A 228921-nucleotide genomic window follows, 5' to 3' on the forward strand; every position below is an offset into this window, starting at 1 on the left:
ACCTCGTCTGAGCGCGCGTGACGTGCAGCAGGTCGGCGAGCGCGAGCCAGAAGCGGCCGGCGTCGAAGCCGAGCCCGCCAAGCACGGGCTGGCCGTGATCGAGCCGCGGCAGGCAGATTTGCGGGATGCCGGCCATCACCTGATGTTCGAGATAGAACTGCCCGTCGTGCGCGCAGCCGGGACGATGGCCGTTCAGCCGTCCATGGTGCGAATCGAAGCGCGTGGACGCTTCGACGGACCAGCTCACGCCATGCACGAGATGCAGGTCGCGCGGCAGCGTCGCCAGCATCGCGCCGACACGCGGATCGCGCCGGCTGCTGATGTCGCGCGTGCCGGCGTTCGCCCAGCGCGTGCGCAGCAGGCGCTGGGCGATGCGGTCGGGCCACGGCGCGGCCGCGTGCGGCGGCACGCCGTGACGGAAGATCGTGTCGACGATCGCGGACGGGCCGCACGGCGGCTGCACGAGCGCGATGCCCGCGCAACGCGCCGACAGCGCCGGGTCGCCGACCTGCGCGGCGAGCGTATCGATGCCGCCCTTGCTGTGCGCGAGCGCGACGAATTCGCCGCCGGCCGGCAGGTGCGTGCGCAGGTACGTTCCGATATGCGCACCTTGATCGAACACGCCGCGCGCGGAACGCACGGGCACCGTCAGCACGTGATAGCCGGCCGCGCCGAGCGTCTGCCGCGCGCCGCGATTGCAGCCCGGCAGCCATTCCGAATACAGGCCGGCGACGAGCACGATCGTCGTCGTCAGCGGCAGGCGGGCGGTGCGCCGCGTCCAGCCGTCGATGAACGCGTCGGTCCGGTCGAGGGGCGCTTCAGCTCGTGCGAACGGCGTCGCCGGATAGTGGTGGCGCCAGTCGTCGAATCCGTCGGGCGTCCACGGCGCGCGTGTCATGCGTGCGACTCCGGTTCGCGTTCGGATGCGGCCAGATACGGTTCGAGCGCGATGCGCGCTGCGCGCAGCGCAGCGTCGCTGTCGATGCGATCGGGATGGAAACGCGGCGAGAACCACGCCAGCCACAGCGGCATCACGCGCGTGAAGATGCCCGGCGCGACGAACAGCCAGCGCAGCAATTGCAGCCAGCCGCGCACATTCCACGTCTGACCGTCGACCGCGACGAGGCGGTGCACGAAAAAGATCAGGTCGACCACGAAGTAGACGGAGATCCCGAGCATCGCCGCGCAGCGCACGACATAGCGCCGCGCCGCGTTCGGCATCGCCGCCGTGAACACGTCGAACGCGACGGTCTTGTGTTCGGTTTCCTCGATCGCATGCCAGCGCCACGCGGCCGCCATCGTCGGATCGGCGCCGTCGAGGATCGCCGGGTCGCTCAGCAGGCGGTGCGCGAGGATCGTCGTGTAGTGTTCGAGGCACGCCGTCAGCGCGAGCCGCGTGACGGGCGATACCTGGCGCGCGGCGTTGCGCTGGCGCTTTTCGAGCAGCGCTTCGAGCGTGTCGACCGGCACGCGCTGCGACGCGAGGCGCGCGTTGTAGAGCCGGTGCACGCGGATATGCGACGCCTCCTGCCGCACGAACGCATCGACGTCGGCCGCGAGCGACGCATCGCCGCCGACGCGGTCGCGAAACGGCCGCACGCTTTCGATGAAGAAGCGCTCGCCGAGCGGGAACATCACGGAAAACGCGTCGAAGAAGCGCGTGACGTGGCAGGTGCCGCGATACCAGAAGCGCGGAATGCGTGCGTCGATCGCGAAGTGCACGTCGCGCGGCGGCATGCGCGACGCGGCGTTGGCGGCGGGGGCGCGGCGAAACGGACGCATGCTAGTTCGGCCCCGTCGGGGACGGGGCGCGGGCCGTTATCGGCGGCTGACGCATCTGTTGTATCCTCCCGTGCAAACAATCGCCATTCCGAGCCATGAACCGACCGAGCGCGCAGGCCGCTGCGGCGCAGACCCGACGTTACGATCACGCGAACCTGCTGGTGCTCGCGCTGCAGAGCATGGTGTGGGCCGGCACGCTCACCTGGCTCTCGCATACGAGCGCCGGCGCGATCAAGTGGCTCGTGCTCATCCCGTTCTGCCTCGTGATGCAGGGCGTGTTCTCGATGATGCACGAAACCTTTCACGGGTTCGGGCATCGCCGGCCGATCGCGAATTATATGATGATGTGGTGGGCTTCCACGATGTTCGGTGCAGCCGCGACGCTCATTCACGTGAACCATCTCGGCCATCACGTACGCAACCGCACGCGCGCCGAGCGCGCCGATTTCGCGACGGCGGACGAATCGCTGCTGCGCAAGCGCATCGAATACTACGCGGCGATCCTCGGCGGTATCTGGCTCGGCAGTTTCGTCGGCAGCTTCGTGCTTGCGCTGGTCCCCGGCCGCACGATGCAGCGGCTTGCCGCGCGCGGCGACGACAACACCTACGCGGCCGCCTTCAAGGAATTCACGACCGCCGACTTCCGCCGCATCCGCTACGAAACGCTGGCCGCCGTCGGCGCGTGGCTGCTGGCCGGCTGGCTGCTCGACTGGTCGGCGTCGGCGGTGCTGATCGCGTATGTCGCGTTCGCGTTCTCGTGGTCGTCGCTGCAGTGGGTGTACCACATGCGCACGCCGCTCGACGTCGTCGAAGGCACGTACAACATGCGCGCACCGACACCCGTGCGCTGGCTGCTGCTGAACTTCAACTACAACCTGACGCACCATCGCCGGCCCGCGCTGCGCTGGCAGGACATGCACGCGGCGTCGGACCAGCGCGAGACGCGGCCGCTGTGGTACGGCTGGCTGACGATCTTCGCGCCGCCGCGCCGTCTGCCCGACGATCTCGCGCAACTCGACAAGACCTATTTCTGATGGACGCCTCCGCCCGCAGCCCGGCCGACGCATGGCGCACGTTCGCGCGCGCCGCGCAGCCGGACGTCGACCGCTGGCTGGCCAGCCTCGAAGCGCCGGGCGACGCGCAGGCGCAACGGCTGATGGCGCTGCTCGCGGCAAACCGCGATACGGCGTTCGGACGCTGCTTTGGCTTCGACCGGATCGGCAGCCCCGCGCAGTTCCGCGAGCGCGTGCCCGTACATGCGGCCGCCGATTTCCTGCCGTGGCTCGAACGTGTGTCGCATGAGACGGAACCGGTGCTGACCGCCGAGCGCCCGGTGTTCCTCGAACGGACGAGCGGCAGCACCGCGCGCCAGAAGCTGATTCCGTACACGCCCGCGTTCCTGCGCGAGCTGCAGGCCGCGATGATCGTATGGCTGGCCGACATGCATCGTGCGTGCCCGGCGCTCGGGGAAGGGCGTGCGTACTGGTCGATGTCGCCGCCGCTGCAGGCGCCCGGCGTTGCGCCGAACGGTATTCTGGTCGGCTCGGCGAGCGATCTCGACTACCTCGGTGATAGCAGCGCGGCCGCGCTCGCGTCGACGCTGCTGGTGCCGCCGCTGACCGGCGACGTGTCGACGTGGCGGCGCGAGACGCTGCGCGCGCTGGTCGCCGACGAAACGCTCGCGTTCATCAGCGTGTGGAGCCCGACGTTCCTGACGAGCGTGCTGCGTCCGCTGTTCGATCGCGACGATGCCGACGGCGCGCGTGACCTTGCGTGGGTCGAGGCGTCGTTGCCGGCCGAGCGCCGCGCGGCGCTGCGCCGCGCGATCGCGGATGGCGATTGTCGCGCGCTGTGGCCGCGTCTGGCCGCCGTGAGCTGTTGGCTGGACGGCCCGAGCAAGCACTACGCCGATGCGTTGCGCGCGCGGTTTCCGCGCGTGCAATGGCTGCCGAAGGGGCTGTTCGCGACCGAAGGCGTCGCCAGCATTTCGTTCGGCGCGGGCGACGGCTGCCCGCTCGCGATCGGCAGCCACTACCTTGAGTTCGTGCGCGACGACGGCAGCGTGTGCGACGCGGAAGGGCTGCAGCTCGGCGACGAAGCACAGGTTTTGCTGACCACGGGCGGCGGGCTCATGCGCTATGCGCTCGACGATCGTGTCCGCGTGGTCGGCATGACCGCGCGCACGCCGCGCATTGCGTTCGTCGGACGCGCGGCGGCGAGCGTCGATCTCGTCGGCGAGAAGCTCGACGAGCAGATTGCGGCCGATGCGCTGAATGAGGCACGCGCGCAGCACGGCGAAGTCGGTGCATGCATCGTGCCGTGCGCCGCGCGGGAAGCGCTGCCGCACTATGTGCTGTGCGTCGCAGGCGAGATTGGCGATGACGCAGCCGACGCGTTACGCGCGGCCGTCGAAGCGGCACTGGCGCAGGCGTTCCATTACGCACATGCACGCCGCATCGGCCAGCTCGGCCCGCTGCGCGTGCGACGGCTGGGCGGATCGCCGGCGCGGCTCGGCGACTTGCTCCAGCATGCGGCCGAACGCGCCGGCATCCGTGCGGGCGACGTGAAGCCGTGCGTGCTCGTGACGCGGCTGCCGGTGGCCGACGCGCTGCTCGCGATGACGGATGAATGATCCAATGAACGACATGACCGAACCCCGTGGATGCGGGCAGGATTGCCCGTCGCGCGACGCGACGCATGCGCACGAACCCGTGCCGCCGGCCGACGGCCTGCACGAGCAATGGTTCGTCGCGTGCACCGAACGCGAACTTCCGCGCGACAAGCCGCTCGGCGTCCGGATTCTTGACACCGGCATCGTGCTGTTCCGGCAGCGCGACGGCCGGATTGCCGCGCTGATCGACCAGTGCGTGCATCGCGGCACGCGCCTGTCGGCCGGCAAGGTCGACGGCGATGCGCTGGTCTGTCCGTATCACGGCTGGCGCTACGACGGCGAAGGGCAGGTCGTGCATGTGCCGAGCATCGACGGCACGCGGCCGACCGGCACGCCCGGCCGCTATCCGTTCCGGCAGCGCACGCTGCCCGTGCAACTGCTCGACGGGCTCGTCTGGGTGTATCTCGGCGCCGGCGACCCGTCGGCGCGCGAGATCTTCCGGATGCCGTTCCGCGACGCCGCGCCGTGGCAGTCGTACTTCATGGTCAACACGTTCGACGGCGACATCGCGATGCTCGCGCAGAACTTCATGGACGTACCGCATACGGTATTCGTGCACGACGGGATTTTCCGCAGCAGCCGCGGCCAGGCGATGGAAGCGACGGTCGCGGCAACGCCGGACAGCGTCGCCGTCACCTACCACGACGGCGACGACAAGATCGGCTTCTGCCTCGACTGGCTCACGAACCCCGATCGCGTGCCGCTCGCGCACGTCGACCGTTTCATCGCGCCGAACGTGACGCGCTGCGATTACCTGTGGGGCGAGCGTTCCGGGTTCCTGATCGTCAGCCAGATCACGCCGATCGATGCACGCCGCTCGCGCGTCTACACCTACATCGCGTATCGCTTCCGGCTGCCGCGCTGGATGCTGCGCGCGCTGCGGCCGCTGCTGAACCTGTATACGCACCTCGTGATCCAGCAGGACGTGCGGATCATGCGCGCGCATCGGCAGGGCCTCGACAACGCGCCGGGGTTCCGCCCGCACAACGTGCGCGCCGACATCGTGCATGTCGCGATCGACAGGCTGCTCGACGCGGTGAAGCGCGGCGAGCCGCTGCCGGCCGAGCAGTGCGGCGAGAAGGTGATGCGGTTCGAACTGTAGGTGCGGCATGCGTCGCCGCGGGATGAGGGACGTCTAGTGCGCGGGGTTGGCCGGGTCCGGCCGCGGTGGTGCGAACGCGATGCCTTCCGTCAGATGGCGGTGCACGGCCGGCAGGTGCTCGAGCGCGAGCGCCGGATACGCGTGATGCACCTGGTGATAGCCGATGTTGCGCGGATACAGCACGAGCTTGCCGATCCAGCCGAACGTCATCGTGCGCGTCATCCGCCAGATCGATTCCGGCGAGCGTTCGTCGATCTCGACGTGGTCGTGTTCGAGCAGCACGCGGTTCGCATTCATGATGCCGCCGACGATCCACGGCAGTCCGTAGTACGTGAAGAACGGCAGATCCCAGTGCACGACGGCGGCGATCGCGAGCAGATAACCCGCGCAATGCGGCAGGTCGGCGCGGGCGCACGCGATGACTTCGGGGTGACGGCGCAGATCCTGGCGTGAGCGGTCCTGCATGAAGCCGCGTGCGTACCACGGCCGGAACGCGGGCCATGCGAGCGCGAGCGGCGCCATCAGCGCACGCAGCGGCCACCAGACCGGCAGCAGCGCGCCGCGCAGCATCATCGCGCGTTGCACCCAGCCGCCGCGTGCGGCCAGCCGGTGCAGGTACGGATCTTCGGCGGTGCCGACCGCGCGGTGATGGCGCAGGTGGTGATAGCGCATCGCGGCGATCGACGAGCCGATCGTCCAGCCGGCAAGCGCCTCGACGAGCGCGAGCGGCAGCGTCATGCGCCGCGCGGGAATATGGCACGCGTCGTGCAGGATCACGCCGAATGCCTGCAGCCGGCCCGCGATCAGCAGCACGGCGGCGACATAGACGAACGGATTCGGCACGAAGCGGATCGCAGCCCAGCACAGCAGGATGCCGAGCCAGTCGACGCACGCATAACGCACGAGCCGCCACGGCCGCGCGCCGGCCGCGAACGGTAGCGTGCGGTTCAATTCGGCAGGCGTCGGCAGGGCGGATGGGCTGGGCATTCGGTGAGGTCGGGCGCGCCGTCGACGGCGCGCATGCAGGCATATCGGTCGGCAATATACACCGGTTTCGGGCGACGAGCGTGTGCAGTTCCTGGCCGGCTCGGTCTCATTCCGGCGGGCATCGGAACCGCCCGGTAAGCCGTTTTTGCATGGGCGATTCCGGGCGATGCTGCGGGTTCGTTACCCGAGCAGCCGCAACGCGTCCGCGAGCGACAGCACCGTCGTGCGCGATTCGAACGCGGTGGAGAACAGGTGCTCGTGGACCACCGGGTCCGGGTCGTAGCAGCAGTCCTTGACCGTATACAGGCGGAAGTCCGCGTCGCTCGCGTAGCCGATCGACGACAGCATCACGCCGGTCGACGCGATGCCGACCATGATCAGCGAATCGACGCCTTGCGCGACCAGCCGTGCCTGCAGATCGGTACCGAAGAACACGCTGGCGCGGTGCGCGACGATCAGCGGCTCGTCGGCCTGTCGGCCCAGCTCGGGCGACGGGCCGTCGTCGATGAAGAGGCCGAGCTGCTTGATGCCTTGCCCGTTCTTGTTGCGCGGGCTGACTTCCGGATAGCCGGGGCTGAACCGGAGATTGGCGAACCAGACGCCGACGCCGCCGGCCCGCGCCGCGTCGCATAGCCGGCGCGTATTGGCGAGCAACTCGGGCGCGACCGACGGAAAGAGTCCGAGGATGTCGGTCTGGTAATGCATGACGAGCAACGCGGTGCTTGACGGCACGATGGCGCGAATCGGCGCGGATGGGTTGTCGCCGGGGTTCGTGAGGGTTGCCGTTGCGATATCCGGTGCGTTTTGCCGAGTCATGAGCGAGGTTCTCCGATAGCCCGCGGGGAATTTCAGCGTCCCCGATTTGTACCTGAAAATCGGGTTGGCCGCCGATGCGATTTTCGTAGGGGCATTTTGCCGCGTCGCGCGGCGGCCTCCGTCATACCGGTGCCCGGTTTCCGCACGGCCGCAATATACTGGCATGCGCTTTATCGACCAACGGTCGGTTGCGGTAGTGCGACGCCGATGTCGATGGTCGGATGCGACTGCTCGCCGCTGCCGGCTTGCCGTTTTCGCGCGGATCGTGCCCGAAGCGACAATGCCCGGCGCGATGCCATTTCATGTCACGTTGCGCCAACACGAGCCACACGTCATGCCAGTTACCGGGTTCAATCACTACAATCTTCGGGCGGATCGGTCGACACTCGATGTGCTCCGCGATTTCTATGTCGACATCGTCGGCTTGCAGGAAGGGTTTCGCCCGCCGTTCAAGAGCTTCGGGTATTGGTTGTATGCGGGCACGCAGGCCGTGCTGCATCTGACGGAAGCGTGGCCGGGCGAGTCGCGCCCGTCAAACGTTGCCAATACGTTTGATCACGTAGCGTTTTCCTGCGACGGTCCCAGCGAAATGGCGCTTCATCTGACCGAGGCCAACGTGGAATTCACGCGTGAGTACGTTCCGCTCACGGGCCAGATTCAGATTTTTTGCCGCGATCCGGCAGGCAATGGCGTCGAGTTGAATTTCGCGCAAGCCGAATGAGCGCGCCGGGCGTTTGCCTTCGCGTGACGCATGCCGCGTTGGGTTTGCGCCGGGGCTGACGTGGGTGGCTCGACCGCGGCATCGAAATCAATGACATCCGGCGATCGGGTCGCGCTGCCGCGACAACGCCGGGCCAATTGACCAGCGCTGCTTCGGCGCTCGACCTGGAGGCAGGGAATTTCATGGCAGTGGTACATATCGTTTTTGGGCCGCAAGGTGCCGGCAAGTCTACTTACGCGCGTACGCTCGCAGTCTCGTCCGGCGCGACGCGTTTCTCGATCGATGAGTGGATGGCACAGCTGTACGGCCCGGATCTTCCGGAGCCGGTTGAATTGAACTGGCTCATGGAGCGAGTGCAGCGCTGCGAGAGTCAAATCTGGCGCACTGCCGAGCAGATCGCGAAAAATGGCGGGAACGTCATTCTGGATCTAGGTTTCATGAAGGCGCGAAATCGTTCGGCGTTTGCTGATCGAGCCAGGGACGCGGGTATTTCGAGTGAGCTGCACTATGTCACCGCGCCGCATGACATCCGCCGCGGTCGTGTTTTGACAAGGAATTCAGAAAAGGGCGAAACGTTTTCGTTTGAGGTTTCGCCTGCCATGTTCGACTTCATGGAAAAGGAATTCGAAGATCCGACGACGCTCGAACTCGCATCGGCAACCGTGTTCAATTCTCATATCCCGGCTGCATGATCGAGCGATCGGGCCGGCGCTTGCTTGTTGGCACGGGTAGCGTGCGGCAGGATCTGGGCCGCTCGGCTCCTGCACGCGAAGGCGGTGCGAGAATGTTTCGAGCGCCCGATTCACGGAAGGTCGACAGTTCGATCGTTTTACGGAGCGTTTGCGGTGGTACCTGTGATCATCTGCGCTAGTGCACCAGATCACAATGAATCTGCAGGCTTTCCGTTGCGTTGCGGTGAATCTGAAACCCTTGCCGTATCAGCGCGGCATGGAGCTCTGCAAGGGCCGAAGCGCATCGCCGTACGCGGCGCCGCTGCCAGAAAGGCGGCGTGAATACGCCCAGCGGCAACATCCGTACGCGACGACCGTTCAAACCAAATGAAACGTCGATATGCGTTCCATCGACATCGTGTCCATTGCTGCCGAAAATATCGGCCAACTCGTCGCATCGGGCGGGATAGAGCACGCGGAACACGCCGATTCCCAGTGCGCGAAACCGGCGACGGGCAAAACCAAGGCTGGACACTTGCGGCTCGTAGCCTCGCGTCAGGATCAGGTTGATCTGCGCGGGCAACTCGGCCTGGATCGCCTGCAGCTTACCGAGGACGCGCGCATCCACGCGGACGTGCCGCGCGGGCCAGCGCGGCCGGATCTGCACACCCGCTTGAACACCGCGAGTCAGCGTCAGCAAATTCAAATGCATCGTCAGGATGTCCGTGAGCGCGATGGGTAATTGGCGCGAGTAATGGAAGGGCGAATGCTCCATTGAGCGTACCGGCGCGTGCCGATTTCGACCTGCAGTCGTGCCCGAGCCCGCTGCTTCAGGAAATCGACCGGCCCGAATAAGTCGTCAACCATTCCTAGGCCAAGGTCCCTGCGCTCCGTGTATTTAAACCAATGCTGGTCGGGTCAGAATATCGAGCGACTAGTGTACGTTGTCAGTTGCTCAGGCGCCTGAACGCTTGCGCTCTGGAAATATAAACTCTCATGCGATTCCTTCGGTACAGCCCGGACGGGCGAGCGCCACGCCACCTTTGACGTCCGAGATCGGCCACAACCGGCCGTTCGGAGATACCCGCAGATCACGTCTGCCGGGTTGAAGGCGATTCGGCCAGCGTGGCATGACCTGTACCGGGATAAATGGTCATCTTTTTCCACGGGGGCACGTCGATTACTCTGGGATTCTTCAATCGACAGAAACTCAACTCAAATGAATCCCAGAATTGCGATTTTACCCGGTGACGGCATCGGTCCTGAAATCACGGCGCAGGCTGTCAAGGTACTCAACGCGCTCGGTTGTCCCTTCGAGCTGGAAGAAGCGCCGGTAGGGGGTTCTGGCTATGCCATCTACGGCCATCCCTTGCCCGAGCGTACGCTCAGGTTGGCAAAATCAGCCGATGCGATTCTCCTCGGCGCCGTCGGCGACGGGCAATACGACAGGCTCGAACGACCGCTGCGGCCGGAGCAGGCCATCCTCGGTCTGCGCAAGCATCTGGCGTTGTTCGCCAACCTGCGCCCGGCGATGCTGTATCCGGAACTGTCAGCCGCGTCGGCGCTCAAGCCGGAAGTCGTTGCCGGCCTCGACATCCTGATCATCCGCGATCTGACCGGCGACGTGTATTTCGGCGAACCGCGCGGCACGCGTTTCGCGCCCGACGGACCGTTCCAGGGTCACGACGAAGGGTTTGACACCATGCGCTACAGCGCGCCGGAAATCGTCCGCGTGGCCCATGTCGCCTTTCGCGCCGCGCAAAAGCGCAGCAAGCGCCTGTGCAGCGTCGACAAGGCCAATGTGCTGGAGACCTCGCAATTCTGGCGCGACACGATGATCAAGGTGGGCAGCGAATATCCCGACGTCGAGCTCTCGCACATGTACATCGACAACGCTGCCATGCAACTGGTGCGCGCGCCGAAGACGTTCGACGTGATCGTCACTGGCAACCTGTTCGGCGATATCCTGTCGGACGAAGCGGCGATGCTGACGGGGTCGATTGGCATGTTGCCCTCAGCATCCCTCGACGTGAACGGAAAGGGCTTGTATGAGCCGTCGCACGGTTCGGCGCCAGACATCGCTGGCAAGGACATCGCGAATCCTCTCGCGACCATCCTGTCTGCGGCAATGATGCTTCGCCATTCGCTGAACCTGCCTGATGAGGCTGAGCGCATCGAGACGGCGGTCAGGCGGGTGCTCGCGCAAGGGCTGCGCACGGCCGACATATGGGAAGCCGGCACGCGCAAGGTCGGAACCAACGACATGGGCAACGCGGTCGCGGCGGCCCTCACGATGCAAGAGGCAGTTTCGTAAAGGCTGTTGTGTGGGCCATGAGGTGTTCGCTCGATCATGCTGCAGCCGGTTTGACGTGTGCTGAATGAATGTCCGTAATTGAGAAACCCGGACGTCCCTTGTGGGGCGGCTACAGCCGGTCGCGACCGGCGGCGGTCGGCCGGGAAGAGACGTTCGCCGCAGTCGTTCGAATCGTTGGCAATACCGGATGAGACGTCGCTCAAAAGTCCAATCTGCAGGGAGGCCACGCGTGCGCCAAGAAAGTGACGTACCTTTGAGTGAGTGTGTGCTCGCGGTTGAGGGGCGCGCCTCACCGACAGTCCTGTTTCAGGTGCAGAGCGCATTTCCAACGGAACGGCCCGCAAACTGCGAGGTTCTGTTTATTTCGTTTGCTTACGCCGACATTCCAATAGGTAGGGTGTTCAACGTTGCCTTTCCGACGGGCATCCCGAAATCTGCGACAAAGACACGCTGCGCCATCGTTGCAGTAACGCAGCAATATGCCAAGCCGTTTGGGGAGGTTCCGCACGGCTGGAAAACGATTTGCCTCGTGGAATTTCCAGAGGGAGTTCCAGAGGTCATTGCATCCCTGCCGATGGTGACCGGGTGGTATGAAAATCGAAAGACCGTGAGCCTTTGCGATGAAAACACCTGGCGGGTGATAGTGGATTGAACGGTTGCTTTACCGCTGCTCAAATGCATCCATCGGGTCGGGTGCCCTTGCCTGCGTCTGGCGGCGGTCGGCGGCATTTCCTGACAATGGACGGGACGTCAGGGAATGGCGACAATTGGGCAGTGTTGGGATCTTGATGCCAAGCGCTCGCAATTGAAAAATGGAAGAACTTCTCGGTGTGTTAGCGCGGTCAGAACTATTTAAGGCTGCCGCGGCGAAGATTGTGGCGGATTACGGCCAAGACGTACCGCCAGCAGTGTTGTATAGCGGACTCGGTCGCACTCTCGCGCGAGAGTTCAATTCATTGTCGCCAACGGAAAGAGCTCAACTCTGCGATGCTGTCGAGGATGCTATGGACTGCGACGAAAGGAGACGTGTGGAACTGGTCGCCACGGGTCTCCTTGAGGCACTGTTCACGGCCTCGGTAGCGCTATCCCGCTGGGACCAGGTCGAGCCGCTTCTAGGGATACGATCAAGAGACTACCTTTCAGCTTGGGTCCGGTGGGGAGAACGCATAGCCCCGGACGGCCGCTTTGCAGGAAGCTGACAGACCGTTTCGGGTCGATGTCGGACGTCGACTTCGCGGAAGCGCATCGTTCGATACCCGTCATGGGCGGGACCGCACCGATAGGCGCAAGAGTTGATTCCGGTCTTGGTCGAAACAGCGGCTGTCTGATCGTGGAGTAGTATTCCCCCATGTCCAAGTTATTGCTCGGCCTCTATGGCGCACAGCCAACTCGTCCGTGACGAGGTCGGCCAGCTCGTCAAAGGGTTTGGAAACGGCTTCAACGATACGTGTGGCGGCGTCGGCCGTGACGACGGCATTGACGGGAAGGCATCATGTCAACCGAGTGGAAGCACCGCGTCAGACTGTTTATCCAGCGTTTCTGGCAGCCGACCAGTGCGTGCATGACCTGCATGCCGGGGAGCTGGGGCAATATCATGAGCCTCGCCCACTGGACCATTGCATTTCATACAGGTCTGCTTACTGGACTCCTGGCTGTACTTTTGACTTTCACGCCTGCGGCGAAACTCTACGCGCATCGATACGGCAATGCGCTGATCGTTGGCGCCCTGACAACGTTGGGTGACGCCTACTCGCACACGAGTCACTACCGTATCCCCTATGTCGAGCACATCGTGACGGGTGCAATTTCAGGTCTCTTGACGCTGGCGGCCTCATATCTCTTCGAAGACCGCGCGCGACGCCTACGGGCGGCATGGGCTCGGGTTTTCGGATAGCTTCTCCTCTGACTTTTTGAACCCACCGGGCTAAACGGAAAGAGGTTCCCCGGTGTGGCTATGTTTCATGAAGCGCATGGACAACGGGAGCTCGCGACCGTTACATGACCCTGCGTCAGGGCGCGGCCAGTTTCGGCCGTTCACCACGGACTCTCGAATCGTTGACAATCTGATTCTCGGATTCATGTGGAAGATGTCATCGCACTGCACTTCATTGCTCGATAGTTACGGAATTGATACGGGTGGTCCATTTCCCAAAGCTGCTCGATTCGCTTTCCGTGACGAGGAAGAAACGAAGCGCCTCCACGTAGTAACCCGAGCGCCGGGATCGATCGTCAGCCATACATTCGACCGGCCACGCGCGACCCGCGAGCGCCGCGTTCAACGTTGCAGCTTCCATGGGCTTTCCAATTCGACAGGTCTCGCCATCTTTGACCAACGTGCCCTGGCGGGAATCTCTCGAGCTGCGTCGATAGTTGAGTGTCGCTCCGTCCGCGAACGCAGATACTGCTGCGCTGAGCTGCTCGGTAACGCTCCCGCTGCTCTCGGGTGTGTTCTCGATCATTCTTGAGCCGAGTTGTACAAACCCGCCGACCGAAGCGCGATCGACATAGAACATTGAGTACGATTCCCGCAGCAACGTTGTACCGTCCGCCTGCGGCCGCAGTTCGATTGCGTCTTCGGACGGAGGGAACTGCGGTGAGGAACTCGTCTTTACCACGGTAGCTTTTGAAAAGCGTGCGACACCGGGTAGTGCCCGGCTGAATGCGGCCGCCGAAGCGCGTACGTCATCGGATATCGGATCGATTTCAATGGCTGGCATCTCCGGCGTTTTCGTCTTCGTGCGAACAACGTCGCCACCGGTTGGCCCGGTGAAATGCTCAGGATCGATGGGTGCACCGCACACGGCATGCGCGACCTGTGCGACCAGTGGATCGGACTCGATCGGAAATGTTGGCGGCGGTGGATCAAGCAGCTTCGTCGCGTCAGTAATTTCGCCAGAGGGTGAAAAGTAGTAGCGAATCGGCACTTGCGCATTTCCGGTCGAGCAATCGAGCGTGATCAATTCACGAATCGAATCGTACGGCGCGCCATAGGGGGGATTGAGTGTGGTCTTCGGATAGTCGACGCGTGCCCAAACTGTTTTCTTCGTTCCGGAATCGCGCACACTTCGCGTATCGATCTGCAACAGCGTATTTCCATCTCCGTTGCCGAGGTTGACGAGACGCTCCCGATGCAATGGAAATGCGCATATTGCGTTCAGCCTCGCACGGTTGAATGAGGGCTCGCTCGCCGACCTGAACACCGCTTGCTTGTAGGACCTGGAGCCGCTCTCAAACAGGCGGAGGAATTTGCCATTTCGATAGGTATCGGTCAACAACTCGCGTTCGCGCCGTGCCGCGCAATCGAATTCCATGAGCGATGTTGCTTGAACCGTATAGTCGCGGACTGAAACGCCACCGCGCTCCATGCGATAGACCGGACCTTGCTCGGCGAGGTAGACGTGGTCACCGAGGCGAATGGCGGACTCCGGCAGATACGTCAGGGTGGCATCCGTCGGTAACGGCGTCCAGTTCGCCGCTGTCGCACTACCGGATAAGCCGGCAATGACCATCGATAACGGAATCACGGCAATGTGCAAGCGGCGGGAAACATCGAGCTTTAAAAGCATATATTGGAGTAAAGGTGGCGCGTCTGGTCTTGTTTACGGCGACACGTATATTACCCCCACGTCATCGTCTAGGAACGATGTCTAATCGATTTTCGGATCATGTACGAATTTTTGCGAAATTCGAGTGCCCGCTTCGGAGGAATTTGAGAGACGGTTCTGGCGCGTCGACGGAAGTTGTACACCGGATGACGGTCGGCCAAAACCTATCATTCGACATCGATGGCTAGATCGTTGACAATTGACGCGAAAGCAAAACTATCGAGGAAACGATGCGTTTGTGGGCGAAGGCCGACCTTCAGGCGTTGGCAAGCATAGAATCGGTCTTGATCCTTGGGTTGACGGACGGTGTTTTGCTCATCCGCTACTTCTCGTTTTCGAATCGTCAAGTCGAAGGTGATCACTGGTATCCAACCGTGGACGAGGCCAAGAGGGATGCTGAGCAAGTCTATGGCGTTCGGTCGACTGCTTGGCTGGCTATGCCTGACGAGAGAGATGAACTTTACCAACTGAGCGTAATGCCGATCGCTGGTTACGCCTTCGATGCGGAAAATGCGGAATGGGTTCCATCGGAATCCATCGATTGCTCCCCGAAATCAAGGGATTAAATTAAGCAGGGGGCGGCCAATTTCGGTCGCCTGTGCCTGCTGTAGAATTCACCTGGACGCCCACACACGAATAAATGACTAGTGGTCGGTGTCTGCCCATACATGGACCTGCTTGCCGCCGTTATGGAGCAGCGCCGATCTGAGCAAGCCGAGTCCTTTCAGCCGAAAGAACAGCGCAAAGTAAGCTTGTTCAAGCGCTTCCCAAGTGTCGTATTGTTCAACGACGCCATCCCCGCCTTTGCAGTAAAGGCTTCCTTTCGATTCACCCGCCAGTGGTGCAGGAGTCCACCTGCCAATCAACGGTGCCTTCCATCGCGCCCCTTTGATCGATCTCAGCGCCGGTTGGGGCACTGTTGTTTCGGGCAGAAATGTCAGCAACCGCCGATCGTGATCGTCAACGTACAGTCGGCCGCACGACGTGCATTGATAGCAGTGCCGCACGAATGACTGATCGATCTCGCCACGTGATCGAATCGATTCGGCAAAGTCTTCCCAGTCCTCGTCAGCCACTATATGACCCTTGTTGGCGAGGTAATCGGTTTGGTCGACGATGATCGCGCCGCAAACACAGCTGATTTTCATCGGTATGCACCTGAGTTAGTCAAATTGCACCTCACCGGACAAACTGGACTCTACTTTGACAACGGCTTAGACGTAGCGCAAACAGCACGGCGACGAGGATGGTGAACCAGATTCAGGAGTGAAGATATTTCGGAATGACCCCTTGAGGCACGAGTAGCTGACTACTATGGGGGCGATCGCTGCTAAAAGACGAATTCTCCGTTCAGTGAGCCAATGCGGGCCGAATTGATCGGTCACCATTGCAACGAACGAGTCGCGCCTGACTTCACCCCCTCAAAAAATCGACCGCCCCGTATAAGTCGTCAACCACTCCAACGCCAGCGTCCCCGCCAACGAGTTCCCGTTCGCATCGAGCCCCGGCGCCCACACGCATACAGCCATCTCACCAGGCAGCACCGCAACGATCCCGCCACCCACGCCACTTTTCGCCGGCAACCCGACCCGGTACACGAAATCCCCCGCCGCATCGTACGTACCGCAAGTCAACATCAGCGCCGACAAGCGTTTCGCGGAACTCGAATCGACCACCCGCTCGCCGGTCGCCGGCGCGACGCCACCATTCGCAAGAAACAGCGCGGCGCGCGCGAGCTCGACGCAGTTCATCGTGATCGCGCACTGGCGGCAATACGCATCGATCACCGTATCGGGTGGCATCTGCATGTTGCCGAAGCTCGCCATGAAGTGCGCCATCGCGCGGTTGCGCTCCGCGTGCTGCAGCTCCGACAGCGCGACGCGCGAGTCGTAGTCGATATCGGTGGTGCCGATCAGCCGCCGCACGAATTCGACGAGCGCCGTCTCGGCCTTCACGAAGCGGCGGCACAGCACGTCGGTGACGACCAGCGCGCCGGCGTTGATGAACGGATTGCGTGGCTTGCCGCGCTCGCTTTCGAGCTGGACCAGCGAATTGAATGCGTTGCCGGACGGTTCGCGGCCGACCCGTTCCCACAGTGCGTCGCCCAGCATCTGGAACGCGAGCGTGCACGCGAACAGCTTCGAGATGCTCTGGATCGAAAAGCGCTCGTGCGCGTCGCCGACCGTGTAAACATGTCCGTCGAGTGTCACGACGGCCATCCCGAACTTGTCGGCGGGCACTTTCGCGAGTTCGGGAATGTAGTCGGCGACCCGCCCCTGGCCAATCCAGGGGGCGAGTTCGGTGTGGATGCGTTCGAGGATCGATTGGTAATTCATGACATCAGGCGGGTAGGTGCGCGGCCCGGATTCCGGCGAGCCCGTATGGAACCGTTTCGGCGCCGATTCGTCAAGCGCGCCCAGCATCGCGCCCTTATTTTTGAGACCGGCAAACGGACGAGCGGCAGGCGCAGTATCATGCGGTACGTTTCGGCCGATGGCCGGTGCCCGGCACCGGCCGGCGCCGCCGTGGCTTCCCCGATGAACCGACCGCTGCCCATGCCTTTTCGCATCCTGCTCGTCGAAGACGACACCCGCCTGTCCACGCTGATCGCCGGCTACCTGCGCAAGAACGACTATGAAGTCGACACTGTGCTGCACGGTGACGCCGCGGTGCCGGCGATCCTGTCCATTCGCCCCGATCTCGTCATTCTCGACGTGAACCTGCCGGGCAAGGACGGCTTCGAGATCTGCCGCGAGGCGCGCAAGCAGTACGACGGCGTGATCATCATGGTGACGGCGCGCGACGAGCCGTTCGACGAACTGCTCGGCCTCGAGTTCGGCGCGGACGACTACGTGCACAAGCCGGTCGAGCCGCGCATCCTGCTCGCGCGAATCAAGGCGCAACTGCGCCGCGCACCCGTTCGCACGACCGAGAGCACCGCGTCGCAGCCCGAGCGCTACGCGTTCGGCAAGTTCTCGATCGACCGCACCGACCGCACCGTCGTGCTGCCGGACGGCAGCACGCCCGATCTGACGTCGGCCGAATTCGACCTGCTGTGGGCGCTCGTGTGCCATGCGGGCGAGGTCGTCAGCCGCGACGACCTGATGCTGCAGTTGCGCGGCGTCGAATTCGACGGCCTCGACCGCACGATCGACGGGCGCATTTCGAAGCTGCGCCGCAAGCTGCGCGACGACGCGAGCAACCCGCAGCGGATCAAGACGATCCGCAGCAAGGGTTATCAATTCAGCAAACACGCGTGGGAATGACGCCGCCTTCGTGCGACGCCGTCACGTCCCGCGCGGGCATTCCGCCCGCTAGACGGGAACCACGATGATCCGACGAACCCGTTCGCACCCCGATGCACCGCCGCTGCCGACGCTGCGCTACGTCAAATGGCGCTGGCTGCATTTCCGCCGTGCGTGGACCGATACGCGCGCCGACCGCATCCCGAGCTGGTCGCGCCTTTATGTGCGCACCTACCTGCATCTGCTCGGCCTCGTGCTGCTGACCGCGCTGGTGCCGGCGCTCGCGCTGTGCGTCGAATTGTCGCCGCAGGTCGTGTGGCATTCGTTCGACTCGCTGCCGGGCGACATCTGGATCGTGATCGCGTTCGTGTTCGCCGCGCCCGCGCTCGCGGCCTACCGGTGGATGCGGCCCGTCTGGTCGGATCTCGTGATGGTGCGCGAACGCGCGATCGACTTCACCGGCGGCCGCTTCAACACGCGCGCGCGTGAATCGCACAGCGTGATCATCGGCCCGCTGGCGCGCACGCTGAACGCGCTCGCGATGCGCATGGAGCGGCTGATCGCCGCGCAGCGCGATCTCACCAACGGCATCTCGCACGAGCTGCGCACGCCGCTCGCTCGCGTGCGCTTCGCGCTGGAGATGCTGCGCGAGCCGGCTTCCGCGGCCGAATACCAGGGTGCGCTCGAGAGCATCGCGCAGGACGTGACCGAGCTCGAGGAATTGATCGACATGAGCCTCACGTTCGCGCGGCTCGAATACAGCTCGCTGCAGTCGAACCTCGAGATGACCGCGCCCGTCGCATGGTTCGAACACCAGATCAAGGACGCGCAGCTGCTGTATCCGGAGCGCACGATCGAGTCGCGCATCGCGCTCGAGTCGGACCTGCGCGTGAAGATGGACCGGCGGCTGATGTCGTATGCGATGCGCAACCTGCTGCGCAACGCGAGCAAGTATGCGCAATCGCGAATCGTCGTCGGGATCTCGCTCGTGCACGGCAACATCGGGATCTTCGTCGAGGACGACGGCCCCGGCGTGCCGGAGCAGGAGCGCGAACGGATCTTCGACGCGTTCGTGCGCCTCGACCGCCGCACCGGCGGCTACGGGCTCGGCCTGTCGATCACGCGGCAGGTGCTCCATGCGCACAACGGCCGGATCGCGGTCGTCGATCCGGTCGAGCTCGGCGGCGCGCGCTTCGAGATCAGCTGGCCGGTCTAGCGAGTCGCTGCACGAGGCCGAAGCCTCGGCAGCAACGACGGCTGCGCGCGCTCAATACGTGCGGCCGAGCTGCAGGTAGAAGTTGCGGCGGCCGGCGGGTGCGAGCGCCACGCCGATGTAGACAGGCCCGAACGCGGTCGACAGGCTCGTGAAGAACGTATAGCTCTGCTTGAGCGCGCCGCCGCCGACTCTCACCCCGCTCGACCAGACATTGCCGACTTCCGCGCTGGCGCCCACCGACAGCGCCTTGATCGGCGACGCGTTGAACGTCATCAACTGATTCATGTAGGTCACCTGCGCGTACGCGAGTTCGTTGCCGTTCAACTGGTCGGCCGCATAGGCGGACAAATGCTGGAAGCCGCCGAGCGTGAAGTTGAACGCGTTGATCAGGTTGGTGCCGCCGATACTCTTGCCGCCTTCGACCGTCGCGCTGAAGCTGTGCCGGCCGAACTGCTGCGCGATCATCGCCTTGCCGTAGATCTCGGTGTACGGCGCGTCGGTGACCCCGTCGGCGAAGTCCTGCGCCGATTCGCCGTTGCGCGATACCAGCGAGCGCTCGACGCGCAGTTCGGTGTAGTAGCCCTTGCGCGGGAACATCGGATCGTCGAGCTGGTCGATGACGAGCCGCGCGCGCGCAACCAGTGCCTGCGACGTGAAGCTTGGCCAGAGCAACTGCGGGCCGTCGCCGAAGTCGAGCGGCAGGTTGTAGGTCGGCGTGCCGTGGCCGGTCACGTAACCGAGACCGATCCGGAAATCGCCGAGCCGCGCGATCGGCAGGCCGAAATCGATCCCGGCGCGCGCCGTCTGCATCAGGTACTGCGTCATCTTCACGTCGCCGGTGGAGTCGTACAGGTTCGCGTAGCGGCGCTGGTATTCGGCGTAGGGCGACACATAGACGCCGTACGCCATCGACAGCGGCTGGCGCAATTCGACGCGCGCCGACTGCAGGTCGCTGCCGATCGTCGTATCCGCGCGGAACTCGAGTCCCGATTCGGTGAGCCACGGCCGCCGGTAGCCGACATGCAGGCGGAAACCGCCTTCGTCGGTCGAACTGCTCGACATGCCCAGGCCGAACAGCAGGAAGTTCGGCCCCCAATATTTTTCCCGCGCGTTGATCTCGAGCACGTTGTCGTCGCCGTGGCTTACGACCTGTTGGGTGACGCTCTCGAAGTTGCCGCCCGTCGTCAGCCCGAGCAGATCCTGGCTGACGGTCTGCGGATCGTAGAGGTCGCCGGGCTTCACGTGCAGCGCGTCGCTGACGACGCGCTTCGGCACGCCGCCGCTCGTCTTGATCTCGATGCGCGTGATCCGGACCGGCGGCGGCAGCGGCTGCGCGTGCGCGGAGCGGTAGGCGGCGTATTCCTCGGGGCTGAGCGCGTAGCGCTTCAGGCGCGGCAGCGCGGCGGTTGCCGCCGCTTCGCCGGCGGAGATGGCCTGGCGTGCGTTCTGGAAATCGGTGAAGCCGAGCGAGCCGAGCGCGGGCGTGAGCAGCACATCGTTCGCGGTGATCTGCTGGCGCTGGGCCGACACGTTCTGACGAATCAGGATCCCGACCATCTGCTGCATCACGTCGGCGGGCGACGCGAGCGCGTCGAGCGGGCGCAGCTGCGAGCCGATGTCGACGGCGATCACGACGTTTGCGCCCATCTGCCGCGCGGTGTCGACCGGCAGGTTGCTGACGAGGCCGCCGTCCACCAGCGCGCGGCCATTGATCTCGGCCGGCGCGAACAGGCCGGGCATCGCCATGCTCGCGCGGATCGCGAGCGGCAGCGAGCCGTGGTCGAGCACGACCATCTGGCCGGTCTGGAGGTCGGTCGCGACCGCGCGGTACGGAATCGGCAGCCGGTCGAACGGCTGGTTGGTCGGCACCGAGGCGGTCCAGTTGGCGAGCAGCGCCTGCAGCCGGTTGCCCTGCACGAGGCCGACCGGCGCCTTCACGCCGTCCTTGCCGAAGCCGAGCGTCAGCCCGTTGATGTACAGCCGTTCGTCTTCCCGGCTCGTTTGCGGCAGGTCCGCACGGTCCGTCACGTCGAACGCGATATCCGCGAGGTTGACCTCCGACAGCCGCTTCTGCATGTCGGCGGCGGCCATCCCGCTCGCGTACAGGCCGCCGACCACGGCGCCCATGCTGGTGGCCGCGATGCAGTCGACCGGGATGCGGTTTTCCTCGAGCACCTTCAGCACGCCGAGGTGCGCATAGCCGCGTGCGCCGCCGCCGGACAGCACGAGGCCGATCGACGGGCGGCCGGCCGGGCCGCCGTCGGCCGTGCAATCGTGCGTGGCGGCCGGCGTCGGGGCGGTGGCAGCGGGGGCTGCAGCCACCTGCGTGCCGGGTGCAGCGGAGGCGGGCGCGGTGGCGGTGGCCGGCAGCGGTTGCGCGGCGACCGTGCAGCACCAGAAGGCGACGAGCGTCGTGCAGAGCGGGCGCACCCGCGCCCAGCGGAAGGAAACGGTCGCTGTCATGGTGGAAATAACTGGCGTGATCGGGCGTCTGAGGCCTGCCGGGAGCAGGCAAGACCGAGAGATTACCGTGTTTTACAGGCGAAACGCGAGAGGCCGTTGCGTAGCCGGAAACGTCAAGAATGGTATTTTTGACAATTGCGTCGCGAAAAAATCATCGGAATTGCCTAAAGTATCGGAACGATTTGCCGCTAAGCTCGTGATAGGGCGGCGTGGACACGCCGCGGGAATGCGGTGCGGCCGTCCCGGCCCGTTCGCTCACAAAGGTTTGATATGTCGACACCGCTGTTCGGAAAGTTGTTTGCGCAACCCGTTGCGATCGACCCTGGAACGGCGAGTACGCAGATCTACACGCATGAGCGCGGTGTGGTGCTGAACCAGCCGTCGGTCGTCTGCTTCCGCAAGGCCGGTGCGACCGACGCGCGGCCGACGCTGGAGGCGGTCGGCGAGCTCGCGAAGGCGCTGCTCGGCCGCGAACCGGGGCATCTCGAAGCCGTGCGGCCCATGCGGCACGGCGTGATCGCCGACGCGCACGCGGCCGAGCAGATGATCCGCAGCTTCATCGACATGTCGCGCACGCGCTCGCGCTTCAGCCGCCGCGTCGAGGTCACGCTGTGCGTGCCGTCCGATGCGACGGCCGTCGAGCGCCGCGCGATCCGCGAGGCCGCGTTCGCGGCCGGTGTATCGGATGTCGAACTGATCGAGGAATCGCTGGCCGCCGGGCTCGGCGCGGGCCTGCCGGTGACCGAGCCGGTCGGCTCGATGGTCATCGACATCGGCGGCGGCACGACCGAAGTCGCGGTCATCTCGCTCGGCGGCATCGTCTACCGCGAGGCGATCCGCGTCGGCGGCAGCCAGTTCGACGCGGCGATCGTGAACCACGTCCGCAACCTGTACGGCGTGCTGCTCGGCGAGCAAACGGCCGAGCATGTGAAGAAGACGATCGGCTCGGCCACCAGCGCGGTGCCGCGCACGTCGACGCGCGCGGTCGGGCGCGGCATCGGCGACGGCCTGCCGCGCTCGGTCGAGCTGTCCAACCACGACGTCGCGGACGCGCTGGCCGCGCCGCTCAAGCAGGTGATCGGCGCGGTGAAGTCGGTGCTGGAAAACGCGCCGGCCGAGCTCGTGACCGACATCGCGAATCGCGGCGTGGTGCTGACGGGCGGCGGCGCGCTGCTCGCCGACCTCGAACGCCTGCTGTACGACGAGACGGGGCTGGTGGCCCGGATCGCCGACGAGCCGGCCACCTGCGCGGTGCGCGGCGCCGGCGAGGCGATGGGGCGGCTCACGATGTGCCCGGTCGACTGATTCGGCGCGGGCCAGGGCGCGCATCGCGGCGCGGCCATTCACATTCTTCCGATCTCAGGATGACCGGCTCCTTGTCGAGCGCGCTGCGGCGGCCGTGTTGCCGATAGCGCGACCACGGGCCGTCGTCGATCCGCCGCGTGGACACGCGCGAGCGCGCCGTGCTAGCGTTACGCGCCCATCCGGGGCCGGGCTGGCCGATCCGCCCGACGACCTGAGAGACCGAAAACCTTGAAATACCACGCCAAACGGGGCTTCGCGGCCCGAACGGGCCGCCTGCTGGCCGTCATCGCATGCATCTGGGTTGCCGCGGCCGTCGCGCTCGTCGCGTACGGGATGCGGATGCCGAGCCAACCGGCGGACGTCGCCGTGATCTTCGGCAACGCGCTCGACGATACCGGCGCGCCGAAACCCGTGCTCGCGGCCCGGCTCGACGTCGGCGTGCGCTGCTACCGCACCGGGCAGTGCCCGGCGTTTCTGGTCAGCGGCGCGATCGACGGCCCCGGGCTGAACGAGGCGACGGCCATGCGCGACTATCTCGTGGCGCGCGGCGTGCCGGCCGACCGGATCGCCGTCGACGACCAGGGCGACAACACGCTCGCAACCGCACAGCACACGCTCGCGTACCTGCAGGCGCACCGGCTGTCGCGCGTACTGATCGTCAGCCAGTACTACCACCTCGCACGGGCGCGCCTTGCGTTCGAGCGCGTCGGCATCGCGCGGGCCGACATCTTCGCCGCGTATCCACGCCGCTTCCAGTTGCGCGATGTCTATTCGAGCTGGCGCGAAGTGCCGGCCTACGCGGTGTATGCGCTGCGTCTGTGGGTGAATCCCGATGCGCGGCCGATTTCGTTCCGGCCGATGCTGTACCTGATGAGCCTGTTTTCCTGATGTGGCGCACGGGGGTGAACGCCTCCGGTGCCTGATTTTCTCCGCCTTCCGATTTCCTGCCGCTTCACGCCGGCGGCAGTGTTCCTTTTGTCTCGCCGACCATACCAGTAATAGTTGCGCAACCAAGCGATAACGATTCGCGTTTAAGGTTCGATGTAACGCGAAAATCGAAGCGATTTCGCCGCGCACGCAGAAACCCGGCTCGTATTTGATTATTAAACGGACGCTGGTTGTCGGTGTCGGCAATTTTTCGATGTGAAGATATTGCAGTGCAATAATCGGTTGCATTGTGTCGAGGTCGTAAATCCGCATTTTCTTGGGTGTGTTGATTTCGACGTCTTTGCGAAAGATCAAAACAAGCAGGCGAAAAACCTGCGAATACCACGATCCGACCTGCATTGGCGGGTAAAAAATACATGCTCGGTGACCCCTGATCCAGTGGGTAAACATCGACTGGAAAATGGCAGGACTTTGATATAGCCTTGTCTGACAAAAGCAGGGCAGTAATCAAATCAACCAGAAAGTCGCTGCAGAAAAACAGGGGCCACCGTCATGTCATTCGACTAGTTTCGCGTCCGCAATCCAGGGCCGATCAACCCGCCATCGATGAATAAACCGACGTCGCATCGCGACCGCCGGCGGGCACGCTTTTGTCCGTGATTCTCTGCTGTATGCCGTCCGGCACAACGGCAATACCAATATCAAATGCAAAACCAAAATCGAGGGAAAGCATGAATCTTGCGCGTTCGAAAAAAAACGGTGAGCCGTTTCCGAGACTGCTGTTGCCTACGGGTGTTTTCCTGGCGCTGTCCGGCGCAGGCATCGTTCCCGCTTATGCGACCTGCAGCACGGCGGGCACGACGGTGACCTGTTCCGGTATCGCGAACCCGCTGCAGCCGAGCTACTCGAACAGCGCCAACAACGTGCACGCGACGGTCAACCCCGGCGCGAGCGTCGGCGTATTGCTCGGCGTCGGCGGCACCGCGATGTCGCTGACCGGCAACGGCGTCACGCTGACCAACAACGGCACGATCGATCCGTCCGCACTCGGCTCGGGCCTCGGCGTGCTGTCGAGCGGGGCCGTGGTCGGCAATGCGTCCGCGAGCGCGAACACCACCGTCGTCAACAACGGCACGATGAACGGCTCGACCGGCGTGGCGATCAGCGGCGTGACAGGCATGGCGCTGTCGGTCCAGAACGGCACGGGCGGCACGTCGAACATTACGAACACCGGTACGATCGGGTCCAACCCGCTGGTCGGTGCGACCCTCGTCGGCGCGGACGCGCCCGTGGTCACCGCATACGGCGGCGGCCAGGTCAACATGAACAACAGCGGCACGATCAACGGCCGCGTATCGTTCGGCTCGAACGGTACGCCCGGGCAGGGCAATACGTTTACCAACTCGGGCACGATCAACGGCAGCGTGTCGATGGGCGCGAACAGCAACAACACGTTCAATGCCGTGACGGGCTCGTCGGTCAACACGGCGGGCGGCACCGGCGGCGCGTTCAACATCACGGTCGGCCCGAACACGCTCAACGTCGCGGCGACGGGCATCGTCGACGGCGGCGCGGGCGGCAACAACACGCTCAACCTGCAGCAGCAGGGCGGCGGGCCGGCAACCGGCTCGATCAACAGCACTAACTACATCAATTTCCAGCACCTGGACGTCGGCAGCGGTACGTGGACGCTGACCGGTGCGTCCACCGCGCAGGACGCGACGCTGAGCGGCGGCGTCGCGATCGTCGACAACAACGCAGGGCTCGGCACCGGCACGATCACGGGCAACGGTGGGGCGCTCCAGAGCGCCAACTCGGCCGTCAACCTCAGCAACAACGTGACGCTCGGCGCGGGCGGGCTCACAGTGCAGGGCGGCAACAATCTCGGGCTGTCCGGCTCGATCAACGGTGGCGGCAGCCTGACGCAGAACGGCACGGGCACGCTGACGCTCAGCGGCGCGAATACCTACTCGGGCGGCACCAACCTCAACAGCGGCGGCATCGTGCTCGGCAACGGTACCGCGCTCGGCACGGGCACGCTGACCGTCGGCGGGTCAGGCACGCTGGATACCAACGCCGGGATGACGGTCGCCAACAACATCGCGATCAACACCGGCGCGACCCTCACGCTGGGCGGCAGCAACAACCTCGGGCTGTCGGGCGTGGTGTCCGGGGCCGGTGGTCTGACCAAGAACGGGGCGGCCACCACGACGCTGACGGGCGCGAACACTTATACGGGCGGTACGACGGTCAATGCGGGCACGCTGGCGTTGGGCGCGGGCGGCTCGCTTGCGGCGACGGGCGCCGTGAACCTCGCCGGCGCGGGCGCCGGCTTCGATATCAGTGCATCGGGTGCGAACCAGACGATCGGCGCGCTGAGCGGCGTGGCCGGTTCGAACGTCGCGCTCGGCGGCAACACGCTGACGATGGGCGATGCGACGAACCAGACGTTCGGCGGTTCGATCGGCGGCACGGGCGGGATCGTGAAGCAGGGCACCGGCACCGAAACGCTGACCGGCGCGAATACGTACACGGGCGGCACGACGATCGCGGGCGGCACGCTGGCGCTCGGTGCGGGTGGCAGTCTTGCGACGGGCGGTGCTGTGAACCTGAGCGGCACGGGCGCGACGTTCGACATCAGTGGCTCGGGCGCGGCTCAGACAGTCGGCGCGCTGAGCGGCGTAGCCGGCACGACGGTTGCATTGGGCGGCAACGGATTGACGTTCGGCGATGGCACGAACCAGACGTTCGGCGGTTCGATCACAGGCACGGCCGGCGTGACGAAGCAAGGCAGCGGCACCGAAACGCTGACCGGCGCGAATACGTATACGGGTGGCACGACGGTCAACGCGGGCACGCTCGCGATCGGAGCAGGCGGTTCGCTGTCGGCGACGGGCACGGTGAATCTCGCGAACGCGGGCACGACGCTCGACGTCAGCGCGTCGACCACGCCGCAGGCGATCGGCGGCCTCGCGGGCGCGGCCGGCTCGACGGTCAGTCTCGGCTCGCAAAACCTGACGCTGGGCGACGCCGGTAATCACACCTTCGGCGGCACGATCGGCGGCACGGGTGCGATCACGAAGTCGGGCACCGGCACGGAAACGCTGACGGGCACGAACACGTACACGGGCGGTACGACGATCGCGGGCGGCACGCTGGCGTTGGGCGCAGGCGGCAGCCTTGCGACGGGCGGCGCCGTCAACCTGAGCGGTGCGGGCGCAACGTTCGACGTCAGCGGTTCGGGCGCGGCTCAGACGATCGGCGCGCTGAGCGGTGTGGCCGGCACGACGGTTGCATTGGGCGGCAACGGATTGACGTTCGGAGACGGCACGAACCAGACGTTCGGTGGTGCGATCACGGGTACGGCCGGCGTGACGAAGCAAGGTAGCGGCACCGAAACGCTGACGGGCACGAACACGTACACGGGCGGCACGACGATCGCGAACGGCACGCTGGCGCTTGGTGCGGGTGGCAGTCTTGCGGCCGGCGGCGCCGTGAGCCTCACCGGGGCGGGTGCTGGCTTCGATATCAGCGCGGCAGGTGCGAACCAGACGGTCGGCGCGCTGAGCGGTGTGGCCGGTTCGAACATCGCACTCGGCGGCAACACGCTGACCTTTGGCACCGCGACGAACCAGACGTTCGGCGGTTCGATCGGCGGCACGGGTGGGATCGTTAAGCAGGGCACCGGCACTGAAACGTTGACCGGCGCGAATACGTACACGGGCGGTACGACGGTCAACGCGGGCACACTGGCGATCGGCGCAGGCGGTTCGCTGTCGGCGACCGGTACGGTGAATCTGGCGAATGCGGGCACGGCGCTCGACGTCAGCGCGTCGACCACGCCGCAGGCGATCGGCGGCCTCTCGGGTGCGGCCGGCTCGGCGGTCAATCTCGGCTCGAAAAACCTGACGCTGGGCGACGCCGGTAATCACACGTTCGGCGGCACGATTGGTGGCACGGGCGCGATCACGAAGTCGGGCACGGGCACCGAGACGTTGACGGGCACGAACACGTACACGGGCGGCACGACGATCTCGGGCGGTACGCTGGCGCTCGGCGCGGGCGGCAGTCTTGCGACGGGCGGTGCCGTGAGCCTCACCGGGGCGGGTGCCGGCTTCGACATCAGCGCGGCGGGCGCGGCTCAGACGATCGGCGCGCTGAGCGGCGTAGCCGGCACGACGGTTGCGCTGGGCGGCAATGGGCTGACCTTCGGCGACGCGACGAACCAGACGTTTGGCGGTTCGATCACGGGCACGGCGGGTGTTACGAAGCAAGGTAGCGGCACCGAAACGCTGACCGGCGCGAATACGTATACGGGGGGCACGACGGTCAACGCGGGCACGCTCGCGATCGGCGCTGGCGGTTCGCTGTCGGCGACCGGTACGGTGAATCTCGCGAATACGGGCACGACGCTCGACGTCAGCGGGTCGACCACGCCGCAGGCGATCGGCGGCCTCGCGGGTGCGGCCGGCTCGACGGTCAGTCTCGGCTCGCAAAACCTGACGCTGGGCGACGCCGGTAATCACACGTTCGGCGGCACGATCGGCGGCACGGGCGCGATCACGAAGTCGGGCACGGGCACCGAAACGTTGACGGGCACGAACACGTACACGGGCGGCACGACGATCGCGGGCGGCACGCTGGCGCTGGGCGCAGGCGGCAGCCTTGCGACGGGCGGCGCCGTCAACCTGAGCGGTGCGGGCGCAACGTTCGACGTCAGCGGTTCGGGCGCGGCTCAGACGATCGGCGCGCTGAGCGGTGTGGCCGGCACGACGGTTGCATTGGGCGGCAACGGATTGACGTTCGGCGACGGCACGAACCAGACGTTCGGTGGCGCGATCACGGGCACGGCCGGCGTTACAAAGCAGGGCACGGGCACCGAAACGCTGACGGGAGCGAACACCTACACGGGCGGCACGACGATCGCGAACGGCACGCTGGCGCTGGGCGCGGGTGGCTCGCTCGCGACGGGCGGCGCAGTGAGCCTGACCGGTGCGGGTGCCGGCTTCGACATCAGCGCGGCGGGCGCGAACCAGACGGTTGGCGCGCTGAGCGGTGTGGCCGGTTCGAATATCGCACTCGGCGGCAACACGCTGACCTTCGGTACCGCGACGAACCAGACGTTCGGTGGTTCGATTGCCGGCACGGGCGGGATCGTGAAGCAGGGCACCGGCACCGAAACGCTGACCGGCGCGAATACGTATACGGGCGGCACGACGGTCAATGCAGGCACGATCGCGATCGGCGCGGGCGGCAGCCTCGCGTCGACGGGCACCGTGAATCTCGCGAATGCGGGCACGGCGCTCGACATCAGTGCGGGCGGCAACCAGTCGATCGGCACGCTGAACGGCACAGGCGGCTCGAGCATCGTGCTCGGCGGCAACACGCTGACGCTGGGCGGCACGACGAACGGCGCGTTCAGCGGCACGATCGGCGGCACGGGCGGCATCGTGAAGTCCGGCACGGGCTCCGAAACGCTGCTGGGCGCGAACACGTACACGGGCGGCACGACGATCGCGAGCGGTGCGCTCGTGCTGGGCGGGGGCGGGAGTCTTGCGACGGGCGGTGCCGTGACCCTGAGCGGTGCAGGCGCGACGTTCGACATCAGCGGTTCGGGCGCGATTCAGACGATCGGCGCGCTGAGCGGCGTGGCCGGCTCGACGGTTGCGTTGGGCAGTAACGGGCTCACGTTCGGCGACGCGACGAACCAGACCTTCGGCGGCGCAATCACGGGTACGGCTGGCGTCACGAAGCAAGGCAGCGGCACCGAAACGCTGACCGGCGCGAATACATATACAGGCGGCACGACGATCAATGCGGGCACGATCGCGATCGGCGCGGGCGGCAGCCTCGCGTCGACGGGCACGGTGAATCTCGCGAACACGGGCACGGCGCTCGATATCAGCGCGGGCGGCAATCAGGCGATCGGCGCGCTGAATGGCGTGGCGGGGTCGAACGTGACGCTCGGTGCGAACAACCTGACGCTCGGTAGCAGTACGAACGGTACGTTCGGCGGCACGATCGGCGGCTCAGGCGGCATCACGAAGCAGGGCACCAGCACCGAAACGCTGACGGGCACGAACACGTATACGGGCGGCACGACGATCGCGGGCGGCACGCTGGCGATCGGTGCGGGCGGCAGTCTCGCGGCCACCGGTGCGATCGGCCTGACCGGTGCGGGCGCAACGTTCGACATTTCCGGTTCGGGCGCGAACCAGACGGTCGGTGCGTTGAGCGGCGTGGCCGGTTCGAACATCGCACTCGGCGGCAACGGGCTGACGTTCGGCGACGGCACGAACCAGACCTTCGGCGGCTCGATCACGGGCACGGGCGGGATCACGAAGCAAGGCAGCGGCACCGAAACGCTGACGGGCGCGAACGCCTTTACGGGCGACACGACGATCGCGGGCGGCACGCTGGCGATCGGTGCGGGCGGCAGCCTGTCGTCGAGCAACGCGGTGAACCTGACCGGCAACGGCACGACGCTCGACATCAGCGCGGCCGGCAACGAATCGATCGGTGCGCTGAACGGCGTGGCCGGCTCGAACGTGACGCTCGGCGCCAACACGCTGGCGTTGGGCAACGCCACGAACGGCACGTTCGGCGGCTCGATCGCCGGCACGGGCGGGGTCGTCAAGCAAGGGAGCGGCACGGAAACGTTGACCGGCGTGAACACGTACACGGGCACGACGACGATCGGCGGCGGCACGCTGGCGATCGGCGCGGGCGGCAGCATCGCGTCGTCGGGCACCGTGAACCTCGGCAGCGCGGGCACGACGCTCGACCTGAGCGGCGCGGGGGGGAACCAGACGATCGGCGCGCTGATGGGCGCGGCCGGCTCGACGGTCGCGCTGGGCGGCAACGGCCTGACCTTCGGCAGCACGGCGAGCCAGACGTTTGCCGGCGTGATCACGGGTACCGCGGGCGTGACGAAGCAGGGTAACGGCACCGAGTTGCTGACGGGGGCGAACACGTACACGGGCGGCACGACGATCGCCGGCGGCACGCTCGCGCTCGGCGCGGGCGGCAGTCTCGCCGCGGGCAGCGCCGTGAACCTGAGCGGCACGGGCACGACGTTCGACATCAGCACGTCCGGTGCGAACCAGACGATCGGCACCTTGGGTGGCGTGGCGGGTTCGAGGGTCACGCTCGGCGCGAACGGGCTGACGCTCGGCAGCGGCGGCGGCAGCGCGACGTTTGGCGGGTCGGTCGTGGGCACCGGTGCGCTGACGAAGACCGGCGCGGGCACCGAAACGCTGACGGGTGCGAACACGTACACGGGCGGCACGACGATCGATGCAGGCACGCTGGCGCTCGGCGCAGGCGGCAGCCTTGCGGTGACGGGCGCGGTCAACGTGAACGGCGCGGGCGCATCGCTCGACGTCAGTGCCGCGGGCGCGAACCAGACGATCGGCGCGCTGAGCGGCGTGGCAGGTTCGACCGTCGCGCTCGGCGGCACCACGCTGACGTTCGGCGACGGCACGAACCAGACGTTCGGCGGCGCGATCGGCGGCACGGGCGGCATCGTGAAGCAGGGCGGCGGCACGACGACGCTGACGGGGGCAAACACGTACGGCGGCACGACGACGATCAACGCGGGCAACCTCGTGATGGGCACGGGCGGCAGCCTCGCGGGCTCGACGACGGTTAACCTCGCGGCGTCCGGCGCGGGCTTCACGCTCGGTGCCGGCGCGCAGACCATCGGCGGCCTCGCCGGTGTCGCAGGCACCACGGTTGCGCTCGGCGGCAATACGCTGACGCTCGGCGGCGCGGCGAACACGTCGTTCGGCGGCACGATCGGCGGCACGGGGGCGCTCGTGAAGGGCGGCACCGGTACGCAGACGCTGTCGGGCAACAACACGTACAGCGGCGGCACGACGGTCGCGGGCGGCACGCTCGTACTCGGCAGCAACGGCGCGCTCGGCACGGGCGCCGTGACGGTCGGTGCCGCGAGCACGCTCGACACGACGAGCGCGGTCAATCTCGCGAATGCGGTCACGCTGAATGCGAATGCAACGATCGGCGGGACGCAGGACCTGACGCTGTCGGGCGTCGTGTCGGGCGCGGGCGGTCTCGTCAAGGATGGCCAGGCCACGCTGACGTTGAACAACAGCAATACGTTCCAGGGCGGCACGGTGGTCAACGGCGGCTCGCTCGTGCTCGGCAACAGTCAGGCGCTCGGCACCGGCGGCCTCACGCTGAACAGCGGCAGCCTCGCGCTCGGCAGCACGAACGTGACGCTCGACGGGCTGAGCGGTGCGGCGAACGGCACGCTCGACACCGGCACGGGCACGCTCACGGTCGCGGGCGGCGGCACCTTCGGCGGCACGCTGACGGGCGCCGGCGCGCTGGCCAAGAGCGGCAGCGACACGCTCGTGCTGACCGGCACGAGCAACTACGCGGGCGGTACGACGATCGCCGGCGGCACGCTGCAGATCGGCAACGGCGGCACGTCGGGCAGCATCGCCGGCAACGTCGCCGATGCGGGCGCACTGGTCTTCAACCGCTCGGACAACCTGTCGTTCGGCGGCGCGATTTCCGGCACGGGTTCGCTGACGCAGGCCGGCAGCGGGCAGCTGACACTGACGGGCACCAACACGCTGAGCGGGCCGACCACGGTCAGCGCGGGCACGCTCGCCGTCAACGGTTCGCTCGGCCCGTCGATCGTGACCGTGCAGAACGGCGCGACGCTGACGGGCACCGGCACGATCGGCGGTCTCGTGGTGCAGGGCGGCGCGACGGCGGCCGCATCGCAGCCGGGCGCGGCGCTGAACGTGTCCGGCAACGTCACGTTCCAGCCGGGTTCGACGTTCCGGGTCGCGGCCACGCCGCAGCAAAGCGGTAGCCTCGCGGCCAGCGGTACGGCGACGCTGAACGGCGGCACCGTGCAGGTGCTCGCGAACCAGAACGGCTACCAGCCGAGCACGACCTACACGATCCTCACCGCAACGTCGGGCGTGCAGGGTGCATTCAGCCAGGTGAGTGCGAACTACGCGTTCCTGATGCCGACGCTCAGCTACGATCCGGACCACGTGTACCTGCGACTCGTCGCGAACGGCACCTCGTTGCCCGATGTTGCAACGACGCCGAACCAGCGCTCGGTCGCGACCGCGCTCGGCGGGCTCGGCGCCGGCAACCCGCTCTACGACGCGGTGCTGACGACCGACGCGGGCACCGCGCGCCGTGCGTACGGGCTGCTCGACGGCGAACTGCAGGCGAGCATGAAGAGCATGCTGTTGCTCGACAGTCGTTATGTGCGCGATGCGGTGACCGATCGCGTTCGCCAGGGTCTCGCGCCCGGATCGGGTCCGCTCGCCGCGCTGTCGTCGGGCGGCGCCGCGCTGTGCGGCGACAACACGGCCGGCGCGGTCGACCCGACGCTGCCGCCGGAACGCCGGATCGGTTCGCGCGACGGTTGCTACGGTGGCACGCCGTATCAGCCGGTCGTATGGGGGCAGGCGTTCGGCGGCCGCAGCCGGCTCACCGGCGACGGCAACGCATCGACGATCAACCGCAGCATGACGGGCTTCATCGCCGGTGCCGACATGGCGCTCAACGACAAGTGGCGTGCGGGTCTGGCGGCGGGCGTCACGCACAGCTCGCTCGACAACGACCAGAGCTCGTCGGCGTCGGTGAACAGCTACTACCTGTCGCTGTACGGCGGCGCGCAGTACGGTGCGCTCGGCGTGCGCGGCGGCGCGTCGTACACGTGGTACCGGATCAACAGCGACCGTAATCCGGGCTTCGCGGGCTTCTCGGATCACGACTCGGCCGGCTACGACGCGAATTCGGCACAGGTGTTCGGCGAAGTCGGCTACGCGCTGCCGGTCGGGCCCGTCGCGATCGAACCGTTCGCGGGCATCGCGTATGTGAACCTGCATACCGACGGTTATACGGAAAGCGGTGGCGCGGCCGCGCTGCGCGCCGGCGGCGAGACGACCCACGTCGGCTTCTCGACGCTCGGCCTGCGCGCGGCGTCGCAGATCGGCTCGATCGCGAGCGGCACGTTCACCGCGCGCGGGACGGTCGGCTGGCGGCACGCGTTCGGCAACGTGCAGCCGTCGTCGGCGTTCACGTTCGCGAACGGCGGCACGTCGTTCCAGGTGTCGGGCGTGCCGATTGCCCGCGACAGCGCAGTGCTCGAAGCCGGCATCGACGCGAACATCACGAAGCGCCTGACGCTCGGCCTCACGTACAGCGGCCAGTACGGCAGCGGCGTGCGCGACAATGCGGTGCTCGGCAACATCCTGTGGAAGTTCTGACCGGCGCGGGGCGGCGGGGCAGGCCCGCCGCCCCGGCCATCAGAACGCGATCGACCAGTTGGCGTATAACGCAGCGCGCTGCTCGAGCTGATAGCCGTTGAGGTTCTGCGCGACGGGCGTCAGGTACTCGACGCCGATCCGGTGCCCCTTGAGCGGCCCGGAGCGGAATACGGCGTTCAGGCCCGCACCGACCTTCAGCACGCGACCGCCATAGTTGCCGGGCAGATCGTCCGGGCTGGCGACGTGTACGGGGCCGTCGTAGGCGCCGCGGATCGCACCCTGCGCGGTGTAGTTCAGGCGCGCGGACGCGCTCAGCCACGGCGTCAGCCGGAAGGCGCCCCAGGCGTTCGCCTCGAACCGGTTGCCGACACGGTAGCCCGAACGGTTTGCGTGCTGCATCGGTAACTGCGCGAGCGCCTGCGCGCCCCAGCTCCAGCGCTGCATCTGGCCGGTATACGTGATGCTCGGGATCGCATCCCAGGTACCGGTCCCCATCTGCATCCCGTAGTGGGCGAACGTGCCGTCCCCGTTGCGGCGCGAGACGGAGCCGGTCGGCATGCTGATGCCGAGGCCGGCATGCAGGTGATGACGGCCGTCGTCGTACAGCCGGAACAGGCCCGCGGCGACCGTGTCGCCGAGCCCGGACGCCCCGTGCGACATCTCGCCACCGCCCGTCCCGTGTCCGCCGCCGTGCCTGCCGTGTCCACCGTGTCCGCCGGACAGTCCCTGCATCGTCATCGGCATGTCCATGTACATCGGCATCACCATCAGGTTGAACGCGTCGCTGGGCGCGTACATCAGGTGCAGCATGTGCATGTTCATCTGCATGCCGGTCGGCTTCATCGTGTAGCCGGCCATCGCGAGCGCATGATCGTCGACGCTTCGACCGTTGTGTTTCACGGCGCCGCCGGTGTTCTGATGCGAGTACGTGTAGCCGATCATCCAGCCGCCTTTCTTGTGCATGTGGTCGTACATGACGCCGGCGGGCGCGTGGCTGTCCGGTGTGAGGCCGGCGACGGGCGACTCGTGCGCGATGGCGGGCGTCGCGGAGAAGCCGACGGAGAGGGCGACGGCCGTTGCCGCCGAAAGAGCATGGCGCGTGAACGCCGGAAAGCGATGGGTAAACAATTTGGATTCCTATGAATGATTCGTGCATGCAAAAACTGCGCGCGGCGTGCCCCGTGCGCGGCGGCGAGAAGCCGCCGTGCAGCTGGATAGCGCGAGACTGGAACGAACGCCCGCGCGGCCGTGAATTCAACCGGCCCGCGGCGGGCCGCGCGAGAACGCGTGCGGCCACGGCGGCACATGACGAAGCATCCGCGCGCGTGCGGCCGGGGGCCGTTCGGCGAACGCGAGGAGGGGCGCCGCTTGCGGTGGCAAGGGCGGAAGGCCGAAGCTTCCGGCGTGAACATGGCAAAACGGGCATGTATCGTCGCCGTGCTCGTGATGCGCGCCGGTATCGTGCGCGGGCGTGCCGGCATGATCCGCGTGCGCGCCATGACCCTCGTCGGCGAGACGCGCGAGTTGCAGCACGGCCCGTGTCGTTTCCGCGTCGTCGCGCCAGGCTGCCTGCACCGACGTGATCGCCGGCGCGAGCGCATTCAGCAGTACGGCGAAGATGGCGACCCACGCGGCACGACGCATCGGGCGGGCGACGGACGACAGCGACGAGGGCACGGTCACGGCAGGGCGACGGTCAGTCGCCGGCGCGGGGATCGCGGCCGAGGCCGTGGTCGATATCGGCACGCGCATTGCGCTCGGCGTCGTGCATCGCGCTCAGCTTCGAATCGAAGCCGAACATCGACGCGACGATGAAGCGGCGCACACGTGGCGGAGCGGGATGGCGCGTACGGAGTTCGTAGACGCCGTCCCAGCGCTGATTGGCGCGTTGAACGGCGAATACGCCGTACTCGCGGTCTTTGTAGTGAACGAATTGCATGGGGTGGGTAGAAGTCTTGTGATGACGAACGGCCGCGTCGGCTCGGCGTCGCTGAACAGGGCGCCATTCTTCGCGACGCACGGCGGGCCGGCCATCAATGTCAACAGAATCTCAATGACGCGCTGGAGCGGCGCTGCACGCGTCATCGGTTCTGGCCTATCCTGTGCGAAACACGCGACGCGCGCCGCGCGTTGCGCCTCGACACAGGAGCATCGATGCCGAATCACGCCGAAGCCACGACGACGCAGGCGCCGCAGGTCGCGCCCGCTGCCCCGACCTCAGCGTCGGGCCCCGCATTCATCGCGCCCGAAACCGATCCGCAGGCACTCGCGCGCAACAACCAGTACGTACTGAAATCCGGCGATGCGTTCGTGGTCAGCGACGCGCTCGGCGACATCGGCGGTCACGACGACGGCCTGTTCGTCGACGACATGCGCGTGCTGTCGAAATGGCGCCTGACGTTCGGCGGCCGCGCGCCGTCGCTGCTGTCGGGCGCGACGAGCGCCGACAACGCGTCGTTTACCGCCCACCTGACGAACCGCCCGCTGCCGCCGCTCGGCGGCCACGAAACGCCCGAGGGCGTGATCCATATCGAACGGATGCGCGTGCTCGCGGGCGACGTGCTTTACGAAGCGCTGACGTTGACGAACTACGGCGCGAGCGAAGCCGAGGTGCCGCTGTCGCTGTCGTTCGCGGCCGATTTCAAGGACATGTTCGAGGTGCGCGGCACGCAGCGCCCGAAGCGCGGCACCGTGGTGGCGCCGCGCGTCGACGCAGGCGCGGTGCGGCTGCGTTACGACGGCCTCGACAGCGTCGAGCGCAACGTGACCGTGTATTTCTCGCCGGCGCCCGATGCGCTGTCGGTCGATCGTGCCGATTACACGCTGACGATCGCCGCGCAGGCGTGCGTGTCGATCTACCTGACCGTCGATGCGACGCTCGGCCCGGCGCATGCCGAAAGTCCGGGGTGCGGCCGCGTCGCGCTGCGCACCGCGCTCGTCGGCGTGCACCGCGAGATGCGCGCGCGGCGCGAGTCGATGGCGCGCGTGAACACCGGCAATCCGCTGTTCGACGCGTGGCTCGACCGTTCGCTCGCGGATCTCGGGCTGCTCACCACGCAACTCGACACGGGGCCGTACCCGTATGCGGGCATTCCGTGGTTCTCGACGCCGTTCGGCCGCGACGCGGTGATCACGTCGCTGCAGATGCTGTGGCTGCAACCGTCGCTGGCGCGCGGCGTGCTGCGGTTCCTGGCCGAGCACCAGGCGCGCGAGACCTCCGCGTTCCGCGATGCGGAGCCCGGCAAGATCATGCACGAGTTCCGCCGCAGCGAGATGGCCGCGACGGGCGAGGTGCCGTTCGCGCTGTACTACGGCGGCGTCGACACGACACCGCTCTTCATCGTGCTCGCGGGCGCGTATGTCGAACGCACTGGCGACGACGCGCTGATCGACGAGCTGTGGCCCGCGCTCGAGCGTGCCGCGCAATGGGTGATCGACAAGTGCGACCGCAATCCTTACGGACTGCTCGATTACCAGCGTACGTCGGAGCGCGGCCTCGCGAACCAGGGCTGGAAGGACAGCCACGATTCGGTGTTCCATGCGGACGGCCGCTTCCCGGACGGGCCGATCGCGCTCGTCGAAGTGCAGGCCTATGCGTGCGCGGCGCTCGATGCGATGTCGATGTGCTCGCACCGGCGCGGTCACGCGGCCGACGCGACGCGCTACGCGTTGCGCGCCAAGACGTTGCGTGACCAGGTCGACGCGCTGTTCTGGATGCCGGAAGGCGATTTCTACGGGATCGCGCTCGACGGCCATGGCGACCTGTGCCGCGTGTTCGCGTCGAACGCGGGCCACCTGCTCGCGTTCGGGCTGCCCGACGCCGAGCGCGGCGCGGCGGTCGCCGGCGTGCTCGGCTCGGCGCTGTTCCAGACCGGCTGGGGCATCCGCACACTCGCGGCCGGCCAGCCGCGCTTCAACCCGATGGCGTATCACAACGGCTCGGTGTGGCCGCACGACAATGCGCTCATCGCGCGCGGGCTCGCGCGCTACGGCGACAAGACGGCCGCGGTGAACCTGCTGCGTGCACTGTTCGAGGCGGCGGTGAGCTTCGAGATGCGGCTGCCGGAACTGTTCTGCGGGTTCCCGCGCCGGCGCGGCGAACCGCCGACCGCGTATCCGGTCGCCTGCCTGCCGCAGGCGTGGGCGGCCGGCGCGCCGTTCATGATGCTGCAGGCGTGCCTCGGCGTGAGCATCGACGCGACGCGCCACGAGGTGCGTGTCGAACGCCCGGCGCTGCCGGAAGGCGTCGACTGGCTGCGGATCGACGCACTGCGCGTCGGCGACGAAACCGTGTCGCTGACGTTCCGCCGCGTCGATGGCCAGGTCGTCGCGTCGGCGGAGCAGCCGGGCCGCGTGAAGGTGGTCGCGGTGCTTTAGGGCCTGTTCCCGCTAATAACGGGCTTGCGCTGGCCCCCAGAAGGGCCGAGCGCAAGGACTGCGACGAAGCGAATACTCGACGTATTCGCGAGGAGCATGACGCGGCGATCGGCCCTTCTGGGGGCCAGCCCCACGAATGATTTTTTCCAAACGGGGGAACGTGCCTTGCCGGCCGCATTGCGGCGTCGCGCGTCGCGTCGCTTGTTTGGCGCGGCCAAACGGCGCTCCTTGCTTCTTGCACTGCGACCGGCAAGGCACGTTCGCAAGCCCGTTATTAGCGGGAACAGGCCCTGGTGCGGCACTGCGCGGACATTGCGCGATGTCGCGCCATGTTCGCGCGCAGCGGCATAGAATCGTGACATGACCCTTGAACGATGCGGAGGTAGACGATGACGACCGACAACCGGCCCGACGACGGCGAGCAGAAGCTCGAGAATCTGGAAGCGGCGGTCGACCACCTGCACAAGTCGATCGAATCGCAGAGCATCGCGGTCGGCGCGGCGAAGGGCATCCTGTTCAGCCTGATCGAAACGCTCGGCGCACTGATCGGCGATCCCGACCTGCCCGAGCATGCGCGCTCGGGTTACGAGGCGCTGCGCGACAAGGCGAGCGAATTGCGCGGCGGGCTTGAACGGCATTGATGCACGGATGGCACCGGCGCTTGCCGCATGGGCCGCGCCGGCGCTGCCCGATTCCGCAGACAAAGCACAAAACCCCGTGCGCTCAATGAGTTAGGTGGCCGATGCGCAGGATATCCACAAGCTTGCCAACACAATCTGTGGAGAACCTGCGCGCGCCGGGCCGGGCGTGCCGCACGCACCGTGCAAAAGCCCTTGCGCTGCCACGTCGGTGACCGGTCAAGGTCCCCGTATCGAATCCCCTTTTGTATCAATGTGTTACGCGCCGGATCTGAGGGATATCCACAGGCTTGCCAACAAAATCTGTGGACAACTTGCAATCGATTGCGTCGCGACAGTTGAGGATCCGGCATGCGGCGACCGCCGCGCGAAGCCCGTGCAGACGGGCTGCCCGATACGTGCGTCGGCACGTTAATTCGTGCGCGATCAACGAGTTAGGCCCCGGGTACCCAGGATATCCACATCCTTGCCAACACTTTCTGTGGACAACAACGCGGCGCGCGTCACTCGACCGGCGCCGTGTCGGCCGCCTCGGTCACGATCCAGTCACGAAAGAGTGTCATCGCAGGCGTGAGCGGTTTCGACTTCAGCGACGTGAGCCAGTAGCCGCCGGCGCGCACGTCGATGTCGAGCGGCCGCGCGAGCAGGCCGAGTTGCAGTTCGCGCGAGAACATGCAGGCCGGCGCGAGCGCGACGCCCGCGCCCTGCATCGCGGCCTCGACCATCAGCCGCGACGAATCGAACACGGGCCCGTTGACCGTCCACGGTTCGAGCTGCGCGGCGTCGAACCAGCCGAGCCATTCGTCGGTGCGGTACGAGCGCAGCAGCGTTTCATTCGCGAGATCGGCCGGTTGCGCGAGGCGCCGCGCGATCTCGGGCGCGCACAGCGCGGTGAGCGGCGCGTCGAGCAGGCGCTCGTTGCGCGTCGCCGGCCAGTTGCCTTCGCCGAACCGGATCGCGAAGTCGAGACCCTCGGCGGCAAGATCGACGACGTTGTTGTTGGTCCGCAGCCGCAGCTCGACGAACGGATGCGTATCGCCGAACTGCTTCAACCGCGGCATTAGCCAGCCTAGGGCGAAGGTGCCGACAACACCGAGCGTCAGCACCTCGCGGAAACGCCCGCCGTCGAACTGCTTGAGCACCGTCTCGATGCGGCTGAACGCGTCGCTCAGCACCGGCAGCAGCGCGCGCCCCTCGTCGGTGAGCCCGAGGCCGCGCGGCAGCCGCGTGAACAGCGTGCAGCCGAGCCGTTCCTCGAGCGAGCGCACCTGCTGGCTGACCGCGGCCTGGGTCACGCTCAGCTCGAGGCCCGCGCGCGTGAAGTTCAGGTGGCGCGCCGACGATTCGAACGCGCGCAACGCATTGAGTGGAAGATGAGGGCGGAGCTTCATCATAAGATTTTCTTTGGTCAGCGCTCAATTATCGTTGCTTGTCAGGCAACCGTAAAGTCCCGATAGTGCTGTCTCGGCGGCCGCCGTCCTGCTTCAGCGTTTTGCCTTCGTTCCGCATCCATTCCACCACGAGACACATGACATGACCTACTCATCGCAACGCCGAACCCTGTTGCTGGCCGCCGCGACGGCGCCGCTCGTCCTTACCGTCACCGCGTGTGCGTCGCCGCGGGCCGGCGCGTCGGACGTTTCGTCCGCGACGTCGTTCGATGCGCTCGAGCGCGCCGCCGGCGGCCGCCTCGGCGTATGCGCGATCGACACCGCGAGCGGCCGGCGCGCGGTGTATCGCGCGGACGAGCGCTTCCCGTTCTGCAGTACGTTCAAGGCGATGCTGAGTGCGGCGGTGCTCGCGCAGAGCGTCGAGCGTCCGGGATTGCTGCAACAACGCGTGACGTACGGGAAGGCCGACCTCGTCAAGTATTCGCCGGTGTCGGAGAAGCATGTGGACACCGGCATGACGGTGGCCGATCTGTGCGCGGCCGCGATCCAGTACAGCGACAACTCGGCCGCGAACCTGCTGATGAAGCTGCTCGGCGGCCCGTCGGCCGTGACCGCGTACGCGCGCTCGATCGGCGACGACACGTTCCGGCTCGATCGATGGGAGACCGAACTGAATACCGCACTGCCGGGCGACCTGCGCGACACGACGACGCCCGCCGCGATGGCCGCGAGCCTGCGCGTGCTGACGCTCGGCGACGCGCTGCCGGCCGCGCAGCGTGCGCAGCTCGTAACCTGGCTGCGCGGCAACAAGGTCGGCGACAAGCGGATCCGCGCGGGCGTGCCGGCCGGGTGGACGGTCGGCGACAAGACGGGCACCGGCGACTACGGGACGACGAACGACGCGGGCGTCGTGTGGCCGCCGTCGCGTGCGCCGATCGTGCTGACCGTGTACTACACGCAGACGCGTGCCGATGCGCGGGCGAAGGAGGATGTGATCGCGGCGGCCGCACGCATCGCGGTCGCGACGTTCGGTTGAGCCGAGCGGTGCGGCGTGCGCGACGGGATCCGCCAGCACGCCGTGCCGCAGTCGTGACCTGCGCGGCCAAACGTTGTGCGATCAACGACTTAGGTCGCGCATGCTCAGGATATCCACATGCTTGCCAACAAAAATTGTGGACAAGCCGGCGAGCGGCCGCGTTCGGCGCGCCGCGGGCCGCCGTGCCGCGTTTGAAGCGGCGCGGACAAAGTCTTTCGGATCAAGCGCTTGGCTGCGGTATGCGCAAGCTATCCACATGCTTGCCAACACAATCTGTGGACAAGCCGGTCGGCCGGCCCGTCACGCGCCGAGACGGGCCGCGACCGGCGATTTGCCGGCCGCGTGCCGCATTCGAAGCGGCGCGGACAAAGTCTTTCGGATCAAGCGCTTGGTTGCGGTATGCGCAGGCTATCCACATGCTTGCCAACAAAATCTGTGGACAAGCTTGCCGGTTCGCCGGCGCGGCATTCAGCCTTGCCGATCGTCGACGGTGGGCCAGCGCGCGAACGCGAACACCCACAACATCACGAAGTTCAGGATGGGGACGAACATCGTCAGGATCCACCAGCCCGAATGCCCGGTGCGACGGACGATGCGGACATACGGATAGACGACGACGGCGACGAGCACGAGCGAGACGAGCAACTGCCACGCGGTGAAGTGTTCCATGGCTTTCCTCGGGGTGATGTGTCGTGGTGCGGCGCCGGCGGAACGGCCGGCATGGTGTGCCGACGCGCGAAGCCGGCGATGCGCGGCCGCGTGCGGCTCGCGTGATCTTGACGCTTGGCATGTTCGGGCGTCAAGGCGCGGGCGGTGCGTTGCTGTGGCGCCGGATCGTCCGGTTTCGCGCATGTTCGAGTCGCACGTTGCCGCATGGGTGACGCGAAGTCTGAACCATTGGCCGATCAACGAGTTAGCGCACGCTTGCGCAGGATATCCACAAGCTTGCCAACAAAATCTGTGGGTAAGTGGCGCGGCGCATGACCGACACGCTTTTGCTGACCACGACGCGCATCGCCGTGGCGTCGTGATGCGAACTGAGGCGAAGCGGCGCAAACGATGGCCATCGCACGTGCCGCGTCTGCATCACGCGTGCCAAAGTCCATCGGATCAAGGGTTTAGCGCTGCGGTGCGCAGGATATCCACAAGCTTGCCAACATTTTCTGTGGAGAAGTCCGGGTTTGCATTTGAGCTTACGCGGTGCAAATTCCGGCCACGCCGACTTTCTGGAACAGGTGAGGGCTGACGACGGCCGACGACGGATAGGCCGACAGTTTTGCGACGAACTCGGGATGCGTGAACGCCGCGCGAAACGCGTCGGTCGATTCCCAGATCGCATAGTTCAGGTAAGTCGGGCTGTCGCCGAGCGCACGATGCAGCTGCGTCGAGATGAATCCCGGCTGCCGCTTCATGAAATCGGCGTCGTTCTTCCACGTAGCCAGAAAGTCCGCTTCGTCCGCGGGCGCCAGCGTGAACACGTTGACGAGGACGACCGGCTCCGCGGCGATGCCGAGCTGCTGCTGGATCGGAAAGCTCGGATCCATCGGTTTGAACTGGGACATGAGAACTCCTGAGGGGCGTGGGTCAATCGAGCGATCACGCGTGGCCTTCGTGGCCATGCGCGCTGGACATCGCCGACAGGACGCGAAGCGCCGCATCCAGGTCGGCGGAACTGAACTCGCCGGCGATGTCGCGAACGTGCTGTTGCCATTGCTCGACCACCGCCTGATAGGCCGCATCGCCGCGCGGCGTCAGCGCATACAGCGGCGACCGCTTGTGCGCCGGGTTGGGCAGCGACCGGACCAGCCCTTCATCGACCAGCACGTTGATCTGTTTCAGCACGGCTTGCCGTGTGATCCCCATTGCGTCGGCAATCTGCGGGATGTTCGGGGCTTCCGGCGCCATCGAGATGGCGCCCAGCACCTGCCAGCGCGCACTGGTCAAGCCGTGCGGCCCGGCAAAGGTGTTGCCCCATTCGATTAGCAGGCCGTTCAACCGGAATACGGACAACGCGACGGCGGTCAACTTCGCGGATTTCGTCATACTCGATATCGGTGAGGAATTGACAACTACTTTACGTAATGGACAACTGGTTGTCAAATTAAAGATGCGCGCCGTGGATCGAGGCCGGATAGGTAAACTTGTGCCGCGATCCGGCATCGACAGCACCGATGGCATCGGTTGCAGCGGATTGCCGACCGACAACAAGGAACCTGGAGAGCATCAGTGAGAACGATCCGGAAGACGATCGCCGTTCTGTCGCTTGTGTCCGCATGCAGTCCGTTCGCGCGCGCCTGTCAGCCGCCCGACTATCGGACCACGTATTTCGGCGACGCGGAACAACACATGAGCGACGCACTCCGCGACAAGGTAGTCGACGACATCCGTGGCAATCACTACACGATCATCGAACTTCGCATCGGCTTGCTGTTCTATCCGATCGTCAGGAAAGGCGACACGATCTACCTTGGCCATCAGCCGATCGCCACCCGGAACGATTCGTTCTGGTACCTCGGGCACGGCTATTACCAGTTGAACGGCCAGCTCTATTACCTGGGCGAACACGTCGGTGTCTATCCGCTCGGTGGCACCGTCGTCGTTCACGTGGAGGATCGGAGCCGCCCCCGGCCGGATGATTATCCGCAGGGCCTCATGTACTGCAGGGTGGAGCAGCACGCGAGCATTCTCGAAACCTCGACCGGCCTGCGGGTCGAGCGGATCGTCGAAGACAATTGAGTCGAGGTCATCGCGGCGGCGCGCATGCGTGCATTTGCAGCGGCATGGCGCATTTGCCGCGCACGGACGACAAACCCTTTCCGATCAATGGCTTGATGTCGTTAATGGAAGGTTGTCCACAAGCTTGCCAACATAATCTGTGGAAAAGCGGCGTGGCACGCGTGCATCAGACTGGTGCAGGAAAGCGCACCGTGACAGTCAGCCCGCGTCCGCCGCGCGTGGTGCCGAGCGCGACCGTCGCGCGATGCTGTTCGGCGATCCGCTTGACGATCGACAGCCCGAGCCCGCTGCCCGACGACGTGACGGCCTGCGCACCCTCGCCGCGATAGAAGCGCTCCCACACGTCCGTGCGTTCGGCCTCCGGGATCCCGGGGCCGTCGTCGGCGACCTCGAGCACGGGCGTCGTGCCGTCGATGCGGGCGGACACGTCGACGCGCGCGCCATCGCCCGCATAACGGATCGCGTTGTCGACGAGATTGTTCAGGAGCACGCGCAGCGTGTCGGGATTGCCCGCGGTCATCACGGGCGACGCGACGATCGCGCCGAGATCGATCCGGTGCGCATCGGCGACGCGCGCGCGATCCGCGACCACCGACCGGCACAGCGCGGCGAGATCGATGGGTGCAGACGCCGACGCGGCCGCTTGCGCATCGGGTTCGAGGCGCGCGAGCGTCAGCAACTGCTCGGCGAGGTGGCCGAGGCGCGTCGTGCCCGCGTGGATCTGCGCGAGGATGCGCTCGCGCTCGTCGGCGCTTGTCGCGCGCCGCAGCAATTGCGACTGGATCGACAGCCCCATGATCGGCGTGCGCAACTCGTGCGCGGCATCGGCGATGAAGTGCCGCTGCAGCGTGAATGAACGATCGAGCCGCGCGAGCAGGTCGTTGATCGCTTCGGCAAGCGGCCGGACCTCGTTCGGCATCGACGCGACATCGACCGGTTCGAGATTGTTCGCATTCCTGCGCTTGAGGCCGGACGCGATCGTACGCAGCGGCCGCAGCCCCGCGCCAATGCCGAACCACAGGCCGATCGCCAGCACCGGCAGCATCGAGAACACCGGCCACAGCAGATGCACGGCGATGCCCGCGATCGCTTCCCAGCGCGCATGGCGTGCCTGCGCGAGGCGGATCGTCGTGCCGCCGCGCTCGGTCACATAGGTGCGCCACGGCTGGCCGCCGACGTCGATGCTCGCGATGCCTTTTTGCTCGGGCGGCGGCAGCTTCGATTCGCGATCGGTCGAATAGACGAGCGTGCCGTTGCGCCAGACCTGCAGCAGCACCGCATCGGGATCGCTTGCCTCGAAGCCGTGCTTGCCTTTGGCCTCGTTGCTGAACGACAGCTCGCCGTTCGGGCCGACGAAGATCTGCTTCGACATGCTGCGCATCTGGTCGTCGAGCAGGTCGTCGAGTTCGCGCAGCGCGCCCCAGTAGGTGCCCGCGCTCGCGACCAGGCCAATCACGCACGCGGCCGGCAACAGCCACATCAGCAGGCGCCGCCGCAGCGACGCGCTGCGCCAGCGCGCGATCGCGCGTTGCACGCCGGTCATGCGCCGTCACCGATCCGGTAGCCGACGCCGCGCACCGTGCGGATCATGTCGTGGCCGAGTTTCTTGCGCAGGTTGTGGATGTGGACCTGCACCGCGTTGCTCTCGATTTCCTCGCCCCAGCTGTACAGCCGCTCCTCGAACTGCTCGCGCGAAATCACCGCGCCCGGTTCGCGCATCAGTTCGTGCAGCAGCACGAACTCCTTCGGCGACAGCGGCACTTCGTCGTCGCCGAGCCACACGAGGTGCTTGACGGGATCGAGCCGCAGCGGGCCGATCGAAAGTGTGGTCTGCGCGCGCCCCGCATGGCGGCGGTTGACCGCGCGGATCCGCGCGAGCAGTTCGTCGAGTTCGAACGGCTTGACGAGATAGTCGTCCGCGCCGCTGTCGAGGCCCGCGATGCGATCCGGCACGCCGTCGCGCGCGGTGATGATGATCGCGGGCAGGGTTTCGTCGCGGCGGCGCAGCGCGGCGAGCACCGACAGGCCGTCGCGGTTCGGCAGCCCGAGATCGAGCAGCAGCAGGCCGTAGCCGGTCGAGCGCAGCGCGAGCGACGCGGCGTCGCCATCCTTCACCCAATCGACCGCGAAGCCTTCCTGTTTGAGGCCCTGTTCGAGCCCGCTGCCGATCAGCGGATCGTCCTCGACGAGCAGTACGCGCATGGATTCCTGTCTCTTCAGCAGGGCGCCGTGGCACCCGGGGTTTTAGGGTCTGTTTACATAGGGAACGTGCATGCGAATGCCCGAAATCGCTCGTAGGGCAAGGAGCGAGAAGCGCCGTTTGGCCGAGCCAAACAAGCGACGAGCGACGCCGCCATACGGGCGATTTCGGGCATTCCCGTGGCATGAATTTTTAATTTGGGGTTGCCACGAGAACGGCCGCTCGCCGCGTTGCGCTCCTTGCGAATAGTCCAGTATTCGCAGCGTCGCGCGCCTCGCGAGCGGCCGTTCTCGTGGCAACGCATGCACGTTCCCTATGTAAACAGACCCTAATGATAAGCGGGCGTGCCTTAGCGGGAGCTTAAACAAGGACGCCTCGGTGCGTTGGCGCACCGTATCGACACGGCCGCATGCCGCGTCGGACGTTCTTCAGGTTTGCTTAATCTTACGCTCCGTAATCTCGGGCCGTCGCGTTCAACGGGAGCGCGGCACACGATCAAAACCGGAGGAACAACACCATGAAACACCTGACGAGAATCCTGGCCGTGGCGCTCGCCGTGCTGCCTGCCGCCGTCTACGCGGAATATACCGGGCCGTCCACGCTGACCACGACGACCGTGAAGGAACTGCTCGCGAACGGCAAGGACGACCAGCACGTGCAATTGCAGGGGCGCATCGTCAAGCATGCCGGCGGCGAGGACTACGAGTTCGCCGACGCGACCGGCACGATCCGCGTCGAGATCGACGACAAGCTGTGGGCGGCCGGGCAGCCCGTCAACGACAAGAACGAGGTGAAGCTGACCGGCGAATTCGAGCGCAAGTGGTCGGGCAAGGTGAAGGTGGACGCCGATCACGTCGAAGTGCTGCACTGACCGATGCGCGCGGGGCCGGTGATAACATGGACGACCGGTTCCCGCTCCCACCAAGATGGCCGACAATTTCGACGAACTCGCGTCCCGGATCCGGGCGCAATTTTCCGAGCTGAGCCCGCAATTCCAGGCGGGCGCCGCTTTCCTGCTCGATCATCCCGACGAAGTCGCCACGTCGTCGATGCGCAAGGTCGCGCAGCGCGCGCAGGTGCAGCCCGCGTCGCTCGTGCGGCTCGCGCAGCAATTCGGCTTCCCCGGCTGGAACGAGCTGCGCGACCTGTGCGTCGCGCGCGTGCGCACGCGCCCCGAGCCGCTCACGCAGCGCGCTCGCTCGCTCGTGCGGCCCGATGCGAAGGCATCGCTCGCGCACGACCTGCTCGCCGCGCAGCAGCACAACCTGTCGGCCACCGCCGCGCAGAACGAGCACGCACTCGCGGACGCGGCCAAGCTGATCCGCAAGGCGTCGCACGTGCATGTCGCGGGGTTTCGCTCGTGTTATCCGGTCGCGTTCGGTTTCGTGTACGGCTACCGGCTGTTTCGTCCGACCGTGTCGCTGCTCAACGGCGTCGCCGGCTCGCTCGAAATGGAGCTGCGGACGATCGCGAAACAGAGCGTGACCGTGGTCATCAGCTTCGCGCCGTATTCGGCGGAAGCGACGCGCGTCGCGCAGGCCGCTAAGGCGCAAGGCAGCCGGATCGTCGCGATCACCGACAGCGCGGTGTCGCCGATCGCGCTGCATGCGGACGCGCAACTGATCTTCACGCACGACAGCCCGTCGTTCTTTCCTTCGCTGGTGGCCGCGCATGCGATGACCGAGGCGCTGGTCGCGCAGTTGCTGGCGCTCGAAGGCAGCGATGCGGTCGCGGCGCTCGAGCGCACGGAAGCGGAGCTGCACGCGAAGGGCGCTTACGTCGTTTGACGCGGTACCCACGGCTTCGGCCGTTTCCCGTTCACGATTCAATCCGAACCATCCGATGACGTTCACATACGAGGTGACCGACGCGGGCGACGCGAACATGCGCAAGCAGATCGTCGCGCCGCTCGTGCGTTTCAACGAAAGCCAGGCCGGCCCGAACGACTTCCGTCCGCTGGCCGTGCTGGTGACCGACGCGGACGGCTCGGTGGTCGGCGGCCTGTGGGGCGGCACGGCGTTCGGCTGGCTGCATGTCGACCTGCTCGTGGTGCCGGAGGCAGCGCGCGGCCAGGGCGCCGGCACGCGCATCATGGATCTGGCCGAAACGGAGGCCGTCGCGCGCGGATGCCACAGCGCGTGGCTCGACACGTTCGACTTCCAGGCGCGGCCTTTCTACGAGAAACGCGGCTACGCCCGCTTCGGCGAACTGCCGGATTATCCGGTCGGGCACACGCGCATTTTCCTGACGAAGAAGCTCGCGGGTTGAGCGGCGGCGCCGCTGCGCGGCACGGTTGACGATGTCACCGGCCGTCGCCTAGGATACCGGTCAGCGATGCAGGTCGCTTCCGGGTCCGCGGAAAGGGTTGAACCCACCTGTCGCAGCAAATCCAGTCTTTCCCCATCCTTTGTGCTGGCGGTATTGCGGACCTTCGGCCATTTCCGCACGAGGATCCGCATGAACACGCTGCCCCCCAGGGCCAATCCCGAACATCTGAAAAAGCAGGCCAAGGCATTGTTGCGCCTGTACCGGCAGGGCGACGCGCAAGCCGTCGAACGCTTTGTCCGGTTTCTCCCCGCCGCCGCGAACCGCACGCACGCCGAAGTGCGCGCGCTCGGGCTTCGCCTGCACGATGCGCAGTCGTGTATTGCGCGCGAATATGGCTTCGCGTCGTGGGCCGATCTCGGTGCGTTCGTCGAAACGCATGTGCTGGCGCGGCAGCAGCGTTCGCTGCTGATCCGGCGCTGGCTCGACCTCGCATACGGCGGCGATGTGACCGGCGGTTTCGGCGCGGCCCGGCCGCGGGTCGCCGCGCAATTGCTGCGCGACCAGCCCGACCTCGTGTCGGGCGATCCGACCATCGCGTGCGCGGCGGGCGATCTCGACGCGGTGCAGGCGGCCTTGGCCGCCGATCCCGGCTGGGTCGCGCGCGCCGGCGGCGCGCTGAATCTGCCGCCGCTGGTCGCCGTCACGCACTCGCGGCTCGGGCAGATCCCCGAGTTTGCCGTCAGGCTGCGCGCCTGCGCGCGTCTTCTGCTCGATGCCGGCGCCGACCCGAACCAGCGGATCGGCAACCGGTTCCCGCCGGCTTCGCTCGCCGCGCCCGACGAGTCGGGCCCGCTGTCGGCGCTGTATGGCGCCGCCGGCGTCAATCGCGATCCGGCGCTCACGACCCTGCTGCTGGAAGCCGGCGCCGACCCGAACGACGGCGAATCGCTGTATCACTCGCTGGAGAACCCGGCGTGCACGCGGCTGCTGCTCGAGCACGGCGCGCGGGTGGGCGGGACGAATGCGTTGCGAAGGGCGCTCGACATGCGCGACGCGGCCGCGCTCGAACTGGTGCTCGCGCATGGCGGTGACCCGAACGAACCGGCCGGCGAGGGGCCGACGAAGATGTGGGGCGCGCCGTTGTTGCGGGCGATCGCCGTGCGCTGCTCGGCGCGCCATATCGCCGCGCTGCTGGCGGCCGGCGCCGATCCCGGCGCGCGGACGGTGGCAGGCGTCAGCGCGTACCGGCTGGCCATGCAGACCGGGCTACCCGACGTCGCGGCGTTGCTGCGCGCGGCCGGCGCGGAGGAGACGCTCAGCGCGGCAGACGCGTTCGTGGCGGCCTGCGCGCGTGCCGACGCCGACGACGCGCGGCGCATCCAGGCGCGGCATCCCGAATTGCCCGGCGCGCTGCCCGACGACCGGCTGCGGTTGCTGCCGGACGCCGCCGCGTGGGGCTCGGGCGACGCGGTGAAGGTCATGGTCGAACTGGGCTGGCCGATCGCCGCGCGGGGCGGCGACTGGGACGCGAGCGCGCTGAATCAGGCGGTGTTCCGCGGCGATGCGGCGCTGCTGGGGTTCCTGCTCGAACACGGCGCAAGCTGGCGCGAAACGCACGGGTTCGGGAGCGATGCGCTCGGCACGTTGTCGTGGGCGTCCGTCAACGAACCGGAGGGCGTCGGCCATCCCGACTGGGAAGCCTGCGCGCGCGTGCTGATCGCGCACGGCGTGCCGCAAGCCGCGCGCGATCCGTCGAATCCGGACGGCGTGCTGATCGACGGTCGCGCGATGCAGTTCTCCGAAGCCGTCACCGACGTGTTGCTCGGCATCGACGACGGGCAGCCCGTATCGAAGTGAACGACAGTGGCTGGACAGCGGGCAGGCGGTGAACCCTGCCCGCGCGTGGCCGGCCGCGAGATTTTTCCTGTCGTGCGACGACATTTCGGCCATCGCTGAAACGTCGCGTGCACGACCGGCGTAAGCTCACCCGTCAACACCTTCCGGGAGTCCACGATGACCCGTTCCGACCTTCAAGCCCGCCAAGCCGAAGCTTTCCGCGCACTGCACACGCGCCCCGGCGCGTTCATCATCCCGAACCCGTGGGATGCCGGCACCGCCCGCCTGCTCGCGATGGCCGGCTTCGAGGCGCTCGCCACCACGAGTGCCGGCTACGCCTTTTCGAAAGGGCAGCCCGACAACGCGATCGACCGCGACGCGATGCTCGATCACATCGCCGATCTCGTCGCCGCGGGCGGCCTGCCCGTGAGCGCCGATCTCGAGAACGGCTTCGGCGACGCGCCCGCAACGGTGGCCGAAACGATCCGGCTGGCGGCCGAGGCCGGCGCGGTCGGCGGCTCGATCGAGGATGCGACGGGCCGTGCCGATGCACCGATCTACGCGCGCGAAGCGGCGATCGAGCGCATCGCGGCGGCCGTCGACGCGGCGCGCGCGCTGCCGTTTCCGTTCACGTTGACCGCGCGCTGCGAAAACTACCTGCATGGCCGCCGCGACCTCGCCGATACGATCGCGCGGCTGGTCGCCTATCGCGACGCGGGCGCCGACGTGCTGTACGCGCCGGGCATCACCGATGCCGACGAGATCGCGGCGGTGACGCAGGCGGTCGGCGCGCCCGTGAACGTCGTCATGGGATTGCAGGGTGGCTTGCTGAGCCTCGATGCGCTGGCGGCGCTCGGCGTGAAGCGCGTCAGCGTCGGCGGCGCGCTGGCGCGGGCCGCGCTCGGCGCATTCCTGCGCGCCGCGATGGAGATGGCGCGCGACGGCACGTTTACATTTTCGCAAGCGGCCGTGCCGGGTCGCGAACTCAATCGCTGGTTCGCGGCGCCCGATAATTCACCGGTTTTGTTCGATGAATGACGACAAATAAAAGGTGGGATCGTTTCCAGTCGAAACGTTGATTGACAATAATCAACCGATTTCGCGTCCGAATTAAATGGCAATGACGGCGCGAAAACCATCGTTTATTCTCCGCATTTCTCCGGTTCACCCGGAACCGGCGCGCAAGCCGCGCCGGACCTGGCGATTGCCTTTCGCCGCGCGTGCCGATGCGGCGCATTGTTACATTTTCCCGGGCGACGCGTTTTTTGTGCGCGGGAGTTGCCGGTTATTTTTTTGATTGATAATCTGCCGCACGTCGAACGACCGGTCGGTGAGTTGCCGGGAATATCAATATATAAAAACCTGAGAGAACGATGACGATCCGAGAAAATCAGCGTGTCGGGTTTCGCGTCGGTGATGTCGTGACGCTGAAAACCGGCGGGCCGCGCATGACCGTCACCTATGCCGGGCCGGTCGTGTTCGACGACAGCGACTGGCTGATCTGCCAGTGGTTCGACGAAAGCGGCGAGTTCCGGCAGGAAATGTTCCATCACGACACGGTCGTGCCCGAGCCGCGTGCGATTTCGGCCGGGCGCGTGCGGATGCGCATGCAGTCGCATCGCTACCGGTCGGCAGCCTGACGCCGGCCGGTCACTGCGTGCGGCAGTGCGCGGCGCCCGCGCCACGACATTTCACGCCAGCCCGAAACATGAGGCGGCGCGCTGCGCCGATACTGCACGCATGAACCCGACCGATCCCATTGCCGCGGTGACGCACCGCGATCCCTATCCCTACTACGCAGCGCTCGTCGACGGGCCGCCGCTCGTGTTCGACGCGACGCTCGGCCTGTGGGTCGCGAGCCGCGCGGCGGCCGTGACGGCCGTGCTAAGCCATCCCGCGTGCCGCGTGCGTCCGCTGGACGCGCCCGTGCCGCCCGCGTTGCGCGGCACGACGGCCGGTGCGCTGTTCGGCGAGCTGGTGCGCATGAACGACGGCGCGTCGCGGCACGACGTGCCGAAACAGGCGCTGCGCACCGCGTTCGCGCCGATCGACACGGATGCGCTGCACACCCGCGCCGCGCAGCTGGCCGCACGGCGGTTGCCGGCGCCGGGCGACGTCGACGCGCTGAACGCGTGGTGCATGACGGTGCCCGTTTGCTCGGTCGCCGATCTGCTCGGCTTCGACGAGACGCAACTCGACGACATCGCGGCGCAGGTCGTCGACTTCGTCGCCGCGCTGTCGCCGCTGTCGGACGCCGCGGCGCTGGCCCGCGCGAGCGACGCTGCGCGGCAACTGCTCGACCGGATGACGGAGCGCGTCGCGCAGACGCACGCGCACGACGGCACGCTGGTCGCCGCGGTGCAGCAGGCGGCCCGCGCGGCGGGCTGGCAGGCGAGCGGCGGGCTGGTCGCGAATCTCGTCGGGTTGCTGTCGCAGACCTGCGAGGCGACGGCCGCGTGGCTCGGCAATGCGCTGGTGGCATGGGACGGGGACGCGCAAGCCGCGCGCGTCGCGCCGGACGACGCGACGCTCGACGCGTTCGTGGCCGAAGTGGGACGCTTCGATTCGCCGGTGCAGAACACGCGCCGCTTCGTTGCGGCGCGCACGACGATCGAAGGCGTGACCGTCGGAGCCGGCGACGCGATTCTCGTCGTGCTCGCCGCGGCGAACCGCGACCCGGCCGTGTATCGCGATCCGCATCGGCTGATGCCGGGCCGCGCGGCCGGGCCGAATTTCGGTTTCGGCACGGGGCCGCACGGCTGTCCGGGCGAGCGGATCGCACGGGCGGTGACGACGGGGGCGTTCGGGGCGTGGCTGCGCGCGGGCGGTTGGGCGCCGCGCGACCGGCTGGCGTGGGATTACCGCGCGTCGACCAACGTCAGGATGCCGATGTTCGACGCGGCGCGGTGAAGGGGAAAGAGGGACTTAACGGCAGCCTTGTTTCTCCGCCCATTGCTCCTGGGCGGCGACGCGGCGTTGCACGCGTTCGACGAGGCCGGTCGAGAAGGTGCGCATGCTGATGCCGCGACGCTTCGCGATGATCGTCTGCGCGACGTCGGCTTGCGGGTTCGGCTGGCATGCCCAGTACAGCGTCATCAACCAGCCGATGCCCGTCCACGCGAACAGCGCGTTGAACAGCGCGATCGTCAGCTTGTCGCGCCGGCCGCGCCGGTCGGCAATGATGGCAGGCAGAAAATAGAGCGCGATCGCGACAACCGAACCCACTGCTTGAATCAGGACTGCGTTCTGCATGGTGCTGCTCCGTCCGAACTGCAATGGAGCCGATTGTCGCGCTTTTTCCGTTCGTGTGCCGGCAATTGATTGTTGCGTTTTTAATCACGATCAGCCGGCTTCGGCGTTCTCCAGCTGCTCATCGTTGCTCAGGATGAACCCTTCGTCGAGCCAGCCCGTCACGCCGCCGATCATCAGCTTGACCGGCCGGCCGAGGCGGGCGAGCTGGATCGCCGCGCGCGCGGCGCCGTTGCAGTGCGGGCCCGCGCAGTAGACGACGAACAGCGTGCCGGCCGGATAGCCGGCGAGCTTGCTCTCGATGATCTTGCGGCGCGGCAGGTTGCGCGCGCCGGGCACATGGCCGGCCGCGAACTGGTCGGGGCCGCGCACGTCGAGCAGCACGAAATCGGGCGCGCCGGACGCGAGCGCGTCGTGCACGTCCCAGCAATCGGTCTCGAATCGCAGCGACGCCTCGAAATGCGCGAGGGCGGCGGGGCTGTCGGCGGCGGGCACGTCGGTGACGTAAGACATGGGCAGGTTCTCCGGGTCGAAAGGGCGCGGAAGGCGCCGTCATGAAGGGCAGTATCGCGGTTCGGCGCGTTTCGCGGCAGTGGCGCGATCGACAAGTTCCGGTAACATCGCGCCATGCACAATCATCTTGTCGTCGCGCTCGCCTACGATCGCCTCTGCACCTTCGAATTCGGCTGCGTGGTCGAACTGTTCGCACTCGAGCGCCCCGAGCTCGGCGTCGACTGGTATCGCTTCGCGGTATGCGCGAGCGAGCCGGGGCCCGTGCGCGCGGCGGGCGGCATCACGGTCGCCGCGCCGTACCGGCTCGCGACGCTCGATCGCGCGGATACCATCGTGATTCCCGGCTGGCGCGATCCGGACGAACTGCCGCCGGAGCCGTTGCTGAAGAAACTGCGGGCCGCGCATCGGCGCGGCGCGCGGCTCTGCTCGATCTGTTCGGGCGTGTTCGTGCTGGCGGCGGCCGGCGTGCTCGACGGTCTCACCGTGACGACGCACTGGCGTTACGCGGAGCGCCTGCAGGCACGTTATCCGGCGCTGCGCGTGAATCCCGATGCGCTTTACGTCGACGAAGGGCAGATCGTCACGTCGGCCGGCTCGGCGGCCGGGCTCGACATGCTGCTGCATCTGGTGCGCCGCGATTACGGCGGCGCCATCGCGAACCGTGTCGCGCAGCGCCTCGTGCTGCCGCCGCATCGCGACGGCGGCCAGGCGCAGTTCGTGCCGCGGCCGGTCGCGCCGGGCGGCAGCGACCGGCTCGCGAAGCTGATCGACTGGATGCGCGTGCACGCGGCCGAGCCGCACACGCTCGCGTCGCTCGCCGCGCAGGCCGCGATGAGCACGCGCACGCTGCAGCGCCAGTTCGCGGACGCGACGGGGATGTCGCCGCTCGCGTGGCTGATCCGCGAGCGCGTGAATGTCGCGAAGGACATGCTGGAAGCTCAACCCGCGCTGTCGCTCGCACAGATCGCGGCGCGCGCGGGGTTCGGTTCGGAGGAATCGCTGCGCCGGCATTTCCGGCGCGTCGCGGCGACCAGTCCGGCCGCCTACCGGCGCGGGATGGGTCGCGGCGAAAGATAATGACGGGCGCCGAACGGGGCCGTTCGGACACGACAACAAAAGGAAAAAAACATCATGGGCTTGTTCGGAAAGCTGTTCGGAAAGAAATCGCGCGACGAAGCGTCGTCGGCACCTCAGGCGCCTTCGACTGGCGATCAGGATTCGCAGAACGAGCAAAACGAGCAGAACGAGCAGAACGAGCAGAACGAGCAGAACGAGCAGAACGAGCAGAACGAGCAGAACGAGCAGAACGGCCCCGACATCGCACCCGAACTCGCGCCCGCGCTGGCGGCCTACCAGGCCGGCCGGCACGAGGCCGCGATTGCGATCGCCGCGCCGTACGCAGAGCGTCTCGCCGATGCGGCGCGGCTCTGCGCGCTCGCGTATTCGGCGATGGACCGGTATGCCGACGCCTTCCCGCACTGGCTCGCGTTGTTCGAACAGGAACCGAGCGCGCACAACGCGGTGCAGCTCGCGACGACATCGGTGATGTGCGGTGAAGTAAAGCGCGGCGAAGCGTGGCTGCAGAAGGCCGCCGAGATCAATCATGAAACGCACGAGCAGTCGGATGTCGCCGCGCGCGTGAACTTCATCTCCGCACTGATGCAAAGCGGCCATCTTTACGACGCACTGCCGCATATCGCGTGGATGCGCGACGTGTACGGCCAGGTGCGCATCACCGATTCGACGTTCCTCTACATGCGCGGCATTCCGTTTTTCCCGTCGTTCCTCGAGAAGAGCCTGGAGATCCTGAAGGCCACGCAGCCGGCCGACGCGATTGCGCCGTGGTACGGCGCGCTCCACGGCAAGCTCGACGAGGAAGGCGAAGCGCAGCTTGCCGCGTGGGTCGGCCAACTGCCGGAACAACCGGCCGCCTGAACGGCCGCCGACGCTCGCGATAACCATTCATTCCGAACAAGGATTCCGATGACGATGCTGCCTTCCCGTTTGCCGCTGATCCAGGCCCCGATGGTCGGTTCGCTGAGCCCGCTCGCGATCTCGGTGTGTGAAGCCGGCGGGCTCGGCTCGCTCGCGTGCGCGGCGCTCGGCCCGCAGCAACTGCGCGACGAGATCGCGGCGATCCGGGCACGCACGTCCGCGCCGTTCAACGTGAACTTCTTCTGCCACACGCCGCCGGCCCCCGATGCCGAGGTCGACGCGCGCTGGCGCGCGGCGCTCGCCGGCTACTACGCGGAAGCCGGGCTCGATCCGGCCGACGTGAAGGGCGGTCCCGGCCGCGCGCCGTTCGACGATGCGATGTGCGCGGTCGTCGAGGAATTGCGGCCAGCCGTCGTGAGCTTCCATTTCGGGCTCCCGGACGACACGCTGCTCGACCGCGTGCGACGCACCGGCGCGCTAGTCGTTTCATCCGCGACGACCGTCGAGGAGGCGCGCTGGCTCGATGCGCGCGGCGTCGATGCGATCGTCGCGCAGGGCGCGGAAGCCGGCGGCCATCGCGGGATGTTCCTGACCGACGACATTCATGCGCAACCGGGCCTGTTCGCGTTGCTGCCGCAGATCGTCGACGCGGTGCGCGTGCCGGTGATCGCGGCCGGCGCGATCGCCGACGGGCGCGGCATCGCGGCCGCGTTCGCGCTCGGCGCGCGTGCGGTGCAGATCGGCACGGGCTACCTGCTGACGCCGCAGGCCGGCCGCTCGGCGCAGCATCGCGCGGCGGTGCGCGCCGCGCGCGACGACGGCACGCGCGTGACCAACCTGTACACGGGCCGGCCCGCGCGCGGGCTGCTGACGCGCTTCATGCGCGAGCAAGGGCCGATGAGCGCGCTCGCGCCCGCGTTCCCGCTCGCGACGGCCGCGGTCGATCCGCTGCGCGGCGCGTTCGAGCGGCAGGGCCGCGACGATTTCTCGCTGCTGTGGTCGGGCGAGGCCGCGGCGCTCGCGCGCGAAGAGGATGCCGGCGCGCTGACGCGGCGCTTGTGGGACGACGCGCTGGCGTGCGCGGCGGGGTTGCGCGACGCGTTCCCGCAGGCGGTCTGAAGGGCCAGGGCAGGGGGCGCCGGAGCGGAAGCATCGGCGTATGATCTGGGTTTTCGTCAGCCCGATCCAGGCACCCCCATCATGACCTCCGTTGACACTACCCCCGTCCTCGACCATGACAAGCTCGTTACCTTCATCGAGCGCAAGTGGAACGATGAAATCCTCCACGCACTGACCGACTACATCGCGATTCCCGCGAAGAGTCCCGCGTTCGACCCCGATTGGGCGAAGCGCGGTTATCTCGAGCGCGTCGTCACCGACGCCGCGCAGTGGGCCGAACGACAGCCCGTGAAGGGCCTGAAGCTCGAGATCGTGCGCCTGCCGGGCCGCACGCCGGTGATCTTCTTCGAATCGCCGGCCACGCGCTCGGGCAGCACCGACACGATCCTGCTGTACGGCCACCTCGACAAGCAGCCCGAATTCGACGGCTGGCGCGCGGACCTCGGCCCGTGGACGCCGAAGTTCGAGAACGGCAAGCTGTACGGCCGCGGCGGCGCGGACGACGGTTATGCGATCTACGCGAGCCTCGCGGCGCTCGGCGCACTCGACGAGCAGGGCATCGAGCGGCCGCGCTGCGTCGGCCTGATCGAAACCTGCGAGGAATCGGGCAGCTACGACCTGCTGCCGTACGTCGACGCGCTGCGCGACCGGCTCGGCCAGGTGTCGCTCGTCGTGTGCCTCGATTCGGGCGCCGGCAACTACGACCAGATGTGGCTCACCACGTCGCTGCGCGGCCTCGTGTCCGGCGACCTGCAGGTCGAGGTGCTCGAGGAAGGCATCCACTCGGGTGTCTATGGCGGCATCGCGCCGTCGAGCTTCCGCGTGATGCGCCAGCTGTTCGAGCGTCTGGAAGACGCGAAGAACGGCAACCTGCTGCCGGGCGTGTTCCATTGCGAGATTCCGTCGAGCCGCGTGCGTGAGGCCGACGCGGCCGCCGCGATCCTCGGTGACGCGGTGTGGAAGGGGCTGCCGTGGGCGTGCGGCGCAGACGGCAAGCCTGTGCTGCCGACCACGACCGATCCGCGCGAGGCGCTGCTGAATTCGACGTGGCGTCCGTCGCTGTCGGTGACGGGCGCGGCCGGCATGCCGGCGCTCGCTGATGCGGGCAACGTGCTGCGTCCGCGCACCGCGTTCAAGCTGTCGCTGCGCCTGCCGCCGCTCGTCGACGCCGCGCAGGCCGTGCAGCAGCTGAAGGCACTGCTCGAACTCGATCCGCCGTACAACGCGAAGGTCACGTTCAAGCCGGACGCGGGCGCCGCGACCGGCTGGGCGGCACCCGATCTCGCGCCGTGGCTCGCGTCGTCGCTCGACGCCGCGTCGCGCCGCCACTTCGGCGCGGACTGCGCGTACATGGGCCTCGGCGGCACGATCCCGCTGATGAACGTGCTGCAGGCGGGCTTCCCGTCCGCGCAATTCATGGTGTGCGGCGTGCTCGGGCCGAAGTCGAACGCGCACGGCCCGAACGAGTTCCTGCACGTGCCGTATGCGAAGAAGCTGACGGCCGCGGTTGCGGACGTGATCGCGTCCGCGCGCTGATCGTCGCGATTGCCCGACTCACTCCGACCTGAAGGAACCCTGCCGATGACCGCACTGCCGACGCCCGACACCGAACCGCTGCGCCTGCGCGCCGAACCGCTGCATGCATTCGTCGCGGCACTCTGGGAACGGGCCGGCAGCAGCGAGCGCGAGGCGCGGCTCGTCGCCGATCACCTGGTCGGCGCGAATCTCGCGGGCCACGATTCGCACGGGATCGGGATGATCCCGAACTACGTCGCATCGTGGCGGGAAGGGCAGTTGCAACTGAACGGGCACGCGTCGATCGTCCGCGACGGCGGCGCGGTGCTGACGATCGACGGCGGGCGCGGCTTCGGCCAGGTGATCGCGTTCGAGGCGATGGTCGAAGGGATCGAGCGTGCGCGGCGCATGGGCATCTGCGCGATCGGGCTGCGCGACGTGCATCATCTCGGCCGCATCGGGCACTGGGCCGAGCAGTGTGCGCGCTCGGGGCTCGTGTCGTTCCATTTCGTCAACGTGCCGGGCGACCTGCTGGTCGCGCCGCTGCACGGCACCGATCCGCGCTTCGGCACGAATCCGTTCTGCGCCGCGTATCCGCGTGCGGGCAAGCCGCCGCTGCTGCTCGATTTCGCGACGAGCGCGATCGCGTACGGCAAGACGCGCGTCGCGTACAACCAGGGCAAGCGCGTGCCGGCCGGGTCGCTGATCGACCATCTCGGCCAGCCGACCGACGATCCGGCGGTGATGCACGAGCAACCGTTCGGCGCGCTGCTGCCGTTCGGGCTGCACAAGGGGTATGCGCTGGCGGCGATGTGCGAGATCTTCGGCGGCGCACTCGTCGGCGGGCATACGACCTATGGCGACACGTTGCAGAAGACGAGCGCGATCGTCAACGGGATGCTGTCGGTGCTGATCGATCCGAACGCGTTCGACGCGGTAGATGCCGAGCGCGAGGCCGATGCGTTCGTTGCATGGGCGAAGGCGTCGCCGCAGGCCGGCGATGCGCCGGTGCAGGTGCCCGGCGAACCGGAGGAAGCAAGCCGGGCCGCGCGCGGCGCAGGCGGCATTCCGGTCGACCGTGCGACGTGGCGGCAGATTCGCGAGAGCGCGGCGGCCGTCGGCTTCGACGACGCCGAACTCGATGCGTGGACGCAGCGCTGCGAGGCTTCCGCGTGAGCTGGCAGTCGGAGAAGGCGCACGGCGAGGAGATCGCGTACCAGCTTGCTCCGCTCGGCATGGTCGAGGTCGCACGGTTCTTCAGCGGGGCGGCGATGCGGCTCGATGGCGTGATGTTCGGCTTCATGTCGCGCGGGTCGCTGTTCCTGCGTGTAGACGACGTGAATCGTCCGGCGTTCGTCGCGGCGGGCATGGGGCCGTTCTCGTACGCAAGGCCGACGCGTACCGTAGCGCTCGAGGGCTACTACGAAACGCCGGCCGACGTGCTCGAGGATGCGGGCGCGCTGTTCGACTGGTGCCGCAGCGCGTATCGCGCGGCGCTGCTGGCGGGGCCGCCGAAGCGCAAGGCGAGGGCCGCCCGTAAGCCGGTGCCTGCGACGGGATCCGCGGCGGCGCCGAAATCCACATCGAAGCGTTCGGTGAAACCGGAGCCGAAGACGGCATCCACGGCGGCAGCGAAATCCGCGCCGAAGCCTGCGCCAAAACCGGCGCCGAAGCCGAAAGCGGTAGCGGTAGCGGCATCGAAACCTGCGCGGAAACCGGCATCGAAACCCCCGGCCAAGCGCAAACCGGCATAGCGCCGGTCTTGCGAGGCGATCGCCTCGCGACGTTCCCTTTCCTTTCTTTCAGGCGTGCCCATTGCCGCGCGACGGGTGCGCGAAAGCGCCAGGCTTGACGCACCGCACATCCTGCATGCTTCACAACGGCAGCCTTGGCGTTTATGATCGGCGCGGGTTGCGCCGGTGCCTGGCACGACCCGCGCCGGCCTCGCCGCCGGCCCCGCGAACGGCGCATCGTACGCCGCGCGGAACGCTTCCCCACTCATCATTCCAGCGGAGACAGCCGATGCCCGTCCTGATTCTCGGTTTAGCGATCTTCCTCGGTGTGCACTCGATCCGGATCGTCGCCGATGGCTGGCGCTCCGCGATGATCGCGCGAATCGGCGAGAAAGGCTGGAAGGCCGGTTATTCGATCGCGTCGATCGTCGGCTTCGTGCTGATCGTCCGCGGCTACGGGATCGCGCGCGAGAGCGCGACGCAGCTGTGGGTGTCGCCGGTCGGCGTGCGCCACCTGACGGGCATGCTGACCGCGGTCGCGTTCGTGCTGATCGCCGCGTCGTACGTGCCGCGCAACCGGATCAAGACGCTCGTCGGACACCCGATGCTGGCCGGCGTGATGGTCTGGGCGGTCGCGCACCTGCTCATGAATGGCACGCTGCACGCGGTCGTGCTGTTCGGCGCGTTCTTCGTGTGGTCGATCGTCGATTTCGTCGTGTCGCGTGCGCGCGACCGCCGCGACGGTGTCCGCTATCCGGCTGGCGGGCTGTCGGGCGACGTCGTCGCCGTGCTGGGCGGACTCGTCGTCTGGGCCGTGTTCGCGCTGTTCCTGCACGGCTGGCTGATCGGCGTGCGGCCGTTCGGCTGAACGCGCACGCCGGGCCGCCGGCCGCCGGTCAGCGCAGCTTCGCGCCGGACGCCTGCCCGAACGACGGCTGCCTGCGCCGCAGGAAGTACGACGCGACGATCGCGAGCGCCGTCGATACCGTGAACCAGAACTGGAATCGCGAATCCGGGTTGAACGCCTGCGACCCGAGCACGGCGACCAGCGCCAGCAGCGCGACCCAGTTCGACACCGGATAGAACCACGCGCGGAACGCCGACGGGTCGCGTTGCTCGTGCTTCGTCTGCCGGCGCATCGCGAAGTGCGCGGCGATGATGAAGATCCACACGATCATCACGAACGCGCCGCTGCTCTTCGCGAGCATCAGGAACAGGTCGCCGCCGCTCACGAAATGCACGCCGAGGATCGACACGCAGATCGCGAGGCACAGCACGAGCGCGTTCATCGGCACGCCCTTCGCGTTGGTGCGCCCGAACATCGCGGGCGCATGGCCACGCTGGCTCAGCGAGAACAGCATGCGCGAGTTCGAAAACAGGAACGAGTTCATCACCGACATGAACGACACGAACAGCACGATCTTCATCGCGACGGCCGCGCCGGTGAACGAGATATGTGAAAGACGTCTTGCGGTTTGCTCATCAATTGCCGCTGCATTGCCGTGATGGCGGCAGCGGCGAGCGTGCGTCAGATCGGTTTGACGAACAACCCGATGGTCAGTATCGCGCCGATGCAGACGATCCCGATGCGCAGGATGCGTTCGTTCACGCGCTGCAGCGCCCACGTGCCGAGCAGCCCGCCGACGATCGCACCACCGCCGAGCGCGAGTGCGGAGCGCCAGTGCAGCTGCGGCGACGTCAGGAACAGCACGACGGCCGATGCGTTCATCACGCCCGCGAGCGCGTTCTTGGTCGACATCGCGTGACGCGGCGACAGGCCGGCCATCGTCAGCGTGGCCATCATCAGGAAGCCGAGCCCGCCGCCGAAGTAGCCGCCGTAGATCGCGATCATGAACTGCGAGATCGCGGCGGGGACGGCACCGAGGTGAGCCGTGCCTTCGCGCGGCTTGCGGAAGAAACTGCCCCACGCGAATACGATCGTCGCGAACAGCACGAGCCACGGCACGAGGTGCGAGAAGATCGACGAAGGCGTCTTCAGCAGCAGCAACCCGCCGAGCGCGCCGCCGACGACGCTGATCGCGAACATCGCGCGAAACGACAGCTTGCCCACGCCGCGCACCATGTTTCGGCTCGCCCAGCCTGTCGTGACTTGTGCGGGAAACAGCGCGACCGTCGACGTGATGTTCGCCGCGAGCGGCGACATGCCCGACACGATCAGCGCGGGCAGCGTGACGAACGAGCCGCCGCCGGCGAGGGTGTTCTGCAGGCCGGCCCAGAGGCCGGCGAGGATGACGAGAGCGAGCATGGGTGCGGGGGCGGGGAGGTGGCTGGGCTCGCTTGCCGGAGGCGGGCAGGCGCGGTGGACGCACGATGGTAATGCAGGATCGCGGGCACGGGAAGCCGATGCGGCACGCGCGTGCGGTGCGCGTCCATGCCGGCGTCGACATGGACTACATGGCGGTCCGGCGATGGGAGCCGGGCAGCGCGCTCTATATCGTGGGTTCCGCGCGGTTATGCCCGGACCTTCGACGGTCGCCGCGTTGACAGCCACTCATGCCAGGAGACACGAATGACGCATACCCAGGTCGTGCCGTTGACTCGGTCACGCTCGCCCGTCCCGCCCCGCAACTGCACATTCGACGTGCGCGATTGGGAAATACTGAGCCGCTACTGGCATCCGGTCGCGTTCGCGAGCGACGTGCGCGAACGCCCGCTCGGCGTGACGCTGCTCGACGAGCGGCTCGTGCTGTTCCGCTCAGGTGACACCATCGTCGCCGCGCGCGACGTGTGCCCGCACCGGGGCGCGCCGCTGAGCCGCGGCTGGGTGGTCGGTGATCGGCTCGTGTGCCCGTATCACGGCCTCGAATACGCGGCCGACGGCAAGTGCGAGCATATTCCGTCGCAGCCCGACGGCCCGATTCCGGAGCGCCTGTGCCTGACGACCTTCGCGGCGCAGCAGGCGTACGGGCTCGTATGGGTATCGCTGGGCGGCGGGGAACTGCCTTTGCCCGATTTCCCCGCGTGGAACGAGGAGGGTTTCCAGCAGATCCTGCCGCCGTCGATCGATATTCGCGCGTCAGCCGGCCGGCAGACGGAAGGGTTCATCGACGTCGCGCACTTCGCGTGGATTCATCACGACAGCTTTGCCGACCGGCGCAATCCGGTCGTGCCGCAATACTCGGTGGAGCGGCGCGAGAACGGGTTGCGGGCCGAATACGTCAGCACGGTCAGCAACTTTCCGAAGTCGATGCAGCATCGCGCGCCCGACGGGTTTCTGTGGCGGCGCGTGTTCGAGGTCGACGTGCCGTTCTTCGCACGCCTTACCGTGCATTTTCCGGAAGGCGGCCGGCTCGCGATCCTGAACGCGGCCAGCCCCGTTTCCGCGCGACTGACGCGCCTGTTCGTACCGATCGTGCGCAACTTCGATCACGACCTGCCGCTCGACGACGTGTACGAATTCAATCGCCAGGTGTTCGAAGAGGATCGCGAAATCGTCGAGCAGCAGTGTCCCGAGGATCTGCCGATCGATCGTTCGCAGGAAGCGCCGATCCTGGCCGATCGCTCGTCGGGTGCCTACCGGCGTGCGCTCGGCGAGTTGGGGCTCGGCCAGTCTTACGCACGCTGATCGCTGCACGGGAGAACACGATGAAGATCTGGGAATGCGTGATCTGCGGGTTTCGATATGACGAGGCCGAGGGCTTGCCGCAGTACGGGATCGCGGCCGGCACGCGCTGGGAAGACGTGCCCGACGACTGGATGTGTCCGGACTGCGCGACCGGCAAGCACGATTTCGACATGCAGGTGGTGGCCGCATGAGCACACTTGAAACGTCGGAGAACCGGCGCGATCCCGTCGTCATCGTCGGCACGGGCCTCGCGGGTTATACCGTGGCGCGCGAGTGGCGCAAGCTCGACGGCGAGACGCCGCTCGTGATGATCAGCCGGGACGACGGCAGCTTCTATTCGAAGCCGGCGCTGTCGAACGCGCTCGCGCAGCGCAAGACACCCGAGCAGCTTGCGATGTCCGACGCGGCGACGATGGCGGATCAACTGCGCGCGTCCATCTGGACGCAGTGCGCGGTGCGGCGGATTCGCGTGGACGCGCATGAGATCGTGCTCGACGACGCGCGGGTGCTGCGCTATCGCGCGCTGGTCCTCGCCACCGGCGCGGATGCGCGGCGCGTGCCCTGCGAAGGCGATGGCGCGGCCGACGTGCTGTCGGTCAACGACCTGGCCGACTACGCGCGGCTTCGCAGCGCACTGCGCGACTGTCGATCGGTCGCGATCCTCGGCGCGGGCCTCATCGGTTGCGAGTTCGCGAACGATCTGGTCGCGGCGGGGCTGACGGTCACCGTGATCGATCCAGCCGACGCACCGCTGTCGCGGCTGCTGCCGCCGGAGGCCGGACAAGTGTTCGCGCATGGGCTGCGCGACGCGGGCGTACAGCTTCGGCTCGGCGCGGGCGTGCGCTCGATCGCCCGTCTCGTGCGCGGATACCGGCTTGCGCTGACGGATGGCGCGAGCCTCGACGCGGACCTCGTGATCTCGGCGATCGGGCTCGTGCCGCGAACCGCGCTCGCGCGAGAGGCGGCGCTCGATGTCGCGGACGGGATCGTGACCGACGCGTGGTGCCGCACCAGCGCGCCGGACATTTTCGCGCTGGGCGACTGCGCGGCGATCGACGGGCGTGTGCGCCCCTACGTGCTGCCCATCATGCACGCGGCGCGCGCACTGGCTCAGTGCTTGCGGGGCACGCCGGCACGGGTGGATTTTCCGGTGATGCCGGTCGTGGTGAAGACGCCGGCCATTCCAGCCGTCGTCGTGACGGCGGACGACGGTGGTCGCTGGACCACCGAGATCGGAGTCGGCGATGCGCCGCGCGCGACGCGCGCGCTGTGCTCGGATCCCGAGTCGGGGCGCATCACGGGTTTTGCGCTGCTCGATGCGGCGACGGCGGAAAAGGCCGCGCTGCTGAAGGCGATGACTGCTGGCGCATCGACCTAGCCTTATAGCCGCGCGCATGCGCGCGGTCCCTGAAATGGCGCTTTTCCAGGTGCGCCTTCGACAGGCAGCCCCTTCGCTGACCGACCCCTGTCGCGGACGCGGCCCGCACGATATGCGTGGGCCCGTCCGTTCGTCGCCGCGAGCATTTGCTCGCGGCTTTTTTGCTTTTTACCGCCTGCGTTTCACCGCCTGTCGCCTGCGTTTTCCGGCACCAGCTTCTTCGCGACGCCCGACACGAGCCGCCGCAGCCAGATGGCGGCGGCGCTGCGATGCGTGCGGTCGTGCCAGAGCTGGTAATAGCTCAGTGCCTGCGGTTCGCACGGAAGCGGTTCGATGCGCAGCGGCAGCAGGCTGCAGAAATGCATCGCGAGCGTGCGTGTCGTCGTGAACAGCAGGTTCGAGCGCATCAGCACATAAGGCGCCATGCCGAAGTAGGGCATCGTCGTCGTGACGTTTCTCGACAGGCCGCCGCGCGCGAGTTCCCGGTCGATCGTGCCGAGCCCCGTCGCGTGATGCGTGGTCACGCCGAGATGTTCCGCTTCCCGGTAGACGTCGGCGGTGAGCCGGCCGCGCTTGATCCGGTGATCGTCGCGCATCAGGCACACGAGATCGTCCCGGCACAGCGGCTGCAGATGCAATTGCTGGGCAGGTGTGCTCCAGTTGCCGACCGCCAGATCGAGCGCGCCGCTTTCGAGCGCGTGTTCGTATCCGCCGTCCACCGTCATCAGGTGCTGGAACTCGATGCGCGCGCCCGGCGCCTCGTGCTTGAACGCGTCGACGATCGCGGGAAGGAAGAACACGTCGAGATAGTCGGGCGAGCCGATGCGGAACGTGCGACGCGTCGTGGCGGGGTCGAACTTGCTTGCTGGATTCAGCACGGCCGCGATGCCGGCGAGCGCCTGGTCGAGCGGCTCGACGAGCGTCATCGCGTGACTGGTCGGCACCATCCGGCTGCCGCTCCGCACCAGCAGCGGATCGCCGGTGATTGCGCGCAGCCGGCGTAGCGCGACGCTGATGGTCGGCTGCGATTGTCCGAGCAGCAGGGCGGTGCGCGAGACGCTCGATTCGGTGATGAGCGTGTGAAGGGTCTTCAGGAGATGGGCGTCGATGACGTGTCGGGACATGCAGGCTGCCGGTGAGGATGATCGTGTTTCGATGTATACGCAGCGATATTTCGGTCGTCAATCGAGTGGATAACCGAGGCCGTGCGAGCGGGCCTTGCGCGGCGGACTTCATAACGGATCGGATATCGCGTCCATGTTCGCGTCGCGATGATGGCGGATTGGGGGCTGATGCGTCGGAGCCGGCCGCGATCGAACTGGATACGTGGTCGGGGACGGTGTCGTATGTCGTCGTTCCGGATCGGCCTGCGAGCCATGCAGATTTTGCAATCGAATTCGCACCAGTTGATGGTGCAGAATACGCAATTCCCGGACGCATTATCCGCACGCGTGGTGTATCGGGAAATTTCCCGGCGATTTCCGGAAATTTCCGAGCCGCGATGCCATGGCGCGCAACGTAATATTTCTCATCGATTCGACCAGAAAGGGGATATGGCGTGACGCAAAGCGGAATTGGCAGTTTGCCGGCAGACCTGACGGAAAGGCTCGGCCGATTCGACCGCAGGGTCCTCGTGCTTCAGGGCGGCGGCGCGCTGGGTGCCTATCAGGCGGGCGTATTCGACGGCATCGCTTCATTGGGTTTCAAGCCGGACTGGGTGGCGGGTATTTCGATCGGGGCCATCAATGCCGCGTTGATTGCCGGCAACCCGCCGGAGCGGCGCGTCGAGCGCTTGCGGGAGTTCTGGACGCGCGCGTCGGAACGCACGGCCTTCATGCATCCCGCTTCGTTCGATGCGATGCGGCCCTATCTGAACGCGATGAGTGCCGCACAGTCGATCGCGCTGGGCGTACCGGGCTTTTTCGTGCCGCGCGTCGCACCTCCCGTCATCGGGCGATTCAACGATCCCGGCGCGTTGAGCCTGTACGACACGCGGCCATTGAAGGCCACGCTCGAGGAGCTGGTCGATTTCGATCTCATCAACAGCCGGCAGGTCCGGTTGTCGCTGGGCGCGGTCAACGTGCGCACGGGCGCGACGGTTTTTTTCGACAACGAGCGGACCCCCATCGGCCCCGCGCACGTGATGGCCAGCGGTGCGCTGCCGCCGGGTTTCCCGCCGGTGCAGATCGACGGCGAGTGGTATTGGGACGGTGGTATCTCGTCGAATACCCCGCTGTGGCATGTCGTCGACGAGGGTTACCGGAACAGCGCGCTGATCGTGCAGGTCGACCTGTTCAGCGGTGCGGGGGCGTTGCCGCAAAGCCTCAGTGAAGTTCAGGAGCGGATGAAGGACATCCAGTACGCGAGCAAGGCCCGGTTCGGTTCGGCTCGAATCAGGGAACTCGAGGAACTGCGCGGGTCGCTGCGCCGGGTGCTCGACAAACTGCCGGAGGAACTCCGCTCCGATCCCGACGTGCAGCGGCTCGCCGGGATCAGCAAGCGCGGCGCCGTCGCGCTCGTGCACTTTACGAATCGCCACAACACGCGTTCATCCGACTTCAAGGATTACGAGTTCTCGCGCGCGACCATGAGCGAATTGTGGGAAGGCGGGCTGTCGGACGTTCGCGGTGCGATCGAACGGCAGGCATGGCGAAACGTCATCGAGCTTGCCGAAGGCATCCGGATTTTCGACCTCACGCCGTCCGAGTAGCGCGCGAACGCGGAATCCGCGTTTCCGTCGCTTCTCGCCGATATTTAAGGAGTACAAAATGAAAAGCAGGATTTCATGCGTGGTCATGCTGGCCGCGGCACTTGCCGCGCCGCCTGTGTTTGCGCAGGCATCGGCGCCGGCTGCCGCGAACAACGTCGACAACGCGGTCGACCCCGCCGCGGTCGACGCACTCAAGGCCATGGGCGCGTATCTGCATTCGCTGGGTCGCTTCAGCGTATCGACCGAACTCACCGGCGAGAGCGTGCTGCAGGACGGCCAGAAGCTTCAGCACAGCGCCTCCGCGGTGCTCGACGTGGATCGTCCGCACCGGTTGCGTGCCGTCATGACCGGCGCCGGCAACAAGCGCGAGATCATCGTCGACGGCAAGACCGTGACGCTTTATTCGCCGGCACAAAAGTACTATTCGACTGTCCCGTTCGACGGCACGCTCGCCGATCTGATCGGCATACTGCGCGACAAGTACGGCGTGGAATTGCCGTTGTCCGACCTGTTCGTCTGGGCGGCCGGCGAAGCGCGCACCGACCAGTTCGAATCGGCGCTGTATGCGGGCCGGGAATACATCGGTACCGATCCGTGCGATCACTACGCGTTCCGCCAGAAGGGTCTCGACTGGCAGATCTGGATCAGCGCCGGCGCGAACCCCGTGCCTCGCAAGATCGTGATCACGCGGCGCGACGACGACGCGCGCCCGCAGTCCGTGTCGATCCTGAACTGGACGTCGCCTCCGACGTTCGGCGACTCGGCGTTCAGGTTCCAGCCTCCTGCCGGTGCGAAGCGGATCGATCTCGCCCCGGTCGCCGCGAACAAGGGGTAAGCAGATGAAGACTACGCACATGCCAAAGGCCACCCGTATCCTTTCCGCGTTGCTGGCCGTCTGCCTGATCGGCACGGCGCCGGGTATCGCGTTCGCCGCGCGGCACGACGACACGCGCGTATCGCGCGACCGCACGCACGTGAGCAACACGCACGTCGATTCACGTACGCGCAACGTTCGCAGCACGAGCGTCAACAACGTCAACGTGAACGTGAACCACAGCGTCAATGTCCATGCGGACGTCGACACGCACAACGGCTGGGACAACGATCACCCCGTTGCCACCGCGGCTGCCGTGACCGCGACCGTGGCGGTCACGTCGGCGGTGGTGGGCTCCATCGTCCGGTCGGTGCCGCCGAACTGCGTGCCCGTGAACTATGGCGGCATGGTGTACCAGCAATGCGGCGGCACCTGGTATCGGGCACAGGGGACGCAGTACGTCGTCGTCAATCCGCCGTATTGACGCTCCGGCACGGGCCGATCCGGGCTTGCGCGCGGTAACGGCGACGGATTGGCCGGCGTTTCAGCGACGGGGGCGCGAGCGTATTTCGATATCGTGTTATCCGGATTCGTATCCCCGGCCCGCTTCGTGCGGGCTTTTTTTATGCGCGCCGGCGTCGTTTCGTGCCGGCGGTTCATGAGATGCCATTGGCGCGTAGCGGCTGATTCCGGCCAGGAAATCGCCCGATTTAACCGTTCATTACGATGGGCTTTCCGGAAAAATGCTAAATTCGCCGCTCGATATCTCGGAATTTGAAGAGGGCAGGCAGATGCTGAAGAAATGGGTCGGGATGGCAGTGGTGGTTGGCGCGACGGCAGTGGCGTCGCTGCCTGCGATGGCCAGTGACACGAACAACGCACTGGGCGGCGCGCTCGGCGGTGTCGCCGGCGCGGCGGTCGGCCATGCGGTCGGCGGCAGCACGGGCGCCATCATCGGCGGCGCGGTGGGCGGCGGCGCAGGCGGCGCGGTGACGTCGAACAAGCGCGAACGCACGGGCGCGGTCGTCGGCGGCGCGTTGGGCGGCGGCGCGGGCGCCGCTGCGGGCAACGCGATGGGCGGCACGACCGGCAGCCTCGTCGGCGCCGCGGTGGGCGGCGGTGCGGGTGCGGCGCTGGGCGGCCACGTGTCGCGCAACAACTCGCGTTCCAACGACCATTACCACGGCAACAAGCACAAGAAGCGCCACAAGCACAACGACTGACCGGCGATTCCCCGGCGAGCCTCGATGAAGCGAGCGGCGAGCGAACGGCGACGAAGCGCGCATCATCGCGACTTCATCCCGCACGGCTCGACGAACGCCGAGGGCGCCGGGCCGCTGTTGCATGACCGACCTCGCGATGGAGGCGGTCAATTCGTCATTTCGTCATGCCGTCGTTGGTGATCAGGGCCTTGAGCACCAGGTCCGAGATGGTGCGGTAAGCCGCGTCGAAATCGTCGCTACCCAGCGTGCGCTTGCCGAGCACCAGCAGCATCTGGGGCGCGAAATCCGCATACGCCTGCGTGGCTGCCCAGATCAGGAAGAACAGATGCTCCGCATCGACCGGCCTGACCTTGCCGGCATCGATCCAGCGTTCGAGCACCCGGATGTCGTCGCGCAACACCGGAATCAGTTGCTTGCGAATTTCCTTTCCGTAAGTCTTCGCGCCGCCGATGATCTCCAGCGCAAACACCCGCGATCCGTGCGGGCGATTTCTGGAGAATTCGAGCTTGGCCCGGATGTAGGCCGACATGGCTTCCGCGGGCTCTCGATCGGGCGCCGCAAACTCCCGCATCCTGCCGAGCCAGTCCCGCAATACGTCATCCAGCACGCGCTTGTAGAGCGCCAGCTTCGTCGGGAAGTAGTACATCAGGTTCTGCTTCGACAAGCCGGCGGCCGCGGCGATCGTCGTAACGGAGCTCCCTTCGAATCCGTAAGTGGAAAACGATTCCTCGGCCGCGGCGAGAATGGCCGCCTCGAGCGTGTCGCGCAGCGCTTCGCGCCGGCCATGGGGCCGGGCGGGCGTTCCGGCAGTCGGCTCGGATGGGTTCGTCGCCATGTCTTCCACCTGCAGGTCGGACCGGGATCGTCGCCCGCTCAATGCTTGTTCGCGTCCGGATAGGTGATGCGTTCAGGCGCGCGCTGCATGATGACCTTCCCGGCGCGAAGCGACATGTGCACCTTGGCTTGCTTGCGAACCACTTCGTAGTCGCAATCCGCGTCGAGGATCAGCAGATTGGCCGGCCGCCCGACGGCGATGCCATAACGATCGCCCAGCGACATCGCGTTGGCGCTGTGCTCCGTGACGAAGTCGAGGCATCGCTGCAGGTCTTCGTAACCGAGCATGTGGCATACGTGCAGGCCGACGTCGAGGATGCGCAGGATGTTGCCGTTGCCGATCGGATACCACGGATCCTTGATCGAATCCTGTCCGAAGCACACGTTGATGCCGGCGCGATCGAGTTCTGCCACCCGCGTAATGCCGCGTCGTTTCGGAAAGGTGTCGAAACGCCCCTGCAGGTGGATGCTTTCGGTCGGACACGAAACAAAATGGATTTCCGAGCGCTTCAGCAAGCGGAACAGCTTCGAGCAGTACGCGTTGTCGTAGGAACCCATGGCGGTCGTGTGGCTGGCGGTGACGCGCGTGCCCATCCCGCGAACCCGCGCTTCTTCCGCGAGCACCTCCAGGAAGCGTGAGTGCGGATCGTCGGTTTCGTCGCAATGGACATCGACCAGGCAGCCCTTGCGTTCCGCGAGATCCATCAGGAACTTGATGGAGCTCACGCCCTGGTCGCGGGTGTTCTCGAAATGCGGAATGCCGCCGACGACGTCGGCGCCCATCTCGATCGCGCGCTCCATCAGCGCGCGTCCGTTCTCGAACGATTCGATGCCCTCCTGAGGGAACGCGACGATCTGCAGATCGATCAGGTCGCGCGCCTCGTCCCTGACCTCGAGCATCGCCTTCAATGCGGCAAGCGTGTGATCGGTGACGTCCACATGCGTGCGCACGTGCTGGATGCCGTTGTCGCGCAACATCCCGATCGTGGTGTGGGCGCGGGCTTTCGTATCGTCGTGCGTGATGGTGGCCTTGCGTTGCCCCCACCGCTCGATGCCTTCGAACAGCGTGCCGCTCATGTTCCACTCGGGTTCGCCGGCGGTCAGCGTCGCATCCAGATGAATGTGCGGCTCGACCAGCGGCGGGATGACGAGATTGCTGCCTGCATCGATGACGTCGTCACCTTGTGGCGTCAGCGGCGACGGCTGGAGGTCGATGCCGCGAATCGTGTCCGCATCGATGTCGATCGTGAAGAGGCCGCTACGGCCGCGCAATTTCGCATTGACGATTTTCATGAAAGCTCCTGTTGTTCGGGGGACCGGGACGGCGCTCGGCGGAATCATTCGCCCTGGACGGACGGTTCGCGCGACAGCGCACGGGCAATCTGCAGCAGCACGACGTACGCGCCGGCGGACGCCGCGATGCCGACGATCGGCGCGATCCACGGCGACGTGTAGGCGAGGATCGCGCCGATCGCGTAGGCGGCCAGACCCACCAGATTGAAGCGCGGAAGGCGCGCGGTGGCAAGCGGCGGGTATTTCCCGCGATGGCGGTACCAGTAGTCCGCCATGATCACGCCGCCGACCGGAGGAATGATCGAGCCGAGCAGCACCAGGAACGGAATCAGCAACTCGTACATTCCGCCGACCGCGAGCACGATGCCGATCGCCGCGCCCACGAGGACGAGCGTGCGACGCCGTTCGGTGCGCAGCAGGTGGCATCCGGCGGCCGCGACGTTGTACATCGTCGGCCCCTGGATGGTCCACAGGTTGAGGCACAGCATCACGACCGCCGCGATCGACAGGCCCTGCAGCATCATCACTTCGACGATATCCGCTTGCTGATAGACGATCGCACAGTACGCGCCCGCGATGATCATCAGGCCGTTGCCCGCGAAGAATCCGATCAGGCTGGCCGACACGGCGCTGCGCGCGCTGCGTGCGAGGCGCGTCCAGTTGGTTGCCTGGGTGGCGCCGCTGGCAAAGGTGCCGATGACCATGGTCACGGCGGCCGAGAACTGCATCGGATGAGACGGCGCGATGTGCTTGAGGCCGGCCCATCCGCCGATATCGCGGGTGGCGATCCACATCGACGTCATCAGAAGCACGAACATCAGCGGCACCGAGACGCGCGACAGCACGTCCATGCCCCGATAGCCGATGATCGCCGTGATCGAAAACCCGAAGCCGAACAGGATCATCAACGGCGTGGTAACGGAGGCCGGCCACCCGAGCAGCTTGACCAAGACGATGGCCACCGTCGCGGTGCCCCATGCGTACCAGCCGAGTTCGGCGAAGCCCAGCAGAAAATCGGACAGCTTGCTGCCGACTTCGCCAAAGCAGAATCGTCCCATCAACACCGCATTCAGGCCGCTGCGGGCCGCAATCAACGCCAGCGAAGCCGCATAGGCGGCGAGCAACAGGTTTCCGATCACGGCGATCTGGATCATGCTGACGACGTCGAACGCGACGCCGATCTTGCCGCCGGCAAACATCGTTCCCGTGAAGAACGTGAAACTCAACAACACCATCGTGATGGACAGGAATCCGGTGCGTTTCTCGAGCGGGACTTCGCTTAGCGAGAATTCTCCGTGATCCGATGCGGCCTTCGGTCGTGAATCCTGGTTCGTGGGCATCTTTTCTCCCGTCAGCGATCTGGGTGGGTCCGAAAGGGTTGGCAGGGGCCGTGCATGGACAGATGACGCGCTGTTTCCAGGTGTCATTCTCTCTGTCCAAAATTTTTACAAGCGTAAAAATTCAGGCCGGGCGGATGGCGGGGGGAAGGGCGGGATTGGTGCGGTGCACCCTTGATTGGGTCAATGTCGATCAACGTTTGCAGGACGAGATGGCCGATCTTTCGGGGAAGAGTGCGTGCACCTTGCTGGTGGATGCGATCGGAGTTCGTGCGTGGCAGATACGCTCCGGGATTCGCTTGCAGGCAGAGTCCGACCACTATTCCTGATTGACCGTAGTGGGAATCGTGGTGATCGAGCGGGGTCATTGGGCAGCAGATGCGGTGCAGAAGTTGGACACCACGACATATTCTGTGTACCTGAAGAGCGAAGTCAGGTAGACCGGCAGTCGTGAAAAATACTGGGCCGGGCTGGAACTTCGTGATGCGGTAGCTGAAGGTTGAACTCAAAGGCGTGAGCGAGAAAAGCGACATCCTGAAATGCCGCGTACTTTGCAAAGTCATAACAGCAACGCACGAATTCATTCATGCCTTCCCATTTCGGCTGATTTCGCTTGTGCACGATGCGTTGATACCTTGGCGTACATCGCAGCAGCTATTTAGTATGTAGTGCAAATAGATCAGTGCGCCAAAGTGCGAGGCCGAGAGGTTGTTGTGGCTGATCAAGCATCACTGGCTGTCCGGAGGTGGGTTGTATGGTTTCCGTAAGATAAAGGTAGACCTGCACGAATCCGGCGATATCCGCAGATGTTGACGTGGCTCACTGCTCAAAAGAAACCTTTGGAATGACAGAAATCTTGCAGTCACATCAATAAGGAATCCATAGACTCAAGTGGCGTAAACAATAGACATGCGGTGCTGTGGATGCCTGCGTTTCAGGTCAATCCTTCCGTTCCGGTCAGGTTCGAAACGAGTGCGCGCGATATGAAGATAAGGTTATATCAGCATCTCATAAACTCACTGGTCGGCAGGGGGCGGGGGCGTGATACTCGCGTGCATTGCTATTCGCAACATTTCAACCATGACAGCCACAGAAGTCCCGTGTGTCCGTCACCAGATTCCAGATCTGGTGGCGACCGAGCGGTTCTGGGTCGATTTTCGATCGAGTGCTGTCTAGGGCTGGAACGAGGTCCGCGTATGCAGGGAGCAGCGGCGTGGAGTTGCCTCTGCCCTTGTAACCGATGACGTCACGGCATCAATCAATAAGTTAACGATGCTGCAGCCGGTCGGAATTCTCGATCGGGATTTCAATGCTTTATGCGGGTGGGGAACGTAGTAGTGCCTGGATCTGAGAGTCATTGGCGCATCGGTTTTTCCATAGGGGCGATGTAATCGTGGTTCATGGTGTGCACGAACGATTCGGTCAATCCATGACTCTGCGGAGCGCGTGTGGATGTAGTCGACGATTCGCGTCAGTTCCCGAGCGAAGCTGTAAGTGCGATGCTCGATATAGGTCGGCAGAGTGGTCGCCATCCTGTGGATTTCACGAGCCGCTCTACGTCATCGTACGGCTAGCCCGGCGACAGTTTGCCAATCGTGCGAACGGGCCGGTGAGCTTGTCGCCCGGAGTATGTAGCGCCCAGAGAGCATCGCAGACCACTTCTATCAATCATCTTCGGGTAGTGAGGGCGGGGCGTTATCCAGTTTTTTGCGACTGTACGTCCAGGTACGAGTCAACTTGAGGCGAATTGAGAATCCGCTACGGATTGTGTAGTGATAGTTGCTTGCTGAGAGTGTTTTATCAAGTTGCGTGCCGTCAAATACTGCCATATAGGCGAATTTGATTATTCGTTTGGTGAAAATTAATATTGTCTATTGATGGTGATGCGGGGGTATTTGGGGCTGGACTTCACGCCTATTGGAAATAACTTCCGGTTCGTGTTGTTGGTAAATTTAATCGCCTAATTATTTGTTTGAAAGGCGATATTTTTGTGTTCGCGCGAGAATTTTTGATATTTCATTATAAAAAATTAGGTATGTTAATTAAATGAACAAAACATATAAAACAATCTGGTGTGAAGCGACGTGGAGTTGGGTTGCGGTCTCCGAGCACGTGAATGGGGGGCGCGTTGGTGCAACGGCCACGGGTACGAATGATGAGCGTCCGATTCGTGCGAAATTGAGAGAGGTATCACTCGCGGCGCTTGCGGCATTTGGCCTGAGTTTTTTCGCATCGCCAGCGATGTCTGCTCCGACGGTCGCAAGTGCGGATTTGTGTTCAAACTATCAGGGCGGGCACGATTCCTTCAGTCAGGGAAATCCTGTTCTTTTTCCTAGCAATGGATGCACTAATGGCATAACTTCCTGGACAGGAGGGGCCGGAGTTGGTTCGCCGATTAACTGGATTGGTCTGTCAGCCGATGACACCCAGATCGTTTTGAACGGCAGTACGGGTCAGATTTCCTTCCGAGTCGACGGTGCCCTTGGCAATGTACTGACGATGAGCAACGTTGCAGGTGTGGGGCCGGTGGGTGGGGTGCTGTTGTCTGGTGTTGCCCCAGGCGCCGTGACAGCGACAAGCTCGGAAGCGGTCAACGGAAGCCAGCTCTATTCGTTGTCGACATCGGTGTCGAGCGGAATCACGAACATCTCTACGGCTTCAAGTGCCGTGACCGCTGCCGCCAGCTCACTTACGTCACTGTCGACGGGTCTGAGCACGACGAATAGCTCCGTGACGTCGCTGTCGACGTCGGCTTCGACGGGCTTGAGCACGACAGATAGCTCCGTGACGTCACTGTCGACGTCGGCGTCAACGGGTCTGAGCACGACGAATAGCACGGTGACGTCGCTGTCGACGTCGGCGTCGACGGGTCTGAGCACGACAAATAGCTCCGTAACGTCGCTGTCGACGTCGGCTTCAACGGGCCTGAGCACGGCGAATAGCTCCGTGACGTCACTGTCGACGTCGGCTTCGACGGGCCTGAGCACGGCGAATAGCTCCGTGACGTCACTGTCGACGTCGGCCTCGACGGGGCTGAGCACGACGAACAGCGCGGTAACGTCGCTGTCGACGTCAGCCTCGACAGGCCTGAGCACGACGAATAGCTCCGTGACGTCACTGTCGACGTCGGCTTCGACGGGTCTGAGCACGACGAATAGCTCCGTGACGTCACTGTCGACGTCGGCCTCGACGGGCCTGAGCACGACAAATAGCGCGGTAACGTCGCTGTCGACGTCGGCTTCGACGGGGCTGAGCACGACGAACAGCGCGGTAACGTCGCTGTCGACGTCAGCCTCGACAGGCCTGAGCACGACGAATAGCTCCGTGACGTCACTGTCGACGTCGGCCTCGACAGGTCTGAGCACGACGAATAGCTCCGTGACGTCGTTGTCGACGTCAGCCTCGACGGGTCTGAGCACGACAAATAGCTCCGTGACGTCACTGTCGACGTCGGCTTCGACGGGTCTGAGCACGACGAACAGCGCGGTAACGTCACTGTCGACGTCGGCGTCGACGGGTCTGAGCACGACGAATAGCTCCGTGACGTCACTGTCGACGTCGGCCTCGACGGGGCTGAGCACGACGAACAGCGCGGTAACTTCACTGTCGACGTCAGCCTCGACAGGCCTGAGCACGACGAATAGCTCCGTGACGTCGCTGTCGACGTCGGCTTCGACGGGTCTGAGCACGACGAACAGCGCGGTAACGTCACTGTCGACGTCGGCTTCGACGGGCCTGAGCACAACGAACAGCACGGTAACGTCGCTGTCGACGTCGGCTTCGACGGGTCTGAGCACGACGAACAGCACGGTGACGTCGCTGTCGACGTCGGCTTCGACGGGTCTGAGCACGACGAATAGCTCCGTGACGTCACTGTCGACGTCGGCCTCGACAGGTCTGAGCACGACGAATAGCTCCGTGACGTCGCTGTCGACGTCAGCCTCGACAGGTCTGAGCACGACGAACAGCTCCGTGACGTCGCTGTCGACGTCGGCTTCGACGGGGCTGAGCACGACGAATAGCTCTGTGACGTCGCTGTCGACGTCGGCTTCGACGGGCCTGAGCACGACGAACAGCACGGTGACGTCGCTGTCGACGTCGGCCTCGACGGGTCTGAGCACGACGAATAGCTCCGTGACGTCACTGTCGACGTCGGCCTCGACGGGTCTGAGCACGACGAATAGCTCCGTGACGTCGCTGTCGACGTCGGCCTCGACGGGCCTGAGCACAACGAACAGCGCGGTAACGTCGCTGTCGACGTCGGCTTCGACGGGTCTGAGCACGACGAACAGCTCCGTGACGTCGCTGTCGACGTCGGCTTCGACGGGCTTGAGCACGACGAATAGCTCCGTGACGTCACTGTCGACGTCGGCCTCGACGGGTCTGAGCACGACGAATAGCTCCGTGACGTCGCTGTCGACGTCGGCCTCGACGGGGCTGAGCACGACGAATAGCTCCGTGACGTCACTGTCGACGTCGGCCTCGACGGGCCTGAGCACGACGAATAGCTCTGTGACGTCACTGTCGACATCGGCGTCGACGGGCCTGAGCACAACGAACAGCACGGTAACGTCACTGTCGACGTCAGCCTCGACGGGCCTGAGCACGACGAACAGCAAGGTGACGTCGCTGTCGACATCGGCTTCGACGGGCCTGAGCACGACGAACAGCAAGGTGACGTCGCTGTCGACGTCGGCCTCGACGGGTTTGAGCACAACGAACAGCGCGGTGACGTCGCTGTCGACGTCGACCACATCGAGTCTGACCTCATTGTCCACTGGCCTGGGTGCAACGAACAGCAATGTGGCTTCGTTGTCGACGTCGACCGCAGCGAGCCTGACGTCGCTGTCAACCGGCCTGGGTGCAACGAACAGTAACGTCGCATCGCTGTCGACGTCGACGACATCGGGTCTGACGTCGCTGTCGACCGGACTGTCCGCCACGAGCAGCAATGTCAATTCGTTGTCGACCGGATTGAGTACGTTATCGACAGCAGTCAATGGTGGCGGAACGAAGTATTTCCACTCCAATTCGACTGAAGCAGACAGTCAGGCGCTCGGTGTGAATTCGATCGCCGTGGGCCCGAGTGCGATCGCGTCAGGTTCAAGCAGCGTGGCGATCGGCAATAGCGCGAGCGCGGGCGCAGATGATGCAGTCGCAATTGGCAAGACTGCTTTTGCGACCGGCGGTCAAGCCGTTTCGATTGGTGCCGCGAATACGGCTAGCGGTAACGGGGCGGTCGCGATCGGCGATCCGAACATTGCGACGGGCACCGGTGCAGTTGCCATGGGGGCCAACAACTCGGCGAACGGCCAGGGTGCTGTCGCGTTGGGTGATGCCAATTCGGCGACAGGCAACGGTGCGGTTGCGTTGGGAAGCGCGTCGACAGCAGCCGGTATCGGTGCGGTTGCGTTGGGATTGAACGCGATTGCGCACAATCCGAGCGATGTCGCGTTGGGCTCCGGCAGTGTAACGGCAGCAGCGAACCCCGTCGCCAGTGCGGTGATTGCCGGTCAGACGTACACGTTCGCAGGCGGAACGCCGGTCAGTGTAGTAAGTGTTGGTGCACCAGGATCGGAACGGCAGATTACCAATGTCGCGGCAGGCCGGATTTCCGCCACGTCGACTGACGCCGTCAATGGATCGCAGTTGAGTGCGATCACTCAGGCGTTGACATCTCTGTCGACTACGACGGCAAGCTCCTTGTCAACGACGCAAAACGGTCTGAGCTCTCTGTCGACGGGGTTGAGTGCGACACAAAGCGGTGTGGGCTCATTGTCGACAGGCCTGACTGCGACGACCAGCAATGTGACGTCGCTGTCTACCGGATTAACGACAGTAAGCAGTAGCCTCGCGTCCTTGTCGACAGGGGTTTCCAGCGGCGGAATTCGCGCAACGACGGTGGGTGGTACGTCACTGGGCAGTGGATCGAATGCGTCAGGAGATAACAGCACGGCAGTCGGCGGAGCAGCGTCGGCGACAGGCAGCAGTTCAACTGCGCTTGGCCAGGGATCGAATGCATCCGGAACCAACTCGGCGGCATTGGGTCAGGGATCGATTGCGTCGGGAAGTGGTTCAACCGCAACGGGCCAGGGAGCCAATGCATCCGGAACCGACTCAACCGCGCTTGGCCACAGTTCGACCGCGTCGGCGCCGAATTCCGTAGCGATCGGCGCGAACTCCGTTGCGTCAGAGCCCAATACAGTGTCGTTTGGCACGCCAGGCAATGAACGTCGTCTGACCAACGTCGCGCCCGGGATCAACGGTACGGATGCGGCGAATATGAATCAGCTCTGGGGCGTGCAGTCGAGCGTGAACCAGGCAGCCCGTCGTGCATATTCCGGTGTAGCGGCTGCGACGGCTCTGACGATGATTCCGGAGGTCGATCCCGGCAAGACAATTGCTGTCGGGATTGGTGCGGGCAGCTATCAGGGGTATTCGGCGACCGCGATCGGTGTATCGGTACGGTTCTCAGACAATGTGAAAGCCAAGCTCGGTGTAGGGATCGGCGCCGACGGCAGTACATACGGCGGAGGCGTCTCCTACCAGTGGTGACGAGCTGACGGGAGTATCCGGATCATCCTGTCCGAATACTCCCGACACAGCCGGGTTGAGTTAGTAAAACTGACTATTCTTGATATTCTTGAGATTACATCGATGTTACGATCAATTAACACCAGTTGGCTGGCGTCCGGCGTCATGACGCTGTCAGGCTCGGGTTTGCTGGCGTGCGCTGTAGTTGCGCTGGCAGGGTGTACGTCGGCATCGGGTCCGACGTACACGGCCCGGACGTTGAATTCGCCGAATGGAGAGAAGGCCTATCGCGTGGAGTGCTACGGTTTGCTTGAAGGCGCGGAAGTTTGCCAGCGAAAGGCGCAGGAAATTTGCAATCAGCAACCGGTGCGCGTTCTGCAGGGGATGGAGCCCTACGCGACGGGCGATGCCAAAGGCCAGGACACGCGCGAACTGACGTTCCGATGCGGTGACCCATCGGTAGCGGCCTCCGTTGCGCCGCCGATTACGCAGACGGCGACCCCGGCGACCCCGGCGATTGTGGCACGGAAACTTGCATTGAGCGGCGATGCCACTTTCGATTTCAACCAGTCCGCCCTGACATCGGCCGGCCGTGATCGGCTAGATAAATTGGTAAACGAGGAAGCAGGATCGAACTTCGGTACCGTCACGGTTAATGGTTATACCGATGGTGTGGGATCTGCCGCGTACAACCTCGGTTTGTCGGAACGTCGCGCCAGGACGGTGGTTGCCTATTTGAAAGACCGCGGACTCCATGCCACGCGGTTCGTTGCGCGCGGGTATGGCAGGTCGAATCCAGTCGCATCGAATGCGACGACGGAAGGCCGGTCACGGAATCGCAGGGTGGAAATCACGTTCGATTCGTGATCCTGACGTCAGACGTCCGGGGGCTGTCACCGGAGCAACGTGCGTGACACCCACGGAGATTCCGATGGGTGGCATGCCGTGGGCGGTGACCTCTGGTATTGCCGTCCGTGACAAATGCGGACCCAAATCAATCGAATCCAATCCGGTAGGTAGGCGCGCATTCGGTGCGCGTCAATTTTTGACAGTGCTTTTTAATTGTACGACGCCGTCGTCCGGGATGCGTGACGTATTTATCGGGATCCGTATTCTGTGTCTGAAAGCAGGAGGATGACGTCTTGGAAAGATATCTAGATCTCATCAAGCAGCAACGCGAGCTGCAACAGAAGGTCTTGGCAGCACGCGAGCGCGAGGTTGGCGAGGCAATTTCGATGATCATTAAAACCATGGTCACTTACGAAATTGGGATGTCTGAAATCCGCAAAGCGCTTGCGAAAGCGAATAACTTTCAGTCACGGCTCAAGCACTCACCGAAGTATATTGATCCGGCAACGGGCAGGACATGGTCTGGAAGTGGGCGAACACCAAAGTGGCTTATAGGCAAGAATTTTGACGACTATCTACTCTCGCAAGATCCGTGAGTATCTCCGTTATGGAGTTGACCCCAAGATAGTCAGGTGGCCCATTTCGGATGTGAGTCACTATGGTGCTACTTGTCATTCAAATACCGATGTTCTGGTCGTTGGTTGAGCTGTTCAATTTAATAAAACCGCTGTCACTTCTATGTATCCATTGATGTTGCCTCCGCCATCGCATGAGCTGACGTCGATTTCGGCTAGTTGAGATTGCTGGAGGTCGTATGCTGACAGACAAAGAGTGCGCTGAAATCATGCAGCGGATGTCCGAGGATTCTTGGTTCGGATCAATCGATTATCCGCTTCGAAGGGCAATGCTGGCGTGCTGCAATTTGAATCGAATTGGCAGGAGGCAGGTCGTTTTTCGTCAGGGCGACGCTTCTAACGGATTTTTCGGCTTGGTGCGAGGTGCCTTGAAAGCATCGACCGTGAGCGAGAGCGGCAAGGAAGCAGTACTTACAGTGCTGGGACCTGGTATCTGGTTTGGAGAAGCATCGTCCATTGACGGCATGCCACGCAGTCATGATGTCGCTACTATAACTCCAGCTGAATTCCTGGTTATTAAACAGAGTGATTTCGAAAAGTTGATGCTGGAGCCAGGCTTCGCAGCAGCCATCTCACGTCTGCAGGCTCGTCGAATGCGCGCGCTTTATGCGTTATTGGAAGACGCTACTTTACGCTCTACAAGAGCGCGGATTGTTCGACGTCTTCAACTATTGGCATATGGCGATGCAAATATGTCAACCATCGATCGGAGTGTCATTAATATCACGCATGACACATTGGCCATGATGCTGGGGATCTCGCGGCAGACTCTTGAGTTGGAGCTGAAAGAGCTGGAGAGTGGTGGTGCCATTTCATTAAGTTATGGGCGGATCGATATTATCTCCATGGTCATTCTGAAATCCATGGAGCAGGAAAAGGGTGGGGGCTGCTAGGTTAGTTAATCGGATTGGTGCATCGAGTACACCAAGGCCTCAATCTGGCCAACCGGGCGATGACGGAGCAAGGACACGAGAGGGTATTCTCGCTGTTCATTCCGTCTGCGAACGAGGTGGCCGGGATGTTGTTGTCCGATTCGCGTATCGCACTCGTGTCGTTTACGGGCTCAAGCGGGGTCGGTCGCAAAGTTGCGGATCTGGTTGGCCGGCAACTCGGCCGCCGCTACATGCTCGAATGCTCGGGTAACAATGGTTGCATCGTTGACGAGACCGCCGACCTGAAGCTGGCTGCGCGCTCGATCACCTTTGGCATAGTCGGCACGACGGGTCGGCGTTGCACGAGCACGCGCCGCATCATCGTCCAGCGCGGAGTAGCCGCCCGATTCACCGAGTTGCTGGCTGATGCATTCGGGCAGATCAAGGTGGGCGACCCTCGCGATCCGGATACCGTGGTCGGTCCGCTGATCGACCACGCTGCCGTCGATCGATTCGAGGCCGCAGTCGGACAGGCGGTGTCGCTCGGTGGTCGGGTCGTTTTCGGCGGCAATCGCATTAAATTAAAACGAGTTAATTAAAATGTGCCTCCCTGAAGAAGCGCGGGTCGCCCTGATAGCCGTCTCGATCGATGGCGTGAAGAATATTGATTTGCTTGTTAAGTCTCTGAAGGAATCGCATCCAAACGCGTTTCATTCCGAGGATTCGCTTGGCTCGCGGACTTTCTTTCATGAGCCGAAACATGGGGAGCCGCATCGTCGGTATCTATTTTCAATAATTGAGCGGAAGGTAGAGCGGGGGTGATAGTGGGGTTGCATTTCCGATGTTGTGCGTTTTGCGCACCGAACTGCTCGGTACCCACTGTTGACAACGTACGACGGTGGTGCGCTCGATCAATTCTTCATCGGAAATTGGGAACTCTAGACTTCACGAGTCGGATTTTTGGCGTTTATTTGAATATTTTTGTGATGATGCGTGATTCAAAGGATGAAACCTATTATCGAATCGATGATTGTAGGGCGATCGCAATTATTTACGTTGATGCTCGTCAGGTGGAAGGGGAATTTGTCGAGTTGACATTTACTCGGGGCGATATATCGCGTCTTATGAGTTTGAGTTTCCATCGTAAGAGACGTGTAAAACTCAAGGGCTTTAATGGGTTTGCTGTGCTAACGAATGGAGTGAGCCCTTATCGTTACATCTGTTTCTCACGCATGAGAGGAGTCAGGGATGCTGTCTCTGTGGCATACCCTTACGAAAAATTCGTCATATTATTGGATGCCGTTTCGAGAGAAATCAGATCAGCATAGAGCGCAACCCTAGTGGCTGATGGTCGAACAGGGGCGGTTCTGAGGTACCTTGCTTCGATTGCGAGCCGATAGCCGTATGCGGGATCCCCGTCGCTGCGCCGTTTTTCCGCGCGCTTGCCTCAGTGAAATTGACGTGCTAATTTTTCATGAAATTTAGCGAGGTGAATTTCACCGGAGTCCGCATGTTCGTGCAGTCCGACCGTCACGTCGCAAGCTACTACGCCGGCACCTATCCGGCGCCGATCCCGCGTCGTCCGGAGCTGGACGAACGCATCGACGCCGACGTGCTCGTCGTCGGCGCCGGCTTCAGCGGGCTGCATACGGCGTTGCGTCTCGCGCTCGCCGGCAAGCGCGTGGTCGTGCTCGAGGCGAGCCGCGTCGCGTGGGCGGCGTCGGGCCGCAATGGCGGGCAGGCGCTGCTCGGCTGGTCGTGCGACATGCAGCCGCTCGAGGATGCGCTCGGCCGCGACGGCGCACGCCTGCTGTGGGACAGCATGCGCTGGGCCGCGGCCGAGGTGCGCGAATTGCCCGGGCGGCACGGTTTCGACATCGATTACCGGCCCGGCAGCCTGTGGGCGGCGGTGCGGCCGCGGCGCGTCGCGATGCTCGCGCAGGCCCGCGACGAGGCCGCCGAGCGCTGGGGCTACGACCGGCTGCGCGTGATCGAGCGGGCCGAAATGCCGGCGTGGATCGGCGGCGGGCGTTATCTCGCGGCGCTCCACGATCCCGAGGCCGGCCACCTGAATCCGCTGAAGCTCGCGCTCGGCCTCGCACAGACGATCGAGCGCGCGGGCGGCCGTATCTTCGAGCAGAGCCGCGTGCTCGACTGCCGCGAGACGCCTGGCGGTCACGTCGCCCGCACGGCGCGCGGCGAAGTGCGCGCGGACGTGCTCGTGCTGGCCTGCAACGCGTACGTCGACCGGCTCGATCGCGATCTGGCGCGCCGGCTGCTGCCGGTCGGCACGTATCAGGTGGCGACCGCGCCGCTCGCGCCGGACGTCGCGCGTTCGCTGCTGCCGCAGAACAGCTGCGTGATCGACAACCAGTTCGTGCCCGACTACTTCCGCCTGAGCCCCGACAACCGGCTGCTGTTCGGCGGCGGCTGCACGTATCTCGGCGGCATCCCGGCCGATATCGCGGCGGCGACGCGTCCGCACCTCGAACGTGCATTCCCGCAACTGGCCGGCGTGCCGCTCGATTACGCGTGGGGCGGCCATATCGACATCAGCATGCGCCGCACGCCGGACATCGGCTGCCATGGGCAGCGTTTCTGGCTGCAAGGCTTCTCGGGGCACGGCGTGCTGCCGACGCTCGCCGGTGCGCGCGCGGTCGCCGACGCCGTGCTCGGCGACGAGCGCCTGCTCGCGCAATACCAGCGCATCCGCAATCCGCGCTTTCCCGGCGGCGACCGGCTCGCCGCGCCGCTGGAAGCGCTGGGCAAGGTTTGGTACCGTTTGCGCGATACCGTCTGACCGCACCGGAACCCATCATGAACGAACAGGAAGAGATAGAAAGTCTGGCGATCCTGATCCGCGACCTGCGCAAGCATCGCAAGGTCACGCTGAACGACCTTGCCGAGCGGATCGGCCGCTCGGTTGGCTTTCTGTCGCAGGTCGAGCGCGGGCTGTCGCGCCCGACGGTCGCGGATCTCACTGCGATCGGCGAGGCGCTCGGCGTGCCGACCACGTATTTCTACAGCCTGAGCAAGCCGCGCAGCGTGCCGTGGGTCACGCGGCCCGACGAGCGGCGCACCGTGTATTACGCGGCCGGCATTACCGACATCCTCGTGTCGCCGAACATGCGCTCGCGCTTCTCGATTCTCGAAAGCCATCTCGCGCCCGGCGCGAGCAGCGGCGAGCGGCCCGTCGACGACAGCGACGAGCAGGGCGGTTTCGTGCTCGAAGGAGAACTGACGATCTGGATCGACGGCGACGACACGCCCGTCACGCTGGGCCCGAACGATGCGTTCCAGCTTCCCGCGCACCGGCGCTTCCGTTACGCCAACCTGACCGACGCGCCGACGCGCGTGATCTGGGTATTCACCTGAGTTGTAGCGGGGCGGGCGGCGTTGCAGGCCGCCGCACCTCGCAGCCTGTTTGCAGTACTGATTTAAATGCGGCTGCGTTGTTCCGCGTACCGCATGAATCCGGTTCGCCGCGTTGCGGCACCGCCATACAAGACATGGAAAGGATGAGACATGGCTGACGTCGTTCCCGCGCTGGTCGGTGAAGTCCGCGCATTCCGGCAGGCGCACCCCGAGATCCGTTATGTCGACCTGATCTGCCTCGACCTGCCCGGGCATTTCTACGGAAAGCGCTACCCGATCGACGCGCTCGAGAAGGTCGCGTCGGGCTCGTTGCTGAAGCTGCCGCAGAATTGCGTGCTGCTCGGCACGCAGGGCGGCCTGTACAAGATCGGCGACTACTGCTTCAACGACGGCGACCCCGATGCGCCGCGCCGGCTGATCCCCGGCACGCTGAAGCCCGTGCGCTGGGAGCGGCAGCCGCTCGCACAGATGCTGATCAGCTCCGACGGCACCGATGCGCCGATCGAGTTCGAACCACGCGAGGTGCTGGCGCGCGTGCTGCGGCGCTTCGCGGCGCGCGGCATCCGGCCGGTCGTCGCGTTCGAGCTCGAGTTCTACCTGTTCGCCGCGCAACTCGCGGAAGGGATGCCGCAGTATCCGCGCGACCGCCTGAGCGACGACCGCGACGATCAGCCGAACATGCATATCGAGCGCCTGTCGCGCTTCTCCGACGTGCTGCACGAGATGGTCGAGGCCGCGTGCGAGCAGGGCGTCGACGCGACGGTGATCACGGCCGAGCTCGGGCCTGGCCAGTTCGAAATCAATTTCGGCCACACCGACGACGCGCTGCGCGCGGCCGACTGGTCGGCACTGTTCTGTCGCAGCACGCGCGGCGTCGCTCTGCAGCACGGCTATCGCGCGAGTTTCATGGGCAAGCCGTACCTGCATGCGCCGGGCAGCGGGATGCACGTGCACGTGAGCCTGTACGACGACGCGGGGCGCAACCTGCTCGCGGCGGACGGGCAGCGCCCGCTGCGGCACGCGGTGGCCGGATGTCTCGCGCTGCTGCCGCATTGCATGCCGGTGTTCGCGCCGAATCACAATGCGTTCCGGCGCTACGGATCGATGGTGAATGCGGCGAGCCGCGCGAGCTGGGGCTTCGAGGATCGCGATGCGTGCATCCGGATTCCCGAGTCGGATGCGCGCAACCTGCGGATCGAGCACCGGCTCGCCAGCGCGGATGCGAATCCGTATCTGGTGCTCGCGGCGATCCTTTCCGGGATGGAGCACGGACTCGATGCACGGATCGAACCGATCGCGCCGCTCAACGAGGATCGCGGCAGCGGGATCGATTTTCCGAAGGAGATGCTGTCATCGGTCGCGGCGATGCAGGATCATCCGGCCGTGCGCGAAGGGCTCGGCAGCGAGTTCGTGATGGTCTATTGCGAGAACAAGCGGCAGGAGGAGCTGGATTTTCGCAACGAGATCGGCGCGCGGGAGTATCGGTGGTTTCTGTGATTGCATGCCGCCGCCTGCGAGTCCTATCGATCGCGCATCTGCTCCAACGGCAGGTTCGCGCCCCACGCGTGCGCCAGGGAGTCGATTTCGGCAAGCGGATCGACCTGCCGTGCGCTTTCGTGCGTGTCGTTGCCGAATAGCCGGTGGGCGAAATCGCGGGCACGCAGGGTGATCGCCGTGGTTTTCAGGCTGCGTCGCATCGTGAACGACGCGAGTGCTGCGTCGAGGTCGCTGCCGTTGCCTTCCCCGTGCTCGTCGAGACAACGGGCGAGGTGCCACGCATCTTCGAGTGCCTGGCATGCACCTTGTCCTGAGGTGGGCAAGGGCGCATGCGCGGCATCGCCGATCAGCAGCACATTGCCACGGTGCCACACGTCGACCGGATCGAGATCGTGCACGCGAATCTTTGCGATCGTGTTCGGCGGCGTCGCGCGCATCACGTCCGCGATGGGTGCAGGCCACGCATCGAATAGCCGTTTCAGCATCGGCCCCGGATCGCCTTGCACCGTGTCGTTGCCGTCGCCGTCGCCGTCGCCGTCGGCTTCGGACCGTGCCGCGGCCCAGTACACGCGCTGCCGATCGATCGCGACGATACCGAACCGTTCGCGTGTGCCCCAGTAGTCGAATATCGACACTTCATCGACGAGCGGCGCGTCGCTCTGCGCGACGCCGATCCAGTTGACGAATCCTTGATAGACCGGCGTGTTGCTGCCGACGACATGGCGTCGCGCGACGGAGTTCATGCGGCCGTCCGCGCCGATCACGAGATCGGGCGCGATCGCCGTGCCGTTGTCGAAACGAACGACGGCGCGGCCGTCCGGCCCGGTGTCGATGGCCGTTGCGCAGTGGCCGAAGCAGACTTCGATGCCGCGCGCGGCCACGTGTCGCGCGAGCACGGCCTGCAGGTCGCGCCGCAGGATCGAGCGCGTCGGAAAACCCATGCGGCGGTCGAGTTGGCGGATATCGGTGAGCTTGAACGGGTTGCCGTGCCGGTCGATGCACCGCATCGCGCGCAGGTGGCCGCTGACCTCGACGATGTCCGGCAGGATGCCGAGCTGCGCCAGCACGAAACCGGCATTCGGCCACAGCACCACGCCCGCACCCATCGTCGAGTCGGATAGCCGGCGTTCGTACAGACGGATCCGGTGCCCGCGCCCGGCAAGCGCGAGTGCGGTGCTCATGCCGGCGACGCCGGCACCCAGAATTGCAATATCCATGACACTCCTTCCGTATTGTCGTGCGAGCGCTCGCTGGGTCGCGGGTTCGCGCTTCGGCGTCGCATTGACGGGACGAGCATCGTAAATTACGGTGTCTGGCGGGATAAGCCATGAAAAATGGCGGGCTTTGATACCTCAAACGGGATAATGATGCGTAGCAAGCTGGATCTGAATGCGGTGCGCGTGTTCGTGTCGGTCGTCGACGAGGGCAGCTTTGCGGGTGCCGCGCGTGCGCTTGCGTTGCCGGGTTCCAACGTGAGCCGCCATGTGGCACAACTGGAGTCGAGGCTCGGTGTGAGGTTGCTGGAGCGCAGCACGCGGCACCTTCGGATGACCGAGGCCGGGCGCCTGCTGCACGAGCGCGCGAGGCCGATGCTCGATGCGCTGACGCTGGCCGAATCCGAGCTGACCTCGCAGCAAACGGAGTTGCGTGGCGTGCTGAAGCTCTGCGTGCCCGGCGAAATCGGGCCGCGCATGCTCGGGCCGATCATCGCGGAATTCGCAAGCCGCCATCCGCGCGTCGAAATCGACTGCGATACCAGCCTCGCGGGCATATCGACGTTGCGCGACGACATCGACCTGTCGATCATCGTCAATCGCGGGAAGCTGGACGACAGCGCGTTCGTCGTCAGGCCGCTCGCGTGTTTGCCGAGCGTCGTCGTGGCTGCGCCGTCGCTCGTCGCCCGGACCGGGACGCCGACCCGGACGGAACAGCTCAGGCAATTGCCGTGCATCACGACGTTGAGCACGCTGAAAGGGCAGCCATGGCAGTTCGCCGATCGCGACGGGCGGATTCACAAGATTCCGGTCGCGAGCCGGTATCGCGTCAATAGCGGCGAGATGGCGGGATTGGCGGCGCTGAACGGAATCGGCTTCGCGATTCTCGTCGAGCGTGCGTGCGCGGCCGAGCTTGCTGACGGGCGGTTGCTGCGCGTGCCGCTGGAGATGGCACCGGCGCCGCTGGAACTGCTTGCCGCTTATGCGAGCCGCAATTCCGTCAACGCGAAGATCCGCGAGTTGGTGCGGATGATGCAGTTGCGTTTGGAGGCGGGGCTAACTATTCAGTCGTGAGGATTGCTTCGGCAGTGCGCGCCAATAGCGCACCTCCTCGATTGGCGTACCGTCGATCTCGAACGTCTTGATGTCGTCTTCCGCGACGAAACCCTCGCGTTCATAGAACGCCCGTGCACGACGGTTTTCGATCAGCACCCAGAGCGACACCCATGCGTGGCCCGCGTCGTGCAGCGATCGGCACGCATGGTCGACCAGCGCCGCGCCGATGCGTTGCCCGCAATGCGACGGATGCAGATAGATCGCTTCGATTTCACCCCAGGTGCGATCCTTGTCGGGGTCGCGTGTCGGACCGTATGCGATCCAGCCCGTCGGCTCGTTGTCCGTGAACGCGAGCGCGACGCGCGGCCGACCGGCATCGAGCGCATGGCGCCAGGCGGCCGTGCGCTTTTCGACCGACAGACCGGCGAGGAACGGGGCCGGCATGATGCCCGTGTAGGTTGCCTGCCATGACGCGACGTGGATGCTGGCGATGGTCGCGGCGTCGGCGGGCGCGGCAGCGCGGATGTCGATCGTCATCGTGTTCGGTGCCATGCGTGATCCGCCTGATCGGTTGCTGTTGCGTTGCCGTGTCCGGATCAATTCACCCGATCCGAACTGCTGTCGATCGCGAAGCTGTAGCCGATATCCACGTGCGACGCATCTTGCGGTTCGTCGGTTCTTTTCAGCACGAATTCGAACGCAGGCTCGAACCAGCCATTGCGCGGAATTTCTCCGCCGAGAATTTCGACGTCGTACCAGCCGTTCTCGATTTCGATGACGGGCCTGCCCGGTTCGCGGTAACGCGCGAGCAACGCGTTCACCGTCTCGTCGTTGAAGCGTTCGAGAATGCGCCACGTATAAAGCATGATCGAACGATGCTCGACGCGCAGCACGTAGCCACCACGCCGATGCTGCAGGCGGCTTCCCGTCTTCAGCAATTCGGGCGTGTCGTCGTCCAGCGTGAAGATGACCGTGTACGGATGATTCTCGATGCCGGCCAGCGGAATCACGACACCTTCCAGCACGGCGTTGTCGCCGCTGTCGTTCGACGTGAACTCGGATGCGACGTTGTCCGACAGCCCGTGCTGTTCCTTGTAGCGTTTCAGCAGCAGAACATCGCCGACGAGGAAGTAGTCGACCAGGTCGTTGAGGACTTCGGAGAATTCATGTCGCATCGCCGTTCCCTTCGTGGGGCTGACGCGCCGCGCCGCGAAACGTTTCACGGCACGGCACGTGCGAAGACCTTACTCCCCGAGCTTCGACGCCACGCACCCCGTGCTCGTGCATTCACGCTCACGCTCGCGCAGGAACGACAGCCGCGACTGCGTCATGTCGTTCGCGCACTGGATATCCACGAGGTAGCTGTTGTTGCGCGTCTCGCTGCACTGCGCATCGCGCTGCTTCAGCCACGCGAGCTGGCCGGCCTTCAGCGTTGCCTGCTGGTCGCCGCTCAGTTGCTTGCGCAGGCGGCCGTACTCGTCGTTGAGTTCGCGGTCGCTCTGCGAGAACTGCGTGCTGGTGCAGTACACCTGGTCGAACGCGCTGTGCGGCTTCGCGCAGCCGGCCGCGTGCGCGGTGAACGGAACGGCAAGCGCGAGCAGCGCGCAGGATGCGAACAGATTCTTCTTTTTCATTGCGATGCTCCTGACTGGGTGAAAACCGTTGAGCCCGAGGGGCGATGCCGTCACTTCGGCACCGTACACGCGTCGATCCCGCCGGCGATCGCGGTAGACAGGCGCTGGATCGTCTCGCGCCGCGCGAGCCGCGCTTCTTCGTCGGGATTGACGATCACGCCGGCCTCGACGAGCACGGCCGGAATCGGCGCGGTGCGCAGCACGACGAGATCGTCGAAGCGGTGGATGCCGAGTTGCGGGTCGATCAGCGGGCGATTCTCGCCGCGGATCGGCTGCGCGTGATACAGCGACGGACGCTCGCCGGCCGCGACCAGCCGCTCGGCAATCGCCTTTGCGCAACGCAGGCTTTCCGCATAGTGCGGATTGCGCTCCGACACGAACACGGAGAAGCCGCGGAATTCGCGTTGGCGGCCCGCGTCGATGAACTGCTGTTGCATCGAGTCGTGATGGATCGACACGAACAGGTTTGCGTCGGGCGCCTGTGTCGAACGCTGGTCGAGCGCGATCTCGCGGCCGTCGGCCGACGTGCGCAGCACGCGGTCGCCGTGCGCGGCGAGCTTTTCAGCAACTGCTGCGGACAGATCGAGGTTGTACAGGTATTCGACGCGGCCGCTCGCGCCGGTGGAACCCGGGTGAGCGGGCGTATGGCCGGTGTCGACGACGATATAGCGCCCGGATGCGGGTTCGGCGCCGGGGGCTGCGGCGTCGGCTGCGTGCAGCGCCAGCGGCGCGCCGAGCAGCGGGGCGCAGGCAAGCACACGCGCGGCGGTGCGCACGAACGGGCGAATGCGTCGGAGGGTTCGGTTCGTCATTGTTGTTGTCGAGGAGGGCATGCGGCGCGTCGAACGGGACGGCACCGTCGGCCTGCTCAATGCAGTCGGAATGTCGCGCGATTATAGCGGGTGGCGGCGTCGTCGCAATGACGAATCGGCGGCCGCTGCGCCGGCCGGAAGGCGGTGCTCAGGCGAGCACGCGCCGGGCCGCGAGCATGCCCCAGTATGACGCTTCCTCGAACAGCGACAGCCCGGACAGGTCGGCATGCGCGAACACGACGGGGCCGTCGGCGTCGCGCAGCGCAAGCAGCCCCGGCCGGCTCAGGAAACCGACGTCGGGCGTCGCCATCGCGTGGCCGCGCACGGTGATCTCGAGCGCCGTCGCGTGCTTCCACAGCTCGCGCCCGTAGACGGCCTGCAGGTCGATCGCCGCCTGTTCGCGCAACGCGCCGGGCTCGGCCTGCGCGAGCCAGCGGCGCGTGTCGTCCGGCGCGCGTGTGCTCAACGCCTGATACGCGGAGAACACCGAGCGCGTCGGCGGCGACATCCGGATCAGCTGGTGCGTCGACACGACATAACCGAGCCCCGCGCCGTCGTAGACGACGTTGTCCCACGCAAGCGGCACGCCCGCCGCTTCGGCCGGCATGCCGTCGAGCAGGAAGTTGGACACGAGCCACGGTGCGCGCGGCGGCAGGTCGCGCGCGGGTTCGAAGCCGTAGGCGGAAAGCTGCGGAAACACGTGCGCCGCGACGAACAGCGGCATCGCGCACACGACGCGCCGCGCCTTCAGCGTGAACGTCGACAGCGCGCCGTCGTCGCCGAGACGCGCGCACAGCACGTCGACGCCACCCGCGCGTTCGGTCGCGCGCACCGCGAAGCCGTCCCGCGACCACGCATTCGAGCCGGTGCGCGCGGTGATCGAATCGCTCAGCTTCGTCACCATCGTGTGCAGCCCGTCGGGCCAGGTCAGCACCGCGCCGTCGCTCGCGTCGCCCGCATGGCCGCCGCGCGACGAGAAATAGTGCAGGCCGGCCCACGCGGACACATGCTCGTATCCCGCGCCGTAGTCGTCGCGGCAGCAGTAGTTCAGGTACCAGTGCAGCGCCTTCGCGGTGTAGCCCTCGTCGAGCAGCCACTGGCGGAACGAGCGCCGGTCGAGCGCGCGCCAGCGCGGGTCGCGCGACGATTCCGCGATCGGGATGCAGAACACCTTGCGGCCGTCGGCGCCGCGGGCGGTGCGCAGCCCGTCCGTGTACGCGAAGAAGCGCGCCTGCTGCGCGAGCGCGTGGGCGTCGAGGCCGGCCGTCGGCACGATGCCGTCCTGCCATTGCCCGGCGATGAAGAGCCGTTCATCCGGCGCATGGACGAGCACACGCTCGTCGTACACGGGGCGCGCGGAGAACGGCGCGGATTCGATCACGCCGAGATCGGCGAGCATGTCGCGCAGATGCGCGGATTCGAGCGACGGCAGCGGCAGGTAGTGCGCGCCTTTCGGATAGCCGAGATCGCCGAAGCGGCCGCCGGCCGCATTGCCGCCGAACTCGGGGCCGGCGAGCACCGCGAAGCGCGTGTGGCCCGCGCGCGCGAGCTGCCATGCGCACGACAGCCCGGCCGCGCCGGCGCCGAGGATCGCGACGTCCGTCTCGATCGTGCCGGAGGGCGGCGGCAGCGTGGCATGGTCGCGCAGCGCATGGCCTTCGCGCATGCCGGGGTAGCCGACGCGCGGCGTCGTCTCGATCCAGCCGGTGCGGCCGCATGCGGCGAGCGACGCGGCCGCCGACGCGACGAGGAACGTGCGGCGGTCCATCAGCGCAGCACGTGTTTCCAGTCGTCGTCGAAGCGGCGCACGAGCGGCTGGTCGTTGAGTTCGTTCGGCGTCATCGGCAGCGCCGGCATGTCGGCCGGGAAGTGGAACATCTCGGCGGCCGTCTGCGCGTCGAGCCAGCGCGTGGGCACCGAGTAGTGCGTCGGCACCGTGAAGTCGCGGCGCTTGCCGGCGATCACGAAGCCCCAGTCGCCGAACGACGGCACGTAGCAGTGGTACGGCCACGTGTTGAGCCCGGCTTCGTGCAGCGTTGCGATGATGGTCCAGTACGCGTGCGGCGCGAAATACGGCGACGTCGACTGGATCACCGCATAGCCGTTCTCCGACAGGTGGCGCGCGAGCAGCCGGAACACCGGCACCGAATACAGGCGGCCGAGCCCGAAGTTGGTCGGATCGGGGAAGTCGACGACGATCGCGTCGTACACGTCGGCGTTCGATTCGAGCCAGCACACTGCGTCGTCGTTGATCACGTGCACGCGCGGATCCTTCAGCGAGCCCTGGTTCAGCTTGACGAGCGGCGCGGACGTCGAGAACAGCTTCGTCATCGCGGGATCGAGATCGACGAGCGTGATCTGTTCGAGGTTGCGGTGCTTGAGCAGCTCGCGCACCGCGAGGCCGTCGCCGCCGCCGAGCACGAGCACGTGCTTCGCCCACGGCAGCGCGTCGATCGTCGGGTGGATCAGCGCTTCGTGATAACGATGCTCGTCGCGCGACGAGAACTGCAGGTTGCCATTCAGGTACAGCCGCATGTCGTCGTGCCACTGCGTGAGCACGATGCGCTGGTACGGCGTCGTTTCCGAATAGATCGTCTCGTCGCCGTACACGCCATGCTCGGCCCAGTGCGTGATGCGGTCCGACAGCGCGAACCCGGCGACCAGCAGCCCGATCACGAGCGACGCGCGCATCAGCTTGCCGCGCACGTTGCGGATCTCGTCACGGAACAGGTGCGTGGTCCACAGCGCGACGAAGGCGTTCAGGATGCCGAACAGGAAGCTCGTGCGCAGCAGGCCGAGACGCGGCGCGAGCACGAGCGGGAAGATCAGCGACACGGCGAGCGAGCCGAGATAGTCGAAGGTCAGCACCTCGCTGACGGTATGGCGGAACGCCTGGCGCCGCTGCTGGAACGCGCGCATCACGAGCGGAATCTCCATCCCGATCAGCATGCCGAGCGCGAGCACGAGCGCATAGAGCGCCGCGCGGAACGGCGCGGCCAGCCACGCGAACACCGCGAACAGCAGTGCGGCCGACACGCCGCCGAGCAGGCCGACGAGCAGCTCGATGTCGACGAAGCGGTCGAGCACGTCGTCGTCCTCGACGAACTTCGCGAGCCACGAGCCGATCCCCATCGCGAACAGGTAGCAGCCGATCACCGACGAGAACTGCAGGATCGAATCGCCGAGCAGGTAGCTCGACAGCGCGCTGCTGATCAGTTCGTAGCCGAGCCCGCACGACGCGAGCACGAGGATCGACAGGACGAGCGCACGCCTATGCAGCATGGTGCGTCCGTTGTGCAGTGTTCGGCAATGTGGATATACTGGCGCGGATTTTTGTCTGCTGGCCCCGTGCGGGCCGGCCGGCGACGGGGCGGCGAACCGAGCACAAAATCCGAGGGAAAGAATGAATAGTGCCTATCTTTATGCGGTTCATTTACTGTCGGCGTTCGTGCTGCTTCTTGTGTTCGCGGCAGTGTACCTGAAGGTCACTCCGTTCGACGAACTGGCGCTGATCCGCGACGGCAACTCGGCGGCTACGCTGTCGTTCGCCGGCGCGCTGATCGGTTTCTGCCTGACGCTCGCGTCCAGCATCGCGCACAACTCGACGCTCGGCGAAGTCGTGATCTGGGCCGTCGGCGCGATGGCCGTGCAGCTGATCACCTATGCGGCGCTGACGCGCCTGATGCCCGGCATGAATCATGCAATCGAGGATCGCAACGTCGCGATGGGCGGCCTGATGGGCACCGCGTCGCTCGTCGTCGGCATCATCAATGCCGCCTGCCTGACCTGACCGCCACGCGTCCGAGGAGACCGACATGAGTCTGGGTTCGTTTATCCGCAAGCAGTTCGTCGACGTCCTGCAATGGACGGAAGACACCGACGGCGTGCTGGCCTGGCGCTATCCGATGGAAGACCAGGAAATCCGCTACGGCGGCAAGCTGACCGTGCGCGAGACGCAGGTCGCGATCTTCGTCAACGAAGGCAAGGTCGCCGACGTGTTCCAGCCGGGGCTGTATACGCTGGAAACGAACACGCTGCCGGTGCTCACGTACCTGAAGAACTGGGACAAACTCTTTCAGTCGCCTTTCAAGTCGGACGTCTATTTCTTCAGCACGCGGCTGCAGCTCGGCCGGCGCTGGGGCACCGCGCAGCCGGTGACGATCCGCGACCGCGAATTCGGCATCGTCCAGGTGCGCGCGTTCGGCATCTACTCGTACCGGATCGTCGACGTGGGCGCGTTCCACCGCGAGGTCAGCGGCACGCGTGCGCAGTACACGGTCGACGATCTCGAACAGCAACTGCGCAACCTGGTGGTCACCGCGATGAGCACGACGTTCGGCGCGTCCGACGTGCCGTTCGTCGACATGGCCGCGAACCAGTCGCTGCTGTCGCAGCGCATCGCCGAGGCGCTGGTGCCGGTGTTCACGCGTTATGGCCTCGCGCTCGATGCGTTCGCGGTCGAGAGCGTGTCGCTGCCGGCGGAGCTGCAGAAGGCGCTCGACCTGCGGATCGGCGCGGGGATGGCCGGCGATCTCGCGCGCGCCACGCAATACCAGACCGCGCAGGCGATTCCGCTTGCCGCGCAGAACCCGGGCGGCATCGCCGGTGTCGGCGCGGGGCTCGCCGCGGGTGCCGTGATCGGGCAGGCGATGGCCGGCCAGATGGCGGGCGCCGCACAACCGGCGCCGGCCGCCGCACCGGCCGCGCCCGTCGCGGCACCGGCAGCCGCTGCGCAGCCGGCTGCGCCGGCCGACGGTACCGACTACGTGCAGCGGCTCGAGCAGTTGAAGGCGTTGTTCGACAAGGGCCTCGTGACCGAAGACGAATATTCGCGCGCGAAGGTCGAGATCCTCGCGAAGCTCACCCGGTAAGCGTCGCGCATGTTCAGCACTTCGTGCCCCCAGTGCGGCGCGCCGGTCGAGTTTCGCTCGGCGGCGGCGGTGATGGCCGTCTGCGCGTCCTGCCGCAGTACGCTGCTCAAGCGCGGCGCCGACGTCGAGCGCATTGGCGAGCTGGCCACGGTGCTCGACGACGCGTCGCCGATCCAGATCGGCACGGCCGGGCGCTATGGCAAGCGCATGTTCACGGTGCTCGGGCGCATCCAGATGACCTACGACGCCGGCGCGTGGAGCGAGTGGTACGTCGTGTTCGACGACGGCGCGTTCGGCTGGCTGTCGGATGCGTCGGGCCAGTACGCGGTCACGGTGCGCGAGCCCGACGATGCGTCGGGCGGCGCGTGGCCCGCGTTTGGCACGCTCGAACCGGGCATGCGGATCGACCATGGCGGCCGCGCCTATCTTGTGTCGGATGTGCGCACCGCGCGATGCACGGGCGGCGACGGCGAACTGCCGTTCCGCGTCGATGCCGGCTGGGAGGCGCGCGTCGTCGACCTGCGGACCGGCAACGCGTTCGCAACCTACGACTATTCCGACGCCGATTCGAACGGCGGAAGCCCGGCCGTTTATTCGGGCGAAGCGCTGGAATTCGACGCGCTCGCGTTCACGGGGCTACGTGACACCGAGACCGATACGCGTGAGAAGCGCGGCGCGGAGATGGTGCCGTTCGCGTGCCCGAGCTGCGGCGCACCGCTGTCGTATGCGCCGAACGTCGCCGACTACGTCGTGTGCGGCAGTTGCCACGCGGGCGTGCAGTGCACGGCCGAGCAGCAGACCGTATTCGCGGCGCAGCGCAAGCTCGAGTCGGTGAAGGGCGCGCTGGCGCTCGGTGCGATCGGCACGTTCGACGGCGTGAAATACACGGTGATCGGCATGATGCGTTGTCGCGTGCCGGGCGATGCCGAGACGTGGGACGAATACCTGCTGCTGAACCCGAAGCGTGGTTTCCTGTGGCTCGTGCAGAGCGAAGGGCGCTGGGAGCGCGTGCAGGTGCTCGACCAATGGCCGACGATCGGCAGCGAATCCGACGTGACCGACGGCGGCAAGACCTACCGCCTGCGCGAGGAGTACGACTCGGAGGTCGTCTACGTGGTCGGTGCGTTCAACTGGCGCGTGCAGGTGGGCGATCGCACGTCGATCATCGATTACGGCTGGCAGAAGGACAAGCTGACGCGCGAGCGCAGCGATGCGGAGATCGTCTGGTCGCGCGCGCGGCCGTTGTCGGCCAGCGCGCTCGGCGAACGCTTCGGCACGCCGGCGCTCGCGACCGCTGCAGCCGCGGCCGGCGAGAAGGAAGCGACGGGCCTGTTCGGCGGGAAAAACCCGCACAGTTTCTCGCCGCTGCCGCTCGTGTTCAGCGTGTTGCTCGTGATCTTCAACATGGGGTCGCTGTTCGCGTTCAGCGGCCGCTCCGTCTTCGTGCTGATCGGCCTGCTGGTGCTGTGGCTGCCTGAATGGCTGTGGAAGGGTTTCGCGTCGGACGGGGGCAACTCGTGATCCGGTACATCCTCTACGGCATCTACGGCCTGATCGTGGTCACGTTGTTCAGCTGCGCATCGATCGGCGGCAGCGGTTCGGGTGGCGGCGGCTGGGGCAGTTCGTCGGCCCGCAGCGGTTACTCGTCGTACGGGTCGCACAAATGACCGCGCGCGACGGGATCGCGCCGCCGCGCGCGACGCTCGGCTCGCACGTGCTGGCCGACCTGGCCGGCATCGACGCGGCGCTGCTGCGCGACGCCGCACGGCTCGAGACGATCCTGACCGAAGCGGCGCGACAGTCGGGCGCGCGCGTGATCGGCGCGCATTTCCATCATTTCGGCGGCGAACATGGCGTGACGGGTGTCGTGCTGCTCGCCGAATCGCACATCACGATCCATACGTGGCCCGAGCATCGCTTCGCGGCCGTCGACGCGTTCATGTGCGGCGCGGCGCGCGCCGCCGATGCGGTCGATGCGATCGCCGCCGCGCTCGGCACGCAGGCGCAGGCCCGGCAGCAGGTCGCGCGCGGCGACGCATTGACCTGAGCGAGCGTTACGCACCGGTTATTCCCATGCATAAAAGAATACGATTTGCCGCGTTGCTCGGCTCCACGCTGTTCGCCGGCCACGTTGCCGCGGAATTGCCGACGAAGCCGCCCGGGCCGGTCGTGATGGTCCACTTCGACTACGACGAGAAGGATCTGACGCGGCTTCATGCGCTGGAGCGCCGGCTCGATCGCGCAGCGAAGCAGGCAGGGGCGGGCGAACTCGGCGAGACCGAGCTGCATCGCGACGGCAACGACGGTTATCTGTATCTGTATGGCCCCAGCGCCGATCGGCTATACGCGGTGGCGCGCCCGATCCTGAAATCGTCAGGATGGCTGACCGGTACGGAAGTCACGTTGCACCGCGCTTCCGGTACGGAAACGTTTCTGATGGGCCGGGACGGAGCGCGTTAGCGCGCCGGCCGGCCGTCCGGACAGCGAGACTTCATTGCGGCGGGGCATGCTCGTCGATTCGTACCCGGACGGACACGCGTTTCGCGATGCCCGTCAGCGTTCGAACCGGAACGTCGACACGCTGTGCAGCGTCGCGTCGTCGGTGCCGACGATGCCCTGCGTATTCGCGACGGCCGAACGCGTGCCGTTGCTCAGCACGGCCCAGTAGCATTCGCCGCCGGCCGCGTGGAAGCCGGTTTCCGGATCGCTGATGCCGCATGTGATCGTCGCGCGCATGCCGCGCCAGCCGGCGCCGGAGAAACGTTCGACTTCCTGCGCAGCGCTGCGGCCGTAAGTCGTCATCCACTTGCCGTCGTCCTGCTTCTCGAAACCGGCTTCCTTTTCCGCGACCGGCTCCAATGCGCCGTCGACGATCTCGAACGCGATGAAATAGTTGCTGTAGGTCATGTTGCGGCCGACGATCGCGACGCAGCGATCGCCGCCGATTGCCGGGCATGGCTTCTTCACCTGCCGGTTCGCGAGGTATTCGAACGAGATGCCGAGCGCCGGGTCGCGATAGGTTTTCCAGCCCGCATGCTTGACCTGCTTCAGGGCAGCCGTGCGGTCGCGGTAGGAGGTAGCGAGGCAGGCGGTATCGGCGCACGCATCGCGCTGTGCAAGCCACGCGCGTTGCGACCGGATCACGGCCGGCTGGTCGGCGGCGATGCCAATCGCGTCGTAGTACGCGCTCGACAGTGTGCTGTCGGCCGATACCAGCGCCTTGTCGCCGCAAATCAGGTGATCGGTGCGCGTCTTCGCGCGCGTGCAGTCGATGCTGTCGGCGTGGGCGGACAATGAGAGGCTGAGAGCGGCCAGCGCGAAACCAACGCGTATGCGGAACACGGATGTCTCCTCGTCGGGCAGGGCGGCGGCTGTCACGCCGCTGTCATGTGACGCCGCGGCGCACGCGGTTCGCGAAGCGTCGAACCCGCGCGCCGTGCATCACGGTGCGATCAGCGATTGATTTCGTCCGCCGAGATCAGCTCGGCCACCAGCACCTGCGCGGGCCCCTGCAGGTAGTACTCATGTTCGAGCGGTTCCCGCAGCCTCATGAACGTTTCCGAACCGACCTGCATCGTTTCGCCCGCATGCATCCGCGCGCCGCTTTCGAGCAGGTAGTGCATCACGTTGTTGAAGATGCCGGAATAGCGTTCGCCCTCGTGATGGCCTTGCGCGAGCGCGGCGAAATCGGGCAGGCCGAACACGTCGGCGCCATAGGTGCGCATCCACACGCCTTCGACGCCTTCGACCTCGTATTTCACGAAGCCGCAGAAGAACAGGTTCAGCGGGATCGCGCGCAGCACTTCGAGGCTTTCTTCGCCGAGTTCCTTCGCATTGAAGACGCCGGCCGGCAACGACGTGTGCGCGTGCTCGTTCAGCACCGCGAGGCCGTTCTGTTCGGCCAGCGCGCCGGCGACGGCCGCCAGCGCGACGTACTGGTCGAGCGGATCGGGTTCGTGTCCGGCGTAGTACAGGATCACGTGGCTGCGGCTTGCGCGCACCTGCTGCTTCAGGTCCTGCCCGTAGTGGGCGGGCGCGACGCACGCTTCCAGCGCGTCGGACGGATAGCGCGCATCGAAGCCGACCAGCCGGACGACGTGCTTGCCCCAGCCGGCGAGCCCGAATACCTGCTCCAGCGTCGGCTCGGTTTCGACGCGCGCCTGCTGCATGCTCGGATGGTACGCACGCAGCGCGGCCGTCAGCGACGCGATATCGACCTGCAGCGGACCGTCGAAGACGACCGTCACGCTCAGTGGATTTTCGGTGTCGGATGCGGCGACCAGCGCGGCCGGGTTCTCGGGTTCTTCCTTGCGGCCAAAGAATCGGGATATCAGGCTCATGGATGTTGTTGGTGTCGAAGCCGTTTCAGGGAGGAAAGCCCTGTTCTCTCGGTCAGGGCCCGCCGTCGGAATGACGGCCGCTCGTAGTTTCTCCGGGTTCGGCGAATCTGGCAAATGCCCGGTCGCGCGGCCGTGGCGCGTTCGAACGCATTCGGGGGGAGGTGGCGCGGGCACGCCGGATCACGCGGGCGCACGGCCCGCGGCAGCGCCGGTCAGTGCGGCAGCGCTTCGGCTTCGGCCCAGCGCTTGAACGAATCGAGACGCCGGCGCGTCTGCACGAGATAGAACGCGCCGATCAACGGTTCGAGCAGCCAGCGCAGCCAGGTTGGCTGAGCGCGGAAGTTGTACGTGAATTTCACCTCGGTCGTGCCCGGCGTGTGTTCGGTGAAGTTCCAGCTGCCGCTGAAGCGTTCGAGCACCTTCGGCCCGTCGACCATTTCGACGGCGGCGACCTGCGGCGGACGGTACGAGATGTAGCGCGACACCATCGTCGCGCCCGACTGGCTGCGGCAGAACGCGTCGACGCCGACGTCGGCCGTCGTGCTGTCGAGCAGATAGGCGTCGATGAGGAAGCTGTCCCACACGAGCCGCCGCGCGTAATCCTGCGACCACGTGAAGAGGCGTCTGCGATCGACACCGACGGTTCGGCTGACTGAGATCCTCATGATGGCGGGCGCCGTAGCGCGGATTGGGATGAAATCGAGTGTAACCCGCCGGCGCCGTGCATTTCTTCAGACTTGGTCAAGTCGAGCATGTGCTCGATTGACGCACCTCGGGATTTCCCCTAGGATTCATCCAACCCTTCGGGAAAGACCCGAAGCGTTTCAATCTCTTGAGGGAGCCTCATGAGCACGCAACAGAACCGGCGCTTCGACGCGCTCGTTTTCATTGGTCGTTTCCAGCCTCCGCATCGTGGTCACCTGAATGTGCTGAAGTCGGCACTGAGCCGGGCCGAGCGCGTGTGCGTGCTGATCGGGTCGACCGACAAGCCCCGCACCATCAAGGATCCGTTCTCGTTCGACGAGCGCCGCCAGATGCTGGCTTCGCTGCTCGACGCGTCCGAGCGCGACCGAGTGACGATCGCGCCGCTGCAGGATTCGACCTACAACGACGGCGACTGGGTGCGCTGGGTTCAGGACGCGGTCGCGTCCGCGCTCGGCGACGTCGCGCAGCGCAAGGTCGGGCTGATCGGCCACGAGAAGGACGCCACATCGTATTACCTGCGGATGTTCCCGCAATGGGAGCTCGTCGACGTCGACGCGACGGAAGACATTTCCGCCACCGAGATCCGCGACCAGTATTTCGCCGAACGCACCAACAGCTTTGTGCAGTGGGCCGTACCGGAACCCGTGTTCGGCTGGCTCGAGCGTTTCCGCACGCAACCGGAATTCGCGCAGCTGAAGTCGGAAGCCGAATTCATCGCCGCGTATCGCAAGGCATGGGCGGCCGCGCCGTATCCCGTCACGTTCGTGACGGTCGACGCGGTGGTCGTGCACTCGGGCCATATCCTGCTCGTGCGCCGCCGCAGCGAACCGGGCCGCGGCCTGTGGGCGCTGCCGGGCGGATTCGTGAACCAGGACGAGCGGCTCGACGCCGCTTGCATCCGCGAGCTGCGCGAGGAAACCGGGCTGAAGCTGCCGGAGCCCGTGCTGCGCGGCTCGATCAAGGATCGGCAGGTGTTCGATCACCCGACCCGCTCGCTGCGCGGCCGCACGATCACGCACGCATGCCTGTTCAACTTCCCGACCGGCGAACTGCCGCGCGTGAAGGGCAGCGACGACGCCGACAAGGCGCGCTGGGTGCCGCTCAACGAGTTCGCGCAGATGCGCAACGTGATGTTCGAGGATCACTTCGACATCGCGTATCACTTCCTGGGGAAGCTGTGATCCGCTGATTCCCCGCATTCCGGTCCGCCGCGACAGACGCGGCGGCACGTCAACGGCCTAGAGGAGCTCTAGCCATGCAAAACGATCTCGGCGGCTTTGCCGCGGTTCTCGCCAATCCGATCCTCAATACGGATTCGTACAAGGCTTCCCACTTCCTGCAATATCCGCCCGACGCGTCGGCGATGTTCTCGTACGTCGAATCGCGCGGCGGTCGTTACGACCGCACGCTGTTCTTCGGCCTGCAGATGCTGCTGAAGGAGTATCTGTGCACGCCGATCACGCACGCGATGATCGACGAAGCGCGCGATTTCTTCACGGTGCACGGCGAGCCGTTCAACGAAGCCGGGTGGCGCACCATCGTCGAACGCTACGACGGTTACCTGCCGGTGAAGATCCGCGCGGTGCCCGAGGGTTCGGTCGTGCCGGTGCACAACGTGCTGATGACCGTCGAATGCGACGATCCGCAGGTGTTCTGGCTCGCGTCGTATCTCGAGACGATGCTGTTGCGCATCTGGTATCCGGTGACGGTCGCGACACGTAGCTGGCACCTGCGGCGGACGATCCGCCATTTCCTCGAAAAGACCGACGACGATCTCGCGCAACTGCCGTTCAAGCTGCACGACTTCGGCGCGCGCGGCGTATCGAGCGCGGAATCGGCCGCGATCGGCGGTGCGGCGCACCTCGTGAACTTCATGGGTTCGGACACGGTGCTCGGCGTGCTGGCCGCGAACCGCTTCTATCGCGAGCCGATGGCGGCTTATTCGGTGCCGGCGGCCGAACACAGCACGATCACGTCGTGGGGGCGCGAAGGCGAGGCCGATGCGTACCGGAACATGATCCGCCGCTTCGGCCTGCCCGGCGCGATCGTGTCGGTCGTGTCGGACTCCTACGATCTGTTCGCCGCGCTCGATCTGTGGGGCGGCGAGCTTCGGCAGGCCGTGCTCGATTCGGGCGCGACGCTCGTCGTGCGTCCCGATTCGGGCGACCCGATGGCGATCGTGCTGCAGACCGTGCGCGCGCTCGACGCGTCGTTCGGTTCGACCGTGAACGGCAAGGGGCGGCGCGTGCTGAACCGTGTGCGCGTGATCCAGGGCGATGGCGTCGACGAGCAGTCGATCGACGCGATTCTTTCCGCGCTCGACGACGCGGGTTACGCGGCCGGCAACGTCGTGTTCGGCATGGGCGGCGCGCTGTTGCAGCAACTGAACCGCGACACGCAGCGCTTCGCGATGAAGTGCTCGGCGATCCGGCGCGGCGGCGTGTGGCACGACGTCCGCAAGGATCCGGTCACCGATCAGGGCAAGCGCTCGAAGAAGGGGCGGCTCACGCTGCTGCGCAATCGCCGCACCGGCGAGTATCGGACCACGACGCTGCCCGTGGCGTGGGACGATCGTACGCTGGAAGGCGAATGGGACGAGGCGCTCGAAACGGTGTTCGATACGGGGCGCTTGCTCGTCGAAACGTCGTTTGCCGAGGTGCGGGCGAGGGCGCACGCGGGGGAAGCGTGACGCGGTGACAGGCGGGAACGGGGCGACAGCGTGCAGTGCTGCCGCCCCGTTCCCGCTCACGCGGTGCGGGCGACGAGCGTGCGCAGTACGGCATCCGCGTCGATGTCCCCTTTCAGAATATCCGCGCGTGCCGACGCGAAATCGATCCAGCCTTCGTTGAAGCCGTCGAGCATGCGCATGCGCGGTTCAGGGTGACGCATCCGCTGCGCATCGAACAGCGCTGCCCACGTGTCGCGCGGGATGGCTTCGGCGTGTACCGTGCGCCCGAGCACGCGGGCGAACGCGGCCGCCAGGTCGTTCGGGCTGACTCGTTGCGGCCCTTCTAGCTCGACGATACGTGCGCCGGTCCATTCATCCTGAAGCAGCGCGGCCGCCGCGCGGCCGACGTCTTTGGTGGCGACCATCGGCACCGGTTTGTCGAGCGGCTGCAGAAAGCTGCGGATCACGCCGTCGTCGCGTGCCGTCGCGACGTCCCATGCGGCGTTTTCCAGGAACCACGCGGGGCGCAGGAACGCGACGGGCATCGGCAGATCGGCGAACGACTGCTCGATCATCGTCAATTGCGACAGCAGGTTCACCTGCGTGGCCTGGGCGCCGATCGTCGACAGACAGACGACCTTGCGCGGCCGCGCGGCGCGCAACGCGGCGCCGACCGCGTCGATCACGGCGCGCGTTTCGGGGAATCCCGGGGACGGATCGAAGCACGGCGGCAGCAGCACGAATACGCCGGCCGCGTTCGAGAAAGCGGGCGTCAGCGCGGCGGCGTCGGTCATGTCCGCGAGTGCGACGTCGCAGTTGCGTGCGGCCCAGGGCGCGGCGCGATCCGCGTCGCGTGCGACGGCCCGCACGCGCTGGCCGGATGCGAGCAGCGCTCGGGCGAGCGCGCCGCCGACCTGTCCGGTGATGCCGGTAATGGCGTACATGGTTCGAAATCCTCATCGAAAAAGGGAAGGGTCCCGCGCCGGAACGGCCGGGCGGCGGATCTGCCTGTCGCGTTCGGGTAGGCCGCCGGAGGGGCTTGCCGTCGCGATGCATCGGGTTGCATGATAGGGAACGGCGATTCCTGATGGAATCGAATCCATGTCATTTGATTGGTGATTTTTTGTCATGAGCGAAATCATGGGCATCGACGGGCGGATTCTGGCGAACGTGGGCGTGCTGGCCGCGATCGTCGAAAGCGGCAGCTTCGCGTGCGCGGCCGATGCGCTCGGCCTGTCGCCGTCCGGCGTCAGCCGGGCCGTGGGCCGGCTCGAGGCGCGCGTCGGCGTGCGGCTGCTCGATCGCACGACGCGGTCGGTGACGCTGACGGACGAAGGGCGGCGCCTGTACGAAGATATCGGTCCGCTGCTCGCCGGGATCGGCGACGCGGTTACGCTGGCCGCCGGTTCGGTCGCCGCCGTCCGTGGCAGGTTGCGCGTGAATGTCGACGCCTATTTCTCGCGGCGGGTGCTGGCGCCGCATCTCCCGGCGTTTCTTGCGCGCCATCCCGATCTGTCGCTGGAACTGGCGGCACGCGAGCAACTCGGCGATCTGGTCGCCGAAGGTTTCGACATCGCGGTGCGGTTTGGTGAGCCGCCGTCATCGTCGCTGGTGGCGCGCAAGCTGCTGGAGACGCGTGCGGTGACGGTCGCCGCGCCCGCGTACGTGAAGCGGCACGGGCGTCCCGAGGCGCCTGCCGATCTGGTCGGCCACGCGTGCATCCAGATGCGCAACACGCTGACCGGCCAGCCGCTCGAATGGGTCTATCAGCTTGGCCGCAAGCGCGTGCCGGTGAAGACGACGGGCCGGCTGCTCGTCAACGACGCCGGCACGATGCTCGGCGCGTGCCTGGCCGGCGCGGGCATCGCCCGCTTCAAGGCGAGCGGCGTAGCGGAGCTGATCGAGCAGGGGCGGCTCGTCGAGCTGCTCGCGGATTGGCGCGGCGAGGCGTTCCCGCTGTTTGCGTACTATCCGTCGCGCCATTTGCCGCCCGCGAAGGTGCGCGCGTTCGTCGATTTCGTGGCCGAGATCGTGGCGATCGGCAGTTAGCGCGATCGCCTGCGATTACGGTTCGCCCGCGAGCGCGCGCTGTTCCGCATCCGCCTGCACGCCACTGCGTTCCGCCGCGCGCACCGCCTCCATCGCCCGCGCAAGCGCATCGAACACCGCGGGCCCCTTGCAGCGCGATACGTTGAAGCGCAGGTACGACGTCGCGCTGTGCGATGGGCTGAACACGTTGCCGGGCGCCAGCACGACGTCGTGATCCAGCGCATGGCGTGCGACGCGTGCCGCATCTAGCCCGTCGGGCAGTTGCGCCCATACGAACAGGCCGCCGCGCGGCTCCGTCCAGATCCCGAGCCCGGCGCGCGCGAGGCGCCGGATCGTCTCGCCCATCGCATCGGCGAGACGCGCGCGCAGGCCGTCGAGGTGACGCCGGTACGTGCCGTCGATCAGCAGCCGGTGCACGACGTTCGCGCCGATCTGCGCGTTGCCGAACGACGTTGCAAGCTTCAGGTCGACGAGCGCCTCGATCCATTCCGGGCGTGCGGCGATGTAACCGCAGCGGATCGCGGCCGACAGCGTCTTCGAGAAGCTGCCGATCGATACGACGCGCGACAACCCGTCGAACGCCGCGAGGCGCGGCGCGGGCGTGCTCTCGAAATCCGCGAAGATGTCGTCCTCGACGATCAGCAGCCCGTGCTCGGCCGCGAGCGTCAGCAGCCGGTGTGCGACGGGCGGCGCGAGCGTCGCGCCGGTCGGGTTGTGCAGCGCCGCGTTGGTGATGTACAGGCGCGGCCGGTGCTCGGCGAGCACCTGCTCGAAGCGCGCCAGATCGGGGCCGTTCGGCGTGAACGGGACGCTGACGATCCGCGCGCGGTGTGCGCGCAGCAGCGCCTGGAAGTTGAAGTAGCACGGATCGTCGAGCACGACCGTGTCGCCCGGCTCCAGCAGCAGCCGGCACACGAGGTCGAGCGCGTGCGTGCCGCCGTCGGTCAGCAAGATCTGCGTGGGTTCCGCGTGAACGCCGTGCTGCGAGAGCCGCCAGGCAAGCTGCTGGCGCAGCGCGGGCAGGCCGAGCGGCGTCGCATAGTCGGTCAGCGCGTCGGATTCGTCGCGCGACACGGCGCGCAGCGCGCGGCGCAGGCTTTCATCGGGCAGCCACGACGACGGCAGCCATCCGCAGCCGGGCTTCACGGACGTCGGCGCCGCTTCGAGCGATTGGCGCGACAGCCACAGCGGATCGAGCTCGCGATCGAGGCGCGGGCCGAGATCGGCGAGCGCGAGCGGCGGCGCGTGCCCCGACACATAGAAGCCCGAGCCGCGCCGCGCGACGAGCACGCCTTCGCTCGCGAGCCGCTCGTACGCATCGACGACCGTCGATTTCGACACGCCCAGCCCGTCGGCCATCATCCGGATCGACGGCACGCGCGCACCGGGCATCAGCGCGCGGCTCGCGATCCGCGCGCGCAAGGTATCCATCACGGTTTCCACGCGCGTGCGCGTCGGGGCGGGCGGAACGGGAATCGGGGCGGCATGGCTCATGGCGAAGAATGAACTGTACGGCCAGTTGTCCAGTACAGTTTGTCCGAATTGTATTGGGCTGTAGCTTACGCGTTTTTCGCGGGCGGCGGATCATCGGTCATCCACTTTCCCCGTTCAGGATTTCCCGTGCAAAAGACGACCGACGGATGGCTCAGCGGCTTGCTGGGCGTAATCATCTTCAGTGGCTCGCTGCCTGCGACGCGTGTCGCGGTGCAGGGGCTCGACCCGCTGTTCCTCACGTTCGCGCGTGCGACGATCGCCGGCGCGCTCGGCCTGCTGCTGCTCGTCGTGCTGAAGCAGCGGCGGCCGACGCGTGCCGAGGCCGTGTCGCTGGCCATCGTCGCGCTCGGGGTGGTGGTCGGCTTCCCGTTGCTGACGGCGCTCGCGCTGAAGCATGTGACGTCCGCGCACGCGATCGTGTTCGTCGGGCTGCTGCCGCTCGCGACCGCGTTGTTCGGCGTGTGGCGCGGCGGCGAACGGCCGCGGCTGCCGTTCTGGATCTTCTCGATCGTCGGCAGCGGCGCGGTGGCCGCGTTTGCGCTGCGCAACGGCGGCCAGGCGTCGGTGGTCGGCGATGCGCTGATGCTGGCCGCGATCGTCGCGTGCGGGCTCGGCTACGCGGAAGGCGCGCGCCTGTCGCGGCAGCTCGGCGGCTGGCAGGTGATCTCGTGGGCGCTCGTGCTGTCGTTGCCGCTGATGCTGCCGCTTACATGGCTCACGTGGCCGGCGTCGTTCGACGGCGTCGACGCCGCCGCGCTGTGGGGGCTCGCGTACGTGTCGCTGTTCAGCATGCTGATCGGTTTCGTGTTCTGGTATCGCGGGCTTGCGCTCGGCGGGATCGCGGGCGTCGGCCAGTTGCAGCTGCTGCAGCCGTTCTTCGGCTTCCTGCTGGCGGCCGGGCTGCTGCACGAGACGGTGCCGCCGTCGATGGTCGTCGTGACGGCCGTCGTGGTCGGCTGCGTGGCGGGTGCGAAGTACTTCTCGAAAATGGCGCCCGTGCAGCGCGCGGGGTGACGCGCGCCTGAATGAAGGTGCGGGCGCGACCGGTTGACGGTCCGCACGCTTGCGCTCATTTGTCGGGCATGCACACGCGCAACCGGTGGCCGTCCGGGTCAAGCGCGAGGAACGTCAGACCGAACACGGCCGTCATCGGCGGTTGTTCGAACGGTACGCCGAGCGCCTTCCATGCGTCGTACAGGCGCTCGACTTCGCGCTCGTCGTCGACCATGAATGCCAGCTCCGATCGATGGCCGGTGCCGCCCGACACGAAGTCATTCGCATGGGTCGACCACAGGCCCAGATGCAGCCCGTTGTCGAGCGCGAAGGCTGTGTAGGTCGGAAACGCGGCGACAGGCCGGCGCTCGAACAGGCGCTCGTAGAACTGCGCGCTGCGCGTCGGGTCCTCGACATACAGAAGAACGAGATTCGGGGAAGTCATGCGGAGCCGTCCTGATATCGATTAAGATGCGTCCCATTCTATGAATGAATGCTGTCAGAAAATGGCAGCATTGAACGATGACGCGTGCTGAACGACTGCTCTCGCTATTGCAGCTGTTGCGACGCCACCGCCACCCGGTGAGCGGTCGCGTGCTGGCTGAAGAACTAGGCATCAGCCTACGCACGGTCTATCGCGACATTGCGTCGTTGCAGGCGCAGGGTGCGGACATCGAAGGCGAGCCGGGTGTCGGCTACGTGCTGCGTGCCGGTTTCATGCTGCCGCCATTGATGTTTTCGCAATCGGAACTCGAAGCGCTGATGCTCGGCTTTCGCTGGGTCGGGAAGTTCGCCGATGCACAGCTCACGACGGCCGCATCCGATGCGCTCGCGAAAATATCCGCCGTGCTACCGGTCGACCTGCGCCGCGAGATGGAATGCACGACACTGCTCGTCGGCCCGCGTACGGTCGAGGATCGGGAGATCGTCGACATGGGTGCCGTGCGCACGGCGATTCGTACCGAAAGCAAGATCAGGATTCGATATTCGGGCGAAGGCCGGCGAGCGATCGACGAACGGATCGTGTGGCCATTCGCGCTCGGCTATTTCAATGACGCGCGGATTCTGGCGGCGTGGTGCGAAGGGCGGAACGACTTCCGGCATTTTCGGACCGATCGCATCGTCGAGCTGGAGCGGCTGGATGTGCGTTATCCGAGGCGGCGAGCGGTGCTGCTGAAGGCGTGGCGTGCGGCGGGCGCCGACGTGCGTGTGGCGGTGAGGTAGCGTGCGGCCGCTCGGCCGCACGCGCCGGTGCGCTTATGCGACGTGCGCTACGCCGTATTGCGACGACAGATACCGTCGGATATCGGCCGGCGAATCGATGAAGCGCCGGCCGTCGTGCTCGCGAATCGCGAGTGCATCGTCTTTCGGCGCGTGTCCGTCGCCGAGCACGAGCACAGGCGCGGACTGGTTGTCCGCGCCGATCAGCGCGACGATCGGCTCGCGCGGCCGCGGCGCGTCGATGTATTCGACGTCGACGGCGTCGCGCAGCTGCGGGTAGAAGCTCAGCAGCCCTTCGACGGAAACGGAGTCGCCGCAGTAGAACGGACCTTCGGAGTCCTTGAAAAAGCCGGGGCGAAGAATGAACAGCGTGTCTTTCATGATGGTCTCGCTATGAGGGTGGGGCGAACGTTGAAGAAAACGTGATGCGGGGTGGCCTGTACTACGTCGCCGGACTTCAGGCTTCCGCGAGTGCGGCGGCGCGCATTCTGGCGAAACCGGCGGCGAGGTCGGCGATCATGTCGTCGGGATGCTCGAGCCCCGCATGAATCCGCAGCAGCGGGCCTGCCGCTGCCCACTGTGTGGCGGTACGGTTGCGCGACGGATTGGACGGGATGATCAGGCTTTCGAAGCCGCCCCAGCTATACCCCATGCCGAAGCACGTCATCCCGTCGAGCAGCGCGCGCACCGCCTCGTCGGGCTGCGGATGCAGCACTACGCCGAACAGCCCGCACGCACCGGTGAAATCGCGCTGCCACAGCGCATGGCCGGGGTCGCCGGGCCGCGCCGGATACAGGATCCGCGCGACTTCCGGTTGTGCAGCGAGCCATTCGGTCAGCACGTGTGCGTTGCGCTGGTGCCGCTCGAGCCGGACCGATAGCGTGCGCAGGCCGCGCAGCGCGAGATAAGCGTCGTCGCCGCTGACCGTCATCCCGAGTTGCCGGTAGAAGCGCGTGACTTTCGGGGCGAGCGCCTCGGTCGTCAGGATCGCGCCCATCAGCACGTCGGAGTGTCCGGCGATGTACTTGGTCGCGGCGTGAATCGACACGTCGACGCCATGGTCGAACGAGCGGAAGTTCAGCGGCGTTCCCCACGTGTTGTCGAGCAGCACGACGGCGCCGTGCCGGTGCGCGACGTGGCTGATGGCCGGAATATCCTGCACCTCGAAGGTCAGCGAGCCCGGCGATTCGGCGAATACCGCACGCGTGTTCGGCCGCATCAGCGACGCGATGCCCGCGCCGATCGACGGATCGTAGTAGGTCGTCTCGATGCCGAGGCGCGCGAGCGTTTCATCGCAGAACGAGCGGGTCGGGTCGTACACGGAATCAGCCATCAGCAGATGGTCGCCGGGATTCAGCACCGCGAGCAGCGCGGTCGTGATCGCGCTGAGGCCGCTCGGCGTCAGCAGCGCGGCGTGCGCGCCCTCGAGGCGCGCGAGCGCTTTCTCGAGCGCGCGCGTGGTCGGGCTGCCGTGGCGCCCATACGCGAGCGGCGTGCCGCGCACCGCGTCGAGCGCGTCGGTGCCGTGAAAGAGCAGGGTCGACTGGCGATACACGGGCGGGTTCACGGGCGAACCGGGCTGGCCGTGCGAACGGCCTTCGTGGGCGAGTACGGTGTCGGTCGAATGCAGGTGGTTCAAGGTGTCGTCCTTTGAGGGTCAATCAATCGAAGCAAGGCCGCCGCTGCGCGGTCAGTGCAGGATCTTGTCGAGGAAGTCGCGGGCGCGCTCGGAACGCGGCGCGGCGAAGAACCTGTCGCTGGCCGCGTCCTCCACCACCGCACCCTGGTCCATGAAAATCACGCGATGCGCGACTTTCCGCGCGAAGCCCATTTCATGCGTGACGCAGACCATCGTCATGCCGTCGCGCGCGAGCTCGACCATCACGTCGAGCACTTCGTTGATCATCTCGGGATCGAGCGCGGAGGTCGGCTCGTCGAACAGCATCGCGACCGGGTTCATCGACAGCGCGCGCGCGATCGCGACGCGCTGCTGCTGGCCGCCGGACAACTGCCCCGGATACTTGTGCGCGTGCGCCTTCAGGCCGACGCGATCGAGCAGCTTCATGGCGTTCTCGACGGCCTCGTCCTTGCGGCGGCCGAGCACCTTGACCTGCGCGAGCGTCAGGTTCTCGGTGATCGACAGATGCGGAAACAGCTCGAAGTGCTGGAACACCATGCCGACGCGGGCGCGCAATTGCGCAAGCTTCGCGGCCGGGTCGCCGAGCCGCATGCCGTCGACGGTGATGCTGCCTTTCTGGAACGGTTCGAGGCCGTTGATCGTCTTGATCAGCGTCGACTTGCCGGAGCCCGACGGCCCGCACACGACAACCACTTCGCCTTTCGAGACCGCCGCGCTGCATGCCGAGAGGACCTGATGCTTGCCATACCATTTCGAAACATTGTCGAGCGTAATCATGTTCTGTCCGTCGTTGAGGTCGGGTTGAATGGGCGGCACGCGTTCAATGCGTGGACGGCAGCGCGAGGCGCGTTTCGACGCGGCCCTGAAGCCGCGTAAGCAGCGTGCTCAGCACCCAGTAGATCGCGGCGGCGGCGAGATAGAGCGGCAGCGGCTGGAACGTCGCGGCGATCACTTCCTGCGTCGAGCGCAGCAATTCGGTGACGGTGATCACCGAGACCAGCGACGTGTCCTTGATCAGGCTGATCAGTGTGTTGCCGAGGCTCGGCACCGCGAGGCGCAGCGCTTGCGGGCAGACGATATAGCGCAGCGTCTGCACATGCGTGAGACCGAGGCTGTGCGCGGCCGCCCATTGCCCGCGGCCGATGCCGAGGATCGCACCGCGCATGCTTTCCGACAGATAGGCGCCCGCGTTGAGCGTCAGCGTGAAGATGCCGGCGGTCGTCGGATCGAGCGTGATGCCGAGATCGGGCAGCCCGTAATAGACGACGAACATCTGCACGAGCAGCGGCGTGCCGCGCATCAGGCTGATGTAGCCCTGTGCCAGCCCTGCGGCGAGCCGGTTGCTGCCGATCCGCAGGATCGCGATCACGAGCCCGACGACGAGGCCGAGCGCCATCGACGCCACCGCGAATTTCAGCGTGAGCACCGCGCCTTTGACCATCACGGGCAGGGTATGAACGACCAGTTCGAGTGCTTCCATCACGTGTCTCCTGATTGTGTGCCGGACGGCCCGCGCGTTCGTGCGCGCGGGCGCGGGGCGGGCTGCGTTATTGCGTCACCGGCTTGGTCGTGTCGGCGCCGAACCACTGCATCGAAATCTTCTTCAGCGTGCCGTCCTGCTGCAGCGACGCGACCGCATCGTCGATCGCCTTCGCGAATTTCGGATTGCCCTTGCGGAACGGGATGCCCATCCGGTCCTCGCCGCCCGCCAGCAAGGAACCCGGGCGCAGCGGCAGGTGCGAGTTCTTGATCAGGTAACTGAGCATCAGGCGATCGTTGACCGCCGCATCGATACGGCCCGCCGCGAGGTCGCGCAGGTTTTCCGGTGTGCCCGGGTAGACCTGCAGATCGATGGCGGGCACGGTCTTGACGAGATCGACGTAGTTGCTGCCCATCGTCACGCCGACCTTCTTGCCCTTCAGTTCGTCGAGCGACTTGAATGCGCGCGTGTCGTTCTGACGTTGCAGCAGTTGCGCCGACGAATACACGTACGGTGCGCTGAAGTCGAGCGCCTGCTGGCGCGACGGTGTAATCGCGACCTGGTTGACGATCACGTCGAATTTGCCGGCCTGCAGGCCGGCGAGGATCCCGCTCCATTCGGTCGTGACGAACTGCGGCTTCACGCCGAGGCGCGCGGCCACCGCTTTCGCGACGTCGACATCGAAGCCTTCGAGCTGGCCGTCGGCGTTGCGGTAGTCGAACGGCGGATAGGTGCCTTCCAGCGCGATCTTCAGCACGCCGGCCTGTTTGACGCTGTCGAGCAGGTCCGCCGCGTGCGACGTGGCGGCCGCCATGCAGAGGAGTGCGGCGGCAAGGCCTTGCTTGAGCGTCGGGGTGAAGTGCTTCATGGTCGTCTCCGTGGTTGTTGTCGAAAATTCAGGGTGTGCGAAGCCGCGGCGACGGGCGGCGTCGCCGTGGGCGGGAAGTCGGTGCGGCGGGTGGCGGCGCGTGTCGTGCGCCGCCGTGCGTGATGCCGTGCGTTACGGCATGCGTTCGCGTGCGACGGTGGCGCGGCGCGCGTGCGGATGAAGGCGTGTGAAGTGCGAGTGGTCGCCGCGTGACGCATGAGCCGGCCGTGCGGCATGCGTGTCGAACGTGTTCCGGTGCGCGGCGAAGAGTTCAAGCATGGTGTTCATGATTGCCCGTACGGCTTTGCGAAAGGGTGGACCGGGTGCTTCGTCGATGCGCATCCGGTGACACGAATGCTGAGCGACTGAGGGCAATCTTAGGTTCATCAAAAAGGAATGTGTTTCCAAAGATGCATGCACTTTCTGCGCGCCGTGGAATGTTTTTCTCTGCGTGCGGAAGGTGGCGCAAGCGATCTGCTGCGGTTGCGCGCGATGCGAAGCATCAGGTGCTACGGTGCGACCGCGCGGTTGCTCCGCATCGCGAGCGGGTGAACCGGCGGCACACCGGAAAGCAAAACGGCCAGGCTTGCCGGTAGTGGCAAGCCTGGCCGTTGGCCTTCGTGTCGACGAACGCGCGTTACGCGAACGTCTCGAGCGCGAGCAATTCGTCGATCGTCTGCCGGCGGCGGATCAGCCGCGGCGTGCCGCGATCGACGAGCACTTCCGGCGCGAGTGGCCGGCTGTTGTAGTTCGAGGACATCGATGCGCCATACGCGCCCGCGTCGTGCAGGAACAGCAGGTCGCCGATCTGCGGCTGCGGCAGCGTGCGGTGCGTGACCACGCCGCCCGCGTCCTGCGTGAACACGTCGCCCGATTCGCACAGCGGCCCCGCGATCGCGAGGTCGACGAGCGGCCGGCCCGCGGGCAGCGCGCCGTCGTGCGCGTGCACGGACACGGCGTGGTAGCTGCCGTACATCGACGGGCGCATCAGGTCGTTGAAGCCCGCGTCGATCAGCACGAAATCGTGCTTCGGCCGGCGGTTGACGGCCTGCACCTCGGTGACGAGCGTGCCGGCTTCGGCGACGAGGAAGCGGCCCGGTTCGATCTCGATGCGCACCGGGTGGCCGAGATGCCGTTCGATCCGCTTGCGCGCGGCGTCCCACTGGCTGAAGTAGTGACCGACGTCGACGCGCGGCTCGCCGTCGCGATACGGAATCGACAGGCCGCCGCCGGCCGAGATCGCGTCGATGTCGTGACCGAGCGACGTGACGAGATCGACCATCGCATCGCACACCTGCGACAGGTGGCCGTAGTCGACGCCCGAACCGATGTGCATGTGGATGCCGACGAGCTTCAGCCCGTACTGGCGCACGATCTCGATCGCGCGCGGCACGTCGTCGATCCAGATGCCGTGCTTGCTCTGCGGGCCGCCGGTGTTGGTCTTGTTGCTGTGGCCGTGGCCGAAGCCGGGATTGACGCGCAGCCACACGCGGTGGCCCGGCGCGTGTTCGCCGATCCGCGCGAGCATGTCGAGCGAACCCGCGTTCACGGTCACGCCGTGCTTCAGCACGGCCGCGAGCGTCGGGCGGTCGATCAGGTCGGCCGTGAACACGACGCCTTCCGGCTCGCCGGCGGGACTGAACCCGGCCGCGAGGCTGCGTTCGATCTCGCCGAGCGACACGGCGTCGACGCATGCGCCTTCTTCGCGTATCAGCTTCAGGATATGGACGTTCGAGTTCGCCTTCTGCGCATAACGGATCACGTCGAACTGGCGCAGTTGGGCGATGCGGTCGCGGATGACGTCGGCGTCGTACACCCACAGCGGGGTGCCGTATTGCTGCGCGAGCGTCGCGAGCTGGCGGGAATCGAGGGACATGGCGGATGAATCGGATCGAATGAACGGATAGCGTCGATGATGCACCTGTTCGGCTATACAGTAAAATGCCTGTTTATCGACATTCGATTCATATTTGATATAGACGATCATGCTCACGCACCGCCATATCGAGGTCTTCCGCGCGCTGATGGTCACCGGCAGCACGACGCGCGCGGCCGAAATGCTCTACACGTCGCAGCCGACGATCAGCCGCGAGCTCGCGCGGATGGAGCAGGTCGTCGGTTTCGCGCTGTTCGAGCGCGCGCACGGCCGGCTGCGGCCGACGATGGCCGCGCTCACGCTGTTCGACGACGTGCGGCTCGCGTATGTGGGGCTCGAGCGCGTCGCGGCGACGGCCGCGCGCCTGCGCGAGTTTCGCGACGGGCAGTTGTCGGTGATCGCGCTGCCGGCGTTCTCGCATGCGATCCTGCCCGGCGCGTGCCGGCGGTTTCACGGCGCGCATGCGGGCGTCAGCGTGTCGGTCGCGACGCAGGAGTCGCCGGTGCTCGAAGAGTGGCTGACCGCGCAGCGTTACGACCTCGGGCTGACCGAGCACGACGTCGCGCCGGCCGGCACCGTGCTCACGCCGTTGCTCGAAGTCGACGAAGTATGCGTGCTGCCCGACGGCCATCCGCTGCTCGCGCAGGACGCGATCGATCTGCTGGATCTCGCCGATCGACCATTCGTGAGCCTGTCGCTGAACGATCCGTATCGCATCCTGATCGACGAGGCGTTCGCGCAACTCGGCGTCGCGCCGCGCTCGGTCGTCGAAACGCCGTCGGCCGTGTCGGTGTGCGCGTTCGTGCGGCAAGGGCTCGGCGCGGCGATCGTCAATCCGCTGACCGCGCTCGATTTCGTCGGGCGCGACCTGCACGTGCGGCCGCTCACGCGCTCGTTTCCGTACCGGGTCAGCATGATCGTGCCCGAGCACCGGCCGAAGAACCTGCTCGTCGATGCGTTCGGCGCTGCGCTACGCGCGGAGGCGAAGGCGATCCGTCGGCGGCTGGCCGCGCACCTCGGTTAACGCGGCCGTATGATGGGCGTTTCGCCGCCATCGTCCTTACTTTCCGGAACCTCGTCATGACCGACGCTTCATCTTCCCTAGAACAACCGACGCTCACCGGCGAGCGTATCGAACTGCGGCCGCTCGACGCATCCGACCGGCAGGCGCTGCTGGATGCCGCGGCCGACGGCCAGTTGTGGAACCTGAAGGTCACGGCCGTGCCGAGCGCGGAGACGGTCGATGCTTATATCGATACTGCATTGAAGGGGCGGGCGGCCGGCACCGTGATGCCGTTCGCGATCGTCGACCGCACATCGGGCCGCGTGATCGGCAGTACGCGCTTCTGGAAGATCGATCGCACGCATCGCAAGCTCGAGATCGGCCATACGTGGCTGAGCGAATCGGCGCAGCGCACGCGCGCGAATACCGAAGCGAAGTGGCTGCTGCTGACCTATGCGTTCGACACGCTGCATTGCGTGCGCGTGCAGTTCACAACCGACGAGCTGAACGAGAAATCGCGCGCGGCGATTCTGCGGCTCGGCGCGAAGCAGGAAGGGATCGTGCGCCACGAACGGATCATGCCGGACGGCCGCAAGCGCAATTCGGTGCGCTTCAGCATCATCGACGACGAATGGCCGGAGGTGAGTGCGCGGCTCGCGGCGAAGCTCGCGAAGTGACGCGTAGCGCATGACGTATGGCGCGTTTGCGCGCCGGGTCATGCAGTCAGATGTGCATCGCGCCGCCGGAACCGGGCGGCGCGATGACGGGGGAAGCGGTGCGCCGCGCACGAGGCGCGGCGCTGCATCGTGTTACTGCGCCGATGCGAGGTGATGACGCTCGGCGAGTTTCTGCGCGTCCGCGTAGTGCTTCTGCAGGATCGGCAGCGACTGGCGTGCGACTTCCTTCAGTTTCGTGTCGCGGCCCGATGCGATTTCGGCCTGGAATGCCGAGATCGCCTTCTGCTGGCCGGCGAGCGCCACCTGCTCGATGTACGCCTTGTCGAACTCGGCGCCGCGCAGGCTCTTGATGCTGTCCAGTGCGGCCGTGTCGGGGTCGTTGGCCGGCACGTCGACGCCGCGCGGGCTCGCCGCGCGCATCGCCTGGATGATCTTTTCATCGTCGGTCGACACGCGTTGCGCGAAGGCTTTCACCTGGCTGTCCGACGTGCGCGAATCGGCGATGCGCGCCGCGTCGTGCTGCGTCGACACGGTTTTCGTGCCGTCGGTGATGAAGGCCTGGTCGGCTTCGTGGATGCGCGTCGCGGCAGCGGCCGGCGCGGACGGTGCCGGTTGCGCGGTTTGCGCGGTCGCCGTCACGGCGACGAGAAGCAGGCCAGCGGCAGACAAAGCAAGGCGCGAGATGTGGGGAAAGCGGTTCATGGGACCTCCTTTCGATCGGGGCTCTGGTTAAAAGACGGATGACATGATCCGTAGCTGTGCGAGAGACCGGGCGCGCCCGGGCCGGATTCGACCGCCGCTCTGCCGCGGCGCCGGTCGAAGTGTTTCCCGGCCCGACTGATTCTAGGAGGGTGGTCGGGTAGCAGGTGCAACCGTGCTGTGGCTTGTGTAACGGTTGGTAAGACGAATCGATGCGCGAGTGCGCGGACCGGTATTGCGTACCTGCTGCCGGTGTCGCGGCGGCAATTTTTGCGCGCCTGCGGCGTGCGGGATGCACGAACATGTCATCCGCATTTCATCGTGTTGCCGCTGTGTCGTGCCCGTCGAGCGACGTATCGAGTCGCGCATGCGATGCACTCGAACGCGTCACACGCGATCGAGCAACGCGTCGAGGCGCGGTAGCAACGGCGTCGCGCAATGCGCCTGCAACGCGTCGGGTGCAGTGTAGCCCCACGCGACGCCCTGGAACGCGATGTGCGCGCGCCGTGCCGCGTCGGCATCGCGGATTTCGTCGCCGACATACAGCACTTCGTCGGTGCGCACACCGGCCTCGCGAACGAGCGCGCGCAGGCGGCGCGCCTTGCCGAACAGCGGAATGCCGCACGCGAAATGATCGACGCGGCCGCAGGCGCGCGGGCCGAGGCGGTCGCGCACGATCGCCTCGGTATTCGACGTGGCGATCGCGATGCGGATGCCGCGCGCGGCGAGCGCATCGAAGGTTGCGTCGACGCCGGGGAACAGCATCACGTTCGCGACGCGCGGCTGCATCAGGCGGCGCATGTCGATCGTCACGCGCGGCACCTTCCACATCGGCACGTCGAGCGCACGGATGATGTCGCGCGCCGACATGCCGCGCAGCGCCGGGCGCAGCTCGGGCGAGGCGTCGCGAAAGCCGTGCAGGCGTGATGCTTCCGACAGCGCCGCTAGAAAACTGTCGAGCGAATCGGCGAGCGTGCCGTCGAAGTCGAATGCAATGAGGCGGTAGGGCATGAAGCGGCGTGGCAGGTTTATTGAGCGGGTGACATTGTCACCGAATCGAGGCCCGTTGCCCGCACGACCGGCTGAGCCTGCGGCGACGCGAGATAGTCGAGCAGCTTCTTCGCGTCGTCCGGATGATCGGCGCCGACCGGAATGCCGCCCGCGAAGCGCGTGACCGACTGCACGGATTCGGGCACCTTGCCCGCATACGTGACGCCCGGCACGGGCAGCAGTTCGCTGACCTGCTGGAAGCCGATTTCGTAGTCGCCGTTCGCGACGACGGATGCCACCGGGATGCGCGGCACCATCGTCGCCTTCGGCTTCACCTGATCCTCGATGCCGAGTTTCCGGAACATTTCCTTCTCGACGTAGACGCCGCTCGCGCTGTCCGAATACGCAACCGATTTCGCGCGCAGCAGCACGTCCTTCAATTGTTCGACGGTGCCGATGTCGGGCTTCGGCGCGCCGGCGCGCACGACCATGCCGATCCGCGAATCGGCGAGTTCGACGCGCGATGCGGGGATCACCTTGCCTTCCTTGATCAACTGGTCGAGTGCGTAGCCGACCATGATCAGCACGTCGGCTTTCTCGCCGTGCGCGAGGCGGTTCGGAATCGCTTCCTTGGACTGGCCCATCGACGGGCCGGAGATCGTGTCGAGCGTGTCGCCGGATGCGGCCGTGAAGCCGGGGCCCAGTTGCCGGTACGCAGCGGTGAAGCCGCCGGAGATCATCACGCGCAGTTCGGCCGCTTCGGCCGGCAGCGCCGCGGACGCAAGGGCGAGGATGGCGAGCCAGCATGCCGAGCGGCGCGCGAGGGCAAGGCGGGGGGCAGAGGCGGTGAGTGCGGCGCGGTCGTGCATCGGGTGTCTCCTTCCGGTCGGTCGTTGTCGGCGTGCGCGGTCGGTTGCGACAGGCCGGCACGGGCTACATGATCCACCGAAATGCGTGCGCGGGTAAGCGGGCAAGCGCGACGCGTGTGACAGGGTGGCGCGTGGCTACTCGTAGTGGTAGCGGCAGGACACGATGCTGATCTGAAGATCGTCAGCCTCGTAGACCAGGCGGTTCGTGTCGTCGATACGGCGAGACCAGAAGCCGGACAGATTGGCCTTCAACGGTTCGGGTTTGCCGATGCCTTCGAACGGTGTTCGCTGGGCTTCGCGAATGAGCTGGTTGATGCGCTTGAGCGTCTTGCGATCCTGCCCCTGCCAATAGACATAGTCGTCCCACGCGTCGGAAGTAAAGAGCACGCGGCGTACGCTCATTCATCATCCTCGGCGAGCTTGTGTTCTTTCGCCTTGCCCTTGCGCAGTTGCGCGATCGAACGTTCGAGATGGGCGACGTTGGCAGGCGAGCGCAGCAAGTGAACCGTCTCCATCAGGCTGTCGTAGTAGTCCTGCGACATGATGACGGCGTTCGGCGCATCGCGGCGCGTGATGAGCGTCACGTCCGCATCGTCGACGACCTGGTCGATGACCGTCTTCAGATTGCCGCGGGCATCCGAAAAATGAATCGTGCGCATGATCTGCCTCACTTGTACATATGGTTGTACAAGTATAGCACGGCGATGAAATATGTACGGGTTACCGTACAGGTTGCCGGGTGACAGTATTGGGCTGCTTGCCACCGTCCGGCGTGAGGATGCGCATCCGTCGGGCCGCGGCGGGTTGGTCGTCCCGCTTGTAGCCCACCGCACAGCGCGGTATCGTCGATGCTTCCCCTTCCCCCCGACCGGAGAACAGACGTGCCCGCTGCCACCCCCGCCACGCTGAGATTTTCCACCGACAAGCGCGAACTCGACATCGACGCGATCTTCGACTTCCTGCATCGCGACGCGTACTGGTCGCAGGGCATTCCGCGCGATGTGGTCGAGCGAGCGATCGAAGGTTCACTGTGCTTCGGCGCGTACGTCGGCGACCGGCTCGTCGGGTTCGCGCGGCTCGTCACCGATCACGCGACGTTCGCGTACCTGTGCGACGTGTTCGTGCTGCCGGCCGAACGCGGCAACGGCTACGGCCGCGCATTGATCGACCACGTGTTCGCGCAGGAGATGGTGCAGCGCCTGCGCCGCATCATGCTCGTGACGACCGACGCGCACGAACTGTACCGGCCGGTCGGCTTCGGGCCGTCCGCGAATCCCGAGCGGCTGATGGAGATCCGCCGCCCCGATATCTACGCGAAACGCTGACGCGCGGCGCAGCGCATACAATACGCGCTTTCCGTTTTTGCCGAAGAGACGCATACCATGACCGAACAGGAAGCCGAACAGCTCGCGACGCATCGCCACTACAAGGGCGGGCTGTATCGCTATATCGGCGTTGCCCGCCATTCCGAAACCGAGGAATCGGTGGTCGTGTACGAGCATCTGTGGCCGCATGCGCGCGGGCTGTGGGTGCGGCCGGAAGCGATGTTCAACGGAAACCTCGAAGACGGTACGCCGCGTTTTCGCAAGCTGCGCGACTGAGCGACGCACCGGAGCCGGTGTCTAGCCGGCGCTGCCCGGTTTGTCGTACGACGCCTGTTGTCGCAGCGCCATCGTGAAGAAGCGCCGGATTTCTTCCGTCAATTCCGCGCGGGCCGATGCGAAATCGAATGCGCGCCGGTTTTCTTGCGCGTAGCGCCGGCGCCAGTCGTCGGCCGCGTGCCGCGCTTCGCGTGCGCGCAGATCGTCGAGTTCGGGCGTGCGCAGCGCGTGATCGGCGATCAGCGTCACGCCGTCGCGGCTGACCTCCAGCACGCCGCCCGCGACGAGGAGGCGACGACGCTCGCCGGTCGGCGCATCGACGAGCATCACGACGCCCGGCCGGAGTCGCGTGAGCAGTGGCGCGTGGTGCGGGTAGATCCCCAGTTCCCCGCTTTCCCCCGGGGCGACGACGAAATGCGCGTCGCCCGCGTACAGCACCGCTTCCACGCTCACGATGTCGAGCCTCATCGACGTCTTCATATGCACTCCTTCAGACTGCCGCCGCGCCGGCGACGATTTCGCACAGCTCGGTGGTGATCTGCGCCTGTCGCGTCTTCTGGTACAGGTGCCGCAGTTCGCGCAACACGCGGTCGGCATTGTCCGTCGCGGTCTGCATGCTGAACATCCGCGCGCATTGCTCGCATGCGTAGTTTTCGACGACGGCCTGATAGAGCGTCGCCTCGACGTAGCGCAGCAGCAACGTGTCCACGACCGGTTTGGGCGCGGGCTCGTAGAGATAATCGGCCGCCGGCGCGCCGTTGACCGGTGCGCCGGTGTCGAGCCCCGCGATCGGCAGCATCGCATCGATGCGCGGCTCGTACGCGAGCGGGCTCGTCAGCCGGTTGTAGGCAACATGCACTTCGTCGAGCTCGCCGTTGACGAACGCGGTCAGCGGCACGAGCAGCGCGCCGAGCAACTGCTCGAAGTGCGGCTCGGCGGCCAGGCCGCTCGCACGCGCCGCGATGGTCGCGCCGTGGCGAAGTAGCGGCGCGATACCGCGCGCGCCGATCACGCTCAGTTCGCATGTGATGCCGGCCCGGTCCCAGCGTTCGAGCGCATCCACGCATTCGACGAGCAGCCGCGCGTTGAGCGGGCCGCACAGCCCGCGATCGGTGCTGACGACGATCAGCCCGACGCGGCGCACGGTATCGCGTCGCGCCATCAGCGCCGATACGTGGTCGGGCCGATCGCGCAGCACGCGTTCGGCCATCGCACCGATGCGCGCCGCGTACGGGCGGAACTCGCGCGCGCGTCGCTGCGCGCTCGCCATCTTGGTGCGCGCCATCATTTCCATCGCCTTGGTGATCTTGCGCGTGGACGAGGTACTGGCGATCTTCGAGCGGATTTCGCGTATGTGCATGTCAGGGGCGGCGTCGTGGCCATCCGGATGTCATCGTGCGGCTTCATGCTATCGGGACTTCACCTGAAACGATTGACGAGAATCAAACGATTTCGCCCGGTCCCGCACCAGAATCCGTTCACGTGATCATTGCGAAGGGGGTGTCGATGAGCGATTTCCGCACGCATCAGAAATACGAAGCGCTGGTCGAGCGTTGCCGTGCATTGGGTCCGGTGACGGTCGCGGTCGCCCATCCTTGCGACGAGGTATCGCTGCGCGCGGCCGTCTCCGCCGCCCGTGCCGGTATCGTGGTGCCCGTCCTGGTCGGCCCGGTGGCGCGGATCACGGCGCTCGCCGCGACGCTCGGCGTCGACCTGTCCGGCTATCGGCTCGTCGATGCGCCGCACAGTCACGCGTCGGCCGCGCGCGCCGTCGAGCTGGTGCGCGCGGGCGACGCGCAGGCGCTGATGAAAGGCAGCCTGCATACCGACGAGTTGCTGGAGGAAGTGGTGCGTGCCGATACGGGGCTGCGCACCGGGCGGCGCCTGAGCCACGTGTTCATCATGGATGTGCCGACTTACCACAAGCCGCTGTTCATCACCGACGCGGCCGTCAATATCCGTCCGACGCTCGAGCAGAAGGCCGACATCGCGCAGAACGCGATCGATCTCGCGCACGCGCTCGGCATCGCCCGGCCGAAGGTGGCGATCCTGTCGGCGGTCGAGACGGTCAGCTCGAAGCTGCCGTCGACACTCGACGCGGCCGCGCTGTGCAAGATGGCCGAACGCGGCCAGATCACCGGTGCGCTGCTCGACGGGCCGCTCGCGCTCGACAACGCGATCAGCCCCGAAGCCGCGCGGCTCAAGCATCTCGGTTCCGCGGTCGCGGGCGATGCGGACATCCTGCTCGCCCCCGACCTCGAGGCCGGCAACATGCTCGCGAAGGAGCTGACGTTCCTGGCGAATGCCGATGCGGCCGGCATCGTGCTCGGCGCGCGCGTGCCGGTGATCCTGACGAGTCGCGCCGACAGCGAACGCACGCGCCTGGCGAGCTGCGCGGTCGCGGCGCTCGTCGCGGCGGCGGCGCGCGCCAAGGCGGTACCCGTGGCCGCGCCGGCGGTTGCGGCCGACGCGCACTGACGGGGGCGGCGATGCGATATCCCGTACTGGTGCTCAACGCCGGCTCGTCGAGCCTCAAGTTCTCGGTCTACGACACGCGCGAGGATCGCTCGCTCGATGCGGGCCTGCACGGGCAGGTCGAGAACCTGCATGACGCGCCGCATCTGTTCGTGGCCGATGCGCACGGTGCAACGCTCGCTGACGGCCCCGTCGCGCGAACGGGGCATCAAGGCGCGATCGAAGCGCTGCACGCGTGGTTCGCGGCTCATGTCGGGCGGGAGGCGGCGTTCGACGGCGTCGGGCACCGGGTCGTGCACGGCGGCCCGTATTTCACCGCACCCGTGCGGATCGACGCGCGCGTGCTCGATGCGATAGCGTCGCTTTCGCCGCTCGCGCCGCTGCACCAGCCGCACCACGTCGACGCGATCCGCGCGGTTGCCGCGGTTGCGCCGAACCTGCCGCAGGTCGCATGTTTCGACACCGCGTTCCATGCGACGGTGCCGGCGCTCGAACGGGAGTTCGCGCTGCCGCGCGCGCTGACCGAACAGGGAATCGTGCGCTACGGTTTCCACGGGCTGTCGTATGAGTACATCGCGGCGGCGCTTGCGGCGCTCGATCCGTCGTGGGTACAACGCCGGACGGTGGTTGCGCACCTCGGCAACGGCGCGAGCCTGTGTGCGCTCGCGAACGGCCGTAGCGTCGCGACGACGATGGGGTTCACGGCCGTTGACGGGCTGCCGATGGGCACGCGCACGGGCGCGCTGGACCCGGGCGTGATCCTGTACCTGCAGCGTCACGCGGGCCGGTCGCTCGACGAGGTCGAGCATCTGATCTATGCGGAGTCGGGGCTGCTCGGCGTGTCTGGCGTGTCGAGCGACATGCGCACGTTGCTCGCGAGCGACGCGCCGTCGGCCGCGCACGCGGTCGAACTGTTCGCATACCGCGCGGCCCGCGAACTCGCCGCACTGGCCGGCGTGCTCGGCGGTCTCGACACGCTCGTGTTCACGGCCGGCATCGGCGAGCACGCGCCGCGCGTGCGTGAACGGATCTGCAGCCGCGCGGCGTGGCTCGGCGTCGTGCTTGACGACGCGGCGAACGCCGCCGGCCTGCCGGTGATTTCGAGCGACGCGTCACGCGTGACGGTGCGCGTGATCCCGACCGACGAAAATCTGATGATCGCGCGGCACACGCGCCGCGTGCTGGACGACGCGATCCCTTCCACGCGGTATCCGACCCGGTGAGACCTTCGATGACAGCACGCGACACTTCTTCCCCTGCCGTCAGCGCCCCCGCGCTGCCGATTTTCTGGCCGATGGCCGCTGCCACCGCGATGTTTGCGGCCGGCTCCGAGATCGCCGCGCGCAATCTCCGTTTCCTCGCGGAAGAGGAGAAGCTCCACTTCGAGGTGCATCCGGCGCTGGCGTCGACGAACCGGCCGTTGCTGGCGCTGCGGACGATGACGTTTCGCGATTATTCGGTCGCGCCGGCACACGGGTTGCCGACGATCGTCGATGCGCCGTATGCGGGGCACAGCGCGATGATCGCCGACTACCAGCCGGGGCAGAGCCTGATGCAGACGCTGCGCGAGCACGGCGTGACGCGCCTGTACCTGACCGACTGGCGCTCGGCCACCGAGGATATGAAGGACCTCGAGATCGACCAGTATCTGGCCGAGCTGAACGTGTGCGTCGACGAACTCGGCGGCCGCGTGAATCTCGTCGGGCTGTGTCAGGGCGGCTGGATGTCCGCGATGTATGCGGCGCGCTTCCCGCACAAGGTCGCGAGCCTCGTGCTGGCAGGCTCGCCGATCGACACCGACGCGGGCGACGGCCCGATCAAGCGGATGGTGCACACGTATCCGACGTCGTTCTACGAGGAACTCGTTGCAATGGGCGGCGGACTGATGCGCGGGCGCTTCATGTTGCGCGGCTGGAAGAACATGCATCCCGATCAGCACTATCTGACCGAGCACGTCGACCTGTACGAACATCTCGACGATCCCGAATACCTGCGCAAGCGCGAGGTGTTCGCGAGTTGGTACGAAAGCCCGATCGACCTGCCGGGGCGCTGGTACCTGCAGGCGATCGTGCAGATCTTCAAGGAAAACCGGCTCGCGAACGGTACGTTCGTCGCGCTCGGGCGCACGCTCGACCTGAAGGACGTCGTGTGCCCGACCTATCTGCTCGCCGGCGAGGCCGACGACATCACGACGCCGGAGCAGGTGTTCGGGGCGCGCGACCGTCTCGGGACGCCCGCGTCGCGGATCGAGAGCCGGCTCGTGCCGGGCGGCCATATCGGCCTGTTCATGGGCTCGCGCACGCTGACGACGGTGTGGCCGGACATCGCGCGATGGATCGCGGCACAGCGCTAGGCCGGCGCGGATCGACACGGAGGGCGGCATGACGTTGCGACACAAGCGGGGGCTCGTCGTCGGCATCGCGAACGAGCAGAGCATCGCGTGGGGATGCGCGCGTGCGTTTTGCCGGGCGGGCGCCACGCTCGCGGTGACCTGGCAGTCGGAGAAGACCTTGCCGCACGTCGCGCCGCTGTTCGCTCAACTCGACGCGCCGATCCGGATGCCGCTCGACGTCGGGCGGCCCGACCAGATGGCGGCGGTGTTCGACGCGATTGCAGTGCAATGGGGCGCGATCGACTTCGTGCTGCATTCGGTGGCGTATGCACCGAAGGCCGATCTGCACGGCCGCGTGGTCGATAGTTCGCCGGAAGGCTTCTCGCTGGCGATGGATACCTCGTGCCATTCGTTCATCCGGATGGCGAGGCTTGCCGAGCCGCTGATGACGCGAGGCGGGAGCCTCATGGCGATGAGCTATCTCGGCGCGGAGCAGGTCGTCGCGAACTACGGGGTGATGGGGCCGGTCAAGGCCGCGCTCGAAGCGAGCGTGCGGTACCTGGCGGCCGAACTCGGCGGCACGGGCATTCGCGTCAACGCGATTTCGCCGGGCGCACTGCCGACGCGCGCGGCGTTGGGCCTGCCGGACTTCGGCCGGTTGCTCGACGACACCGCGCGCCGGGCGCCGCTGCATCACGCGCTGGATATCGACGACGTCGGTGCGTTCTGCGCGTTCCTTGCGAGCGACGGTGCACGGGCGATTACCGGCGGCACGCACTATATCGACGCCGGCATCCACATGCTCGGTTAGCGTGCCGGCGGCACGCGGCGTCAGGTGCGCGCTAGTGCCTGTACGAGGGCCGGCGGCGCATGCGCGACCGTCACCTCCGGCGTGCCGTGCCACGCCGCGAGTTTCTTCACGGCCTTCGCGACGTCGGCCGCGAGCCCCGTGCCGAACCGCACGCCCGGCTCGACGTGCACGGCCTTCAGTTCGAACGTGCCGAGCGTGCGATGCGCTTTCGCGTCGACGCGGCCGACCAGCCGGCCGCGATGCAGCACGGGCAGGCAGAAATAGCCGTAGCGCCGCTTGTGCCCGGGCGTATAACACTCGATCGTGTAGTCGAAATCGAACAGCGTCGATGCGCGCCGCCGATCCCATACGACCGGATCGAACGGTGACAGCAGCGTCGTGACCGTCGAGCGCAGCGTGTCGGCCGCGGCGGCCGGCAGCAACGCGTCGAGCGAACGATGCACGTAGGCCGGTTCCTTCCAGTCGCCGATCTCCACCGGAATCAGGTCGCCCGCGTCCGCGAGCCGCTCGAGCTCCGCGCGGTACGAACGGCGCGGCAGCCGGTAGTAGTCGGCCACCCAGTCGGCGCGCACGACGCCGAGCGCACGGCACGTGTAGTCGAGCAGCGCGGGCAGCACGGCGTCGCGCGGCGGCAGGTCGCGCGTGTCGTCCCAGTCGGGCAGCACGCGCTCGCGCACGTCGTACACGCGCTGGAAATTGCGGCGCTCCGACACCATCAGGTCGCCCGTCGTGAACAGCACCTCCAGGTGACGCTTCTCGGGCTTGCGATCCCACCATCCGTTGCCCTTCACGCCATCCTCGCGAACGAAATCGGCCGACCGCACCGGACCCTCGTCGCGAATCCGCGCGAGCAGCCGCTCGATGTCGGGACGATGCTGCTCATGCCAGTCGGCCGCGTATTTCCAGCCCATCCCCGACGGATCGAGCATCTTGTAGCGCATCAGGCCGAATTGCTCGACGGGCAGGAAACACGCTTCGTGCGACCAGTATTCGAACAGGCGCGCCTCGGCGAGATGTTCGTCGAGCCACTGCGGCGCGAAATCGCCGAGCCGGCTGAACAGCACGAGATACGGGCTGCGCGCGACGACGTGGATGGTGTCGATCTGCAACTGCGCCATCCGGCGGATCGTGTCGAGCACGTCGGACTTGGTCGCCTTGCGGCGGGGCGGCGTCAGCAGGCCCTGTGCGGCGAGATGCAGCGCGCGGGCGGCGGCGGGCGAGAGCGTAAGCATCGGAATGGCGGCTGAGGGTGGAGGTCGGGCACCACTTTAGCGCGAATGCGGCGCACACGTGCGGCGTGCCGCTGCGGCGCGTCTGACAATGCTTGACAGACGCGTTGCGCGAGTTTCCCTATAGTGCAGTTCATGGCGCAACGCTAAGCGTGCGCAACGATTCCGCTTCCGACGCACATACGTCAATGGCACGCAGGAAGCGAAGCCGGGATTCTCAACCCCCATCGGGAGACCCGGAGCCCTGAGCGGACATCCATGCGGCTGTGCACCGGCCCCGTGTGGATGTCCGCTGATTTTTTTTGTCTTTCCGGTTTTTCTCGGACTGCCGTGCCGACGTGTCATGCCGCGGCACGCGTTTCTCCGGGCCGTCATGCAACGCCCCGACATCCCCGCCACTTATTGCCGCTTGCCGCGCGCGACTTCGTCGCCGGCGCCGGGCGGCAGCCGCCGCGTGATCGGAATCGACGCGAACGAGCACAGCCCGACCACGACGAACGCGGGCCAGAAATCCGACCACATCATCGTCTGATGACCCTGCAGCCAGTGCGACACATGCAGCACGAGGCCGGCCACCGTTACGCCGAGGCCGAGCGACATCTGCTGCACGACGCTGCCGAGGCTCGTGGCACGCCCCGCGTCGCGCGGCGAGATGTCCGCGTAGATCATCGAATTCAGGCTCGTGAACTGCAGCGCGGGGAAGATGCCGCCGACGAGCACGATCAGCCAGATCGCCCAGGTCGCCATGCCGGGATGGAACACGCCATAGGCGGCGATCGCGAGGCCCGCGAATGCCGCGTTGTAGATCAGCACAGTGCGAAAGCCGAAGCGGCGCAGCGTATGCGTGGCCGTCGAGCGGCTCACCGCGCCGCCGAGCGCGGACGCGCACGTGATGAGCCCCGAATGGAATGCGGTTATGCCGAGCCCTTCCTGCAGCGCGAGCGGCAGCAGGAACGGCACCGCGCCGAGCCCGATGCGGAACAGCGACCCGCCGACGACGCTTGCGTGGTAGGTGGGAATCTTCAGGAAACTGAGGTCGAGCACCGGGCGCTCCTTGCGGCGCGCGTACGGCACGTAGAGCGCGAGCATCACGGTGCCGGCCACGCACATGGTGACGGCGTTCGAGCGTGACGTGAGCGAGCCGTCGATCAGCGTGAGGCCCATCAGCAGCAGCGCGGCGCCGCTTGCCGACAGCAGGAAGCCGAACCAGTCGAGCGGGCCCGGATCGGGCTCGTGCGTGTTCGCGATGTGCTTGCTCGCGAGATAGATCCCGTAGATGCCGATCGGCACGTTGATGAAGAAGATCATCCGCCAGTGCAGGTAGGTCGTGATGAAGCCGCCGACGAGCGGCCCGACCGTGGGCCCGAACAGCGCGGGAATCGCGAGGTAGTTCATCGCGCGCACGAGATCGGAGCGTGGCACTGCGCGGAAGATGATGATGCGGCCGACGGGCACCATCATCGCGCCGCCGACGCCCTGTATGAAGCGCGCGAACGTGAGTACGCCGAGGGAATTGGAGGCTGCGCACATCAGCGAGCCGACGACGAAGATGCCGATCGCGGTGCGGAACACGGAGCGTGCGCTGAAGCGGTCGGCGAGCCAGCCGCAGATCGGGATGAACACGCCGAGGCCGACCACGTAGGCCGTGATCGCGATGTTCAGTGTGACGGGGCTGTGCCCGAAGTCCCTCGCCATCGCAGGCAGTGCGGTGACGATGATGTTCGCGTCGACGCTTTCCATGAACAACGCACAGGCAACGATGAGCGGTGCTAGAAAGACGGGCGACATGGGCTGGGCGCGCGGTAAAGACGCCATTATGCCCACAATGTGGTCGTTGCGTCACGTGCGACACCAGTTGTTCCGCATGTTGCAACAGTCGTTCCTGTTACCGCTTGTGAAAGAAGAGACGACTGCGGCGCGTGACATGACACATGACATCGGCCCGCAGTCGCGACCGCGAAACTTGCGTGCGGTGCGCGTTTCATGCGACAGTCGACCTCACTCGCATTCCGGATACAACGACGCGCATCGATCGAGGGCCATCGAGACGAGCGCGCGCGCGAACGAGACCTCGTGCCGATCCACTCACCATCGAAAGGAGGGGACACGTCATGACGTCACGTCGTGCCGCATCGATTGCATCCCGCTTGTCACCCAGTCTCTCGTCTCGTTCAGCTCCACCCGCGCCGCGTCTGCGCTGGGCGGCCGCACTGGCCGTCGCGTATCTCGCCGTCGCCGGCTGTGCCGCGCAGGCCGACAATGCGAACCAGGCCGCCACGCAAGCGGCCGGCCAGTCCGCCGTGCCGACCGCGGCGGTCGCGGGCCCCGCGTCCGGCACGGTGCTGCCGCCGCCGAGCCAGCTCTACGGCGACCTGTTCGTCGCGGTGCAGACCGCGCAGATCTATCCCGACCAGAAGACCTTCGTCGACGCGACGCCCGATACCGATCCCGCGACGATCATGCAGTTGTATCAGCAACAGAAATCGCAACCGGGCTTCTCGCTGAAGGCGTTCGTCGGCCAGCACTTCACGCCGCCCCCGGAAGGCGGCGTGACGCCGCCGCCCGGCCAGACGCTGCGCCAGCACATCGACTGGTTGTGGCCGCAACTCACGCGCACGAGCACGACGGTGCCACCCTACAGTTCGCTGATTCCGATGCCGAAGCCGTACGTCGTGCCGGGCGGCCGGTTCCGCGAAGGCTACTACTGGGATACCTATTTCACGATGCTCGGGCTGCAGGTGTCGGGGCGCGAGGATCTCGTCGACGACATGCTCGACAACTTCGCCCACCTGATCGACACGATCGGGCACATCCCGAACGGCAACCGCACGTACTACGTGAGCCGCTCGCAGCCGCCGTTCTTCGCGTACATGGTCACGCTCGCCGCTCAGGCCGAAGGCGACAAGGTCTACCAGAAATACCTGCCGCAACTGCGCAAGGAACATGCGTACTGGATGCAGGGCGAAACCACGACGCCGCGCGGGCAGGCCGCCCGCAACGTGGTCGCGATGCCCGACGGCGCGGTGCTGAACCGCTACTGGGATGCGAGCGACACGCCGCGCGACGAGTCGTATCTCGAGGACGTGACGACCGCGAAGTCGGCGCCCGGCCGTCCGGCGAACGATGTGTACCGCGACCTGCGCGCGGGTGCCGAAAGTGGCTGGGACTACAGCTCGCGCTGGTTCGGCGACGGCAAGACGCTCGCGACGATCCGCACGACGTCGATCGTGCCGGTCGACCTGAACAGCCTGATGTTCCATCTCGAGACGACGATCGTGAAGGGCTGTACGGTGACGCACGACGTCGCATGCGTGAGCGATTTTTCAGCGCGGGCAGCGCGGCGCGCGGCCGCGATCAACCACTATCTGTGGAACCGCCACGGCTACTACGGCGACTACGACTGGCAACTGCGCAAGCCACGCGACGGCGTGACGGCTGCTGCGCTGTATCCGCTGTTCGCGGGTGTCGCTTGGCCCGAGCGCGCGAAGGCGACCGCGCGCGAGGTACGCAACACGCTGCTGCAGCCGGGCGGCCTTGCGACCACGACCGCGAACACCGGCCAGCAATGGGACGCGCCGAACGGTTGGGCGCCGCTGCAGTGGATCGCGATCGAAGGGCTGCGCCGTTACGGCGAACCGGCGCTCGCGAAGGATATCGGCACGCGTTTCCTGTCCGACGTGAAGCATGTGTATGCAACCGAAGGCAAGCTCGTCGAGAAGTACGTGGTCGAAGGCGCCGGCACGGGCGGCGGCGGGGGCGGAGAATATCCGCTGCAGGACGGCTTCGGCTGGACCAACGGCGTCACGCTGAAACTGCTCGGGCTGTACGGCGAGTGACGCGCGGCGCGTGCCGCGCGTTGCAGGCAAACGCACAGGCCGGACTGTCGCGCGAGCGGCCGTCCGGCCCGTGTTTGCATACAGGATGCGTCAGAACGTGATCGTCGTGCGCACGCCGACCACCGTTTCGTCGCCGATGCGCGCACCGGCCGCGTTCGGGTTCGGGATGCCGCCGCCCGGACGGAAGAAGTGCTGCAGGTCGGCCTGCAGTTGCCACCACGGCGTGACCTGGTACTGATAGGTCGCCTCGACGACCGTCTCCGCGCGGCGCACCGGATAGCCGGGCGTCGTGTAGACGCCGGTGTCGCCGTCGAGGCCGCGCGCATGCGAGCCGATCTTCGTGTAGCCGACCGCGAGGCCCGCGACGTCGTTGTCGCGTCCCTTGAAAGGCGCCTTCAGCGTCACGCCTGCATTGGCGGCGAAATCGACGGTATTGCGATCGCCCGGCGCGCCCATCACGCGTGCGAACACGCCGACCGAGCGCGGGCTGTCCGCTGACGGCCGCCACACCATCTGGTCCGCGACCGCATAGAAACTGTAGTTACCGCGATGCGTCGCCGGAATGCCGTTGCTCGCCGGATTCGCGAGCGACAGGCCGTCGGTGCCGTAGCGCGGGTCGTTCGTGTGCTGCGACTGATACCAGAAACCGAGCTTGTAGGTACCGGGCAGGCCGGCCGGCTGCGGCGCCTTCGGATCGGCCGGCGGCGCGTTCAGCGCGTACTGCACTTCGCCGATCACGAACGCGCCGCTGCGCAGGTTGAAGTTGGTGCCGTGCGCGTTCAGTACCTGCGCGTCGCCGTCGGTGCGGCCGGCCGGGTTGCCGTCGAACACGCCGATCATCGCGGTCCATGCGTCGGCCGGCTTCACGCGCAGCCGCACGCCGAGCGACGACAGCGGATACGCGGGGCCGCCGGCCGGCAGGTCGGTTGACGGCAGCACGGGCCAGCCGAACGTGGCGTTCATGAACGTCGCCGCGTTCTGGCTCACCATGAATTCCTGGTCGACGCTCTGCTGGCCGATCTTCACGTCGGCCTTGCCGTCGAGGAACGCCTGCTGGTACCAGAGCTCCCACAGGCGCGTGGTCGAATTCGCTTCGATGCCGGTCGCGGTCTGCAGCGTCTGCAGGTAGCGCTGCGTGAGGTTGGTGCCGTGGATCTGCAGCCCGGACACGTTGAACGTGCCGCCCGGCAGGCCGATCGCCTTGCCCGTGTCGACGTTGAAACCGAATTGCGTGAGCCCCTGGTACGCGCCGCCGCGATTCGTGCCGCCGGACGTGTTGTACAGGTACTCGCTGGTTTCCTGCAGGCTCAGCGTGACGCCGTGATCGCCGAGCAGGTCACGCAGGCCGCCCATGTTGCCGAGCAGGTTCGAGCGCTCCCAGAAACCGGTGGGGGCGGGCGCGGCAGCATCGGCGGCCTGTTGTACGGGAGCGGCGGCATCGCTGGCGCCGGCCGCCGGTTCGGCCGCGGCCGGCTGCGACGATTGCGCGAACGCGGGCGCGGCGGCGAGCGACAGCAGCAGCGCGGCGAGCGCCTTGAGGCGCGGCTTGCGCGGGACAGGTTCGAGGTAGTTCTTCATGTGGGTTCCGTCGGTGGTTTGATTAGTTGGGCTGAAGAAACGAAAACGTCGTGCGGAAAGCGTGGCGCGGCGGTACGTGGCACAACGCACCGCCGCGCGGTGCGGGGCTTACGGCAACCAGCCGCCGACGCGCCACACCTGCGCGAAGCCGAGGCGCGACGCGGCCGAGCACAGCAGCGCGACGAGCGCGATCGCGGCCGCCATCGCGGCGACCAGTGCGCAGTCGAGCGGGCGGGGCACGGCCGGCACATGGGCGAGCGCCGTGCCGCGCCAGTTGCTGAATGCGTGGGCGAGCGGCGAGAGGCCGGAAACGAACGAGCGGTCGCACGCGACATGCACGATGCGCTTGAGTCTGACCGCGAACGATTGAAAAAACATGACGCTGCCTCCGTCCGGTCCGGCGGATGCCGGACGACGTGTTCGAGCGCGGGCGCATGACGCGGCCTGCGGTCGGAGGGTGGAACGTAATGGAGCGTGCAACGGACGAACCGGCGATGGCCGGCTCGGGGGGGAAGCGCGCTAACCCGACGAATGCGAGTTAGCGGCGAAAGACATGCGTCTGGCTGCTATCTCGCGATGGCTTGGCCGGCCTGGACCGGCATCCAACTGCAACTAGAACATGTGTCCACGGAGGGACTCCCTTGATGAATTGGGGCGGATTGTAGTCGTGACTTTTGCTGCGGTGCAAGTAAAAAACGCATAAAAAGCGACGCGCGTTGTGCGAGCGCCGCGGCGGTCCGTTCCGGCGCGGGACCGGCGAGGTTGGGACGACGACGGGGGCCGCGTCGTTGTTCGCGCGCATCGATGGATGACCGTTTCGTGACGCGCTGAAAGGTTTCGGCGCGTGGTTTCAAGGGCAAATCTTTCAACGCCGCAAAGCGGGAATTTTATTTCGAGAAATGGGGTTTCGAGGGGTTGACTTCACTTTCGGGCGGTCCATAGAATCCGGCATCTTCACTCTTGGGGCCGCCGCCTTGGACGCCTGCAGTAGTCGATCTTCGACCGAAATTTCCGCCTGAGCGACCGACGTCCGCGCCTCATCGAAGCCGCCGTTTGTCCCCCAGGCAAACGGTGCGCGCAGCAGTATTCCGCAGTAACCCCCTACGTGCACCCTGATTCGCGCCGGTTAGCGTGATGCGTTTTCGCATGCGCCGTCCGGTTTCTCCGCCGCCTGGCAGGCGGCCGCGTTCGCGCACGCCTTTTCCGGGTTCGCGAATGCCGGCTGCCAAACCGGTCGGCGGTCAACCGTGTTCTCCGGAACATCGCACAGGAGCCACCATGAACGACAGTGACAGTTGTCCCTTATGCCCGTTACACGCACAGACCCTTTTGAACCCGGGTCGCAGGGACAATCCGGCCGACTAGCCTGACACATCGTTCAGGCCCCGGACTGGCCCCGCACCCACCACGCGGCCGGCACGCCTGCCGTCGCCGCACGGAGCCAGACCATGAACTTCGGCCTTCTGCTGTCGAACCTTCCGCACGTCACGGAATCGCGTCCCCACTACGACGGGATGCTGACGCTCGACGCCCGTCCGCGGGTGTTCTCCCGCCTGCTGAACCAGCTGAAATCGTTGTTCCACTGAAAGAAGCGCCGAGCGCGCCTCGGCATGCGCACGCGCGGCCGCCATCGAGCGGCCGCCCCGCGCGCATTCCAAGGTCACACGCTCATCAGATAACCATTAGCCGTACGGAATAAATCATGTCCACGCCATCCAACGTTTCTCCACCGATCGCCGCCGAACGCAGCGCCGTTCTCGACGAAGCCCACCTGGGCGACATCCGCGGTGCGCTCGGTACGATCGCACGTCACGACACCGGTGCACGCGGCACGTGGTGGGCGCGCCTGCGCACGCTGCTCGCGATCATCGGCCCCGGCCTGATCGTGATGGTCGGCGATAACGACGCCGGCGCATTCGGCACCTACACGCAGGCCGGCCAGAACTACGGCACGACGCTGCTGTGGACGCTGCTGCTGCTCGTACCGGTGCTGTATGTGAACCAGGAAATGGTGCTGCGCCTCGGCGCGGTCACGGGCGTCGGCCATGCACGCCTGATCTTCGAGCGCTTCGGCAAGTTCTGGGGTGCGTTCAGCGTGATCGACCTGTTCCTGCTCAATGCGCTGACCATCGTCACCGAGTTCATCGGCATCACGTTCGTGCTGGATTTCTTCGGGCTGCCGAAGGTGGCCGGCGTGTGCGTGGCCGCCGCGCTGACGATGGCCGCGGTGAGTACCGGGGATTTCAGGCGCTTCGAGCGGTTCGCGATCGGGCTGTGCCTGCTGAGCCTGCTGCTCGTGCCGGTGCTCGTGTCGATCCATCCGCCGGTCGCGCAGATGACGCGCGATTTCTTCGTGCCGAACTGGCCCGCGCACGCCAAGCTGTCGGACGTGATGCTGCTCGTGATCGGCATCGTCGGCACGACGGTTGCGCCATGGCAGCTGTTCTTCCAGCAGAGCTACGTGATCGACAAGCGCATCACGCCGCGCTTCATGAAGTATGAAAAGGCCGACCTGTGGATCGGTATCGCCTTCGTGCTGGTGGGCGCCGTTGCGATGATCGCGTTCTCGGCCCAGCTGTTCGCGGGTCATCCGGAATTCGGCAACTTCACCGACGCCGGCGGCGTGATCGCAGGGCTCGAGAAATACGCGGGCCGCACGAGCGCGACGCTGTTCGCGGTGGCGCTGCTCGACGCGTGCATCATCGGTGCCGCGGCCGTGTCGCTGTCGACCGCCTATGCGATCGGCGACGTGTTCAAGATCCGTCACTCGCTGCACCGTAACGTGTCCGACGCGAAAGGCTTCTATCTCGTCTACTTCGGCATCGTCGCGGCCGCCGCGGCGCTGGTGCTGATCCCGGGCAGCCCGCTCGGCCTGCTGACGGAAGCCGTGCAGACGCTCGCGGGCGTGCTGCTGCCGAGCGCGACCGTGTTCCTGCTGCTGCTCTGCAACGACCGGCAGGTGCTCGGCCCGTGGATCAACTCGACGAAGCTCAACGTGTTTACGGGCGCGGTGATCTGGGTGCTCGTGATGCTGTCGATCATCCTGACCGCGTCGGTGATGTATCCGGACATCAGCGGCGAGGCCATCCTCGACGTGCTGGTGGGCGGCAGCGTGTTCGCGATCGTCGGTTATCTCGTGTCGGTACTGATCCGCCGCTACAAGCGCGTTGTCGAACCGGGCGTGGATCGCTCGCAGCGCGACACGTGGCGCATGCCGCCGCTCGAGACGCTCGAGCCGCAGAAGATGACGCTGACGACGCGCGTGTGGATGACCGTACTGCGCGGTTATCTCGTGATCGCGGTCGGTCTCGTGATCGTGAAGGTCGTGCAGATGACGCTGATGAAGTAACGCAGGACGTTGTCCAGGGAGCGGCGCCGGACCCGGCACCGCGCCGCAACCCGCACATGCCGGCCGTGAGGCCGGCATGTGCGTTTACGCGTACGTTTTTCGCATGCGCCGCGCGGCGGTCAGATCAGTTCGAGCTTCGACGTCAGGTACGTGAGCTGGATCCGGTTCGCGACGCCGAAGCGTTTGCGCAGCTTGCGCAGGTGATAGTCGACGTTGTGCGCGCTGGTGTCGAGGCGCCGGCCGATTTCCTTGTCGGATGCGCCTTCGGCGATGCCGAGCAGCAGCTCCTGCTCGAATGGCGTGAGCCCGTTGACCGCGCGCTCGCGCGACGTCGAGATCAGTTGCGGCGACGCGAACTTGTGCACCGACAACCCGATCGACAGCGCCTGTTCGATCGTCGCCGGCGTGATCCATTCGCGCGTGCGGCGCGGCGCGGTGAAGCTCATGAACGCGTGCAGCCGCGTACCGGGCACGGCCATCGAATACATGATGCCGCTGCACATCCCGTCGTCCTGCATGGTCTGCAGGAAACCCTCGAGCGCGGCCGGCGTCACGCGCGGGGCGTCGTCGCGCTCGCGATGCTCGCGGCGCAGTTGCTGCAGGTCCCACACGATCGGCATGTTGCATACGCGTGCGCCGAGCGTGCGCGGATCGACGTCGTGATGGTTGTGGCGCACGTAGTCGCCGCGATAGGTGGCCGGCGTGAACGCTTCGTGCAGGTAGAGACTCTCGACCCGCTCGCGCGCGAATTCGAGCGCGAAATACGCGAACGTCGAAAAGCCTGTCAGATGCAGCAGGCTCGTGACGATCCGGTTGCGCTCGGCCGTGCTCTGCGCGAGCGCGAGCGTATCGGCGACGCCGAGCTTCGGCGCGTGCGGTTGCGCGATATCGCCGCGCTTCACGTCGTCGCACCAGACGACCTGCACGCTACGCTCCCGCAGCGCGTCCGCGCAGGTGTTCAACCCGCGCGGCGGGCGGGGAAAAACTGGGGCGACCGCTTCTTCATGCAATGCAATATCGGACATGAGCCATCCCTCGGAATCGACGCGCATCGCCTGGCGGCGGCCGTATCGTATACGGCATTCGCGGCGGTGCGATCGAGCATCGTTTTGATTTGCGCCGATCGTCATCCCTGACGAAACGCGGGGGCATTGTACAAAAATGCCCGTGTACGCGTAATATGCCGTAATACTAATTGCGGCGAAAGTTTCATATTCGCACGCATATAACGACGGCCAGAAAATCATAAAGAAAAGACCAGATCGTGACGGGGCGCAGTTTCACATATTGGGAAAGGGCGGGCTCCTCATGACACATGCTGACGGCGCACCACGCGTCGAATGGTTTTCGCAAGCCGATATAACGTCCGCTGCCGCTTATTCGAATGAATATCAGGCAATCGAGCGTGACGTTTTTACCGGCATTCAAATTGCACCCGGTAAAACCGACTTCACGCCGGTCGATTTCGTGCAATGCCATGCGCGATTGCGGCAAATCGGTTTCAGTACGCTCAGTTACGGTGCGTACGAAATGATCGGGCGGCGCATCCTGTGCGCGCATCTGCTGCGCGATCTCGCACCGGCGACGTTCATGCAGCCGTTTATCGAAGGCATGCTCTACGAAAGCGACCCGCGCTTCGCGCAGGTGCGGCAGAGCGGCTTTCCGGTCGCGTGGCGGCTCGACGAAATCGAGTCGGCCGCGCAGGGCAGCGGCGACCGCAAGGTGCTGGCGCTTGCCGGCCATCTGCGCGCGCACGCGATGAACAGCGGCGTGCTTTTCAGCCTGTCGGCGCCGCGTCTCGACCTGCGCGTCGCGGTGAACGTGACGTCGGAGACGCACGGCACCGACTGGATCGACGATCGCGTGATCGGCGGCGCGCTGTCGGTGAGCCTCGCCGTGCACCGCGTCGCGCTGCCGTTCCTCGAGGCGCGCATCGCGCGCATGCGCGGCTTCGCGCTCGGCGACGAGCAGCAACAGGTGCTCGACCGGCTCGTGCACGGGCTGTCCGACCAGGAGATCGCGAGTGCGCTGCGCACGTCGCTGCACAAGGTCGGCCACCACATCCGCTCGCTCGAAAAACTCTTCAACGTGCAGAACCGCGCGCAGCTCGCGTACCTCGCCGCGCGGCGCCTGCAGCCCTGACCTGACGCGCGCCGGCGGGGACCGCAGCAGGATGGAAGCGGTTCCGGCGGTGCGTGCCCGCAAGCGCCGCCGGGTTTCGTAGTCCGATCCGAGCGCCGCCGGGAAACGCGCTTTCACGCTACGAGGCGCATCCCTTTTTCCATCGATCCGCGTCGCTACACTCGTCCCATTCAACGGTCCGCGCAGCATGGGGGAGGATTGCCCGTGCCAGCCGGTAATAACGACAGGACAACGGCACGATGGCAGAACCGAAGGCGCTCCCCCGCGACTGGCAGCGGTTGTTTTCCGCTGGCCGCGGCGTGTCCGGACGGCGTCTCGGGGGCGCGTCGCCGCGCGCCGACCTGTTCCTCGCGACGTTCATCGTCGCGGTCGTCGCACTGTTCATCCTGCCGTTGCCGCAGGCCGCGCTCGACGGGATGATTTCGCTGAATCTTGCCGTGAGCGTGGTGCTGCTGACGGTGTCGACCTACGTGCCGTCGGCGGTCAGCTTCTCGTCGTTTCCCGCGCTGCTGCTGTTCACGACGCTGTTCCGGCTCGCGCTGAACATCGCGTCGTGCAAGCTGATCCTGCTGCACGCGAACGCGGGCCACGTGATCGACGCGTTCGGGCGGCTCGTCGTCGGCAACAACGTCGTGGTGGGCGGCGTGGTGTTCCTCGTGATCGCCGTCGTGCAGTTCATCGTGATCGCGAAGGGTTCGGAGCGGGTGGCCGAAGTCGGCGCGCGCTTCTCGCTCGACGCGATGCCGGGCAAGCAGATGAGCATCGACGCGGACCTGCGCGCGGGCATCATCAACGCCGACGAAGCGCGTGAGCGCCGCGAGAAGCTCGAACAGGAATCGCAGATGCACGGCGCGATGGACGGCGCGATGAAGTTCGTGAAGGGCGACGCGATCGCGGGGCTCGTGATCGCGTTCATCAACATCGTCGCCGGGATCGCGGTCGGCACGCTGATGCACGGGATGGATATCGGCGAGGCACTGCAGCGTTACGCGATCCTGACGGTCGGCGACGGGATGGCGTCGCAGATTCCGTCGTTGCTCGTGTCGATCGCGGCCGGCATCGTGACGACGCGCGTCGCGACGCGCGATGCGCGGCAGCGCCAGCTTGGCGAGCAGCTCGGCGAGCAACTGGGCGCGCATCCGCGCGCGCTGCTGATCGCGGCGTTCGTGCTGACCGGTTTTCTCGTCGTGCCCGGTTTTCCGAAATGGTCGTTCGCGCTGATCGCGTTCGGCCTCGGCGCGTTCGCGTTCTCGCAGCTCAAGCGCAAGACGACCGCGCCGAGCTTCAACCTGATTCATGTCGCGGGGCGCGTCGGCTCGGCCGACGACGGCCAGCCCGCGAAGGTGTCGCACGCGGCGGGCGTCACGTCGCTGATCGCGGTGTCGCTGTCCGACGACCTGCGTACGAGCCTGAACCTTGCGCAACTGCAAGCCGCGCTGTCGAGCGCGAAAGCGCGCGTCGACGCGGACATCGGCACGGTGTTCCCGCGCATCACATTGAACGACGACGAAGGCGCAACGGCCGGCACGTACCGGATCTACCTGCAGGACGTGCTCGCCGCGCACGGCGCGCTGAAACCGGGCTGGCTGCTGTGGGACGGCGTCGCGCCGCTGCCCGAACGCGCGGAGCGCCAGCCGGCCGAAGCGTTCGGCCCGTTCGCGACCGCGCTGTGGATCAAGCCCGACGGCACCGCGCCGGACGGCAAGTGGCTGTCGAGCGAAAGCGCGCTCGCCGCGCACGTCGAGCAGATCGTGCGCCAGCATGCGGACGAACTGCTGGGCATCCAGGAGACGCAGGCGCTCGTGCATCTGGTGCGCCGCGAGCACCCCGAACTCGTGGGCGAGCTGACGCGCCTCGTGCCGCTGCAGCGCGTGACCGAGGTGCTGCGCCGGCTGCTGGCCGAACAGGTGCCGATCCGCAACCTGCGCGTGATCTTCGAGAGCCTGATCACGTGGGCGCCGAATGAACCCGACGACGTGATCGCGCTGGTCGAACTCGTGCGCGTCGACCTGCGCCGGATGATCACCGATCGCCATGCGGGCACGACGCGCCAGCTGCGGGTCGTGCTGTTCGAGCAGAACCTGCAGGAGCGGATCGAGAGTGCGGTGATGCGCACCAAGCAGGGCAATTTTCTCGCGCTGTCGAGCGCGGTCAAGCAGGACATCGGCGACCAGGTGCGCGCGATCGTGCAGGCCGCGCAGGCGGCCGGCCCCGGCGGCCACGGCAATACGCACGGCGCCGCGCGGCTCGCGGTGATGGTCGCGCTCGGCGCGCGCCGCTACGTGAAGACGATCCTGCAGCCGGTGCTGCCCGAACTCGCGGTGCTGTCGTACCAGGAAGTCGAGGAGGACGTGCAGCTGCACACGGTCGGCTGGGTGAAGAACCCGCCGGACGACGGCTCGGTCGGCGCGGGCGCCGGCGTGCGCGCGCCGGGAGCCATTCAATGATGAGCTCGACGATCCTCGACCTGACGCGCCAGGCGCTGATGCTCGTGCTGCTGCTGTCGCTGCCGATCGTGCTGATCGCCACCGTCACGGGCCTCATCGTCGCGATCCTGCAGGCCGTCACGCAGGTGCAGGACGCCAACATCGGCATCGCGGTGCGGTTGATCGCCGTGATGGTCGCACTCGTGCTGCTGTCGGGCTGGCTCGGCGGCGAAGTACTGCGCTTCGCGCAGCAGGCGCTGGAACGCATGTTCGTTTCTTCCACTGGAGTTCTTTGATGCATCGAAGCGTCGCCCCGATCCGGTTTCAACCGCGCAGCCTGCAACGGGCCGCGCTCGCCATGTGCGCGACCGCGCTGCTCACGGCGTCGCTGTGCATGGTGCCCGCGCACACGGCCCGCGCCGCGGACCTGCGCTGGCGCAACAAGCCGTTCACGATCGTCGCGAACGGCAAGAAGATCGGCGACTTCATCCGCGAGCTTGCGTCGTCGCAGGGTGTGACGGCGGTGGTCGACCCGAAGGTCGACGGCGTGATCAGCGGCCGCTTCTCGGGCACGCCGCAGGAGACGCTCGAAACGATCTGCTCGACCTATGGGCTCACGTGGTACTACGACGGCTCGTTCCTCTACGTCGATCCGGCCGACCAGTCGCAGACGCAGATGATCCCGATCCCGCCGAATGCGGCCGGCGAAATCGGCCGCGCGCTGCAGGCGATGCAGATTCCGGACAAGCGCTACACGCTCGTCATCAACGATCGTTCGAACAGCGTGTACGTGGCCGGCCCGCGCCGCTACGTCGAACTCGTGCGGCAGGCGGTCGGCTCGGTCGGCGATCCGTCGGCGAACGGCGCGCACGCGGACATCCGCGCGTTCCGGCTGAGGTACGGCTGGGCGTCGGATTTCACGATCAACCGCTCGGGCAAGGAAGTGACGGTGCCGGGCGTCGCGACGATCCTGAGCCGGCTGTTCGGCAAGGGCGGCGGCACGAGCGCGCTGCCGTCGAGCACGCCGCTCGGGCAGGCCGCGCGCCAGGTGAAGCTGGGCTCGGGGCTGACGATCGCGGTGCCGCGCCTCGACTTTCCCGACATCTCCAGCGGCCCGCGTGCGGGCGGTTATAGCGGCGACAGCAGCGCGGTCGGCGGGTTCTCGCCGTTCGCGAACGCCGGCGGTGGCGACGCGCTGCCGCAGATCGTCGCCGATCCGGCGATCAACGCGGTGATCGTGCGCGACCTGCCGGAGAACATGTACCGCTACCAGTCGCTGATCAACCAGCTCGACGAGCGGCCGCGCATCGTCGAGATCAACGTGACGATCATCGACATCAACGAGGATTCGCTCGACAGCCTCGGGATCGACTGGCGCCTGCACACGACACACGGCGACGTGCAGATCGGCAACGGCGCGAATCCGCTGAACGGCAACACGCAGTACAACGGTTCAGGCAATCCGCCGCTGACGTTCGGCGTCGGCACGTCGGAAACCGGGCAGACGGGCACCTTCCTGCCGACCGGCATCGCGCTGACCGCCTCGATCGGCGGCTCGCTGCGCAATTACCTGCTCACGCGCGTGAACGCACTCGCGCAGAAGGGGCAGGCGCAGTTGCGTTCGAAACCGAAGGTGCTCGCGCTCGACAACACCGAGGCGATCCTCGAGAACCTCACGCAGTTCTACGTGCAGGTGCAGGGTTACCAGGATTCGTCGCTGTACAGCGTGACGACCGGCACGAGCATCAAGGTGACGCCGATGATCGTCGACGAGGCGATCCGCAACGCGGCCGCCGTATCCGGCAATCCGCAGAGCGTGATGATGTCGATCGACATCCAGGACGGCAACGTCGTGCAGGGCCAGGCCGTGTCGAACATCCCGGTGATCCAGCAGCGCAACATCGTCACGAAGTCGATGATCGACGAAGGCAAGAGCCTGCTGATCGCGGGGTTCAACGACGACGAGGTGAAGCTGAACAAGAGCGGCGTGCCCTGGCTGTCCGACATTCCGCTGATCGGCAACCTGTTCAAGTACACCGACAAGTCGGGCAACCACATGGAGCGGTTCTACCTGCTGACGCCGCGCGTGGTGACGAGCGCGTCGATGTATGCGCCGGACGGCTCGCCCGTGAACCTGGGCGTGAACGGGCCGGCCAATCCGGAAGGCGTGTCGATGTATCGCCCGCCGGACAACGATGTCGTGGTGCCGCTGACGCCGAAGCCGCTGCCCGGCACGAAGTTCGGTCCGCCCGCATTGCCGCCGCCGAAGGACGTGGCGGCGCAGCCGGCGACGACGACCGCAGGAGCCACCACCCATGTCGACGACCATCATTGACCCGCACGGCGACGGCGCATTGCCCGGCGGCGCGGGAGGCGCGGCGGCAGGGCCGGCCGCGCTCGCGTCGCCGTGGAACCTGTGCTTCCTGAGCGGGCCGATGTACGGCCGCACGATGTCGCTCGCGCGCGGCGCGAACTGGGTCGGCACCGCGGCCGATTGCGAAGTGATCCTGCCCGATCGCGAGATCGGCGCGAAACAGGTGTGCCTGCAGGTCGGCGCGCTCGCGGTGACCGTGCAGAACCACGGCGGCGAGGCCGGCGCGCCGGTGCTGTTCAACGACGAACCGCTCGGCGCGGGCCGCCGCTCGCTGACGCCGCACGACGTCGTGACGGTCGGCTCGATCCGGCTCGGCATCGCGCGGCATGCGCAGGCGAGCGTCGCGGTGCCCGACGAAGCCGATGCGCCGGACGCCGCGCGCGAGGCCGCGTGGCTCGGCTGGCTCACGGGCGGATTGCGCCGCCTCGGCAGCCGGCGGCTCGTGATCGCGCTGGTCGCGCTGTGGATCGGCGTGCTGCTCGGCGCGCTCGGCTACGGCTTCGTCACGTGGTCGGGGCGCCTGCCGTGGCAGCACGAATCGGTGCTCGCGCGCACGCACCGGCTGCAGCAACTGCTGCATGCGTATCCGGAGCTGGCCGTCGCGCCGCGCGACGACGGCGTGATCGTGTCGGGCTACGTGAGCGACCCGGCCGCGCGGGAACGCGTCGCGCAGATCGTCGCGGGCGTGGACAACGCGGCGCTCGGCAACATCTACGTGGTCAGCGATCTCGTCGCGACCGCGCAGACCTATTTCAGCGATACCGCGCTGACGGTCGCCTATCTCGGCCGCGGCCGGATCGAGCTGACGGGTGCGGCGGCGCGGGCGCAGATCGAGCCGCGTATCCGCAACTACATGAAGGACGCGCGCCCGGCGCTCGAAGTGGTCGATCACGTGCGCGACGCCGATGCCGATCCGGCCGCGCCGCACACGGCGACGACGCTCGGCGGGATGGCCGGCATCCCGGAGATCACGACCGTGTTCGCGGGCGACGGCGACCAGCGCTATATCGAGACGGCGGACGGCAGCCGCTATTTCGAAGGCGCGCGGCTGAAGGAGGGCGCGGTCGTTGCGTCGATCGGTCCGGACGCAGTCGTGTTCGAGCGCAACGGCCAGCGCATCACGATGCCGCTCGGCGGCCCGTCGGCGAACGCGCCCGAGCAGGCGCCGGCGCCGCCCGTGCCGCCGCTCGCGAGCGGCGCGGCGGCCGGGGTCGCGCAACCGGTGCCGGGGCCGACGCTGCCGCAGGATGCGGCGGCGACCGGGGCCTCGAAGGAGGCGGCGCACTAGCGCCGCGACAGGTCATGCGCATCGCGTAACCGGCGGTGCGCGCATTACGCGGGACGCCGCACGCGTGCGACGGCTCACGTCGCCGGCGGGGCATGGGGCCGCCGCCGGAAGATGGATGGACATCACGTAAAGGAGCGAATCATGCCAGGCCCGACCAGCAGCACCAGCGCAACCAACACGAACCAGGTCCAGCAGCAGGCGGACGACCTGACCAAGACGCAGCTCGAACTGACGAAGATCAACTTCCAGGTCCAGCAATCGACCGCGACGTTCGAAACCAGCAACGCAGTGACCGCGCAGGAAGGGACGGCGAACGCCCAGGTTGCGCAACACCTGAGTTCCGCCGGCCGCGCATGACGCCGGTCGCCGGCCGCGCCGCGCGACGCCGTGCGCCGGGTCTGCCCGCGAAGGGCACCCGGTGGCGGATGCGCGCGTGCCGGCTGGCCTGTTCCGGGCGGGCCCGACCGATCCGGTCCGGCGCCTGCCAGCCAAGGAGGGCATAGATCATGTCAGTGACAGGCGTAGGCGCGGCGCCCCCGGGCGCGGCCGCGCTCGCGAGCGCGGCGCAGCAGACGGGCTCGGCGTCCGATCCGGCGCAGGTGCGCCAGTTCGATGCGCTGATGCAGCCGGGCGCATCGCCGGCCGCGCCGCCGTCTTCGTCGGGCGTCGCGATGTCGCGCGCGCCGGCGGATGCGGCGCCGGCCGTGCAGATGACGCCCGCGCAGGCGAACCAGTCGTCGCTGGTCGAGCGGTTGCGCACTTACGGCAACGATCTCGACACGCGGTACGCGAACATCGACAAGCATCGCGGCGAGATGCTGACGTCGATGGCGGACAGCCGCAGCGATCCGCTGATGACGATGGTGAAGGCGATGGACTTCCAGTGGACGGCGACCACCACCATTTCGGAATACCAATTGAGCCTGTCGGTCGCGCAGGCAGCGAACGGCTTCACGCACACGGTGCTGAAGACGCAGGAGTGACAGGGCGCGTGCGGGCCGATTCAGGCCTCACGCGCCATGAAGCGGACAAACGATGACGACGATCGATTCGACGCCACGCACGCATGCGTGGCGCAGCCGGGCGGCGCGTGCGCTGCTCGCGGGGCTGCTCGTGCTGTTGGCCGGGTGCCAGAAGGAGTTGTACTCGGGCCTGTCGGAGCGCGACGCGAACCAGATGGTCGCGGTGCTCGGCGACGCGGGCATCAGCGCGTCGAAGGACAACGACGCGCGCGACACGTCGGACCGCAACGCGTGGCTGGTGAGCGTCGCGGACGGCGACATGCAGTCCGCGCTCACCGTGCTGCAGGCGAACGGGCTGCCGAAGCCGAGTTATGCGAGCCTCGGCGAGCTGTTCCAGAAGCAGGGCCTCGTGTCGACGCCGGCCGAGGAGCGCGTGCGCTACCTGTACGGCGTGTCGCAGGACCTGTCGCGCACGCTGCAGGACATCGAGGGCGTGGTGGTCGCGCGTGTGCAGGTCGTGATTCCGGAGAACGATCCGCTCGCGGACAAGATCAAGCCGTCGTCGGCGGCCGTGTATATCCGCTACCGGCCCGGCGTCGACCTGCGCGCGATGGCGCCGATGGTCAAGGATCTCGTCGCGCACAGCATCGAAGGGCTGCAGTACGACAACGTGTCGCTGTTCCTGCAGCCGGCCGCCGCGCGCGCGACGCGCGTGGACGGAATCGGCAGCGCGGTGTCGGACATCGTGCGGCTGCGCTCGCCGCTCGGCTGGCTCGTGTTCGCGCTGATCCTGCTGACCGGCGCGGTGATCGTGCTGTCGGCCGCCCGGCGCGGGATGTTCGGCGCGCGGCTCGCCGGATTGCTCGGTGCGCCGCGCGGGTCGAACGGCGTCGGCGGCGCGTCGGCGCAGCAGGCCGGCGGCGGGCTGCGCACGCCGGACGGCGCGCGCGACGGCGCATGAGCGATCCGCACGCGCTGCCGCCGGGCGATGTTTCGGCTCAACCCGACGCGGCGCCGCTGCCGTGGCTGCAGCCGCTTGCGCCGCCGCCCGCCGCGCGGCGCGCGGCGTTTCATGTGCTCGTCTGCGATTTCAACCTGCGGCCCGATCGTTATCTGCACGTGACGCGCGTGCCGGCCGACTGGCCCGCGCGCTACCGTTCGCCGGACGCGTTCGGCGCGGCCGGCCGCAAGCTGCTTGCGCGGCACCTGCTCGACCTGAACGGCGTGGCGGGCCGGCACGACTTCGACGTCGCGAACCCGTGCGCGCGGCTCGCGCTGCTGCCGGGCGCGGCGCTCGAGCAACTGGCCGCGTATGCGGGGCTGCTGCTGCATCGCCACTGGCTGCGCGACGCGCTGGCCGCGCGGCGCATCCGCGCGGAAGTCGCGGCGAGGCTCGGCGGCGATGCGCTGGAACTCGCGCTCGACCGCGCGCCGGAATTCGGCGCGCTTGCCGAGACGCTCGAGCCGTGGCGCGCCGATCCCGCGGCGCTGCCCGGGGTGATCCGCGCGCGCGGCGGGCGGCTGCTCGCGGATTTCATCGGCGTGGCGGGCGATGCGGTCGCGCGGCGCGTGCGCCTGAAATTCAACCGCGCGATCGACGATGAGGCGCCTTACTGGCTGAACCGCGCGCAGCGCGACCAGTTCGGCGAACTGCTGTTCCTGTTTCTGATTCCCGAGAGGCTTGCGTCATGGGATTGGCTTTTCTGATCACGAGCGACAACCTGCAGCTGCTGTCGGAGCGCAAGGTGCTCAAGGAGCGCGAATACGCGGCGCTGCTCGACGCGTCCGCGGTGATCGCGACCGCGCACGACGAAGCCGCGCGCATCGTCGCCGACGCGCAGCGCGAATTCGACAAGCGCCAGGCGGCCGGCTACGACGAAGGGATGCGCCGCGCGCAGCGCGAGCAGGCCGCGCAGGCGTACACGCAGGCGCTCGCCGCCACGCGCACGATGGAGACGATGAAGGATGCGATGGCCGACATCGTCGTGAAGGCCGTGCGCGCGATCGTCGGCGAGATGAGCACGCAGACGCTGTACGAGGCCGCGCTGGCGCGGATCGCGCCGCTCGTGCGCGACGAGGCGTTCCTGATCGTGCGGATCGCGCCCGGCCGGAAGGACGAGATGCGCGATGCGCTCGACGGCGCGTTCGCGGGGCAGTCGAACCGGCAGAAGATCCGCATCGTCGAGGATGCGCAGCTCGAACGCCATGCGTGCACGGTCGAGACGCCGTCCGGGCGCATCGATGCGAGCCTCGACCTGCAGATCGACGCGCTGCGTCAGGCGATCCGCCGCGATGCGCTGAAGGGCGCCGCGCGATGAACGCGCCGCTCGACGATCCGCAGCCGTTCGGCAGCGACGACGACGGCGCGCCGTTCGATCGCGGACGCCTCGTCGGCGAACTCGACGCGGGGCTCGCGTTCTTCTCGCCGGTGTCGGTGCAGGGCCGCGTCAATCACGCGGTCGGGCAGATCCTGAACGCGACGGGCATCCGCGCGCGGCTCGGCGAGATCTGCGAGCTGCGCACGCCGAACCAGCCGACGCTGCTCGCCGAGGTAGTCGGGTTTTCGCGGCAGACGACGCTGCTCACGCCGCTGGGCGACGTGGCCGGGCTTTCGCCCGAGACGACCGTCGTGCCGTCCGGGCGCGAGCATGTATTCCCGGTGGGCGAAGGGCTGTTCGGCCGCGTGCTCGACGGGCTCGGCCGGCCGCTCGACGATCGCGGGCCGGTGACGGGCGCCGCGTGGGTGTCGACGCAGCAGGACCCGCCGAACCCGCTCGCGCGCAAGATGATCGACACGCCGTTTCCCACCGGCGTGCGCGTGATCGACGGGCTGATGACGCTCGGCATCGGGCAGCGCGTCGGCATCTTCGCGCCGTCCGGCGTGGGCAAGAGCACGCTGCTCGGGATGATCGCGCGCGGCGCGCAGGCCGACGTGAACGTGATCGCGCTCGTTGGCGAACGCGGCCGCGAGGTGCGCGAATTCATCGAGCACAGCCTGTCGCCCGAGGTGCGCGCGCGGTCGATCGTCGTCGTGTCGACGTCCGATCGCCCCGCGATGGAGCGCGTGAAATCCGCGCTCGTCGCGACCGCGATTGCCGAGCACTTCCGCGATGCGGGCAAGCGCGTGCTGCTGCTCGTCGATTCGCTGACGCGTTTCGCGCGCGCGCAGCGCGAGGTCGGCCTCGCGAGCGGCGAGCCGCCGACGCGCCGCAGTTTCCCGCCGTCGACGTTCGCGGTGCTGCCGCGCCTGCTCGAACGCGCGGGGCAGGGCGCGAACGGGTCGATCACCGCGCTCTACACGGTGCTCGTCGAAGGCGACGAGGAATCGGATCCGATCGCCGAGGAAGTGCGCTCGATCCTCGACGGCCATATCGTGCTGTCGCGCAAGATCGCGCTCGCGAACCGCTATCCGGCGATCGACGTGCTCGCGAGCCTGTCGCGCGTGATGCCGCTCGTCGCGAGCCGCGCGCACCAGCATGCGGCCGCACGCGTGCGCGAGCTGATCGCGAAGTACCAGGAGATCGAGCTGCTCGTGCAGATCGGCGAGTATCGCGAAGGCAGCGACCGGCTCGGCGATCTCGCGCTGCGCGCGCGCGACGCGATCGGCGCGTTCTGCACGCAGGCGTCGGACGAGGACGTGCGCTTCGACGCGCTGCTCGCGAAACTGACGAAGCTGGCGAACGATCATGTCTGAAGCCGACGACCGCCTCGTGCTCGCGACGCTCGCGCGCCTGAAGCGCGTGCGCGAGATGCGCAGCCAGATCGCGCGCGTCGCGGCCGCGCGCCAGCAGGGCATCGCCGCGCAAAGCCGCCGCGCGCTCGAGGCCGCGCACGCGCAGCTCGCCTCGCAGGTCGCCGCGAAGGCCGCGATCCAGACGCGGCTCGTCGACGACCTGCGCGAGGCGCGCGGGCTGCAGAACGCAGCTGCCGACACGCGTACGTTCGACCGGCATATCGGCACCGCGAACGCGTCGGTGAGCGAGGCCGCGCACGTGCATCGCGGCCACGAGGCGACGCTCGCCGACCTGCAGCGCGCCGCGCGCAAGGCGAAGGCCGCCGAGGACAAGCTCGACAAGGCGGGCGAGAAGGCGCAGCATGCGCGCGCCGCGCGGGTCGAGCGCGATGCCGACGAAGTGGCGGACGGGTACGCGGTGCGGCGCTTCGCGACGCCCGGCGCATGGGCGGCCGGGGCGAGCGACGCGTCCGGCCACGCCGCGCCACCGGAAGCGGCCGCGGCGTTCGACGCGGCGATGGCCTTGCCGCCGGCCGATACGGAAACCGCCGCGGCCGGCATGACCGATGCAGCCGACGCAGCCGATGCAGTCGACCCAACCGATGCGGCCGACGATGCCGCACCACCCGCCGCAGCGGAGCGTCGATGCTAGACCAGGCTGCGGGTTTCAACGATGTCGCGGGCATGCTGCGGCCGCTGCTCTACGTGATGCCGCGCCTGTTGCCGATCATGTTCGTCGTGCCGGTGTTCAACGAGCAGATCATCACGGGCCTCGTGCGCAACGGGATCGCCGTCGTGATCGCCGCATTCGTCGCGCCGGCGATCGACGCCGCGCAGGTGGCCGCGCTGCCGTTCCTGATGTGGTGCCTGCTCGTCGCGAAGGAAGCGGTGGTCGGCATGCTGCTCGCGGGCGCGTTCAGCGCGGTGCTGTTCGCGATCCAGGGCGTCGGTTACCTGATCGACTTCCAGACCGGCAGCGGCAGCGCCGCGTTCTTCGATCCGATGGGCGGACACGAGGGCGGCCCGACATCGGGCTTCCTCAATTTCGTCGCGATCGCGCTGTTCGTCACGGCGGGCGGGCTGCAGGTGCTCGTGCAGCTGTTCGCGCAGTCGTACGCGTGGTGGCCGATCGGCTCGCTCGGCCCCGATTTCTCGTCGATGCTGCAGACCTTCATCGTGCGGCAGACCGACACGATCTTCGAATGGATGGTGAAGCTCGCCGCGCCGGTGACGATCGTGCTGGTGCTCGTCGAGCTCGGCATCGGCCTCGTCGGGCGCGCGGTGCCGCAGCTCAACATCTTCGTGTTCTCGCAGCCGCTGAAGAGCGCGCTCGCGCTGCTGATGATGATGCTGTTCCTGCCGGTGGTGTACGCGTCGCTGCATTCGCTGCTGAGCCCCGACAGCGGGCTGATGGCGCTCTTGCACGCGCTGTTCGCCGCGCACGGCGGCGGCTGAGCGCACCGCGGAGCCGACATGGCCGAAAAGGATCAGAAGCCGACCGAGAAGCGCCTGCGCGAGGCGCGCGAGAAAGGCGATGTGCCGAAGAGCGCGGAAACGATTTCGTCGGCGTTTTTCGTCGGCGTGTGCGTCGCGCTCGCGGTTGGAATCGGTTCACTGTTCGCGCGGCTGCAGGCGCTGTTCCGGCTCGTGTTCGATGCGACCGGCGCGGCCGACCCGTCCGCGCGCATCGCGGTGCTGATCGACGGCGCCGCGCGCGACTGGGCGACGCTGTCCGCGCAGATCGTCGCGGCCGGGCTGCTGGCGGGCTTGCTCGCGGGTTTCGTGCAGGTTGGCGGCGTGATGGCGTGGAGCCGCCTCGTGCCGCAGCTGTCGCGGCTCAATCCGGCCGAGGGGATGAAGAACCTGTGGTCGATGCGCAACCTCGTCAATCTCGTGAAGATGCTGCTGAAGACGGTGCTGCTCGTCGCGACGCTCGGCTGGCTGATCGTCGAGTCGCTCGACCCTTCCGTGCAGTCCGGTTTCACGCGGCCGATCTCGATCCTCGCGCTGATCGTGAAGCTGCTGATGATGCTGTTCGGCTGGGCCGCGCTGATCTATATCGTGATGGCGCTGATCGACATCGTGCACCAGCGGCACGAGTTCAACCAGAAGATGAAGATGTCGATCGACGAAGTGCGGCGCGAGCACAAGGAAGACGAAGGCGATCCGCATATCGAGTCGAAGCGCCGGCAGCTCGCGCGCGAAGCGCAGTTCGCGTCGCTGCCGGACCGGATCGGCTTCGCGTCGGTGGTCGTCTATTCGCCGCGCGTCGCGGTCGCGCTCTATTACGGCGGGATCGGCACGCTGCCGTGGGTGCTCGCACGCGGCGAAGGCGAGGCGGCCGAGCGGATCGTGCGCGCCGCGCGCGACGCGCTGCGTCCGACGCTCGCGAACGTCGGGCTCGCGCAGGCGCTGTACGAATCGACGCCCGAAAACGGCACGATCCAGCAGCAGCATTTCCGCGAGGTCGCGCAGTTGCTGAAATGGGCGACCGGCGCGGGTTGACGCGCGCCGCGCCGCGCCCGTGGGCCTGCCTTCCCTGTTCCCATTCGATATGGCCCTTTTGCGTGACCCTGCGCGCGGTGCTTGACGTGATTTATTTTTCGGCGTTCACCCGAATTCACCGGTGAATTATTGCTGAATTATTTCTTCGTAATATGGCTCGATCGTCACGCCGGACGGCGGGCCGCGAGGTTGCGCCATGCGTGACGGAACAGGTCAACAGGGGCGAACAAATCAAATGTGCGGAATCGACGGCTTCTTGAATAGCGTCGCCTTCGATGAGGAGACAGCGCGCGGTACGCTCGCGCGCATGACGGCGAGCCTGGCGCATCGCGGGCCGGACGGGCAGGGGATCTGGGTCGATCCGGAGGCCGGCATCGCGCTCGGCCACCGGCGGCTTGCGATCGTCGACCTGTCGGCTCACGGCCGGCAGCCGATGGCGTCCGCGTGCGGTCGTTATGTCATGGTCTTCAATGGCGAAATCTACAACCATCGCGAACTGCGCGCGGAGCTGGAGCGCGCGGGTCGCGCACCGGCGTGGCGCGGCCACTCCGACAGCGAGGTGCTGATCGCGGCGATCGTCGCGTGGGGTGTCGAGGCGGCGCTGCGGCGCGCGACCGGCATGTTCGCGTTCGCGCTGTGGAATCGCGCATCGCGGGTGCTGACGCTTGCGCGCGACCGGATCGGCGAGAAGCCGCTCTATTACGGCCGGATCGGCGACGCGCTCGTGTTCGCGTCCGAGCTGAAGGCGCTGCGCGGTTATCCGGGCTTCGACGGCACGATCGATCGCGACGCGCTGTGCCTGTACCTGCGCCAGTCGAGCGTGCCTGCGCCGTACACGATCTATCGCGGCATTCGCAAGCTGCCGCCCGGCACGTTCATCCAGTTCGAGCATGCGCGCGACACGCCGCGCCTGCGCGCGTACTGGACGCTCGAACAGGCGATCGAGAGCGGCCGCGCGCAGCCGTTCGAGGGCAACGCCGAGGACGCCGTCGGCCAGCTCGACGCGGTCCTGCGCCAGGCCGTCGCGCGGCAGATGGAAGCCGACGTGCCGCTCGGTGCGTTCCTGTCGGGCGGCGTCGATTCGTCCGCGATCGTCGCGCTGATGCAGGCGCAATCGGCGACGCCGGTCGACACGTTCACGATCGGCTTCCATGAAGCCGGCTACGACGAGGCCGGTTATGCGAAGGCCGTCGCGCGCCATCTCGGCACGCGCCATACCGAGCTTTACGTGACCGCCGACCATGCGCTCGACGTCGTGCCGAAGCTGCCGTCGATCTACGACGAGCCGTTCTCCGATGCGTCGCAGATCCCGACCTTTCTCGTGTCGGAGATGACGCGCCGGCACGTGAAGGTGAGCTTGTCCGGCGACGGCGGCGACGAGCTGTTCGGCGGTTATACGCGCTACTTTCTGACGCCGCGCCTGTGGCGCAAGCTGCATCGCGTGCCGGCGGCCGTGCGCGCGCGGATCGCCGCCGCGCTGCATGCGCTGCGGCCCGATCATGCGGACCAGCTCGCGGCCGTCGCGCAGGGTGCATGGGGCGGCGTGGAGGCGCGCGAATCGGCGACCCGCATCGGCGATCGCCTGCACAAGCTCGGCCATGTGATGACGGCCGAGAGCCGTATCGGCCTGTACCGGCTGCTGATGTCGTCGGTGCATCATCCCGAGCGTCTCGCGGTGTCGGGGCAGGAGCCGCCGACGCCGCTCGACACGGTATCCGCGTGGCCCGCACACCTGAGCTTCGCCGAGCAGGCGATGGCGATCGACACGCTCACGTACCTGCCGACCGACATTCTCGCGAAGGTCGATCGCGCGGCGATGGCCGTGAGCCTCGAGACGCGCATGCCGTTCCTCGACCATCACGTCGTCGAATTCGCGTGGCGCGTGCCGGCGTCGGTGCGCTTGCCGGAAGGGCAGTCGAAGGCGCTGCTGCGGCGGCTGCTCGACCGCTACGTGCCGTCCGCGCTGATCGACCGGCCAAAGCAGGGTTTCTGCGCGCCCGTCGACCACTGGCTGCGCGGCGCGCTGCGCGACTGGGCCGAGGCGCTGCTGCGGCCGTCGCGGTTGCGCGAGGAAGGCTTCTTCGACGCGGCCGCGGTCGAGCGTCTGTGGCGGCAGCACCAGACCGGCCGGATGAACTGGCAGCACCAGTTGTGGACGGTGCTGATGTTCCAGTCGTGGCTGGAGGCGCAGCGCGCGGGGTGACGCGGCGCGCCGCGCGGCCGGGGTTGGCTTCCGGCCGCGGGGCTGAACGTCGTCAGCCGACGTTCAGCGGCGTGCCGATCGCGAGGCCGCCCGGATTTCCGGCGGCCGCCGGATTGAGCTGCAGGATCTCGTTCAGCGCGCGCGCATCCTGCTCGCCGCGCGTCATCGCCTGCTGGTCGGCGCGTGACACGTGCGCGGCGTCGAGCAGCGACTGGCGATGCTGGTCGGCGATGACCCACAGCGAATCGCCGGCGACGACGATGTAGGGCTGCGCGCTCGGTGCACTTGGCGTGCTCGACGGGTTCGGCGTCTGCGACGGGGCCGGCTGGGTCGTCGGCGCCAGATGCGCATGCGTGCCTGACGGCGGCCCCGCCGGCGGGCCGCCCGGATGCGTCGAGCCGCCCGGATGCGTCGAACCGGTCGACGACGACTTACCGCCGCTGCCGCTGCCACCGAATGCCGTATAGAGCCAGTTGCCGACGTAGATCCCGATCGGCGCGAGCAGCAGGATGGTCGGCATCTTGCCGGTGACACGCTTCGTCAGGTTCGGGAAATGGGTGTCGGCGCGTGCGAGCGTGAGCAACGTCGCGGAGCTCAGCGACGAGATCGCCATCGGCAGGTTCGCGTGGATCGTCGGCGCCGAGCCGACGAACGGCCCGATGTAGCCGCCCGCGATGCTGGCGAGGTCGGACGCCGTGTCGATGAAGCGCACGACGCGGCTGCGCCGCTCGATGCTCAGGTGCGTGAACGCGCTCGCCTGCACGAGCCCCGTATAGGTGAGGCCGAGCAGCGCACCCGTGGTGCCGAGGAACGGCACCAGTGACGGATCCTGAAGCAGCGTGTGCAGCGACAGCTCGCCGAGGCTCGCGTAGCCGGCGATCGCCGCCGTGCGGCCGACCTTGCCGAGGAAGCGGCGCGGATTGCCGTGATGGAGCTGCTGGATCGACGTGCCGGCCAGCACCCCTTGCATCTGCTGGACCATGTCGTTCGCAATCAGCTTCGTGTACTCGACCGTCTTGTCGGCGGGCAGCTGCTGCCTGCGATGCAGCTCGAGCTGCAGATTGATCTTCGCACGGCCCTCGTCCGCCAGTCGCGTCAGCGCCTCGCGACGTTGCGCCTCGTGCATCCGGTGCGCCGACAACTGATTGTTCAGCCCGCTCATGAAGCGGTCGATCACGTGGTTGAAAAGCCGTGGATCGCCGCTTTGCAGCGCGCGCAGCGTGTCCTGGTGCAACGCCTGCACGAGGCGGCCAGTCCGCACGCCGACGAACGTCGTGTTGGCCGCCTGTTTGTAGTCGGTCGGCGTCAGGCCGATGTGGTGTACCGCGATGCCTGCGCCGACGCCGACCAGCCCGGACAGCACGTTCCTCCAGTTGAGCAGCGACCACGAGCGTTCCACCTGCTGCAGGCGCAGCGCATTCAGTTCCGCATAGGCGGCTTGCGGGTCGTCCGCCTTGACGTGCTCGGCGGCCTGCGCGCTGACGAGCCGGCTGTCGCTGACCGGCAGCGAGTCGTCGACGATCAGCGCCGGCTGCCGGACGACTTCGCGCCACGATGGGAGCCCCGCCGCGATGGCCTGGCCGTCCACGAGCGTCGTGTCCTGTTGCGGCGTGTGCAGCTTCGCGCCGACGGTGCTCAGCCAGTTGTCGGTAAACATGCGCGCTGGATCGTCCAGCGCGGGCTCGACTTCCTTGTGTTGCTGCCAGGTTTTGGTCGCAAACGTCGACGTCGCGTAACGCGCGCGATTCAGAAGTCGCGTCGTGTTGCCTTCGTAAAGCTGCCCGCGCAATGCCGCGATCGCGTCGGGTGCCAGCCCCTTGGCGCGGCCGATGCGCTCGATTTCGGCCAGCAGCATCTGGTGCTGATCAGCCAGCGTCTTGCGATCGACACGCTCGAACACGCGCGTCAGCGCATCCGAGCCGTGCAGCCGCGCGAGCTTGCTGTCGTTCGGTTTCGTGCCGCCCGGCTTGGCGGCTTCCGCCTGCGCGCGATCGACGAGCATCGTGGCCAGCGCGGTCGTCAGCTCCTGATTCGCGATGAAGTCGGCGCCGTGCGTCGCGTACGACAGGCCGACATGCACCCATTGCAGCGTCGGCCGGTCGAGCAGCGAGTCGACGAGCTCCAGGTGGCCCGCGCCCGGTACCGGCTCCGGCACCGTGTCCCAACCGTGGAACGTCACCATCACGTGCGGGGCGGGGTGGCCTTCGTGCTCGGAGGCCCACGATTCGAGCAGCGTGCCAAGGCGCGCGTGGTCCTGGTAACCGTCGTTGGTGCCGGCCTGATGCCGGTTGTCCTCGGACGAAATCAGCGCGCGCGCGGGCGCCATTTCCAGGCGCAGCAGGAAACCCGCTTGCGACGCCGCGTCGAGCCAGCGATGCAGATTCGCTTGGGTCAGGTCGTCGAGGTGCACGGTGTTGCCGTTCTCGCCGGTGATCGTCTCGTCCCAGTAGTCGATCTTCGCTTTCTTCTGATCGCCGATCGATTTCACGTCGTGCACGAAATCCGGGTCGTGCTTCGAGCCGCGCGTGGCGTTGAGCGTGTGCGGATCGACAGGGATCGTCACGACCGGCATGACACCGCCGTTGCGAACGATCTGCTTGACGAACGGCGCCGGATCGTCGGACAGCCGGTACGCGCGGCTCATCGGCACGACGCGGTTGCGGAATGCATCGCCGGACCTGAGGAACGCACGCCGCAGCGCGCGATCGGTGGCCGCGGCCGTGCTGAGGCCGCGCTGCGCGCGCTTCCAGAACGGCACCGGCGCATAGCGCGCACCGCCGCCCGACCAGTCGCGCGCCACGTACAGCGGCATGCCCGTGCCCCGCCACGCGGCGGCATCGGCCATCATCGCAGGCGGCGCCGCATCGTGCGGCGCGTCGGTCAGTTCGAGCGGTGCGAGGCGCGGGTCGCGTTCACGCTTCGCGAGCGCGTCGATCCGCTCCAGATGCGCAAACAGGCCGGACACGTCACCGTCGCCATACAGGCGTTTCCATTCGACTTGCGTGGTGCTGACGAGCGACGGCTGGTAAGGCTTGACCTTGAGCTCCGGGTAGACGGGCGCGGGCTGGCCCTGGCCCTTGGCTTGCTTGTTGGCAGCCTTGATCTCCTTCTTGAGCGCCCGTCTTGCGTCGCGTGCTTCGCGCGCTTGCTCGGTCGCCCACTTGCGCAGCGACGCGAGCACGCCGGGCGACTTGCTCTGTTCTATCGATTCCAGGTACGCGACGCGCCGTTCCAGCGCCGCGAGGCGCGTGCCGCGCGCATGCGCGGCCAGTTCGTCGGGTGTCAGCCCGGTGAGCAGCAGGTGCATGTTGGCACCGTACGGGCCTTTCCCGATCGGCGACGACTCGAGCGGCACACCCGTGCCGGTCGGGTTGCGCCAGTCGCCGTGCCACGTCAGCTTGCCGTTCGCGTCCGGCACGAGTATGCCGTCCGGTGCGTCGAGCCGGTAGGTCAGCGGGTCGGTCGTGTCGTAGACGTAGATGTGATGCCGACCCGCTTCGAGTGCGCCGAATTCGGCGGCGCTGAGCAGGTGCACGGCGTTGTGGCCGCTGTAATCGAGCGCCGCGTGTTTGTCCGGGGGCAGCACGTTTTTCTCGAACAGCCCGGTAGTCGCGGCCGGCGCGTGCGTGCCGCCAGCGGGCAGGGCGGCGCCCGTTTGACCGCGGCCAAGCATCGCCGCGGCGCGGTTGCGCGTCAGCAGCGCGGCGCGGCGCGGCGCGTTCAGCGTTTTCGTGATTCCCAGGTGGCCGAGATAGCGCAGGCCGGGCCGCGGCAGCTTGTCGGGCTTGTCGGGCTTGTCGGCTTTCGGCGGCTTGACCGGGTCGAAGCGATTGCCGATCCGCTTGAGCGTCGCCGGGTCGATGTCGCTGACGACGAACGACATGCCGCGCCGGCGCGCACGCGTGAGCGGCACACCGTGCGATTTGCCGTGCGGCCGCATGCGCACGTGCGCGCGCCGCGGGTACGCGTCGGAGAGCGGCCGTTCGGCAACACGGGTCTTCGCAAGCGGTGCGTTTTCCTGGTATTGCCAGACGCCCTTCGCGTCGTCGTAGCTGGCATGGCCGCGAATTTCGCCGCTTGCCCGGTCGACCGCGTAGATCGTGCCCGATGCGCCGGCCGCGCCGATCGCCTGGTGCGCATTCCGGTATTGCTTCGTGTTATCGAGCGCGTCGATCGCTTCGATGTACTCGGCCTTGACGCGGCCGGGTTGCGTGAATTCGACCGTCTTGCCGTCGGGAACGGGCTCGATCTTCGACACCCCGCCCAGCGCCCGCAGTTCCGTGAGCGACACCGGCGACGCATGGAACGCGAAGGCTCGGCGAGCGGCCGCGGCCTGCTCGGGATCCGCCGCATCCTTCGCGGGGTCGAGCGCGGCGACGAGCGATTGCCGTTCGTCCGGTGTCAGCGCGTTGCGGACGAACTTCGGCGACGTGATCGCGCCGTTCGCGTTGATCCGCGCGGTAGCGACGAATTCGGGCGCCGCATTGGGCGTCACCTTGCCGGCGCGCGTGATCAGCAGGTCGGTATCGACGCCGGTTTGCCGCACGAGTGCGCGCAGCGATGGCGCATGTGTGCCTTCGACGCGTTTGAGCGTGCGCATGTCGCGATCGTCGAGCCAGGCGCGCGCACGTGTCATCTTCGCGCTGTCGAGCGCATGCTGGCCGCGCCGTGCGCGGCCGCCCGCCGGCGCCGCGAGCCTGGCCGGCACGGCTTCGCCGGCGAGATCGGCATGGGCCTGCTCGCCGTACAGCGCGCGATAGGTCGGCTTGCCCGGCAGCGACGTGTGCATTTCGCCGAACGTGTCGGCGAGTGCGTCGAGCGCGGCCGGATCGCCGCTCGCCAACGCGTGCTCCGCCGCGCGTGCAAGCGCTTCCGGCAGTTGTACGTGCGCGGCGATGTCGGGGCCGCCCGCGGCGAGGATTTCGCCGCGCACGCGAGACGCGTTGACTTGCGCGCGCGCTTCGGCGCGCAGCAGGCTTTTCAAGTACGCGGCGGGGCTGCTGCGATCGACGCCGAGGGTGTCGGTCGCGATCTCGACGCTGTGCTGCGCCTCGTGCGCGAGTGCGAACACCAGCGTGCCGGCGCGGCGCGTGTTGCCGTCGAGAACGATCACGCGCTGCGCCGCGTCCACGTATTGGCCGCTGCCGGGCGCACCGAGCTTCACCTTCCAGCCGGTGTCGCGCCCGAGCCGCATCTGTTCGCGCAGCGTCGGCGAAAGCGACGCGAGCGCGTGCGCCTGCATCTTCAGCACGACGCCGCGGAAGGCCGTGACGACGCGCTCGATCACGCCGCGCCGCGGCGCATACGCGCCGGCCTCGTCGAACGCGGGGTGCGCGAGCCGGATACGGTTGGTCGCGATCCCGTAGTGGATTTTCGCGGCGACGTCGTCGATTCGCGTGAGCACGCTGCCGTCCGGGTCGGCGCCGGGCATCACTTCGCCGGGATCGTGCAGCATCACGTCGCCGTTGCGGCCGAACAGCACCTGGAAGTCGTACAGCAGATGATGAGTCTGCGTGACGCGGCGAATCCGTCCGAGATCGGCAAGACCGGTGCTCGATACCACGCGCGGCAGGCCGATGTCGAACTCGACGTCGACGCTGCTGATCTGCGCGGACGGCTTCAGCACGACGCCGACGCGGTTCGCGACCGTGAACGGCCCGTCGGTGGTGCTGGTCGGCAGCTCGTAGACGTCGCGCAGCATCGCGAGCCCGTCCTGCTCGAGGCCGACCGCTTCGTACGCGTCGACGAGGCCCGCGATCGAGTCGTCGCGGAACACGCCGATCGCCTGTCCGGCTCCGCCGTCGAACACGGTCTTGTAGGCGCCCGAGCCGAGCACCGGCCCGAGGAAGTCCGCCGGATCGGCGCGTCGTGCGGGATCGCCGTCGATGTAGAGATCGCCGTGTACGGGGTTGACCGACAGCTCGCCGAGCGACGGCTGGTGATAGGCGGCCGGCACATAGCGGTTCATCGCGGACAGGTCGGTCAGCGCGCGGGCGTCGCCGACCGCATCCGGATGCGCGGTGTAGATCGCGCGTTGCCACAGGTTCGCGAGCTGGGCGGCAGCGCCTTCGTTCGCATGCCGCGCCGACAGGATCGTCGTATAGCCCGTGTCGGATGGAGGCGGATTGAGCAGCGTGAACGTGTGTGGATCGACCGGTCGCCCGTCGGGGCCGAGCAGCGTGCCGTCGTGCAGCGTCTCGGCGGGCACGATGGCGAGACGCTGGTGCGGATCGATCAGGACGCGGCCGTCACGCAGGAACGACAGCGTGTCGAACGGCGGCGGACCGCCGGCGCCGAACGGCGACGCGTTGCGCTCGGCGTTCGCCTGCGACCACGCCGCGCGCTGCGCCTGGATCTCGCGCATCGTGTGCGGCCCATCGCCCGTGTCGCCGCGCGCGTCGTGCATCTCCGGCGCCGGCATGGCACGCGCGCCCCGTGCCGGGCGGCGGTCGTATGCGTCGCCGTAGTACGCGGCATAGGTCTTGCCGCCGGCGCCCGACACCGGCGCATCGGCGAACGCATCGGCGAGCCGCGCAACAGCGCCGTCATCGCCGCGCGCCGGCTGCCAGGCATCCGCTTCACGCTGCAGCGCGTCCGGCAGCCGCACGTTCGCGGCGATGTCGATGCCGCTTGCCATTGCGATCTCGTAGCGTGTTTCGAACGCATTGATCTGCGCGCGTGCCTCGGCTTCGAGCGCCGTGCGCGTGAAGCGGCCCCGGCCGCTGTAGTCGAGCCCGAGCGAACCGTTGATCGCCTCGATCGCATGCTTGGTCTCGTGCGCGAGCACGTACGTCATCGATCCGGGGCCGGCCATCGCGCCGTCGATCGTCACGCGCCTGCGCTTCGTATCGATCCGGCTGCCGCCGCCGCGCTTGCCGACGCGCACGCGCCAGCCGTTGGTCTCGAGCATGCGCAATTGCGCGGCGAGCGTGCCTGACTGCTGGGCGAGCGCGCTGACCTCGTCGGGCAGCGGCGCGCCGCCGATGCGCATCCGCACGCGCGTGATCGGCGAAGGCTTTTGCGCGAACGCATCGGGCGGCAGCGTTTCGGCGGGTTCCGGTTGCGTGGGCTCGAGCGAATTCGCCTGGAGCCAGCGCATGATCCCGTTCTCGATGTCCGCGAGACGGGAGAGCGACACGACGTGCGCCGCGTAATTGTGGACGATCCGACCGGGATCGCTGACCAGGAAGTCGCCCGTGGATGTGAAGATCCCCTGCACGTCGAAGCCGATGTCGGATTGCTCGAGCACTTCGCGCAGCTTCACCACGTTCTGGATCGCGGTGACCGCTATGGCGGGCGGCAGCGCGCCTGTCGCAAACTCGTCGCTGTGGAATACGCCGAGCGGACGATACAGCACGGTTGGCCGATCGCCGAGCGCGCGGAACGGCCCGTCCATCTTGACCGTGCGCACGCCGAGTCGGTCGAGTTCCTCGAGCGCGAGCCGCTCGTCGACCGCGAGCTGCTCTTCGAAGGTGAGCGGCTTGTCGGCCGTGCCTTGCGCGTCGCTGGTCGAGCGCGCCTGCAAGGGTTCCGTGGGTGTCGGGCCGTGATCGATGGTGGCGAGCGCGGCGTCGTCGCCGAGCGCGAACACGGTCTTGCGGGCGCCTGTGCCGAGCAGTTCGCCGACGTGGCGTTCGACGTCGATTCGCGTGCCCGGGTCGCCTTCGAGATGGACGCCTTCGGCGTCGGCGGCGAGCGCGCCGAGGTTGTGCGGCGCCACGGGCGCCGGGTCGAAGCGGTGGAAGACGCGCGTGTCGAGCAGCGCCGCATGGTCGCCGATCGCATGCGCGGGCGGCGCGTAGACGGAGCGTTGCCACAGATTCGCGAGCCGCGCGGCGGTTTCGTAGCCGCCGTGCTGCGCGGACAGCACGATCGCGTCGGCGTCCTTGACCAGGCTCCACGGCGCCATCGAGATCGTGTATTCGTGCGCGCCGACCGGCTTGCCGTCGGCGAGCAGGGTGCCGTCCGGCTGCGTGTCCGCGTGCAGCACGAGCAGGTTGTGGGCGGGCGACGTCGAGAAGTGCCCGCCGCGGTTCGCCTGCAGTTCGGCCGCGTCGGGAACCGGGTGGCCGTCGCCGAACGGCGACGCGAGTACCGCGTGCGCATGGCTCCACGCGGTGCGATCGTCGGGGTGTTGCAGTCCGCGCGGCGCGGTGCCGTCCTTGCCTGCGTCGGCTGCTTGCATACGCGGCGCGGGCATGTGGCGCGGGATGCCGCCCTTGCGCTTCTGGCGTGCCCACACATCGTCGTAGAACTCGCGATAGGTCTGCTCGTCGCGGCCGGATACCGGTGCATCGGCGAATATGTCGGCGAGCCGCTCGACCGTCCCGGCGTAATCGTTCGACGGGCCGTGCCAGTCGACGCCCTCCCGCGCGATCGCATCCGGCAAATGCGCGTGTTCGGCGATGTCGACGCCGCTCGAGAACGCGATTTCATAGCGTGCCTCGAACGCGTTGATCTGCGCGCGCGCCTCCGCTTCGAGCGCCTTGCGCGTGAAGCGGCTGCGATCGCCGTAGTCGAGATTCAGCGCGCCGGCCATCGCCTCCACCGCTTGCCGCGCCTCGTTCGCGAGCGTGTACGTGATGCTGCCCGGATGCTCGAGCGCGCCGTCGATCGTTACGCGCCTGCGCTTCGTATCGATGCCGCTGCCGCTGCCGCCGCCGCGCTTGCCGAGCTTTACGCGCCAGCCGGCGTCGTTCAGCATGCGTAGTTGCGTGGCGAGCGTCGCCGACTGCATCGCGAGCGCTTGCGCGGCCTCGGGCAATGGCGCGCCGCCGACGCGAATCTGCATCCGCGTGAACCAGCCGGGGATCGGCGCAGCCGCGTCGGGCGATGCGGCTTCGGTGATCTCGGGGTGCGGCGCCGCGAGACCGGGATCGGACGGCTCCGCGGCGTCGTTCGCCGCGGCGGGCCGCGCCTTCGCGCCGTCCGCGCGGGCGGGGGTTTCGGCGACGGGTTGATCCGATGTCGTCTCGTCGCGGGCGGGTACCCGCTCGGGTGCATCGGTGCGTTCTGGTTTGACCAGCACGAGAATCCGGTTCGGCGCGCTGAAGCGGCCGTCAAGCGCCTTCACCGGCTGCGGCGTCGCGGCGGGGCGGGGCACCGCGGGATCGTTCGGGCCGCGCTTGCCGGCGAGCACGATCAGCGTGTCGTCGCCCGCATTGCGTGGCGGCGTTGCATGCGGCGCTTCGTCGGGCGCGGCGTCGCCGGGCAGGCCGCCGAGGCCGCCGGTGGCCTCGGCGGCTTCCGGCGCCGGATCGAAGCGGAGCACGCGCGCGTTGGCGTGCAACTGGCCATCGGCGCCGAATGCATCGGGCGCGGCCGCATAGACGGGTTTCTGCCACCGGTTCGCCAGCTCGGGCGCGAGTTGCGCGTCGTGCTCGCCGGCGACGACGATGATGGGTTCCTCGAGGTCCTGCGGACGGAGGCCGGCGGGTGAGGGTGCGTCCGGCCGCGCGCCGTCGCGGACGATATAAACCGTGCGGTCGCCGATCTCCATCGGTTCCACGCTCGGCCCGCGCGGCACCGCGATGCCGGCCGGGTCGGACGTCGCCGGGCGCGCGGCGCTCGGCTCGTCGGTGAGGTCGACGACGCTGACGTTGACGCGCGCCGGCGCGCCGTCAGGCGCCGCACGATTGCCGGCGCCGGCCGGCATGTCGGGTTCGACCGGGCGGTACCGCATCGCGCTTGCATCGGCGCTGCGCCGGTTGGTGCTCGCGTTCGTCGTGTGCTCGGCCGCGCTTTCGTTGCGCTGCTCGTCGACGCGCGCGCGGTCCTCGCTCGCTCGCCGCGTGCTGCGCGCGTCGGTGGCGGCGCTTGCCGTTTCGTCCTGCGCCGCCGTCTGCGCGAGGCTGCGTGGCGCCTGCTCGCCGCCGCTCGCGTCGGCGTATGCGTCGCGAGCCTGCTGCAGTACGTTGTCGAGCAGGTCGAGCGGGGTTTTCGCCAGGATTTTCGGCGTCGTGTTCATCCGCCCGCCGGGGCCGAACGACAGGCTTTCGCCGGTGTCGGTCAGCGAGTCGACGCGCGTGCCGTTGGTCCAGTTCTTGTCGGAAGCGGACACGAGCGACAGCTTGCCGTCCTCGCCGAGCACCACCGAGTCGCCCGGCGGCAACGCCTTGCGCGACGTGTTGTCGAGCACGCGAATCGGTTTGTCGTCGTAAGTCAGTATCTTGTCGCCGACCATCAGCGTGCCGTCGCGCGAGACCGTGACGCGCTCGCCATCGAATGTCGCACGATTGCGGCCGACGGCAAGCGACGCGTTGTCGCCCTTGTTCAGCAGTTGCCCGATCGTCTGGCCGTCGACGGTGACGACCTCGCCGTCAGGCGTGCGCGCGGCGAACGGCTTGCCCGTGCGATTGACGACGCTCGTGACCGCGCGCTCCTTGAGTCCGCCTGCGGCCATCAGCGCGAGGTTCGTGAAGCCGCCCACGAGCGCCCGGTTGCCTGCCTTGGCATTGCCGCTCAAGTAATCGGCACCGGCCTCGACGAAGGACTCGCTCGCGCCGGCCAGACCTGTCGTGAACGCGGTGACCTTCATGGTGCCGTTCAGGATCGACGCGACTTTCGGTGTGCGCGTGAGCGCCGTGACGGTACGCGTGAAAAGCTTGCTGCCGACGAGCTTCGCGGCGCCGGCCGCCCCCATCGGCACCAGGTTGATGAAGTCCGAGCGCGCGCCCGCGTCGCTGAGCGGATTGATGCTGTGGCCGTGCTCGGCGCGATTCGCGAGGTCGAGCGCCGAGCTCGTCATCGTCGCGGCGATCGACGTGTAGGTCATGGCGGCGCCGGCGACGTTCAGCGCCGCGCCGAGCGGCAGGCCGAGCACCGTCGCGTCGAGCACGCCGCCGATGCCTTCGAGCACCATCCCGCCGATCAGCATGCCGAGATTGACCTTGGTGCCCGTCAGGTTGCTGAGGAAGCTGTCGAAACCGCTTTCGTGGTGCGCGGCGTGCGACATGATCTGCAGCGAGCCGTCCGCGTTGTGGCCGGTCACGATGTCGACCGTGCCGTCCGACGACAACTGGTTGTTGTTGATGTAATCGTTGATGTCGCTGTACGTACCGGCCGTCTCGTCCACGAACTGCGTACCGCCGTTCTTGTCCGTGACCTTGAAGAGCGCGGTCGTCTGCATGCCGGTGTCCTTCGCGGCATAAACGATCGGCAGCACGCTGATTTGCGTGTCCTGCCCGCCGCCGATCTTCAGCAGCGCGTCGCGCACGCCGTTGATCGCCGACAGCTTGTCCTTGTCGGTGAAGTGCACCTGCGTATCGGTGGCGACGGTGGTGCTCGACGACGAAGCGCCGGCGACGTCCGGCTGCATGCCGAGTGCGACGCCGATCAGGTTGCGCTGTTGCGTGTCGCTCAGCTTGCCGAAGTCGATCGTCGCGCCGTTGCCGGTGCTCGCGCCCGCTGCGTCGAGCAGCGTGTTCGACAGGTCGCCGCGGTGCGCCTCGTAGAAATCGTGCAGGGCCTTCTTGTAGTCGTCATAGGCGTCCGAGCCATCCGTCGCGTAGCGCAACCGCTCGTCGAGGCCGGCGTCGAACTGGTCCATCAGCACTTGCTGGTGCGCCGACTCGCTCATCAGATGCAGCCGTTGCACCGTGTTGTCGGCATTCTGCACATCCAGCTTCGCCTGATCGAGCTGGCTCTGGTACGGGTTCGGCAGCAGCGGCGTATAGGCCGGCAGGATGTCGCCGTCCGCAAGGTGCCGGAAACGCGCCGGCGCCGGATGCGATGCCTGCCAGCCGTCGTATTGCTGCTGAACCGTCGTCAGCGTGTCGTGCTTCTGCGCTTGCTGGGTGCGCGCCTGGGCGAGCGCTGCGTTGGTCGCGCGTTCGTTGACCGAATCCGACAGGCGATTGTCGGCCGCGCTGATCGCGCCCGCGGCGACGCGCAGGCGTTTTGCATCGAGCAGCGTCGGGCCGGTGGGGGCCGCGGCACTCGCCGTCGCATCCTTCGGCTGGGGCGGGAGAGCGCCTGTCAGGAACGGCGCCGTGTTCAGCCACGGCGTGTCGACATTCGGGACGCCGCTTGCGGTCGGGTTCGCCGTCGAGAGCGGTGACGAGAACGGTGCTGCCGCGCCGGGCAGATTCGCCGCGCCGTTCGCGGGTGTGCCGCTCAGGCTCGGGTTCCACGGCGACGGCGAAAACGCCGGATTCAGCACGTTCGGCTGCACGCGGCACAACGGCGGCGGTTTCACGGTCGCTTCGATCTGGGCAGCCTGGTCATCGTACTGCTGCGCGAGCGATGCGCCATATGCGACGACGAACGAGTCGTGCGCGATGCTCGCCTGCTGCTTCGCGAGTTGAAGCTGCGTGTACGGGTCGCTGGGATCGTTGTCGATCGGCGTATGTTTGCCGTGGAAGTTGGCCTGCAACGTATCGACCTGCTGTTGCGTGTACAGCATCTGCAGATAGCTGCTGCTGGTGCCTGCCTTGGTCTGCGCGTGTTCGAGCGTGGTCTTGTCCTTCGCGATCGCGCCGGGCACGATGACCGTCGGCCCCTCCTTGCCGTTGTCCGCATCGGATTGCTGCTGTGCTTGCGCGAGCGTCACGTTGTCGTTCGCCGCCGCGAGCGCGGCATTTGCGTAGTTCGCGTCCTTCGCGGCTGCCGTAACGGCCTGCTGCGCGGCGTCCGCGGAGGCCGGCGCATCCGGCGTCGACACCTGAAGGCCCTGCTGCGCGAGCGCGTCGTTCAGCCGGCTGACGCCGGCGTCGACCGCCGCCTTGTAGTCGGGATCGGCGAGGTACGACTGGAATTGCGTGTACGCGAGATTCGAGTTCGCGACGTCCGCGTAATATTTCGACGCGCCTGCCGCGGCTTGCGCGTCGGCGTTCTGCCAGTCGTCGTACGCACGGATCTGGACGGGGTTCTTGCAATCGCTCGCCTGCGGCGCCCAGTTCGTGTCGTTCGGATCGTGCGGGTAGTCGGGGAACAGCGCCTGCAGTGCGGCGAGCTTCTGCGTGGCGAGATTCTGCGCATCGCCCGGATTCGTCACTTCGCCGGTATCCGACTGCACCATGCCCGCGGGCATGTCGTTTGTCGCCTGTTCGCCGTACAGGATCATGTAGCCGGCGTCGGTGGTCACGTTCAGCTCGCGCTGCGCGGCGTCCGAGGCCGAGCGCGCCTTTGCGTAGTTATCCTGCGCGGCCTTGCGGTCGTCGGGCGTCGACTCGGGATCGTGGTTCACGAGGCGCAGCACGTTCTGCGCGCCCTGCAGCGATTGCGATGCGTTGTCGTATTGCGTCTGCGCGTCCTGGATCGCTTTCTGTACCGCGCTCGTCTTTTCGTTCTCGACCGTAATGTCGGGCGGCGGCGGCGCGTACTGCGCGGCCATGCTCTGAATCAACGACGTCGCGGACGCGATCTCGGCATTGGTCGGCTTCGACGGGTCGGTCCCGAGGTCCGCCTGTACCGGGATCGGGGGCGTGATGGCGGAATTGGCGGGGTTCGCGGGGCCGGATTGCGAGTCGTCCTGTTTCGGCGGGGGCGGCGGCGCGACGACCGGGTTCAGCGTTTCCGACAGGAAGCGCTGCCAGTTGACGCCCATTCCCATTCCGTCGATCGACAGCATGCTCGTCTCCCCTGAACCGTGTAATGCGCGCCGCGACGCGATCCGACGAGTGTAGGGACACGGGTTGCGGCCGGATCGCCGCTGTTTCGTAGCGCCGCGACGCGGCCGGCGCGCGGGCGCGCAGCACGCTACGAGACGAGCGCGGCCACGCGGCAGCGGGGGGCCGCGCGGTGTGCCGGCGACGTTCGCGCCCCTGAAAACGGGCCGTGCGCCGTCACTGGTCGAGACACCGCACGCACAGCCGCTTCGCCTGGTTTGCCGGCAGCCCGTGGCACATCATCATCACCGGGCGTGCATGGCAGGACGGCGCATCGGCGGACGCGGCGGGCGATGCCAGCCGGCGCGCGCGTTCGGGCGGCGTGGTGGCGGCGGCTTCCATGCGCCGCCGGCGCTCGGGCGGCGGCGTGTCGCTCACGACGGGAATCGGTTCGATGCCGCCTTCGCGCGCGTTGCGCTGCGCGCTTGCGACGACGCGGCTTACATAGCCGCTCGAGAAGCCCGTCGTGAAGTTGCCGCTGTAGTAGCACGACAGCGCCGCGCGCAACGCGGCCTGCGTGGCGCGGCCGGTGCCCGACGAGCGCGCGAAGCATTCGGTCAGGATCGCGCCGCCGGCCTGCAGGTTGCGGCAAGGTTCGAACATCGTCGCTTCGTCGAGCCCGTATTTCGAGAAATTGCGTTCGTTCACCTGCGCGAGGCCGACGCTGTAGCTGAAGCCGCGCGACGTGAGTTCGCGCGCGGTCGCGCGGGCCTCGTCGAGCGATGCGGGCTGGCGTGTCAGGTGCCCGCCGACCACGCCGATCGCATAGGGATTGAAGCCCGACTCGGTGCGCACGAGCGCGGCGAGCGTGTCGGGATCGACGTTCGGCGCGCAGGCGCGTGCGAGTTGCGCGAAGCCCGCGCCGCTCGCCGCCTGCGCGATGCGCGGCTGCATGCCGGCGAATGCGAGCGCGAGCCCGGCCAGCGCGCACAGGCACGCGGCGGCGGTGCGCAGGCCGCGCGCGTTCATCCCGCGCCCGCCACGCGGTAGGACATCACGAGCCCGTGTACGAGCAACGACCAGCCGTCGAGCGCGACGAACAGCAGCAGCTTGAACGGCACGGAGATCGTTGTCGGCGAGATCATCTGCATCCCGAGCGCGAGCAGGATGTTCGCGACCAGCAGGTCGACGACGATGAACACGATATAGATCACGAAGCCGATCTGGAACGCCTTCGTCAGCTCGGCGAGCGTGAAGCTCGGCACCAGCACGAGCAGGTCGTCGTCCTTGATGCCATCCGCGCGGTTTTTCGGCCAGACCGACGTCGCGGTGCGCACGAAGAATTCGCGGTCGCGCTGCCGCGTGTGCGACACGAGGAAATCCTTGATCGGCGGTAACGCGGCATCGGCGAGCGCGCCGATGTCGGCGGTCGACAGTTGCCCCGATGCGTCGAAATGGCGGGCCTGCAGCGCGTCGCGGATCGACATCCCGACGGGCGCCATGATGAACAGCGACAGGATCAGCGCGATGCCGTTCAGCACGAGGTTCGGCGGCACCTGCTGGATCCCGAGCGCGGAGCGCAGGAGACCGAGCACGACCACGAGCTTCGTGTAGCTCGTCACCATCAGCGCCGCGAACGGCGCGACGCCGAGCGCGGCGATCACCGCGATCAGCGCGACCGGATTCGGCAGGTTGCCCATCGCTCAGCGCTCGCGCGGCGTGGGTTGCGTCAGCGTGACGACACGCACGCCGAGCTTCTGGCCGACCGCGATCAGGTGGCCGGTGCCGATCAGCATCCCGTTTGCGACGAGATGGATCACGCTCTGGTTGATCCCTTGCTGCAGCTCGATCACGGCGCCCGGCTGCAGCGCGCTCAGCTCGCCGAGCGGCATCGACGTGGGCGGCAGCTCGAAGCGCAGGTCGACCGCGAGGCCGTCGAGCGTGCGGGGCGCATCGGCGGGCGGCGCGTCGTGCGTCGTCGCGGGCGCGGTGTCGGTGCGGGTCGGTTCCAAAGGCATCTCCCTGATTCGTTCGACGGTCAGCCGGCTACCCGACGGCCGCCCGGTGATCTCCCATGCCGGCGCGGCCGGCAGCCGCGCGACGCACAGCAGGTTCTGCTCGTGCGCCTGCCAGCGCTCGATCGCGATGATGTCGCCGCCGACGACGTCGGCCAGCTCGGCCGTCGTCAGCTCGGTGCGGCCGATCTCGAACACGAGCGGCACGGGCAGGTTCGCGTAGGCCGCGCGCGTGTCGGCAAGCGCAGCCGGCGCCGCCGCGAAGAACACGGCCAGCGCATCCGGCGCATCGAACAGCAGCGCGCCGTGGCAGCGCCATGCGCCGTCGGCGCGCCGCAATTCGAAACGCAGCGCGGCCGGCAAAACGCGCCACGCGGGCGCGTGCTCGGGCGGTGGCAGCAATTCCACGCGCTGCCGCGTCGCGGCCTGCAGCACGCCCGCGAGCGGTGCGCACAGGTCGGCGAGCAGCGCCGCGCGGATCACTGCGGGCACGGCCGGATCGGCCGCGTCGCCCAGCCATTCGATTTCCGCGAGCGGGTCGATCCACAGCGTGCCGGCGGCCGGGCCGACGACGAAGCGGTACGCGCGCGCATCGGCGGCCGGCTCGGCGTCGACGCGCCAGCGCACTTCATACGCGTGCTCGCCGAGCGTGACCGGCACGGCGCCGGTCGCGCCGTACGCGTGCGACAGCCCGCGCGCGGTGGCGGCGGACAGGCGCGGCAAGTGGGGCGACGCGTCGAGCGCGACCGCGGCCGGCGCAGCGGCGGGCGGCGCGGAAGCAGCGGGCATGGCCCGGTTCGCGGCATCGCCGGCGTCGGCATTCGTCAGGAACAGCGCAGGCACGGCGGGATCGGGGCGAATTCGGCGTTGGTTCGACGGGTTGTTCTGGGGCCGGTGGCGCGGAGGGGCACGCGGCTGCTGCGTCGATTGTAGGGACGGCAATGGCTGCGTGCCGCGCCGGAATCCGTAGTCGTGCGCATCGCGCGGCAGCACGGGGAGCGGGGCGCTACGAAGCGCGATGCAGCGGGATATGCGGCCGCACAGGCGGTAGCGAGCGACCAAAAAGCGACCGCCGCCCGGAGGCGGCGGTCGGGTCGCGACTGGCTGGCGGGCCGGGCGGCATGCAGGCCGCGCCCGGCTGGCGGGCCGCGAGGCGCTGCGCAACGACGCAGCGCGGTGGGGGGAGCGTTGCAGGCGCGCCGCGGGCAGGCGTCGCGCGGGGTAAAGCGTCAGGCGTAGTCGGCGGCCATCACGGCTTGCGGCGCCGCGCGCAGGATCGGCGCCGCGTCGTGGCGCTCGACGTGCGTCATCGCCGCACCGAACAGCACGAGGCGATAGCCGACCGCGTAGATCGGGATGATCCGCAGGTTCTTGTCGTGATCGAGTTGCAGCTTCGAACGGATACGCGAGATATGGGTGTCGAGCGTGCGCGACGATACGCCCAGCTCGCGGCCCCACACGGCTTCCTGGATTGCCTGCCGCGGCACGATCTTGTTCATGTTGTCGAGCAGGAATTCGACGACGTCGAATTCGCGCGGCGTGACGTCGATGATTGTGTTGTCGATTTCGATCGTGCGGCGCACGAAGTTGATTTTTATGTTGTCGATGTACAGATATTTGCAATCCATGGTGGCCCTCGCATGTCCATAAAGGAGTGTTTGCCCGCCTTATGCTGCAACTTTCGGGCCAGGTGGAGGATTGTCACGAATCGACAGGGGATCGCACTGCGGCAGGCGGCTCGGCGGCCTTGAATTTAAAAGAATTTTTAACGAGCGGCGTGACGCGAGTACAGAAAGGGTCGGAGCAATATTGAAGGATTGTTACGTAGCATCGGCGGGCGACGTTACGGGCGTTACGTTTGACGTAACGTGCGGGGGAGGCGGGATTCGGGGGCCGGCCGCGGGACGTCTCCATCCCGCGGCCGGCGCATCACCCAGCCTCAAGCCTTCGCGCTATCCGCCGAATCGAACGGCAGCACGTAATGCCGCTTGCCGGTCGCCGCGAAGATCGCGTTCGCGACCGCCGGCCCGACCGGCGCGACGCCCGGCTCGCCGACCCCGGTCGGCGCTTCGGCCGACGGCACGATATACACCTCGACCTTCGGCATCTCGGCCATGCGCAGCACGTGGTAGCCGTCGAAGTTGCGCTGCTCGACGTGACCGTCCTTCAGCGTGATCGCGCTGTGCATCGCCGCGCCGAGCCCGAAGCCGATGCCGCCTTCCATCTGCGCGGCGACGATGTCGGGATTGATCGCGATCCCGCAGTCGACCGCGCACACCACACGCTCGACCTTCACCTTGCCGTCCGCGTCGACCGACACCTCGGCCACCTGCGCGACGTAGCTCTTGAACGCCTCGGCCACCGCGATCCCGCGCCCGCGGCCCTTCGGCAGCGGCTTGGCCGGATCCCAGCCGGCCTTCTGCGCGGCCAGGTCCAGCACCGCGCGCATGCGCGGCTCCTTCGCGAGCAGGTCGCGGCGGAACGCGTACGGGTCCTTGCCGGCCGTGTGTGCGGCTTCGTCGATGAACGCCTCGACCGCATAGGCCGTGTGCGAGCTGCCGACCACGCGCCACCACAGCACGGGCACGCCCGTCTTCACGGTGGCGAGTTCGACCGACACGTTCGGCACCGCGTACGGCAGGTTCGCCGCGCCCTCGACCGACGTCGCGTCGACGCCGTTCTTGACCATGAACGCCTCGAACGGCGTGCCGGCGAGGATCGACTGGCCGACGATCCGGTGACGCCAGCCGACCAGCCGGCCGTCCGCGGTCAGGCCCGCGTCGAGCTTGTGGAAGTACATCGGCCGGTAGAAGCCGCCCTGGATGTCGTCCTCGCGCGTCCACTGCAGCTTGACGGGCTTGCCGTCCGCGCCGAGCGCCTTCGCGATCGATACGGCCTCGACCACGTAGTCCGACCACGCGTTCGCGCGCCGGCCGAAGCTGCCGCCCGCGTACAGCGTGTGGATCTGTACCTGCTCGGGCTTCAGGCCGGCGACCCGGGCCGCGTTGGCCTGGTCGACCGTCTGGAACTGGTCGCCGGCCCAGATCTCGCAACTGTCGGCCGTCAGCTTGATGACCGCGTCGAGCGGCTCCATCGGCGCGTGCGCGAGATACGGGAATTCGTACGTCGCGCTGAGCTTGCGCGCCGCGCCGGCGATCGCCGCGTCGGCATCGCCGTCCTTGCGCGCCGACGTGCCCGGCTTGTCGGCGAGCTGCCGGTATTCGCGCATGATCTCGTCCGAGCCGCGCTTTTCGGCGTTCGCCTCGTCCCATTCGACCTTCAGCGCGTCGCGGCCCTGTTTCGCGGCCCAGAAGCCCGTCGCGACGACCGCGACGCCGCCCGGCACCTGCACGACCGACACGACGCCCGGCACGGCCTTCGCGGCGGTCGCGTCGAACGACTTCACCGTCGCGCCGAAGCGTGGCGGGCGCTGCAGCAGCGCGACGCGCATGCCGGGGAAGGTCGTGTCGAGCGTGAAATGCGCGGTGCCGTTCGATTTTGCCGAGGCGTCGACACGCGGAATCCGCTGACCGATCAGCTTGAAATCGGCCGGCTGCTTCAGCACGACCTTGTCCGGCACGGGCAGCTTCGACGCATCGGCGACGAGCGTGCCGTACGCGGCCGTCTTGCCGCTCTTCGCGTGCGTGACGACGCCATCCGCCGTCGTCAGCTCGCTGGCCGGCACCTTCCAGCGGGCCGCCGCGGCCGACACGAGCATCGCGCGGGCCTTGCCGCCCGCTTCGCGCAACTGCTGCCACGAGTTCGCCATGGCCGAGCTGCCGCCCGTGCCCTGCATCGTGCCGAACGCGAGGTTCGCATAGCGTTTCGCATCGGCCGGCGCGCTTTCGACGCGCACGTTCGACCAGTTGGCGTCGAGCTCCTCGGCGACGATCGTCGCGATGCCCGTATACGCGCCCTGGCCCAGTTCGACGTGCTTCGCGATGACCGTGACCGCGCCGTCGGGCGTGATGCGCAGGAACGCGTTCGGCGCGAAGTCGGCGGCGGGCGCGGTGGCGGCCAGCGCGCGGCGGCCGAGGCCGGCCCATTCGAAGCCGATGGTCAGGCTGACGGCGGCCGCGGCGCCCGCGGCCTTCAGGAACGTGCGGCGCGACGGCCGTACCGAGCCGGTGTTGTCGAGTTCGATCGTCATGGTCAGGCTCCCAGCGTCGTGGCCGCGTCGTGGATCGCGGCCCGGATGCGGGCGTAGGTCGCACAGCGGCACAGGTTGCCGTTCATCGCGGCGTCGATATCCGCGTCGGTCGGCTTCGGGTTCTGTTCGAGCAGCGCGGTGGCCGACATGATCTGGCCGGACTGGCAATAGCCGCATTGCGGAACCTGCAGCTTGACCCACGCGGCCTGCACGGCCTGCGCGGGTTTGCTCTGCAGGCCTTCGATCGTCGTGATGTGCTTGCCCGCGATGCCGGCGAGCGGCAGCACGCACGAGCGGACGGCCTGGCCTTCGAGATGCACCGTGCACGCGCCGCACTGCGCCATGCCGCAGCCGAACTTCGTGCCGGTCAGGCCCGCGTGTTCGCGAATCGCCCAGAGGACGGGCATCGACGGATCGGCGTCGAGCGTGACGTTCTTGCCGTTCAGGACAAAGGAGGTTGGCATTGTGTATGTCTCCATGGGGAAAACCCGGCATGCGCCCGGTTAGCGGGCAGTGTGCGCGAGAGAGCGTTTTTTGCGTCTACCCAATCCTGCAAATTTATTGAACAATCCTGCAAATCCCGGGCACGCCGCGGGCCGTTTCGCTATGCTCCCGCGACACGGGGAAATCAATCGAGGAAGCGTCATGGACATGACCGATATCGTGGCGTCGCGCGAATCCGGGCGGCGCGAACTGGCGACGCTGATCGGCCGCTTCGCGCCGGCGGACGGCTCGCATTCGACGGCCGTGCCGGGCCTGATGCTGCATCGGCACACGCGTCCGGTCGATCTCGGCTGCGGCGTGTCGCGCGCCGCGCTCGTGATCGCCGCGCAGGGCGCGAAGCGCGTGATCGTGGCCGGCCAGGCCTACGAATACGACACGCACAATTGCCTGATTACGTCGATCGACTTGCCGATCCTGTCGCGCGTGACGCGTGCATCGCCGGAAGCGCCCTACCTGTGCCTGTCGCTGACGCTCGATCCGCAGCGCATCGTCGAGCTTGCGGCCGAGATGCGGCTACCCGAGCCCGACGCGGGCCCCGAAGGCGAGGGGATCGCGCTCGCCGAGCTGACGCCGCCGCTGCTCGATGCCGCGCTGCGGCTGTTGCGGCTGCTCGATACGCCGGCCGACATTCCGGTCGTCGCGCCGCTGATCGAAAAGGAACTGCTGTACCGGCTGATGACGAGCGGGCAGGGCACGCGGCTGCGGCACATGGCCATCGCGGGCAGCCAGACGCACCGGATCGCGCGCGCGATCGAATGGATCCGCGATCACTTCGCGGAGCCGATGCGCGTCGAGTCGCTCGCGCAGGCGGTCAACATGAGCGTGTCGTCGCTGCACCATCATTTCAAGCACGTGACGACGCTGAGCCCGCTGCAGTACCAGAAGCAGCTGCGGCTGCACGAGGCACGCCGGCTGTTGCTGAGGCAGGGCGGCGACGTCGGGTCGGTGGCCGCCGTCGTCGGCTACGAAAGTGCGTCGCAGTTCAGCCGCGAATACAGCCGGCTGTTCGGCGCGCCGCCGATGCGCGACGTCGTGCACCTGAGGCGGAAGGAGCTTTTGGGATGATGAGCGGTCCGTTGGATTCGGGCATCACCCGCGTCAGAAACAAAAATAGGACGAGCCCAAAAAACGGTTGAATATCGGATTTGTACTACCTGTTTTTGCCAATAGATTGATCATTGTCATATATTTTTCGGGCGTGACAAATTCTACAATCGCCTCTTTGAGGTAAATGTCGCTGGGTGTTGTCCGTCAAATTCGGGGAGCCGGACAGCCCCCGATGTACAGGCACCCGACGTGCAGAGGGCGTTCAACTGGATGGAGGGATTTTTTGTGCTCGGGAATGGTTTCATCGGGACGGCAAAAATTGGGAAAATAATCAGTATTGCTAAAAGAACGTGGGGCGGCAGGAGCGTGATGGCCGTCGTCAAGCTCGCAGTTGCCGGGATCGCCATGGCGGCATCGCCGGTAGCATGGGCGGCCTTCATCACGGTTCATGCGTTCGGGCAAGACATCTCCGTTCCCCAGCATTTGCCGAGCGGCAGCGTGATATCCCGTTATTACATTACGCCGATGCAGGCGTGTGGCAAGGCGACGTGCACGTTCAGGGGGATCAATAATTATCCGGCTGGCAGCGGCAGCACCGGGACAGGGCCGATCATTTCAACGACTGTCACGGGTGTGTCGGCCCAATTGCTGATCAATGGAAAGGGATACAAGACGGGGAATTACCTGTCGGAACAGTTCAGCAGTTCGATTGAAGTGCAACTGCTGAGCAGTGGCCAGTCTATCCAGTCCGGTTCGTTCGGAGGAACGTGGTACTTCACGGTTTTCACGGCGGAGGTTCCCGACGGAGCGCGCATCTATTTGTCGCCGAACGGAAAAGTGACTGCGATCGTGGGTACCTGCTCGGCGCCGAACCAGACCGTGACGTTGCCGAGTGCGAGGCCCTCTCAATTCAGCGGTATCGGTTCGACCGCCGGCGCGAAGAGCTTTCAGCTCCGGGTCGACAACTGTCCGCGGGGATACAACCGGATCGGGTATCTGCTCAATCCGGTCGGTGGCGCCATCGTGGGCTCACCGGGCGTGCTGCCGCTCGGCGCCGGTTCGAGCGCGAAGGGCGTGCGGATTCGCGTCGCGGACGACAAGGGTGTAGCGGCAACCTTCGACACGTCGATCAGGGTTGACGCCTACGACAAGGCCACGGGCGGGTCGTATGCGATACCGATGCAGGCGTCATATATCCAGACGACCGCGGCGATTACGCCGGGAACGGTATCCGGGGCGATGACGGTTTTACTCGATTACCAGTAACCCGCGTCGATTGCGCATCGTCGGGCTGCCACGATGCGGCCCGCGCCCGACTGCCGATCACGGCCGCTTCCCGGGCGGCCGATCATTTCGCGACGACAGCCGTCTGCAGCGACGCCGGCGCGATCCGCCAGTCCGGCACATAGTGCGCGGGCCACGCGCCGGGCGTATCGACCGCGTTGAAATAGATCACCGCCTTCAGCAGCGGATAGCGCCACAGCGACCGCTGGAATTCGTCGAGTTCCTCGCGCTTGCGCGCAGTCGACCCGTCGACGCCAAGCTCCGTGACCATCACCGGCAGCCCGTAGTCGTTCACCCGCTCGTATTTGGTCCGCAGGATGCTCGCCGCGGAGGAGTGGCCGCCGGCCGGCCAGCTCGCGCAGCGCGGGCAGTCGAATACCGACAGGCCGACCTCGTCCACATAGCCGCGGCCCGGGAAATAGTCGTCGAGGTTGCGGTTGCCGGCCGGCGACCACACGAAGCGGATCTGGTCGGTCATCGCGCGGCAGGCGGTCACGACCCGCCGGTATGCGTCGATGTAGCCCGACGCGTCGCCGATGGCCCACGGATAACGTCCGGTGTCCGTTTCCATCTCGTGGCCCCAGCGCACGAACACCGGCGCTTTCAGTGCCGCGAGCGCCGAGCAGGTGGCCGCGATTCGCGTGTCGTAGCGCCCGTGCGCGATGTCCGCAAGCAGCGCGCCTTGACGCGTGCCGTCGGCCGCCCACGGCTCGACGGTCAGCATCAGCGAGCGGTTCCGGGCCTGCGCGCTCTGGTAGGCCTCGCCGATTTCCGTGCCGATGTCGGGCGCATTCCACGACACGAACACATGATCGAACGCGAGGCCCGGATCGGTCGCGAGCGTCTTGTCGGGATCGTATGCGCCGAGTTTGGGCTGCTTCACCGGTTCGCCCGGCGCGGGCGCGACCACGACCGGCAACCCGGAACGCCACATCATCGCCTGCCAGCCTTTCGGCGCGCGCAGCCCGATGCCCATCAACAGCATCGCGAGCGCGTAGATGAACAGCGCGTTGCGCATCGGCAGGCGGCTGAAGAACATCTGCCTGAACGTCGACGCGTCGAGCCCTTGCTCCCGGCCGTGATTCACCGTGACGACGGCTGCGATCACGAGATACAGGATGCTCGTCAACGTCGAGAACAGATAGAAGCCGGCGGCGTTGCGCGGGTTCTCGACCATCACGACGGGCAGGCTGCAGAACAGCGAGATCAGCAGGTACGGCGCGACCACGCGCAGCGGCGCGTCCTGTTCGATCGTGCCGCCCTTCGGCGTGACCTTGAACGCGAATTCCTTGCCGCGCATGAAATCGAACACCGCCGACGCGCAGCCGAGCACGACCCACGGCCAGCGCGCGAACACGAACGACAGCCCCTCCCACGACAGCAGCTTCGTATTCAGCGGGCGGCACGACTGGGTCGAATGGGTGGCCCAGGTCACGACGCAGAGGAGCAGCGCCGCGAGCGGCAGCGCGTAGGTGAGGTACGTGAGGTAGTCGACGTGCGCCCAGACGCGGCCGGTGAGCAGCGCGACGACCGGAATCACGACGCTGCCGGCCATCGCGAGCGCGCACAGCGGGTACCACAGCTGGCAGAACAGGAACTGCGCCTTCAGCTTCAGCGGCAGGCCCGCGAAATAGTGGCGCGTATAACGCAGCATGATGATCATCACGCTCTTGGACCATTGGAACTCCTGCATCGCCAGGTCGGCGAACGTGCGCGGCCCTTCGCCGTTCGCGATCGCGTTCAGCGCGTGCATGCCGCGCCAGCCCTTCGAATTGAAGATCATCGTGGTCGAGTGATCCTCGGCAAGCTCGGGCCCGAGCCCGCCGATCTCGCGCAGCGCGCGGCAGCGCACCGCGTAGTGCGAGCCGATGCACAGCGGCGCGAGGCCGCCCGCATAACCGGCCTGCATCGTGCCGTGCAGTGGCCCTTCGACGTTCACGCGGCCGCGCGCGCTCCAGCTCTCGGCCGCGTTGCTGTCGCAGATGCTCGGCGCCGACACGTAGCCCACTTTCGGATCGACGAACGGTCGCAGCATTTCCTCGAGATAGGTGCGGGTCGGCACGTGATCGGCGTCGAGCTGCGACACGAAGTCGTAGTTGTCGTAGCCGACCATGTCGTAGAAGTACGCGAGGTTGCCTTCCTTGCATTGGGTGCGGCGCGGCCAGCTCGTCCGGTGGTACGCGGCAACACCGCGCCGCGTCGACACGAAGACGCCGTGCTCGCGGCACCAGTCGAGCGTTTCGGGCGTCGGGTCTTCATCGGCGAGCCAGGTGTCGTGCGGGTAGGTCTGGTCGAGCATCGCGAGCAGCGTCGTGCGGACGATGTCGAACGGCTCGGACGGCGCCTTGGTGACGACCATCGCGACACGCCAGTCGCGCGGCACGGGCAGCGCGGGGTTCGGAACGACCGCCGAGCGGATGATGAAGATGAAATAGCCGGGAATGAAGGTGGTCCAGAACAGCACGAAGCAGTTGACGCCGAAACGGAATGCGTCGACGTAGTGCTCGTCGCGCAGCCACCAGCGCCAGAAGATGCCCAATGCGACGAACCAGCACAGCGCGAGGATCTGGAAGATGAATTTGGTCCCGCTGTCCATCAGCGGGACGAGGAGCGGGACGTCTGCTTGCAGCGAGTCGGTGCGATCGGCTTCGGCTTTGTTGTCGGTATCGGTTTCGGTGGTGTCGGTGGTGTCCGGGGCGAGGCCACCGGCAAGCGACGCGACCAGCTTCTTCATGGTGTTCTCCCGTCAAGGTCAGACCATCAGTTGTGAAGCAGGCCACGTTGCAGCCGGGTGTCCTCGCTGTCTTGCGGTTGTTCCGATGCCGGGTCCGCCGGCGTGCGTTCGCCGCACGAGCGGCCCACGCGTTCGTAGCGGCGAAAGCCGCCGTCGACCGCCAGCCGTTCGCTGAACAGGTTGCGCATGTCGAGCATCACGGGATCGGCCATGTGGTCCGCAAGGTCGGCAAGATCGAGCGCCTCGAACGCCTTCCATTCGGTCATCACGACGACGGCGTCCGCGCTGCGCACCGCGTCGACCGCGGAGCCTTCCATGAACACCTGCGGCAGCAGCCGCGACGCCTCGTGCGGGCGCGCGGGGTCGTACGCGCGGATATGCGCGCCCGCACCGACCAGCAACTGGATCACGTCGATGCTCGGGCTTTCACGCACGTCGTCGGTCTGGCCTTTGAACGTGAGGCCGAGCACGGCGATGCGCTTGCCCTTGATCGAGCCGCCGCAGGCTTTCTCGATGCGGTGCAGGATCTGTTCCTTGCGTTGTGCGTTCGATTCGATCGCCGCGCTGACGATGCGCAGCGGCACCGCATGTTCGGAGGCCGTCGCCTTCAGCGCGCGCGTGTCCTTCGGGAAGCACGAGCCGCCCCAGCCGGGGCCGGCTTTCAGGAACGACGCACCGATGCGGCGGTCGAGGCCCATCCCGTTCGCGACCAGTTCGACATCGGCGCCGACCGCTTCGCACAGGTCCGAGATCTCGTTGATGTAGCTGATCTTCACCGCGAGGAACGCGTTCGCCGCGTATTTCACGAGTTCGGCCGTCTCGATCTCGGTGGCGAGCACGAGATGTCCCGTCGCTTCCAGCGGCGCGTAGATCGCTTTCATGATCTCGATCGCGCGCGGATGCTCGGCGCCGAACACGACGCGATCCGGATGCATGAAATCGTCGATCGCCGACCCTTCGCGCAGGAACTCCGGATTCGATGCGATCGCCGCGTCGACGCCGTCCGGCGCACAGCGCTCGACGATCTGCTTGACGATCCGGTTCGTGCCGACCGGCACCGTCGACTTGGTGACGACGACCGCGAAACCGGTCAGGTTCGATGCGATCTCCCGCGCGGCCGCTTCGACATACCGCAGGTCCGCGTGATCGGTGTCCGGCAGCGTCGGCGTGCCGACCGCGATGAACACCGCGTCGCGATCGCGCACGCTCGCCGCCAGGTCGCTGCTGAAGCGCAGCGTGCCGCGTTCGACGTTGCGTGCGACGACGGTGTCGAGGCCCGGCTCGTAGATCGGCATGAGGCCTTCGTTCAGTGCGTCGATCTTGCCGCGATTGTTGTCGATGCAAACGACGTCGTGCCCGAGATCCGCAAAGCACGCGCCGCTCACCAGCCCGACGTAGCCCGTGCCGACGATGGCGATCCGCACATTCATGGTTGTTCCCCTGGGTGCCTTTCCGTGAAACTTGCGCGACTACCTGTTCGATTCGAATTGCAGTTCCTTCTGAAACCACGCCGCGGCGTGTTCGACCATCGGCTCGATCGCGGTGAAGCGCGGCCGCCAGCCGAGCACCAGCGCGGCCTTCGTCGCGTCGGCGTACAGCGCGGGCGGATCGCCCGGCCGGCGCGCGGCCATCACCGTCGGCACGGTGCGCCCCGTCACGGCTTCGACGGCGCGCAGCGCGTCGAGTACCGAGGTTCCCTGGCCGGTGCCGAGATTCAGCGCGACGCTGTGGCCGCCACCGCACAGATAGACGGTCGCCTTCAGGTGCGCGTCGGCGAGGTCGCTCACGTGCACGTAGTCGCGAATCGCCGAGCCGTCGGGCGTCGGGTAATCGGTGCCCATCACCTTGAACGCGCCGCCCGTGCCGAGCGCCGCGCGAATCGCGAGCGGCAGCGCGTGCGTTTCCGGTTCGTGGCATTCGCCGATCGCGCCGTCGGGGTCCGCGCCCGCCGCGTTGAAGTAGCGCAGCGCGACCCACTTCAACCCGTACGCGCGCTCGAAATCGGCGGCCATCCGCTCCATCGCGTATTTGGTGAAGCCGTACGGGTTGATCGGCTGCTGCGGCGTGCGCTCCGAGATCGGCAGCACGTCCGGAACGCCGTACGTCGCGCACGACGACGACATCACGATCCGGCCGACGCCGGCCGCCCGCATCGCGCTCAGCAGCGTGCAGGTGCCCGTCACGTTGACCGTGTAGTAACGCTCGGGGACGAGCACCGATTCGCCGACATAGGCGAGCGCGGCGAAATGGATCACGACGTCGGGCCGGTGCACGGCAAGTGCGTTCGACAGCGCGTCGCGGTCGAGAATGTCGGCCGCGACGAGCGGCCCCCATTGAACCGCGTCGCGATGGCCGGTCGACAGATTGTCGTAGGCGACCGGCTCGTGTCCCGCTTGAGCGAGCGCCTTGCACGTATGGCTGCCGATATAACCCGCTCCGCCGGTCACGAACACTTTCATGCGGTCGCTCCGGTCATGCGCAGCACCGGCTCGAGCCACAGTTCACGGGCGAAATAGTCGACCGTCCGGCGCAGCCCTTCGTCGAGATCGATCGCCGGCCGCCAGCCGAGCTCGGTCGCGGCGACCGAGATGTCGGGCTTGCGCTGGTGCGGGTCGTCGATCGGCAGCGGCCGGAACACGATCTCCGATTTCGAGCCCGTCATCGCAAGCACTTTCTCCGCGAGTTCGATCATCGTGAATTCGCCGGGGTTGCCGATGTTGACCGGCGTGCCGACGTTGCGCTCGGCGCCCATCAGGCAGAAGAAGCCGTCGATCAGGTCGCTGGCGAAGCAGAACGAGCGCGTCTGCTTGCCGTCGCCGTAGATCTCGAGCGGCACGCCGTTGAGCGCGCCGACGATGAAGTTCGACACGACGCGGCCGTCGCGCGGCGACATCCGCGGGCCGTACGTGTTGAAGATGCGGGCGACGCGCACGTCGATGCCGTGCGCGCGGTAGTAGTCGTAACACAGCGCCTCGGCGGCGCGCTTGCCTTCGTCGTAGCACGCGCGCGGGCCGATCGTGTTCACGTTGCCGCGATAGGTTTCCATCTGCGGATGCACGCTCGGATCGCCGTAGATCTCGCTGGTCGACGCCTGGAACACGCGTGCGCCGGTCTTGCGCGCGAGCGCCAGGCAATGGTTCATGCCGAGCACGTTCGTCATCATCGTGTGGACGGGATCGATCTGATACGTGGGCGGCGAGGCCGCGCACGCGAGATTCCAGATCTCGTCCACCTGCAGCTCGGGCAGGCCGAGCGACACGTCGCCCTTCACGAACTCGAAGCGGCCGGACGCCTTCAGGTCGGCGACGTTGAGCTTGCGCCCCGTCAGCAGGCTGTCGATGCACGTGACGGATGCACCTTCCATGACCAGGCGCTCGCACACGTAGCTGCCGAGAAAACCGGCGCCACCCGTCACGAGGACGCGCCGACCGGCACGCGTCTCGAGCGCAACCCGGTCATTCATGGCTCTCTCCTTCGTCGTACATCTCGTCGAACCACATGTCGATCTGCTCGACGGCGGCGCGCACACGTTCCATTCCGCTGCACGGGCAGCGTTTCGGCAAGCGATGGTTCGCATGGACTGATGTCGACGAAGCGCCGCGACAGGCACTCCGGTTTCGCTGACTTCCCCGCTGATGCTTGAACGACGCAAGCGTCGATCGATCGCTGGTGATCTTCATCGCCGTTTCCCCGACAAGCTGATTGACGAGCGGGCCGCCATCCGTGTACTTCGTGCCGTGGCATGCCTCTCGGTGAGAGCCGGATATCAGGCAATCGGCATGCCAGGAGCACAGCAGTCCCGGTGTACGCACGTGCGGTCGCGCAATTGCCGCGCGGCACGCGAGTTTGTGTTTCATGTGTGTATCGTGGGGACAGGAAAGCGACTCGAACGAGTGCCGGATCGATGCAATTCGATACGACGAAACTCGCGATAGATCAGGCTTTTGCCGGGTAAGAGGCTTTAAAAGTGTTTTTATTCGGCATGTTTCAATGATGAGAATTGAGCCGATAAAGGATTAAAAACGTTTCTTTAATGGCGTGACCATCAGGCGACCCGTGTTGTGAAAGGCGGATCGCATGAATGTAAAAAATCGATGTGCCGGCTCCGGGTCAGTTGAAAGTTTTCATTTGTTTTAATTGTTACGCCGGTAAACGGGCGAGATGACACCATCATCGGCCGACACATATATTTTCATTCTTACCGTTTTTCGACCTTTCGATTGCCGTGTGATCGTGTCGGTATTTTCACGGATGAATCAAAATCGTTCCGGTTGTCGACGAGAATGCCTGTCGACGAGGTATCGGAAGCGGTCGCGCCGGGCTGGCGGAACCGGGCGCCGAACGATTCGATCCCCGTTTGTTCGGGCATCGGAGGCCGGCCGAACGCCCCGCAACGCGTGGTTTGCAGGCGGAAAGACCGACACCGCCCGACCAGCGCGGCGGCGCGCTTCTCAAGTTTGAAACAACCGTTCATATGACCGTTCGGCGAGGGCCGGCGTGCCGGATTCGTCCGTCAAATCATGGCATTGCTTCTCAATGTTCAACGATCGCCGCGTGTGCCGGATCGTTGCCGCGATACATTCCTGAAACAAAAAATGACGTTCCCGGCGATTCGTGCCCGCGTGGCGGCCGTTTGCCGCGCGCAATGAACGGTGGAATAACGCGTGGCACGCTGCTTGCGGTATTGGTCGCATCGGCGAGCGGTCGAGATGACGCAACAAAGATGTGGGGCGACCACCTCGTCAATAAGCCAGTCGGGGAAACGGCGATGAAGACTATAAGCAGTAGCTTGATCGGCGCGTACTTTGCGCATCGGTGGGGTAGTCGGAAAGCTCGGGGTGTAGCTCGCGACGCAGTGCCAGCTTCGCGGGTTTCTACATGCCACTTTCTCGGCCTTCGCACGCTTCGCGTGCTGGAGCGGTTGTCGCGCCGCGCGGCAATCGGGCGACAGCGCCGCTCGCCTTCATTCAGTTCACCCGGATGGGTCAGGCTGTTCGTGCCGGACAGCGTGACGCCGATTCGTCTTCGACCGTGCAGGGTGGTTTCGATCGCGCCAGGCCAATACTGGCGCCGGCCGGATTAAATCGAATACCTGTCGACCGGATTATCCGGAAGACCTTTCTTTGATCGCTCAGGGAGAAGACATGTTACCTGGCTGCGATGCAGGCCCGTTATCGCTCGGTTAAAAGGGTGTTTTGAGCGGCGCTGCATTTTGCGGTGGTAAATGTATTCGCGCATTTTCGATCCCGGAAAGGGGTGCCGCGTTCCGGTATCCCGTCCGGCGGGGTATCGAATATCGCGAGCCGGAAAGGCGTGCGCGTCGTTTCGGTTAATTCAATAGCGGTGTTTTCGAACAATATTAAAAGTTCATAGGATTCATCGAAAACACCTACTAACAAATTTTGGACAACTTAAAAACACGAAACTAAACTTCGGCTGGCCAAAATCGAAAAACAAATGAATCGCAAAGGCAGCACGATTCTCGTAATCAAATAGTGATCCTTATTTTTAGGATTGCTCAAGGCAGGAAGGTTGATGGCGTGCGATCTTCCTGGCTCATTCAGTTCACGCCGTTATGGAGTCGACCATGAAGAAGCTTCTGATTGCAGCAGCAGTTCTGGCGGTTTCGGGTGCAGCGTTCGCAGGTAGCGGCACGGTGTCGAGCAGCAGCTCGACGAGTGGCGGTTCGACGATGGCCGGTGTGGCCGGGTTCGGTCATTTCTCCGCGACCGATTCCGGCTCGGCACTCGGCGCAGCCGGTGCAGTTGCCGGCGGCCCGGGCAGCGGCTCGATCTCGTACACCAACCACACGCAAACCTCGACGGTCGGTGGCTTCGGCTTCGGCGGTTCGCAAGCTGGTGGCACGAGCGGCGCGAATGCCGGTTCGATCGGCTGGACGTATCACCACTAAGCCGGGGCGCGTAGCGTTCGTCATTGGCTGGCGGTACGGGGGCCGGGTTTTGTTCCGCAAGGGCGGGCCCGGTTCCTGGACTGCCGAACCACCTCACAGCAAGGAATTGCTATGAAAGCCAAAGTGATTTTAGCGACAGCGCTCACCGTCCTATCGTCGGCCGCATTGGCCGCCGGTTCGTCCACGACCAACCAGACGCAATCCGTTGCAGCAGGCGTTTCCGGTTCGGTATTGGTCGGCTCCGGCAGCTATACGAGCAATTCGAATTCGGTAGCGGGCGCAAGCGCCGGAAGTACCGTGACACCGTCCGGTTCCGTTGGTACGGCATCGGCCTTTCACAACTCGACGTCGACGGCCAGCGGTTCGGGCACGAACGGGGGAGCGTTCGCGGCAGGCGGCGGTATCGGTGCCGCAGGCTCGTTCGGTGGAAACGGCAGCACGAACGAGAACGCGAATGCGCTTTCGGGAGGGGTTTCCGCCACGATCGTGCTGGGCGCGAACCACTACACCGCATCGAGTGCGAACGACCAGGGAAATGCCAATGCAGGTGCCGCCGGGCTTACGGGAAGTGGCGGTTCTGGCGCGATCACGGGTTCGAATCACTACAACTCGTCGACCGTCTGGAGTACCGGGCCCGCCGGTTCTCCGTCCGCATCAGGCGGAAGCCAGGCAAGTTCGAGCGCGACCGGGAGCAGTCATTAGTCAGGTGTGGGGGGACCAGTTTCTCAGCGACGCTGGTCTCTTTTCCACATTGTTGTCACGTAAGGAGTTGGCATGAAGCAGAAAGTGATTGCCGCCGCTCTGATGCTTGCGTCACTGACGGCATATGGCGCTGACCGTGCTGCCGAGGACGTGCAATCGAATATGCAGACGTCAAACAACCCTGACCAGACAACCAAACCGTCAGAACAACAAACGCTTTCGTCGGGCAACGCCATCGGCGGACCGGACTCCCAGCAGTGGCAGGGAATGTCGGCCGGCTCGTGGTCCCAGCTGGGCAGCGGCTGGAAGCAGTTCGGGGAAGCAGGAAAAGCTGAAGGGATTCAGGGGAATTAGTACGGTTGCCTGGGTGGGAGGTCAAACCTCGTCCGGAGAGTGAAATGAACAGCAACAGGATCAAGGTGGCATGTGCGGCAATGTTCGCGATGACCACGATCGGGGCCCAGGCGCAAACCGCCGATTCGACTTCGAGCGCACAGTCCTCGACGTCGTCGACGGCAGTCAGCCAGGGCGGCGGTTCGAGCATGAACACGAACACCACGAGCTCGCGCGGCGGCAACGCCACCAGCAGCAGCGGGGTTCGCGGCAGCGGCAATTCGAGCGTGAATGTGAACGTGACGATGCCGTCCAGCACGAGCGGCGGCTCGAACGTGACGCCGCAAAGCACGAGCGCGCTCCAGACAGCCGGTTCGCCCGGCACCAACCCGTACAACACCCAGTCGTCGGAAAACGTCAACTACTCGGGTACGCAGACGATCAAGACGAACCCGGCCATCCAGGCGCCCGGCCTCACGACCACGCTGTCCGACACCTGCATGGGGTCGGTGAGCGTCGGCGTGTCGTTCCCGGGGTTCGGCGCGACGGGTGGCACGACGCTGGTCGACCAGGCCTGCGTCCGCCGTCTCGATGCGCGTGAATTCCGCGCGATGGGCCTGACCGACGTGGCGCTCGCGCTGCTCTGCCAGAGCGACGCGAACCGGCGCGCGGTGGAAGCGACCGGGCACCTGTGCCCGGGTACGACCGCGCCGCTCGCGCGTTCGAACGTCGCGCCCAGCGCCGAAGCGACCGTCGCCGACGACGTGAAGTATCACGATCCGATCGTGCGCAACCGCATGGGCCTGCCGCCGCTCGACGCAGCCACGCCGGCGCCGGCGCAGACTCGCCCGGTGGCGACGACCGCGGTGCAGGCGGCGCCCATCCCGGTGCCGGTCCCGGTGCCCGTGCCGACGATGGCGCCGGTTGCCGCAGCACCGGCAGTCGCGGCGCCGGCGGTTGCCGCGGCCGCACCGGCAGTCGCAGCACCGGCAGTCGCAGCACCGGCGGTGGCAGCAGCCGCACCGGCAGTCGCAGCACCGACGGTTGCCGCAGCAGCACCGGCAGTTGCAACGCCGGCGGTGGCAGCCGCTGCACCGGTCGCCGCTGCCGTGCCCGCGGTTGCTGCCGCACCGGCAGTCGCAGCCGCACCCGCAGCGTCGCTCGTACCGGCAGCCGCCGTGGCAGCCGTGCCGGCGGCAGCCGTCATCGCCGCACCGGCCGTCGCCGACAAGGCACCGGAGCCCGCACCGGTGGTGGCCGACAAGGCACCGGAGCCCGCGCCGGTCGTCGCCGACAAGGCACCGGAACCCGTGCAGCCCGTCGCCGACAAGGCGCCGGAGCCGATGCCGGCCGCGACCGACAACGCAGCGCAAGCCGCTGCCGCGCCGGCTGCCGACCCGACGCCGGCCGCTGCCGTCGTCGCGATGCCGGCGGCCGATGCGAAGGCGGTGGACAGCGCGCCAGCCGCGCCGGCCGCCACCGACGCCGCGCCACAGGCAGCGGACGCTGCGATGCCCGCGCCGGCAGCCGATGCGAAGGCCGTCGAACCGGCTCCGCAGGCCGTCGTCGAAGCCCCCGCACCTGCACCTGCACCCGCACCGGAAGCCGCGCAGCCTGCGGTAGCCGACATGCCGGCTGCCGACGCGAAGGTGCCGGACGCGGCCGAATCTGCCGCCGCACCTGCGCCGTCCGCCGACATGCCTGCGTTGTCCGATCCGGCGCAAGGACTGCCGCCGGCCCCGGCCGACCAGCAGGCCGCACCGGCTGCACCGGCCACGCCGGCTCCGGCAGTCGTCTCGACGAGCACGTCGTCGTAAGCATGCGGGTCCATCTCCCGTGCAACCGGAACACCGGTCGCACGGGAGTCGTTCGGACCCGATGCACGAAGGACGTCCCTGTTTGACGGGTGTTGGTCCCATCCCCGAGGTCAACACCTCTTTTTGCCCGACGAGGATACAAGGAGGCCTCAATCATGAGGATCTTTTTGGTCGCTCTGCTGCTGATCAGCGCGCAAGCCGCCGCGCAATCGGTGTTCCAGAATCCCGCGGTGTTCGTGATCCTGAGCGAGCAGACTGCCGCGAACGCGGTGAGCGTCCAGCAGGCGCTGACGACGCTCGGCCGCGCCGACAACACGGCATGTGCACCGATGATGATGGTCGGCGACCCTCAGATGATTTACATGATGCCGGAGGAGGGTCACGCGCCGTCGTGGCAATCGCCCGCGTACGGCCGCGGCACGCCGTTCGAAGCGCAGAACGGGCCGGCGCCGACCGGCAAGACGATCGGGGCGATGCAGCATGCCGAGGACATGCAGTCGCAGCCGTGGAGCGACGGCAGCGCGATCACGCAGAAGATCGCCGGCGAATCGAGCCTGTCGGCGGCCGACCGGGTGAGCGATTGGCAGCGTAAGGGGCTCAATACGATCGAGACGGCCCGCGCGGAGGATGTGACGGTGAACGGCAAGACCTACCGGGCTTATCGCGAGGATATCAACCGGTCGACGAAGCCGGTCATCGAGCCGCAGATCTACACGCAGCGCGTCGTTTTCTGCCGATAACGAAACGTCAATCCGGCACGGGCTGTTCCGACCTATCACCCCACACGACGAGGCCATCGTGAACTATTGCTGCCAGATCAGGCTGTCAGGCCCGCAGGACGTCGAACGGGACACGGGCACCGCACCGTTCCTGGCCATCCGGCGCAATCATGTCGCGCCGTCGCGGCCGCTCGTGTACCTGTCGCAGCATCACGATGCGGCGCTTGTCGACTGTCTCGCGGCGCGCGGCTGGGACGTGTGGCGCGCGAAAACCGTTGCGGACGCACTGAATCTCGTCAAGGCGAACCGCCCGCATGCAGGGATCGTCGATTTCGGCAGCTTCGCGTCGCCCGACGTCGCGTCGTTCGAGGCGCTGCTGCGCGACCCGCGCGTCGGCTGGGTCGCGCTCGCCGATGGCGAGCGGCTGCGCGACATCACCATCGCGCGCCTGATCCGCCATTGCTGTTTCGACTACGTGCGCAATGCGACCGCGTACACGACGATCGGCTATCTCGTCGGCCATGCGTACGGGATGCTGAAGCTCGCGGACGGCGACCCGGGCGCGGACGCGGCGCCGGCCGGCGGCACGATGATCGGCTCGTGCGACGCGATGCGCCGGCTGTTCGCGACGATCCGCAAGGTCGCGAACACGGACGCCACCGTGTTCATCGCCGGTGAATCCGGCACCGGCAAGGAACTGACGGCGGCGGCGATCCACCGGCAGTCGTCACGCGCCGACGCGCCGTTCGTCGCGGTGAACTGCGCGGCCATCCCTGCGACGCTGCTGCAGGCCGAACTGTTTGGCCATGAGCGCGGCGCGTTCACGGGCGCGCACCAGCGCAAGATCGGCCGCATCGAGGCCGCGCACGGCGGCACGCTGTTTCTCGACGAAATCGGCGACATGCCGTTCGAGAGCCAGGCGAGCCTGCTGCGGTTCCTGCAGGAAGGCAAGATCGAGCGGCTCGGCGGACACGCGTCGATTCCGGTGGACGTGCGGATCGTGTCCGCGACTCACGTCGATCTCGAGGCCGCGATGCAGACGGGGCGGTTCCGCGCCGACCTGTTCTACCGCCTGTGCGTGCTGCGCATCGACGAGCCGCCGCTGCGCGTGCGCGGCCGCGACATCATGCTGCTCGCCGATTACGTGCTGCGGCGCTATCGCGACGACTGTTCGCACCGGATTCGCGGCTTCATGCCTTGCGCGGTCGAGGCGATCCACAACTATCCGTGGCCCGGCAACGTGCGCGAGCTGATCAACCGGATCCGGTTCGCGGTCGTGATGACGAACGGCCCGATGATCTCGGCCGCCGATCTCGAGCTGCACCAGTACACGTCGCGGCAGCCGCCGACGCTGGCGGAAGTGCGCCGGCAGGCCGAGCGGCATGCGATCGAGGAAACGCTGCTGCGCCACCGCCACCAGCATGCGGACGTCGCGGCCGAGCTGGGCATTTCGCGCGCGACGCTGTACCGCCTGATGACCGCGCACGGGCTGCACGGCTGACGCGCGTCGGTGCGCATCCGCTCAAGACCGTGCGGCGGCGGCCGTTAAGACAGGAAACGGCCCGTCCGGACCGCCCGCGCATCGACGCGCGCGCGGCTGCACGCGGCGCATCACGCTTATCCGAGGTTATCGTGTCAGAGTGCAGTCACTGCGGCAGGACGTTCCTGGTCGGCGGGCGGTCGATCGACGGCCACCGCTATTGCAGTCCGGCGTGCGCGCAAGCGCATCCGATCGTCGTCGAGGCCGAACGGGTGCCCGACGAGAAGGTTCGGCTGTATGTCGACGACTGGCGATACGGGCCATGCCCGATCTGCCTGCGCGAGGGAAATCCGGTCGATGTCCACGCGTCGCATCGTGTCGTGTCGCTCGTGTTCGTCACGCGCTGGGCGACGCGTCGTCACGTGTGCTGCCGCCGCTGCGGCCGCAAGAAGCAGGCGGCCGCGCTGCTCGCGTCGGTCACGCTCGGCTGGTGGGGGCTGCCGTGGGGCATCGTGCTGACGCCGATCCAGCTCGTGCGCAACGCGCTCGGGCTGGCCGCGCGCGATCCGGAGGTCGCGACGCAGCAGTTCGAGCAACTCGTGCGACGCAAGTTGGCGGCGCGCCGGCTGCAGCGCGAGCGGCAGGGCGCCGGCGCCTGATCGCGCGCACCGACGCGTCGCGCCCGCTCAGGCCGGCCGCTCGAAGCCCGAGGCGACCCAGCGCTCGGCGCTGGCCTTGTTGAGCTTGAAGCCGGCCGACACCTTCGCTTCGGCCAGCAGCTCGCCGTACGGATCGAATGCCTTGAGCTGCGCGTACGGCTCGAACTCGTCCGGCACGATGTCGAGCGTCACCGACACATCCTGCCCATCCTCGCCCTGGACCGCCACTTCCTTGTGCAGCATCGCGCGCCGCTGCTGCTCGTGCCGCATCAGCACTTCGGTCGCGGTCTTCACGAGCGTGCGGAACGCGTTCGCGTCCATCGGCTTCGGGTTCTTCTTGTCGCGGCCCATGGTCCACGGGCCGACGAGCGCGGGCTCGGACTCGCCGTCCTTGATCATCTCGACGGCCCAGCCGTCGTCGTCTTCGTTCTTGATGACGCGGGCCGTCCAGCCGTTGTCGCGCCAGAGGCCGTTTTCGTGGATGGAGGTGTCGTCGGATTGCAGGTCGGATTCGGTCATGAGGAGCGCGGAAAGTCGGGCCGCCGGCAACAGGGCGGTGGCGCGCGGCCGGCATCGGCGCAGCGCTCGCCGCCGGTGGCCCGGAATGGCAGCAAAGGCCGCAATTTTACCTGTTGACCGGCCGCATGGCCCGCGCGGCGCGCAACACCGGCCGTTTGGCCGATGCCCGCGGCCGTTGGGCACCGGCCGCCGGCCGTTCGAACCCGCGCAAATATCAAACTCGTATTACGTCCCCGGCGGCCGATCCATATGCCGTCCGATATCCCGCCCGCGCCCGGCTCCATAGAATCGACGTTCGGGATAAAAATAGCCCGAACGTCCTTTCAACGTCGAACCGGTCGCGTGCGTTCCGCATTGCACGGCCGGTGAACAACCAGGAACCGCGTATGAGGAAATTCAATGTTCGCATCGTCTTCGCGTACGACTGGCCGCTGACGCTGGCCGGCATCGAGCAGGTCGCCGGCAGCGGCTGCGCGATCGAGCTCGTCGCGGTCTACCGGAGTGCTGCCGAACTGGTGGCGTCGCTCGGCGGCGTCGACTGCGACATCGTGCTGGTCGACTATGCGATCCGCGGCGACGAGCGGATGGACGGCCTCGCGCTGCTGGACTGGCTGCGGCGCACGCGCCCGAACGCCGGGATCGTCGCGCTGGTCGCGAACGAGAACCCGCTGATCTTCCGGTCGATCCTCGCGATCGGCGGCGTGAGCGTCGTCAGCAAGCTCGACGACGTCGGCCATATCGTCACGGCGATCCATGCGAGCTACAGCGGCGGATGCTACCTGTCGCCGTTCGTCAGGCGCGCGGTCGATGCACTCGACGAGCGCGGCGAGGCCCCCGTGAAGCTGTCGGTGCGCGAGATCGAGGTGATTCGCCTGTATCTGTCGGGCGTGCCGATCAAGACGATCGCGGAGCGCCTGAGCAAGGGCAAGCAGACGGTCAGTGCGCAGAAGATCAGCGCGATGAAGAAGCTCGGCGCGAACAACGACGTCGAGCTGATCCAGCGGGCGGCCGGGCTGGGGCTCGGTACCGGTGCGGCCGCGCCGCGGGCCGGCGGCGCGGCGTAAGCACGCGCGCACCGGGCTCGCGCCGTCAGGCCGGCAACGCGAACCGCGTGACGGCGTCGCGCAGCGCTTCGGCCTGATCGCGCAGCGAGTGCGCGGCGGCGGCGGCCTCTTCGACGAGCGCCGCGTTCTGCTGCGTGACCTGGTCCATCTCGCCCACCGCGCGATTGACCTGCTCGATCCCCGCGCTCTGCTCGCGCGACGCGTGGCTGATTTCGTCGAGGATCTCGTTCACGCGCCGCACCGACTGCACGAGTTCGGCCATCGTCTCGCCCGCGTGCGTGACGAGCGTTGCGCCGTGCTCGACGGTCTCGTTCGACGATACGATCAGCGACTTGATCTCCTTCGCGGCCGTCGCCGAGCGTTGCGCGAGCGAGCGCACTTCGGCCGCGACCACCGCGAAGCCGCGGCCCTGTTCGCCCGCGCGTGCGGCTTCGACCGCCGCGTTCAGCGCGAGGATGTTGGTCTGGAACGCGATCCCGTCGATCACGCCGATGATGTCGCCGATCTTGTGCGAACGGTCGGTGATCTCGTTCATCGTGCGCACGACATCGTTGACCACCGTGCTGCCGCGCGTCGCGACCTGCGCGGCCTCGCCGGCGAGCGACGCGGCCTGCGCGGCGCTGTCCGCGTTCTGCTTCACGTTCGCGGTCATCTGGTCCATGCTCGACGCGGTCTGCACGAGCGCGGCCGCCTGTTCCTCGGTGCGCTGCGACAGGTCCGTGTTGCCGGACGCGATCTCGCTCGCGCCGACGTTGATGTTCTCGGTGCCCATCCGCACGCGCGACACCATGTCGATCAGCCCGCCCTGCATCGTGTGCAGCGCATGCAGCAGGCTGCCGCGATCGTCGTGCTTCACGGTGACGCGCGCGGTCAGGTCGCCCTGCGCGATGCGCTGCGCGGCGTCGAGCGCGTCCTCGAGTTCGCCGCCGAGGCTCGCGCGCACGCTTTTCAGCACCAGCACCATGACGGCGGTCGCGAGCGCGCCGAGCACGGCCGTCATCGCGAGCCAGCGGCCGATGCTCTCGAGCACGGCCGTGCGCACGTCGTTCATGTACATGCCCGTCACGAGATACCAGTCCCACGGCGCGAAGCGCTGTACGGCACTGGTTTTCTCCTGCGGCTTGTCGGCGCCCGGCTTCGGCCACAGATACTCGACGAAGCCCTTGCCGCCTTCCATGTTGCCGGCCTTCACGATCTCGACGAACAGGTGCTTGCCGTTCGGATCGGTGAAATTCGACACGTCCTTGCCGTTGAGGTCCGTCTTGATCGGATGCATCACGATCACGGGCTTCGAGTCGTTGACGGAGATGTAGCCGTCGGCACCGTAGCGCATCGCGGCGATCGCTTCGAGCGCCTTCTGCTTTGCATCGGCTTCCGGCATCGCGTTCTGCTGCGACAGCTTGTAGTAATGGTCGGTCACGCTGGCGGCTTGCGCGACCAGCGACGCGAGCTGGTCGCGGCGGTCCGTGATCATCGATGCGCGCGTCTGCCACGCGCCGAGCCCGGCGATCACGAGCAGGCCGAGCCACAGGATGACGATCATCGAGGCGAGTTTCTGATTCAGGGAAAGGTTGCGCATGGTGTGTGGTCGGTCAGTCGAGGATGCTCGCCGAAGCGCGGCGTGACGGGATAAGTGTCTTGACGGCGCACGCGGCGCATCGCCGTAGACGGGTAATCCCTTAGACGCGGCGCGGCCGCCCATGCCTGCGACGTCGGCACGGGTATCTATGCATATGCATAACGGGCGTCGCTATACTGTCGGAGCGATTGCGTGCGCGTGGCGCCCCGGGGCGGGCGGCGGCGCGGCGCTGAACGAAACCGAAAGGAGGCAACGATGCGAATTCTGGTGGTAGGGGCCGGCGCGGTCGGTGGATATTTCGGCGGACGGCTGGCCGCGGCGGGGCGCGACGTGACGTTCCTGGTGCGTGATGGCCGTGCGGCCGCGCTGGCACGCGACGGGCTGCTGATCCGCAGCCCGCACGGCGACCTGACGCTCGCGAACGTGCAGACCGTGCGCTCGGGCGATGCGGGCGCCGGGGTCGCGCCGTTCGACCTCGTGCTGCTGAGCTGCAAGGCCTACAGCCTCGACGACGCGGTCGCATCGTTCGCGCCGTTCGTCGGGCCGCAGACGCTGATCCTGCCGATGCTCAACGGGATGCGCCACCTCGACGTGCTGCGCGACCGGTTCGGCGCCGCGCAGGTGCTCGGCGGGCTGTGCGTGATCGCGGCGACGCTCGATCGCGAGCAGCGCATCGTGCACCTGAACGACACGGCCGGGCTGTCGTTCGGCGAACTCGCCGGCGGCGAATCGCCGCGCGTGCGCGCGGTGGCCGACGTGTTCGATGGCGCGGGTTTCGACGCGACGCTCAGCGACGACATCGCCGCGCGGATGTGGGAGAAGTGGGTATTCCTCGCGACGCTCGCCGCGAGCACGTCGCTGTTCCGCGGCTCGGTTGGCGACATTCTGGCCGCGCCGGACGGCCGCCACCTGCTCGAGACGATGCTCGCCGAATGCAGCGCGATCGCCGAATACAACGGCAAGCGGCCCGACCCCGTGGCGATCGAGCGGATGCAGCAGATGGTGCTGACGCCGTCGCCGCTGACCGCATCGATGCTGCGCGACGTCGAGAACCATGCGCGCGTCGAAGCCGATCACGTGATCGGCGATCTGCTCGCGCGCCGCGACCCGCAGGCGGCCGATGCGCTGTCGTTGCTGCGGATCGCGTACAACCACCTGAAGACGTACGAGGTGCGCACGGCGCGCGAGCACGCCGACGCATAAACACCGGCGCGGGCGGCCGCCCGGCACGTTCCGCGCTGCACAAATTTGCCATCTGGCGCCGTTTACGGCCGGAATGCGCAAAAAAGTATCGAAAATCAGGCGTAAAGTTGGTGGAGCCACGCGCTCGATCGACCTACATTGCTTCCCATGCGACCGGTCGCGTCGCCGCGCGAAACACGCGGCGACGCGCGAACAGCCGAACAGGCCGGCCAGCGATACATGGGAATGGAGACGCCAAGATGATGCACCCCGATCTCGAAGTGGTCGAAGTGCGACGCGACGAGTCGTTCAAGGTCTGGTCGCACGGCTATCCGTATCGCACGATCCGCTGGCACTTCCATCCCGAATTCGAACTGCACCTGATCGTCGCGACGCGCGGCAAGTATTTCGTCGGCGATCACATCGGCTCGTTCGGCCCCGGCCATCTCGTGCTGCTCGGTCCGAACCTGCCGCACAACTGGGTCAGCGACATGGCCGAAGGCGAAACCGTCGAGCGCCGCAATCTCGTGATCCAGTTCGACCCGGCGTTCGTGCGCCGCTGCATGGACGCGTTTCCCGAATGCCGCGATGCGCAGGCGCTGCTCGACGACGCACGGCGCGGTGTCGGCTTCGACACCGCGACCAGCGCGGCGATCGCGCCGCTGTTCGACGAACTGCTGGCGGCGCGCGGCATGCGCCGCATCGCGCTGTTCATGACGATCCTCGAGCGGCTGTGCGGCGCCGACGAGCGCACGCTGCTCGCGAGCCCCGCGTACGACCAGGCCGACGTCACGCCCACGCGGCTCAGCCATGCGCTGTCGTATATCGGCAAGAACCTCGCGTCCGAGCTGCGCGAATCCGATCTCGCGCAACTGACGGGGCAAAGCGTCAGCGCGTTCTCGCGTGCGTTCCATCGCCAGACGGGCATGCCGTTCGTGCAGTACGTGAACCGTCTGCGGATCGAATCCGCGTGCCAGATGCTGCTCGCCGACGATACGAGCATCACCGATATCTGCTTCCAGGCCGGCTTCAACAACGTATCGAACTTCAACCGCCAGTTTCGCGCGGTGAAGGGGATGGCGCCGTCCGAATTCCGCGCGCTGCAACGCCTGAACGCGCGCAGCCGCGAACTCGCGCTGCATGCGGCGCCCACCGGCAACCCGATGCCGCCGCGCGTACTGACACCCGGCGCGCCCGAACTCGCGCCGCAGCCGGGATGATCGCCGGGCCGCCGCCCGCCTGAGTTTTCCACGCCGTTGTACCCAGCCGATCGCGCCGCCCGCGTCGCGAGGGGCTTGCTCACCCACGAAAAAGCCTTATACAACCGGAGACACCGTCATGACGCATGCATCGCCCGCTTCATCCCCCCGCCGAGCCGCCCGCATGGCGGCCCTTGCCGCGCTCGCCGTCGCGGCCTTGCTGCCCGCCGCCGCGCATGCCGCGCCGCTGCGGATCGGCATGACGTTCCAGGAACTGAACAACCCGTATTTCGTGACGATGCAGAAGGCGCTTACCGATGCGGCCGCAACGATCGGTGCGCAGGTCGTCGTCACCGACGCGCATCACGACGTCAGCAAGCAGGTGAGCGACGTCGAGGACATGCTGCAGAAGAAGATCGACATCCTGCTCGTGAACCCGACCGATTCGACCGGCATCCAGTCGGCGATCGCGCAGGCGAAGAAGGCCGGCGCGGTGGTCGTGGCTGTCGATGCGAACGCGAACGGGCCGGTCGATTCGTTCGTCGGCTCGAAGAACTACGACGCGGGCGTGATGTCGTGCGAATACCTCGCGAAGGCGATCGGCGGCAGCGGCGAGGTCGCGATCCTCGACGGCATTCCGGTCGTGCCGATTCTCGAACGCGTGCGCGGCTGCAAGGCCGGGCTCGCGAAATTTCCGAACGTGAAGCTCGTCGACACGCAGAACGGCAAGCAGGAGCGCGCGACCGCGCTGTCGGTGACCGAAAACATGATCTCCGCGCATCCGAACCTGAAGGGCCTCTTCAGCGTGAACGACGGCGGCTCGATGGGCGCGCTCGCCGCGATCGAGGGTTCCGGCAAGGACATCAAGCTGACGAGCGTCGACGGCGCGCCCGAGGCGATCGCCGCGATCCAGAAGCCGAACTCGAAGTTCATCGAGACGACCGCGCAGTTCCCGGCCGACCAGGTGCGCATCGCGCTCGGCATCGCGATCGCGCGCAAGTGGGGCGCGACGGTGCCGAAGGCGATCCCGGTCGACGTGAAGGTCGTCGATCGCGGCAACGCGAAGGGCTTCAGCTGGTGAACGACGTGCGACGCGACGCGAAGGGCGGCGGCACGGTCGACGCCCTTCGCACGGAGAGGCCGATGGATACGATACTCAGGCTCAGCCACATCACGAAAAGCTTTCCGGGCGTGAAGGCGCTGTCCAACATTCATCTGGAAATTGCGCGCGGCGAGATCCACGCGCTGCTCGGCGAGAACGGCGCGGGCAAGTCGACGCTGATGAAGATCCTGTGCGGCATTCATCAACCGGACGCCGGCACGATCGAGATCGACGGCGCCGCGCGCCGTTTCGCGAACTATCACGAGGCGGTCGCGGCGGGCGTCGGCATCGTGTTCCAGGAGTTCAGCCTGATCCCGCACCTGGACGCCGTCGACAACCTGTTCCTCGGCCGCGAGCTGCGCAATCGCTGGGGCGCGCGCGACCGCACGCGGATGCGCCGCGCGGCGGCCGGCATCTTCGCGCGGCTCGGCGTGTCGATCGATCTCGATGCGCCGATCCGTGCGCTGTCGGTCGCGCAACAGCAGTTCGTCGAGATCGGCAAGGCGCTGTCGCTCGACGCGCGCATCCTGATCCTCGACGAACCGACCGCCACGCTCACGCCGGCCGAGGCCGAACACCTGTTCGCGATCATGCGCGAGCTGAAGCGGCAGGGCGTCGCGATGATCTTCATCTCGCATCACCTCGACGAGATCTTCGCGGTGTGCGACCGCATCACCGTGCTGCGTGATGGCCAGTACGTCGCGACGACCGACGTCGCGCGCACGGACGTCGAGCAGCTCGTGCGGATGATGGTCGGCCGGCGGATCGAAAGCAGCTTTCCGCCGAAGCCCGCGCTGCCGGCCGACGCGCCGGCCGTGCTCGAAGTCGACGCGCTGCAGCTCGAGCGCGGCGGCCCGGTGAACCGCTTCGCGCTGCGGGCGGGCGAGATCCTCGGCTTCGCCGGGCTGGTCGGCTCGGGCCGCACGGAAACGGCGCTCGCGGTGATCGGCGCGACGCGCGCGCACCGCAAGGAAGTGCGCGTGCGCGGCGCGGCGGCGAAGCTCGCCGATCCGGCCGACGCGCTGCGCGCGGGCATCGGCATCCTGCCGGAAAGCCGCAAGACGGAAGGGCTCGTCACGTCGTTTTCGATCCGCGACAACATCTCGTTGAACAACCTCGGCAAGTACCGGTCGATGCGCTGGCTGATTGACCGGCGCGGCGAGGCGCGCGCGACGCACGACGTGATGCGGCGCGTCGGCGTGAAGGCGCCGTCGATCCACACCGAAGTTGCGACGCTGTCCGGCGGCAACCAGCAGAAGGTCGTGATTGCGCGCTGGCTGAACCATCACACGTCGGTGCTGATCTTCGACGAGCCGACGCGCGGCATCGACGTCGGCGCGAAAGCCGAAATCTACGGGCTGATGCGCGAACTCACCGCGCGCGGCTACGCCATCATCATGATCTCGTCCGAACTGCCGGAGATCGTCGGCATGTGCGATCGCGTCGCCGTGTTCCGGCAAGGGCGCATCGAGGCGACGCTCGAAGGCGACGAGATCGATCCCGACATGGTCATGACCCATGCCACGGCCGGCACGCGAGGAGCGACCCATGAACCTGCCTGATTCTTCTTCCACGCCTTCCACGACGCTCGCGGCTGCCGCCGCCGGCGATGCGTCGCCGCCACGCGCGATGGGGGCGCGGTTGCGGCGCTCGACGCTGTTCTATCCGCTCGTCGGCCTCATCGTCGTGTGCATCGCGATGATGATCGCGAGCCCGAGCTTCCTGTCCGCCGCGAACCTGGAAAACGTGCTGCGCCAGGTGTCGATCAACGCGATCATCGCGGTCGGCATGACCTGCGTGATCCTGACCGGCGGGATCGACCTGTCGGTCGGCTCGGTGATGGCGCTGTCGGGCACGCTCGCGGCCGGGCTGATGGTCGCGGGTGTCAACGCGGTCGCCGCGCTTGCGATCGGCATCGCGGTCGGCCTCGGTTTCGGCTTCCTGAACGGCGTGTTCGTCGCGTTCGCGGGGATGCCGCCGATCATCGTCACGCTCGCGACGATGGGCATCGCGCGCGGCCTCGCGCTGATCTACACGGGCGGCTATCCGATCGACGGCCTGCCCGACTGGGTCGCGTTCTTCGGCAGCGGCAAGGTGCTCGGCATCCAGGCGCCCGTGCTGATCATGCTGGTGGTCTATGCGATCGCGTGGCTGCTGCTCGACCGCATGCCGTTCGGCCGCTACGTGTATGCGATCGGCGGCAACGAGCAGGCGACGCGGCTCACCGGCGTGCGTGTCGCGCGCGTGAAGCTGATCGTCTACACGCTGGCCGGGCTCACGTCGGCGCTCGCCGCGATCGTGCTGACCGGGCGGCTGATGAGCGGGCAGCCGAACGCGGGCGTGGGCTTCGAACTCGACGCGATCGCGGCCGTCGTGATGGGCGGCACGTCGATCTCCGGCGGGCGCGGCGCGATCCTCGGCACGCTGGTCGGCGCGCTGCTGCTCGGCGTGCTCAACAATGGCCTGAACATGATCGGCGTGAACCCGTATGTGCAGAACGTGATCAAGGGCGGAATCATCCTGCTCGCGATCTACATCAGCCGAGAACGATCGCGGTAACACGTGATCGATCAGATATCCGAATCATCAACGAAAGAGACACCTCATGACGACACCCGAAGCCCAGCCGCGGATGACCGCGGTCGTCTGCCACGGCCCCGAGGACTATCGCGTCGAACAGGTCGCGAAGCCGCGCCCCGGCGTGAACGAGCTCGTGATCCGCATCGCCGCGTGCGGGATCTGCGCGAGCGACTGCAAGTGCTATACGGGCGCGAAGATGTTCTGGGGCGGCCCGAGTCCGTGGGTGAAGGCGCCCGTGATTCCCGGCCATGAATTCTTCGGCTACGTCGAAGCGCTCGGCGACGGCGCGGCCGAACATTTCGGCGTGGCATTGGGCGACCGCGTGATCGCCGAGCAGATCGTGCCGTGCGGCAAGTGTCGTTATTGCAGGTCGGGCCAGTACTGGATGTGCGAAGTGCACAACATCTTCGGCTTCCAGCGCGACGTCGCCGACGGCGGGATGGCCGAATACATGCGCATTCCGCCGACCGCGCTCGTCCACAAGATTCCGCTCGGCGTGTCGCTCGAGGATGCCGCGATCATCGAGCCGCTGTCGTGCGCGATCCATACCGTGAACCGCGGCGATCTCCAACTCGACGATGTCGTCGTGATCGCGGGCGCGGGCCCGCTCGGGCTGATGATGACGCAGGTCGCGCACCTGAAGACGCCGAAGAAACTCGTCGTGATCGACCTGATCGACGAGCGCCTCGACCTCGCGCGGCAGTACGGCGCCGACGTGACGATCAACCCGAAGCGTGACGATGCGCGTGAGATCATCCGCGCGCTGACCGACGGCTACGGCTGCGACGTCTATATCGAAACGACCGGCGCGCCGGTCGGCGTGAACCAGGGGCTCGACCTGATCCGCAAGCTCGGCCGTTTCGTCGAATTCAGCGTGTTCGGTGAGGATGCGACCGTCGACTGGTCGATCATCGGCGACCGCAAGGAACTCGACGTGCGCGGCGCGCACCTTGGGCCATACTGCTATCCGATCGCGATCGACCTGCTGGCGCGCGGGCTCGTCACGTCGAAAGGCATCGTCACGCACGGTTTCGCGCTCGAAGATTGGGACGACGCGATTCGCGTCGCGAAATCGCCCGAATCGATCAAGGTGCTGCTGAAGCCGGCCCGCTGACGGCCGGCGTGCGCCTCACCGGAGAGATCATGGAATACGTCATAGGCGTCGATATCGGCACGCAGAGCACCAAGGCGCTGCTCGTCGACCGGCACGGCACGATCGTCGCGCGACGTTCGTCCGGCTACCAGCCCGACACGCCGCGCCCGCTGTGGGCCGAGCAATGGCCGCAGGTGTGGTTCGATGCCGTGCTCGAATGCATCGCGGGCTGCGTGAGCGATGCGCGTGCGCAGGGCGTGCCGGCCGACGCGATCCGCGCGGTGTGCGTGAGCAGCCTGTACGGCGGCTCGGGCATCCCGGTCGACAGCGACATGCGGCCGCTCCATCCGTGCCTGATCTGGATGGACCGGCGCGCGACCGCGCAGGTCGATTGGGTCGACGAGCACGTCAACGTCGAGCGGTTGCGCGTGATCACGGGCAACGGCGTCGACAGCTACTACGGCTTCACGAAGATGCTGTGGCTGCGCGACCAGCGGCCGGACGTATGGGCGAACGTGCGCTATTTCCTGCCGCCGAACGCGTATGTGATCTACCTGCTGACCGGCGAAGTCGCGGTCGATCACAGCTCGGCCGGCAATATCGGCGGCGTGTACGACGTCGCGCGCCGCGAGTGGTCCGACGATGCGCTCGACATGCTCGGCATTCCGGCGACGATGATGCCCGAGCGGCTCGTCGATTCGACCGAGATCGTCGGCGGGCTGCTGTCGCAATGGACCGAACAGCTCGGGTTGCCGGCCGGCACACCCGTCGTCGCGGGCGGCGTCGATGCGGCCGTCGCGACCTTCGCGGCCGGCGCGACGCGCACTGGCCAGCACGTCGCGATGATCGGCACCAGCATGTGCTGGGGCTATGTGAACCAGCATGTCGATGCGCGGCACGGGCTCGTCAGCATGCCGCACGTGTTCAACGGGCAGCGTGACCTGTACGTGTTCGGCGGCGCGATCACGGCCGGTGCGTCGGTCGCGTGGTTTCGCGACCAGTTCTGTCATGCGGAACTCGATGCGGCGCGCCTGCTGCCGCACGGCGATCCACACGTGTTGCTCGAGGAAGCGGCCGAAAACGTGCCGGCCGGTGCCGACGGCGTGCTGTTCCTGCCGTACCTGATGGGCGAGCGCAGCCCCGTGTGGGATGCGAAGGCGAGCGGTGCGTTCGTCGGACTGAGTCTCGCGCATACGCGAGCGCACCTGTATCGCGCGGTGCTTGAAGGTGTCGCATTCGCGTTGCGGCACAACATCGAGGCCGGCCGCCGCGGCGCGGCGGCGCTGGACGATCGGCTGATCGTCGTCGGCGGTGCCGCGCATTCGGCGCTCTGGATGCAGATCATTGCCGACGTGACGGGCTTTCCGGTATGGACGATCGAGCAGGATGTCGAAGCCGCGATGGGGGCGGCACTGCTCGCGGGTGTCGGGGCAGGGCTCGTGTCGCACGACGATGCGCAGGGCGGCTGGGTCACGCTCGTCGAGCGTGCACGGCCCGATGCCGGACGTGCGCAAGCGTATGCGGCGCGTTTCGCGCTCTACACGGCGCTGTACCCGGCACTCAAACCGATCATGCACCGCTTGAGCACGCCATCATGAAGACACGATTCGATTTCAGCGGCTCGCGGGTGCTTGTCACGGGCGCATCGAGCGGAATCGGGCGAGCGTGCGCGGTCGCGCTGGCGCAGGCGGGCGCGCGGGTCGTCGCGGCGGGGCGTGACATGGCCGCGCTCGATGCGCTGGCCGGCGAGACGGCATGCGATACGTTGCGTATCGATGTCGGCGGCGACGAACATGCGATCGACGCGGCGCTCGCCGCGCACGATGCGTTCGATGGCCTCGTCAATTGCGCGGGAATCGCGTCGCTCGAAGCGGCGCTCGATGTCGGCGCCGCGCATTTCGATCGCGTGATGGCGGTCAATGCGCGCGGTGCGGCGCTCGTCGCGCGGGCCGTCGCGCGCAAGATGATCGAATGCGACGGACGGGGCGCCGAACGTGCGCGGGGCAGTATCGTCAACGTATCGAGCCAGGCCGCGCTCGTCGGGCTGCCCGCGCATCTGAGCTATTGCGCGTCGAAGGCGGCGATGGACGCGATCACGCGCGTGTTGTGCATCGAACTCGGGCCGCACGGCATTCGCGTGAACAGCGTGAACCCGACCGTCACGCTCACGCCGATGGCGCAGTTCGCGTGGAGCGAACCGGAGAAGCGCGCGCCGATGCTGGCGGCGATTCCGCTCGGGCGCTTTGCCGAGCCGGATGAGGTGGTCGAACCGATCCTGTTTTTGCTGAGCGATGCGGCGTCGATGATCAGCGGCGTGTCGCTGCCGATCGATGGCGGGTATACGGCGCGATAGGCCACGCGATGCGGTGACGGGCGGCCGGCTGCCGCCAACCGCCAGCCGCGCATGACGGGAAATAGGGGCGAATGTGCGGCGCGGCCGACGCGCGGCTAGACCGGGTCTTTGCTCGGCGGTCCGTCCGGTTGTTGCGGGTTGTCGTGATGATGACCCGGCGGCGACGACAGCGGGTCGTCTTCCGGATCGCGGTTCGGGTCGGCCGGTGGCTCGGGCGTCGGGGTCGTGTGATCGGTCATGGAGAACTCGCGCAGTGCGTGACGGCGGCGGCGCGGCAGGTGCGCCTCGTCTCCGTTATAGGCAATCGAACGTGCGTTTGCAGCGGGATTCTTGCGGCGGGGTGTCGATCGTCGCTGGAAGCCGTGAATCGGCGATCGTCGAACGGGTTCGTCTACTGCAATGTGTCGTGCGGTCCGCGCGATCGCGGTCAGCGCAGATCCGCCGGCGTATCGACGTCGCGCAGGATGCCGGGATCGTCGACGTCCAGCAGTTGCACGGGCGCGCTCGCGAACAGTGTGCGGGCGCCGGTATCGCCGTCGAGCGCGGCCAGTGCCTCGTAGTGGTGCGCGGCGAAACCGACCGGATGGCCACGCACGCCGCGATGGGCGGGGGCGATGATCGATGCGCCGTCCGTATCGAGCGCGCGCGTCACCGCTTCGTAGGTCGAAGCCGCGATCCACGGCATGTCGCCGAGCGCGACGAGCCAGCCGGTCGCGTCGGGGGTCGCGCGCACGCCGGCCGCGAGGGTCGCGCCCATGCCGCGCTCGGTGTCGGATGCGTAGACGACCTGGCAGCCGGCTTCGTTCAGCAGAATCGCGAGTTTTTCGGCGCCGGGACGCACGATGGCGATCACGTCGGCCGTGGCCGCCGCAAGATGGCGGGCGGCCGCGACCGCAACCGGTGTGCCGTCTGGCAGCAGCGCGAGCAACTTGCTGTGCAGGCCGCTCGGGTCGAAGCGTTGACCAAGGCCGCCGGCGAGCAGGACGCCGGTGGCGAGTGACGCATAGGGCATCGGCGCGGGGGGAGTGAGACAGGTGCTGCGATTGTGCGGGACCGGGCGGGGATCGGCAAGTGAGGATGTTACCGAGTCGCGCCCGTCAGATCGGAAATACCGTCATCGCGACGCTTCGTCGAGCATGCTTTCCTCGACGGGGCCGTAAATCGCGTGGGATTCACGCTGCATGACGGCCCAATAGCGGTCACCGAACGACCAATGCCACCATTCCGACGGGTAATTCGTGAAGCCGGCGCCCGTCAGCGCGTCGATCAGCACCTGGCGGTTACGTGCGGCCGCGCGGCTGATGAATGCGTTGTGCGTGTAGCACGCGCCGGACGATTCGTGGTCGGTGGCGTTCATGATGCTGCCCATGTCGGCTTCGATGCCGTCCGCCGATATCAGCGTAAGGTCGACGGCAGCGCCGGTCGGATGCGCGGCGACTTCGGGGGGCGCGACATAGTGGCTCGCGAGTTCGTACAGCGTTTCGTCGGACGGCAGCGGATTCAGCGTGCCGCGCAGTTCGGCGAGATGGCCGGTGAAGTATTCACGCTGGAGCGCGAGCGGGCGATAGCCTTCCTTGACGTAAAGGCGCAGCCCGGCGGGCAGCGCGTGCGCGGCGACGACCAGCCGTTCGGCGATACCGCGGCGTACCTTCAGGAAATGCGGACTCGTATTCGAAACGACGCTGCGCGAGAGGTCGACGGCGACGCGTTCGTCGAAGGTGGCGAGATCGACAAACCCTTCATGCGACTCCATCAGGGCGATAGACCGGACAACGGGATCGGAGAGCGATATCACGATAGCGGGTGAGGTGGCGCGATGACGGTTGCGGGTCACGAGCCGGCGGGCGGGGTGCTGTGCTGCGCTTGGCCGGCCGTGGTCGTTTGGGTCAGACGAATCGCCAATATGCCAGAGTCCGGCGGCGGCGGTGTCACGGTTGGTCCTGCAAGCGGGCGAGACCTACCAGAGCGTCTTCACGTGCGCGTAAGCGCGGATTTTTTCGTCGCGGGTGACGAGCGGTGCGCCGAGCCGCCGCGCGGTGGCGACGATCATGCGGTCGGCCGGATCCTTGTGGAACGCGCCGGGCAGGGCGGTGGATTTCGCGGCGATGTCGGCGTCGACGGGCACGAAGCGCATGCCGTCGATCTGCGCGACCGTGGCGAGCCATGCGTCGACATCCATCGACAGCGCGAGGCGATCGTTGCGCACCAGCATCGCAATCTCCCACGCCGAGATCGCGGATGCGGCGAGCGCGCCTTCGCCGCGCGCGCGATCGATCGCGGTTCGCGCTTTCTTGCTGAGCGAAGGATCGCCCGCCACCCACCACACCAATGCATGCGTATCCAGCACGATCACCGCGACGCCTCCCAATCATCTTCCGCAATCGGATCGAGAGGATTGTCGTAGCGCATGACCGAGCCGCGCAATATGTCCAACGGCTGAGCTTCGCGTGCGTGATACGGCCGGATCTCGAGCGTCGGCTTGCCGTGATCGGTGACGATCAGGCTTTCGCCTGACGACTCGACGAGCCGGAAGTATTCGAGTGCGCGAGCCTTGAACTCGGATTTCGAAACGGGAGCGTGCGGCATCATGATTTGGACCTGGTCATGTGACGATGGTCATTTTATGGCAGTGCGGCGGAGCGAGGCAAGTCGCGAAGGTCACGCGTCACCGGATGCATGCAAAACGTGACAGGGTGCGTCGATGCCCAGGGGCCGGAAGACGCTGTCCGCCTTGCTCGCGTGCCTGCCGTGATCTAGATTTTTTCTATCGGGGTTCTCAGGCGGGAGGAACTGCCATGGAACTGAGCGTAGAACGTGTCGATGTGTGGGCGGCGACCATCGAGGACAAGCCGGGCGGCCTCGCGGCTGTATTAGGCGCTCTGCGGACTGCCGGCGCAGACTTGCAGTTCATCGTCGCACGCCGCACATCGGAGGCGCCGGGCAAGGGCGTCGTGTTTGTCGCACCACTGCAGGGAGACGCGGTGATTCGCACGGCCACGCAGGTGGGGTTCAGCGTCACCCCGAGCGTTCACTCCGTCCGCGTAATGGGTCTGGATCAAATGGGCATCATCGGGCAACTGACCCAGATGCTCGCGGACGGCGCGATCAATCTTCGTGGCGTTTCGGCCGCCGTGCTGGGTTCCCAGTTCATTGCCTATTTCGCGGTCGATTCGGTGGACGATGCGGACAAGGCGGTCGATATCCTGCAGCGGGCATAAGGCGGCTGCGTTGGACGGTGGATTGGCAGTAACCGGAAGGGGGCTCGCGTTTCAGGACGTTGCGGGGCCCCCCACATGGCTCAGGTATCCGCCCACCGTCTCAGCAGGTTGTGATAGATCCCGGTGAGCGCGATCACGCCCGGGTCGTGTCCACCTTTGTCCGCGGAGAGCTGCTGAATCTGCGTATCGAGCTGGAACAACAGCGTGCGATCGGCATCGTCGCGCACCATGCTCTGGATCCAGAAGAATGAAGCGACGCGCTCGCCGCGCGTCACGGGCGTCACGTGATGCAGGCTCGACGCCGGATACAGCACGAGATCGCCCGCCGGCAGCTTGGCGCGATGCACGCCGTACGTATCCTCGACACACAGCTCGCCGCCGTCGTACGCATCGGGTTCCTCGAGAAACAGCGTCGCCGACAGATCGCTGCGCACGCGGAAATCCGTGCCGCGCAGCAGCCGGATCGCGTTGTCGACATGCGTGCCGAACGTCTCGCCGCCTTCATAGCGATTGAACAGCGGCGGAAACACCTTGAGCGGCAGCGCCGCCGAGAAGAACAGCGGATGGCGCGCGAGCGCATCCTGGATCGCGTCGCCAACCGCGCGCGCCGCCGGCGAGCCTTCCGGCAATTGCCGGTTGCGTTTCGCGAGCGCCGACTGCGCGCCGGACGTTGCATTGCCGTCGACCCATTCGGCCGCATCGAGCACGTCGCGGCATTGCGCGACCTGCGCCTTGGTCAGTACGCCGGGGATATGAAGCATCATGTTGCGGATTCCATAACGTGCGGCGCTAGTTGCATCGCCGCCGTACGAAATGCGTCGAGCGGCGACGATGCGAGATACGCGCGCATCTTCGCGATGAACGCGGGCGTCGCGGTGGCCGGCACGCGTGCGAGCCACGTAAGCGCTTCGTCGATCTGCCCGCGCTCGGCGAGCAGCCGCGCAAGGTTGAACTGGCCGCGGAAATCGCCGGCAACGGCGGCGCGGCGATAGTGGTCGAACGCGGCGTCGGTGTCGACCGACACGACCCAGCCGTCCTCGTAGAAGCCGCCGATCAGGTTGATCGATTTCGCATGGCCGAGCGCGGCTGCGCGGCGGAACCAGTCGAGCGCGTCGGTGCGGTTCTCGTCGACACCGTTGCCGAGCGCGAGTGCCGTCGCGTAGTTGTACATGCCCCAGTCGAGCCCGGCCTGCGCGGCGAGCCGGTACCAGTACACGGCGACCGGCGCGCACGCGGCCGTGCCCCAGCCGAACTCGTAGCAGCGGCCGAGCATGTTCATCGCCATCGGATGACCGGCCCGCGCGGCGTGCCGGAACCAGTTGAACGCGGCAGCCGGATCGCGTGCCACGCCATGCCCGTCGAGCAGGTACTGTCCGTAGACGGCCTGCGCATCGACGATGCCGTTATCGGCCGCCGCCGCAACCCACGCGGCGGCGCGCTCGGGCGGCCCGGCCAGGATGTCGGCGAAATCGCGCGGCGACACCGACGCGAGCGCCTTCAGCGACACGGCCTCCATCGATCAGTAGCGCGCGTTCAGCGTGATGAACGCCGAGCGGCCCGGTGCGATCGACGCGTAGTGCGCCGGATACGCCTGATCGAAGTACGTGCGGTTGAACAGGTTGTTCACGTTCAGCTGCAGGTCGAGCTTCTTGTTGATCCGGTACTGCGCCATCGCATCGAAGCGCCAGTACGACGGCACGGCGCGCAGGTTCGCGGGATCGCCGAATACTTCCGACATGTAGAACGCGCCGCCGCCGACCGTGAACTTCGGCGTCACGTCGTAGTTCGACCACATCGTGAGGCTGTGCTTCGGCGTGTTCGGGAAGCGGTTGCCGTCGTTCGCGCTGTCCTTGCCGTTGTCGCGCAGCGCGCTCTTCATGTACGTATAGCCGCCGAACACTTGCCACTGCTTCGTGATCTGGCCGGCGACGCCGAGCTCGAGGCCCTGCACGCGCTTGTTGCCGACCATCGCGTACTGGTTGTTCGGCAGCGTCACGCGCGCGTTCGTCGTATCGATCTGGAACAGCGCGGCGGTCAGCGACAGCTTGTCGTTCAGCACGTTCCACTTCGTGCCGAGCTCGATGCTGCGGTTCTTCTCCGGCGACAGCTGATCGGCGTTCGGCCCGACGCCGCCGCGGCCCGGCGTGAGCGACTGCGTTTCGCTGCCTTCGCCGAGCATCATGCCGGCCGGCGTCGACGACGTTGCATACGACGCGTAGATGCTGCCGTTCTGCGCGGGCTTGAACACGAGGCCGGCCTGCCAGTTCACGAGCGTGTCGTCGCGCGTATAGGTCTTGCCGCCGTTCGCCTTGGTGTCGGTGAAGCGGGTCGAGTAGTCGTCGACGCGCACACCGGCATTGACCTGCCAGCGCGGCGTGATCTCGATCGTGTCGAAGCCGTAGATCGATTTCGTCGTGGTGCGTGCATGCGCGTAGTCGTTGGCGCGCGTGATCGAGCCGGCCCACGGGTCGTTCGGGTTCGGCGACCACAGGCTCGTGCAGTTGTAGCCCGACGCCGCGCCGATGCCTTTCTGGCAGACCTTGCCGTTATCCGTGGCGACGTTGTACGTATCGCGCTTGCCCCATTCGCGCGTCAGCTCGATGCCGGTCGTGAAGCTGTGCTTGAACGGGCCGGTGCGGAATTCGCCGAACAGCTCGGTCAGGTTCGCGATGCTGTTGATCGAGCTGTCGCGGTTGTTGTTGCGGCGCCAGACCTTGCCGTTGACCACGTTGCCCTGGCTGTCGTCCGGCTGCGTCCAGATGTAGTCCTGCGTCGATTCCGTGTAGCGCGTGGTGTTGCGGACCGTCAGCGACGACGTGATGTCGTGTTCGATCTTGATCGTGCTGATGTCCGACGTGGTCTTGCGGAAATCGCGGTCGATCAGCCCGTAGAAGTTGTGGCGATCGACGGGTGCCGGATAGATCGTGCCGACGTTCGCGGGCTTGTTCGACGTCGTGTAGAAGTACGGGATGCCGCCGTCGGGCATGTCGTCCGTCGACAGATGGTAGTAGCTCGCGGTCACGCGCGTCGACGTGCCGAGGCCGAATGCGATCGACGGCGCGACGCCCCAGCGTTCGTTGTTGACGGCATCGCGGCCGGCGACGTCGTTGTTGTGGCTCATCAGGTTCAGGCGGAACGCGGCGTGATCGGCGAACTGCCAGTTGCCGTCGGCCGTGAAGCGGCGATAGCGGTCGGTGCCGACGCCCGCGCTCGCGCTGGCCGTCGTGCCGAGGTGCGGGGCCTTCGTGATCAGGTTGATGCTGCCGCCCGCGCCGCCGCGACCGCCGTATGCGCCGTCGGAACCCTTGGTGATCTCGATGCGCTCGGTGTTGAAGATCTCGCGCGTCGTGGCGCCCGTGTCGCGCATGCCGTCGACGAACATGCTGCCCTGCGTGTCGTAGCCGCGGATGAACGGACGGTCGCCGAGCGGGTTGCCGCCTTCGCCGGCGCCGAACGTGATGCCGGGCACGGTGCGCAGCGCTTCGGTCAGCGTCGACGCGCCGCTGTTCCGGATCAGTTCCTGCGGGATCACGGTGACGGACTTCGGCGTGTCGACGAGCGGCGCGGTGAATTTCGCGGAAGCGGAAAAGTCGGCCTTGTAGCTGTGCTCGGTCTTGCCCTGGATCTCGATCGGCGCGAGATGGCCTTCGGTGCTGGACGGGGCAGGCGGCGGCGTACCGTCGGCGAAAGCGGGGCTCGCGGCGAGCACGCTGCACAGGGTGGTGAATTTACCGAGCTTCAACTCGTCGGGACGGGACTTCATGGTGCGCTTCGACCTCGCGATGTGGCCCCGGGAGCGGTGCGCTACGGAAATGTGCATGCCGCCGGGAATTATTACGATTTGTTTTCAGGCGGCATTCTATGTAATTTTCCGTTAAATGAGAAGCGTTCTTGTTTGTATTTGTAAGGGGATTGTTGACGAATGTTGCGGGGTGGTTGGAGGGCGGTTTGAGGATGGGAAATGGCCGATTGGCCGAGTATGGCGGGCTCTTTGAGCGGGTTAGAGTGGTTATGTCGCGAGGCAATCCATGGGACTGCAAAATGCCAGGATGACTGCATTGAAAGCATTTTGAAGGGATGCATCATGCCTGTGATTACCGTTCGAGCCTTCTCGCGCGCGCTCGTGCCGCCGGTACCGCGATCGCACCTTCCGACGTTTATTGCTGCCACGGCCGAGTCAAGCGGCCTGATCCTAGCCACGCGCGACGCCACACCGTTCGAGGCGATGGGCGTTCGCGTGATCGACCCGTGGGCGTGTTAGTTTCCGGTTGCGGGCCCCACCGGCTGCGCCGCAAATGAAAAACGCGCCGTGCGATGCGGCGCGTTTTGTTTCAGGCAAGCTCGCCCGCCAATCTGAAGCGATGGCAGGCGAGCGCGATACCTTCGGTGCGGCTCAATCAACCCCGTGAAACACCGCGTCCTCCGGCCCGAGGTACGCCGGCGGGCGCCACGTCGCGTCGCGCATCGAATGCTGGACGAGGTTCTCGACGCCGAGCAGCACCGCGAAGATCGCCATTCGCACCGGAATCCCGTTGTCGGTCTGCCGGAAGATCGCGAGGCGCGGGTCGCGGTTCAGGTCGACCGACAGGTCGTTCGCGCCCGGCCGGCTGTCGCGCGGCAGCGGGTGCATGATCAGCGTGTCGGGCTTGCAGACCGAGTCGACGAGCGCCTGGTTGATCTGGAAATCCGGCGTGTAGCCTTCGAACGACTCGTCGGTGAAGCGCTCCTTCTGGATTCGCGTCGCGTAGACGACGTCCGCGCCGCGCAGCCCGGCCGCGAGGTCGGTCGTCTGTTCGATCACATGGCCGTTCGTCGAGATCTGGTCGATGATGTAGGCCGGCATCTCGAGCATCGGCGGCGACACGAGCGTGAACTTGAGCCCGCGATACAGCGCGAGCAGCTTGACGAGCGAGTGCACGGTGCGGCCGTACTTGAGATCGCCGACCAGTGCGATGTGCGCGCCGTCGACGATCTTGCCGAGCCGCGAGAACTCGCGCTGGATCGTATAGAGATCGAGCAGCGCCTGGCTCGGGTGCTCGCCGGGGCCGTCGCCGCCGTTGATCACGGGCAGGTTGGTCGCGCGCGCGAACTCGGCCACCGAGCCTTTCTCCGGGTGGCGGATCACGAGCGCGTCGACGTAGCCGGCCATCACGCGGCTCGTGTCGTAGATCGATTCGCCCTTGGCCATCGACGAGAACGTGAAGCCCGTCGTGTCGCACACCGAGCCGCCGAGCCGGCAGAAGGCCGCGCCGAACGACACGCGCGTGCGCGTGCTGGCCTCGAAGAACAGGTTGCCGAGCACGGCGCCTTCCAGCACGCGCGAAATCTTGTGGCGCCGCGCGATCGGCTGCATCACGTCGGCCACGCGGAACAGCGCCTCGACCGATTCCCGCGAGAACTGGTCGACCGACAGCAGCTGCGGCTTGCCCTCGAAAAAGAACTGCCTTGCGAGCCCTTGACTATCTACGCTTTGCGTATATCCGCCGCCTTCCGGTGCCGAACGCTCGACGATTTCCGACACGAAGCGCTCGACGATCTCGGGCATCCCGCGCGATTCCTGCGAATCGTCGGGCAGCAACCACGTATCCAGCGCGCGCCGGCTGACGCCGATGCGATTGGCGAACGCTTCGCGGGTCATGTTGAGGCGGCGCATCGCGTCGCGTAGGAAGGCTTGCTGGGGAACGGTCATCGGCGGCTCCTGACGAAAAATATACGCGGTGCGTATATTAGATCCTGGCGCAATGAAGTCAAGGAAAATCTGCGCGAACGGGTTGTGCGGCTCGCATGACACTCGGCGGGTTCGTACTGGCGCGCGGCGTCCGTCTCCGTATAATCAGGTCAGGCCCCGTGCCTCGCATCTTGCCGGGCACCACGCCGCAGACGATTCGCCCGGTCGGGCTTGTTGATTCGAAGGAGGATGAGAATGACGCGTACGATTGCTGCAATGCTGCTGGTGGTGACCGCCGCGCTCGCCGGTTGCAATACGGTCGCCGGCATGGGCCAGGATATTTCGAAGGGTGGCCAGGCGATCAGCGATACGGCCGAAAAGGCCAAGTAAGCCGACTGGTTCCCGAATACAGAAGGCGCCGGGCCGTCCCGCGATTGCGGGGCGGCCCGGCGCCTTTTTTTCGGGTTGCGTTAACGCCGGCGGCGTCAGGCGCGTTCCACGAATGCGTAGCGGCCTTCGACCTTGCGCGGCGTGAACCAGCCGTAGTCGGGGAACATCCGATTGCGGACGAACCAGACGTAGCCCACCAGTACGAGCGTGACCACGAGGCCCGGCAGCGCGGTCGACGGATCGCGTCCGAGACCGGCGATGGTCTTCGGCAACTGCAGCAGCGACAGCAGGATGAACGCGTGATACGCGCCGACGCGATGGGTGGCGAAGCCCCAGATGAACAGCAACGACAGCGGCACGGTCAGCAGGAGGAACAGCGCGACGAAGCCGCCCGATACGCCGGCGTCGCCGGCGGCTGCGGAGAAGTAATACGCGAGCATGAGGCTGATCGCCAGCTGGGCGATGCCGAGCGCGACCAGGATCCAGGTGTGCACCTTGTTCTTGCGGCAGCGTTCGGGATCGGGGCGCGACGCGATCAGGCCGGCGAGCACGCGATCCTTGAGCCCCTGTCCGGACAGTTCGGCCAGCGTGTCGGCCTTCCTCGTTCCCGCGGACAGCAGCACCGCGATTCTTGTTTTGGCTTCCTTCCTGTTCATTGCTTGGCAGATTGTTGTTCGATGGTTGTCAAAGGTCCCGGCCACGCGAATATTGCATCTTGCGGGGTGACACGCAACGGTTTTGCGGTGTGCGGACACATTCCTACAACTGCTGCCGGCATCGCGGGAACGTGGGGAGCCGACAGGCCGTGTGAGACGGGACGGCGCGACCGTCGTTTCCGCCATAGCGCGATGAACGCGGATCAGTCGGCTGCCGTTTGCGCGGAGGGTGCGGGGCCGGCCGGTTGTACCGGCTGCATTTCACGTGCCTGACCGGGTGGTTCGCGGCGCCGCGTCGCGCCGACGAGCATGCCCGCGACGACGAGCCCGATGCCGGCGATACGCGTGCCGCTCAGCGTCTCGCCGAACAGCGCGACCGCGAACAGCACGGCCGAGACCGGCGCGACGGCGGTGAACAGCGCGGCCTCGGTGCCGCTCGTGCGCGCCGAGCCCGCATACCAGCACAGGTAGCCGAGCACGGTCGGCACCAGCGCGTAGTAGGCGATCGCCGATACGGCGCCGACGGTCCAGCCGCTCGCCACCGCGCGCCATTCAAACGCGGCCGGCACGAGTGCGAGCACGAAGCCGAGGCCCGACATCGCGGTGGACAGCGCAAGCGGCGGCAACGGCGCGGCAAGCCGCCGGTTGAGCAGGATGAAGACGGCTTCGCAGGCGACGGCGGCCAGCACCAGTGCATCGCCGGCAAGCGTCTGGAGCGACGGCATCGCCTGGCCGGGTGCGAACGTGACGAACACGACGCCGGCCGTGGCGAGCGCGGCGGCCAGCCAGTCGCGTGGCGTCTGCCGCTCGCGCAGCACGACGGCCGTGATCAGCGTCGACATTGCCGGCAGCGTGCCGAGCATCACGCCCGCGTCGAGCGGCGACGACAGCTTCGTGCCGCTGATCAGCAGCACCGTATAACCGACGCCGCCCGCCGCGGCCTGGATGACGAGCAGCACGGCGTCGCGCGCGGAAATGCGCGGCCAGCGCATGCGCTGCGCGCGCATCAGCGCGAACAGCAGCGGGGTCGCGATCAGGAAGCGCAGCGCCGTGGCCGCGAACGGCGGCAGACCGCCGGCCGCGAGACGGCTCGCGATGACGGTGCTGCCGACGCCCGCCATCGCGGCGGCGAGATAGAGATAGCCAATCAGTCGTGTCTTCATGCGCCGCATCGTCGCGTACGGCGGCAGTGCGCGTCTTGAACGAAATTGCAGCGGGCGTGCGGGCGTGTCGAAAACGGTGCGCTGCGTGCCCGCACCGGTGGCATGGGCGGCTGCAGCGGTCGATGCGGCAACCGCCTTTGCACACGGTGTACCCGGCGGCCTCGCGCCGGGATGGCAGCGTCAAACGGCCTGTGTGAAGCGCCCCGGCGTGATCCCGAACTGGCGTGCGAATGCACGCGTCAGGTGGCTCTGATCGGCAAAACCGGCTTCGGCCGCGGCATCCGCGATCGGCAGGCCGCTGGCGAGCAGCGCGCGCGCCAGCCGCGTGCGCGACTGGATCAGGTAGGCGTGCGGCGTGATGCCGAGTTCGCGCGCAAACCCGCGCAGCAACTGGAAGCGGCTCACGCCGCTCAGGCCGGCCAGCTCGGCGAGCGAAACGGAGGCGGCCGGTGCCGCGTCGAGCCGCTCCCGGGCGACGCGGATCGCCGGCGCGACGCGGGCTACCGGCAGCGTGCGGTTCGCGTGACGGGCGAGCAACCCGGCGACCAGCATCACGAGCGCCTCGTCGCGGGCGAGCGGCTGGATTTCCCCTGCGACGATGCGCGCATGCAGCTGGCCGACGGCGGCGGCAAGCCGCGTGTCGCGCACCGCCGGATGCGCAAGCTCGATGCCGCCGAGGCCTTCTTCCGCCGCGACGCCCGCGACCAGCGCGGGCGCGAGGTACAGCATCCGCCAGCGCCGGCCCGTGCCGGCATCGATCGGCGAGCCGTCGTGCATCTCGCCCGGGTTGACCATGATCGCGTCGCCGGCCAGCGCGTCGACCTGCCCGCGGCCGCTCCACGACCGGTGCGCGCCGCTCACGATCACGCCGACCCCGAATTCGTCGTGCGCGTGGCGCGGAAACGCGCGGTCGGATTCGAGGCTGATCGCCTCGATGCCTTCGCCGGTCCGTCGGTAGTGGGTGACACGGTGCATGTGCGCTCCTCGCGCCGGTTGCGGCGCGGATGACGTGCACTTTAGCGCGTTCCGGCGCGGCGCGCCCTTCATCCTTTTGGCCGATACCGCGCGGCGCGCGCAGCCCGCACCATGTGCACATGAGCAGCGTACACGGCCCGCCGGGCCTGAAGCTGCGCGGGAGACGGCAGGTGGAACGACAGGATCCGGTATTCATTCAGGTTGGCGCGCTTGCGGACGGCTTCGCGCCGGAAGCGAACATCCTCGCCCCCGTCGACGCGCTCGCCGGGCGCACGGTGGCGCTCGGCGACGCGTCGGGCGCGTGGCGCGTCTATACGTTCGAGCCGGGCGCGCTGCAGTGGCGCGATGCGGCGACCGACACGGGCGGCCGCGAGCCGTGCCGCGTGACGCGGCTGCGCGACGGGTTGTACTTCGTCGACTACATCGATTCGTCCGCCCGAGCGACGTCGGTGAGTCTCGTGATCGATTTCGACAACGGCGTGTGGACGTCGGTCGTCGGCGTGCTGCCGACCGAAGCCGACACGCGCATCGACGCGTTCACGCGTGTCGCGCGCGGGCTGCCGCTCACGGGTGTCGACGCGGAGTTCCGGCACGGCACGCTCGGTGGCCACGCGCAGCCGGGGTCGTTGCACGGGCCGACGCGCGAGTTGATCGGCAAGCGCACGATGTATCGCTACAGCCCGACCGAATGCTACGAGCACATCTACCTGAACGAGAACTTCTACGCGTGGCAGTGCCTGCAGGGCGTCGAAGGCGGGCTGGCCGATGTCGACCGCTGCCATTACTTCAGGATCGCCGACGAGCTGTATCTGTTCGTGTGGCGCGAAAAGGTGGTGCCGACGCTCGGCGTCGTACTGATCGATCTCGCGCAGCGCAAGACCGACGGCAAGATCTTCGGTTATCAGGGCGGCGATTTCGGCACGCTGTCGAATTTCCAGATCGGCGCTCATGCACAGGTGCTGAACGAAACCGTGCATCCGCTCGGCGGCGAGGCGCAGCGATGAATGCCGTGCTGGGCAGCGGCCGCCTGCGTGCGGATTTCAGCGGGCGCGTTGTGCTCGTCACGGGCGCCGCGCAGGGGATCGGCGCGGCGATCGCGCGTCGTTTCGCGGAATCCGACGCATTCGTCGCGCTCGCCGACCTGAACGGCGAGGCGGCCGCCGCGCAGGCCGACGCGCTCGTCAGCGCGGGCGGCGACGCGCGTGCCTATCGGGTGGACGCCGCCAGCCGGGACGAACTGGGCGCGCTGGTCGCGGCGGTCGAGCGCGACGCCGGCCGGCTCGATGTGGTTGTCCACAATGCCGCGTATTTTCCGCTGACGCCATTCGCGCAGATCGACGAGCCGACGCTCGAACGGACGCTGTCGGTCAACCTGTCGGCGCTGTTCTGGCTCGCGCAGGCCGCGTTGCCGGCATTCGAGCGCGCGGGGGCCGGGCGGTTGCTCGTCACGTCGTCGGTCACGGGGCCGCGCGTCGTCTATCCGGGGCTCGCGCACTACGCGGCGTCGAAGGCTGGCGTGAACGGCTTCATTCGCGCGGCGGCGCTGGAGCTCGCGCGCCGCAACGTGACGGTCAACGGCGTCGAGCCGGGGATGATCCGCACGCCGGCGGCCGGCAATCTCGGCGACGCGTCGGTCGCGGCGCAGATCGCGCGCGACATTCCGCTTGCGCGGGTGGGCGAGCCGGAGGACATCGCGAACGCGATGCTGTTTCTCGCATCGGCGGACGCCGCGTACATCACCGGGCAGACGATCGTCGTCGACGGCGGCGCGACCTTGCCGGAGAGCGGGGCGGTGCTGGGAGACGGGTAACGGCGAACCGGCGAGAGCGACGAGAACTGCGAGAACTGCGAGAACTGCGAGAACTGCGAGAACTGCGAGAACTGCGAGAACTGCGAGAGCGCCGGCCGCGACGAGGTCACGGCTGGCAAGCTGCTTGCTGCGGCGCTATCGTCGGCCGCGCAGCGCATCGTCGCGACTACAGCCAGCCGTTCTGGATGAACTCGACGATCGAATAGCGGCGGTGCTCGAGATCGTGCTGCCCGACGGCTTCGACGATCCTCGATACGCCGTCCGCATAGGGCGTCGCGCCGTACACGCGCGATTCGAACTGCAGGCTGCACGCGCCGTCGTCGATGCGGATCCGGTGAACCGCATGGCGGCCGAGCTGATCGTCGGGGATCGCGAATTCGTTGCGCTGCACGTCCGGGTCGCGCACGGAGCGGATGTCGTCCGGCCGCACGCCGAGCGACTGGCCGATCCCGACGGCCGTGCCGGGGACGGACGTCTTGCCTGCCTGATGCGACTCCGACAGGCTGATCTCGCAGTCGCGAAACAGGTGGCCGCTGGTTTCCAGCATGCTCATGAACTTGAGCATCAGGATGTTCGTGTTCGGACAGAGCACGATCGGGAAATCGTGCGATCCGGTTTCGAGGTCGGAGCCGGTGGACAGTTCGACGAGCGGCGACGCGGTGGACTGGCAGAACGCGATCGCGTCGGCGAGTTCGCGGCCAGAACCGGCATGCACGACGATCGATCGGGCGTCACTACGTCGGGCGTCGTTGTGCCGCGCATCGTTTCGCGCGCGGTCCGACCACGGCATCACGCGACAGGTTGCCGGATCGAGCCGGTGCGAGCCGAGCAGCTCGTTGGCCAGCTTGCCGGTTCCTACGACGAGTACTTGCATGAGATTGACGGGTTGAAGTTCAGGATTCGAGACGGGAACGGCGCGGGCCGTCGGGTAGCCCGGCATGGCCGTGGCGCGCGCCGGGCCGGGCCAGCCTCGCGCATTATGCCCGGCCGCCCGCATGCGCGCCTGCCGGGCCGCGCGTGCGGCGCCGCGGCGCGTCAGCTCGCCGACGCCGTCGGCAGCCACGCGTTCGCCGTGTTCTGCGTGGCGAGTTGCTTCGCGATCGAGCGCGCAAGGCGGTCCGTATCGGACGCCACCGTGTCGTGTTTGGTTTCCGACGCGCCGTGCAGGCCGGCGCCGACCGCCGCCGACGTCGCGAGGCGGCCGGCCGCCGCGCCGACCCCGGCGGTTTCGACCATGCCGGGCAGGTGGCCGCTGTTCGCGCTGACGGAGAACGTGTCGAGCGGCTGCGGTGCGCCGTGGGCCGGCTGGAACAGCACGGTGACCGACGCACCCACTTCGCTTTTGCCCGCGCCGAGCCCGATCAGGATGCGGCGGCGGCGGTTGCCGGCGTCGATCGTTTCGAACCGGCCTTCGACCACCAGCGCGTCGCGGCCGTCGGGCGCCGGACCGCGCAGCGCGGGAATGCCTTGCGACCGGAGTTCGCGCACGAGCGCGTCGGCGAGTTGCTCGCGGGTCTTCAGCGCGCTCTGCTGGCGCTGCACGTCGGCGGATGAGCCCTTCGCGAGGGTCGCGAGCTTGCTGATCATCCCGCCGTCGACCTTGACGTCGGTCGTGTCCACATCGAACGGGGACACATAGACGACATCCGCATGAACCTGCGGCAGCGTATGGGCCGCGGGCGCGGCGTTCGTCGCCGTAGTCGCGGTCGATGCGCAGCCGGTCATCGCGAGCGCGCCGGCGATCAGCGCGGCACTGGTCAGACGTTTGGCGTGGGCGGTCAGTGCGTGAAGGGTAGTGAACATGTCGATCTCCGTGGCCTGGATGAGGATGCCGATACTGTCGCGGCATTCAGGAACGCGAACGATCGGAAGCGGGGCGTGGACGCTGGCGGGGAGAGGGTTCATGCCGTTGCGCAACACGCAGGCGCAAGTATGCGGAGGTCGGACGTGACACGCCACGCAGGAATTATGTCGTCGCATGTCACGGGCCGGCGCGCACGGCCATCGAGCAGTCAGGCGGTCAAGCAGCGGAGCGGCGAAGCAGTCGGGCCCTCAAGCCCTCAGGCTCCCGGGCTCCCCAGACCTTCAAGCCGACAGCGAAGGCCGCGCCGGCCCGGACGAATCGAGCGGCAGCGCGACGACGGCCTCCAGGCCGCCGCCCTCGCGGTCGCGAAACGTCAGCGATCCGCCGTGCAGGCGCGCGATCCGCTCGACGATCGCGAGGCCGAGGCCGGTGCCGCCCGCATGGCTGCGCGCGTTCGCGCCGCGGCTGAACGGCGCCTTGAGCCGCTCGAGTTCCGCGGCGCCGATGCCGTTGCCGCGATCGCTGACCACCGCGTACGCGATGCCCCGTTCGGTCCAGGTACGCACGCCGAGGCCGGTGTGGCCGTACACGACGGCGTTCTGCATCAGGTTCATCAGCAGCCGCATCAGGCTGATCGGGCGGAACGCGAACGCGGGCACGTCGCCTTCGTCGAATTTGAATTCGTGACCGAGCCCGGCGAAATCCGCGACGAGCTGGCCGATCAGCGCATTCAGGTCGCCGGGTTGCGGTGTCTCGCGCTCTCCGCTGCCCGCGTAGTCCATGAATTGCTGCAGGATCGTATCGATCTGGTCCAGGTAATGTTCGGCCGAGGCGGTGAGCGCGTCGTGCGTGCCGCGCGGCAGCGCCATCGCGAGCGCAAGGCGCAGCTTGGTGAGCGGCGTGCGGATGTCGTGCGACACGCCGGCCAGCATCAGCGAGCGGGTCGTTTCCGCCTGCTGCAGCGCATCGGCCATCCGGTTGAACGCGCGGCTCACGTCGGCGATTTCGGTCGGGCCGTCGGTGGGCAGCGGCGGCGGGCGCTCGCCCGCGCTGACGCGCTGCGCCGCGCGTGCCAGCGCATCGAGCGGCCGGTTCAGGTGAAGCTGGATCAGGTAGCCGGTCAACGCCGCCAGCAACGCCAGCCCGACCGACAGCACGAGGGCCGTCGTGATGCCGCTTGCCTGCGCGTCGGCAGCCATCGGCAGCGGCACCCAGACCGGCGAGCCGGCCGCATGCAGCCGGATCCACAGGCGTTCGTCGTCGCCCGACTGCCAGCGCGCCGGGAGGTCGGGCGGCAGGTGGCGTTCGAGCGCCTGCATGAACACGTCGCGCTGCCAGGTACGGAAGAAGGCCGCGAGGCTCGGCGCATGCGGCGGCGCGGCGGGCGGCGGCGATGCCTGACCGCCGAGCTGCGCGACCATCGTGCGGCCCGTGTCGGCCGGCATGCCGGCGAGCGTGCGGTCGAGCAATTGCACGTAGTCGGAGAAGATGATCGATGCGCGCTCGATGCGCGGGCGTTGCACGTAGTGCAGCAACACGGCGAGCGAACAGACGAGCGACAACGCGACGAGCGCGACCAGCAGCGCGATGTTGCGCGCGAGCAGCGAGCGCGGCAGCGGGAATCGCATCACGGTTCGACGCCGGCCACCAGCATGTAGCCGATGCCCCAGACCGTCTTGATGAAGCGCGGCTTGCCGGGATCCTCCTCGACGATCTGGCGCAGCCGCAGGATCTGCACGTCGACGCTGCGGTCGAGTGCGGCGTGGTCGCGGCCACGCGCACGAGCGAGCAGGTTCTCGCGGCTCACCGCGCGGTTCGGCGACGAGCCGAGCGCGTGCAGCAGCAGCATCTGCGCGGAATGGATTTCGACGGGCACGCCGTTGCGCATCAGCGTCTGCTGGCCGACGTCGAACGTGAACGCGCCGAAGCGCAACTGCTGCGACGTGACCGTCGGCTCGCCGGCCGCCATCTTCTGCCGCCGCAGCAGCGCGCGGACGCGGGCCACGAGTTCGTCGGGGAGGAACGGCTTCGCCAGGTAGTCGTCGGCGCCCGTTTCGAGGCCGACGACCTTGTCGGCCGCGTCGCCTTTCGCGGTGAGCATCAGGATCGGCAGCGTGTGGCCTTCCGCGCGCAGGCGCCGGCACACGCTCAGCCCGTCCTCGGGCTCCATCATCAGGTCGAGCACCAGCAGGTCGTACGGTTCGCGCTGCAGCAGGCGGTCGAGCCGCTTGCCGTCAGCGACCGCGCGGACCTGGAAGCCGTGGCCGGTCAGGAAGCGCTGCAGCATGTTGCGCAGCTCGGCTTCGTCGTCGAGCACGACGATCCTGCAGGACTGTTCCATCGGCTGCCTCCCGGTGCGTGTCGCGCGGTCGGACTGGTCGTCCGGGTTCAGCGGGCCGCCATGCGCTGGCGCATGAAGCTGGCGATCTGCGCGAGCGTGACGTAACCGTTGCGCTGCGCATCGATCTCGTCGAAATGCTGCGCAACCATCGGCATGCCCGCGGCGGCCTGCTCGCGGGTGAGCTTGCCGTCGTGCGTCGTGTTCGCGCTGGCGAAGCGGGTCTGCAACTGCATCAGCGCATGTTCGACACGTGCACCGCCGTTCGCCGCGCCCGGCGGCACCTGCTGGGCCGACGCTGCTGCTGAGACGATACACAAAACGACGACGGCAATCATCTTCTTGATGGACTTCATGGGGTTTCTCCTTGCGTGGCCGACGGTCTGCGCCGGCCGGGTGGTTGATGAAACTGAAACGGATGGAAAACGAAACGGGTCGATGAATCGATGCAGCCGGTGCCGGGTTACGCCCAGTGAGCGGGCACCCAGATGCGGCCGGCCCAATGAGCGGGCACCCAGACGACGGCGCGCGGCGGGTGAGCGACATACACGGCGCGCGGCGCGACGTACACGGAACGCGGCAGCGGCGGCGCGAGGTACAGGACCTTCGGCGGCGGCGGTGCGACGTACACGATGCGCGGTGCGGGGGCGGGCGCGATCACGACGGCTTTCGGCGGTGCAACATGCACGACCTTCGGTGGCGGCGTGACGACGACGGCGGCCGGCGCGGGCGGCGGTGCCGCGACCACGACAGCAGCCGGTACCGGCGCCGGAGCAGGCGCCGCGACAGCGACCGCGGCGGTAGCCGGCGGTGCCGTCACGACGACTGCGGCCGACGGGGGCGGTGCGACGGGTACAGGAACTGGCACTGGCACCGTTCCCCCCGCAACGACAACCGCGCCGCCTGCCGCCGTGCTGCCGTGGATCACTGTCGTGCCGCCGGTCGAGACCGTGCCACCGTGCACGACCGTCGAGCCGCCCGACGTCGTCACGACGCCCGGCGCCACGCGCGTCGCGCTGCCGGAATGTGTGACGCTCCCGCCGTCCGTGCCCGTCACGGTGCCCGAGCGCGAGCAGGTCGAGCCTGCGCAATTCGTCGACGCGGAGTGGCTGGCCGTGTTGCCGCCGGAACCCGTGATCGTGCCGCTCGACGAGTACTGGCCCGGGCCGTTGCGCGTCACGCTGCCCGACGTCGTCGCGCTGCGGCCGTCCGAGCCCGTCAGCGAACCGGTGTGCGAGCAGGTGCCGCCCGCGCAGCTCGTGTCGCCGCTGTGCTCAACCGAACGCCCGTTCGGGCCGACGGCCGTGCCGCTGTTCGAGAACTGGCCGGGTGCGGTGCGCGTGACGGTGCCGGTATTGGTCGCGAGGCCGCCGCCGGGGCCGATCACGCCGCCCGCATGCGAGCAGCTGCCACCGCCGCATGAGCCGGCGTGCGCGCCGTTGTAGGTGCCGCGCGGCGTGTAGGCGGTGCCGTGGCCGGACCAGCCGGCGAAGGCCGGCGCGCTGGCGAGCGTGACGAGTGCGGCGGCGGTGAGAAGGAAGCGGGTTTTCATCGGGTGTCCTTGCGGTTCGTTTCGGTGCACGCGGTGGCGTGGCGACGGGACGAACTTTAGGACGGCGACGCGCGCCAGTCGCGTCATAAAAGATGTCGCGGTGTTACACGTGGGGCGCTTTTTTTCGGTACGAAGAATGCGTGCGTCGGCCGCGCCGATCGTCGGCGTGCCGCACCACACAAGGCCGACGGCGGTGCAGTCGCGTGGGGGAGGCAGGCAACGGTATCGATCGACACGTGTCCTGCGCAGTTCGAACCGGTGTCGTTGTGACATGCGGCGACATATTTGCCGACCGAAACATGCATGCGCTGCGTTGAGCCATGTATATCGAACGCGGATAGTGCTGCGCGTAGAACCGGAGCACGCGCCACCTCGACATGCAGTCGCAGCCACCTACCGTCCGACGATTGGCCCGGCGCTCGGAAACCGCAGTGTTCGTGTGTCGCGCATCCGCATCCGTCGGCACCCGGCGAGCACACGGTCGGCTGGCTACGGCACGACATACGGCGACATATTTCGCGCCCGACATGTTCACGCCGGGCCATCAACCGGCGAACTGCCAGTCCGCAAGCGCCCGCGACCGCCGTCCGTCGCACGAACGCGCTTCACCGCGACATACGGTGACACATTTCCCGCGTGGTTTTTCCGTTCCGCGCCCACTACAGTGCGCTTCATTCGACGCGACGGCGGCACGTGCCGCACATGACGCGTCCGACTTCAACCGCAGGAACGACCCATCATGCTCACGACCACCGGCAAGCTCGCCTACTTCGTCACACTTTTCATCATCGCCGTCTCGCTCGTCGAGGCGGCCGTGCTCACCTGGCGCCGCAGCCGCCAGCCCGAACCGTTCGACTGGAACGAGGTCTGGCTGTCGCTGGCCGATCTCGCGGGCCGCAAGCTGCTCGCGCTGGTGCCGCTGTCGCTCGCGACGCCGGTCTTCGATTTCGCGTGGGCGCACCGGCTCTTCACGATCCCGCTCCACAGCGTCGCGCTCGCGCTGCTCGTGTTCGTCGGCCAGGAGTTCTGCTACTACTGGTATCACCGCGCGTCGCACCGCGTGCGCTTCTTCTGGTCGACCCATGCGGTGCACCATTCGCCGAACCAGTTGACGCTGTCGTCCGCGTTCCGTCTCGGCTGGACCGGCAAGATTGCCGGCGCCGCGATGTTCTTCACGCCGCTCGTGTGGCTCGGCGTGCGTCCGGAAGCCGTGCTCGCGATCCTGTCGTTCAACCTGATGTACCAGTTCTGGCTGCATAACACGTGGATGCCGAAGCTCGGCTGGCTCGAATACGTGTTCAACACGCCGTCCGCGCATCGCGTGCACCATGCGTCGAACCTCGACTATCTCGATGCGAACTACGGCGGCGTGCTGATCGTGTTCGACCGGCTGTTCGGCACCTATGTCGCCGAGCGCGCCGACGAGCCGTGCCGCTACGGCCTCGTTACGCCGACTCGCTCGCGCAATCCGTTCGTCGTCGAACTCGAGCACTGGGCGAGCCTGGCCCGCGACGTCGCGACGGCCCGCGACGTGTGGACCGCGATCCGTTTCGTGATGCTGCCGCCGGGCTGGCGTCCGGGCAATCAGGGCGAAACGACGGAGGAACTGCGCCGCCGCAGCCTCGTCGCCGTGCGCACGGATGCTTGAACGGCGCTACGCTGTCGGCACGTCGGCCGCACGCGCCCGTGCCGAGGCCGACATCACATATCCTCACGCATCATCAAGCCACCCTCGATCCAGGAGAGAACATCGATGGAACATGACCTGAAAGGCAAGGCAGTCGCGATTACAGGCGGATTCGGCCATCTGGGCGTCGCGACGGCTGCATGGCTGGCCGAGCGCGGCGCACGCGTCGCGCTGATCGGCCGCGGCGCGGTGTCGGCCGAGCAGGTGCTGCCTGGCGTGCCAGTCGACGCGCTGCGCATCGGCAGCATCGATCTCGTCGATCCGCAGGCCGCCGCGCGGGCGCTCGACACCGTGCAGCGCGAATTCGGCCGGGTCGACGCGCTGCTGAACATCGCGGGCGCCTTCGTGTGGCAGACGATCGCCGACGGCGACGCCGCCACGTGGGACCGCATGTACGAACTGAACGTGAAGACCGCGCTGAACGCATCGAAGGCCGCGCTGCCGCATCTGTTCGCGAGCCCGGCCGGCCGCATCGTCAACATCGGCGCGGGCGCGGCGTTCAAGGCCGGCGCGGGCATGGGCGCATACGCGGCCGCGAAGGCCGGCGTCGCGCGGCTCACCGAGGCGCTGGCGGCCGAACTGCTCGACCGCGGCGTGACGGTGAACGCGATCCTGCCGAGCATCATCGATACGCCGCCGAACCGCGCGGACATGCCCGACGCGGATTTCACGCGCTGGGTGCGGCCGGAACAGATCGCGGCGACGATCGGGTTCCTGCTGTCGGCCGACGCGCAGGCGATCACCGGTGCATCGATTCCGGTGAACGGCCGCGTCGCGTAGCGCGCCCGGGAACGGCTCGCGCGCGGTCCGGCCGTGCGTACAATGTCGCACCGGAAACGCGCGAGCCCAGCCTGACACCATGAATCAGCCCAATATCCTGATCGTCGAAGATGAAATGGCGATCGCGGACACGATCGTCTACGCCCTCGGCACGGACGGCATGCAGACCGTCCACTGCACGCTCGGGCAGGCGGCGCTCGATCATCTGCGCGACACGCGCTTCGACCTGGTCGTGCTGGACGTCGGCCTGCCGGATCTCAGCGGCTTCGAAGTGTGCCGGCGGCTGCGCACCTTCACCGACGTGCCGGTGATCTTCCTCACCGCTCGGCACGACGAAATCGACCGGATCGTCGGGCTCGAAATCGGCGCCGACGATTACGTGGTCAAGCCGTTTTCGCCGCGCGAGCTGGCCGCGCGGGTGCGCGTGATCCTGCGCCGCTTCTACCGGACGGCCGCGCCGGAACCGATGCCTGCGCCGGTCGCGGCAAGCGCGCCCGTCGCGCCGGGTTTCGTGCTCGACATCGACGGCGCGCGCGTGTCGTGGCTCGGCCATGCGCTGGACCTCACGCGCTACGAATTCGGCCTGCTGGCGCTGCTGGTCCGGCACCCGGGGCGCATCTATTCGCGCGAACAGCTGATGGACCTCGTGTGGCAAGAGGCGCTCGATTCGGCCGACCGCACGGTCGACACGCATATCAAGACGCTGCGCGCGAAACTGCGCGCGATCGATCCCGAGCGCGACCCGATCCGCACGCATCGCGGAATGGGTTATTCGCTGCAACCGTAACGACCGGTACCGCCATGCATATCGGCCTGCGCATCTTCTTCGGCTTTTTCCTGATCGTCGGTCTCGCCGCGCTGATCACGCTGCGCGTGTTCGTGCAGGAAGTGAAGCCCGGCGTGCGCGAGGCGATGGAGGACACGCTCGTCGACACCGCGCAGGTGCTGGCGACGCTGGCCGCCGACGACATGGCGAACGGGCATATCGCCGACGGCGCCTTCGCGCGGCAGCTCGAAAAACTGCACGCGAGCCCGGTCAGCGCGAACGTGTGGGGCATGCACAAGAACACGATCAGCTACCGCATCTACATCACCGACGCGCACGGCATCGTGCGCTACGACTCGGACGGTGGCGCGCTGGGGCAGGACTATTCGCGCTGGAACGATGTGTACCGGACGCTGCGCGGCGAATACGGCGCGCGCAGCACGCGCGCCGATCCGAACGACGAAAGCAGCACCGTGATGCACGTCGCTGCGCCGATCCGGCGCGGCAACGAGATCATCGGCGTGCTGACGATCGCGAAGCCGAACCAGACCGTCGCGCCGTTCATCGCGCGCAGCCAGCGCAAGATCATGCTGTACGGCGCATTGCTGATGGGCGGCGCGATCCTGATCGGCGCCGCGTGCACGTGGTGGCTGGTGCTCGGGCTGCGGCGCCTGCAGCGCTATGCGCGCGCGATCGCGGCCGGCGAGCGCGCGGCGATGCCGCTGCAGGGCGCGAGCGAGCTGGCCGAGCTCGGGCGCGCGGTCGAAAGCATGCACCGGCGGCTGGAGGACCGGCAGTACGTCGAAACCTACATCCACACGCTCACGCACGAGATGAAGAGCCCGCTGGCCGCGATCAGCGGTGCGGCCGAACTGCTGCAGGAAGACATGCCGGTCGCGAACCGCCGGCGCTTCACCGAGAATATCCGCCGCCAGGCCGGCCGCCTCGAGCAGATGATCCGCAAGCTGCTCGCGCTGGCCGAAGTCGAGCAGAAGCAGCGCCTGTCGG

At 66.9% G+C, this 228921-nt stretch carries 203 protein-coding genes and 1 pseudogene (3 of these 204 cut by a window edge); 112 read left to right on the plus strand and 92 right to left on the minus strand.

The window, feature by feature from the left end:
• Positions 1-11, plus strand: partial view of a hypothetical protein gene (locus H3H55_RS20645; RefSeq protein ID WP_193099997.1) — the end only. 1105 nt of this gene lie to the left of the window's left edge; only the last 11 of its 1116 coding nucleotides appear in the window; its start codon lies off the left edge, out of view; it ends in the stop codon at positions 9-11.
• Here the strand turns inward: H3H55_RS20645 and H3H55_RS20650 are convergent.
• Both H3H55_RS20650 and H3H55_RS20655 read right to left on the minus strand, forming a co-directional pair.
• Positions 1-898, minus strand: the 5' portion of a protein-coding gene (locus tag H3H55_RS20650; RefSeq protein WP_193099998.1) for a hypothetical protein. It extends 2 nt beyond the left edge of the window; only the first 898 of its 900 coding nucleotides appear in the window; it begins with the start codon at positions 896-898; the stop codon is cut by the window's left edge — 1 of its three bases falls inside, at position 1. The genes H3H55_RS20645 and H3H55_RS20650 overlap by 13 nt on opposite strands.
• Positions 895-1782 carry a metal-dependent hydrolase gene (locus H3H55_RS20655; RefSeq protein ID WP_193099999.1) on the minus strand — a complete coding sequence of 296 codons (888 nt, stop codon included), beginning with the start codon at positions 1780-1782 and terminating at the stop codon, positions 895-897. The genes H3H55_RS20650 and H3H55_RS20655 overlap by 4 nt, the downstream gene beginning before the upstream one ends.
• A gap of 95 nt (positions 1783-1877) precedes the next feature.
• Between H3H55_RS20655 and H3H55_RS20660 the strand changes: the two genes are divergently transcribed.
• From H3H55_RS20660 to H3H55_RS20670, 3 genes are read left to right on the plus strand one after another with little or no spacing between them, the layout of a single operon-like run.
• The gene (locus tag H3H55_RS20660; protein ID WP_193100000.1) at positions 1878-2816 is read left to right on the plus strand and encodes a fatty acid desaturase; all 939 of its coding nucleotides are present in this window, start codon (positions 1878-1880) and stop codon (positions 2814-2816) included.
• Positions 2816-4414: a GH3 auxin-responsive promoter family protein gene (locus H3H55_RS20665; protein WP_193100001.1), complete on the plus strand. Its 1599-nt coding sequence runs from the start codon at positions 2816-2818 to the stop codon at positions 4412-4414. The genes H3H55_RS20660 and H3H55_RS20665 overlap by 1 nt, the downstream gene beginning before the upstream one ends.
• Before the next feature lie 13 nt (positions 4415-4427).
• Positions 4428-5555 carry an aromatic ring-hydroxylating oxygenase subunit alpha gene (locus tag H3H55_RS20670; protein WP_226800328.1) on the plus strand — a complete coding sequence of 376 codons (1128 nt, stop codon included), beginning with the start codon at positions 4428-4430 and terminating at the stop codon, positions 5553-5555.
• Between the two features lie 33 nt (positions 5556-5588).
• Here the strand turns inward: H3H55_RS20670 and H3H55_RS20675 are convergent, their stop codons facing one another.
• A complete protein-coding gene (locus tag H3H55_RS20675; RefSeq protein ID WP_193100002.1) occupies positions 5589-6542 on the minus strand; it encodes a fatty acid desaturase family protein in 954 nt (317 codons plus the stop codon).
• 180 nt (positions 6543-6722) lie between these two features.
• Positions 6723-7358, minus strand: coding sequence for a cysteine hydrolase family protein (locus tag H3H55_RS20680; protein ID WP_193100003.1), 636 nt, complete (start codon positions 7356-7358; stop codon positions 6723-6725).
• A gap of 334 nt (positions 7359-7692) precedes the next feature.
• Between H3H55_RS20680 and H3H55_RS20685 the strand changes: the two genes are divergently transcribed.
• Both H3H55_RS20685 and H3H55_RS20690 read left to right on the plus strand, forming a co-directional pair.
• A complete protein-coding gene (locus tag H3H55_RS20685) occupies positions 7693-8079 on the plus strand; it encodes a VOC family protein (protein ID WP_193102081.1) in 387 nt (128 codons plus the stop codon).
• A gap of 137 nt (positions 8080-8216) precedes the next feature.
• The gene (locus tag H3H55_RS20690; protein WP_226800329.1) at positions 8217-8771 is read left to right on the plus strand and encodes an AAA family ATPase; all 555 of its coding nucleotides are present in this window, start codon (positions 8217-8219) and stop codon (positions 8769-8771) included.
• A gap of 175 nt (positions 8772-8946) precedes the next feature.
• Here the strand turns inward: H3H55_RS20690 and H3H55_RS20695 are convergent, their stop codons facing one another.
• Positions 8947-9525: a hypothetical protein gene (locus tag H3H55_RS20695; protein ID WP_226800330.1), complete on the minus strand. Its 579-nt coding sequence runs from the start codon at positions 9523-9525 to the stop codon at positions 8947-8949.
• A gap of 444 nt (positions 9526-9969) precedes the next feature.
• Between H3H55_RS20695 and leuB the strand changes: the two genes are divergently transcribed.
• The 3 genes from leuB (at position 9970) to H3H55_RS20710 (ending at position 12958) form a co-directional block, all read left to right on the plus strand.
• On the plus strand, positions 9970-11064 hold the full coding sequence (leuB, locus tag H3H55_RS20700; RefSeq protein ID WP_193100004.1) for a 3-isopropylmalate dehydrogenase: 1095 nt from the start codon (positions 9970-9972) through the stop codon (positions 11062-11064).
• 229 nt (positions 11065-11293) lie between these two features.
• Entirely contained in the window at positions 11294-11716 is a 423-nt protein-coding gene (locus H3H55_RS20705) for a hypothetical protein (protein WP_193100005.1), read from the plus strand.
• 840 nt (positions 11717-12556) lie between these two features.
• Positions 12557-12958: a hypothetical protein gene (locus H3H55_RS20710; protein WP_193100006.1), complete on the plus strand. Its 402-nt coding sequence runs from the start codon at positions 12557-12559 to the stop codon at positions 12956-12958.
• Positions 12959-13169: 211 nt separating this feature from the next.
• Here the strand turns inward: H3H55_RS20710 and H3H55_RS20715 are convergent, their stop codons facing one another.
• Entirely contained in the window at positions 13170-14630 is a 1461-nt protein-coding gene (locus H3H55_RS20715) for a surface-adhesin E family protein (RefSeq protein ID WP_193100007.1), read from the minus strand.
• 269 nt (positions 14631-14899) lie between these two features.
• Here H3H55_RS20715 and H3H55_RS20720 point away from each other — a divergent pair, with 269 nt between their 5' ends.
• The gene (locus H3H55_RS20720; protein WP_193100008.1) at positions 14900-15235 is read left to right on the plus strand and encodes a hypothetical protein; all 336 of its coding nucleotides are present in this window, start codon (positions 14900-14902) and stop codon (positions 15233-15235) included.
• 78 nt (positions 15236-15313) lie between these two features.
• Here the strand turns inward: H3H55_RS20720 and H3H55_RS20725 are convergent, their stop codons facing one another.
• Positions 15314-15817, minus strand: a complete 504-nt coding sequence (locus H3H55_RS20725; RefSeq protein ID WP_193100009.1) for a hypothetical protein — start codon at positions 15815-15817, stop codon at positions 15314-15316.
• Between the two features lie 273 nt (positions 15818-16090).
• On the minus strand, positions 16091-17005 hold the full coding sequence (locus tag H3H55_RS20730) for a glutaminase (protein WP_129515502.1): 915 nt from the start codon (positions 17003-17005) through the stop codon (positions 16091-16093).
• A gap of 219 nt (positions 17006-17224) precedes the next feature.
• Here H3H55_RS20730 and H3H55_RS20735 point away from each other — a divergent pair, with 219 nt between their 5' ends.
• Together H3H55_RS20735 and H3H55_RS20740 are read left to right on the plus strand one after the other, a co-directional pair.
• On the plus strand, positions 17225-17935 hold the full coding sequence (locus tag H3H55_RS20735; protein WP_129515501.1) for a response regulator: 711 nt from the start codon (positions 17225-17227) through the stop codon (positions 17933-17935).
• A 64-nt stretch (positions 17936-17999) separates the two neighbouring features.
• Entirely contained in the window at positions 18000-19130 is a 1131-nt protein-coding gene (locus H3H55_RS20740; RefSeq protein ID WP_129515500.1) for an ATP-binding protein, read from the plus strand.
• Positions 19131-19181: 51 nt separating this feature from the next.
• Here the strand turns inward: H3H55_RS20740 and H3H55_RS20745 are convergent, their stop codons facing one another.
• The gene (locus H3H55_RS20745) at positions 19182-21593 is read right to left on the minus strand and encodes a patatin-like phospholipase family protein (protein WP_193100010.1); all 2412 of its coding nucleotides are present in this window, start codon (positions 21591-21593) and stop codon (positions 19182-19184) included.
• Positions 21594-21863: 270 nt separating this feature from the next.
• On the opposite strand from H3H55_RS20745, the gene H3H55_RS20750 reads away from it, so the two are divergent.
• Both H3H55_RS20750 and H3H55_RS20755 read left to right on the plus strand, forming a co-directional pair.
• Complete coding sequence (locus H3H55_RS20750) at positions 21864-22898, plus strand: rod shape-determining protein (RefSeq protein WP_048245785.1); 1035 nt, start codon at positions 21864-21866, stop codon at positions 22896-22898.
• A 228-nt stretch (positions 22899-23126) separates the two neighbouring features.
• Positions 23127-23786, plus strand: coding sequence for a YdcF family protein (locus H3H55_RS20755; protein WP_193100011.1), 660 nt, complete (start codon positions 23127-23129; stop codon positions 23784-23786).
• 64 nt (positions 23787-23850) lie between these two features.
• Here the strand turns inward: H3H55_RS20755 and H3H55_RS20760 are convergent, their stop codons facing one another.
• Together H3H55_RS20760 and H3H55_RS37345 are read right to left on the minus strand one after the other, a co-directional pair.
• A complete protein-coding gene (locus H3H55_RS20760) occupies positions 23851-24204 on the minus strand; it encodes a hypothetical protein (RefSeq protein ID WP_193100012.1) in 354 nt (117 codons plus the stop codon).
• A 174-nt stretch (positions 24205-24378) separates the two neighbouring features.
• A complete protein-coding gene (locus tag H3H55_RS37345; RefSeq protein WP_226800331.1) occupies positions 24379-24519 on the minus strand; it encodes a hypothetical protein in 141 nt (46 codons plus the stop codon).
• Between H3H55_RS37345 and H3H55_RS20770 the strand changes: the two genes are divergently transcribed.
• Positions 24518-34048, plus strand: a complete 9531-nt coding sequence (locus H3H55_RS20770; RefSeq protein WP_193100014.1) for an autotransporter-associated beta strand repeat-containing protein — start codon at positions 24518-24520, stop codon at positions 34046-34048. The two genes, H3H55_RS37345 and H3H55_RS20770, sit on opposite strands and share 2 nt — an antisense overlap.
• 39 nt (positions 34049-34087) lie before the next feature.
• Here H3H55_RS20770 and H3H55_RS20775 read toward each other — a convergent pair whose 3' ends face one another.
• From H3H55_RS20775 to H3H55_RS20785, 3 genes are all read right to left on the minus strand, one after another.
• Positions 34088-35176, minus strand: a complete 1089-nt coding sequence (locus H3H55_RS20775; RefSeq protein ID WP_193100015.1) for a hypothetical protein — start codon at positions 35174-35176, stop codon at positions 34088-34090.
• Between the two features lie 126 nt (positions 35177-35302).
• Positions 35303-35800, minus strand: coding sequence for a DUF2946 domain-containing protein (locus tag H3H55_RS20780; RefSeq protein ID WP_193100016.1), 498 nt, complete (start codon positions 35798-35800; stop codon positions 35303-35305).
• Positions 35745-36068 carry a hypothetical protein gene (locus H3H55_RS20785; RefSeq protein WP_193100017.1) on the minus strand — a complete coding sequence of 108 codons (324 nt, stop codon included), beginning with the start codon at positions 36066-36068 and terminating at the stop codon, positions 35745-35747. The genes H3H55_RS20780 and H3H55_RS20785 overlap by 56 nt, the downstream gene beginning before the upstream one ends.
• A gap of 134 nt (positions 36069-36202) precedes the next feature.
• Here H3H55_RS20785 and H3H55_RS20790 point away from each other — a divergent pair, with 134 nt between their 5' ends.
• Positions 36203-38425, plus strand: a complete 2223-nt coding sequence (locus H3H55_RS20790; RefSeq protein ID WP_193100018.1) for an amylo-alpha-1,6-glucosidase — start codon at positions 36203-36205, stop codon at positions 38423-38425.
• Positions 38426-38814: 389 nt separating this feature from the next.
• Positions 38815-39066: a hypothetical protein gene (locus H3H55_RS20795; protein ID WP_048245793.1), complete on the plus strand. Its 252-nt coding sequence runs from the start codon at positions 38815-38817 to the stop codon at positions 39064-39066.
• A gap of 500 nt (positions 39067-39566) precedes the next feature.
• On the opposite strand, the gene penR is transcribed toward H3H55_RS20795, so the two are convergent.
• On the minus strand, positions 39567-40457 hold the full coding sequence (gene penR, locus H3H55_RS20800) for a beta-lactamase transcriptional regulator PenR (RefSeq protein WP_193100019.1): 891 nt from the start codon (positions 40455-40457) through the stop codon (positions 39567-39569).
• Between the two features lie 139 nt (positions 40458-40596).
• Here penR and blaPEN-bcc point away from each other — a divergent pair, with 139 nt between their 5' ends.
• Positions 40597-41490, plus strand: a complete 894-nt coding sequence (blaPEN-bcc, locus tag H3H55_RS20805) for a PEN family class A beta-lactamase, Bcc-type (protein ID WP_193100020.1) — start codon at positions 40597-40599, stop codon at positions 41488-41490.
• A gap of 468 nt (positions 41491-41958) precedes the next feature.
• On the opposite strand, the gene H3H55_RS20810 is transcribed toward blaPEN-bcc, so the two are convergent.
• The 3 genes from H3H55_RS20810 to H3H55_RS20820 all read right to left on the minus strand — a co-directional run bounded on the left by H3H55_RS20810 (position 41959) and on the right by H3H55_RS20820 (position 43533).
• Complete coding sequence (locus tag H3H55_RS20810; protein WP_129515489.1) at positions 41959-42159, minus strand: hypothetical protein; 201 nt, start codon at positions 42157-42159, stop codon at positions 41959-41961.
• Positions 42160-42683: 524 nt separating this feature from the next.
• Positions 42684-43052 carry an antibiotic biosynthesis monooxygenase family protein gene (locus H3H55_RS20815; protein WP_193100021.1) on the minus strand — a complete coding sequence of 123 codons (369 nt, stop codon included), beginning with the start codon at positions 43050-43052 and terminating at the stop codon, positions 42684-42686.
• Between the two features lie 34 nt (positions 43053-43086).
• Positions 43087-43533, minus strand: coding sequence for a MarR family winged helix-turn-helix transcriptional regulator (locus H3H55_RS20820; RefSeq protein WP_193100022.1), 447 nt, complete (start codon positions 43531-43533; stop codon positions 43087-43089).
• Between the two features lie 303 nt (positions 43534-43836).
• Here H3H55_RS20820 and H3H55_RS20825 point away from each other — a divergent pair, with 303 nt between their 5' ends.
• Positions 43837-44226, plus strand: a complete 390-nt coding sequence (locus H3H55_RS20825; RefSeq protein ID WP_193100023.1) for a hypothetical protein — start codon at positions 43837-43839, stop codon at positions 44224-44226.
• A 166-nt stretch (positions 44227-44392) separates the two neighbouring features.
• On the opposite strand, the gene H3H55_RS20830 is transcribed toward H3H55_RS20825, so the two are convergent.
• Positions 44393-45769, minus strand: coding sequence for an ATP-binding protein (locus H3H55_RS20830; RefSeq protein WP_193100024.1), 1377 nt, complete (start codon positions 45767-45769; stop codon positions 44393-44395).
• The gene (locus H3H55_RS20835) at positions 45766-46428 is read right to left on the minus strand and encodes a response regulator (protein ID WP_193100025.1); all 663 of its coding nucleotides are present in this window, start codon (positions 46426-46428) and stop codon (positions 45766-45768) included. The genes H3H55_RS20830 and H3H55_RS20835 overlap by 4 nt, the downstream gene beginning before the upstream one ends.
• A gap of 515 nt (positions 46429-46943) precedes the next feature.
• Between H3H55_RS20835 and H3H55_RS20840 the strand changes: the two genes are divergently transcribed.
• From H3H55_RS20840 to H3H55_RS20870, 7 genes are all read left to right on the plus strand, one after another.
• Positions 46944-47297: a YgiW/YdeI family stress tolerance OB fold protein gene (locus H3H55_RS20840; RefSeq protein ID WP_129515475.1), complete on the plus strand. Its 354-nt coding sequence runs from the start codon at positions 46944-46946 to the stop codon at positions 47295-47297.
• Positions 47298-47352: 55 nt separating this feature from the next.
• Complete coding sequence (locus H3H55_RS20845; protein WP_048250749.1) at positions 47353-48213, plus strand: MurR/RpiR family transcriptional regulator; 861 nt, start codon at positions 47353-47355, stop codon at positions 48211-48213.
• A gap of 55 nt (positions 48214-48268) precedes the next feature.
• Positions 48269-48694, plus strand: coding sequence for a GNAT family N-acetyltransferase (locus tag H3H55_RS20850; RefSeq protein ID WP_193100026.1), 426 nt, complete (start codon positions 48269-48271; stop codon positions 48692-48694).
• Between the two features lie 189 nt (positions 48695-48883).
• Positions 48884-50551 (plus strand): ankyrin repeat domain-containing protein, encoded by a 1668-nt coding sequence (locus tag H3H55_RS20855; protein ID WP_193100027.1) that lies wholly within the window; start codon positions 48884-48886, stop codon positions 50549-50551.
• Positions 50552-50707: 156 nt separating this feature from the next.
• Positions 50708-51568, plus strand: a complete 861-nt coding sequence (locus H3H55_RS20860; RefSeq protein WP_193100028.1) for an isocitrate lyase/PEP mutase family protein — start codon at positions 50708-50710, stop codon at positions 51566-51568.
• A gap of 335 nt (positions 51569-51903) precedes the next feature.
• A complete protein-coding gene (locus tag H3H55_RS20865) occupies positions 51904-52170 on the plus strand; it encodes a YodC family protein (RefSeq protein WP_129515472.1) in 267 nt (88 codons plus the stop codon).
• Between the two features lie 100 nt (positions 52171-52270).
• Positions 52271-53440 carry a cytochrome P450 gene (locus H3H55_RS20870; RefSeq protein WP_193100029.1) on the plus strand — a complete coding sequence of 390 codons (1170 nt, stop codon included), beginning with the start codon at positions 52271-52273 and terminating at the stop codon, positions 53438-53440.
• Between the two features lie 15 nt (positions 53441-53455).
• Here H3H55_RS20870 and H3H55_RS20875 read toward each other — a convergent pair whose 3' ends face one another.
• Positions 53456-53782, minus strand: coding sequence for a superinfection immunity protein (locus tag H3H55_RS20875; RefSeq protein ID WP_129515470.1), 327 nt, complete (start codon positions 53780-53782; stop codon positions 53456-53458).
• A 90-nt stretch (positions 53783-53872) separates the two neighbouring features.
• A complete protein-coding gene (locus H3H55_RS20880; protein WP_193100030.1) occupies positions 53873-54292 on the minus strand; it encodes a rhodanese-like domain-containing protein in 420 nt (139 codons plus the stop codon).
• A 114-nt stretch (positions 54293-54406) separates the two neighbouring features.
• On the opposite strand from H3H55_RS20880, the gene ftrA reads away from it, so the two are divergent.
• From ftrA to H3H55_RS20915, 7 genes are all read left to right on the plus strand, one after another.
• The gene (gene ftrA / locus H3H55_RS20885; RefSeq protein ID WP_129515468.1) at positions 54407-55369 is read left to right on the plus strand and encodes a transcriptional regulator FtrA; all 963 of its coding nucleotides are present in this window, start codon (positions 54407-54409) and stop codon (positions 55367-55369) included.
• A gap of 54 nt (positions 55370-55423) precedes the next feature.
• Positions 55424-56227, plus strand: a complete 804-nt coding sequence (locus H3H55_RS20890; protein WP_193100031.1) for a hypothetical protein — start codon at positions 55424-55426, stop codon at positions 56225-56227.
• Positions 56228-56275: 48 nt separating this feature from the next.
• Positions 56276-57346, plus strand: coding sequence for an NAD(P)H-dependent flavin oxidoreductase (locus tag H3H55_RS20895; RefSeq protein WP_193100032.1), 1071 nt, complete (start codon positions 56276-56278; stop codon positions 57344-57346).
• An 81-nt stretch (positions 57347-57427) separates the two neighbouring features.
• Positions 57428-58882 carry a M20 family metallopeptidase gene (locus H3H55_RS20900; RefSeq protein WP_193100033.1) on the plus strand — a complete coding sequence of 485 codons (1455 nt, stop codon included), beginning with the start codon at positions 57428-57430 and terminating at the stop codon, positions 58880-58882.
• Between the two features lie 45 nt (positions 58883-58927).
• Positions 58928-60037 (plus strand): malate/lactate/ureidoglycolate dehydrogenase, encoded by a 1110-nt coding sequence (locus H3H55_RS20905; protein WP_193100034.1) that lies wholly within the window; start codon positions 58928-58930, stop codon positions 60035-60037.
• On the plus strand, positions 60034-60615 hold the full coding sequence (locus H3H55_RS20910; protein WP_193100035.1) for a TfoX/Sxy family protein: 582 nt from the start codon (positions 60034-60036) through the stop codon (positions 60613-60615). Before H3H55_RS20905 ends, H3H55_RS20910 begins: the two co-directional genes overlap by 4 nt.
• 268 nt (positions 60616-60883) lie before the next feature.
• A complete protein-coding gene (locus tag H3H55_RS20915; protein WP_193100036.1) occupies positions 60884-61462 on the plus strand; it encodes an NnrU family protein in 579 nt (192 codons plus the stop codon).
• A gap of 28 nt (positions 61463-61490) precedes the next feature.
• On the opposite strand, the pseudogene H3H55_RS20920 reads toward H3H55_RS20915, so the two are convergent.
• Together H3H55_RS20920 and H3H55_RS20925 are read right to left on the minus strand one after the other, a co-directional pair.
• A pseudogene (locus H3H55_RS20920) lies at positions 61491-62042 on the minus strand (amino acid permease); the annotation flags it as partial.
• A gap of 80 nt (positions 62043-62122) precedes the next feature.
• The gene (locus H3H55_RS20925; protein ID WP_048250731.1) at positions 62123-62860 is read right to left on the minus strand and encodes a sulfite exporter TauE/SafE family protein; all 738 of its coding nucleotides are present in this window, start codon (positions 62858-62860) and stop codon (positions 62123-62125) included.
• Positions 62861-63124: 264 nt separating this feature from the next.
• Between H3H55_RS20925 and H3H55_RS20930 the strand changes: the two genes are divergently transcribed.
• From H3H55_RS20930 to H3H55_RS20940, 3 genes are read left to right on the plus strand one after another with little or no spacing between them, the layout of a single operon-like run.
• Entirely contained in the window at positions 63125-64180 is a 1056-nt protein-coding gene (locus H3H55_RS20930; RefSeq protein ID WP_193100037.1) for an aromatic ring-hydroxylating oxygenase subunit alpha, read from the plus strand.
• A 20-nt stretch (positions 64181-64200) separates the two neighbouring features.
• On the plus strand, positions 64201-64371 hold the full coding sequence (locus tag H3H55_RS20935) for a rubredoxin (RefSeq protein WP_193100038.1): 171 nt from the start codon (positions 64201-64203) through the stop codon (positions 64369-64371).
• A complete protein-coding gene (locus H3H55_RS20940) occupies positions 64368-65558 on the plus strand; it encodes an NAD(P)/FAD-dependent oxidoreductase (RefSeq protein WP_193100039.1) in 1191 nt (396 codons plus the stop codon). The genes H3H55_RS20935 and H3H55_RS20940 overlap by 4 nt, the downstream gene beginning before the upstream one ends.
• Positions 65559-65740: 182 nt before the next feature.
• On the opposite strand, the gene H3H55_RS20945 is transcribed toward H3H55_RS20940, so the two are convergent.
• A complete protein-coding gene (locus tag H3H55_RS20945; protein WP_193100040.1) occupies positions 65741-66682 on the minus strand; it encodes a LysR substrate-binding domain-containing protein in 942 nt (313 codons plus the stop codon).
• Positions 66683-67116: 434 nt separating this feature from the next.
• Here H3H55_RS20945 and H3H55_RS20950 point away from each other — a divergent pair, with 434 nt between their 5' ends.
• The 4 genes from H3H55_RS20950 (at position 67117) to H3H55_RS20965 (ending at position 70305) form a co-directional block, all read left to right on the plus strand.
• A complete protein-coding gene (locus tag H3H55_RS20950; protein ID WP_319022310.1) occupies positions 67117-68268 on the plus strand; it encodes a patatin-like phospholipase family protein in 1152 nt (383 codons plus the stop codon).
• A 58-nt stretch (positions 68269-68326) separates the two neighbouring features.
• Positions 68327-69103, plus strand: coding sequence for a DUF2092 domain-containing protein (locus H3H55_RS20955; protein WP_193100041.1), 777 nt, complete (start codon positions 68327-68329; stop codon positions 69101-69103).
• Positions 69104-69122: 19 nt separating this feature from the next.
• A complete protein-coding gene (locus tag H3H55_RS20960; protein WP_226800333.1) occupies positions 69123-69566 on the plus strand; it encodes a hypothetical protein in 444 nt (147 codons plus the stop codon).
• 307 nt (positions 69567-69873) lie between these two features.
• Positions 69874-70305: a hypothetical protein gene (locus tag H3H55_RS20965; RefSeq protein WP_193100042.1), complete on the plus strand. Its 432-nt coding sequence runs from the start codon at positions 69874-69876 to the stop codon at positions 70303-70305.
• A 154-nt stretch (positions 70306-70459) separates the two neighbouring features.
• Here H3H55_RS20965 and H3H55_RS20970 read toward each other — a convergent pair whose 3' ends face one another.
• Genes H3H55_RS20970 through codB form a run of 3 tightly spaced genes read right to left on the minus strand, consistent with a single transcriptional unit; the run spans position 70460 to position 73772 of the window.
• On the minus strand, positions 70460-71140 hold the full coding sequence (locus H3H55_RS20970) for a TetR/AcrR family transcriptional regulator (RefSeq protein WP_193100043.1): 681 nt from the start codon (positions 71138-71140) through the stop codon (positions 70460-70462).
• 38 nt (positions 71141-71178) lie between these two features.
• Positions 71179-72432 carry a cytosine deaminase gene (gene codA / locus H3H55_RS20975; RefSeq protein WP_193100044.1) on the minus strand — a complete coding sequence of 418 codons (1254 nt, stop codon included), beginning with the start codon at positions 72430-72432 and terminating at the stop codon, positions 71179-71181.
• A 44-nt stretch (positions 72433-72476) separates the two neighbouring features.
• Complete coding sequence (codB, locus tag H3H55_RS20980; protein ID WP_193100045.1) at positions 72477-73772, minus strand: cytosine permease; 1296 nt, start codon at positions 73770-73772, stop codon at positions 72477-72479.
• 2043 nt (positions 73773-75815) lie between these two features.
• Between codB and H3H55_RS20990 the strand changes: the two genes are divergently transcribed.
• The 8 genes from H3H55_RS20990 (at position 75816) to H3H55_RS21025 (ending at position 87531) form a co-directional block, all read left to right on the plus strand.
• On the plus strand, positions 75816-80324 hold the full coding sequence (locus H3H55_RS20990) for a YadA-like family protein (RefSeq protein WP_413463987.1): 4509 nt from the start codon (positions 75816-75818) through the stop codon (positions 80322-80324).
• A gap of 237 nt (positions 80325-80561) precedes the next feature.
• Positions 80562-81170 carry an OmpA family protein gene (locus H3H55_RS20995; protein ID WP_226800334.1) on the plus strand — a complete coding sequence of 203 codons (609 nt, stop codon included), beginning with the start codon at positions 80562-80564 and terminating at the stop codon, positions 81168-81170.
• Between the two features lie 275 nt (positions 81171-81445).
• Positions 81446-81748 (plus strand): H-NS histone family protein, encoded by a 303-nt coding sequence (locus H3H55_RS21000; RefSeq protein ID WP_193100047.1) that lies wholly within the window; start codon positions 81446-81448, stop codon positions 81746-81748.
• 218 nt (positions 81749-81966) lie between these two features.
• Positions 81967-82680 carry a Crp/Fnr family transcriptional regulator gene (locus H3H55_RS21005; protein ID WP_226800335.1) on the plus strand — a complete coding sequence of 238 codons (714 nt, stop codon included), beginning with the start codon at positions 81967-81969 and terminating at the stop codon, positions 82678-82680.
• A 59-nt stretch (positions 82681-82739) separates the two neighbouring features.
• Entirely contained in the window at positions 82740-83258 is a 519-nt protein-coding gene (locus tag H3H55_RS21010) for an aldehyde dehydrogenase family protein (RefSeq protein ID WP_193100048.1), read from the plus strand.
• Between the two features lie 911 nt (positions 83259-84169).
• Entirely contained in the window at positions 84170-85459 is a 1290-nt protein-coding gene (locus H3H55_RS21015; RefSeq protein WP_193100049.1) for an NAD(P)/FAD-dependent oxidoreductase, read from the plus strand.
• A 17-nt stretch (positions 85460-85476) separates the two neighbouring features.
• The gene (locus H3H55_RS21020; RefSeq protein ID WP_048245547.1) at positions 85477-86034 is read left to right on the plus strand and encodes a helix-turn-helix domain-containing protein; all 558 of its coding nucleotides are present in this window, start codon (positions 85477-85479) and stop codon (positions 86032-86034) included.
• Between the two features lie 150 nt (positions 86035-86184).
• The gene (locus tag H3H55_RS21025; RefSeq protein ID WP_193100050.1) at positions 86185-87531 is read left to right on the plus strand and encodes a glutamine synthetase family protein; all 1347 of its coding nucleotides are present in this window, start codon (positions 86185-86187) and stop codon (positions 87529-87531) included.
• A 23-nt stretch (positions 87532-87554) separates the two neighbouring features.
• On the opposite strand, the gene H3H55_RS21030 is transcribed toward H3H55_RS21025, so the two are convergent.
• Positions 87555-88748, minus strand: a complete 1194-nt coding sequence (locus H3H55_RS21030) for an FAD-dependent oxidoreductase (RefSeq protein WP_193100051.1) — start codon at positions 88746-88748, stop codon at positions 87555-87557.
• Between the two features lie 150 nt (positions 88749-88898).
• Here H3H55_RS21030 and H3H55_RS21035 point away from each other — a divergent pair, with 150 nt between their 5' ends.
• Complete coding sequence (locus H3H55_RS21035; RefSeq protein ID WP_193100052.1) at positions 88899-89819, plus strand: LysR family transcriptional regulator; 921 nt, start codon at positions 88899-88901, stop codon at positions 89817-89819.
• Here the strand turns inward: H3H55_RS21035 and H3H55_RS21040 are convergent.
• The 6 genes from H3H55_RS21040 to H3H55_RS21065 all read right to left on the minus strand — a co-directional run bounded on the left by H3H55_RS21040 (position 89802) and on the right by H3H55_RS21065 (position 95529).
• Positions 89802-90353 (minus strand): GNAT family N-acetyltransferase, encoded by a 552-nt coding sequence (locus H3H55_RS21040; protein ID WP_193100053.1) that lies wholly within the window; start codon positions 90351-90353, stop codon positions 89802-89804. The genes H3H55_RS21035 and H3H55_RS21040 overlap by 18 nt on opposite strands.
• A gap of 44 nt (positions 90354-90397) precedes the next feature.
• Positions 90398-90976 (minus strand): hypothetical protein, encoded by a 579-nt coding sequence (locus H3H55_RS21045; protein ID WP_193100054.1) that lies wholly within the window; start codon positions 90974-90976, stop codon positions 90398-90400.
• 69 nt (positions 90977-91045) lie between these two features.
• Positions 91046-91435, minus strand: a complete 390-nt coding sequence (locus H3H55_RS21050; RefSeq protein ID WP_193100055.1) for a lysozyme inhibitor LprI family protein — start codon at positions 91433-91435, stop codon at positions 91046-91048.
• 50 nt (positions 91436-91485) lie between these two features.
• The gene (locus tag H3H55_RS21055; RefSeq protein ID WP_193100056.1) at positions 91486-92247 is read right to left on the minus strand and encodes an N-acetylmuramoyl-L-alanine amidase family protein; all 762 of its coding nucleotides are present in this window, start codon (positions 92245-92247) and stop codon (positions 91486-91488) included.
• A 148-nt stretch (positions 92248-92395) separates the two neighbouring features.
• Positions 92396-94015: an NAD(P)/FAD-dependent oxidoreductase gene (locus H3H55_RS21060; protein ID WP_193100057.1), complete on the minus strand. Its 1620-nt coding sequence runs from the start codon at positions 94013-94015 to the stop codon at positions 92396-92398.
• Positions 94015-95529 carry a polyamine aminopropyltransferase gene (locus H3H55_RS21065; protein ID WP_193100058.1) on the minus strand — a complete coding sequence of 505 codons (1515 nt, stop codon included), beginning with the start codon at positions 95527-95529 and terminating at the stop codon, positions 94015-94017. The genes H3H55_RS21060 and H3H55_RS21065 overlap by 1 nt, the downstream gene beginning before the upstream one ends.
• 121 nt (positions 95530-95650) lie before the next feature.
• On the opposite strand from H3H55_RS21065, the gene H3H55_RS21070 reads away from it, so the two are divergent.
• From H3H55_RS21070 to H3H55_RS21095, 6 genes are read left to right on the plus strand one after another with little or no spacing between them, the layout of a single operon-like run.
• The gene (locus H3H55_RS21070) at positions 95651-96037 is read left to right on the plus strand and encodes a DUF350 domain-containing protein (RefSeq protein WP_193100059.1); all 387 of its coding nucleotides are present in this window, start codon (positions 95651-95653) and stop codon (positions 96035-96037) included.
• A 25-nt stretch (positions 96038-96062) separates the two neighbouring features.
• Positions 96063-97118 (plus strand): SPFH domain-containing protein, encoded by a 1056-nt coding sequence (locus H3H55_RS21075; protein ID WP_193100060.1) that lies wholly within the window; start codon positions 96063-96065, stop codon positions 97116-97118.
• Positions 97119-97127: 9 nt separating this feature from the next.
• On the plus strand, positions 97128-98639 hold the full coding sequence (locus H3H55_RS21080; protein ID WP_193100061.1) for a DUF4178 domain-containing protein: 1512 nt from the start codon (positions 97128-97130) through the stop codon (positions 98637-98639).
• Positions 98636-98785, plus strand: coding sequence for a hypothetical protein (locus H3H55_RS21085; RefSeq protein WP_155630549.1), 150 nt, complete (start codon positions 98636-98638; stop codon positions 98783-98785). The genes H3H55_RS21080 and H3H55_RS21085 overlap by 4 nt, the downstream gene beginning before the upstream one ends.
• Positions 98782-99165, plus strand: coding sequence for an adenosylmethionine decarboxylase (gene speD, locus H3H55_RS21090; RefSeq protein ID WP_048245558.1), 384 nt, complete (start codon positions 98782-98784; stop codon positions 99163-99165). The genes H3H55_RS21085 and speD overlap by 4 nt, the downstream gene beginning before the upstream one ends.
• 26 nt (positions 99166-99191) lie before the next feature.
• Positions 99192-99578 carry a hypothetical protein gene (locus H3H55_RS21095; RefSeq protein WP_193100062.1) on the plus strand — a complete coding sequence of 129 codons (387 nt, stop codon included), beginning with the start codon at positions 99192-99194 and terminating at the stop codon, positions 99576-99578.
• 93 nt (positions 99579-99671) lie between these two features.
• Here the strand turns inward: H3H55_RS21095 and H3H55_RS21100 are convergent, their stop codons facing one another.
• The 3 genes from H3H55_RS21100 to H3H55_RS21110 form a co-directional block, all read right to left on the minus strand.
• A complete protein-coding gene (locus tag H3H55_RS21100) occupies positions 99672-100460 on the minus strand; it encodes a lysozyme inhibitor LprI family protein (protein WP_193100063.1) in 789 nt (262 codons plus the stop codon).
• 110 nt (positions 100461-100570) lie between these two features.
• Entirely contained in the window at positions 100571-101458 is an 888-nt protein-coding gene (locus H3H55_RS21105; RefSeq protein WP_193100064.1) for a DUF4261 domain-containing protein, read from the minus strand.
• Between the two features lie 212 nt (positions 101459-101670).
• A complete protein-coding gene (locus tag H3H55_RS21110; protein ID WP_193100065.1) occupies positions 101671-102123 on the minus strand; it encodes a type II toxin-antitoxin system RatA family toxin in 453 nt (150 codons plus the stop codon).
• Between the two features lie 180 nt (positions 102124-102303).
• Between H3H55_RS21110 and H3H55_RS21115 the strand changes: the two genes are divergently transcribed.
• Together H3H55_RS21115 and H3H55_RS21120 are read left to right on the plus strand one after the other, a co-directional pair.
• Positions 102304-103344, plus strand: a complete 1041-nt coding sequence (locus tag H3H55_RS21115; protein WP_027789549.1) for a bifunctional nicotinamide-nucleotide adenylyltransferase/Nudix hydroxylase — start codon at positions 102304-102306, stop codon at positions 103342-103344.
• A gap of 74 nt (positions 103345-103418) precedes the next feature.
• On the plus strand, positions 103419-104852 hold the full coding sequence (locus H3H55_RS21120) for a nicotinate phosphoribosyltransferase (protein WP_193100066.1): 1434 nt from the start codon (positions 103419-103421) through the stop codon (positions 104850-104852).
• A gap of 56 nt (positions 104853-104908) precedes the next feature.
• Here the strand turns inward: H3H55_RS21120 and H3H55_RS21125 are convergent, their stop codons facing one another.
• Entirely contained in the window at positions 104909-105775 is an 867-nt protein-coding gene (locus H3H55_RS21125; protein WP_193100067.1) for an NmrA family NAD(P)-binding protein, read from the minus strand.
• A 196-nt stretch (positions 105776-105971) separates the two neighbouring features.
• On the opposite strand from H3H55_RS21125, the gene H3H55_RS21130 reads away from it, so the two are divergent.
• Positions 105972-106880, plus strand: coding sequence for a LysR family transcriptional regulator (locus H3H55_RS21130; RefSeq protein WP_193102089.1), 909 nt, complete (start codon positions 105972-105974; stop codon positions 106878-106880).
• A gap of 15 nt (positions 106881-106895) precedes the next feature.
• Here H3H55_RS21130 and H3H55_RS21135 read toward each other — a convergent pair whose 3' ends face one another.
• The gene (locus H3H55_RS21135; RefSeq protein WP_193100068.1) at positions 106896-108374 is read right to left on the minus strand and encodes a PLP-dependent aminotransferase family protein; all 1479 of its coding nucleotides are present in this window, start codon (positions 108372-108374) and stop codon (positions 106896-106898) included.
• 126 nt (positions 108375-108500) lie between these two features.
• On the opposite strand from H3H55_RS21135, the gene H3H55_RS21140 reads away from it, so the two are divergent.
• Positions 108501-109388 carry a DMT family transporter gene (locus H3H55_RS21140; protein WP_193100069.1) on the plus strand — a complete coding sequence of 296 codons (888 nt, stop codon included), beginning with the start codon at positions 108501-108503 and terminating at the stop codon, positions 109386-109388.
• Positions 109389-109443: 55 nt separating this feature from the next.
• On the opposite strand, the gene H3H55_RS21145 is transcribed toward H3H55_RS21140, so the two are convergent.
• Positions 109444-109812, minus strand: coding sequence for a VOC family protein (locus tag H3H55_RS21145; protein WP_193100070.1), 369 nt, complete (start codon positions 109810-109812; stop codon positions 109444-109446).
• 77 nt (positions 109813-109889) lie between these two features.
• On the opposite strand from H3H55_RS21145, the gene H3H55_RS21150 reads away from it, so the two are divergent.
• Positions 109890-110591 (plus strand): helix-turn-helix transcriptional regulator, encoded by a 702-nt coding sequence (locus tag H3H55_RS21150; RefSeq protein ID WP_193100071.1) that lies wholly within the window; start codon positions 109890-109892, stop codon positions 110589-110591.
• Between the two features lie 33 nt (positions 110592-110624).
• Here the strand turns inward: H3H55_RS21150 and H3H55_RS21155 are convergent, their stop codons facing one another.
• The 7 genes from H3H55_RS21155 to lysA form a co-directional block, all read right to left on the minus strand.
• The gene (locus H3H55_RS21155) at positions 110625-110969 is read right to left on the minus strand and encodes a DUF3088 domain-containing protein (RefSeq protein ID WP_193100072.1); all 345 of its coding nucleotides are present in this window, start codon (positions 110967-110969) and stop codon (positions 110625-110627) included.
• Positions 110970-111045: 76 nt separating this feature from the next.
• On the minus strand, positions 111046-112227 hold the full coding sequence (gene metC / locus H3H55_RS21160) for a cystathionine beta-lyase (protein ID WP_193100073.1): 1182 nt from the start codon (positions 112225-112227) through the stop codon (positions 111046-111048).
• A gap of 51 nt (positions 112228-112278) precedes the next feature.
• Complete coding sequence (locus tag H3H55_RS21165; protein WP_129515427.1) at positions 112279-113004, minus strand: amino acid ABC transporter ATP-binding protein; 726 nt, start codon at positions 113002-113004, stop codon at positions 112279-112281.
• Between the two features lie 43 nt (positions 113005-113047).
• Positions 113048-113707 (minus strand): amino acid ABC transporter permease, encoded by a 660-nt coding sequence (locus H3H55_RS21170; RefSeq protein ID WP_193100074.1) that lies wholly within the window; start codon positions 113705-113707, stop codon positions 113048-113050.
• 67 nt (positions 113708-113774) lie between these two features.
• On the minus strand, positions 113775-114575 hold the full coding sequence (locus H3H55_RS21175; protein WP_193100075.1) for a transporter substrate-binding domain-containing protein: 801 nt from the start codon (positions 114573-114575) through the stop codon (positions 113775-113777).
• Positions 114576-114707: 132 nt separating this feature from the next.
• Positions 114708-114863: a hypothetical protein gene (locus tag H3H55_RS21180; protein ID WP_193100076.1), complete on the minus strand. Its 156-nt coding sequence runs from the start codon at positions 114861-114863 to the stop codon at positions 114708-114710.
• A gap of 349 nt (positions 114864-115212) precedes the next feature.
• The gene (gene lysA / locus H3H55_RS21185) at positions 115213-116451 is read right to left on the minus strand and encodes a diaminopimelate decarboxylase (RefSeq protein ID WP_193100077.1); all 1239 of its coding nucleotides are present in this window, start codon (positions 116449-116451) and stop codon (positions 115213-115215) included.
• A 109-nt stretch (positions 116452-116560) separates the two neighbouring features.
• Between lysA and H3H55_RS21190 the strand changes: the two genes are divergently transcribed.
• Together H3H55_RS21190 and H3H55_RS21195 are read left to right on the plus strand one after the other, a co-directional pair.
• The gene (locus H3H55_RS21190) at positions 116561-117475 is read left to right on the plus strand and encodes a LysR family transcriptional regulator (RefSeq protein WP_193100078.1); all 915 of its coding nucleotides are present in this window, start codon (positions 116561-116563) and stop codon (positions 117473-117475) included.
• A 56-nt stretch (positions 117476-117531) separates the two neighbouring features.
• Positions 117532-118131, plus strand: coding sequence for a GNAT family N-acetyltransferase (locus H3H55_RS21195; protein ID WP_193100079.1), 600 nt, complete (start codon positions 117532-117534; stop codon positions 118129-118131).
• Between the two features lie 132 nt (positions 118132-118263).
• Here H3H55_RS21195 and H3H55_RS21200 read toward each other — a convergent pair whose 3' ends face one another.
• The 5 genes from H3H55_RS21200 to H3H55_RS21220 form a co-directional block, all read right to left on the minus strand.
• On the minus strand, positions 118264-118833 hold the full coding sequence (locus tag H3H55_RS21200; RefSeq protein WP_193100080.1) for a DUF4142 domain-containing protein: 570 nt from the start codon (positions 118831-118833) through the stop codon (positions 118264-118266).
• Positions 118834-119217: 384 nt separating this feature from the next.
• Complete coding sequence (locus tag H3H55_RS21205; protein ID WP_193100081.1) at positions 119218-119841, minus strand: HAD hydrolase-like protein; 624 nt, start codon at positions 119839-119841, stop codon at positions 119218-119220.
• Between the two features lie 17 nt (positions 119842-119858).
• Entirely contained in the window at positions 119859-120689 is an 831-nt protein-coding gene (locus tag H3H55_RS21210) for a substrate-binding domain-containing protein (protein ID WP_226800336.1), read from the minus strand.
• A gap of 135 nt (positions 120690-120824) precedes the next feature.
• The gene (locus H3H55_RS21215; protein ID WP_011354451.1) at positions 120825-121091 is read right to left on the minus strand and encodes a Txe/YoeB family addiction module toxin; all 267 of its coding nucleotides are present in this window, start codon (positions 121089-121091) and stop codon (positions 120825-120827) included.
• Positions 121088-121348 carry a type II toxin-antitoxin system Phd/YefM family antitoxin gene (locus H3H55_RS21220; RefSeq protein ID WP_011547275.1) on the minus strand — a complete coding sequence of 87 codons (261 nt, stop codon included), beginning with the start codon at positions 121346-121348 and terminating at the stop codon, positions 121088-121090. The genes H3H55_RS21215 and H3H55_RS21220 overlap by 4 nt, the downstream gene beginning before the upstream one ends.
• A gap of 222 nt (positions 121349-121570) precedes the next feature.
• On the opposite strand from H3H55_RS21220, the gene H3H55_RS21225 reads away from it, so the two are divergent.
• Both H3H55_RS21225 and H3H55_RS21230 read left to right on the plus strand, forming a co-directional pair.
• Entirely contained in the window at positions 121571-122014 is a 444-nt protein-coding gene (locus tag H3H55_RS21225; RefSeq protein WP_048245578.1) for a GNAT family N-acetyltransferase, read from the plus strand.
• 57 nt (positions 122015-122071) lie between these two features.
• Positions 122072-122290, plus strand: coding sequence for a DUF1653 domain-containing protein (locus H3H55_RS21230; protein ID WP_006480837.1), 219 nt, complete (start codon positions 122072-122074; stop codon positions 122288-122290).
• A 21-nt stretch (positions 122291-122311) separates the two neighbouring features.
• On the opposite strand, the gene atpC is transcribed toward H3H55_RS21230, so the two are convergent.
• Positions 122312-122770, minus strand: a complete 459-nt coding sequence (gene atpC, locus H3H55_RS21235) for an ATP synthase F1 subunit epsilon (protein WP_193100082.1) — start codon at positions 122768-122770, stop codon at positions 122312-122314.
• A 10-nt stretch (positions 122771-122780) separates the two neighbouring features.
• Positions 122781-123650, minus strand: coding sequence for an ATP synthase F1 subunit gamma (gene atpG, locus H3H55_RS21240; protein ID WP_193100083.1), 870 nt, complete (start codon positions 123648-123650; stop codon positions 122781-122783).
• 146 nt (positions 123651-123796) lie between these two features.
• Between atpG and H3H55_RS21245 the strand changes: the two genes are divergently transcribed.
• From H3H55_RS21245 to fabI, 4 genes are read left to right on the plus strand one after another with little or no spacing between them, the layout of a single operon-like run.
• The gene (locus H3H55_RS21245; RefSeq protein WP_193100084.1) at positions 123797-124768 is read left to right on the plus strand and encodes a phosphate acetyltransferase; all 972 of its coding nucleotides are present in this window, start codon (positions 123797-123799) and stop codon (positions 124766-124768) included.
• An 11-nt stretch (positions 124769-124779) separates the two neighbouring features.
• Entirely contained in the window at positions 124780-125988 is a 1209-nt protein-coding gene (locus H3H55_RS21250; RefSeq protein WP_193100085.1) for an acetate/propionate family kinase, read from the plus strand.
• 8 nt (positions 125989-125996) lie between these two features.
• Positions 125997-127118 carry an alpha/beta fold hydrolase gene (locus H3H55_RS21255; RefSeq protein WP_129515415.1) on the plus strand — a complete coding sequence of 374 codons (1122 nt, stop codon included), beginning with the start codon at positions 125997-125999 and terminating at the stop codon, positions 127116-127118.
• Between the two features lie 28 nt (positions 127119-127146).
• On the plus strand, positions 127147-127908 hold the full coding sequence (gene fabI, locus H3H55_RS21260; RefSeq protein WP_193100086.1) for an enoyl-ACP reductase FabI: 762 nt from the start codon (positions 127147-127149) through the stop codon (positions 127906-127908).
• Between the two features lie 20 nt (positions 127909-127928).
• Here the strand turns inward: fabI and H3H55_RS21265 are convergent, their stop codons facing one another.
• Entirely contained in the window at positions 127929-129140 is a 1212-nt protein-coding gene (locus tag H3H55_RS21265) for a winged helix-turn-helix domain-containing protein (protein WP_193100087.1), read from the minus strand.
• Between the two features lie 396 nt (positions 129141-129536).
• A complete protein-coding gene (locus tag H3H55_RS21270) occupies positions 129537-130925 on the minus strand; it encodes an MFS transporter (RefSeq protein ID WP_193100088.1) in 1389 nt (462 codons plus the stop codon).
• Between the two features lie 323 nt (positions 130926-131248).
• Here H3H55_RS21270 and treA point away from each other — a divergent pair, with 323 nt between their 5' ends.
• Positions 131249-132973, plus strand: coding sequence for an alpha,alpha-trehalase TreA (treA, locus tag H3H55_RS21275; RefSeq protein WP_193100089.1), 1725 nt, complete (start codon positions 131249-131251; stop codon positions 132971-132973).
• 90 nt (positions 132974-133063) lie between these two features.
• Here treA and H3H55_RS21280 read toward each other — a convergent pair whose 3' ends face one another.
• Positions 133064-134551 carry a carbohydrate porin gene (locus H3H55_RS21280; protein WP_193100090.1) on the minus strand — a complete coding sequence of 496 codons (1488 nt, stop codon included), beginning with the start codon at positions 134549-134551 and terminating at the stop codon, positions 133064-133066.
• 108 nt (positions 134552-134659) lie between these two features.
• Positions 134660-134929, minus strand: coding sequence for a hypothetical protein (locus tag H3H55_RS21285; RefSeq protein WP_193100091.1), 270 nt, complete (start codon positions 134927-134929; stop codon positions 134660-134662).
• Positions 134930-135999: 1070 nt separating this feature from the next.
• Here H3H55_RS21285 and H3H55_RS21290 point away from each other — a divergent pair.
• Together H3H55_RS21290 and H3H55_RS21295 are read left to right on the plus strand one after the other, a co-directional pair.
• Entirely contained in the window at positions 136000-136137 is a 138-nt protein-coding gene (locus H3H55_RS21290; RefSeq protein ID WP_164992047.1) for a hypothetical protein, read from the plus strand.
• A gap of 116 nt (positions 136138-136253) precedes the next feature.
• Positions 136254-137900, plus strand: coding sequence for an NRAMP family divalent metal transporter (locus H3H55_RS21295; RefSeq protein ID WP_129515408.1), 1647 nt, complete (start codon positions 136254-136256; stop codon positions 137898-137900).
• 119 nt (positions 137901-138019) lie between these two features.
• Here H3H55_RS21295 and H3H55_RS21300 read toward each other — a convergent pair whose 3' ends face one another.
• Positions 138020-138925 carry a helix-turn-helix transcriptional regulator gene (locus H3H55_RS21300; RefSeq protein ID WP_129515407.1) on the minus strand — a complete coding sequence of 302 codons (906 nt, stop codon included), beginning with the start codon at positions 138923-138925 and terminating at the stop codon, positions 138020-138022.
• A 283-nt stretch (positions 138926-139208) separates the two neighbouring features.
• Here H3H55_RS21300 and H3H55_RS21305 point away from each other — a divergent pair, with 283 nt between their 5' ends.
• From H3H55_RS21305 to asnB, 15 genes are all read left to right on the plus strand, one after another.
• Positions 139209-140042, plus strand: a complete 834-nt coding sequence (locus tag H3H55_RS21305) for a helix-turn-helix transcriptional regulator (RefSeq protein WP_193100092.1) — start codon at positions 139209-139211, stop codon at positions 140040-140042.
• 239 nt (positions 140043-140281) lie between these two features.
• Positions 140282-142489: a type III secretion system export apparatus subunit SctV gene (gene sctV, locus H3H55_RS21310; RefSeq protein WP_193100093.1), complete on the plus strand. Its 2208-nt coding sequence runs from the start codon at positions 140282-140284 to the stop codon at positions 142487-142489.
• Positions 142486-142764, plus strand: a complete 279-nt coding sequence (sctS, locus tag H3H55_RS21315; protein WP_193100094.1) for a type III secretion system export apparatus subunit SctS — start codon at positions 142486-142488, stop codon at positions 142762-142764. Before sctV ends, sctS begins: the two co-directional genes overlap by 4 nt.
• The gene (gene sctC / locus H3H55_RS21320; protein ID WP_193100095.1) at positions 142764-144803 is read left to right on the plus strand and encodes a type III secretion system outer membrane ring subunit SctC; all 2040 of its coding nucleotides are present in this window, start codon (positions 142764-142766) and stop codon (positions 144801-144803) included. Before sctS ends, sctC begins: the two co-directional genes overlap by 1 nt.
• On the plus strand, positions 144784-146130 hold the full coding sequence (gene sctD, locus H3H55_RS21325; RefSeq protein WP_193100096.1) for a type III secretion system inner membrane ring subunit SctD: 1347 nt from the start codon (positions 144784-144786) through the stop codon (positions 146128-146130). Before sctC ends, sctD begins: the two co-directional genes overlap by 20 nt.
• 141 nt (positions 146131-146271) lie before the next feature.
• Positions 146272-146487: a hypothetical protein gene (locus tag H3H55_RS21330; RefSeq protein WP_048245594.1), complete on the plus strand. Its 216-nt coding sequence runs from the start codon at positions 146272-146274 to the stop codon at positions 146485-146487.
• A 149-nt stretch (positions 146488-146636) separates the two neighbouring features.
• Complete coding sequence (locus H3H55_RS21335) at positions 146637-147113, plus strand: hypothetical protein (RefSeq protein WP_193100097.1); 477 nt, start codon at positions 146637-146639, stop codon at positions 147111-147113.
• A gap of 52 nt (positions 147114-147165) precedes the next feature.
• Positions 147166-148053, plus strand: a complete 888-nt coding sequence (gene sctJ, locus H3H55_RS21340; protein WP_193100098.1) for a type III secretion system inner membrane ring lipoprotein SctJ — start codon at positions 147166-147168, stop codon at positions 148051-148053.
• Positions 148050-148799, plus strand: coding sequence for a SctK family type III secretion system sorting platform protein (locus H3H55_RS21345; RefSeq protein ID WP_193100099.1), 750 nt, complete (start codon positions 148050-148052; stop codon positions 148797-148799). Before sctJ ends, H3H55_RS21345 begins: the two co-directional genes overlap by 4 nt.
• Positions 148781-149410 (plus strand): type III secretion system stator protein SctL, encoded by a 630-nt coding sequence (sctL, locus tag H3H55_RS21350; protein WP_048245598.1) that lies wholly within the window; start codon positions 148781-148783, stop codon positions 149408-149410. The genes H3H55_RS21345 and sctL overlap by 19 nt, the downstream gene beginning before the upstream one ends.
• Positions 149407-150786, plus strand: a complete 1380-nt coding sequence (gene sctN / locus H3H55_RS21355; RefSeq protein WP_048245599.1) for a type III secretion system ATPase SctN — start codon at positions 149407-149409, stop codon at positions 150784-150786. Before sctL ends, sctN begins: the two co-directional genes overlap by 4 nt.
• Positions 150779-151477: a hypothetical protein gene (locus H3H55_RS21360; RefSeq protein WP_193100100.1), complete on the plus strand. Its 699-nt coding sequence runs from the start codon at positions 150779-150781 to the stop codon at positions 151475-151477. The genes sctN and H3H55_RS21360 overlap by 8 nt, the downstream gene beginning before the upstream one ends.
• Positions 151471-152280 carry a type III secretion system export apparatus subunit SctT gene (gene sctT, locus H3H55_RS21365; RefSeq protein WP_193100101.1) on the plus strand — a complete coding sequence of 270 codons (810 nt, stop codon included), beginning with the start codon at positions 151471-151473 and terminating at the stop codon, positions 152278-152280. Before H3H55_RS21360 ends, sctT begins: the two co-directional genes overlap by 7 nt.
• Positions 152281-152298: 18 nt before the next feature.
• A complete protein-coding gene (locus tag H3H55_RS21370) occupies positions 152299-153330 on the plus strand; it encodes an EscU/YscU/HrcU family type III secretion system export apparatus switch protein (protein WP_193100102.1) in 1032 nt (343 codons plus the stop codon).
• 235 nt (positions 153331-153565) lie between these two features.
• Positions 153566-155533, plus strand: a complete 1968-nt coding sequence (asnB, locus tag H3H55_RS21375) for an asparagine synthase (glutamine-hydrolyzing) (RefSeq protein ID WP_129515394.1) — start codon at positions 153566-153568, stop codon at positions 155531-155533.
• Positions 155534-155585: 52 nt separating this feature from the next.
• On the opposite strand, the gene H3H55_RS21380 is transcribed toward asnB, so the two are convergent.
• The 7 genes from H3H55_RS21380 to H3H55_RS21410 form a co-directional block, all read right to left on the minus strand.
• Positions 155586-169103 (minus strand): LWXIA domain-containing protein, encoded by a 13518-nt coding sequence (locus H3H55_RS21380; protein WP_193100103.1) that lies wholly within the window; start codon positions 169101-169103, stop codon positions 155586-155588.
• A gap of 214 nt (positions 169104-169317) precedes the next feature.
• Positions 169318-170109: a lytic transglycosylase domain-containing protein gene (locus H3H55_RS21385; protein WP_193100104.1), complete on the minus strand. Its 792-nt coding sequence runs from the start codon at positions 170107-170109 to the stop codon at positions 169318-169320.
• The gene (gene sctR / locus H3H55_RS21390) at positions 170106-170780 is read right to left on the minus strand and encodes a type III secretion system export apparatus subunit SctR (RefSeq protein WP_129515392.1); all 675 of its coding nucleotides are present in this window, start codon (positions 170778-170780) and stop codon (positions 170106-170108) included. The genes H3H55_RS21385 and sctR overlap by 4 nt, the downstream gene beginning before the upstream one ends.
• Before the next feature lie 3 nt (positions 170781-170783).
• Entirely contained in the window at positions 170784-171938 is a 1155-nt protein-coding gene (gene sctQ, locus H3H55_RS21395; protein ID WP_193100105.1) for a type III secretion system cytoplasmic ring protein SctQ, read from the minus strand.
• Positions 171939-172324: 386 nt separating this feature from the next.
• On the minus strand, positions 172325-172723 hold the full coding sequence (locus H3H55_RS21400) for a winged helix-turn-helix domain-containing protein (protein WP_048245607.1): 399 nt from the start codon (positions 172721-172723) through the stop codon (positions 172325-172327).
• Between the two features lie 311 nt (positions 172724-173034).
• The gene (locus H3H55_RS21405) at positions 173035-175245 is read right to left on the minus strand and encodes a xanthine dehydrogenase family protein molybdopterin-binding subunit (protein ID WP_193100106.1); all 2211 of its coding nucleotides are present in this window, start codon (positions 175243-175245) and stop codon (positions 173035-173037) included.
• 2 nt (positions 175246-175247) lie between these two features.
• Entirely contained in the window at positions 175248-175709 is a 462-nt protein-coding gene (locus tag H3H55_RS21410) for a (2Fe-2S)-binding protein (protein WP_048245609.1), read from the minus strand.
• 181 nt (positions 175710-175890) lie between these two features.
• Here H3H55_RS21410 and H3H55_RS21415 point away from each other — a divergent pair, with 181 nt between their 5' ends.
• Together H3H55_RS21415 and H3H55_RS21420 are read left to right on the plus strand one after the other, a co-directional pair.
• Positions 175891-176814, plus strand: coding sequence for an AraC family transcriptional regulator (locus H3H55_RS21415; RefSeq protein WP_048245610.1), 924 nt, complete (start codon positions 175891-175893; stop codon positions 176812-176814).
• Between the two features lie 351 nt (positions 176815-177165).
• On the plus strand, positions 177166-178062 hold the full coding sequence (locus tag H3H55_RS21420; protein ID WP_193100107.1) for a fimbrial protein: 897 nt from the start codon (positions 177166-177168) through the stop codon (positions 178060-178062).
• A gap of 82 nt (positions 178063-178144) precedes the next feature.
• On the opposite strand, the gene H3H55_RS21425 is transcribed toward H3H55_RS21420, so the two are convergent.
• Genes H3H55_RS21425 through H3H55_RS21445 form a run of 5 tightly spaced genes read right to left on the minus strand, consistent with a single transcriptional unit; the run spans position 178145 to position 184671 of the window.
• Positions 178145-180814, minus strand: coding sequence for a glycosyltransferase (locus tag H3H55_RS21425; RefSeq protein ID WP_193100108.1), 2670 nt, complete (start codon positions 180812-180814; stop codon positions 178145-178147).
• A 26-nt stretch (positions 180815-180840) separates the two neighbouring features.
• Entirely contained in the window at positions 180841-182244 is a 1404-nt protein-coding gene (locus tag H3H55_RS21430; RefSeq protein ID WP_193100109.1) for a UDP-glucose dehydrogenase family protein, read from the minus strand.
• Positions 182245-182283: 39 nt separating this feature from the next.
• Complete coding sequence (gene galE / locus H3H55_RS21435; RefSeq protein ID WP_193100110.1) at positions 182284-183273, minus strand: UDP-glucose 4-epimerase GalE; 990 nt, start codon at positions 183271-183273, stop codon at positions 182284-182286.
• Positions 183270-184277, minus strand: a complete 1008-nt coding sequence (locus H3H55_RS21440; RefSeq protein WP_193100111.1) for a UDP-glucuronic acid decarboxylase family protein — start codon at positions 184275-184277, stop codon at positions 183270-183272. Before H3H55_RS21440 ends, galE begins: the two co-directional genes overlap by 4 nt.
• The gene (locus H3H55_RS21445; RefSeq protein WP_226800338.1) at positions 184270-184671 is read right to left on the minus strand and encodes a hypothetical protein; all 402 of its coding nucleotides are present in this window, start codon (positions 184669-184671) and stop codon (positions 184270-184272) included. The genes H3H55_RS21440 and H3H55_RS21445 overlap by 8 nt, the downstream gene beginning before the upstream one ends.
• A gap of 1730 nt (positions 184672-186401) precedes the next feature.
• Here H3H55_RS21445 and H3H55_RS21450 point away from each other — a divergent pair.
• From H3H55_RS21450 to H3H55_RS21480, 7 genes are all read left to right on the plus strand, one after another.
• The gene (locus tag H3H55_RS21450) at positions 186402-186725 is read left to right on the plus strand and encodes a hypothetical protein (protein ID WP_193100112.1); all 324 of its coding nucleotides are present in this window, start codon (positions 186402-186404) and stop codon (positions 186723-186725) included.
• A 111-nt stretch (positions 186726-186836) separates the two neighbouring features.
• Positions 186837-187427, plus strand: coding sequence for a hypothetical protein (locus tag H3H55_RS21455; RefSeq protein ID WP_129515383.1), 591 nt, complete (start codon positions 186837-186839; stop codon positions 187425-187427).
• Positions 187428-187499: 72 nt separating this feature from the next.
• Positions 187500-187781, plus strand: coding sequence for a hypothetical protein (locus tag H3H55_RS21460; protein ID WP_048245616.1), 282 nt, complete (start codon positions 187500-187502; stop codon positions 187779-187781).
• A 44-nt stretch (positions 187782-187825) separates the two neighbouring features.
• The gene (locus H3H55_RS21465) at positions 187826-189577 is read left to right on the plus strand and encodes a chemotaxis protein CheA (protein ID WP_193100113.1); all 1752 of its coding nucleotides are present in this window, start codon (positions 187826-187828) and stop codon (positions 189575-189577) included.
• A gap of 155 nt (positions 189578-189732) precedes the next feature.
• A complete protein-coding gene (locus H3H55_RS21470) occupies positions 189733-190317 on the plus strand; it encodes a hypothetical protein (RefSeq protein WP_129515381.1) in 585 nt (194 codons plus the stop codon).
• A 58-nt stretch (positions 190318-190375) separates the two neighbouring features.
• Positions 190376-191797, plus strand: coding sequence for a sigma-54-dependent transcriptional regulator (locus H3H55_RS21475; protein WP_193100114.1), 1422 nt, complete (start codon positions 190376-190378; stop codon positions 191795-191797).
• 131 nt (positions 191798-191928) lie between these two features.
• Positions 191929-192435, plus strand: coding sequence for a hypothetical protein (locus H3H55_RS21480; protein ID WP_048245619.1), 507 nt, complete (start codon positions 191929-191931; stop codon positions 192433-192435).
• 27 nt (positions 192436-192462) lie between these two features.
• Here the strand turns inward: H3H55_RS21480 and H3H55_RS21485 are convergent, their stop codons facing one another.
• Positions 192463-192954 carry a hypothetical protein gene (locus H3H55_RS21485; protein WP_193100115.1) on the minus strand — a complete coding sequence of 164 codons (492 nt, stop codon included), beginning with the start codon at positions 192952-192954 and terminating at the stop codon, positions 192463-192465.
• 386 nt (positions 192955-193340) lie between these two features.
• Here H3H55_RS21485 and H3H55_RS21490 point away from each other — a divergent pair, with 386 nt between their 5' ends.
• Complete coding sequence (locus H3H55_RS21490; RefSeq protein WP_193100116.1) at positions 193341-194018, plus strand: response regulator transcription factor; 678 nt, start codon at positions 193341-193343, stop codon at positions 194016-194018.
• A gap of 25 nt (positions 194019-194043) precedes the next feature.
• Here the strand turns inward: H3H55_RS21490 and H3H55_RS21495 are convergent, their stop codons facing one another.
• Complete coding sequence (locus tag H3H55_RS21495) at positions 194044-195597, minus strand: methyl-accepting chemotaxis protein (protein WP_129515376.1); 1554 nt, start codon at positions 195595-195597, stop codon at positions 194044-194046.
• Positions 195598-195852: 255 nt separating this feature from the next.
• Here H3H55_RS21495 and panE point away from each other — a divergent pair, with 255 nt between their 5' ends.
• The 8 genes from panE (at position 195853) to H3H55_RS21535 (ending at position 205106) form a co-directional block, all read left to right on the plus strand.
• Positions 195853-196800, plus strand: a complete 948-nt coding sequence (gene panE, locus H3H55_RS21500) for a 2-dehydropantoate 2-reductase (protein ID WP_193100117.1) — start codon at positions 195853-195855, stop codon at positions 196798-196800.
• Positions 196801-197039: 239 nt separating this feature from the next.
• Positions 197040-197999, plus strand: a complete 960-nt coding sequence (locus H3H55_RS21505) for an AraC family transcriptional regulator (RefSeq protein WP_193100118.1) — start codon at positions 197040-197042, stop codon at positions 197997-197999.
• 118 nt (positions 198000-198117) lie between these two features.
• On the plus strand, positions 198118-199059 hold the full coding sequence (locus tag H3H55_RS21510) for a substrate-binding domain-containing protein (RefSeq protein WP_193100119.1): 942 nt from the start codon (positions 198118-198120) through the stop codon (positions 199057-199059).
• 62 nt (positions 199060-199121) lie between these two features.
• The gene (locus tag H3H55_RS21515) at positions 199122-200642 is read left to right on the plus strand and encodes a sugar ABC transporter ATP-binding protein (RefSeq protein WP_193100120.1); all 1521 of its coding nucleotides are present in this window, start codon (positions 199122-199124) and stop codon (positions 200640-200642) included.
• Positions 200629-201639: an ABC transporter permease gene (locus H3H55_RS21520; protein ID WP_193100121.1), complete on the plus strand. Its 1011-nt coding sequence runs from the start codon at positions 200629-200631 to the stop codon at positions 201637-201639. Before H3H55_RS21515 ends, H3H55_RS21520 begins: the two co-directional genes overlap by 14 nt.
• Before the next feature lie 46 nt (positions 201640-201685).
• Positions 201686-202774 (plus strand): alcohol dehydrogenase catalytic domain-containing protein, encoded by a 1089-nt coding sequence (locus tag H3H55_RS21525; RefSeq protein ID WP_193100122.1) that lies wholly within the window; start codon positions 201686-201688, stop codon positions 202772-202774.
• A gap of 29 nt (positions 202775-202803) precedes the next feature.
• Complete coding sequence (locus tag H3H55_RS21530; protein WP_193100123.1) at positions 202804-204351, plus strand: FGGY-family carbohydrate kinase; 1548 nt, start codon at positions 202804-202806, stop codon at positions 204349-204351.
• On the plus strand, positions 204348-205106 hold the full coding sequence (locus H3H55_RS21535) for an SDR family oxidoreductase (RefSeq protein ID WP_193100124.1): 759 nt from the start codon (positions 204348-204350) through the stop codon (positions 205104-205106). The genes H3H55_RS21530 and H3H55_RS21535 overlap by 4 nt, the downstream gene beginning before the upstream one ends.
• Before the next feature lie 95 nt (positions 205107-205201).
• Here H3H55_RS21535 and H3H55_RS21540 read toward each other — a convergent pair whose 3' ends face one another.
• From H3H55_RS21540 to H3H55_RS21560, 5 genes are all read right to left on the minus strand, one after another.
• Complete coding sequence (locus H3H55_RS21540) at positions 205202-205345, minus strand: hypothetical protein (RefSeq protein WP_165948077.1); 144 nt, start codon at positions 205343-205345, stop codon at positions 205202-205204.
• A gap of 188 nt (positions 205346-205533) precedes the next feature.
• Complete coding sequence (locus H3H55_RS21545; protein ID WP_193100125.1) at positions 205534-206118, minus strand: NTP transferase domain-containing protein; 585 nt, start codon at positions 206116-206118, stop codon at positions 205534-205536.
• A 102-nt stretch (positions 206119-206220) separates the two neighbouring features.
• Entirely contained in the window at positions 206221-206940 is a 720-nt protein-coding gene (locus H3H55_RS21550) for a M15 family metallopeptidase (RefSeq protein ID WP_319022313.1), read from the minus strand.
• A gap of 123 nt (positions 206941-207063) precedes the next feature.
• Positions 207064-207459 (minus strand): type II toxin-antitoxin system VapC family toxin, encoded by a 396-nt coding sequence (locus tag H3H55_RS21555; protein WP_129517308.1) that lies wholly within the window; start codon positions 207457-207459, stop codon positions 207064-207066.
• The gene (locus tag H3H55_RS21560) at positions 207456-207695 is read right to left on the minus strand and encodes a type II toxin-antitoxin system Phd/YefM family antitoxin (protein ID WP_048245635.1); all 240 of its coding nucleotides are present in this window, start codon (positions 207693-207695) and stop codon (positions 207456-207458) included. Before H3H55_RS21560 ends, H3H55_RS21555 begins: the two co-directional genes overlap by 4 nt.
• Before the next feature lie 206 nt (positions 207696-207901).
• Between H3H55_RS21560 and H3H55_RS21565 the strand changes: the two genes are divergently transcribed.
• Positions 207902-208324 carry an amino acid-binding protein gene (locus H3H55_RS21565; protein WP_193100126.1) on the plus strand — a complete coding sequence of 141 codons (423 nt, stop codon included), beginning with the start codon at positions 207902-207904 and terminating at the stop codon, positions 208322-208324.
• A gap of 80 nt (positions 208325-208404) precedes the next feature.
• On the opposite strand, the gene H3H55_RS21570 is transcribed toward H3H55_RS21565, so the two are convergent.
• The 4 genes from H3H55_RS21570 to H3H55_RS21585 form a co-directional block, all read right to left on the minus strand.
• Complete coding sequence (locus H3H55_RS21570; RefSeq protein WP_193100127.1) at positions 208405-209088, minus strand: Fe2+-dependent dioxygenase; 684 nt, start codon at positions 209086-209088, stop codon at positions 208405-208407.
• Positions 209085-209840 carry a tetratricopeptide repeat protein gene (locus H3H55_RS21575; RefSeq protein WP_193100128.1) on the minus strand — a complete coding sequence of 252 codons (756 nt, stop codon included), beginning with the start codon at positions 209838-209840 and terminating at the stop codon, positions 209085-209087. Before H3H55_RS21575 ends, H3H55_RS21570 begins: the two co-directional genes overlap by 4 nt.
• A gap of 3 nt (positions 209841-209843) precedes the next feature.
• Entirely contained in the window at positions 209844-212087 is a 2244-nt protein-coding gene (locus tag H3H55_RS21580) for a TonB-dependent receptor (protein WP_193100129.1), read from the minus strand.
• Positions 212088-212717: 630 nt separating this feature from the next.
• A complete protein-coding gene (locus H3H55_RS21585; RefSeq protein ID WP_193100130.1) occupies positions 212718-214013 on the minus strand; it encodes an aspartate carbamoyltransferase in 1296 nt (431 codons plus the stop codon).
• A gap of 234 nt (positions 214014-214247) precedes the next feature.
• Between H3H55_RS21585 and H3H55_RS21590 the strand changes: the two genes are divergently transcribed.
• On the plus strand, positions 214248-214382 hold the full coding sequence (locus tag H3H55_RS21590; RefSeq protein WP_009688930.1) for an entericidin A/B family lipoprotein: 135 nt from the start codon (positions 214248-214250) through the stop codon (positions 214380-214382).
• A gap of 95 nt (positions 214383-214477) precedes the next feature.
• Here H3H55_RS21590 and H3H55_RS21595 read toward each other — a convergent pair whose 3' ends face one another.
• From H3H55_RS21595 to H3H55_RS21605, 3 genes are all read right to left on the minus strand, one after another.
• Entirely contained in the window at positions 214478-215038 is a 561-nt protein-coding gene (locus tag H3H55_RS21595; protein WP_129515360.1) for a permease, read from the minus strand.
• A gap of 203 nt (positions 215039-215241) precedes the next feature.
• Positions 215242-216201: a DMT family transporter gene (locus tag H3H55_RS21600; protein ID WP_193100131.1), complete on the minus strand. Its 960-nt coding sequence runs from the start codon at positions 216199-216201 to the stop codon at positions 215242-215244.
• Positions 216202-216381: 180 nt separating this feature from the next.
• Positions 216382-217176 (minus strand): AraC family transcriptional regulator, encoded by a 795-nt coding sequence (locus H3H55_RS21605; RefSeq protein WP_193100132.1) that lies wholly within the window; start codon positions 217174-217176, stop codon positions 216382-216384.
• Between the two features lie 170 nt (positions 217177-217346).
• Between H3H55_RS21605 and H3H55_RS21610 the strand changes: the two genes are divergently transcribed.
• Positions 217347-218180 carry a molybdenum cofactor biosynthesis F family protein gene (locus H3H55_RS21610; protein ID WP_193102092.1) on the plus strand — a complete coding sequence of 278 codons (834 nt, stop codon included), beginning with the start codon at positions 217347-217349 and terminating at the stop codon, positions 218178-218180.
• Positions 218177-218986, plus strand: a complete 810-nt coding sequence (locus H3H55_RS21615) for an SDR family oxidoreductase (RefSeq protein ID WP_193100133.1) — start codon at positions 218177-218179, stop codon at positions 218984-218986. The genes H3H55_RS21610 and H3H55_RS21615 overlap by 4 nt, the downstream gene beginning before the upstream one ends.
• Before the next feature lie 166 nt (positions 218987-219152).
• Here H3H55_RS21615 and H3H55_RS21620 read toward each other — a convergent pair whose 3' ends face one another.
• The 6 genes from H3H55_RS21620 to H3H55_RS21645 all read right to left on the minus strand — a co-directional run bounded on the left by H3H55_RS21620 (position 219153) and on the right by H3H55_RS21645 (position 224680).
• Complete coding sequence (locus tag H3H55_RS21620) at positions 219153-219860, minus strand: dihydrodipicolinate reductase (protein WP_193100134.1); 708 nt, start codon at positions 219858-219860, stop codon at positions 219153-219155.
• Between the two features lie 161 nt (positions 219861-220021).
• Positions 220022-220789, minus strand: coding sequence for a DUF4410 domain-containing protein (locus H3H55_RS21625; RefSeq protein ID WP_193100135.1), 768 nt, complete (start codon positions 220787-220789; stop codon positions 220022-220024).
• Between the two features lie 282 nt (positions 220790-221071).
• On the minus strand, positions 221072-222418 hold the full coding sequence (locus H3H55_RS21630; protein WP_193100136.1) for an ATP-binding protein: 1347 nt from the start codon (positions 222416-222418) through the stop codon (positions 221072-221074).
• Positions 222418-223131 carry a response regulator gene (locus tag H3H55_RS21635; protein ID WP_193100137.1) on the minus strand — a complete coding sequence of 238 codons (714 nt, stop codon included), beginning with the start codon at positions 223129-223131 and terminating at the stop codon, positions 222418-222420. Before H3H55_RS21635 ends, H3H55_RS21630 begins: the two co-directional genes overlap by 1 nt.
• Positions 223132-223178: 47 nt before the next feature.
• Positions 223179-223484 (minus strand): hypothetical protein, encoded by a 306-nt coding sequence (locus tag H3H55_RS21640; RefSeq protein WP_080970799.1) that lies wholly within the window; start codon positions 223482-223484, stop codon positions 223179-223181.
• 107 nt (positions 223485-223591) lie between these two features.
• Positions 223592-224680 (minus strand): hypothetical protein, encoded by a 1089-nt coding sequence (locus H3H55_RS21645; protein ID WP_193100138.1) that lies wholly within the window; start codon positions 224678-224680, stop codon positions 223592-223594.
• Between the two features lie 739 nt (positions 224681-225419).
• Between H3H55_RS21645 and H3H55_RS21650 the strand changes: the two genes are divergently transcribed.
• The 4 genes from H3H55_RS21650 to creC all read left to right on the plus strand — a co-directional run.
• A complete protein-coding gene (locus H3H55_RS21650) occupies positions 225420-226328 on the plus strand; it encodes a sterol desaturase family protein (protein WP_048245656.1) in 909 nt (302 codons plus the stop codon).
• 105 nt (positions 226329-226433) lie between these two features.
• Positions 226434-227147 (plus strand): SDR family NAD(P)-dependent oxidoreductase, encoded by a 714-nt coding sequence (locus tag H3H55_RS21655; protein ID WP_193100139.1) that lies wholly within the window; start codon positions 226434-226436, stop codon positions 227145-227147.
• A gap of 79 nt (positions 227148-227226) precedes the next feature.
• Complete coding sequence (creB, locus tag H3H55_RS21660) at positions 227227-227934, plus strand: two-component system response regulator CreB (protein ID WP_193100140.1); 708 nt, start codon at positions 227227-227229, stop codon at positions 227932-227934.
• 14 nt (positions 227935-227948) lie between these two features.
• Positions 227949-228921, plus strand: partial view of a two-component system sensor histidine kinase CreC gene (gene creC, locus H3H55_RS21665; protein ID WP_193100141.1) — the 5' portion only. It continues 479 nt past the right edge of the window; 973 of the gene's 1452 nt are visible here — the first part of the coding sequence; the start codon lies at positions 227949-227951; its stop codon lies beyond the right edge, outside the window.

The sequence above is a fragment of the Burkholderia sp. Z1 genome (assembly GCF_014893795.1).
GTDB classification, from domain to species: domain Bacteria; phylum Pseudomonadota; class Gammaproteobacteria; order Burkholderiales; family Burkholderiaceae; genus Burkholderia; species Burkholderia theae.

What these genes read in the sequence shown, in the direction of transcription:
- H3H55_RS20655 (WP_193099999.1), bottom strand. Translation starts at nt 1,782, where the DNA reads ATGCGTCCGTTTCGCCGCGCCCCCGCCGCCAACGCCGCGTCGCGCATG.
- H3H55_RS20660 (WP_193100000.1), top strand. Translation starts at nt 1,878, where the DNA reads ATGAACCGACCGAGCGCGCAGGCCGCTGCGGCGCAGACCCGACGTTAC.
- H3H55_RS20665 (WP_193100001.1), top strand. Translation starts at nt 2,816, where the DNA reads ATGGACGCCTCCGCCCGCAGCCCGGCCGACGCATGGCGCACGTTCGCG.
- H3H55_RS20670 (WP_226800328.1), top strand. Translation starts at nt 4,428, where the DNA reads ATGACCGAACCCCGTGGATGCGGGCAGGATTGCCCGTCGCGCGACGCG.
- H3H55_RS20675 (WP_193100002.1), bottom strand. Translation starts at nt 6,542, where the DNA reads ATGCCCAGCCCATCCGCCCTGCCGACGCCTGCCGAATTGAACCGCACG.
- H3H55_RS20680 (WP_193100003.1), bottom strand. Translation starts at nt 7,358, where the DNA reads ATGACTCGGCAAAACGCACCGGATATCGCAACGGCAACCCTCACGAAC.
- H3H55_RS20685 (WP_193102081.1), top strand. Translation starts at nt 7,693, where the DNA reads ATGCCAGTTACCGGGTTCAATCACTACAATCTTCGGGCGGATCGGTCG.
- H3H55_RS20695 (WP_226800330.1), bottom strand. Translation starts at nt 9,525, where the DNA reads ATGGAGCATTCGCCCTTCCATTACTCGCGCCAATTACCCATCGCGCTC.
- leuB (WP_193100004.1), top strand. Translation starts at nt 9,970, where the DNA reads ATGAATCCCAGAATTGCGATTTTACCCGGTGACGGCATCGGTCCTGAA.
- H3H55_RS20710 (WP_193100006.1), top strand. Translation starts at nt 12,557, where the DNA reads ATGTCAACCGAGTGGAAGCACCGCGTCAGACTGTTTATCCAGCGTTTC.
- H3H55_RS20715 (WP_193100007.1), bottom strand. Translation starts at nt 14,630, where the DNA reads ATGCTTTTAAAGCTCGATGTTTCCCGCCGCTTGCACATTGCCGTGATT.
- H3H55_RS20720 (WP_193100008.1), top strand. Translation starts at nt 14,900, where the DNA reads ATGCGTTTGTGGGCGAAGGCCGACCTTCAGGCGTTGGCAAGCATAGAA.
- H3H55_RS20725 (WP_193100009.1), bottom strand. Translation starts at nt 15,817, where the DNA reads ATGAAAATCAGCTGTGTTTGCGGCGCGATCATCGTCGACCAAACCGAT.
- H3H55_RS20730 (WP_129515502.1), bottom strand. Translation starts at nt 17,005, where the DNA reads ATGAATTACCAATCGATCCTCGAACGCATCCACACCGAACTCGCCCCC.
- H3H55_RS20735 (WP_129515501.1), top strand. Translation starts at nt 17,225, where the DNA reads ATGCCTTTTCGCATCCTGCTCGTCGAAGACGACACCCGCCTGTCCACG.
- H3H55_RS20740 (WP_129515500.1), top strand. Translation starts at nt 18,000, where the DNA reads ATGATCCGACGAACCCGTTCGCACCCCGATGCACCGCCGCTGCCGACG.
- H3H55_RS20745 (WP_193100010.1), bottom strand. Translation starts at nt 21,593, where the DNA reads ATGACAGCGACCGTTTCCTTCCGCTGGGCGCGGGTGCGCCCGCTCTGC.
- H3H55_RS20750 (WP_048245785.1), top strand. Translation starts at nt 21,864, where the DNA reads ATGTCGACACCGCTGTTCGGAAAGTTGTTTGCGCAACCCGTTGCGATC.
- H3H55_RS20760 (WP_193100012.1), bottom strand. Translation starts at nt 24,204, where the DNA reads ATGTATTTTTTACCCGCCAATGCAGGTCGGATCGTGGTATTCGCAGGT.
- H3H55_RS20770 (WP_193100014.1), top strand. Translation starts at nt 24,518, where the DNA reads ATGAATCTTGCGCGTTCGAAAAAAAACGGTGAGCCGTTTCCGAGACTG.
- H3H55_RS37345 (WP_226800331.1), bottom strand. Translation starts at nt 24,519, where the DNA reads ATGCTTTCCCTCGATTTTGGTTTTGCATTTGATATTGGTATTGCCGTT.
- H3H55_RS20780 (WP_193100016.1), bottom strand. Translation starts at nt 35,800, where the DNA reads ATGCGCGTGCCGATATCGACCACGGCCTCGGCCGCGATCCCCGCGCCG.
- H3H55_RS20790 (WP_193100018.1), top strand. Translation starts at nt 36,203, where the DNA reads ATGCCGAATCACGCCGAAGCCACGACGACGCAGGCGCCGCAGGTCGCG.
- H3H55_RS20795 (WP_048245793.1), top strand. Translation starts at nt 38,815, where the DNA reads ATGACGACCGACAACCGGCCCGACGACGGCGAGCAGAAGCTCGAGAAT.
- penR (WP_193100019.1), bottom strand. Translation starts at nt 40,457, where the DNA reads ATGATGAAGCTCCGCCCTCATCTTCCACTCAATGCGTTGCGCGCGTTC.
- blaPEN-bcc (WP_193100020.1), top strand. Translation starts at nt 40,597, where the DNA reads ATGACCTACTCATCGCAACGCCGAACCCTGTTGCTGGCCGCCGCGACG.
- H3H55_RS20810 (WP_129515489.1), bottom strand. Translation starts at nt 42,159, where the DNA reads ATGGAACACTTCACCGCGTGGCAGTTGCTCGTCTCGCTCGTGCTCGTC.
- H3H55_RS20815 (WP_193100021.1), bottom strand. Translation starts at nt 43,052, where the DNA reads ATGTCCCAGTTCAAACCGATGGATCCGAGCTTTCCGATCCAGCAGCAG.
- H3H55_RS20820 (WP_193100022.1), bottom strand. Translation starts at nt 43,533, where the DNA reads ATGACGAAATCCGCGAAGTTGACCGCCGTCGCGTTGTCCGTATTCCGG.
- H3H55_RS20825 (WP_193100023.1), top strand. Translation starts at nt 43,837, where the DNA reads ATGAGCGACGCACTCCGCGACAAGGTAGTCGACGACATCCGTGGCAAT.
- H3H55_RS20830 (WP_193100024.1), bottom strand. Translation starts at nt 45,769, where the DNA reads ATGACCGGCGTGCAACGCGCGATCGCGCGCTGGCGCAGCGCGTCGCTG.
- H3H55_RS20835 (WP_193100025.1), bottom strand. Translation starts at nt 46,428, where the DNA reads ATGCGCGTACTGCTCGTCGAGGACGATCCGCTGATCGGCAGCGGGCTC.
- H3H55_RS20840 (WP_129515475.1), top strand. Translation starts at nt 46,944, where the DNA reads ATGAAACACCTGACGAGAATCCTGGCCGTGGCGCTCGCCGTGCTGCCT.
- H3H55_RS20845 (WP_048250749.1), top strand. Translation starts at nt 47,353, where the DNA reads ATGGCCGACAATTTCGACGAACTCGCGTCCCGGATCCGGGCGCAATTT.
- H3H55_RS20850 (WP_193100026.1), top strand. Translation starts at nt 48,269, where the DNA reads ATGACGTTCACATACGAGGTGACCGACGCGGGCGACGCGAACATGCGC.
- H3H55_RS20855 (WP_193100027.1), top strand. Translation starts at nt 48,884, where the DNA reads ATGAACACGCTGCCCCCCAGGGCCAATCCCGAACATCTGAAAAAGCAG.
- H3H55_RS20860 (WP_193100028.1), top strand. Translation starts at nt 50,708, where the DNA reads ATGACCCGTTCCGACCTTCAAGCCCGCCAAGCCGAAGCTTTCCGCGCA.
- H3H55_RS20865 (WP_129515472.1), top strand. Translation starts at nt 51,904, where the DNA reads ATGACGATCCGAGAAAATCAGCGTGTCGGGTTTCGCGTCGGTGATGTC.
- H3H55_RS20870 (WP_193100029.1), top strand. Translation starts at nt 52,271, where the DNA reads ATGAACCCGACCGATCCCATTGCCGCGGTGACGCACCGCGATCCCTAT.
- H3H55_RS20875 (WP_129515470.1), bottom strand. Translation starts at nt 53,782, where the DNA reads ATGCAGAACGCAGTCCTGATTCAAGCAGTGGGTTCGGTTGTCGCGATC.
- H3H55_RS20880 (WP_193100030.1), bottom strand. Translation starts at nt 54,292, where the DNA reads ATGTCTTACGTCACCGACGTGCCCGCCGCCGACAGCCCCGCCGCCCTC.
- ftrA (WP_129515468.1), top strand. Translation starts at nt 54,407, where the DNA reads ATGCACAATCATCTTGTCGTCGCGCTCGCCTACGATCGCCTCTGCACC.
- H3H55_RS20890 (WP_193100031.1), top strand. Translation starts at nt 55,424, where the DNA reads ATGGGCTTGTTCGGAAAGCTGTTCGGAAAGAAATCGCGCGACGAAGCG.
- H3H55_RS20895 (WP_193100032.1), top strand. Translation starts at nt 56,276, where the DNA reads ATGACGATGCTGCCTTCCCGTTTGCCGCTGATCCAGGCCCCGATGGTC.
- H3H55_RS20900 (WP_193100033.1), top strand. Translation starts at nt 57,428, where the DNA reads ATGACCTCCGTTGACACTACCCCCGTCCTCGACCATGACAAGCTCGTT.
- H3H55_RS20905 (WP_193100034.1), top strand. Translation starts at nt 58,928, where the DNA reads ATGACCGCACTGCCGACGCCCGACACCGAACCGCTGCGCCTGCGCGCC.
- H3H55_RS20915 (WP_193100036.1), top strand. Translation starts at nt 60,884, where the DNA reads ATGCCCGTCCTGATTCTCGGTTTAGCGATCTTCCTCGGTGTGCACTCG.
- H3H55_RS20925 (WP_048250731.1), bottom strand. Translation starts at nt 62,860, where the DNA reads ATGCTCGCTCTCGTCATCCTCGCCGGCCTCTGGGCCGGCCTGCAGAAC.
- H3H55_RS20930 (WP_193100037.1), top strand. Translation starts at nt 63,125, where the DNA reads ATGACGCATACCCAGGTCGTGCCGTTGACTCGGTCACGCTCGCCCGTC.
- H3H55_RS20935 (WP_193100038.1), top strand. Translation starts at nt 64,201, where the DNA reads ATGAAGATCTGGGAATGCGTGATCTGCGGGTTTCGATATGACGAGGCC.
- H3H55_RS20940 (WP_193100039.1), top strand. Translation starts at nt 64,368, where the DNA reads ATGAGCACACTTGAAACGTCGGAGAACCGGCGCGATCCCGTCGTCATC.
- H3H55_RS20945 (WP_193100040.1), bottom strand. Translation starts at nt 66,682, where the DNA reads ATGTCCCGACACGTCATCGACGCCCATCTCCTGAAGACCCTTCACACG.
- H3H55_RS20955 (WP_193100041.1), top strand. Translation starts at nt 68,327, where the DNA reads ATGAAAAGCAGGATTTCATGCGTGGTCATGCTGGCCGCGGCACTTGCC.
- H3H55_RS20960 (WP_226800333.1), top strand. Translation starts at nt 69,123, where the DNA reads ATGCCAAAGGCCACCCGTATCCTTTCCGCGTTGCTGGCCGTCTGCCTG.
- H3H55_RS20965 (WP_193100042.1), top strand. Translation starts at nt 69,874, where the DNA reads ATGCTGAAGAAATGGGTCGGGATGGCAGTGGTGGTTGGCGCGACGGCA.
- H3H55_RS20970 (WP_193100043.1), bottom strand. Translation starts at nt 71,140, where the DNA reads ATGGCGACGAACCCATCCGAGCCGACTGCCGGAACGCCCGCCCGGCCC.
- codA (WP_193100044.1), bottom strand. Translation starts at nt 72,432, where the DNA reads ATGAAAATCGTCAATGCGAAATTGCGCGGCCGTAGCGGCCTCTTCACG.
- codB (WP_193100045.1), bottom strand. Translation starts at nt 73,772, where the DNA reads ATGCCCACGAACCAGGATTCACGACCGAAGGCCGCATCGGATCACGGA.
- H3H55_RS20990 (WP_413463987.1), top strand. Translation starts at nt 75,816, where the DNA reads ATGAACAAAACATATAAAACAATCTGGTGTGAAGCGACGTGGAGTTGG.
- H3H55_RS21005 (WP_226800335.1), top strand. Translation starts at nt 81,967, where the DNA reads ATGCTGACAGACAAAGAGTGCGCTGAAATCATGCAGCGGATGTCCGAG.
- H3H55_RS21010 (WP_193100048.1), top strand. Translation starts at nt 82,740, where the DNA reads ATGACGGAGCAAGGACACGAGAGGGTATTCTCGCTGTTCATTCCGTCT.
- H3H55_RS21015 (WP_193100049.1), top strand. Translation starts at nt 84,170, where the DNA reads ATGTTCGTGCAGTCCGACCGTCACGTCGCAAGCTACTACGCCGGCACC.
- H3H55_RS21020 (WP_048245547.1), top strand. Translation starts at nt 85,477, where the DNA reads ATGAACGAACAGGAAGAGATAGAAAGTCTGGCGATCCTGATCCGCGAC.
- H3H55_RS21025 (WP_193100050.1), top strand. Translation starts at nt 86,185, where the DNA reads ATGGCTGACGTCGTTCCCGCGCTGGTCGGTGAAGTCCGCGCATTCCGG.
- H3H55_RS21030 (WP_193100051.1), bottom strand. Translation starts at nt 88,748, where the DNA reads ATGGATATTGCAATTCTGGGTGCCGGCGTCGCCGGCATGAGCACCGCA.
- H3H55_RS21035 (WP_193100052.1), top strand. Translation starts at nt 88,899, where the DNA reads ATGCGTAGCAAGCTGGATCTGAATGCGGTGCGCGTGTTCGTGTCGGTC.
- H3H55_RS21040 (WP_193100053.1), bottom strand. Translation starts at nt 90,353, where the DNA reads ATGGCACCGAACACGATGACGATCGACATCCGCGCTGCCGCGCCCGCC.
- H3H55_RS21045 (WP_193100054.1), bottom strand. Translation starts at nt 90,976, where the DNA reads ATGCGACATGAATTCTCCGAAGTCCTCAACGACCTGGTCGACTACTTC.
- H3H55_RS21050 (WP_193100055.1), bottom strand. Translation starts at nt 91,435, where the DNA reads ATGAAAAAGAAGAATCTGTTCGCATCCTGCGCGCTGCTCGCGCTTGCC.
- H3H55_RS21055 (WP_193100056.1), bottom strand. Translation starts at nt 92,247, where the DNA reads ATGACGAACCGAACCCTCCGACGCATTCGCCCGTTCGTGCGCACCGCC.
- H3H55_RS21060 (WP_193100057.1), bottom strand. Translation starts at nt 94,015, where the DNA reads ATGGACCGCCGCACGTTCCTCGTCGCGTCGGCGGCCGCGTCGCTCGCC.
- H3H55_RS21065 (WP_193100058.1), bottom strand. Translation starts at nt 95,529, where the DNA reads ATGCTGCATAGGCGTGCGCTCGTCCTGTCGATCCTCGTGCTCGCGTCG.
- H3H55_RS21070 (WP_193100059.1), top strand. Translation starts at nt 95,651, where the DNA reads ATGAATAGTGCCTATCTTTATGCGGTTCATTTACTGTCGGCGTTCGTG.
- H3H55_RS21075 (WP_193100060.1), top strand. Translation starts at nt 96,063, where the DNA reads ATGAGTCTGGGTTCGTTTATCCGCAAGCAGTTCGTCGACGTCCTGCAA.
- H3H55_RS21080 (WP_193100061.1), top strand. Translation starts at nt 97,128, where the DNA reads ATGTTCAGCACTTCGTGCCCCCAGTGCGGCGCGCCGGTCGAGTTTCGC.
- speD (WP_048245558.1), top strand. Translation starts at nt 98,782, where the DNA reads ATGACCGCGCGCGACGGGATCGCGCCGCCGCGCGCGACGCTCGGCTCG.
- H3H55_RS21095 (WP_193100062.1), top strand. Translation starts at nt 99,192, where the DNA reads ATGCATAAAAGAATACGATTTGCCGCGTTGCTCGGCTCCACGCTGTTC.
- H3H55_RS21105 (WP_193100064.1), bottom strand. Translation starts at nt 101,458, where the DNA reads ATGAGCCTGATATCCCGATTCTTTGGCCGCAAGGAAGAACCCGAGAAC.
- H3H55_RS21110 (WP_193100065.1), bottom strand. Translation starts at nt 102,123, where the DNA reads ATGAGGATCTCAGTCAGCCGAACCGTCGGTGTCGATCGCAGACGCCTC.
- H3H55_RS21115 (WP_027789549.1), top strand. Translation starts at nt 102,304, where the DNA reads ATGAGCACGCAACAGAACCGGCGCTTCGACGCGCTCGTTTTCATTGGT.
- H3H55_RS21120 (WP_193100066.1), top strand. Translation starts at nt 103,419, where the DNA reads ATGCAAAACGATCTCGGCGGCTTTGCCGCGGTTCTCGCCAATCCGATC.
- H3H55_RS21125 (WP_193100067.1), bottom strand. Translation starts at nt 105,775, where the DNA reads ATGTACGCCATTACCGGCATCACCGGACAGGTCGGCGGCGCGCTCGCC.
- H3H55_RS21130 (WP_193102089.1), top strand. Translation starts at nt 105,972, where the DNA reads ATGGGCATCGACGGGCGGATTCTGGCGAACGTGGGCGTGCTGGCCGCG.
- H3H55_RS21135 (WP_193100068.1), bottom strand. Translation starts at nt 108,374, where the DNA reads ATGAGCCATGCCGCCCCGATTCCCGTTCCGCCCGCCCCGACGCGCACG.
- H3H55_RS21145 (WP_193100070.1), bottom strand. Translation starts at nt 109,812, where the DNA reads ATGACTTCCCCGAATCTCGTTCTTCTGTATGTCGAGGACCCGACGCGC.
- H3H55_RS21150 (WP_193100071.1), top strand. Translation starts at nt 109,890, where the DNA reads ATGACGCGTGCTGAACGACTGCTCTCGCTATTGCAGCTGTTGCGACGC.
- H3H55_RS21155 (WP_193100072.1), bottom strand. Translation starts at nt 110,969, where the DNA reads ATGAAAGACACGCTGTTCATTCTTCGCCCCGGCTTTTTCAAGGACTCC.
- H3H55_RS21165 (WP_129515427.1), bottom strand. Translation starts at nt 113,004, where the DNA reads ATGATTACGCTCGACAATGTTTCGAAATGGTATGGCAAGCATCAGGTC.
- H3H55_RS21170 (WP_193100074.1), bottom strand. Translation starts at nt 113,707, where the DNA reads ATGGAAGCACTCGAACTGGTCGTTCATACCCTGCCCGTGATGGTCAAA.
- H3H55_RS21175 (WP_193100075.1), bottom strand. Translation starts at nt 114,575, where the DNA reads ATGAAGCACTTCACCCCGACGCTCAAGCAAGGCCTTGCCGCCGCACTC.
- H3H55_RS21180 (WP_193100076.1), bottom strand. Translation starts at nt 114,863, where the DNA reads ATGAACACCATGCTTGAACTCTTCGCCGCGCACCGGAACACGTTCGAC.
- lysA (WP_193100077.1), bottom strand. Translation starts at nt 116,451, where the DNA reads ATGTCCCTCGATTCCCGCCAGCTCGCGACGCTCGCGCAGCAATACGGC.
- H3H55_RS21190 (WP_193100078.1), top strand. Translation starts at nt 116,561, where the DNA reads ATGCTCACGCACCGCCATATCGAGGTCTTCCGCGCGCTGATGGTCACC.
- H3H55_RS21195 (WP_193100079.1), top strand. Translation starts at nt 117,532, where the DNA reads ATGACCGACGCTTCATCTTCCCTAGAACAACCGACGCTCACCGGCGAG.
- H3H55_RS21200 (WP_193100080.1), bottom strand. Translation starts at nt 118,833, where the DNA reads ATGAACCGCTTTCCCCACATCTCGCGCCTTGCTTTGTCTGCCGCTGGC.
- H3H55_RS21205 (WP_193100081.1), bottom strand. Translation starts at nt 119,841, where the DNA reads ATGCCCTACCGCCTCATTGCATTCGACTTCGACGGCACGCTCGCCGAT.
- H3H55_RS21210 (WP_226800336.1), bottom strand. Translation starts at nt 120,689, where the DNA reads ATGCACGACCGCGCCGCACTCACCGCCTCTGCCCCCCGCCTTGCCCTC.
- H3H55_RS21215 (WP_011354451.1), bottom strand. Translation starts at nt 121,091, where the DNA reads ATGAGCGTACGCCGCGTGCTCTTTACTTCCGACGCGTGGGACGACTAT.
- H3H55_RS21220 (WP_011547275.1), bottom strand. Translation starts at nt 121,348, where the DNA reads ATGCGCACGATTCATTTTTCGGATGCCCGCGGCAATCTGAAGACGGTC.
- H3H55_RS21230 (WP_006480837.1), top strand. Translation starts at nt 122,072, where the DNA reads ATGACCGAACAGGAAGCCGAACAGCTCGCGACGCATCGCCACTACAAG.
- atpC (WP_193100082.1), bottom strand. Translation starts at nt 122,770, where the DNA reads ATGAAGACGTCGATGAGGCTCGACATCGTGAGCGTGGAAGCGGTGCTG.
- atpG (WP_193100083.1), bottom strand. Translation starts at nt 123,650, where the DNA reads ATGCACATACGCGAAATCCGCTCGAAGATCGCCAGTACCTCGTCCACG.
- H3H55_RS21245 (WP_193100084.1), top strand. Translation starts at nt 123,797, where the DNA reads ATGAGCGATTTCCGCACGCATCAGAAATACGAAGCGCTGGTCGAGCGT.
- H3H55_RS21250 (WP_193100085.1), top strand. Translation starts at nt 124,780, where the DNA reads ATGCGATATCCCGTACTGGTGCTCAACGCCGGCTCGTCGAGCCTCAAG.
- H3H55_RS21255 (WP_129515415.1), top strand. Translation starts at nt 125,997, where the DNA reads ATGACAGCACGCGACACTTCTTCCCCTGCCGTCAGCGCCCCCGCGCTG.
- fabI (WP_193100086.1), top strand. Translation starts at nt 127,147, where the DNA reads ATGACGTTGCGACACAAGCGGGGGCTCGTCGTCGGCATCGCGAACGAG.
- H3H55_RS21265 (WP_193100087.1), bottom strand. Translation starts at nt 129,140, where the DNA reads ATGCTTACGCTCTCGCCCGCCGCCGCCCGCGCGCTGCATCTCGCCGCA.
- H3H55_RS21270 (WP_193100088.1), bottom strand. Translation starts at nt 130,925, where the DNA reads ATGTCGCCCGTCTTTCTAGCACCGCTCATCGTTGCCTGTGCGTTGTTC.
- treA (WP_193100089.1), top strand. Translation starts at nt 131,249, where the DNA reads ATGACGTCACGTCGTGCCGCATCGATTGCATCCCGCTTGTCACCCAGT.
- H3H55_RS21280 (WP_193100090.1), bottom strand. Translation starts at nt 134,551, where the DNA reads ATGAAGAACTACCTCGAACCTGTCCCGCGCAAGCCGCGCCTCAAGGCG.
- H3H55_RS21285 (WP_193100091.1), bottom strand. Translation starts at nt 134,929, where the DNA reads ATGTTTTTTCAATCGTTCGCGGTCAGACTCAAGCGCATCGTGCATGTC.
- H3H55_RS21290 (WP_164992047.1), top strand. Translation starts at nt 136,000, where the DNA reads ATGAACTTCGGCCTTCTGCTGTCGAACCTTCCGCACGTCACGGAATCG.
- H3H55_RS21295 (WP_129515408.1), top strand. Translation starts at nt 136,254, where the DNA reads ATGTCCACGCCATCCAACGTTTCTCCACCGATCGCCGCCGAACGCAGC.
- H3H55_RS21300 (WP_129515407.1), bottom strand. Translation starts at nt 138,925, where the DNA reads ATGTCCGATATTGCATTGCATGAAGAAGCGGTCGCCCCAGTTTTTCCC.
- H3H55_RS21305 (WP_193100092.1), top strand. Translation starts at nt 139,209, where the DNA reads ATGACACATGCTGACGGCGCACCACGCGTCGAATGGTTTTCGCAAGCC.
- sctV (WP_193100093.1), top strand. Translation starts at nt 140,282, where the DNA reads ATGGCAGAACCGAAGGCGCTCCCCCGCGACTGGCAGCGGTTGTTTTCC.
- sctS (WP_193100094.1), top strand. Translation starts at nt 142,486, where the DNA reads ATGATGAGCTCGACGATCCTCGACCTGACGCGCCAGGCGCTGATGCTC.
- sctC (WP_193100095.1), top strand. Translation starts at nt 142,764, where the DNA reads ATGCATCGAAGCGTCGCCCCGATCCGGTTTCAACCGCGCAGCCTGCAA.
- sctD (WP_193100096.1), top strand. Translation starts at nt 144,784, where the DNA reads ATGTCGACGACCATCATTGACCCGCACGGCGACGGCGCATTGCCCGGC.
- H3H55_RS21330 (WP_048245594.1), top strand. Translation starts at nt 146,272, where the DNA reads ATGCCAGGCCCGACCAGCAGCACCAGCGCAACCAACACGAACCAGGTC.
- H3H55_RS21335 (WP_193100097.1), top strand. Translation starts at nt 146,637, where the DNA reads ATGTCAGTGACAGGCGTAGGCGCGGCGCCCCCGGGCGCGGCCGCGCTC.
- sctJ (WP_193100098.1), top strand. Translation starts at nt 147,166, where the DNA reads ATGACGACGATCGATTCGACGCCACGCACGCATGCGTGGCGCAGCCGG.
- H3H55_RS21345 (WP_193100099.1), top strand. Translation starts at nt 148,050, where the DNA reads ATGAGCGATCCGCACGCGCTGCCGCCGGGCGATGTTTCGGCTCAACCC.
- sctL (WP_048245598.1), top strand. Translation starts at nt 148,781, where the DNA reads ATGGGATTGGCTTTTCTGATCACGAGCGACAACCTGCAGCTGCTGTCG.
- sctN (WP_048245599.1), top strand. Translation starts at nt 149,407, where the DNA reads ATGAACGCGCCGCTCGACGATCCGCAGCCGTTCGGCAGCGACGACGAC.
- H3H55_RS21360 (WP_193100100.1), top strand. Translation starts at nt 150,779, where the DNA reads ATGTCTGAAGCCGACGACCGCCTCGTGCTCGCGACGCTCGCGCGCCTG.
- sctT (WP_193100101.1), top strand. Translation starts at nt 151,471, where the DNA reads ATGCTAGACCAGGCTGCGGGTTTCAACGATGTCGCGGGCATGCTGCGG.
- H3H55_RS21370 (WP_193100102.1), top strand. Translation starts at nt 152,299, where the DNA reads ATGGCCGAAAAGGATCAGAAGCCGACCGAGAAGCGCCTGCGCGAGGCG.
- asnB (WP_129515394.1), top strand. Translation starts at nt 153,566, where the DNA reads ATGTGCGGAATCGACGGCTTCTTGAATAGCGTCGCCTTCGATGAGGAG.
- H3H55_RS21380 (WP_193100103.1), bottom strand. Translation starts at nt 169,103, where the DNA reads ATGCTGTCGATCGACGGAATGGGAATGGGCGTCAACTGGCAGCGCTTC.
- H3H55_RS21385 (WP_193100104.1), bottom strand. Translation starts at nt 170,109, where the DNA reads ATGAACGCGCGCGGCCTGCGCACCGCCGCCGCGTGCCTGTGCGCGCTG.
- sctR (WP_129515392.1), bottom strand. Translation starts at nt 170,780, where the DNA reads ATGGGCAACCTGCCGAATCCGGTCGCGCTGATCGCGGTGATCGCCGCG.
- H3H55_RS21400 (WP_048245607.1), bottom strand. Translation starts at nt 172,723, where the DNA reads ATGGATTGCAAATATCTGTACATCGACAACATAAAAATCAACTTCGTG.
- H3H55_RS21405 (WP_193100106.1), bottom strand. Translation starts at nt 175,245, where the DNA reads ATGACGATCGAACTCGACAACACCGGCTCGGTACGGCCGTCGCGCCGC.
- H3H55_RS21410 (WP_048245609.1), bottom strand. Translation starts at nt 175,709, where the DNA reads ATGCCAACCTCCTTTGTCCTGAACGGCAAGAACGTCACGCTCGACGCC.
- H3H55_RS21415 (WP_048245610.1), top strand. Translation starts at nt 175,891, where the DNA reads ATGGACATGACCGATATCGTGGCGTCGCGCGAATCCGGGCGGCGCGAA.
- H3H55_RS21420 (WP_193100107.1), top strand. Translation starts at nt 177,166, where the DNA reads ATGGCCGTCGTCAAGCTCGCAGTTGCCGGGATCGCCATGGCGGCATCG.
- H3H55_RS21425 (WP_193100108.1), bottom strand. Translation starts at nt 180,814, where the DNA reads ATGAAGAAGCTGGTCGCGTCGCTTGCCGGTGGCCTCGCCCCGGACACC.
- H3H55_RS21430 (WP_193100109.1), bottom strand. Translation starts at nt 182,244, where the DNA reads ATGAATGTGCGGATCGCCATCGTCGGCACGGGCTACGTCGGGCTGGTG.
- galE (WP_193100110.1), bottom strand. Translation starts at nt 183,273, where the DNA reads ATGAAAGTGTTCGTGACCGGCGGAGCGGGTTATATCGGCAGCCATACG.
- H3H55_RS21440 (WP_193100111.1), bottom strand. Translation starts at nt 184,277, where the DNA reads ATGAATGACCGGGTTGCGCTCGAGACGCGTGCCGGTCGGCGCGTCCTC.
- H3H55_RS21445 (WP_226800338.1), bottom strand. Translation starts at nt 184,671, where the DNA reads ATGAAACACAAACTCGCGTGCCGCGCGGCAATTGCGCGACCGCACGTG.
- H3H55_RS21450 (WP_193100112.1), top strand. Translation starts at nt 186,402, where the DNA reads ATGAAGAAGCTTCTGATTGCAGCAGCAGTTCTGGCGGTTTCGGGTGCA.
- H3H55_RS21455 (WP_129515383.1), top strand. Translation starts at nt 186,837, where the DNA reads ATGAAAGCCAAAGTGATTTTAGCGACAGCGCTCACCGTCCTATCGTCG.
- H3H55_RS21460 (WP_048245616.1), top strand. Translation starts at nt 187,500, where the DNA reads ATGAAGCAGAAAGTGATTGCCGCCGCTCTGATGCTTGCGTCACTGACG.
- H3H55_RS21465 (WP_193100113.1), top strand. Translation starts at nt 187,826, where the DNA reads ATGAACAGCAACAGGATCAAGGTGGCATGTGCGGCAATGTTCGCGATG.
- H3H55_RS21470 (WP_129515381.1), top strand. Translation starts at nt 189,733, where the DNA reads ATGAGGATCTTTTTGGTCGCTCTGCTGCTGATCAGCGCGCAAGCCGCC.
- H3H55_RS21485 (WP_193100115.1), bottom strand. Translation starts at nt 192,954, where the DNA reads ATGACCGAATCCGACCTGCAATCCGACGACACCTCCATCCACGAAAAC.
- H3H55_RS21490 (WP_193100116.1), top strand. Translation starts at nt 193,341, where the DNA reads ATGAGGAAATTCAATGTTCGCATCGTCTTCGCGTACGACTGGCCGCTG.
- H3H55_RS21495 (WP_129515376.1), bottom strand. Translation starts at nt 195,597, where the DNA reads ATGCGCAACCTTTCCCTGAATCAGAAACTCGCCTCGATGATCGTCATC.
- panE (WP_193100117.1), top strand. Translation starts at nt 195,853, where the DNA reads ATGCGAATTCTGGTGGTAGGGGCCGGCGCGGTCGGTGGATATTTCGGC.
- H3H55_RS21505 (WP_193100118.1), top strand. Translation starts at nt 197,040, where the DNA reads ATGATGCACCCCGATCTCGAAGTGGTCGAAGTGCGACGCGACGAGTCG.
- H3H55_RS21510 (WP_193100119.1), top strand. Translation starts at nt 198,118, where the DNA reads ATGACGCATGCATCGCCCGCTTCATCCCCCCGCCGAGCCGCCCGCATG.
- H3H55_RS21515 (WP_193100120.1), top strand. Translation starts at nt 199,122, where the DNA reads ATGGATACGATACTCAGGCTCAGCCACATCACGAAAAGCTTTCCGGGC.
- H3H55_RS21520 (WP_193100121.1), top strand. Translation starts at nt 200,629, where the DNA reads ATGAACCTGCCTGATTCTTCTTCCACGCCTTCCACGACGCTCGCGGCT.
- H3H55_RS21525 (WP_193100122.1), top strand. Translation starts at nt 201,686, where the DNA reads ATGACGACACCCGAAGCCCAGCCGCGGATGACCGCGGTCGTCTGCCAC.
- H3H55_RS21530 (WP_193100123.1), top strand. Translation starts at nt 202,804, where the DNA reads ATGGAATACGTCATAGGCGTCGATATCGGCACGCAGAGCACCAAGGCG.
- H3H55_RS21535 (WP_193100124.1), top strand. Translation starts at nt 204,348, where the DNA reads ATGAAGACACGATTCGATTTCAGCGGCTCGCGGGTGCTTGTCACGGGC.
- H3H55_RS21540 (WP_165948077.1), bottom strand. Translation starts at nt 205,345, where the DNA reads ATGACCGATCACACGACCCCGACGCCCGAGCCACCGGCCGACCCGAAC.
- H3H55_RS21545 (WP_193100125.1), bottom strand. Translation starts at nt 206,118, where the DNA reads ATGCCCTATGCGTCACTCGCCACCGGCGTCCTGCTCGCCGGCGGCCTT.
- H3H55_RS21560 (WP_048245635.1), bottom strand. Translation starts at nt 207,695, where the DNA reads ATGATGCCGCACGCTCCCGTTTCGAAATCCGAGTTCAAGGCTCGCGCA.
- H3H55_RS21565 (WP_193100126.1), top strand. Translation starts at nt 207,902, where the DNA reads ATGGAACTGAGCGTAGAACGTGTCGATGTGTGGGCGGCGACCATCGAG.
- H3H55_RS21570 (WP_193100127.1), bottom strand. Translation starts at nt 209,088, where the DNA reads ATGATGCTTCATATCCCCGGCGTACTGACCAAGGCGCAGGTCGCGCAA.
- H3H55_RS21575 (WP_193100128.1), bottom strand. Translation starts at nt 209,840, where the DNA reads ATGGAGGCCGTGTCGCTGAAGGCGCTCGCGTCGGTGTCGCCGCGCGAT.
- H3H55_RS21580 (WP_193100129.1), bottom strand. Translation starts at nt 212,087, where the DNA reads ATGAAGTCCCGTCCCGACGAGTTGAAGCTCGGTAAATTCACCACCCTG.
- H3H55_RS21585 (WP_193100130.1), bottom strand. Translation starts at nt 214,013, where the DNA reads ATGACCGTTCCCCAGCAAGCCTTCCTACGCGACGCGATGCGCCGCCTC.
- H3H55_RS21590 (WP_009688930.1), top strand. Translation starts at nt 214,248, where the DNA reads ATGACGCGTACGATTGCTGCAATGCTGCTGGTGGTGACCGCCGCGCTC.
- H3H55_RS21595 (WP_129515360.1), bottom strand. Translation starts at nt 215,038, where the DNA reads ATGAACAGGAAGGAAGCCAAAACAAGAATCGCGGTGCTGCTGTCCGCG.
- H3H55_RS21600 (WP_193100131.1), bottom strand. Translation starts at nt 216,201, where the DNA reads ATGAAGACACGACTGATTGGCTATCTCTATCTCGCCGCCGCGATGGCG.
- H3H55_RS21605 (WP_193100132.1), bottom strand. Translation starts at nt 217,176, where the DNA reads ATGCACCGTGTCACCCACTACCGACGGACCGGCGAAGGCATCGAGGCG.
- H3H55_RS21615 (WP_193100133.1), top strand. Translation starts at nt 218,177, where the DNA reads ATGAATGCCGTGCTGGGCAGCGGCCGCCTGCGTGCGGATTTCAGCGGG.
- H3H55_RS21620 (WP_193100134.1), bottom strand. Translation starts at nt 219,860, where the DNA reads ATGCAAGTACTCGTCGTAGGAACCGGCAAGCTGGCCAACGAGCTGCTC.
- H3H55_RS21625 (WP_193100135.1), bottom strand. Translation starts at nt 220,789, where the DNA reads ATGTTCACTACCCTTCACGCACTGACCGCCCACGCCAAACGTCTGACC.
- H3H55_RS21630 (WP_193100136.1), bottom strand. Translation starts at nt 222,418, where the DNA reads ATGCGATTCCCGCTGCCGCGCTCGCTGCTCGCGCGCAACATCGCGCTG.
- H3H55_RS21635 (WP_193100137.1), bottom strand. Translation starts at nt 223,131, where the DNA reads ATGGAACAGTCCTGCAGGATCGTCGTGCTCGACGACGAAGCCGAGCTG.
- H3H55_RS21640 (WP_080970799.1), bottom strand. Translation starts at nt 223,484, where the DNA reads ATGAAGTCCATCAAGAAGATGATTGCCGTCGTCGTTTTGTGTATCGTC.
- H3H55_RS21645 (WP_193100138.1), bottom strand. Translation starts at nt 224,680, where the DNA reads ATGAAAACCCGCTTCCTTCTCACCGCCGCCGCACTCGTCACGCTCGCC.
- H3H55_RS21650 (WP_048245656.1), top strand. Translation starts at nt 225,420, where the DNA reads ATGCTCACGACCACCGGCAAGCTCGCCTACTTCGTCACACTTTTCATC.
- H3H55_RS21655 (WP_193100139.1), top strand. Translation starts at nt 226,434, where the DNA reads ATGGAACATGACCTGAAAGGCAAGGCAGTCGCGATTACAGGCGGATTC.
- creB (WP_193100140.1), top strand. Translation starts at nt 227,227, where the DNA reads ATGAATCAGCCCAATATCCTGATCGTCGAAGATGAAATGGCGATCGCG.